The following is a 230,686-nucleotide window of genomic DNA, read 5'->3' on the forward strand; positions in this document are numbered from 1 at the left end:
CGCGGTCGTTGAGCGAGTCCATCGCCTCGACCAGCATGTCGTGGCGGACGGAGGCTTCCTCGGCGTCGGCAACGGTTTCGTCCTGCAGCGGGCGGTCATCCGCGAGGATGTCCATCCACTGGCCTTCGCCTTCCTCGCGCAGCGACACGTTGAGCGAGGCATCGCCGCCCATCATCATGCGCCGGTTCATGTTGACGACTTCGGTTTCCGACACGCCCAGCGTCGTCGCGATCTTGGCGACGTCGTCCGGGTGCAGGTCGGTATCCTCGTAGGCGTCGAGGTTCTTCTTCATGCGGCGCAGGTTGAAGAACAGCTTCTTCTGCGCGGCGGTGGTGCCCATCTTCACGAGGCTCCACGAGCGCAGGATGAACTCCTGGATCGAGGCCTTGATCCACCACATCGCGTAAGTCGCGAGGCGGAAGCCCCGATCGGGTTCGAATTTCTTCACGCCCTGCATCAGGCCGATATTCCCCTCGGAAATCAGCTCCGAAACGGGCAGTCCATAGCCGCGGTAGCCCATCGCGATCTTCGCGACGAGTCGCAGGTGGCTGGTTACCAGTTGTGCTGCAGCCTCCGGATCCTCATGTTCCTTGTAGCGCTTCGCGAGCATGTATTCCTGCTCGGCCGAAAGCACCGGGAACTTGCGAATCTCGCTCATGTAGCGGTTGAGGCTCTGCTCACCGCCGAGAGTCGGCACAGCCGGGAGATTGCGTTCGTTGTTGCTCACGTTCATCCGTCCTTTCCGGTCGGCCATCGGTCAAAGACCCTTGCTAGGCGTCTTAGCTTGTGGCCACCTGTTCATGATAGCACATAAATCCGATTTCAGTTTTGCAATTCATCAATGAGTGCCGCCATATCGGCGGGGACTGGGCTGACGAAGTGCACCTTCTCCTTCTTAACGGGATGGATGAAGCCAAGTTCCGCGGCGTGAAGCGCCTGGCGGGAAAATTGGAGCCTCTGGAGAATCGGGCGAAGCGCTGAAGGTGTACGTCCATAGACAGGATCACCTAATAGCGCATGGCCGATTGACGACATGTGAACGCGGACCTGGTGGGTTCGCCCGGTCTCCAGGCGGCACTCGACAAGCGAGGCGTTCCTGAGCCTTTCGATGGTGCGGTAATGCGTCACCGCGTGCTTCCCGCGGCCTTCCTCGACAATCGCCATCTTCTTGCGATTCGAACCGGATCGTCCGATTGCGCCGGTCACGGTGCCGGCAATCGGAAGCGGGTGCCCACCGACAATCGCCTTGTAAGCCCGCTCGATCGAGTGGTCGGCAAACTGCGCGGCCAGACCTTCGTGGGCCCTGTCGGTCTTGGCGACGACAAGGAGGCCGGAGGTGTCCTTGTCGATTCGGTGAACGATGCCGGGACGGGCGACGCCGCCGATTCCCGAAAGCTGGCCGCGGCAGTGGTGGAGCAGGGCGTTGACCAGCGTTCCGTCGAGATTGCCGGCTGCCGGATGGACGACCAGGCCGGCCGGCTTGTCGACGACGATCAGGTACTCGTCCTCGAACACGACATTGAGCGGGATGTCCTGCGCAACGGCTTCGGCGGGCACCGCTGCGGGCACGCGAATCGCAAAAGGCGTGCCTTCGCTCACCTTGAGCGAGGCTTGCGTCGCGGATTTTCCGTCCAGCGTTACGCGGCCTTCGCCCAGCAGCGCCTTGACCCGCTCACGCGAGAGGCCGCTCGCTTCGGCCAGCGTCTTGTCCAGCCTGCCGCCGCCCGGGCCGATGCAGCCCTCGATCAGATCTTCAGTGATGTTGGAACTGGCCCCCATTGCGGCTAGGATTTGGGGATGGTCGTCGAAGTGACAAGTGCCGTTCTGGCAAGATTGCTCGAAGAAGCGCAAAAGGCGGCTCCGCGTGAATGCTGCGGGGTGCTGATGGGACAGGGAACGCGCATAGATGAGGTGCGCGCGGCCGCCAATCTGGCGCCCGAGCCCGAGCGCCGGTTCGAGATCGATCCTCTGGTCCTGCTCGCCTCGCACAAGGAAGCGCGCGCGGGCGGCAGGCAGGTCGTGGGCTATTACCATTCGCATCCGGCCGGTCATCCGGTCCCCTCGGCAACCGACTGTGAGCACGCTTCGGGCGACCGGCGGGTCTGGGCAATCGTTGCCGGAGAACAAGTTGCTCTCTGGCGAGACGGGGCTGAAGGCTTCGAGAGGATCGAAATGCGCGTTACGGACGCTTGAAGCGGGGCATTTCGAAGAAATCCACCGGCATTAGGAACGGTCGAACGGAATTCGTCGGCCGCACCTGTTGCTTTCTGGCGCCAGAGCGGGAAAGGTCCTTCGCAAACGGGGTGGGAATTGCGCGGGCGGCGATGGTCGCCGACCTGCAGGCAATTGCCTGAAACCCGGACTGAAAAAACGAGAGCTTTTGATTGATGACCATCAGTCCCGTCGAACTTGCCAGCCTCCTGTGTTCACGCCTTTGCCACGACATGCTCAGCCCGGTGGGCGCCCTGACCAACGGCCTTGAGCTGCTGGCGGACGAAAAAGACCCGGAGATGCGCCAGCGCTGCTTCGAACTGCTTGACCAGAGCGCGCGCATATCGGCCGACAAGCTCAAGTTCTTCCGCCTCGCCTTCGGTGCAGCCGGCGGTTTCGGAGAGATGGTCCCGGTGAACGAGGCGCGGGCGCTGATCGATGCACTGGTCGCCAGCAATGCGCGCATCTCGGTCAACTGGTCCTTTGCAAGCGATGTCATGCCCAAGCCCGCGATCAAGACCCTGCTGAACTTCGGGCTGATCGGCATCGAGGCCCTGCCCCGCGGCGGCACCATCGACTTTGCGGCGGAACTGCGCGACGGGGCGAGCGAGATTGTGGTACGCTCCGCCGGTCCGCGGATCGCATTTGACCGTGATATCGGCCGTGCGCTGGAAGGTTCGCTGCCCGATGGCGAGCTGTCGAGCCGGACCGCCCCGGCGGCCATGCTCCATCAGCTGGCGCAAGATGCCGGGGGTGGGCTGCAGTTTGCGCTTGCCGAAGACGCGCTGGTGCTTGGCGCCGTTCTTCCGGGGGCCTGAAGGATCGCAGGAATCGACCAGATGGGAGCTCGACGATGAATCGATGGTTGGTCAATCACGTCGTCGCGTCTCCCAACTGCAACATGCGCAAACGGCCGATCTCGATGGTCGTGCTGCATTACACCGGCATGAAGTCGGCGCAGGAAGCGCTGGAGCGGATGTGCGATCCGCAGGCCGAGGTTTCCGCCCACTACATGATCGACGAAGACGGGATCGTCACCAACCTGGTGCCCGAGGAAAAGCGGGCCTGGCATGCCGGGCGCTCCTACTGGCGCGGCGAAGTTGACGTGAATTCGGCCAGCATCGGCATTGAACTGGTCAATCCGGGGCATGAATTCGGCTATCGTCCGTTTCCCGAACCGCAGATGGATGCGCTGCTGCCGCTCCTGGCGGACATCATGGACCGCCATGACATCCCGCGCGCCAACGTGGTCGGCCATTCTGACATCGCGCCGGCCCGCAAGCAGGATCCCGGTGAGTACTTCGACTGGGCCCGGCTCGGCGAACTCGGGCTCGCGCTCGATATCCCCAGGGCCAAGATGAACCTGTTCTACGATAATCCGGGGGCCTTCTACCTCGCGCTTGAACGGTTCGGCTACGATATCACCGACGGGCGCGCAGCCGTGCGGGCGTTTCAACGGCGCTGGCGGCCAGAAATCATCGATGGTGAAATCGATGGGGAGATCGGGGGAATCCTGTTCGAACTCTTGTTGGAGCGTGACACCGGTCGTGCTAGGTGACCGCTCGCCGGGGAGCTGGGCAGCCGCGTCCTTTGTCAGGCTCTTCATGGGCATGGCATAGGCCGAGGAAAGTCCGGGCTCCACGAAACAAGGGTGGCGGGTAACGCCCGCCGGGCGACGCTCGCGCAGGCGAGGGGAAGCTTAGGGACAGTGCCACAGAGAGCAGACCGCCGATGCCTCTTCGCGAGGCAGGCAAGGGTGAAAGGGTGCGGTAAAAGCGCACCGCGCTTCCGGTAACGGCAAGCGGCATGGTAAACCCCACCCGGAGCAAGACCGAATAGGGGCTGCTGGCCTTAGGCTTTCGAGCCGAAAGGCGGGTCGGTTTCGGACCCAGGCAGCCCGGGTTGGTCGCTGGAGCGGCGCGGCAATGCGTCGCCGAGAGGAATGGCTGCCGCCGCGGCGTAAGGTCCCAGTCTTGGGAGACCACGCCAGGCACAGAACCCGGCTTACAGGCTCCCCGGCAAATGGCTCGCGTCAACGACGCGAGCCGGACTTTCGCAATGACGGATCAGGCGCAATGACGGTTCAGGCCGCTGCGGCGAAAGTGGCGATGGCGCCGGCTTCGTCCTCACGGGCCTGGATGAACCAGCGCTCGGTACCTTCGATACCGATGGCGGTCAGTGTGCCGAAGACAAATGCGCCGGTGTCGATGCCGATGCGGTTGCTGCGCACTTGCGGCTCCTCGGCAATCGTGTGGCCATGGATGACGAAAGCGCCGAAATCGCCGTTGTGGCTGAGAAACGGCTCGCGGATCCAGCGGCAATCACGGCCAAGCTGGTGATCGAGCGGCGTCTGCGGCCGGATTCCGGCATGCACGAACAGGTAGTCGCCATTGCGGATCAGCTTGGTGAAACTGTCGAGGAACTCGATATCGTCGTGCGGGATCGTCTCGATCATGCGCTTCTGCAGCTCGTCAGGCTGCGCTTCGTCGATGAATGTTTCGTCGATGCCGTAGGACATTATGGTTTCGCGGCCGCCGAACTTCAGAAAGCTGCGCAGCACATCGGGATTCGACATGCTCGCGATCAGCATTTCCTCGTGATTGCCCTTGATGAACTCGAGCTGGCGGCTTTTTGCCCATTCCTTCGCGCGTGCAACAACGGCAGCGCTGTCGGGACCGCGGTCAATGAGGTCGCCCAGCAGGATCACTGTTGTGTTTGCGTGTCCCCTGGCGCCGTCGTCCTGCTCGATTGCCTCGATCAGCGAGTTGAACAGGTCGATCCGGCCATGGATGTCGCCAATGGCATAGACCCGATCTCCTGAATCCAGGCTCGGGATTCGGGCCGTTTTGTGACGTCCCAGCATGGTGCGGATCTTTGTGAACATTCTGGTTCGGGAGTTATAGGCCCCAAGGGAACGACGGACAAGGCAAAGCGCTTGGTGTTTTGCCTTGTTGCAAAAAGTACACACTTTCTTGCTCGTGTGTTGCTCAATTGAAATTTTTCTTGTGCCATACAGTGGTGCAGTGCAGCATTGCGGGGCTGGCAAGATCGGTTCCACATAGAGAGCTGACGGCCAAGCGCAGGTGGGACGATGCATTGATAAGAAAGTTAGTGAGGGAATGAATATGCTTACGTCCGTCCGTGGCCTTTTCGCTGCAACTCTTTTCGCGGGTGCCGCACTCGCAGCAACCCCGGCATTCGCCGATGACGCCGGTGTCCCTTCGGACATCACCATCTCGGGCAATGCCTCGCTGGTTACCGAATACCGCTTCCGCGGCGTTGACCTCTCCGGCGGCGACATCGCTGTCCAGGGCGGCGTTGACATCAGCCACTCGAGCGGCTTCTACGTCGGCACCTGGGGTTCTTCGCTTGACGAGGACACCGTTGGTTTCGGTCACACCGAGCTCGACCTTTACGGCGGCTGGTCTGGTGAGATCGCGAGCGGCGTTTCGGGCGACATCGGCGTTATCTACTACGCCTATCCGAACGCGCCCGCCGGTGACACCGACTACGTCGAATTATACGGCTCGCTCAGCAAGACACTCGGCCCCGTGGATGCGACCGTTGGCGTTGCCTACGCTCCGAAGCAGGACTCGCTCGGCGGTACCGACAACTTCTACGTCTACACCGACCTCGGCGTTGCCGTGCCCAACACGCCGGTCAGCCTCAAGGGACACATCGGCTACACCGACGGTTTCCTGACCTTCACCAACGACGGCGATGCCTTCGACTGGTCGGTTGGCGCCGAATTCGCAGTGAACAGCAACCTGTCGGTCGGCGTGTCCTATGTCGATGCGCAGGGTGACTACCTGCCCGGCGACTACAAGTTCACCGACGGTGCCGTTGTCGGTTCGCTCTCGGTCTCGTTCTGATCGATAGCTGAACGCGATTGAACTCGCAGGAGGGCCCGCCCGGAATTTCCGGGCGGGTTTTTCTTCGCCTGCTTCAGGTCACTTCAGATAGAAGTTGACGGTCGTGACGACGCGAACCTTCTTGTAAGGTGTGTCAGAGACGCCATAGCCGCCGGTCTCGCCGTCCCGGGCATCGATGGAAAAGTAACCCTGGGTCGCGTTCTTGATGGAGCCGACTTCTGCCCCGCTGTCTTTCGCGAACTGCTCTGCCGCTGCGCGAGCGTCCTTGGTCGCATCGGCCACCATCTCCGGCTTGATGTCGTTGAGCTTGGTGAAGGTATAGGCCATGCCCGAGCCTTCCTCGAGGACGACACCCCGGCGAACGAGTTCGAACTGCTTCCTTACCGCATCCTGGGCACGTTTGATGTCGGTGCTGCGTAGGGTCATGCGCTGGCGTACAGTGAATGTCGGCACGCCGTTGTCCTTGTATTGCGAGACGTTGACGCCGGTCGGCTGCAGGGCCTCCGCCGGAAATCCCAGTTCGCGAAAGAAACCGCGGATATGCGCGGTATCGCGATCCACACTGCCTTGCGCATCGGACAGGTTTCCGGCGCTGGCGGAATAGGCGATGGTCCAGGTCGCGAGATCGGCGGTGACGTCGCGTTCCGCAAGTCCGCGCACGGTGACCGACCTGTCCGCATGTTGGGCGCGCTTTAGCCCGTCGCCAAGGCCGAAACCGCCGACGATCATGCCGATCGCCAATATGGTGGAACTGGCCAACCATCGCTTCGTCGTCGTCTGGGCGAAGAACCCGGTGGAGCGGGGGGCATTATCTGGGCTATGCTCAGTCATCGCAGGTCTCCCTCTTGGCCGTGCATTCTTGCCGATGCCTGGCTTTATCTGCGATGAACCGTTTCATGTCAGCGATGAACTGAAGGAATATTCGTGCTCAAGTACCTCCACACCATGGTCCGGGTCAGCGATCCGGACGCAACGATCCGCTTCTTCGAACTGATCGGCCTGAAGGAGACCCGCCGATTCTCGAGCGAGCAGGGGCGGTTCACCCTGATCTACCTGGCCGCGCCGGGACAGGAAGAGGCCGAGGTCGAGCTGACCTATAACTGGCCCGGCGAGGATGGATCGCAGGAAGAATATACCGGCGGCCGCAACTTCGGACATCTCGCCTTCAGCGTCGACAATATCTACGAGACCTGCCAGCGGTTGATGGATGCGGGCGTAACGATCAACCGACCACCGCGCGATGGCCATATGGCTTTCGTGCGCACGCCGGACGAAATCTCCATCGAGCTGTTGCAGGACGGCGGCCGGCTCGAGCCGGCTGAGCCTTGGGCAAGCATGCCGAACGTCGGCAGCTGGTAAGCGAAAGGCATAGCGAGGCGCCGGCCCACGCTTGCGGGCCGGCGCACGCAGTCAGGCAGCGCCTGGCGAAGGCGACTTGGCGAAGCGCAGGATCGTGTATCCGAGCAGGGCAGAGAACAGCGATCCGACCAGGACACCGAGTTTCGCCTCTTCGATCAGAAGCGGATACTTGGGAAAGGCCAGAGCGCCGATGAACAGGCTCATGGTGAAGCCGATTCCGCACAGCACGGCCATGCCCCACAACTGGACCCAGGAGGCCCCGGCCGGACGCGGTGCGAAGCCCAGCCTGTCGGCAATGACGATCGCGGCGAAAATGCCGATCTGCTTGCCGATGAACAGTCCGAGCGCGACGCCGAACGGAACCGGATCGAGCAGGCCGTCGAGGCCGATCCCGCTCAGGGCTACACCGGCGTTCGCAAATCCGAACAGCGGAACGATTACATAGCTGTTCCATGGGACCAGTGCGTGTTCGAGGCGGAGCAGCATGCTGTCTCCGCGATAAAGGGGCTTGAGCGGAATCGTGAAGGCCAGCACGACGCCGGCAATCGTGGCGTGAATGCCGGTGTTGAGCACGCAGTACCACAGTCCCAGGCCCAGCAGCATGTAGACCCACAGGTGATGGACGCCGCGGCGGTTCGCAAGGATCAGTCCCGCGAGCAGGATCAGCGCGCCCACGCCCCACATCATCTTGATCTGCGCGGTATAGAACAGCGCGATGATGACGACAGCGCCCAGGTCGTCGACAATGGCCACCGTGAGCAGGAAGAGGCGCAGCGAGGGCGGGATGCGATTGCCGAGCAGGCCGAGGACGCCCACTGCGAAGGCGATGTCCGTCGCCGCGGGAATCGCCCAACCGCGCTGCATCGGCTGACCGCTCCCTGCTGCCGCCAGATAGATCAGGGCCGGGGCGATCATGCCGGCTGCGGCGGCCAGGACCGGAAGTCGACGCTTGGCGGCACTCGAAAGCTCGCCATCAAGGATCTCGCGCTTGATCTCCAGGCCGACGACGAAGAAGAAAATCGCCATCAGCGCATCGTTGATCCACATGTGCAGGCTGTCGAGCTTGGCGATTGGCGTCCAGCTGAGTTCATGATGGAACAAGTAATGGTAATCGTGCGCCAGCGGTGAGTTGGCCGCAGTAAGTGCGAGTGCGGTGACAATGATCAGCAGGATACCTGCCGATGCTTCACCGCCCATTAACTTTGTGAAAGCGCGCGCCAGATTGTTGGCGAAATGTCTTTTCAGGCTCATAATTCGGCTACTGTCAGGCTTTCTGGTCAGGTTTGCATTCAAATACTTCGTTAAATCTCTTGAACAAGATTTGACAGGTATTGATGCGATTGGGGGAAAATTTGGATTGGATTGAAGCCGTAAGGCCAGTCATTACAGTCCTGCAACTTGTTGAACAGGAACTTATGCTGTTCGCGGCGTTCTGGTTTCTGCTCGGGGCCATCGATGACATTGCCGTCGATCTGTGCTGGATCTGGCTGCGGCTGACCGGGCGCGCCTGTGCGGGATACGTCAGCCGGGAAGCCGCCGCGGCGCCGCTGGGCGGGCGTGCTGCAGTGTTCATCGCCGCCTGGCAGGAAGAGCAGGTCATCGGCCATACCATCCACCATGCCCTCTCGGTCTGGAAGCAAGCTGAATTCATCCTCTATGTCGGCTGTTACGGGAATGATCCAGCCACGATTTCGGCAGCCATGGCAGGTGCCGGCAATGATCCGCGCGTCAGGATCGTGATCCACCACAATGCCGGACCGACGACCAAAGCAGATTGCCTGAACCGCCTCTACACCGCCTTGTGTGACGACGAGCGACGGTACGGATACCGCTTCAAGAGCATAGTCTTGCACGATTCCGAGGACATGGTCCACCCGGCGGAGCTTGCTGTCATCGATGGCGCACTGTCGGACGCGGACTTCGTGCAGTTGCCGGTCTGGCCCGAGCCGCAACCGGGGTCGCCATGGATTGGCGGCCACTACGCGGACGAATTCACCGAATCCCATGCCAAATCGCTGGTCGTACGTAATGCTCTGGGCGCGGCCATTCCGGCAGCCGGCGTAGCCTGTGGCTTCTCGCGCGAGATGATCGCCCGGATCGCCGGGTATCGCCATGCGGAGGGCGGGCCGGGGCCATTTGCCTCGGAATGCCTGACCGAGGATTACGAACTGGGCTTGCTGGTGCGGCGGGAAGGGGGGCGCTCCCGTTTCCTGCGTGCCCGCGATGCCGAAGGCCAACTCGTTGCCACACGCGCCTATTTTCCCTCGCGACTTGAGGATGCAGTGCGTCAGAAGACGCGCTGGATTCACGGTATCGCGTTCCAGGGCTGGGACCGCCTGGGGTGGGACCGGGGCTTTGCCGATTTCTGGATGGCCTTGCGCGACAGGCGCGGACCGCTCACCGCTTTCGTTCTGGGCACAGGCTACATCCTGCTCGTGATCGAAGGCGTGTTCGGCGTCTTGCGCCTTGCCGGATGGCACTCGCAACTGGCGATGTCGCCGGCATTGAAGATCATGCTGCTGCTGTGCCTTGCCAGTTCACTGTGGCGCGCGTTTGTCCGTTTCGTCTTCACCGCTCGCGAATACGGCGCCCTGGAAGGCCTGCGCGCGGTGCTGCGCATCCCGGTTGCCAACTTTATCACGATCGTTGCAGGTCGCCGCGCGCTCATGCGCTATATCCGCACCCTTCGCGGGGAGGCGGTTACCTGGGACAAGACCCGGCACGACGTGCACCCGGCCCATGCTTCGAAACCCTTGGGAGCTGCTCGGTGAGCGGCCCTACGCAGGTTCGCGGGCAACCGCTGGTCGCGCTGCTGGCGCTCGCCGGGGGCTGGATCGGCGGCCGGGCCTTGACCTGGGAACCACCTGTTCTGATCCAGGAGGCGGTGGCGAGCGAGACCCTCCATCGGCCGGCAAGTGCGGCAAAGGATGGTCAATTCCGGTTCGACAGGTCGATCGGGCCGCAATCGTTGCCCGGAGGCGGGCGCCCTCGCGCCGAATCCCATCCCCTGCGGCTCGCAGCCGTATCGGCACCGGGCGCGGCATCGCCCGGTCGCGGGCAGGTCGCTCGAAGCATTCCTGAGCCGATCCGCGGCGCACCGACGTGGTCACCGGGCAACTGGGACCTTGCCGACCTGGCGGCAGATCGAATGGCGTCGATGCACGGATCCGGTCTGCTGTTGGGCGAAGCCGGCCAGCATATGCCCGGAGCCGGTCTCGCGGTTCAGCCTGAACCCCCTTCAGCCGTCGGTTCAAGCGTGACGTCAGGCAGGGGCGCGATTACCGGGAAGATCAAAGCTGTGGCCGACCCGCAATCGCCGCAGGAGACCGGCCCGAAGCGCTGGTCGGGGGATGCCTGGGCGCTGCTGCGCTCGAGCGGCGATACCGCGCTCGCAGCGGGGGCCTTGCCTGCGACTTATGGGGCGAGTCAGGCGGGTGCAGTGCTGCGCTATCGTATCGCACCGAGCAGCGACCACCGGCCCACCGCCTATCTCCGATCGACTTCGACCCTTGGAGCGGTGCGGCAGACCTCGGCGGCATTGGGTCTTTCCGCGCGACCCGTTCCGTCCGTGCCGATAGTCGGTGCGCTGGAAGGGCGGCTGACCGACGATATCGGTCGGCGCAGGTTCCAGCCCGTCGCCATGGCCGTGACGGAGCTTCAACCCTTTGAACTGGCTATGGGGATGCGGGCAGAGGCTTATGGCCAGGCGGGCTACGTCGGCGGAAAGTTCGCAACTGCCTTTGCCGATGGACAATTGCGGGCCGATCGCGCCCTGCTTTCTGTCGGACGGTACGATGCAAGGCTTGGCTTGGGCCTGTGGGGCGGCGTCCAGAAAGGGGCTGGTCGACTCGACTTCGGACCTTCGGCGACCGTTTCCGCGCCGCTGGGCAGGGGAGCGTTCGGCCGCCTTGCGTTCGATTGGCGCTTCCGGTTCCTGGGCAATGCCAATCCCGGTTCCGGTCCGGCCGTGACTCTTTCCGCAGGTTTCTGAATCGCTGCTTTTCTCCGCCGCCACGCTGCGGTAGCGAGATAGCAGTAATGGACGTCTATCTTCCCATCGCCAATCTATCGGTCAACGGCCTGATCATCGTCGGCCTTGGCGCGATCACCGGCCTCCTTTCGGGGATCTTCGGTGTGGGCGGCGGATTTCTGACGACGCCGCTGATGATCTTCTACGGCATACCGCCCACGGTCGCCGCGGCATCGGCTGCCAGCCAGGTGACCGGTGCAAGCGTGTCGGGGGTCTTTGCGCATACCCGGCGCGGCGGGGTGGATTACCAGATGGGCGCAGTCATGGTCGCGGGCGGCATCATCGGCACCGGGATCGGTGCCTTGCTGTTCAACCTGCTCGCCCAGCTCGGCCAGATCGATACCGTCATCAACATTCTCTACGTCCTCCTGCTCGGTTCGATCGGCGGCCTGATGGCGAAAGAGAGCATCCAGTCGATCCGGGCAGAGCGCAGCGGCGTCTCTATGGCGGCGAAGAAGCGGCGCCACCACCCGATGGTCGCAAGCCTGCCGATGCGCTGGCGCTTCTATCGATCCGGGCTCTACATTTCGCCGCTTGCGCCGCTCCTGCTTGGCATTGGCACGGGCATCCTGACGATGCTCATGGGTATCGGCGGCGGCTTCATCCTCGTGCCGGCGATGCTCTACATCCTGGGCATGAGCGCCAATGTCGTGGTCGGTACGTCGCTGTTCCAGATCCTGTTCGTGACGATGGCGACGACGATGATGCACGCCCTCACGACCCACGCGATCGACATTGTCCTCGCCTCGCTGCTGTTGTTCGGCTCGGTGACGGGCGCGCAGCTGGGTGCGCAGTTCGCGCAGAAGGCGAGCCCGGTGAAACTGCGCCTCGTGCTGGCCATCATCGTCCTCGTGGTTGCGGCGCGCATGGCGCTCGGGCTGGGATACCGGCCTGACGACATCTACACGATGGCGCCGCTGTGAAGCGCCTGCGGGCGTCGCTGTGCGCGCTGATGGCGCTGTTCCTGCTGTCGGGAGCCCGCGATCCGATCCTCGTGCCCGAAGTCTCGCAGCACGAAGTCGATCTCCAGCAAGGCTTCACCGGCACCGAACTGCTCCTCTTCGGAGCGATCCTGACGCCGGAAGGCTCCCGCGCGGCGCAGGACTATGACATCGTCGTCGTTCTCAAGGGGCCGACTCAGTCGATCGTCCTGCGCGAGAAGCAGAAAGTCGCCGGGATCTGGATCAATGCGGCAAGTACCGAATTCCGCTCCGCTCCGTCCTACTATGCGATCGCTTCGACACGCCCCATCTCCGAAATCGTCGACGACAAGACCGCCGCCATCTACGAACTGGGCCTTCAGTGGCTGCAGCTTTCACCCATTGGGGCGATCAATCCGGAAGAGCAGTCGCGGTTTTCGGCAGGGCTTGTGGAACTGAACCAGAAGCATGGCCTCTATCGTGAAAGCGAGGGCAGCGTGAAGGTGAGCGAACAGGTGCTCTATCAGGCGCGCATCGACCTGCCGTCCAGCGTGCCGATCGGTACCTATACCGCTGAAACGTTTGCGATATCGAGGGGCCGTGTGGTCGCCTCGGCCTCGAGCGAAGTTGAGGTGCGCAAGCTTGGCTTCGAGCGCGCCGTGGCGAATTTCTCGGATAACTACGGCTTCGTCTATGGACTGCTCGCCGTTTTCGTCTCGGTAGGCATGGGCTGGCTTGCAGGCCGCCTGTTCGCACTGATCTGATCCCAGGTTGGCTGGCGCCTGCAAGAGGCGTCCCTGTGCGTCGATGCAATCGTGTGTGCATTTTAGCCGGAAATTAACTCGACAGACCTAGAAACCAAGATCCTTGGCGGCTTTCCAGGTGCTTGATGGATCAGATGCGTATCGATGAGTTTGAGCGTGCAACTCCTGCTGAGCGAAACGTCGATGGGTCATTCAAACCCGTGACGCGCAAGAGCACGGCTGAGCCGATTGGCGTGGTCCTGGAAGTAGCAGGTGCCGGAACGCGCATCGCGTTCGATCTCGAGAAACTTTCCCTGTCTTCGCAGGATCCCGATCCCACCGTCGCCCTGTCCGGGCAGGTCGGCAGCCAGATCAAGATCCGCGTCGGCAATGGCTGGCTGCTTGCCAGCGTACGCAACCAGAAGCAGGACAATGCGGTCCCCGGCGGTATCGTCGCCGACGCCGATTTCCTGGGCGAGGGTGAGGAAGAGCGCCTTACCGGGCGCATTCACAGCTTCCGCCGCGGCGTTACCTTCTTCCCGGTCCCCGGCGCGCCGGTCTATTCCGCGACCAGCGAGGACCTGCGGCAAATTTATGCCAGCGACGGACGCAGCGCGATCCAGATCGGCAACGTCTATCCGACCCGAGACATTCGCGCCGGGCTCTATGTCGATGCGATGCTGGGCAAGCACTTCGCCCTGCTCGGTTCAACCGGTACCGGCAAGTCGACCAGCGCGGCACTGATCCTGCACCGGATCTGCGAGCATGCGCCCGAAGGCCATATCATCATGGTCGACCCGCACGGCGAATATTCCGCGGCGTTCCGCAGCACCGGGGTGATCCTCGATGTCTCCAACCTGCAGATGCCCTACTGGCTGATGAACTTCGAGGAGCACTGCGAAGTCCTGCTGACTTCGCGCGGCGACGACCGCCAGCTCGACGCCGAAATCCTCGGCAAGTGCCTGCTCGAGGCGCGTTCGAAGAACCGGCTCGCCGAGCAGATGGGCAAGATCACCGTCGATTCGCCGATCCCCTACCTGCTCTCGGACCTTGGCAACATCATCAGCAACGCGATGGGCAAGCTCGACAAGGGCCACTCCAGCGCGCCTTACATGCGCATCCGCAACAAGCTCGATGAGCTGAAGGGCGATCCGCGTTACCAGTTCATGTTCTCGGGCATGCTCGTCGGCGATACGATGGCGGACTTCATCTCGACGCTGTTCCGCCTGCCTTCGCGCGGGCGGCCGATTTCGATCATCGACGTCTCGGGCGTGCCTTCGGACATCACTTCGACAGTCGTCGCTGTCCTGAGCCGTCTCGTCTTCGACTTCGCGATCTGGTCGCGGGAGGAAAAAACCCGCCCGATCCTGCTCGTTTGCGAAGAAGCGCACCGCTACGTTCCCAACGAGAAGAACGCCGACGGTTCCTCGGTCGGGCGCATCCTTTCGCGCATCGCCAAGGAGGGCCGCAAGTACGGCATCTCGCTCGGTCTGATCACACAGCGTCCGTCAGACCTGGCCGAAGGCGTGCTGTCGCAGTGCGGCACGATCATCTCGATGCGCCTCAACAACGACCGCGACCAGGCTTTCGTGCGCGCGGCGATGCCGGAAGGCGCGCGCGGCTTCCTCGATTCCATCCCGGCCCTGCGCAACCGGGAGTGCATCATCTGCGGTGAGGGCGTCTCGATCCCGATCCGCGTCTCCTTCGACGACCTCGAGGAATTCAAGCGCCCCGCATCGGACGACCCGTCCTTCACCCAGCTGTGGAACACCAGCGGCGGGGAAGAGGAGATGGTCCAGCGCACCGTCCTGCGCTGGCGCGCCCAGGGCCGCTAGGCCCCCGCTGACCGGTGCCGGTCAGCCCTTGAAGGCGCGGCGCCAGTTGCCCTTCGAATAGTAGGCGAAGGTCAGCAGCAGCGAAGTAAGGCCCCCTACCGGGAAGGCCCACCAGACGGCATCTCCGCCGATCTTCGGGTAGAGCGCATAGTAGAAGCCGAGGCGCGCCGGGTAGAGCGCAACCGCCATGATCACCAGCGGCCCGACAACGGCGCCGTAGGCGCGCATCGTGCCCGACAGGATCATCGTCACCGACATGAACAGGAAGGCGCAGGTGCAGATCAGCTGAATGCGCTCGGCAATCGGCATCGCCGGGCTGTCGCTGCCCAGGAACAGGGCCAGCAGCGGGTGGTCGGCCAGCACGATTATCGCCCCGAGTGCAGTGGTCATCACCAGGTTGCACAGCATCCCCGCGCGCGTGACCTGTCCGACCCGCGCGTGGTTGCCCGCTCCCAGCGATTGGGCCACCATGGCGCTGACCGCCGACCCCACCGCAAGCGCAGGCATCTGCAGGTAGTTCCAGAGCTGCAGCGAGGCCCCGTAGGCGGCGGCGGCATTCAGGCCCTCGCGGTTGACCAGCCCGATCATGATCACACCGGCGGACGAGAACAGGAGCATCTGCGTGCCCATCGGCAAGCCCTTGGTGATGATGTAGCCCAGCTCCTCACGCCGCGGGATGACATAGCGCAACTCCGCCCCGCGCAGCCGCAGCGGCAAGTCCTTGCGGTAGATCTGGCGGATCTGGAACATGGTGCCGGAAAAGTTGGCGAAGGCTGTCGCCATGGCCGACCCGGCGATGCCCAGCGAAGGCACCGGTCCCAGGCCCATGATCAGCAGCGGATTGAGCACGATGTCGAGCATCACCGTCAGGATCATGGCGTTGAGCGGCGTCTTGGAATCGCCCACACCGCGCAGGGCCATCGAGATGATCATCGACATGACCCCGAAAGGCACGGTGACGAAGATCACGCGCAAGTAGGAAAGCGCCTCCTGCACGCTGGCCTGGGGCGTGCCAAGGGCATGAAGCAGGGCGGGCGAGAAGAACCAGCCCAGCGTACCGGTCACCGCGGCGAGCGCCATGCAAAGGCCAAGGCCGGTGCCGAAAGTCGCCCGAACGGCCTGCAAGTCGCGCGCGCCGAAGCGCTGGCTGATGCGCACGGTGGTCGCCATGCCCAGGCCGATGGTCGCCGCAATCACCAGGAACATCACGAGATTGGCATTGGCCGTTGCCGCCAGCGCACTTTCGCCCAGCAGCCGCCCGACCCAGATCGTGTTGATCGAACCGTTGAGGGTCTGCAGCACGTTGGAGAGCAGCATCGGAACCGAGAACAGCAGCAGGGTGCGCAGGATCGGACCTTGCGTGAGGTCGCCGCGCTCATGCTTGCCCGGGGCCCCTTCGGCAAGGGCCTCGGCTTCCATTGGTATTGCTTCGCTCATGTTCCGCGCGTGTCGCCCCAGAGGTGAATGTGAAGTCGGTCGGTAAAGCGCAAGGCATTGTCCAGGCAAAGGTCCGCGAGCCATGCTGAGCGCTGGCGCACAACCTCGCTCGACCGGCCTTCCGGCATCAGGAAGATGCGCTCGCCGGGGATCGCGTAAGTCTGCTGGAGGGCCAGCACTTCCTGAAGATCTTCCGGAGCGGCAATCACGAACTTGAAGAAGGCGCGCGGATCGGCCGACCATGCCGCGAGGCGCTGGGGGATCAGCGCGAGGTCCGCCGGGTTGCCGCTGTGGGCGAGCTTCGGGCTGACATTGAACTGGTGGATCATTGGATCGAGCGCGGCATGGGGGGCAACCGAGCCGTTGGTCTCGACCTCGACATGCATGCCGGGGCGCAGCGCATCCAGCTCGGTAACGAGCCGGGCCAGTGCAGGGCCCTGCAGCAGCGGCTCGCCGCCTGTCAGCACCAGGCGATCCGGGTGCAGGGCGGCCACCCGCGCCGCGACGTCGGCTTCCTCCAGTGTGAGCTGGTTGGCCTTGCGCTCGAAGGCGACGTCGTCGCTGTGCGGACGGTTGTCGCCCTCGAAACGCCAGGTGTAGGCCGTATCGCACCACTGGCAGGCAAGGTTACAGCGCGAGAGCCGCACGAAGGTGCTCGGTCGTCCCATCGACGCACCTTCGCCCTGCAGCGAAGCGAAGATTTCCGGCTCACCCGGCGTGGTCGTGGCAAGGATCAGGGGCATCGCGTGCGGGTTTCGCTTCCGACAGGTTTACACGGTTTACACAGTCCAGGTGCAGTTGGCTCCGCCTGGTGGGCTATGCTGATTACACCTGTTTTGCAGTGGTTTCGAGGGGAGGGCATGGCGGCACAGTGACAGACCCGGCCCATGTAGGAAACGCAGAAGTCAGGGTGGGCTGGTGCGCTGCGTGGGCTTCGACAGGCCCGCCCTGAGCCTGTCGAAGCCCAAATGCGCCAGGCTTACCCCAGGCGCGCCAGTGCCGCCGCAAGGCGCTCGGCTTCGGCGGTGTGGTGCGCATGGTCGCCGCGGGCCTTCTCGACCGCCTCGGGCTTGGCCTTTTCGACGAACTTGGGGTTCGAGAGGCGGCCTTCCAGCGACTTGGCTTCCTTCTGCGAGGCGGCCAGCGCCTTTTCGAGGCGGGCCTTTTCCGCCGCGATGTCGATCACGCCTTCCAGCGGGATCGCCAGCATCGCATCGCCGGCGCCGACTTGCAGCAGTGCGCCTGCCGGAGCCGCTTCGAAGTGGATCGCATCGAGGCGGGCAAGGCGGTCGATCGCCGCGCCGTTGCGCCCGACGATGGCCCTTGTCGCCTCGCTGGGATCGGCGAGGTAGGCGGTCAGGCGCGCGCCCGGCGCGATGCCGAGTTCAGCCTTGGCGCCGCGCAGGTTGCCGATCAGCGCGATCAGCCACTCGACCTCGGCCTTGGCGGCGCCGTCGACCGCGGCGTTCGGGGCGGGCCACTTTGCGGTGATCAGCGGGTAATTGCCGCGCTCGCCCATCTTGCTCCACAGCTCTTCGGTCACGAAGGGCATGAAGGGGTGAAGCATGACAAGGATCTGGTCGAGCACCCAACCGGCGACGGCCTTGGTCTCCGCGTCGAAGTTGCCCTTCACCAGTTCGATGTACCAGTCGCAGAACTGGTCCCAGACGAAGTGGTAGATGGTGTTCGCCGCCGCGTCGAAGCGCAGCTCGGCCATGGCCTTGTCGAGTTCGGCCAGGGTCTCGACGACTTCGCCGATGATCCACTTGTTGACTGCCGTGGTGGCCGCCGGGGCCTCTACCGAGGTCGAGGCGCCGATGCCGTTGCTCTGGCAGAAGCGGGCCGCGTTCCACAGCTTGGTCGCGAAGTTGCGGTAACCCTCGACGCGCTTTTCATCCATCTTCACGTCGCGGCCCTGGCTTTCCATGGCCGACATGAAGAAGCGCAGCGCGTCGGCGCCGTACTTGTCGATCAGGCCGAGCGGGTCGACGACGTTGCCCTTGGACTTGGACATCTTCTGCCCGTCCGCCGCGCGCACGAGGCCATGCAGGTAGAGCCGCTTCCACGGCACTTCCTTCATGAAGTGGATGCCCTGCATCGCCATGCGCGCATCCCAGAAGAACAGGATGTCGAAGCCGGAAACGAGCAGGTCGTTGGGGTAGTGCTTCTTGAGCAGCGGCGCGTCCTCGTCCGGCCAGCCCAGTGTGGCGAAAGGCCACAGTGCCGAGGAGAACCACGTGTCGAGGACGTCCTCGTCGCGGGTCAGCTTCTTGTTGCCGGCCAGCGCCTGCGCTTCTTCTTCGGTCTCGGCGACATAGACTTCGCCGTCCTCGGCATACCACGCCGGAATCCGGTGACCCCACCAGAGCTGGCGGCTGACGCACCACGGCTGGATGTTCTCCATCCAGTTGAAGAAGGTCTTTTCCCAGGTCTTGGGGACGATCTCGATCTTGCCCGAACGCACTGCCTCGAGCGGGGGCTGGGCCAGCGTTTCGGCATCGACGTACCACTGGTCGGTCAGCCAGGGTTCGATGACCACGCCGCCGCGGTCGCCGAAGGGGGTCTGGATCGTGCGCGGCTCGGCGTCGTGAAGGACTTCGTTGCCTTCCTTGTCCCTGGTGACGTGGGGGATGAGGAAGCCCAGTTCCTTCATCTCGGCCACCACGGCATCGCGCGCAGCGAAGCGCTCCATGCCAAGGTACTTTTCGGGGATCAGGCCATCCGCGGTCTGCACCACGTTGGCTTCGGCATCGAACATGTTGAGCATGTCCACAGGCTTGATCCCGGCGCGCTTGCCGACTTCGAAGTCGTTGAAGTCATGGCCCGGCGTGATCTTCACCGCGCCCGAGCCCAGCTGCGGATCGGCGTGTTCGTCGCCCACCACCTTGAAGCGGCGGCCGGTGATCGGCTGGAGGATCTCCTTGCCGATGACGGCCTTGTAGCGCTCGTCCTCGGGATGGACGGCCACGGCCATGTCGGCCAGCATCGTTTCGGGGCGCGTGGTGGCGACCTCGATGTAGTCCTGCCCGTTCGCCAGCGTGACGCCGTCGGCCAGCGGGTACTTGAAGTGCCAGAAACCGCCCTGCAACTCGCGCGTCTCGACCTCGAGGTCGGAGATCGCGGTCTTGAGCTTGGGGTCCCAGTTCACAAGCCGCTTGTCGCGGTAGATCAGGCCCTGGTTGTAGAGATCGACGAAGACCTTCACGACCGCCCTGGTGAAGTGCGGGTCCATCGTGAACTGCTCGCGGCTCCAGTCCATCGAGCAGCCCAGGCGGCGCAGCTGGCGGGTGATGGTGCCGCCGCTTTCGTGCTTCCATTCCCAGACCTTGTCGACGAAGGCTTCGCGCGAATAGTTGGTGCGCTTGTCCTGTTTCGCTTCCATCTGGCGCTCGACCACCATCTGCGTGGCGATGCCGGCGTGATCGGTGCCCACCACCCACAGCGCGTCCTTGCCGCGCAGGCGCTCGTAGCGGATCACGATGTCCTGCAGCGTGTTGTCGAGCGCGTGGCCGATGTGCAGCGAACCGGTGACGTTCGGCGGCGGATTGACGATGGTGAACGGCTGCGCGTCCGGGCGCTCCGGGCGGAACAGGCCGTTGTCTTCCCAGTGGGAATACCACTTCGCCTCGATCGGGGCGGGGTCGAAAGTCTTGTCGAGCGCAGGCGCGGGATTCTGGTCGGTCATGGCGCGGCGCTTTGCCAGTGCTGGGCAAGTCGCGCAAGTTGCCAGTGCGGCCTCTCGCGGGTCCGTGCCTTTGTTTCGCCGCACGGCCCTGCGAAAGCAAGGGATCGACGTCGCGGCGAACAATTCGTCGCAGCCGGGGAACCTCTTGCCGGTCCACGGTTTTTCCCCCAATACGAGCGCACATGCGGGAATGGGCTGAATTCACTCTGTCGGAAAGCGACGAAGGCGGTGTTCCTACGCTGGCGCTGCAGGGACCACTGCGCGTGCATTCGCTGGGCGATCTCGAGGACAAGCTCGAGGCTGTCGACGGGCATTTCCAGCGGATCGACCTGGCCGGCATTACCGACATCGATACCACCGGTGCGTGGCTGGTCTCGCGCTTCGCGGACCGTCGCGGCGTTGCCATCGTCAATGAAAGCGAACAGGCCCGGCGCCTGTTCGCGGCGATCGGCAGCATCGAGGGTGAGGAGGCCGAGCTTGAGCCGCAGGCGCCCCTGCTGCGCCGCACGGTAGGCGAATTCGGCGAGGTCGTGACCAACTGGGCCCGCGGGGCGATGAGGGCGGTGGCCTTCCTCGGCGAGCTGATCATGACCCTGGGCACGATCATCCGCCATCCCTCGCGGCTGCGGGTCAAGTCGCTGGTTCACCACATGCAGTACGTGGGCATCAACTCGCTGTGGATCATCAGCCTGATGAGCTTCCTGATCGGCATCGTCATTGCCCAGCAGGGCGCAGTGCAGCTCTCCCAGTTCGGCGCGGAGATCTATACCATCAACCTGACCGGCCGCCTGTCGATGCGCGAGCTGGGCATCCTGATGACCTCGATCATGGTCGCGGGCCGCTCCGGTTCGGCCTTTGCGGCGCAGATCGGCACGATGAAGCTGACCGAAGAAGTCGACGCCATGCGCACGATCGGCGTCTCGCCGATGGAAGCGCTGGTGGTGCCGCGCGTGCTGGCCTCGATGATCATGATGCCGCTGCTCGGCTTCTGGTCGGCGATCCTCGCGATCATCGGCGGCGCCTTCATCTCGAACTTCGCGCTCGACATTCCGTTCTGGACCTTCCTGCAGCGCACCCAGTCCGTTGTCCCGATCACCGACGTGTGGATCGGCGTACTCAAGGCCCCGGTCTTCGCGCTGATCGTCGCGCTGGCGGGCTGCTACCAGGGCATGCAGGTGACCACCAATGCCGAGGAAGTGGGCAGCCGCACGACCCAGGCAGTCGTCACCGCGATCTTCACCGTCATCGTCCTCGACGCTTTCTTCGCGATCTTCTTCACGGAGATCGGCTGGAAATGAGCGAGGCACAGGAATATCCGATCCAGGTCGAAGGATTGCGCAACGCCTTCGGTGAGCACGTGATCCACGAGGATCTCTCGCTGAAAGTCCGCAAGGGCGAGATTCTCGGCGTCGTCGGCGGCTCGGGCACCGGCAAGTCGGTGCTGATGCGCTCGATCATCGGCTTGCAGCGGCCTACCGCGGGCACCGTCACCGTGCTCGGCCATGACATGGAACATGCCGACGACGAGGACGAGATCGACATCCGTTCGCGCTGGGGCGTGCTGTTCCAGGGCGGCGCGCTGTTCTCGACGCTGACCGTGGGCGAAAACGTAGAGGTCCCGCTCAAGCAGTTCTACCCGGAGATCTCCGACCAGCTGCGCGAGGAGATCGCCCGTTTCAAGGTCAAGCTCTCGGGCCTGCCCGAGGATGCGGCCTACAAGTATCCCAACGAGCTTTCGGGCGGGATGAGGAAGCGTGCCGGCCTGGCCCGTGCGCTTGCGCTCGATCCCGAGCTGCTGTTTCTTGACGAGCCTACCGCGGGCCTCGACCCGATCGGCGCGGCCGCTTTCGACAAGCTGACGCGTGAACTGAAGGAAACGCTGGGCCTTACGGTCTTCCTCATCACGCACGACCTCGATACGCTTTACGCGATCTGCGACCGCGTGGCGGTGCTGGCGGACAAGCAGGTGATCGCCTGCGGGACGATTCCCGAACTGCTGGCGCTCGATCACCCGTGGATCCAGGAATATTTCAACGGCCCGCGCGGCCGCGCCGCACTGGCGGCCAAGGACGATCCCGAAGTGCACCCGGAACATGCAGGGTCAGGGCTCGTTGATGAAGAGAAGACCGAAAGGGGCGAAGGGCAGACCATGGACAAGTCCGGAAAAGCGGGGGCATAGGCACGGGACATGGAAACGCGCGCCAACAATGTCTGGGTCGGAGCCGTCACGCTGGTGCTGCTGGCGCTGCTGGCGGCCTTCATCATCTGGATTGCCCGCCTCAATGAAGGCGAGCGCAACGAGTACGACATCTTCTTCAAGCAGTCGGTGGACGGGCTCGCCAAGGGGTCCGAGGTCAACTACGCGGGTGTTCCCGTGGGGCAGATCTCGCAGATCGAGCTGTGGCCCAAGGATCCCAGCTTCATTCGCGTGCGCATCAAGGTGGACGAGAAGGTCCCGGTGACGGTGGGCACGACCGCGACGATCCAGGGCAGTTTCACCGGCGTTTCGGACGTCCAGCTCGAAGGCGCGGTCAAGGGTGCCCCGATGCTGACCGAGCCGGGCCCCGAGGGGGTGCCGGTCATCCCGACCAAGCGCGGCGGCCTGGGCGAGATCCTCTCCAACGCGCCGCTGTTGCTGGAACGTCTCGCCACCCTGACCGAAAGCCTCAACCAGCTTCTCTCCGAAGAGAACCGGCGTTCGATCACCGGCATCCTGAGCAATACCGACAAGATGACCCGCGACCTGTCGCGCGCCACGCCGCAGATCGAGGCGACCGTGGGCGAACTGCAGGGTACCCTGGATCAGGCGACCAAGACTCTCGCCGCATTCGAGGGCGTGGCGACCAAGGCGGACTCTCTGCTCGGCAGCGAGGGCAATTCGCTGGCGGCGCAGCTGCGCGCCACGCTCAATTCCGCGCAGAAGTCGATGGACCAGCTCGACAAGACGATGGAGACGGCCCAGCCCGCGCTGCGCCAGGTCTCCCAGCAGACCCTGCCCGCCGCAGAAGCCGCGATCCGTGACCTTCGCGCGACGAGCAAGGCGCTGCGCAACGTGACCGAGAAGATCGACGAGCAGGGCGCAGGTGCGCTGCTCAAGGGCCAGAAACTGCCGGACTACAAGCCATGACGGAATTCAGGATGGGAAATGCGATGAGCGGTTGGCGCAAGTCCGGCGCATGGCGCGGGGCGGTGATCGCGGCAGCCTGTCTGGCGCTGCCGGGATGCATCAGCCTCGGTGCGAAAGTGCCCGAACAGCTGATCAAGCTCACGCCCGATGTCAGCGCTCCGGCCGGGGCGACGGCCAGCGGCCAGCTCAGCGATGCCATCGTCGTGCTCGATCCCGAGGCCGACCGCAGCCTCGATGTCATGCGCGTGCCGGTCCAGATCAACGAATCCAGCGTTGCCTATCTCAAGGACGCTTCGTGGATCGAAAAGCCCACCCGCCAGTTCCGCAACCTGCTTGCCGAAACGCTGCGAGCCGAAACCGGCAAGCTGGTGGTCGAAGGCGGCGATTTCGAAGTGACCGGCAAGACGCTGATCGGCGGCCGCCTGCTCAACATGGGCTATGATGCCCCGAGCAGTTCCGTCGTGGTCCGCTTCGACGCCATGCGCCGTGAACCCGGTGGTGAAATCGTCACGCGCCGCTTCGAATCCGTGGTCAACAACGTCGAGCCGAAGGCCGACTGGGTCGGTCCCGCGCTGAACCAGGCCGCGAACGACGTGGCCCGGCAGGTCGCGCAGTGGGTCAAGGAAGGCTGATCGACGGCGCTACACCCGGGCTGGAATGCGTATTTCGAAGCCTGAATTGACAAAATTTCAAGCGCGGTTGCAGTAATGTGCAGTCCATGGGGACGCCTCCTCTTATGAAAAGAGGTGGGGGCGAAATAATTCTTCGCAATGTTCTGTCACACTTCTTGGCAATGGATTGCATCCGCACTTTAGCGACACTTCGGTGCCCCGCTGCGCGATGCCCGTGTTGCCGCAGTGCAACACGTCTCCTTTGGGTCACACTTCCTTTCATCTCCATGGATTGACTGCGTTTTCTCCTCTCCGTACGCGGCGCCTCCCCCCCGGTTCTGCCGGGCAGGGAGGATAAGAAAATGCAGGAGTTTTACATGAAGAAGTTTGCCATTGCCGGCGCCGCTGCCGCACTGTTCGTCGTTCCCGCCGCCGCCAACGCTCAGGCGTGGGTGCAGGCTGAATCGGGCGTCGACATCGTTTCGGTCGAGGGCGAATCCAACACCGGATTTGGCTACGGCGTTTCGGCTGGCTACGACCTCGCACTTGCGGGCGGCATGTTCGTCGGCGTGCAGGGCACCTTTGCAGACAGCGACACCAAGCGTTGCGTCCGCGACGTAATGGAAGCTGGCGACAAGGCGTGCCTCGAAGCCGGTCGCGACGTTGCCGCGCTGCTGCGTTTCGGCACCGCCATCACCTCGCAGAGCAAGCTCTACGTGATGGCCGGTTACGCCAATGCCCGCGCCGACGTGACTTATGACGGCCCGAGCGTCGAGGCGATCGAAGACGAGCTGGGCGTCAACGGCGGCATCGGTGCGCATGGCGACCTCGACGGCGTGCGTCTGGGTGCAGGCTACGAGTACGCTCTGAACGACAAGCTCTTCGTGAAGACCGAGTACCGCTACACCAACTATGAGAACGACTTCAGCCGTCACGCTGGCGTCGTGGCTCTTGGTGCGCGCTTCTGATCCTTGCCTGGCAAGGATAGGGTGAGGCGCCTCTAGCCTCTCCCAACCACAAGCATGCGAGCCCGCTCCGGTTCAGGCCGGAGCGGGTTTTCTTTTGGCGGTGAACCTCAGTCGCTGGGCTGGTCTTCGATCAGGGCGATCATGCGCTCCAGCCAGGCGCGCGGCTGGCGGGCCCGGCCGATGTCGCAGACGAATTCCTGCCCGCGCCGCGCGGAATCGAGACCTCGGCGCCCGATCCAGCGTTCCGGCCGATCATGGTAGGTGAGGCCGCGTTTTCCCAGCCATGGCGGCACCTGCCAGAGATTGAGCGGCCCGCCCGGCTGCGTCAGCCGCAATTCGTCCACGGCCCTGCGTGCCGTGGCGCCGGGGCCGAACCAGATCGTATTGTTTGCGGGCCATTCGCCTTCGGCGTGGGGATGGGGCCTTGGCGGTTCGCGCCAGCAGGGGGATTGTCGCAGGACCTCGGGAGCAGCGCAGGCCTCGACGCGCATGTGGGCAAAGATGCGGTGATGGCGCTCGCCCGTGTCGGGATCGGCGAAGAGGCCGAAGAACAGGAAATGATCGCCCGGGCCGACGCCGTGCTTGATGAGATGGCCTTGCGCCGCGCCGCACTGGCCGAACCAGCACAGCCCGTCTCCGAACATCGGGTCGTCATGGCACAGGTCGGCGCCGCCGATCCGCCCGCGCGTTAGGGCAGTCACCAGTTCGCCGAGGCCGCGTTCGGCAAAGCTGGTGCGAGAGCGGTCCGCTGCGGGGATCGGCAGGGAGACCGGTGCGCCGCCCAGAATCGGAGAGGGCACTCCGCCGGCTGTCGTGTCGAAACCCTTGCGGCTGAAGACGAGCTTCACGCCGCCCGCCTCAGCCTTCGCGGGCGAGCCGGGTGAGGCGCATGGCCAGCTCGAAAGCCTCGAGGCGGGTCTTGCGGCGCTCTGCGGCTTCCCAGTCATCACCCCACAGCTCGATCTGCCAGTCTTCTTCAAGGTTGGCGGCGCGCCACAGCGTTTCGCTGTCCGCATCGGGCTGGGCCGCGAAGAGGCCGATGACGAGCGAAGCGGCGAGGCTGGTGAGCATGCGCAGGCCCGCCAGGGTGAAGTCGTCATGCTCGCCCAGAAGCTGTTCCAGGCGGGCAAGGGTCCGGGGCGGCTGCGGCTTGTGAATGATGCCCGAAACGCGGGTGAACGTCAGGCCCCAGCGCTCCTCGGCGCTCTTGAGCAGGGGTTCCCAGACCTCCTGCTGGCGCTGGAAGAGCGCATCTTCCGGGTCGGCGCGATAGCACAGGGTGTCGGTCTCGGCGTAGGGCACCATGCCCCGGATCGCCTCGGCGCGGTCGACGGCAACGGCGTCGATGGCAAAATCGCACAAGTCGCGCAGGACGAAGCCGGCCGGGTCGATATCTTCGCCCTGTGCGGCCCATTCCTCGGCCAGCGCCTCGGCCAGGGGCCTGGTGGGCACGATTTGCGTGCGGCCTCCGGCTGTCTTGATCGGCCGTCCGTCGAGCAGGACGCGCCAGCCTGAGTCGGTCTCGCCGACGGTAACTTCCTTGTAGAATCGCTTCATTTGGGTGTGCGCCACTTCCGCGCGAGAACTTTGGGGACGATGAAGGTGTCGGCCAGGCCGACGGCGATGAGGATATAGCCCAGCCACGAGGGCAGGGGGTAAGCGCCGTTGGCGATGAGGATGCCGCAAACGACGAAGGCCACGCCCAGCAGGCGCACGATCTGGATCACCGCAAAGCGGGCCGCCGCCGGATCGCGCTCGCTCATTTGAGCAGGTAGGCCAGCAGTTCGGCCGGGGTTTCCGCGACCCATTCGGCGCCCGCCGCCTTCAGTTCTTCGGGATGGTGATAGCCCCAGTCGACCCCGACCGCGCGGGTGCCGGCGGACCGCGCCATCTGCATGTCGTAGCCGGTATCGCCGATCATGACCGCTTCGCCGGGCTGCGCTCCCGCTTCGAACAGGGCCTGCTCCAGCATTTCCGGATTGGGCTTGGAAGGGTGGCGATCTGCGGTCTGCAGGGTAACGAACAGGTCGGTTATGCCGTTGTTGGCAAGGCAATGCGCCAGGCCACGGTCGGACATGCCTGTGGCGACGCCGAGCGTCCAGCCCGATGCGGCGAGCGTGCGCAGGCAGTCCTCAACCCCCTCGAACAGGGGCTGCGAAACGCGGCCTTCGGCGCGTGCGGCTCGGAAGGCTGCCTTGTAGCTTTCGGCCATGGCCTGCTGCTGTTCGAAATCGCTGCCGGGAAGCAGCTGGCGCATCGCCTGCGGCAGCGACAGGCCGACGGCGCGGCGGATCGTATTGCGCGGCGGACTGGCGAGGCCGTGCTCGGCGAAAGTCGCTTCCATCGCCTCGCAAATCGCCGCCTGTCCGTCGATCAGCGTGCCGTCACAGTCGAAGACGGCCAGCTTCACCGCTTGCCTCGCGGGCCGCCGGGCTTCTTCGCGCCGCTCCGGCCTCCCGTCGGCCGTCCACCGGCAGGCTTGCCGGGGCCGGGCTTTCCGCCGGGCCGCGCAGGTTTGCCGCCGGGGCGGGCGGGCTTGCCCGAGCGCGCACCCGGTTTGCCGCCGCGCGGCGGCGGGCCGTCCCCGCGTGAGCGCCGCTCTCCGCGCCGTTCCTTGCGGTACTGCTTGGAGTGGGCCTTGGCCGCGCGCTTCTGCTCGTCCTTGCCCGGCTCGGGCGGAGCTTCGGGCAGTTCGGCGCCGTCGGCCTCATCGAAGCCGAGCTGCTCCAACGAATTGGCGAAATGCTCGGGCAGCGGCGCGGTCACGTCGAGCGGGGCGCCGTCGGGATGGTCGATGATCAGGCGGCGCGCGTGCAGGTGCATCTTGCGGCTGATCGTGCCGGTCAGGAAGGCGTCCTGCCCGCCGTACTTGCCGTCGCCGACGATCGGGTGCCCGATTGCCGCCATGTGCACGCGCAGCTGGTGGGTGCGGCCGGTCAGAGGATGCAGTTCCACCCACGCGGCGCGGTTGCCGGCGCGGTCGAGCACGCGGTAGCGGGTGCGCGCGGGCTGGCCCCCTTCCTCGTCGACGTGCATCTTCTCGCCGCCGGTGCCCGGCTGTTTGGCAAGGGGGAGTTCGATCATGCCGTCCGAGATGCTGGGCACGCCGACCACGAGAGCCCAGTAGATCTTCCTCGCCGAACGGCCGGAGAAGCGCTTGGAGAAGAACGCGGCGCTGCCCGGGGTGCGGGCGATCAGCAGGACGCCGGAGGTGTCCTTGTCGAGCCGGTGGACGAGGCGGGGACGCGGGCCGTCAGGCGCATAGGCGTCGAGCAGGCCGTCGACGTGCTGCTTCATGCCCGAGCCGCCCTGCGTGGCAAGGCCCGGGGGCTTGTTGAGCACGATGGCCGCGCGGTCCTGCGTGAGGACCATCGAATCGGCGAGTTCCAGTTCTTCCTCGGTCAGCTCGCGGCGGGTGCGGGCTGGCTTGCCGCCCGGCTTGACCTCGCCGCCCGGGGGGACGCGCAGGACCTGTCCGGCGCTCAGCCGGTCGGCGACGTCGGCGCGCTTGCCGTCGACGCGGATCTGCCCGGTGCGGGCCCAGCGCGATACGGTGGCGAAGCCGACTTGCGGCAGGTGCCGCTTGAACCAGCGGTCAAGGCGGACGCCTTCATCGTCGGCGCCGACGGTGAACTGGCGGACAATGTCGTTATTTTCGGGGCGACTCATGCAACGTGCCTCATGATCGAAAGGCCAAGGAACAGGCTCATCACGCCGGCGATCAGGGAGATGCCGGTATAGAAAGCCGCAAGCCCGAGCTGGCCGCGCTCGGCAAGGCTGACGATGTCGAGACTGAAGGAAGAAAACGTGGTGAAGCCGCCGAGCACGCCGACGGCAAGGAACAGGCGGGTGCCTTCGCCATGGCTGCCGAAGCGCGCGAGCCAGCCCACGAGCAGGCCCATGAACAGGCTGCCCAGGACGTTGACGGTAAGCGTTCCCCAGGGGAAATCGCTGGCACGCACGGGCCCGATCGCGGCGACCCAGGCGCGGCCCACAAGGAATCGCAGCCAGGCGCCGAATCCGCCGCCGAACGCCACGTAGAGCGAGGCTACTATAAAGGAGGGATGAGGCATCGCGTCGCCTTAGCGGCGAATCGGCAATAATCCAATTCTTCCCGCATGACCGTGCTGCGCAGGCCGTTGGGGCTGCGGGAGAGGGAGAGCAGACTCCGGCTCCCGGCGTTGAAATGTGGCCTTCGTGTCACTATATTGTGTGAATGTAGGGCCGGATTGCCGTTGGTTTCAGGCCTTTCTGCTTGTCTTTGCGCTGTCGCTTTGCTAACGGCCCGCCCAATCGAGCCGGACTCTTTCGGGGTGCGGCCCTGTTTTTGGCTTTCAGATTCGCAGTTTGCCACGCGGGAAACGACGCGGGGCGAGCTTCGTTCGTTATTTTTGTGAGGTGTTTCGGTTTATGCAGATCATGGTTCGCGACAACAATGTTGATCAGGCCCTTCGTGCGCTCAAGAAGAAGCTGCAGCGGGAAGGTGTCTATCGCGAAATGAAGCTGCGCCGTCACTACGAGAAGCCGTCGGAAAAGCGTGCCCGCGAAAAGGCCGCTGCCGTGCGCCGCGCCCGCAAGCTTGAGCGCAAGCGCATGGAGCGCGACGGCGTCAAGTAAGACGCCTTTCCCGCTGCAAATGCGGGAAACATCCATTGAGCGCGGCGTTCGTGCTTGAACGCCGCATCTGCTTGAGCCATGAGGGCGCGGAATTTCCATCCGCGCCCTTTGTGTATCTGCCTGTGGGGCGAATTTTCGTACGAGGCCTAACGAAGATGACAGAGATCACCCGCGTCCCGCTGCAGCCTGTTGCCAAGGGCGCCGTCACCAAGATCTGGCTCGGCGTTGCCGCAATTGCCCTGGCGGCCGGCGGCGTGGCCTATGCCGCACTTCCGCCTTCGGTCGACGTGAAGACGCTGACCGCCGGTTCGGGCGAATCCCCGACCGCCGATGACGTCGTGCTGATCAACTACAAGGGCACGCTGCCCGACGGTAAGGTCTTCGACGAGGCCAAGCAGGTCCCCATGGCGCTCACCGAAGTCGTCCCGGGCTTCACCAAGGCGCTGGTCAAGATGCAGCGCGGCGGCAAGTACAAGGTCGAGATCCCCTCGGAGCTGGCCTATGGCGACAAGGCCGTCGGCGACATTCCCGCCAACACCGACCTGACCTTCGAAATCGAACTGATCGACTTCAAGAGCCGCGCCGAGATCGAGCAGCAGCAGCGCATCCTCCAGCAGCTCCAGCAGATGCAGTCGCAGGGCGGCATGCCGGGCGCAGAAGCACCGGCTCACCCCTGATCCGGGCCTGATCCGGGCTGATCCGCGCCTGCTTCGCCGCTTGATGCGGTCAGGAGCGGGTGCTAGCGCCCGCTCACAGCCCATTTATCGAAACGGGGCCGCGCGTCGGCCCCGTCATCATTGAGGAACAGCCATGTCGGTCGATACCGCAACCGTGGCCAAGATCGCCAGCCTCGCCCGCATCAAGGTGAGCGAGCAGGAGCTCGAGGCGATGGTCCCTGAACTCAACGGCATTCTCGCCTGGGTCGAGCAACTCGGCGAAGTCGACGTTACCGGCGTTGAGCCGATGACGGCCGTGATCCCCAACAAGCTGCGCCTGCGCGACGACGTGATCGACGCCGATCCGCTGACCGGCGGCAACAAGCGCGATGCCGTGCTTGCCAATGCGCCGGCTGCCGAGCACGGCTTCTTCGGCGTGCCCAAGGTGATCGAATAGTGCCAGGTCGCGTACGCCGCGCCTGCCCCGCGACAAGCGCAGGGCGTGCGGATGTCTGCGAAATTCGTCTTTCTACCTCCGCTCGTGCCGAGCCTGTCGAGGCACGCGCGCAACATTATCGGCTGGAAGCAGCATGACTGACCTTACCGAACTCGGCGTAGCCCAGATCCGCGACGGCGTTGCCGGCGGCGAATTCACCGCCGTCGAAGTGGCCGAGGCGTTCAACGCCAATGTCGCTGCCGCACAGGAGGCGCTCAACGCCTTCATCGTCGCCACCCCCGAAGCTGCGGTCGAAGCCGCCAGGGCCACCGACGCCCGGCGCGCCAAGGGCGAAGCGCTGGGCAAGATGGGCGGCGTGCCCATCGGCATGAAGGACCTGTTCGCCACCCGCGGCGTGCAGACCACGGCTGCCAGCCACATCCTCGAAGGCTTCAGGCCCGAGTACGAATCGACCGTTTCGCAGAAGCTGTGGGATGCGGGCGCGGGCATGCTGGGCAAGCTCAACCTCGACCAGTTCGCGATGGGCTCCTCGAACGAGACCAGCTACTTCGGCAACGTGATCTCGCCCTGGCGTCGCAACGACGGCGGCAATGCCGCACTTGCGCCCGGCGGTTCCTCGGGCGGTTCGTCCGCTGCCGTTTCGGCGCGCCTGTGCCCGGCCGCGACCGGCACCGACACCGGCGGTTCGATCCGCCAGCCTGCCGCCTTCACCGGGATTACCGGCATCAAGCCGACCTATGGACGCTGCTCGCGCTGGGGCATCGTCGCTTTCGCCAGCTCGCTCGACCAGGCCGGGCCGATGGCGCGCGACACCCGCGACTGCGCGATCATGCTGGAAGCCATGGCCGGTTTCGATCCCAAGGATTCGACCAGCCTCGACATGCCGGTGCCGCAGTGGGAAGCCGGTCTTTCCGCCGATCTCAAGGGCAAGAAGGTCGGCATCCCGCGCGAATACCGCATGGATGGCATGGACGCCGAGATCGCCGCGCTGTGGGACCAGGGCGTTGCATGGCTGAAGGATGCGGGCGCAGAAGTCGTCGAGATTTCGCTGCCGCACACCAAGTATGCGCTGCCCGCCTACTACATCATCGCGCCGGCCGAGGCTTCCTCGAACCTCGCGCGCTATGACGGCGTACGCTACGGCCTGCGCGACCTGCCCGACGGGGCCAACCTGCAGGACATGTACGCGGCCACCCGCGCCGCCGGTTTCGGCGCCGAGGTGAAGCGCCGCATCCTGATCGGCACCTACGTCCTTTCGGCTGGCTTCTACGATGCCTACTACACGCAGGCTCAAAAGGTGCGCACCCTGATCAGCCAGGACTTCGCCAGGGCCTTCGAGGAATGCGACGTCATCCTCGCGCCGACCACGCCGACTGCGTCCTTCGCGCTGGGCGAGAAGTCCGACGATCCGCTGAGCATGTATCTCAACGACGTCTTCTCGGTTCCCGCCTCGCTCGCGGGCCTGCCGGCGATGTCGGTCCCGGCGGGCATGAACCGCGAGGGGCTGCCGCTCGGCCTGCAGGTCATCGGCAAGGCCTTCGACGAACAGGGCGTTCTCAATGCCGGCCTCGCGATCGAACAGCGGGCCGGGTTCACGGCCAAGCCGGCCAAGTGGTGGTAAGAGAAATGGCTGACAGCACTTATCGCATCCAGGGCGCAACCGGTGACTGGGAGGTCGTGATCGGCCTCGAAGTCCACGCGCAGGTCACTTCGAACTCCAAGCTGTTCTCCGGCTCGGCAACCGCGTTCGGCGCGGAGCCGAACTCGCAGGTCAGCCTTGTCGACGCGGCGATGCCGGGGATGCTCCCCGTGCTCAACCGCGAGTGCATCCGCCAGGCGGTGCGCACCGGCATGGCCATCGACGCGCAGATCAACAAGTGGTCGCGCTTCGACCGCAAGAACTACTTCTACGCGGACTTGCCGCAGGGCTACCAGATCAGCCAGCTCTACCACCCGCTGGTGGGCGAGGGCGCGATCGAGATCGCGCTGGACGACAAGAACCCCGAAGACACCAAGACCATCGGCATCGAGCGCATCCACGTCGAACAGGACGCGGGCAAGCTGATGCACGACCAGCACCCGACGATGTCCTACGTCGACCTCAACCGCTCTGGCGTGGCGCTGATGGAAATCGTCAGCCGTCCGGACATGCGTTCTCCCGCAGAGGCAGGGGCTTACGTCTCGAAGCTGCGGACGATCCTGCGCTATGTCGGCTCATGCGACGGCAACATGGACCAGGGCTCGATGCGCTGCGACGTCAATGTGTCGGTGCGCCGCCCGGGCGAGGAATTCGGTACCCGTACCGAGACCAAGAACGTCAACTCGGTGCGCTTCGTCATGCAGACGATCGAGCATGAGGCGAACCGCCAGGTCGACGTGCTCGAGAGCGGCGGCAAGATCGTGCAGGAAACCCGCCTGTTCGATCCGACTAGCGGCACGACCCGTTCGATGCGCTCGAAGGAAGATGCGCACGACTATCGCTACTTCCCCGATCCCGACCTTCTTCCGCTCGAGCTGGACGACGCGTTCCTCGAAGAGTGCCGCGCCTCGCTGCCCGAACTGCCGGACGCCAAGCGCCACCGCTACGAGAACGAGCTGGGCCTTTCGCCCTACAATGCGGGCGTGCTGACGGCCGAGGTCGAGACCGCGCGCTGGTTCGAACGTCTCCTTGCCGAAACCGCACGGGCGGCCGGCAAGCAGCCCGCCGAAGCCGCCAAGCAGGCGGCCAACTGGCTGATCTCCGAACTGTTCGGTGCACTCAACAAGCTGGGCACTTCACTTGAGGAATCGCCGGTAACCCCCGAAAAGGGCGGCGATCTTCTCGCCCTGATCGCCAAGGGCACGATCTCCGGCTCGGCGGCCAAGCAGGTGCTCGAGATCATGCTCGAGACGGGCGAAGACGCAGGCGTGATCGTCGAGCGCGAAGGCCTCAAGCAGGAATCGGACACCGGCGCCATCGAGGCTGAGGTGGACAAGGTGCTCGCTGCCAATGCCGACAAGGTCGAGCAGTACAAGGCGGGCAAGGAAGCCCTGTTCGGCTTCTTCGTCGGCCAGACGATGAAAGCCATGAAGGGCAAGGGCAACCCGCAGGTCGTCAACGAAATCCTGAAGGCCAAGCTGGCCTGAGGTAACGGCCCCTCCCCGTTGCAGTGCGACGGGGAGGGGTATCGCTTATCCGTCAGCCGCTCACCCTGAGCCTGGCGAAGGGTGGGGCCCGGGCACTGTGCGTGCCCGTCGCATGGCCTCAGGCCCGGCGCGTGCCGGTCAGGTCCATCGTTCCGAACATGCCGGCCTTGACCTTGCCGGTGATGACATCGCCTTCGACGGTGGCCGTGCAGTCGAGGTCCATCGGCATCGGCATGGTCATCTTCATTTGCCAGCTCAGGGTATTGCCCGAGATGCGGCCGTCCCTGATGTCCATGGAGCCGAGATCGCCGGTGATGTTGCCGGTGAAGCTGTCGCCGTCGCCCGGGATCACGGTGAGGACTCCCTTCTGGTCGCCGAGCGGTGTCTTGGTGATGCAATCGTAGCTGCCGCCTACTGACATGGGGTCATTCTCCTTGTGGCGTCGGGGTGGCGTCTGGTGTCTTTGCCGGATCATTCCACGCTTTGGTCGTCGGATGCGGCCTGCGGGGCCTGCTGCACGTCTATCGGAAGGCCGAGTCCTTCGAGCTGCGGTTCGACGATCTTGCGGTCGCCGACCACGACATAAGTCATGCCGCCGGGTCGCAGGAATTCGTTCGCCGAGGCTTCGATGGCCCTGGCACCGATGCCGCGGAATTTCGCCGCCAGCTTGACGTAATAGTCCTCGGGGCGGCCGAGGCGCTCGTTCTTGCGAATGGCAGCCTGCACGGCGGCGTTGGTCTCGAACTGGTTGGGCAGGGCGCGGATCGTACCTTCCGTAACGCGCTGCAGTTCTTCCTGCGTGATCGGCTTCTGGCCCGGGAAGGCGCCGACATCGGCGATGATCGCCTTGATGGCATCGCCGGTCCGGTCGGCCTGCACCGGCGCGCTGACCACGAAAGTGCGCGGGCCGGTGGGCTGGGTGACGCTGCTGTAGACGCCGTAGCTCCAGCCCTTTTCCTCACGCAGGTCCTTGTTCAGCCGTGAGAGGAAGCCGCCGCCGAGCACGTCGTTGGCAAGCCCCAGTGCCTCGGTATCGGCCTTGCGCCCGGTGATCGGCAGGACGCGGCCGGCCATGATCACCGACTGCGGCGAATTGGGCCGGTCGATCAGGACGATGCGCCCCTGCGCGGCCGGTACGGCAGCGCCGAGCGGCTTGACCGGGGCAGCGCTCTTCGGAGCCTTCCATGCACCGAAGGCCTGTTCCAGCATCGGCTTGAGCCGGTCCATGGTGATGTCGCCCACCACGGTGATGCGCGCGAGGTCGGGGCGCAGCCACTTGTCGTGTGCGGCGCGCAGCGCGGCAGGTGTCAGCGCTGAGAGCGAGGCGGCATTGCCGAGGCCATCGGTCGGCTGCGCATAGGGGTGCTGGCCGAAGAGGGTGGAGCCCAGCGCGCGCAGGGCCATGGCATTGGGCGAGGAGAGCTTCTGCGCCAGTTCCGCCTCGGCCTGCGCCTTCACCCGCGCGACGTCTGCGGGCTTGAAGGCGGGATGCAGGACGAGATCGGCCATCAGGTCGAGCGAGGGTGCCAGATTGTCCGAGAGCGCCGAGAGGGTGACGGTGCTGGTATCGAGCGAGCCGTCGATCTGGATCTGTGCGCCCAGGCGCTCCTGCGCTTCGGCGATGGCGGTTGCATCGAGGCGGTCGGTGCCCTGGTCGAGCATCTCCAGCATCATGCCTTGCGTACCGGGCGTATCGAGCGCGTCGGCAGCATAGCCGGCATCGAAGTCCATCGAGAGGACCAGCTTGGGCACGGCGGTGCGGCGGGCCAGCGCGACCGGGATGCCGTTCGACAAGGTCGCGTGCTCGATGGCCGGGAATGCGAGTTCACCGACCGGTTGCACCGGCGGGAATTCGCGCTTGGGCGCCGGGGCCAGCGCGGGGGCCTCGGCATGCGGATCGGCAGGCGGCGCGGCTTGATCGGCCTCGTCGCCCCAACCGCCCATCGTGTCGCCGCTTTCGGTGCGCGGACCGGGCACGACGTTCAGCGCATAGACCGGGCGCGACATCCACTTGTTGAGCGCGGCCTTGACCTGTGCCGGCGTCAGGGCGGCCATGGCGGCAAGGTCGCGCTTGTACTTGGCCGGATCGTCCGAATAGACCTGCCCCTCGGCCAGCGTCGCGCCCTTGCCGTAGAAGCCGCCGACGCGCTCGAGCCCGCCGATCTCACCCGACACGGTGCTGACGACGGCGCGGCGCACTTCGTCCTCGGTCGGCCCGTCGCGCAAGTAGTCGGCCAGCACCTTGTCGAAGGCCGCTTCGGCCACGGCGCGGTCCACGCCGGGCTTCACGTCCATCGTCATCTGCAGGAAGCTGAGCTGCTCGAAAACCTGGTCGAAGGCGGTCACCGCGACGGCCAGTTGCTTGCCGCGCACCAGTTCGTTGTCGAGCCGCGAGCTGGCAAGACCGCCCAGAATGTGCAGGCCGACCTTGAGAGCGGGCGTATCCGGATCGTTGATGCCGGGCGCGGTCCAGTTGCGGGTCAGCCGCAGGACCGGGACCTGGTCGGTAATGTCGCGCGTCAGCGGGGCGGGCAGGGTGACCGGCCCGGCCTTGACCGGCTCGATCTCGGGCCCGCGGGGGATCTGGCCGAACCATTTTTCTACCTTGGGCCGGGCCGTGGCCGCATCGATATCCCCGGACAGGACGAGGACGACGTTGTTGGGACCGTAATGTTCGGTGAACCACTTGCGAACGTCGGTAAGCGTCGCGGCGTCGAGGTCAGCCATCGAACCGATGGTGGCGTGGCGATACGGATGGCCGATGGGCAGGAGGCCGTCCGCCTGCGCATAGTCGAACAGGCCGTATGGCTGGTTGTCGCCCTGGCGCTTCTCGTTCTGGACAACGCCGCGCTGCTTGTCGAGCTTGTCCTGGGTCACCGCGGGCAGGAGCCAGCCCATGCGGTCGCTTTCCATGAACAGCGCAAGGTCGAGCGCGCCGGTCGGTACCGTTTCGACGTAGTTCGTGCGGTCGTACCAGGTCGAACCGTTGGTCGGCGTCGATCCGGCCGCCTCGAGCGGCACGTCGAAGTCGGGCACATTGGCCGAGCCGCCGAAGAACAGGTGCTCGTAGAGATGGGCAAAACCGGTGTGGCCGCGCGGTTCGTTCTTCGACCCGACCTTGTAGTAGAGCGTCACCGAAACGATCGGGGCCTTGCGGTCGGTGTGGACGATGGTCGTCAGCCCGTTGGCGAGGACGAACTTGTCGAAAGGTATGTCGACCTTGGCGACGAGTTCCTGCGGGGTCGCCGTTCCGGTGTCGCTCGCGGCCGGGGCGACTTGCGCGCTCTGCGTCTGCGCGGGTGGTGCGGCGGCGGCGGTGCTCGCCGTAGGCAGGGCTGAAAGGAGAAGTGCGGCGGCAAGCGCAGTGGCGCTCGTGAGGGGCAGAATTCTCATGAGCCGAGGTCTAGCACGCTGCGGCCGACAGACCAGCGATTCCATGATCAACGCCCGGCAGGACAAGGCCGAATGCCGGGGCCGATGTCCACCGGTTGGCCTTTGACATGGTTTATCGCACTGGAATGGTTCGAAAATGGGACGGTTTCGCTAACCGAGATGCTTTAAATTATCGCCGTAAATCAATAGATTGTCGTATAGAGAGAAAAATTGTGTGATTGAAATGGCTTAACGCTGGAAGTTGCACTCGACGCGCCCGCGCGAAGGCGTACTCTGGGCCATTCCGGGGAGGGGCCGGACGCCGCGTCGGGCCTCGTGAGAAGGAGGGGCTTGTGAACTTCAGGATGCTATCCGCGGCATGTGCCGCGCTTCCGTTTGTGGCGCTTTCGGTGCCGGCCATGGCCAAGTCGGGCGACATCATTCCCAACAGCTATATCTGCGTGTTCAACAAGGCGGTGAACCGGGGCGGAGTCGAATCCGAAGCGCGGCGCATGGCCGGTGCGAACGGCGGGCAGGTCTCGCATGTCTATCGCTATTCGATTCGCGGCTTCGCGGCGCAGATGAGCGCGCAGGCGGCCGCGCAGATGCAGGCGCGCAATCCGGCGATCAAAAGCTGCGAGCCGAACCGCGTCATCGAACTGGGACCGATCCGCGAAGAGAAGGGCAAACCCGGCAGTGGCGGCGGCTCGGGCGGTGGATCGACGGCTCAGCAAACTCCATGGGGCGTGAAGCGCGTCAAAGGCGGCATCGCAGGCACGTTCCAGCGCGCCTGGATCATCGATACCGGCATCGATACCGACCATCCTGACCTCAATGTCGACCTTGCATATGCCAACGGCTTCGTGGCGCGCGAGGAAGGGCTGTACGAGGACCAGAATGGCCATGGTACGCACGTTTCAGGCACCATTGCGGCGCTCAACAATACGATCGGCGTGATCGGCGTCGCCCCGGGCGCGAAAGTCGTGCCGGTGCGCGTGCTCAACCGCAGGGGCAGCGGCGACTATGCCGGGGTCATCGCCGGCGTCGATTGGGTGGCGCAGAATGGAACCACCGGCGATGTCGCGAACATGAGCCTCGGCGGCCCGCCTGACGACATGCTTGATGCCGCTGTTGTCGCGGCGGCGGCAACGGGAGTCCGCTTCACCATCGCGGCCGGTAACAGCGCAGCGGATGCCAACAACTATTCGCCGGCCCGCGTGAACGCGCAGAACGTCTATACCGTTTCGGCTTTCGACAGCAGCGATGCCTTCGCGTACTTCTCCAATTACGGGAACCCGCCGATCGATTATTCGGAGCCGGGCGTCAGCATCCTCTCCACCTGGAAGGACGGTGGCTACAACACGATCAGCGGCACCTCGATGGCGGCGCCGCACCTGGCAGGGCTGCTTCTGCTGGGGGGCATCACATCAGGGGGAACCGTCACCGGAGACAAGGATACGAAGCCCGATACCATCGGCATCCATTGATTTCCTGATCGCAACACCAATTTATCGGGCGGCCCCGGCAGCGATGCGTGGGCCGCCTTTTTGCATTCTTGATCCCGGACAATTGAATCCGCTGCATAAGGTCCCAAATGGACCGGATAAAAAGTATCGCAGCGGTCCTTGTGTTGCAAAAATGCAACACTATATCGTCGGGATCAGGAGGCACGAAAGACCATGAATCTCGAAAAGTTCACCGACCGGGCCAAGGGGTTCCTTCAGGCGGCGCAGACCGTGGCCATACGCCTGAACCACCAGCGCATCAGTTCCGAGCACATCCTCAAGGCGCTGCTCGACGATCCCGAAGGCATGGCCGCCGGGCTCATCAAGCGTGCGGGCGGCAATCCGCAGTTCGCGACCGACGAACTCGACAAGGCGCTGGCCAAGGTGCCGGTGGTCTCGGGCAGCGGTGCCCAGGGGGCGCCGGGTCTCGACAACGATGCCGTGCGCGTTCTCGACGCGGCGGAGCAGGCTGCGACCAAGTCCGGCGACAGCTTCGTCACTGTCGAGCGGCTGCTGCTTGCGCTGGTGCTTGCCAGCACGACGCCGGCCGGTCAGGCGCTCAAGGCGGCCAATGTCACTGCGCAGGCGCTCGAAGCCGCGATCACCGAACTGCGCGGCGGCCGCACTGCCGACAGCGCGGGCGCGGAGAATGCCTACGACGCGATGAAGAAATATGCGCGCGACCTCACCGAAGCGGCGCGCGAGGGCAAGCTCGACCCGGTCATCGGCCGCGACGAGGAGATCCGCCGCACCGTGCAGATCCTTGCCCGGCGCACCAAGAACAACCCCGTCCTCATCGGCGATCCCGGTGTCGGCAAGACTGCCATTGCCGAGGGCCTCGCGCTGCGCATTGCCAATGGCGACGTGCCAGACAGCCTCAAGGACCGGCGTCTCATGGCGCTCGACATGGGTGCCCTTATCGCAGGGGCCAAGTACCGCGGCGAGTTCGAGGAACGCCTCAAGGCCGTGCTCGACGAAGTGAAGGGCGCCGAGGGCGACATCATCCTGTTCATCGACGAGATGCACACGCTGATCGGTGCGGGCGCTTCGGAAGGCTCGATGGACGCGGGCAACCTGCTCAAGCCGGCTCTGGCACGCGGCGAGCTGCACTGCATCGGTGCAACCACGCTCGACGAGTACCAGAAGTACGTCGAGAAGGACGCCGCGTTGCAGCGCCGCTTCCAGCCCGTCTTCGTGGGCGAGCCGACGGTCGAGGACACCATCTCGATCCTGCGCGGCCTCAAGGAGAAGTACGAGCTGCACCACGGCGTGCGGATCACCGATGGTGCGATCGTGGCGGCTGCGACCCTGTCCAACCGCTACATCACCAACCGCTTCCTGCCCGACAAGGCGATCGACCTCATGGACGAGGCCGCGAGCCGCATCCGCATGGAAGTGGAGAGCAAGCCCGAGGAGATCGAAAAGCTCGATCGCCGGATCATCCAGCTCAAGATCGAGGAATCGGCGCTGGGCAAGGAGACCGACGAGGCTTCGGCCGACCGGCTCAGGTCCCTGCGCGAGGAACTGGCGAACCTCGAGCAGCAGTCGAGCGAGCTGACGACCCGCTGGCAGAACGAGCGCGACAAGATCGCCGCCGAAGGCAAGCTCAAGGAGCAGCTCGATGCAGCGCGCCTCGAACTGGAGCAGGCCCAGCGTTCGGGTGACCTCGCCCGTGCAGGCGAATTGTCATACGGCACTATCCCGAACCTGGAAAAGCAGCTCGCCGAGGCGCAGGACCAGTCGGCCAACGCGCTGCTGCGCGAGGAAGTGACCGAGGACGACATCGCCGGTGTCGTCAGCCGCTGGACCGGTGTGCCGGTCGACAAGATGCTCGAGGGCGAGCGCGAGAAGCTGCTCAAGATGGAGCAGGTGATCGGTGAGCGCGTGATCGGGCAGGAGCAGGCCGTGCAGGCGGTGTCCAAGGCCGTCCGGCGTGCCCGGGCAGGTCTGCAGGACCCGAACCGCCCGCTCGGCTCGTTCCTGTTCCTCGGCCCGACGGGCGTCGGCAAGACCGAGCTGACCAAGGCGCTGGCCGGCTTCCTGTTCGACGACGACAGCGCGATGGTTCGCATCGACATGTCCGAGTTCATGGAAAAGCACGCGGTGGCTCGCCTGATCGGCGCGCCTCCGGGTTATGTCGGCTACGAGGAAGGCGGGGTGCTGACCGAGGCGGTGCGGCGCCGGCCCTATCAGGTCGTGCTGTTCGACGAGGTCGAGAAGGCGCACCCGGACGTGTTCAACGTGCTGCTGCAGGTGCTGGACGACGGCCGTCTGACCGATGGGCAGGGCAGGCTGGTGGACTTCACCAATACCCTGATCATCCTCACCTCTAACCTGGGCAGCCAATACCTGACCCAGATCGAGGACGGCAAGGACGTCGAGAGCGTGGAGCCGCAGGTGATGGAAGTCGTTCGCGCGCACTTCCGGCCCGAGTTCCTCAATCGTCTCGACGAGATCATCCTGTTCCACCGCCTTGGCCAGGACCACATGGGCCCGATCGTCGAGATCCAGGTCTCGCGGGTGCAGAAGCTGCTCAAGGACCGCAAGATCGAGCTCGACCTGACCGATGCCGCCAAGCGCTGGCTGGGCCGCGTCGGCTACGATCCGGTCTACGGTGCGCGGCCGCTCAAGCGGGCGGTCCAGCGCTACCTGCAGGATCCGCTTGCCGAGAAACTGCTGGCCGGCGAGATCCCCGACGGCTCGACCGTGCGGATCGGCGACGGCGACGGCGCCCTGGCGATCGCCGTGGAGTAAACGAAATGGGCGGGATCTCCGAAGATCCCGCCCATTTTACATGTACCGGATAAGTCGGGCTTACTGCGGTCCGCCGAAGATGTCCGCCATCTTCACGCGCGCCCCCACGAAGAAGAAGCGGCCGACTGCGCTGACCGGCGTATTGAGGCCCGATTCGGCGCCTGCATAGTTGAGCAGGGCGAACGAGGGCTTCTGGTCGAACATGTTGTTCACGCCGCCATAGAATTCGAACCGATCCGATGCCTGGACCCGGAAGCTGAGATCGTGGGTGAAGCGCTCCTTGTACTTCAGGTACTCCGGCGCGACGATATCCGGGTTGCTGGCAATGGTCTGGCGGTCGAAGCGATAAGTGCTTGATGCATAGTTGATCTGCCAGTCGAAGCTGACCGGGCCCTTGGCCCAGGTAAGGTCGGTGGTGATCTGGAACTTGGGCGATCCGGGCAGATAGGCCTTGTTGATCGCATCGGCGCCCGGGACGGGGACGAACTTCAGCTCATGCAGGTAATTGCCCACGAGGCGCAGACCGAAAGTGCCGGCGCTGTCGGTCGGGTGCAAGTAGCTGACGGTGAAATCGAGCCCGGACGTCTTGAAGTTCGCGACGTTGAACGGTGAAATCGCAAAGCCCGAGATGAAGCCCGGGTTGCCGCTTGATGCTCCCTGCCGCGCGATAAGGTCGCAGTAGGCGTTGTCGAGCGACTGCTGGTCCACGCAAAGTCCGGCAAGCTGATCCGCGCTGGCGGTGTTGATGGCATCGTCGATCTTGATGTCATACCAGTCAGCCGTCACGACGAGACGCGGGATGAAACTCGGCTGGAGGACGACGCCTGCGGTGAACGTCTTGGCGGTTTCCTCGCGCAAGTCCGGATTGGCGGTGACGAGGCCTCCGATGCGGCCATCCTGGCCGATGAACGTGGCCGGATTGGCTACGCCCAGGCTTGTCAGCAGGGCCTGGCAGTTGGCCGCGCGGTACTCGCTACCGTTCTGCACCTGCACGAAGCTGCAGGGATCGTTGACCGGCAGGAAAGTCTGCGAGGTCGCCCCGAACAGTTCGGTGATGTTGGGCGCGCGGACCGCGTGCGAGTAGGTGCCGCGCAAGGCAATGTCGCGAACCGGCGCCCAGTTGCCACCGAACTTCCAGGCCGTCGTGGAACCGACGGTGGAATAGTCGGAATAGCGGATGGCAGCATCCACATCCAGGCGGTGGGCGAAAGGCATGTCGGCAAGCAGCGGCGCATTGACCTCGGCGAATGCTTCCCAGACGTCGAACCGGCCTTTCGAGCCGCCCAGCACGTTCGTCCAGGTCAGGCCCTGCGCAACCAGCGGATCGGGAGTGAAGTTGCTCTTTTCCTTGCGGTATTCTCCGCCGACCGCGAAGCCGAGCGGACCGCCGGGAAACGCGAACGTGGACCCGGTGTTGCCGGTGATCGCGCCGCTGACGACATGCTGGGTCAGCTTCGTGCGGTCGGTGGTATCGGCAGTGATCCAGTCGATGGTTTCCTGCGAGGCGACGCCTTCGCCGAAGATGTTGAGCGGAATGCAATCGCCCGGAGCGAAGGTAACCGGAGGGATCGGTGCTCGGGTGTTCACGGCGGGCTGGAAAGGCATCCAGCCCGGCATCACGTTGGCCCGGCAGGTCACGCCGCCGGCGCCGTCGCTCACCGCATCGATGGCGGCGTAGAAGCGGTCGCTCAGGATATTGCCGATGTAGTCCGCGGTGACCTTGGTCTGCCCGTAGACATAGGAAAGATCGTAGGAAAGGTTCGGCGAGATGTCGCCCTTGGCGCCTATGACCGTGCGGATGGTCTCGCGCTCGATGTCCTCGCCGCGGCGGCCGAAATCGAAGTTGTCGCGATTGACCAGGACCCCGGCGGGACCGAAGGGGTCGCCGAACGGGCTAACGGGAAAGATGGACGGGCGGACGGCGTCCGGGATGTACGGATTGTCCGCCTGGATGAAGAGGTAATAGTCGTAAGTCGGCTGGCCGAGGCTGAACGACTGCGTGTTGGCGTACTTGCCTTCGGCATAAAGCGTGAAGGCATCGCTGAAGTCGAAATGTGCGACCGCGCTGACGATGTCGCGATTCATCTCAGGCAGCAGATCGTTGCCGTAGTCCGCGACAAGGGTGCCGTTGCCGCCGCGGCGATACAGGTACGGCTGCACGCCCGGCGGCGTGGGCTGCAGGATCTGGCCGGGGTCGAAAGGCAGGCCTTGCGCTCCGTAAAAGTCCGGAACGCCGTCGTAATCGACGTCGATGCCGCCTTCGCGCGAGGTGTCGAAATAACGGACGTCATCAAGCGGGACGTAGAATGGTTCCCCGTCGACGAGTTGGCCTGTCGAGGAGATCTTGTCGGGATTGAAATAGAACCCCATACGCCTCGTGCCGGAATAGCGCTTGCGTTGCTGCTGGCTCAGCCGATCTTGTTCACCGTGCTCCCAGGCGATGGCGAAATTGCCGCGGCCCTGTGCGAAGTTGTGGCCTGCGGTGAGGGCGATCAGGCGTTGACCGGCGTCCCCTTGGCTGGAAATGCCGTTCTGGACCCGGGCGGTCACGCCTTCGAAGTCCTTCTTCTGGATGAAGTTGACGACGCCGGAAACGCCGTCAGCACCATAGATGGCGGACGCGCCGCCAGTCAGCACTTCCACGCGCTCGACGAGATCGGTCGGGATGGTGTTGATGTCGACGGCCTGGAGGCCCTTGAAGGCAGCGACCTGCCGCCTGCCGTCGATCAGCACCAGAGTCCGCTCCGCGCCGAGGTTGCGCAAGTCGAGCAGGTTGAGGCCAGTGGTACCGATGCCGGCGCGGTCGCCGCTGCTGTCGAATGAACTGAACGATCCCTGCAGGGCAGGCACGGTCTGGAGATAGTCGGTCAGGTTGATCGTGCCGGAAGCGACGATGTCATCGTCCGAAACGGTCACGACCGGATTGGCCGCCGCCAGTTCCGGGCGAGCGATACGCGATCCCGTAACGATGATGGCATCGCCTTCGCCCGGCGAACCGGCCGCCTCCTGCGCAGAGGCAGATGTGCCTCCGGCTGACAGGGCTGCAAGGCAGATCGCACTGTGAAGTACCGCCTTGGTCGGAAATGCTTTCACTTTGAATGCCCCTCTGCTGTGACTGCCCATCATCAGCGCATCTGGAATTGACGAACCCATTATTGCGACAGGCCGGGGATCTGTACTTTCGCGCCTCTGAAATAGGGCGAAAGTCAATTTCCCCGGCTAAGCCTAGAGGGAAGCATTAGTCTGTCGTGGTAAAGATAGTGTTGACGAATGTGACAGGGATGCAACGTCTCGTCTTGTGCTTGGCCGGGTATTTGCCGCGGCTCATCTCGCAACGAGTATCAGGGGTTTACTGTCTTGTACTTGCGCAAGGTGCACGGATCTACGGCGCTCCCTTAAAAAAGGAGCGGCTGACACGCTGTCAGCCGCTCCCAATCAAGCGATTCTCGTTCAGAGATTTATCAGTATTTGGCAGTCAGGCCGACGAAGAATGTCCGGCCCAGCACATCGTACACAGAGGGGAACGTATTCGCCGCATTGTATGCCGTACCACCTGCTGCCGAACCGACAATCGGAGGCTGCTTGTCGAATGCATTCTGGATCCCGAGACGAAGCGTGTACGATTCCTCCACGTTGAAATTCGCGGTGAAGTCAAAGTAGCTGACGCTGGGGATCTTGGACTTCAGGATGTCCGTTCCGGAGTCTTCCTTGACGCCGCCAATGAGGCGCCAGCGACCGGCAAGATTGAAATCGTCGCCGCCGAAGGTGAGCGTTGCGGTGTGCTTCCACTTGGGCATGGGAGCAAAGTTGCAGGCAAAGCCGAAACGACCGGCACATTCGGTTTCCGGAAGGAACGATGCGCCCTGCTTCTTGTAGGTAGCCACATAGGTTCCAGCAACGTTCAGGCCGACTGTGTAGGCGCCGACAGGGCGCTTGTAGTCGAACTGTACGTCGACGCCGCGAGTCGTGCGCGATGCCGCGTTGAACTGGAACTGGTCGACGCCGAAGTCGATCCCGCCCGAGAGCGAGCCGCTGAGGGCGTTGCGGTGGATCGCCTGGCAATAGGCACTATTTGCATCCTGAATGATGCTATAGCACGCATCCACGACGTTCTGCGGCGAGCCGCCGAGCGTGTCGATCGCATTCTTGATCTTGATGTCGTAGTAGTCGACCGACAGGGTCATGCCAGGGATGCTCGGCGGATTGAGCACGACACCCACCGTGATCGTGTTGGCCTTTTCTGCTTTCAGATCGAGATTGCCGCCAGAGAAGGCGTTGATCTGTCCCGCGACCGGCTCTGGGATGCGGCCAATCTGGCCAACAGGAGCGCCTGTAGCGATGCAAAGGTCGGTCAGAGTGGCATTGCCGACTGGATTGTCGCCAGCGCAGGGATCCGTGTCGAGGTTGTCGATGCTCGATACCTGCGGAGTGGCAAGTTCGTACATGTTCGGGGCACGAACGGCTCGTTGGAACATACCGCGCAGGCGAACACCATCGACCGGCATCCAGTTCGCGCCGGCCTTCCAGGTGAAGACGCTGCCTACGGACGAGTAATCCGAGTAGCGCGCGCCAGTCTCAAGAGTGAGCTCGCGGAATCCCGGGCGGTCAGAGACAACCGGGATCAGCAATTCGCCGTAGGCTTCCTTCACGTCGTAACTGAACGCAGGGAAGGGAATGCCCTGACCGTATCCGATCAGATCGCCCGACGCAAAAGCGTCGTCGATGTCGGCACGCGCCTTTTCCTTACGGTATTCGATGCCCAGCGCGACACCGATATCGGTGTCCGACCACGGGGAAATGGAGCCGAAGCTACCCGAAAGAGCTGCACCAGCGACCCACTGCTGCGTTACGTCGCGCTCCCGGCCACTTGCCGAAATGAACGAAACGGCATCGGGCGTGAGGGGATCGGTCGTGAACAGATTGATCGGAACGCAGCCGTTGCTTGCGTCACGGCAGACGATGTCCGATCCCACCTGAACAGCGTCCAGCGCCTGCGCAACGCGCGCGTAGGTGATGTCGTTAAGATAGGCGATGTTGCGGGTCGTCTTGGCGTACTGGCCGAAGACGTCGTAACTCCAGGTAGAGGACAGATCGCCACGAACACCCAGCACGGCCTGCCAGGATTCGTTATCGTAAGTGGTCGTACGGCCACCGCTTTCGACAATACGCCTACGAATGTTGACAGTCGTCGAACCGTCGGCATTGATCGTTCCAATACCGTTGAAGAACAGATCGCGCTGCTGATCGGTCAGGTACGGGTTGTCAGGAAAGATATCGAAGGAATAGCCGAAGGTGCCTGTCGGCGCGCTCTGGCTGTTGACCTTGCTGCGGATGTAGCTGCCGCGGCCGTACACTTCCACGCCATCGGCAACTTCGTACTTGGCAAGGACGGTGCCGAGCCAACGCTCCTGGGGAGTGATCAGATAGTTCGGCGGGGCGTAGTTATAGGGCTCATAGAACGGAACCAGGTCGTTGCCGGCGCCCACCTGGTAGTAGTCGGCATCGGTGTCCGCAAACGTGTTGTCGAAAACTGTCGGAACAGCCGTGGAGGAACCGCCGGGCGAAACCAGGTCGTCAGAGTCGAGCGCGAAGGCAGAGAACTTGCGAGCCGATTGATAAATGAGCCCCCGCTTGAGGTAGCCGACAGAAGCAACGATGTTGCCGCGGTCGCCCAGTTCAAGTCCGCCCGTCAGGTTGAGGTCATATACCGGGGCGTCGCCGCGGCTCGTCAACTGCGTCGAGGCGTCGAAGCGAAGGCCCTTGAACTCGTCGTCGAGGACGAAGTTGACCACGCCGGACACGGCGTCCGAACCATAAACGGCAGATGCGCCACCAGTCAGGACATCGACGCGCTTGATCAACGAAGTCGGGATCGAGTTTACGTCGACCACGCCATTGTAGTCGTAGGAAACCATCCGCTTGCCATCGACCAGCACCAGCGTGCGTTGATCGCCGAGGCCGCGAAGGTTCAAAGACGCCGCGCCGGGATTACCGTTGTTTACTGCAGGGCCGCTTTCGGGGAGGAATTGCGGGTTCGAAGCCAGGAGGGACTCAACGCTCGGGGAGTTGAATTCCTTGAACGTGTCGCCATTGACCACCGAAACCGGGCTGGAGGAGGTGAGATTCGGGCTGACGATGCGCGAACCTGTAACAATGATGACTTCGCCAGTATCGGCCTCATCCGCAGGAACTTCCTGAGCTTGCACGTTGTTCGCAAGCAGAAGCGCGGAAACTGACAAGCAGGTCCCGCTCCGCAGGACGGCCTTCTTGATTAGATTTTTCACAGTTGGTGTCCCTTATTTTCCGTGCGCTTGCCGATTGTGTGACCAAGCTGGGCAAGCAACCCGTTTTCAACGCAAGGAAGGTTTGTCTTCCTTTTGTCATCCGGCTTTTTTGCCCCACCGGACCTGCCTTTCAATGGTTATCATCGGCTGTGTACAAATTGTGTCGCCATCTGTGATATCGACGCAACAGTACGGTTTTGCAGGGGTTTGGGGTTCGCGAGGCAAATCCTGAACGCGCCTAATCGGAGTGTTACAGAGCAGTTGCCCGAGCTGCCAAATGGACAAATTTGTTGCGCTACAGAAGCTCAAGGCGAACGCATGTTGCCTGATGCCAATACGGGTGCAGTTGTCTCGCGAGACGAGCGACCGATACGTTATTCCTTTCAGTTTCCGTCCAGACGATATCGCCGGATAATTTTCTTGCGCATTGACCAGTCGCAATGCGCCATTTAATCGAATGATTAAACAACCCGCCACGGGGTTCCGGTGTGATCAGGAATAGGGAAACGGCATGAAACTCGACAGCTCTGTGTCGGCGGTGGTGACTGGGGCGGCGTCCGGCCTGGGGGCGGCAACGGCGCGTGCGCTGGCGGCGAAGGGCGTCAAGGTTGCGATCTTCGACCTGAATGCTGAGGCTGGCGAGGCCCTTGCCGCTGAAATCGGCGGCGTGTTCTGCGCGGTCGACGTGACTGACGATGCGAGTGTCGACGCCGGTTTCGAAAAGGCGCGGGCGGCCAATGGGCAGGAACGCGTGCTCGTCAATTGCGCCGGCATCGCGCCTGCAGCCCGGACTGTCGGCAAGAACCGGGAAACCGGTGCGCCGCGTGCGCATGACATGGGCCTGTTCGAGAAGGCGATCGGGATCAACCTCGTCGGCACGTTCCGCTGCATCGCCAAGTCGGCAGCCGGGATGGTGACGCTCGATCCGGTGGACGAGGCGGGTTCGCGCGGGGCCATCGTCAATACCGCTTCGGTTGCGGCGCAGGATGGGCAGATCGGGCAGGCCGCCTATGCCGCGTCCAAGGGCGGCGTGCTGGCCATGACCCTGCCGATTGCGCGCGACCTGATGAACGACGGGATCCGGGTGAACACCATACTGCCGGGCATTTTTGAAACGCCGATGATGTCCGGCATGCCCGACCAGGTGCAGCAGGCGCTTGCTGCAATGGTTCCGTTCCCCAAACGCCTCGGAAAGCCGCAGGAGTATGCTGCCCTTGCGTTTTTCTTGCTTGAACATGACTACATGAACGGCGAAGCGGTTCGCCTCGACGGTGCGATCCGGATGGGGCCGAAGTGACTGTGCAGGGAAATTGGGTGCGATGAAGAGCCAGCCGATGGCAAAGGGCGAAGGCGAAGTGGCGGGAGTACCGCCAGGAGCCCGGGATCTGCTGCTGGATACGGCCAGCGAGATCATGCGCGATCGCGATGTCGTCGATATCTCCCTTTCCGAACTGAGCCTGCGCTCGGGCCTCAACTCCGCGCTGGTCAAGTACTACTTCGGCAACAAGGCCGGGCTCCTCAAGGCGCTGCTGGACCGCGACTGGCAGACGATCGTCACCAGCGTCGATGCGCTCGTCGCCAAGGACGGCTGGGATCCGGAAGCCAAACTGCGCCGCCACCTGTGGAAGGTCGTCGATACCTTCTACACGGTGCCCTATCTCAACCGCCTGACGATGCGCGTGATCCGCGAGAGCGACGATGGCGAGGCACGAAGGATTGCCGACAGCTACCTCTCGCCCATGTACCGCGCCTACGAGCAGCTCATCGGCGACGGGGTGAAGGCAGGTGCGTTTCGTGAAATCGATCCGCAATTATTCTACTTTACCGTGACCGGCGCGGTGGACCGGTTCTTCTCGGCGCGTCTCGTGCTCAAGCATTGCTTCGACCAGGACACGTTGACCGAGGAACTGCGCGACCGCTACCGCGAACACACCATCGACATTATCATGGCAGGCATCCTTGCGCGCTGAAAAAAGCCCCTTCTGGCATATCGGAGTGATCGGCGGATCGGGACTGGCCGCCGGTATCGACCTTGACGAGGCGCAGGAGATTCCGGTTTCCAGCCCCTTCGGCGAGCCTTCCGGGCCGGTGACGACCGGCCGCCTGAACGGCGTGCGTTTCACCTTCATCGCGCGCCATGGGTCCGGGCACGTGCTGCCGCCCTCGCAAGTGAACTACCGCGCCAACATCGACGTGCTCAAGCGTTGCGGTGTTACGGATGTGCTCGCGCTGTCGGCAATCGGTTCTCTGCGCGAGGCGATGGCACCGGGAGATTTCGTGGCGGTCGACCAGTTCATCGACCGCACGATTGGCCGCGATAACAGCTTCTTCGGCCCTGGTATGGTCGCCCATGTCAGTCTTGCCGATCCGGTCTGTCGCCGCCTTGCCGGCATGGCGACCTCGGCGGCCCGGCTGGCCGGTGCCAGCGTTCACGAAGCCGGTTGCTATATCGCCATCGACGGGCCGCAGTTCTCGACCCGGGCGGAAAGCCTGATGTATCGCGAATGGGGCGCAGACGTCATCGGCATGACCGCCATGCCCGAGGCGCGCCTCGCACGTGAGGCGGAACTGCCTTACGCCTTGCTGGGCATGGTCACCGACTACGACTGCTGGCGCGGCGTGGACGCGACGGTAGAGGTTTCCGAAGTGCTGGAAGTGATGAAGGCCAATGCCGAACTGGCGCGGCAGGCTGTGCGCGCACTGGCCGCCAACCTGCCGCCCCGCCGTGAGCCCAGCCCCTTCGATTTCGCGCTGGAGCATGCCCTGGTCACTGCCCCCGGCGCGCGCGATCCTGAACTCGTGGCCCGGCTCGATGCCGTGGCCTGTCGCATCTTCGGCGAAACCGGCTGATACCTCGCAGCTGATTTTGCGATCTTGCCGCCGGGCGCAATTTGCGCACGGGACGCCGCCCCGTTGCCCCTGCATGCAAATAGCCCCTCCACGGACCTTCCGGGAGGGGCTTTTCTGTTTGCCGGGATCGGATTGTCAGTTGCTGCCGGGGCCGCCGCCCGAGAAGGCATCGGCGATCGAGCAGGCCGCCGGGCCGAGAATGACGACGAACAGGGTCGGCAGAATGAACAGGATGAGCGGCACGGTCATGATCGCGGGCAGGCGCGCGGCCTTTTCCTCTGCGCGCATCATGCGCTCGTTGCGGAATTCGGCCGAGAGCACGCGCAGGGCCGAGGCCAGCGGCGTACCGTAGCGCTCGGTCTGGATCATCGTCGTGACGACGCCTCTGACGGCATCGAGGTTGACACGCCAGGCGAGGTTCTCGAAAGCCTGTCGGCGTTCGGTGAGGAACGACAGCTCGATCGAGGTGAGCGAGAATTCGTCGCCCAACTCCGGATAGGCGCGGCCCAGTTCGCGGGCAACGCGTTCGAACGAGGCGTCGACGGTCAGGCCGGCTTCGGCGCAGATGACCAGCAGGTCGAGCGCGTCCGGGAGACCCTTGCGGATCGCGTCGGTGCGCTTGGTGATCATGTTCTGGATGAAGATGTCGGGGCCCTTGTAGCCCGCCAGAAGCGCGACGGCGAAACCGCCGAACTTCTTGAAACTGCTCCATTCCGGAAAGTAGTCGATGCCGTATATCACGATCGCGGCAGTGACGCCCAGCACGATCGGCGCGACGAGGCGCGCAAAAACGACGGCGACGGCCCACTCCTTGTTGCGGATACCGGCCTGCGCCAGCTTCTGCTGGATTTCCTTTAGCTGGCTGTCCTGCAAGACCTTCAGGGAGCCGAGGAAGGCGCCCATCTTGTCGGTGGTGTCGTTGCGGCGCACCACGCTCTGGCGCTTGCGCGCGGTCGTGGTGATACCGGCCTTGAGCGCTTCGCGGCGCTGGTTGAGCGACTTGACGCGCTTGGCCATCGGGTCGCGCACGGTGACCGCGGCATAGATGGCGAACATCATCGCGACGGCGGCTACGGCAGCCAGCAGCGTCGCGACGAAGACAACGTCGAAACCGAGGAGCGTCGGGCCGGATGCTTGTTGGATCATCGTTTCCAGTCCCTCAGATTTCGAAGCTGACCATCTTGGCCATGATGAAGGCGCCGATGCCCATCCAGACCATGCCGCCCAGTCCCGCGACGATCAGACGCTCGTCGATAAAGAATTCGCCGATGTAGCCGGGGTTGATCCACCAGATCATGGCGAAGACGATGAAGGGCAGGGCGCCGACGATGTAGGCGGAGGCTTTCGATTCCGAGCTCATCGCGCGGATCTTGAGCTTCATCTGCGCGCGCTTGCGCAGCACGTCTGCCAGGTTGGCAAGCGTTTCGGCGAGGTTGCCGCCGGTCTCGCGCTGGATGGCCAGGGTGATACAGAAGAAGTTAAATTCGGGCATCGCCAGGCGGTCGGCGGTTTCCTGGAGCGCATCCTCCATGGTCTTGCCGATCTTGATGCGCTCGGTAACGAGCTTGAATTCCTCGCCCACCGGGCCGGGAACTTCCTTGGCAACCACGCTCAGCGTTTCGGTGACCGGAAGACCCGAGCGCAGGCCGCGAACGAGCAGTTCGATGGCGTCTGGGAACTTCACGGTGAAGGCGTTCGAACGGCGCTTGATGAAATGGCCGACCACGGAGTGGGGCAGGCCCGCGCCGAGGAAGAGACCGAACGCCAGCGACAGGAAGAACGCGCCCGACTTGAGGAAGAACAGGATGGTGACGGCAAGGGCAATGCCGACCGAGGTGTAGATGTATTGCGATAGGGTCCAAGGCAGGCCAGAGCGGTGCAGGCGCAGGGCCAGCGCGTCGATGCGCGAACCGGACCCGGCGATGTGGTGCATCTTGGGCTTGCGGGCGGCCACGGCCTTGCGCATCTGGGCCTCGACCCGCGCGGTCGCGCTTTCCGAGTGACGAAAGCGCAGGCTGCTCAGGCGGCGTGCGGATTCCTTGGTCGGCGAGGGGCCCGAAAATGCCGAGAAGAGGAGCACGATGATGCTCGTCATTCCCGCTACGACCAGTATCAGCTGAAGTGCGTTCATGCTGTCCTATGCCTTCTGCCCAAGCCTCTTGCCACGTTCCCGTCCGGGAGGGTGTCCCCCCGGCAGGGATCAGGCGTCGGCTGCGGCCTTCTTGCTGACCTTGTTCATCACCGACTTGATATCGAGCTTGCCGAGCAGCGACTTGCTGCCGGCCGGCGAAATCGCGGCATCGTCGCCGGTGTCGGTGATCATCCGGGCGAGTTCGCGAATGGCGCTGCCGGCCTTGCTGGAACGGTTCGCATCGGCGAAAGTCTGGCCGAGCTTGGCCGCCATCGATGCCGCCTTGAGGTCGTAGGGGATCGAGAGCTGGATCTTGTTCTCGATCGAGGCTTCGAAGTCGGACTTGCTGATTTCGGCAAGGCTGGACTGGACCTTGTTGGCCACGACCACCACGCGTGCGTGCGGTGCGTGCGACTTGAGCCACGAGAGCATGCGGATCGCATCGCGCGCCGAGGCCAGCGTCATCTCGGTCACGAGGACCACGACGTTCACATCGGCAACGAGCTGCGGGAAGTTGATCAGCATGTTGCGCGGCATGTCGATGACGGTCATCTCGAAGGCCTGGCGAAACTCTTCCTCAAGCTGCACGAAGGCAGCCCCGTCCGTCATCAGCGGCGCGTTGATCGGCGCTTCGGCGGAGAGAATTGCGAGGTTGTCGTTCGCGCGGATCATGGCGCGTTCGATGAACAGGCCGTCGATGCGGCTGGGGTTCTCGATCGCGTCGGTCAGGCCGCGCCCGGGCTCGAGGTCGAGGCTCAGCGCGCCGGTGCCGAAGTGGATGTCGAGATCGAGCAGTGCGGTCGGCAGCTTGTGGTCGGCGCTGAACAGCCATGCCAGCGAAGTGGCGAGCGTCGAGGAACCCACGCCGCCGCGCGTGCCGATCACGGCGGTGGCGATATGCTGGCGCACCGCGCCCGCGTCATGGCTCTTGGGCGCAGCGAAGACCGTCTGCGCCTGGGCCAGGGAATCGCGCACCTGCGCCGGCGAAAGCGGCTTGAGCAGGTAATCGTGGATGCCGCTGGCGATGAGGTCGCGATAGAGGCGAACGTCGTTAACCTGACCGATCGCGACGACGACCGTTCCCGGTTCGCAGACTTCGGCAAGGGCGTTGATGTCGTTGAGTGGATCGCCGCTTTCCGACAGGTCGACCATCAGGATATTCGGGCTGGCCGTGATCGAGAGCGACTGCACGGCATTGCGCAGGCCGCCCTTGTTGCACTTCTCCGGCTGCCAGCCCATTTCCATCGCGATAGGACGCAGGACGTCGAGCGATGCTTCGTCGCACAAGTAGGCGGCGAACTGGTCGCGTCCGTTGGGGCTCCCGGTTTTCCAGTGAGCGTTCATGGTTCAGTTCCCACCCTTGCTTGAATTGTTGCTGAGGCCGCTGGCGCCGGTCGGTTGCGCCTTGCGGTAGATGTCGATCGCCTTCGAGGAACTCATGACCGAGGTTTCACCGGTAGTCGTGGCGCCGCGCACGAGGTCCTCGGGGTCGGCGATCATCGCGGCGAGGTTGGAATTGGTTGCGCAGCCGTAATTGCTGCTCAGGCCGTTGGCGGGATTGGCATCGCTCTTGGCTGACCAGTCGGGGCACCCCGGGACGCTGGCCTTGGAGCGCGTGATGACCACGCGTGCCGTTCCGGCCGGGACATAACCCTCGGTGATCGGGGCGGATTCGCTCAGAAGCAGGCCGTACCGCGAAGCGACAGCCTCGATCGCGGAGCGGGTCGAGCTGTTGGCGGTGGGATCGTCGACATAGACCTTGTCGCCATACTTCGCGCCCATCGCCTCGAACCAGCCGCCAAGGCGCTGCTGCTCGCCATAGGCAAGGCCCGAGCCGCCGGTCGATACGTCGAGTGTGTAGTTGACCTTCTCGACGACCGGCTGGTGGACGCTGTTCATCGAGCGGTTGGACGGAATGCCGCCGCACCCTGCAAGACCGAGGCCGAGGGCCAGAGCGAGGGCAGTGCCGGCGGCGCGGCTGGCGAATGCCATGTTCGGTTTGTGCATCGTCACTACCTTTCTCACTTCAGGGTGAAGCCGGGCTTGGCGGAGTCGTCGGCGGCCGTGCGCTTCGCCTTCTTCTTCGACTTGCCGCTGCCCGAGGCATCGCCGATGCCCGGACCCTCGACAGCCGAAGGCGACTGCGTGGGCTGGGGCGGCTTGGCTTCGCTCACGCCGTCGCTGGCCATGTTGCCCAGCAGGCGCTGCAGTTCGTTGGGAGCCTGGAAGCCGTCGGTCGGCAAGGCGATCTGGTTCGCATCGACCGGATTGACGAGATACGGGGTGACGACGATCACCAGTTCGGTCTCGCCGCGCTTGTAGCTCGTCGAGCGGAACAGCGAGCCGAGGATCGGCAGGTCGCCTGCGCCGGGCATCTTGGTGATCGTGTTCTGCGAGTTGTTGCTGAGCAGTCCCGCGATCATGAAGCTCTGGCCCGAACCCAGTTCGATGGTAGTTTCGGTGCGGCGGGTGGTGAGCGCCGGGACCTCGAAGTTGTTGAGCACGATCGCGCCCTGGCTCGAGAGTTCCGAGACTTCCGGACGCACCCGGATCGAGATGCGGCCATTGGCGAGGACAGTCGGCGTGTAGCTGAGGCTGACGCCGTACTTCTTGTACTCGATCGAGGTCGAACCGAGGCCCTGGCTGATCGGGATCGGGAATTCGCCGCCCGCGAGGAACTCGGCGGTTTCGCCGGAAAGCGCGGTCAGGTTGGGCTGCGCCAGCGTCGTGACGAGGCCGACGGTCTCGCCCGCATCGAGCGCGCCGAGCAGGTTGAGGCCCAGCAGCTTTCCTGCACCGCCAAGGGTCGTGCCCGTGGCTGTGTTGACAATGTCCGAGCCGCCTGCAGGGGCCTTCACGTTGCCTACGCCAAGGGGGCCACCGGGCGTGAATTGCGAGCCGACGACACTGCCTTGTCCGAGGCCGAATTTGAAACCGCCTGTGCTGTCGGTTGTCGCCCACCTGACGCCCAGCGACTTGGCCAGCGAGCGGCTGACTTCGGCGATGCGCACCTGCAGGTTGACCTGCAGCGGCGTGGCCATGCGCAGGCGGCTGATCACGTTCGACTTGTCGCCGACATAGGCCTGGACGAGGCGCTCTGCTTCCGAAGCGTCTTCCGGCGTCTTGACGGTGCCCGTCAGCAGGAAGGTGTTGGAGCCCATCGTCGAGACGCCGATCCTGGCCTCGGGCATGGCAAGGCGCAGCATGTCGTCGACGCTGTCGAGGTTGGAGCCGACGCGGATGTTGGCCGACCAGATCACGGTACCGGCCGCATTGCTGGCATAGACCGTGGTCGTGCCGCCGGCCTTGCCGAAGACGTAGAACTGGTTGCGCGACTTGACCTGCACGTCGGCGACCGCCTCATTGGCGACGAAGACGTCGGTCATCGTGCCGGGCACGTTGATGAGCTGTCCGTTGCCGATCGAAAGCGAGATATCCTGCGCCGGGCGGACTACCGACTGGGCTGCAGCCGGAGCCGGGACGGCGAGAGCCAGCGGCGACAGGGCGCAGGCGGCACTCAACACGGACTTGAGAAGGCGCTGTTTCATGACCTTGCCCTTCGTGGCGGAGAAATCGATTGCGGTTGGGGTTGCCATTATTTGGCTCCCACGACTTCTGCAGTGGTGGTCTTGCCGCGGGTGACGCGAACGACCGGGCCGGAGCGAACCGGAGCGGCATCCGAAACCGGACCGCGGTTGGAAAAGGCGACGGCCATGGCATTGCTGCGCGCGGCGCGTTCGTCGGCCGTCATCGGGCGGCTCGAGCGCTGGAAGCGCGAGACGTCGCCGCCGGTGACGTAAGTCGTGTTGCCTTCGATCGGGCGTTCCATCGCCTGGCGCACGAGCTGGTTTTCCTGCTCCTTGGTCGCGCCTTCGGGCACGTTCACTTCGCCGTTGGCAAGGATCCGTTCGAACTCACCCTGGCTGTCGGCGATCGAGCGCAGCGAAAGGCTGAGCGTGCCGATTTCCTGCGCGACGGCGACCTTTTCGGCGATGCGCGGGGTAACTTCGATGGTGACGGTACGGAACGCCTTCACCACGGTCTTGCCGTCGACGACCTCGTTGTCGGTGGTCTGGTCGGTGGCAAGGACGCGCAGGTTGCGCAGGATCGTTTCGGAGGTGCGCAGCGGATCGCCTTCGCCCTTGACCTGCTGGGTCAGGACGAGGTCGACGCGGTCGCCCGGGAAGACGAAACCGCCGACGCCGGTCTTGGCCGACACCGGAATGGTCACGGCGCGCATGCCCGGGCCAAGCGCGGCGGCAAGGAAGCCGCGGTCGCCCGGCGCGACGAGCGAACCCTGGGTCACGGGCTGGCCGGCGGTGAGTGGGAAGCGCACGACGGTGCCGAGCAGCTTCGACATGTCCGCCTCGCCATCGATGAAGTAAGCGTCCTTCACCAGTTCCGAAGGCCAGTCCTGGAAGGAGATGGCATCGGCGGTGATGATGGTTCCCACCGGCAGGGCGCGCTGGGCGACGAGGACCTTGGGTCCCGTCGGCGCGGCCGGCGCGGCATCGGCTTGCGGCGCGGAGGCGCCTGCAAACATCGAACGGGCGACGAAGGCCGTCCCCGCTGCGATGAGCAGCGCGACGACCAGCAGCACCAGCTTCTTCTTATCCATGGCTCTGAAGCCCCCTAGAAATCCCCGAGTAGTTGTCCTCAACATCGGGTGAATTGGTTAAAATGAGGTTCATCCAAGAATTCAGCTCAAAAGTGCCGCCGAATAGGCCTGTTCGCTAAGTACCCAGAGGCCTGCGAGCGAGATGGCGACGCCATAGGGAATCGGCAGGCGAGACTTCTGCCTGCGCAGCATGTGACGGAACCCGAATGCGAAAAGTGCGAGCACGGCGAGGATCGCGAGCGCGATCGTCCAGGGCTGCGGCAGGAAGGTGCCAAGAGCATTGAGCGTATCGGCATCGACCAGCGGCTGGCGCGTCGCCATGGCATAGACGAACAGGCAGGCGCACCAGACCCATGCGATCGCAGTCACGCCAGCCAGCACGTCGCGAACGACTTCACCGGGCACGCGGCGCATGTTGAAAAAGGCCATTGCCACAGACGCGCCGCCGCCGATCACGCCCATCATGACGATGAGCTGGATAAAGGCGGCCGGGCTGAACCAGAAGGCGAGGGCGGTCAGCAGCTTCACGTCGCCTCCGCCCATCTGGCGCATGGCGAACAGGAAGCAGGTGACGATGAACGTAAGGACCGCCAGGCCGAACTGGAAGCCGACGTCGGCCCAGCCATATCCGGCCGAATACCACCAGACGGGCGCGCAAAGCGCGATGGCCGCGTTCAGCCAGTTGTCGATCTCACGCCGCTTTACGTCGGTATAGGCGGCATAGAGCAGTGCAGTTGCCAATGCAGCCAGCAATGCGTACGAAAAATACCCGCCTTGCATGTAGTGGTCCCCCTGATCGGGAACCGCTCTACCGATTATCACTTATCAAATAGTAACCAAGCCCCTGAGGCCGGGATTAGCCAAGTGACCTTTGCACAGACCTGCCCGACCCCATCCAGCGCACGGCAGGAGATCCCCGCCGCGGCCCGCGAATGCTGGTGGACCACTCCCGATGGAACGCGCCTTCGCCGGATCGACTGGCCGGCTCCGCAGCCGGCGCAGGCGCGCGGTTCGATCCTGTTCATGCCGGGGCGCGGCGATGCTTACGAGAAGTGGCTCGAGACCCTGGATGAGTGGCATGGCGAGGGCTGGGAAGTCACCTCGGCGGACTGGCGCGGACAGGCTTTGAGCGGCCGTCTGGGGGTCGACGCGCTGACCGGGCACATCGACGACTTCTCCATCTGGATCAATGACCTCGTGGCGCTGTGGGATGAATGGCGCGCCCGGACACCGGCGCCGCATGTGCTCGTCGCCCATTCGATGGGCGGACACCTTGCACTGCGCGCAGTGGCCGAGGGCAAGGTGCGTCCCGATGCGCTGGTGCTCTCGGCACCGATGCTGGGCTTGCTGCCCGACCGGGTGCCCAGTTTCGTGCTGCATCAGATCGCCAAGCTCATGGTCCGGTTCGGCGATCCGCGGCGCGCTGCATGGTCGGGCGACGAGAAGCCCGAACTCGTCCACCGGGCCCGCAATCTGCTGCTGACGCACGATGCCTCGCGCTACGAAGACGAACAATTCTGGCGGCGCGAGCGCCCTGCGATTACCATGGGCGCGGCCAGCTGGGGCTGGATCGAACGGGCGCTCGACTCGATTCGCGGACTGGAAAAGGCAGGCGCGCTAGAGGCGGTGCAGGTGCCGGTCCTGCTGCTGGGGACAACCCGGGATCGCCTCGTGTCGTGGCGAGCCATCGCCCGGGCGGCAAAGCGCCTGCCGGGCGGCAAGCTGATCGCTTTCGGCCCGGAATGCCGTCACGAGATCCTGCGCGAACTCGATCCGGTGCGCGAAAGGGCGCTGGCCGAGATCCGCAAGTTCCTGGACCGCGTCGCCCCCGCCTGCCGGTAACGCAAAGCAAGTTGCATAAAAACCGGTTCACAGGCTTTGCCGCAATGCTCTAGGGGCTCCCGGCAATGGACGCGCGTTACGATATCGTGATTGTCGGGGCCGGTATGGCCGGCGCCTCGCTTGCCGCGGCAATCGGGACGCGGGCGCGGGTGCTCGTCATCGAGGGTGAGGATCGGCCCGGCTACCACACCACCGGACGTTCCGCTGCCTTCTGGGCCGAAAGCTACGGTGGCCCCGGCGTGCAGCCGCTGACCAGTGCATCCGGCCCGATCCTGCGCGAACTTGGCATGCTCACGACGCGTACTGCCGTGACCCTGGGCAGGGCCGGGCAGGAAAGCGAGATCGAGGCCTTTGCCGAGACCTATCGGGCGATCGGAGTCGAGGTGGAACTGCTCGACCGGGCCGGGATGGAAGCGCGCGTGCCGCACTTGCGCGAAGGCTGGACCTGCGCCGCGCTGGAGCCGAGCACCTGCGACATCGACGTCGGGAGCCTGCACCAGTACTACCTTGCACAGGCGCGCAAGGCCGGGATCGAACTGCGATGCAGGTCAAGGCTTGCCGAAGCGCGGCGCGAGGCCTCCGGCTGGACGCTGAAACTGGCCGACGGACAAGAGGTTCAGGCTGCGATCCTCGTCAACGCGGCAGGCGCCTGGGCCGATCCGGTCGCGCGGATCGCCGGGCAGCGGCCCATCGGCATCACGCCCTATCGCCGTACGGTGGTGCAGCTTGCCGTGATCCCTGAGGTTCCCGGCGACCTGCCGCTCGTGCTCGACATTTCCGGCGGCTTCTACTTCAAGCCCGAAAGCGGCCGGCTCTGGCTCAGCCCGCATGACGAGACGCCGAGTCGCCCCTGCGATGCCGCTCCGGAGGAATTCGACGTGGCCCTTGCGATCGATCGCTTCGAACAGGTGGTCGACTGGCCGATCCAGCGGCTCGAGCATCGCTGGGCCGGTCTGCGCAGTTTCGCCCCGGACCGGCTGCCGGTCTATGGTTTCGCCAGCGAGGACCCGGCCTATTTCTGGTTCGCTGGCCAGGGCGGCTTCGGTATCCAGACCGCGCCTGCCGCCGCCGAACTGGGCGCGCGGCTGCTGATGGGAGAGTCGGGCGGTCCGGTCGATCCCGCGCCTTATGCTCCGGCGCGGCTTGGCTGACAGCTTCCAGGTTGCAACGGCGGGCCATTCGCCTTGCGTTCTCCTGCCGGAATTGCTCAGTTGCCCGGACAGCCCCAACCGAGGAGACACTTGATGGCGCACCGCTTCGAGATCCGTAAGAACAAGGCCGGCGAGTACGTGGCCTATTTCTGCTACAACGCGGAAACGATGTTCTGGACGGAAGGCTATTCCAGCAAGGCTTCGGCGAAGAATGCCATCGAATCGATCATCAAGAACGGACCGGGTGCCGAGGTCGTCGATACGACGACCGATTGACTGACTAGGGTTCCTGCTTAGCGTAAGCCGCCTTGCGCGGCGCTATCAGGTGCCAGGCCAGCAGGACCGGCTCAAGCACGATCATGCCGATGAAAGCGCTGGCGAGCCGCATCAATGCAGGTTCGATGGCGACGTTTTCGTAGCTGTCCGGGATCAGCACGATGAGCACCGTCAGGGTGAATTGCAGGCCGATATAGGTCACGCTCGGCAGGCCGTTCTCGATATGGCGGCCCAGCACGATGCCAAGGCAGGTCCCGGCGATGAGCAGGGGCGGGCTGCCATGGGCTATGGCCAGCACGCCCAGCGCGAGCGCGCCGCCCGCCAGGCTTCCCAGTGCACGATGGAACAGGCGCCGGGTGACTGGGATGAAGCCGCTCGGGCCAATGCCGGAAACCGGCACGATCATCACGACGAGGATCGTGATGCCCGCCTGCGCCAGCTCGCGCAGCCCGAGAATGGCGTGAAGCGCGGGCAGGGCGGCAAGCGCCACGCCGGCTTGCGCCGCATGGCGTGCGGCCACCGGGTTCCAGGTGATGCGCTTCGGCTTGTCAGGCTTGAAACCCAGCCACTTCTGACGGGCGAGTAGGGCCGCAACAATACTCACGATCGTGCAGGCCATGGTCCCGGCTGCGACTTCGAGCAGGCGCGTGTGCGCGAAATCCATCGTGTCCAGCCCGGGCCTTTCCAGCTTGTCGAGCAGGATCATCTCGAAGGTCAGGCCGAAGAGCAGCCAGGCATAGGCGCGCCGGGCGGTCAACATGCCATAAAGGCCGAGCGCGCCGATCACGCCCGCGCAGACCATCGCCATGGGCAGCGAATTGGCCGCCATGGGCACGAGCAGGACCGCAAGCAGAATGCCGATGGAAGTGCCCGTCATGCGCAGCACGCCGCGCAGCAGGGTTTCGCCGACATCGCTCTTGAGCAGGACGTATGCCGAGAATGCGGCCCAGGCGATCATCTTCGCGCCGATCAGGTGGGCGAAGACGATGGAGAGCAGTACCGATGCCACGCAGGCCCATTCGTCGGCCATGCGTGGACCCGGCGTGATCAGGGCGCGCAGTTCACTGCGCAGTCTTGCTGAAATCCGGGCAGGCTGGTCGGCAGGACCGGCATCGAGTGAGTCTGGCAGGGGGCCTGTCCTATTGTCCTGCGGACTGGGCGGCATCGCTCGCGAGCCTGTCGACTCGTTCGTTCTCGACATGGCCGGAATGGCCGCGCACCCATTGCCAGTGCACCTTGTGCCGGGCCACCGCCTCGATCAGCTCGTGCCACAGGTCGGCATTGCGGACGGGTTGCTTGCTGGCATTGACCCAGCCTTTCTTGCGCCAGCCGTGGATCCACTTGGTCATGCCGTCGATAACGTACTTGCTGTCGCTGTGGATCACCACTTCGCACGGTTCGATCAGGGCATTGAGGCCCTTGATGACGGCGGTCATCTCCATGCGGTTGTTGGTGGTCTCCGGCTCGCCGCCGGACAGTTCCTTCTCATGCGGGCCCATGCGCAGGAGCACGCCCCAGCCACCCGGGCCGGGATTGCCCTTGCAGGCGCCGTCGGTGAAGATGTCGACCTGCTTCATCGCACGAAGATCCCTTCATTGGCGGCATCGGCGTAGAACTGCAGGCGACGGGCGAAGGCCATGGGGTCCTTGGGGGTGACCAGTGCGTCGTCCGGCGTGTTCATCAAGTCGTAGGCGCGCGTCGCCAGGAAGCGCATCGCCGCCGCGCGAGCGAGGATCGGGAGCGCCGCACGCTCTTCGGGCAGAAGCGGACGCACCGCTTCGTAGCCTTCCAGCAGCGCGCCCGAAAGCTCAGGCTGGAAGTGCGTACCGTCGGCGTTGAAGCACCATGCGGCATGGGTCACGGCTATGTCGTAGGCAGTCACGTCGGTACAGGCGAAGTAGAAGTCGATGAGGCCGGTGACCTTGTCGCCCAGCATCAGCACATTGTCGGGGAACAGGTCTGCGTGGATTACGCCGCGCGGCAGGTTGGATGGCCAGTGCGATGCGATCAGCGGCAGTTCGTGTTCGACGAGGCGCGCCAGATCCGGGTCAATCGATTCCAGCCCGTCATGGCCGCAGGCGCCCAGCAGCTCCTGCCAGGCCTTGAGACCCATCGAGTTTTCGCGCGCATCGGGGAAATCGGCTGCAGCAAGGTGCACCTGTGCCAGCGCCGCGCCCACGGCACGGGCCTGGCCCGCAGTCGGCTCGCTCACCGAGACGCCGGGAAGGAATTCGATCAGGGCCAGCGCCTTGCCCTCGTGCAGCCGGTAGCTGGCACCGTCGCGATCGTGGATCGTGCGCGGCACCGGGCATTGCTTGGCCGCGAGGTGATCGAGCAGGCCGAGGAAGAACGGCAGGTCCGAAATGTCGGTGCGCGTTTCGTACATCGTCAGGATGAAGCGGCGGGCTTCACCGTTCGTGTCCTGCGTCTCGATCAGCCAGTTGCTGTTGGACACGCCTTCCGCGATGCCCTTGGCCGAAACCAGTGTGCCGACGTCGAAGGCAGCGATGATGCCGGCCATGTCCTCTGATCCGAGGCGGGTATAGACTGCCATGTACCGTCCCTCAGCGCATGAGCTGGCGCGGAAGCTTGAACGTGATGTGCTCCTTTTCGGTCACCACTTCTTCCTGGTCGACCTGCCGCAGTTCCTTGAGGCGGGCGACGACTTCGTTAACGAGTTCCTCGGGCGCGGATGCGCCGGCGGTGATGCCGACCGTATCGACGCCGTCGAGCCAGCGCGGATCGATGTCCGCGGCGCGCTGGATCAATTGCGCACAGGCCCCGGCGCGCTGGGCGACCTCGACCAGACGCAGCGAGTTGGAGCTGTTGGGCGCGCCGATCACGAACATCAGCTGGCACTTGGGAGCCACTTCCTTGACTGCGGCCTGGCGGTTGGAGGTCGCGTAGCAGATGTCCTCGGCCTTGGGCGCGACGACCTGCGGGTAGCGCTCCTGGATCGCAGCGATGATCTGCGCGGTATCGTCCACCGAAAGCGTCGTCTGCGAGAGATAGGAAAGCGCATCGTCCGTCCCGAACGGCAGGCGGGCCACGTCCTCGACGGTTTCCACCAAGGTCATGTTGCCTTCGGGAACCTGGCCGAAAGTGCCGATGACTTCGGGGTGGCCGGCATGGCCGATGAACAGGATGTGGCGTCCGGCCTCGATCTGGCGCTCGGCCTGGCGATGGACCTTGCTGACCAGCGGGCAGGTGGCATCGAGCCATTCAAGGCCGCGCTCGGTGGCCTTGGCCGGCACCGACTTGGGCACGCCGTGCGCGCTGAAGATCACCGGGACCCCGTCCGGAACGTCGTCGACAGTCTCGACGAAGACCGCGCCCTTTGCTTTCAGGCCATCGACCACGAACCTGTTATGGACGATTTCGTGGCGGACATAGACGGGCGCGCCGTAGATCTCGAGCGCGCGCTCGACGATCTCGATGGCACGGTCGACTCCGGCGCAGAATCCGCGCGGGGCAGCGATAAGGAGCCGCAATGGCAGCTTGCTCGTGGACGGAAAGGGGGCATTCATGTTGCCGCCTCTAGCGCTTTGCCGCTTGCATCGCTAGGGCAAGCGCATGCCATTCGAGGAAGCCAAGATGAATGCACGCCGATTGACTGCCACAATTCTCTGCTCCGCCGCCGCGCTGACCGGGCTTAGCGGTTGTGCCAAGAAGGGTGAGATCGTGGTCGACTCCGGCGTAGGCATCACGGCAGTGCGCAGTCGCTGTCCGGCGGTGGGCATTCCCAACTACACCGGCGACGTGACGCTTTTCCGCGGCGCAGGCGAACATACCGCCGCCAATATCGACGTCGTGGGCGCGATGACCAATGTGCGCAGCCAGTGCAACGAGGATGTGGGCGACAGGGTCACCGCCAATGTCAGCTTCGATGTGTTTGCCAACCGCACCGACACCAGCGGGCCGCGCCAGGTGACGTTGCCCTATTTCGTGACCGTCCTGCAGGGCGGCACATCGGTTGTTTCCAAGCGCGTGGGCAGCGTGACGCTCAATTTCGCCGATGGACAGGCTCGGGCGCAGGCCCAGGGCACCGGCATCGCCTATATCGATCGCGCCGCTGCGACTCTGCCGCCGGAAATCCGCGACCAGATCACCCGCAAGCGCAAGGCGGGCGAAAGCGATGCCGCGCTCGATCCGCTGGCGGACCCGACGGTGAAGGCCGCCCTGGCGCGCGCGTCCTTCGAAGTGCTGGTCGGCTTCCAGCTCGACGACAAGCAACTCGCCTACAACGCGACGCGCTGATTCCTCACAGAATGTGCGGCGGGTGACTGTCCGGGGTCGTTAGGCTCCGGTCAGGTTTCGTGCATGGCCGCTTCGATTCGCGCACGAGCGGCGCGGGCGATGGCCTTGCGGTCGGTGCGCTCCTCGCCCACCAGCGGGGCGAGGAAGTGGATGGTCAGCGGGATCGGCCGCCACCGGGCCAGTATCCGCATGGCATTGCCCAGCCCCGGTTCGCTACCTACCCATGAAATGTCCGCAACCTGCGGGCCATAGTCGAGCCAGACCGGCTGGATCGGCACATGCTCGATGTCGGCATCGATTGCGGACAGCAGAGAGGACTTGAAGGGCAGGAGCCGCGTGCCTTCGCCTGTCGTTCCTTCCGGAAAGATCGTCAGCGCGCCGGTATCGTGAAGCGCCTCGCGAACCAGGCGAACCTGGGCGGCAACGCTGCGGCGGTCGTGCCGGGCGATGAAGACGGTGTCGTTCATTGCGCACAGCCAGCGTAGCGGGCCGATCGCGGCCAGGCCATCATGCGCGACGAAGGCGGAGCCGGTGACGCCGGCAATGGCCGGAATGTCCAGCCAGCTGACGTGATTGGCGAGGAAGAACGCGCGGGGGCCGGGGTGCTTGCCCACTGTGCGCAGGCGCAGGCCGGCGACGGCCGCGACAAGCCTGAGGAACAGGCGAGGGATGGGATTGGCCGACGTGAAGGGCGCGAACAGGTAATAGAGCGCGACGCACGTCACCACGCTGGCCAGCAGGAGGACGATCCGGCAGGCAATCAGGACCCAGCCCAGCGGCGCGATGCGCTGCAGACGGGCCAGGTCCGTGATGTTACTTGCGGGTTTCACCGTCCTCGCGGTCGATCCTGACGCCGAACAGTTCCATGCGGTGATCGACAAGACGGAAACCCAGCTTTTCGGCGATCTGCCGCTGCAGGGCTTCCAGTTCCGGATCGACGAATTCGATGACGGCGCCGGATTCGACGTCGATCATATGGTCATGGTGGGCTTCGGGCGCCGCTTCGTAACGCGCGCGGCCGTCGCCGAAATCGTGACGGTCGAGGATGCCCGCTTCCTCGAACAGCCGGACGGTGCGATAAACCGTGGCGATCGAAATGCCCGGGTCGATGGCTGTCGCGCGTTCGTGGAGTTTCTCCACGTCGGGGTGGTCGGTACTTTCGGAAAGAACTTTTGCAATGACTCGGCGCTGATCGGTGATCCGCAGACCACGTTCATGACAAAGAGCTTCGAGGTCGATGGGTTGGTGCACGTGTGACCTGTCAAAATAAGTAGGGCGCACCGGCCACGTTAGGCCGATGCGCCCGGAATCTCAACCGTGAGTCGGCTTGTCAGGCGGCAGCCTTGGGCTTTCTTCCACGGCGCGCATTGGGCTTGCGACCCAGGCCGATCTTCTTCGCGAGTTCGCGACGCTTCTCGGCATAGTTGGGCGCGACCATCGGATAGTCGGCGGGCAGGTTCCAGCGCGCGCGATATTCTTCCGGGGTCATGTTGTAGTGGGTCATGAGATGGCGCTTGAGCATCTTGAGCTTCTTGCCGTCTTCAAGACAGATGATGTAGTCCGGCTTTACCGAAGCGCGCACGGATACTGCCGGTTCGGGCTTTTCTTCTTCGACGGCCGCAGTGGTGCCAAGTCCGGCAAGGGCGCCATAGACGTTTGTGATCAGCGAAGGCAGATCTTCAACGGAAACGCTGTTGTTGCTTACATGCGCAGCGACGATGTCGGACGCGAGCGTGATCAACGTTTCATTGTTATCGGTTTTGATGTCTTCCATGTTTGGACCTCTTTGCGACCGCGTTACTGGGGGGATTGGGCAGGCTTACGCCAGCCAGTTCGTCCCCTGAACCATTTCTATGAGGAATACAAGTTTGTTCCTGTGATTTGGTTGCTATTCTACGACAATTCAAATCACTTGGATCAATTTGTTATGCCTTACCTCGAGATGTCGCAGGCAAAGGTAATTGCGTCGATCCGCTGACCATCGGCTCTTCGATAGTAGTCTGGTCTTTCGCCGATCACGCAGAATCCGAAATCTTTATAAAGAGACTCGGCCGGATTACCTTTTCTCATTTCAAGCAACAGGCGTTTTGCGCCTCTTGAGCGGGCCGCGTCCCGCAAAGAATTAAGCATGATTCCGCCAAGGCCACATCGGCGATATTCCGGGCGCACGGCAAGAAGCAGCAATTCCTCTTCTTCGAATCCGGTGCGTGACAGAGAAAAGCCAGCGGCAGGTTCGCCTTCGAGAGCCGGAGTGCCTTCTGGCGAAATCAGGAAATAATGCGTGTGACCGAATGCAAGGGCATCCTCGACCTGCCGACGGTTCCAGGCTTCGCCCCAGATCGGATCGAATCCGGCGGACATGACCGCCATGAGCCGGTCGATGTCGTCATTCATGCCAGCTTCGCCAGCGGCAGTTTCGCGTCCGGTTCGCGGCCGTAAACCGGGTGCAGGTCGGCCAGGAATGCCTGGTTCGGCAAGCGGGGAAAGGCGCGGGCGTCCGGCCAGATTTCCAGCGCATGGCCGTTGCCGCGCAGTGCGACGAGGGCCGCGGCCTGGTTGCCGGCGACCAGGTCTTCCTCGCTCGCCTGGGCGGCAAGGTCGGGCTTGAGCGAGGCGAGGGCGCGAGTCGTGTCGCCGTTGGGGGCAAAACCCTGGGTGAACCATTCGCCGTGTCCGCCGGTCATGGCAACTGCGACGGGAACGTCTCCGTGTTCGGCGCGGGCCATGGCGGCGATCATCGCGAGGCTTGAGTAACCGCGCGTCTCTGTTCCCCATGCCAGCGCCAGGGCGCGGGCCGTTGCCAGTCCCACGCGCACGCCGGTGAAGCTGCCCGGGCCGAGGGCGACGGCAATGTAATCGGCACGGCCGCGATCGGGCAGGGCTGAAATCATCGGGACCAGCGCCTCGGCGTGGCCCCTGCCAAGCATGCGGAATTCGCCCGCAACAAGAGCGTCGCCTTCGAACAAGGCAACCGAACAAGCCTCGGTAGCACTGTCGATTACGAGGGTGCGCATGGTCCCGGTCTAGTGTTGGCGAACGGGTCGGCTGCGGTCACGGCTGCTTAGCGTGCGGCGCGGCACGGGCTTACGCGGCCCGCACTTCGCTGACTTCCGGGACGTAGTGCTTGAGCAGGCTCTCGATCCCGTGCTTGAGCGTCGCGGTCGAGGAGGGGCAGCCCGAGCAGGCGCCTTGCATCGCCAGATAGACGATCCCTTCGCGGTAGCCGCGATAGATGATGTCGCCGCCGTCGTTGGCGACTGCCGGACGCACGCGTGTTTCCAGCAGGTCCTTGATCTGCGCGACGATGTCGGCATCGGCCGGATCGTCTCCGAAGTCCTCGTCCGCCTCGGCGGGAACGGCGATGCCACTGGCGTCGCCACCGACGAAGAGCGGGGCTTCCGAAACGAAGTGGTCGAGCAGGATCGAGACGACCTGCGGCTTGAGGCCATGCCACTCAACGCCGGGCGCCGCGGTGACGGAAATGAATTCCTGTCCGAAGAACACGCCGGTCACGTCGCCGAGATCGAAGAGCGCTTCGGCGAGGGGGGAGGCGCCGGCATCTTCTGGCGAGGTGAATTCGCGCGTCCCGCCGGTCATCACCTGCCGCCCGGGCAGGAACTTGAGCGTGGCGGGATTGGGCGTTGTTTCGGTTTCAATGAACATGGTGAGTGGGATTTAGGTAATGTAGGCGGCTGGTCAAGGGCGGCGGCATGTCGAGCGTCCCGAAATGTGCCGCATCGGCGGGGTTTTCCGTGCTATTCACTGGTCCTTAAGGCTGGGCAGTCCTATAGCTTGCGGGATGACGAATTATTCGCGCGCCGCCGCTCGCTCGCTCGCCTGCCTGATGCTGCTCAGCCAGACTCCGGTCCAGCCCGTCCTGGCCCAGGAAGTCGCCGCTCCGGCCAAGCTCGATGACAGCGACCCGTGGCTTTATCGCGGCAGCGACATTCCGCACGATCCGGATTGGCACTTCGGCGAGCTTTCGAACGGTCTGCGCTACGCCGTGCGCAAGAATGGCGTGCCGCCCGGGCAAGTCTCGATCCGCATTCGCGTCGACGCCGGCTCTCTCTATGAGAAGGACTCCGAGCGCGGTTATGCGCACCTTCTCGAGCACATGCTCTTCCGCCAGTCGAAGTACATTCCCGAGGGCACGGCGATTGCCGCCTTCCAGCGCCTGGGCGCGACCTTCGGCAGCGATACCAATGCCGTGACTTCGACGACGCAGACGGTGTTCAAGCTCGATCTGCCCAATGCGACGCCGGAATCGCTCGACGAGACCTTCAAGCTGATGTCGGGCATGGTCAGCGCGCCCACGTTGTCGGCCTCCAACCTCAAGTCCGACCTGCCGATCGTGCTGGCTGAAATGCGCGAACGCGGCGGCGCTTCCAAGCGCGTGCAGGACGCGATGCAGCAAGTCTTCTACGCCGGGCAGCCGCTGTCCGTGCGTGAACCGATCGGCACCGTGCAATCCCTGACTGCGGCGACGCCGCAGTCGGTACGGGCCTTCTATTCGCGCTGGTACCGGCCCGATAACGTGGCGGTGATCGTGGCGGGCGACGCCGATCCGGCGACGCTGGCCAGCTACGTGAAGAAGTGGTTCGGCGACTGGAAGGCCAGCGGCGCGCGTTCTCCCGCGCCCAGCTTCGGCGATCCGGCTGCGCCGGCCGGGGCCGATCCTCGCAACCCCGTGGGCGAAACCCGCGTGCTCGTCGAACCCGACCTGCCGCCCTCGATGATGTACGCAATCCTGCGTCCCTGGCGGCAGGTGACGGACAACATCGTCTATAATCAGGGGCTGATGATCGATTCGATCGCGCAGGCCATCATCAACCGCCGTCTGGAATCGAAGGCGCGGGCAGGGGGCAGTTATCTCTCTGCCTCGGTCAACCAGGACGACGTCTCGCGCTCGGCCGATGCGACGTTCGTCTCCGTGACCCCGCTCGGCGACGACTGGGAAGCCGCGCTGAAGGACGTGCGCGCGGTCATCGCCGATGCCGTCTCCCGCCCGCCGACGCAGGAAGAGATCGACCGCGAAGTGGCCGAACTGGATCTGGCCTTCCAGGTCCCGGTCGAGCAGCAGCGCATCCTGCCCGGCTCGAAGCTGGCCGACGATCTCGTCAACGCGCTCGACATCCGCGAGACCGTGGCCGCGCCGCAGGACGTGCTGCGCATCTTCCGCGAGACGAAGCCGCTCTTTACGCCCAAGGCCGTCCTCGAGCACACACAGGCGCTGTTCTCGGGCACCGTGACGCGCGGGCTGTTCACCACGCAGAAGGCCGGACAGGCGAGCGATGCCGAATTGCGCCAGGCCCTGCTCGATCCGGTCAAGCCGGATGAGAGCGTGCGTCTGGCCGCCAATGCGGCTCCCGTATCGTTCGACAAGCTGCCGGCTATCGGCAAACCGGCGAAACCCGAGGCGGAATTGCCGGTGGGACTGCTCGACATCGAGGAACTGACTTTCGCCAACGGGGTGAAGGTCCTGCTCTGGCCGGTTCAGGAAGAGCCGGGCCGGGTCATGGTCAAGGTGCGCTTCGGCGGCGGCTATCGCTCGATCGATCCCAAGGATGCGCCCTACATCACGCTGGGCCAGTACGCGCTGGTCGGCTCGGGCGTGGCCACGCTGGGCCAGGAAGATCTCGACAGGGTCGCCACCGGGCGCAAGCTCGGCTTCGATTTCGACGTGCAGGATGCCTCGTTCCAGTTCTCTGCCGAGACGCGCCCGTCCGACCTTGCCGACCAGCTTTACCTCTTCGCGGCCAAGCTCGACCTGCCCAAGTGGGACGCCAGTCCTTTCCTGCGCGCGAAGGCAGCGGCGAAGATCCAGTACGATACCTTCGCCACGTCTCCGCAGGGCGTGCTGAACCGCGACCTGCAGTTCTACCAGCACGGCGAGGACCCGCGCTTCGCAACGCCGACCCCGGCCGAGATCGAGGCGACCACGCCCGAGGGCTTCAAGCGCGTGTGGGGCAAGGCCCTGCACGACGGTCCGGTCGAAGTGCAGATCTTCGGCGATTTCGACAAGGCCGCGGCGATCGCATCGCTGGAGAAGACCTTCGGCGCGCTCAAGCCGCGCACGCCCGCGCCGTCGACTGCCGATCTTGCCAACGTCTCCGTGCCCCAGCCATCCGACAAGCCGATCGTGCTGCATCATCACGGCGACCCGGATCAGGCGGCGGCGGTCATTTCCTGGCCGACCGGCGGCGGTTCGATGGGCATTCGCGAATCCCGCCAGCTGGAGATCCTGACCCAGCTGTTCACCAACCGCCTGCTCGATGCCGTGCGCGAGAAGCTGGGCGTGAGCTACGCGCCCTACGTCTATTCCTCCTGGCCGGTGGACCTGCAGGCGGGCGGATCGATCACGGCGATGGCGCAGGTCGATCCCAAGTCGGTCTCCGTGTTCTTCCAGACCGCCGACGAGATCGCGCAGGACCTGATCAACAATCCGCCGACGGCCGACGAACTGGCGCGCGTAACCGAACCGCTGCGCCAGCAGGTAACGCGCGCGGCTTCGAGCACCTCGTTCTTCATGAGTCAGCTCGAAGGCGCGACCGAAGAGCCTTCGCGCTTCGGCACGATCCGCACCGTCCTTTACGATTATACCGAGACGACGCCGGAAAAGATGCAGGCGCTGGCCGCCCGCTATCTGGGCAAGAATGCCTCGTGGCGGCTGGAAGTGATGCCAGAGGGCAAGACTTCGGGAGCCATTGCCAGCCGCTGAAGCAGGCAGGGCAAATCCTTGCAGCACATGGCCTTGCGGCCGGCGCTGCCGGACCGGGACGCAATCGATCGCACCGATCGGGCAAACCGGCTTTGCAAAAATTGCTTCGGGAGGGTATGGGCCCCGCCTTACATTAGCTTGCGCGCGCGCCCGGGAGAGGGGCGCGACTTGAGGAGTAATCGAAGTGGCTAGCAATTGGACCCCGGACGGCTGGAAGGCGCACGAAGCGCGCCACCTTCCGGTTTATGGCGATGCGGAGAAGCTGAGCGAGGTTGAGGCCACGCTTGCAAAGTTCCCGCCGCTGGTCTTTGCCGGCGAAGCGCGCGAGCTCAAGAAGGACCTGGCCGAAGTGGCCGAAGGCCGCGGTTTCCTACTCCAGGGCGGGGACTGCGCCGAGAGCTTTGCAGAGTTCCATCCCGACAATATCCGCGACACGTTCCGCGTGCTGCTGCAGATGGCGGTCATCCTGACTTTCGCCAGCAAGCAGCCGGTGGTGAAGGTCGGCCGCATGGCCGGCCAGTTCGCCAAGCCGCGTTCCGCGCCGACCGAGAAGGCCGGCGATCTGGAACTGCCCAGCTACTTCGGCGACATCATCAACGGCATCGAGTTCGAGCCGGAAACGCGCCGCAACGATCCGGAGCGCATGCTGCGCGCCTTCTCGCAGTCGGCCGCGACGCTCAACCTGCTGCGTGCCTTCGCGGGCGGCGGCTATGCGAACCTGCGGCAGGTTCACCAGTGGACGCTCGATCACATCGACCGCAGCCCCTGGGGCGAGAAGTTCTCGCAGATGGCGGACCGCATCGGTGAGGCGCTGGACTTCATGGCGGCCTGCGGCGTCGATCCGACGACCGTGCCGCAATTGCAGGGCACCAGCTTCTACACCAGCCACGAGGCGCTGCTGCTGCCTTACGAGCAGGCGCTGACCCGCCGCGATTCGCTGACCGGCGACTGGTACGACTGTTCGGCCCACATGCTGTGGATCGGCGATCGCACCCGCTTCGAGGGTTCGGCTCACGTCGAATTCCTGCGCGGCGTGGGCAATCCGATCGGCATGAAGTGCGGCCCTTCGCTGGAGCCCGACGCGCTGCTGCATATGCTCGACACGCTCAACCCCTCGCGCGAGCCGGGCCGCATGACCCTCATCAGCCGCTTCGGGCACGACAAGGTCGAATCCGGCCTGCCCAAGCTGGTGCGCGCGGTAAAGGCGGAAGGCCATCCGGTCGTCTGGTCGTGCGACCCGATGCACGGCAACGTCATCAAGGCGGAATCGGGCTTCAAGACCCGTCCCTTCGAACGCATCCTTGGCGAAGTACGCGGCTTCTTCGCCGTCCACCGCGCCGAGGGCACCCATGCGGGCGGCATCCACATCGAGATGACCGGGCAGGACGTGACCGAGTGCACCGGCGGCGCCATCGCCATTACCGACGAGGCGCTGGCCGATCGCTACCACACCCACTGCGACCCGCGCCTCAACGGGGCGCAGTCGATCGAACTCGCGTTCGAGATGGCAGACCTGCTCAACCTCGAGGCGACCGAGCGTCACAAGCAGGCGGCGTAAATAAATTGGTCGATGGGGAGCCTAAGCGCCGCAAGGACGTTAGGCTTCCCATGGACCTTGCGCACAGTCTGTCCGCGGCGGGGCGGTCCCGCAGCCTGTCCGAACGCTTTCGGGCCTTGCGCAGTGCCAGCGTCTCGTTGGTTTCCCCGCTGTCGGATGCCGATGCGACGATCCAGTCGATGCCCGATGCATCGCCTGCCAAGTGGCATCTGGCGCATACCACCTGGTTCTTCGAAACCTTCCTGCTGCGCGATCATCTGAACGGCTATGGCCTGTTCGACGAGCGTTGGCCCTACCTGTTCAATTCCTACTACGAGGCCGAGGGCGAACGCCACGCCAGAGCCGCGCGCGGCATGCTCTCGCGCCCCTCGCTCGACGAGGTGCTGGACTATCGCGCCCATGTCGATGCGGCGATGGAAGGCCTGCTCGAGCGAGATGAACTGGCCGACCTGATCGCGCTGGGCATCGCGCATGAAGAGCAGCACCAGGAACTGCTGCTCACCGACATCAAACATGCGCTCTGGCGCAATCCGCTGGGTCCCGCTTACGGCGTCCTGCCCGAGGGCGGGGTGGATCGCGGGCTGGGCGATCAGGGCTGGATCGAGCATCCCGGCGGGATCGCGAGGATCGGGCACAAGGGCCCCGCCTTCGCCTTCGACAACGAAGGCCCTTCGCACCGCGTTCTGCTCGAACCCTTCGCCCTGTCGCGCAGGCTCGTCACCAACCGCGAATGGGATGCATTCATCGCCGATGGCGGCTATCGCACGGCGGGCCTGTGGCTTTCGGACGGCTGGGCCTGGGTGCAGGAGAATGCCATCGCAGCGCCGCTCTACTGGCGCGAGGGCGAGGCCTTCACGCTCGGCGGGTGGCGAGACCGCGATCCGGATGCGCCGGTCACGCATATCAGCCATTATGAGGCTGACGCCTTTGCGACCTGGGCCGGGCTGCGGCTGCCCACCGAGTTCGAGTGGGAAGTCGCCGCGCGCGACAGCGATCCGTCAGCGGGCGTGCAGTGGGACGGCGGTGCGGTCAACCCCTCCGGCACGGACCAGTTGTTCGGCGACTGCTGGCAATGGACCCGCTCGGCCTATCTTCCCTATCCCCGCTTCCGCCCGGCTGAGGGCGCGGTGGGAGAATACAACGGCAAGTTCATGAGCGGCCAATGCGTGCTGAAAGGCGCAAGCTGCGCCACGCCGCGTGGCCATTCACGGGCCACCTACCGCAATTTCTTCCAACCATATCAGCGCTGGCAGTTCACCGGCCTGCGTCTAGCAAGGGATCTGTAAGCCATGGCCACTGCCGCACCCTGCCTTTCCGAAATTCCGCGCGATACACTCCAGGCGCAATTCCGGGCAGAGGTGCTGCAAGGCCTGTCCCAACCGCGCAAGGCGATCCCCGCCCGCTGGTTCTACGACCGGCGCGGCAGCGAATTGTTCGAGGAAATCACCCAGCTCGAGGAATACTATCCCACGCGCACCGAGATCGGCATACTCACCGACCGGCAGGACGAAATCGGCCGCGCAGTCGGTTCGGGCCGGGTGATCGTTGAATTCGGCGCGGGCAGCGCGACCAAGACGCCGCTTCTGCTCGATGCCGCGGCGCCCAGCGCCTATCTGCCCATCGACATTTCCGGCGACTTCCTGCGCGATGCCTGCGGCCCGCTGGAGGACTCCTATCCCGAACTGCCGATCGTACCCGCCGAGGCCGATTTCATGCAGCCCATCGCGATAGAGGCGCTGCTGCCCGATGGGATGGAGCAGGAACAACGGCTGGGTTTCTTTCCCGGCTCGACCATCGGCAACATGGAACCGCGCGCGGCGATAGATCTGCTGCGCTCCATGCGGGAGACGCTGGGGCCGGACAGCCTGCTGCTGATCGGCATGGACCGGGTCAAGCCGCGTCCGGTCCTCGAGGCTGCCTATGACGACGCGCGCGGGGTGACGGCCGCCTTCAACCTCAATCTCGCAGCGCGGATCAATCGCGAGCTGGATGGATCGCTGCCCCTCGACGGCCTGCGTCATCGCGCCATATGGAACGACCGTCACGCGCGGATCGAGATGCATCTGGTAGCGCAGCGGGACATCGGTTTCGAAGTCTGCGGACGGCGCTTCACCATGGACGAGGGCGAAACGATCCACACCGAGAACAGCCACAAGTACGACATGCGTAGCGCTGCGACACTGCTTCTTGGCGGCGGCTGGGAACCGCTCTCGACATGGTGCGACGAAGACAGCCACTTCATGGTCGTCCTTGCCCGGGCGATGGGCAGCGATCTTTCCGCCTGAGACCGTTCGCAAGCGAAGCGGCGGCTCTCAGGCGTTCAGGCCGCCGTTTATGCTGATCACTTGCCCGGTTATCCTGCGGGCCCTGTCGCCGCACAAGAACAGTGCAATCGGCGCGATATCCTCTGGCGTTGGCAGGCCGAGGCCGGCCCTTCGGGACACGCGCGACATGAATTCGGTGCCTTTGCGCCGGGAGATCTCGGTCTCGGCGACATAGCTGGGCGAGATCGCGTGCGCCCGGATCCCGTCGTGCGCGGCCTCGATGGCGAAGTTTCGGATGAAGCCGATGGTCGCGGCGCGCGCCGCGCCGACCAGGGTCTGGCGGCGTGCGGCATGGATTCCGGCATCGGAAACGAAAGCGATCAGCGTTCCGCCTTCCTGCGCGAGAAAGGTATATGCGGCATGGGCCAGCCTCTCGAACCAGCCCACCGAGACGTCGAGAAAGTCCGTGAAGACATCGGGTGAAGTCTCTGGAAACAGGCCGGTTATACCCATCGGTCCGCAAGCCGTGCAGTCGATCACCGCGTCGATCCGGCCGAAGTGTTCGGCCACTTCCGCGACGAGCGTTTCGGCGGCCTCGTCCTCCCGGATATCCGCAATGAACCCGTCTATCGTGCCCTGGTCGGAAAGGCCGGCGACGAGGGCGTGAACCTTGTCCTCGCTGCGCCCGTGAACGGCGACCTTCCAGCCTTCGGCCAATGCCTCGCGCGCGATGGCGCTGCCGACCGAGCCGCTGCCCCCGGCCACCAGCAGGACCCGGCCGTCAGTCACTGTCGTACTGGTTGGCCCTGAGATCGTCCGGAGCGAGGTCGGAGAACTTGGTAATGCGCGCCTCGAAGCGCAGGCGCACCTTGCCGGTGGCGCCGTGGCGCTGCTTGGCGATGATCAGTTCGGACAGGCCGGTGACTTCTTCCATCTTCTGGCGCCAGGCTTCCCACTTGTCCTTGACGTCGGGGGAGTCCGTGTCGCTGGGGAACTTCGGCTCGGTCGCCTTCACGTAATAGTCTTCGCGGTAGACGAACCAGACCATGTCGGCGTCCTGCTCGATCGAGCCCGACTCGCGAAGGTCGGAAAGCATCGGGCGCTTGTCGTCGCGCTGTTCGACCGCACGCGAAAGCTGCGAAAGGGCGATCACCGGCACGTGAAGTTCCTTCGCCAGGGTCTTGAGACCGCGCGAAATCTCCGAAATCTCGTTGACGCGGTTGTCGGTCGCGCGGCCAGAGCCCGAAAGGAGCTGCAGGTAGTCGATGATGACGAGGCCGATGTCGTGGCGGCGCTTCAGGCGGCGGGCACGGGTGCGTAGCGCGGCGATGGAAAGGCCGGGCGTATCGTCGATGAACAGGGGCAGTTCCGCCAGTCGCTGGCTGGCGAAGGAAAGCTGCTGGAAGTCCTCGCGGCTGATCTTGCCCATGCGCAGCGCTTCGGAACTGATGCCCGACTGTTCGGCGAGGATACGCGTGGCGAGCTGGTCGGCGCTCATTTCCAGGCTGAAGAAGGCAACCGCCGCACCCACCGACTTTTCGGTCTCGATGCCGTCCGCATGGTCGCGCTGCAGCCGGTCGGCGGCGTTGAAGGCGATGTTGGTGACGAGCGAGGTCTTGCCCATGCCGGGACGTCCGGCGAGGATGATGAGGTCGGAATCGTGCAGGCCGCCGATCTTCTGGTTGACCGAAGTAAGGCCGGTGGTCTTGCCCGAAATGTGGCCGCCCGAATTGAACGCCTTCTCGATGGCGGAAATGGCGGTGCGGGTGGCGACGCCGAAGCTCTGCGCCTCATTCGCGGTCGCGGCGCCTTCCGCCACCTTGTAGAGCGCAGCCTCGGCCTGTTCGATCTGCTCCATCGGCTCGACCGATTCGGAGGTGTCCATGGCCCCTTCGACGAGGCCGCGGCCGACCGAGATCAGTTCGCGCAGGAGCGCAAGGTCGTAGATCTGTTCGGCCAGTTCGCGCGGGGCCAGCAGGCCCTGTCCATCGGCAGTCAGGCGGGCGAGGTAGGAAACGCCGCCCAGCGCCTTGAGCTGTTCGTCCGCTTCGAAATACGGCCGCAACGTGACCGGGGTAACCACCGCCTTGCGGTCCAGCAGTCCCAGGATACGCTCGTAGATGCGGGCATGGACGGGTTCGAAGAAGTGTTGCGGCCCAAGCTGGGTCTGCAGTTCCTCGATCACGCGGTTGTCGATCAGGACCGCGCCCAGGAACGCGGCCTCGGCCTCGACGTTGGAGGGCAGGGCCCGCACTTGGGCGGAATCGTTGGTATCGGAGACCCGAAGTAGAAGCTGTTCTTGCGACATGAGGAGGTCGACAATGCTCTTCTCGAGTGCTGCCAGCAAGCCACGAGTGTTGCCATTTTCATCCACAGCTTGTGGAAGGATACGGAACGGCTTGCCCGCCCATGCTGCAAGCGCGTAAAGGCCGTTCGCATCATGGCGGACCCGCGCATCACGCATATCGAACTCGACGACGCGACCATTCTGTGGCGCAACGCCGATATCGAGCAGGAACGGCGTATCGCCATCTTCGATCTTATCGAAGACAATATTTTCAAGCCGATACGCGCATTCGAGGCCGGTCACGAAGGCCCTTACCACCTGCGGCTTTCGGTGCGGGACGGGCGCCTTTCGCTGGAAATCTCGGACGAGAAGGGCGCCGCGCTGGAGACGATGGTGCTGGGACTCGCGCGATTCCGCCGTCCCATCCGCGAATACTTCGCGATCTGCGAAAGCTACTACCAGGCGATTCGCAAGGCGACACCGCAGGAAATCGAAACGATCGACATGGCCCGGCGCGGCGTCCACAACGAGGCGGCCGAACTGCTCGTCGAACGGCTCGAGGGGAAGATCGAGACCGACTTCCCCACGGCAAGGCGGCTTTTCACCCTGATCTGCGTCCTGCATATCCGCGGTTGAGGGGGCAGGACATGGCACGAAGAAAAAGCGTCGGAAGGGCGCGGGCAGGCGGCACCGGCTGGAAGCTGCGGCTGCTTGGCGCGGTCCTGCTCATCGCGATCGTCGCCGGGGCCTGGGGCTGGTGGCACTTGCGCCACTGGACGCCGGATCGCGCGATCTACCCGGTGCAGGGCGTGGAGATCGGCGTCGACGACGGCCCGGTGAACTGGAAGTCGATCAAGGCCATCGGCGCCGACTTCGCCTATATCGACGCCAGCGCCAGCGCATTTGCCCGCGATCCGCGTTTCGTGGAGAATTTCGAGGCTGCACGGGCAATCGGCATGCAGGTGGGCGCGGTTCACCGCTACGATCCTTGCCAGCCGGCGGAAAAGCAGGCGGCGAATTTCGTCACCACGGTGCCGCGCGATGCGGATCTGTTGCCCCCGGTCGTCGATCTCGAGATGCTGGCCGGCGACTGCCCGGTGAAAGTCTCCGACGCCAAAGTCGAAAGCGAACTGATGACTTTCCTCAACCAGGTCGAGACTCATGCCGGCAAGGCGGTGATCCTGAAAGTCTCGCCGGGGTTCGAATCGCGTTATCAGGTGGCCAACAAGCTCGACCGCAACCTCTGGCTCATGCGCGACCGCTTGCTGCCGGATTATGGCGGGCGCCCCTGGACGCTGTGGACGGCGAACGGTGCGCTGGCAAACGAGGTGGCGGCCGACGGCCTGCGCTGGGTCGTCGTGCAACCATGAGCGTGGCGCCGGACCGTGAGGCCCTGATCGCGGCGGCCCGCGAGGCGGCGGGTCTGGCCTATGCGCCCTATTCGAAGTTCCATGTCGGCGCCGCGCTGCTTTTCGCGGACGGTTCGGTGGTGACCGGCGCCAATGTCGAAAACGCGAGTTACGGCCTGTCGCTGTGCGCAGAGACGGTCGCTTCGGCGAAAGTCCTGTCCTCCGGCGGGAGGGGCGGATTGATCGCCGTGGCGGTGACAGGCGGCGTGCCCGGCCAGCCGGGCAGAGGGGCCACGGTCACGCCATGCGGGCGCTGCCGGCAGGTTCTCAACGAACTGGCGCAGCTGGGCGGCACCGACCCGCTCATCTGGTGCGATGGCGAGAACGGCGGGCTTGAGCTGCGCCTGTCCGAACTGCTGCCCCACGCCTTCGGTCCCGCCAATCTGGGGTAACCGAAGGCGGCAGGCGCGGCGAAGTCAGCGGGCGTTCAGCCTTCGCGTTCGATCAGCCATTCAAGCAGGGCCCCAAGGCAGTCGCGGCCCAGTTGCATCGAGCGTTCCGGGCTCCATTCCTGTTTCGGGTCGGCAGCCGGGTTGTGGTCCTTGAACGGCATTTCCAGCGTCATCGCGACGCAGCCGAAGCGTTCGGCAAGCTGGTTCGTCGACATCGCCAGATTGCCCTTGCCGGGCCGCGCGACCGGGTAACCGAGCTTGGTCTGGAAATCGGGCGTGCGCCGTTCCAGCAGGGCGGCGTAGCGGTCATACCCTTCCTTCTGCTCGGGCTTGAGCGAGGGGATGCCCTCGAACCCTGCCAGGAATACGGCGGGAATCGCTTCGTCGCCATGCACGTCCATGGCGAAGTCGACCCCGCTGGCGTCCATGGCCTTGCGGATCGCCAGCACTTCGGGCGAACGTCCGGCGCTCGGCTCGTTCCATTCGCGGTTGAGGTTCACGCCCGCGGCATTGGTGCGCAAGTGGCCGCGGCGCGAACCGTCGGGGTTGGCATTGGGCACGACATGCAGGCGGCAGCGACGGCGCAGTTCGCGGCCCACCGAACTCGCCGGGTCGGCCAGCAGGTCCAGCGAGCCTTCCATCCACCATTCGGCCATCGATTCGCCCGGGTGCTGGCGCGCATAGAGCCAGACATGCACGGGGCCTTCGCCCATCTCGAGGCAGTCGACCGGCTGACCGTCCAGGGTGGTGCCCAGGCAGCTGTAGGCGACGCCGTCCGCAGCCGCGATGCGCGCCACCAAGTCGTGGTGCCGCTCCATCGAAAAGGGCGCGAAATAGGCGAACCAGGCAAGATCGCCTGATGGGCGGTAGGTGATGGTGAGGGTGCCGCCGTCGCGGCTCTCGTCCCATTGTCCGGCGGCGCGGCCCCAGAACCGGCGATCTTCGCTGACGGCCGCGTTGTAGCTTGCCCAGCCCATCGGATAGGCCGAGCCGTTGAGGCCGGTGATCCGCAGCGTCACTTCGCGTCCCTGCGCGCCGCTGACGCGGAAGTGGAACCACTGGTAGAAATCGGACTCGTGGTCGCGCCGGATGGCAAGGCGCGCCTCGGTACCGTCGATGGAAAGGACTTCGATGTTGCCGGAATCGAATGCGGAGGTGATCTGTATCTCTGTCATTTCACGAGGATAGTTTCCCCGGACTGGCCCGGAAAGTCCTTGAACAGCGCTTCGGCCATTTTCGCGGCCCCCAGAGATGTCTGGGCGAGGGGAGACTTGCTGCTGACCGAGAACTGCGCGCGGCCTTCCCAGATGGTGCGGCCGCTTTCGCGTTCGCGGATCATTACGTGCATTTGCGTTTCCACTTGCGCAGGTGGCGGTCCGGACAGGTCGATGCCGAGACCGACGCCCAGTCCCGAGCCGTAACTGCCGGTGCTGCCGCCCACGCCGACCGATACCGGGCTGCCGTTGCGGACCGGGGCGAGGGTGTGGCGCTCGACGGACAGCTGTGCGACCTGCTGGCTGGGGGCCGCGCCGGGCAGGGGCGCGGTGTAGCCGACGCGGGTCAGTTCGCGCAGGACGGCGCCGGAGAAGGCACCGAATTCCATCCCGGCCTCCTGGCCTTCGGACGGTTCGACCGCGATCGTGCCCCGGCCCAGCGGAATCGCGCCGGCGGCATGAAACCGGGTGACCTCGACCGGTCCGACCGGCGCGACGCAGCCGCTCAGGAACAGGCTCGTCGCCAGGACGGCAGCGCCGCCAAGGGCTTGCAGGGTATGGCGCATATCAACCTCTCCGGTGCTCAGGCATGTGCCGGTGTGCCGCCTGCACCGGGAGGATGCAAGTCGCTCAGTTTTCCGGGGCGGCTACCGGGTCCGCCTTGGGGAAATTGTCGAAGAGAGCGGTGGCCAGCTTGCTGGCGATGCGGTCGTCGCTCCAGTCGTCGTCGCCTTCGCGGGTGGCGATCGTGGCATAGCCTTCCCACAGGACCTTGCCGCTGGCCTCGTCGACGATGCGCGTGTCGAGCCGGGTGGAAATCAGCGCGGCGCGCGGCTTGGTAAGGTCGATGTTGATGCCAAGGCCATAGGCCGAACCCCGATTGCTCACGCCCATGGCGGCGGTGCCGCTTACGGGACTGCGCTTTTCCTCGGCAGGGGCAAGCACTTGCCGGGTGATGCGCAGCCGGGCGACCTGCCCCGGCGTCGCGCCGGAATGGAGCGTGTCGTAGCCCGCACCGACCAGCGCGTTCTCGATTGCTGCTTCGTAAGTGGCCCGCTTGCCGGAATCGAACCAGGGGCCGTCGCCCGATTCCGATTCGACGGTGACCGGGCCGTGACCCAGGGTCGCGGCGGCATCGCCTTGGGCCGCGAAGCGGCTGACCTCTACCCGGCCCTCGCGCGAATCGCGGGACCGCGATGCGGCGCGCGCGGAAAGGCGGTCGGGATAGCGGTCCAGCGGATCGTCCCAGGCGGATCGGCCCCAGCCGGAACCCCAGCCCAGCGGCCGGGCGAAAGCCGGGATCGGCGCGAAGGCAGGGGATAGCGCCATGGCGGCCATGCCCGCGGCGAGAAGCGCGCGCTTGTGGTTGTGCATTACCGTCTTCTCTTTTTTCGAGTTCAGTGTCGTCGCGCCCGGCGATGGTATATGATGGCGTGCCATTGCCGGGCGATGAACGGAGCCTAAATCTCAGTCGGATGCCGCAGGAATTGCCCGCCGGCGCTTGACTTTGCATGCAGCGACCATTAACGGCGCGGCTTCAATTTTCCGGCGGTCGGTAACCGCCCGACACACGCAGACGAGACAAACGATGAAGATTCGCAATAGCCTCAAGTCGCTCAAGGGCCGTCACCGTGACAACCGCGTGATCCGCCGTCGCGGCCGTACTTATGTCATCAACAAGACCAATCGCCGCTTCAAGGCGCGTCAGGGCTGATTCGTTTCGCCCATCCCTGTCGAACCCGGCAGGGATAACCGGCGGACCGGCCCATTGGTTCTGAAAGACATGAGGCCCCCGCCATTCGCGGGGGTCTTGTCTTGTCCGGAACAATCGAAGCCGTCGTTTTCGACGTGGGCCGGGTGCTCGTCCAGTGGGACATGCGCCGGCTCTTTGCGCAGCTGATCGACGATGCCGATCGGCTCGACTGGTTCATGACCCATGTCGTGACCGAGGAATGGCACTTCCTGCACGACGCCGGCCGCGACCTTGGCGAACTGGTCGCTGAGCGCAAGACGCAGTTTCCCGGCAACGATCACCTGATCGACGCTTATGCCACCCGCTTTCTCGAGACCATTCCCGGCAATGTTCCGGGCAGCCACGAGATCGTGCGCGAACTGGCCGGGCGCGATGTGCCGCTTTTTGCCATCACCAATTTCGCCAGTCCGTTCTGGCGCGAGTACCGGGAGAGCGAGCCGCTGTTCGACCTGTTCGGCGACATCGTCGTTTCGGGCGACGAGAAGATCGCCAAGCCCGATGCGCGCATCTTCGAGATCGCCTCGCGCCGTTTCGGCCATGAGCCCGGCGCGATGATCTTCATCGACGACAATGCGGCAAACATCGAAGCTGCGGACAGGCTCGGCTGGAACGTCCATCACTTTACCGACGCGCCCCGGCTGCGCGAGGACCTGACGCGGCGCGGGCTACTCTGAAGGCGCCGGCTCCGGTCAGCTGACCGGGAGCGGATCGGTCCGGTTTCGGCCGCTTTCGCGTGCAGAAAATTTATTTCGCAACTGCAGCGTAAACTCTTGGCAACTCCCCATCCATGTTGCATCACATGGACAAACGGGAGTCACAATGTCGGCTGCTACTGGTATCAAGTATGACGAGATGCTCGACGAGGACGGCTCGGTCCGTCCTGCCTACGCCGAATTCAGAAACTGGTACGACTCTCAGGACAAGGCCTGGCTGAAACGCCAGGACGCCGAGGCCGAAAGATTCTTTCGCCGCATCGGAATTACTTTCAACGTCTATGGCGACGATGCCGCCGAAGAGCGGTTGATCCCGTTCGACATGATCCCGCGGATCATCACCGCGCGCGAATGGCGCAAGCTGACGCGCGGGATCGAGCAGCGGGTGAGGGCGCTCAATGCCTTCCTGCAGGATCTCTACCACCGGCAGGAAATCATCCGATCCGGGCGCCTGCCGATCCACGCCCTGCGCAACAACGAGGCGTTCCTGACGCAGATGATCGGGTTCACGCCGCCGGGCGCGGTCTATACCCACATCGTCGGCATCGACCTCGTGCGCACCGGCCCCGAGGAATTCATGGTGCTGGAGGACAATGCCCGCACCCCGTCCGGCGTCTCGTACATGCTCGAGAACCGCGAGACGATGATGGCGATGTTCCCCGAGCTGTTCACCAGGATCCCGGTGCGGCCGGTCTCGGACTATCCGCGCCGCCTTGCGCGCTCGCTGCGTGCCTGTGCGCCGCCGGCCTTCAAGGGCAGCAAGCGGCCGGTGGTCGCGGTGCTGACTCCGGGCATCTACAATTCGGCCTATTTCGAGCACGCCTTTCTGGCCGACCAGATGGGCGCGGAACTGGTGGAGGGCAGCGACCTTCGCGTCGTCGACGGCCGCGTCGCGATGCGCACTACCTGCGGCTACAAGGCGGTGGACGTGATCTACCGCCGTGTCGACGACGACTTCCTCGATCCGCTCAGCTTCAACAAGAACTCGGTTCTCGGCGTTGCCGGGATCATGGACGTCTATCGCGCCGGTGGCATCACGATCGCCAATGCGCCGGGCACGGGCATCGCCGACGACAAGGCGATCTACAGCTACATGCCCGAAATCGTCGAGTTCTACACGGGCGAGAAGCCGATCCTGGACAATGTGCCGACGTGGCGTTGCAGCGAGCCGGACTCGCTCGCCTACGTGCTCGACAACCTGAAGGACCTCGTCGTCAAGGAAGTCCATGGCTCGGGCGGCTACGGCATGCTCATCGGCCCGACGTCCTCGAAGAAGGAACTGGCGGCCTTCGAGGAGAAGCTGCGCGCCCGGCCGGAAAACTACATCGCCCAGCCGACGCTCTCGCTCTCGACGGTGCCGATCTTCACGAAGGAAGGGCTCGCCCCGCGCCACGTCGACTTGCGGCCCTTCGTACTGGTGTCGCCCGACGGCATCGACATCACGCCGGGCGGCCTGACCCGCGTGGCGCTCAAGAAAGGTTCCCTGGTAGTCAACTCGTCGCAGGGCGGGGGCACCAAGGACAGCTGGGTTCTGGACGAATAATGCTCGGTCGTGCTGCCTATGGCGTCTTCTGGATGGCCCGCTACCTTGAACGGGCGGAGAACACCGCGCGCCTGATCGACGTCGGTTTCCACCTTGCGCTGACCCGCGGGGACAAGGCCTCGCAGGACGAGGAGTGGAAATCGGTCCTCACCACCACCGGCCAGCTCGAAGCCTACAAGGCGGCGCACAAGGACATGACCGGACCGCAGGTGTTCAACTACCTGCTGCGCGACAGGGAGAACCCCGCCAGCGTCCTCAGGATGGTCGAAGCCGCCCGCACCAATGCGCGCGTCGTGCGCACAAGCATCACCAACGAGGTCTGGGAAGCCACCAACGACGGCTGGATGACCTTGAGCGAGATCCTCTCGCGCCCGGTTCGCGAGAGCAACCTGGGCGAAGTGCTCACCGCCGTTCGCGGTCAGGCGACCCTGGTGCGCGGCGCCATGGGCGGCTCGATGCTGCGCAACGACGTGTTCAACTTCGCGCGCATCGGCACTTTCATCGAGCGCGCGGACAACACTGCCCGCATTCTCGACGTGAAGTACTACGTCCTGCTGCCGTCCGTCGCCTGGGTCGGCTCCAGCCTCGACAATGCCCAGTGGGATACGCTGCTGCGCTCGGTTGCGGGCAGCCGCGCCTATTCCTGGCTCAACGCCGGTTCGATGGACCCGCGCGACATCGCCCGCTTCATGATCCTCGACGGGCAGTTCCCGCGCAGCCTGGTGTTCTGCTTCGAGAAGATCCGCAGCAACATGGCCGGGCTGGCCAAGCAGTACGGGCATGAGACCGGCGCTCACGAACTGCTGCGCAACGTCGGCGCGCGACTGCACCAGACGACGATCGAGGAGATCTTCGACATGGGTCTGCATGAGTTCCTTCAGGACTTCATCGGCAAGACCAACCTGATCGGCGACGCCATTGCCGCCGACTACCGCTTTATTGAATGAGGCTCGCCTAGTGCTCCTGACCGTAACGCACACGACCCGTTATGCATTCGCCGACAGTGTCACGCACGGTTTGCAGCGCCTGAGATTGAAACCCAAGTCCACCCACGGCCAGGAAGTGATCGAGTGGGACATGGACCTTTCCGGCGCAAAGCGCGAAGCCGAGTATGACGACCAGCACCACAATCATACCGAACTGGTCTCGATAGAACCGGGGGTGCCGGAAGTCGTCGTGACCTGCCGCGGGACGGTGCGCACGATGGACAACAACGGCGTCACCGGACAGCACACCGGGCACATGCCGCTCTGGTGCTTCCTGCGCCCGACGCCCCTGACGCGCGCAGGCAACAGGGTTCGCTCGCTGGTCGCCTCGATCGGGGTCGACCGTCACGATACGCTCAACTACCTTCATGCCCTGTCTCACGCCATCGCAGAGCAGGTCGAGTACCTTCCGGGCACGACCGACGTCACCACCACCGCGGAACAGTCGCTGACCGCGGGGCAGGGCGTGTGCCAGGACCACGCCCACATCTTCATCAGCGCCGGACGGCTCCTCGACATCCCGATGCGCTACGTCGGCGGTTACCTGTTGATGGACGAGAAAGTGGAGCAGGAGGCCGGCCACGGCTGGGCCGAAGCCTACGTGCAGGGGCTGGGCTGGGTCGGCTTCGACATCTCCAACGCGATCTGTCCCGATGAACGCTATATCCGGGTCGCTACCGGCTGCGACTACAGCGAGGCCGCCCCGGTCACCGGAATCGCCATCGGTGCTGGGGAAACGCAGCTCGATGTGCATTTGTCGGTCGGCCAGAAGATGCTAGGGGGACAGCAGCAGTCCTCGCCAGGCGGGCAGCAGCAGCAAATGCAGGGTCGCTGAGCGGCCGCTCAGGGCGCTGTGCCGGGCGGGGTTCGCTGAAGCGGTTGCAGGGGCTTAGAATTCCATGACCTATTGCGTGGGCATGATGTTGGAACGTGGCCTCGTGCTCATGAGCGACACGCGGACCAATTCAGGCGTCGACAATATCTCCACCTTCCGCAAGATGTTCCACTGGGAAGTGCCCGGGGAGCGCATCATCGCGGTGATGTCGGCGGGCAATCTGGCAACCACGCAAGCCGTCGTCAGCCAGCTTGAAGAGCGTAACAAGGCGCCTTCCGATCGTCACAACTCGCTGCTCGATGCCGAATCGATGTTCCAGGTGGCGACCATTGTGGGCAATCTCCTGCAGGACACCATCGCCGTGCGCGCCGCCGACAACGGGCAGAGCGCGGCGGGAACCTTCAGCGCCTCGCTGATCGTCGCAGGGCAGATCAAGGGCATGGAGCCGCGTCTCTTCCTGATCTACCCGGAAGGCAATTTCATCGAGGCTAGCTTCGACACGCCTTTCTTCCAGATCGGCGAAACCAAGTACGGGCGCCCGATCCTCATTCGCGGCTACGAGCCCAAGATGAGCTTCGAGAATGCAGTCAAGCTGATGACCGTATCCTTCGATTCGACGCTCAAGGCGAACCTGTCGGTCGGCATGCCGCTCGACCTGCTGGTGATCGAACGAGACACTTTCACGCCGCTGCACGAACGCCGCATCGAATGGGACGATCCCTATTTCCAGGCGGTCTCTACCGGCTGGGGCGAAGCCTTGCGCCAGGCGCTGGACGCCTTGCCGGACTATCACATGGATACTGCCCTGCAGACGGCGGCGGAGTGAGCCTGCTGCTTGGCCGGGGTTTCACTGGGCCTCGGCGTCATCCTGAACCCGTTGCAGGATTCATGTCTGCGGATCGGACGGCAGTGCCCAAGACACGATAGATCCTGCAACAGGTTCAGGATGACGCGTGAGGGCGGGGGTGATCCTGTCCATTTAACCATGCGTCCTGGCCTGCAGGCCAGGATCAGCCTGAACGCAGGTTGCTGCCTGCACCTCCAAGCGCGAAGCCAGCGGCAGAGCCGCCTATCTATCGGCAGAAATTCGCCCCGTCGGCTTCCAGATGGAAGTGATTGCGGTGTGCCGCATTGTACTGCGGGCCAAGGACGGTTCCGAATCGCTTGCACGCGCTCTGGTGCACGACGCGCAGGAACCGGCGTTCGGCATCGGTCCCGCCGTCCCAGTCGTCCAGCACGCTGATCCGGCGCCCGTCGTCGAGCACGAAGGCGGAAACGTCGATGGCATTGGCGGTGGCATGACCGGAGCGGCGGTTGGTCCCCGCGACATTGCGGCAACTGTAGCTGCCGTAGGTCTCGATTCGCATGACCCGGCTGCCGAGGATCTGTTCGGCCGCGCGGTCGACGCCGAATCGGGCCCAGCCGGCAAAGCCGGTTGCCACCGAGCAGGTGACGGGACCGAGATTCGACAATTCGAGCGATGCCGTATCGCTGTGCAGGCTGGCGAGCCGGACCGTGCCGACATTGGAGCAGCCCTGGCCGAAATACTGGTCGGGCAGGGGCGTGAACGAGGCGCGTTGCGCGCTCAGTTCGGACAGGCACTGGCGGTAGGCCGGGCGCGGGCTGAGAGTGCCGGAAGCGGGGCGCGAGGCCGACTTTTGCGTGGCCTGGGGAATGTCCATGCAGGCGGCGAGCGGGGCCAGCAGCGGCAGGATGAGCAGGAGTCTGCGCATGAACAAAGTCTCGCAGGGATTGGTTAACAGAATATTGCCAAGGCCATCGGGTCTCGGTCTTTGCGATGAAGCGAGCGCAGGCTTCACCATCAGGGGCATGCGTTATCCACTGCAATGCGATTGACAATTTCGGGTGGGAGACTAGAGGCGGCTCCGGGCCACGCGGTCCCAACGCCGCGCGAGCTCTCTGCAAGGAGAGTCTTTATGACTGATATTACGATACCGACGCGCAAGCCTGCGCGTCCGCACTTCTCTTCCGGTCCCTGCGCCAAGCCGCCGGGCTACTCCCCCGAAAAACTCAGCGTCGAATCGCTTGGCCGCTCGCACCGTGCCAAGATCGGCAAGTCGCGCCTTCAGTACTGCATCGACCTGATGCGCGAAGTGCTGCAGCTGCCCGAGACGCATCGCATCGGTATCGTCCCCGGTTCGGACACCGGCGCGTTCGAAATGGCCATGTGGACCATGCTCGGCGCGCGCGGCGTGACGACGCTGGCTTGGGAAAGCTTCGGTGAGGGTTGGGTCACCGATGCCGTCAAGCAGCTCAAGCTGGATCCGACCGTGATCCGCGCCGACTACGGCCAGTTGCCGGATCTTTCGCAGGTGGATTGGAGCAACGACGTGCTCTTCACCTGGAACGGCACCACTTCGGGCGTTCGCGTTCCGAATGCCGACTGGATCCCGGCCGACCGCGAGGGCCTGTCCTTCGCCGACTCGACTTCCGCCGTTTTCGCCTACGACATCGACTGGTCGAAGATCGACGTCGCCACCTTCTCCTGGCAGAAGGTTCTGGGCGGCGAGGGCGGCCACGGCGTCCTGATCCTCGGCCCGCGTGCCGTCGAGCGCCTTGAAAGCTACACCCCGTCCTGGCCGCTGCCGAAGGTCTTCCGTCTCACCAAGGGCGGCAAGCTGACCGAAGGCGTGTTCAAGGGCGAGACGATCAACACCCCCTCGATGCTTGCCGTCGAGGACGCGATCTTCGCTCTCGAATGGGCCAAGTCGCTGGGTGGTCTTGAAGGTCTCAAGGCCCGTTCCGACGCCAATGCCGCTGCGCTCGACAAGATCGTCGCGGAGCGCGACTGGCTCGGTCATCTCGCTGCCGATCCGGCCAGCCGTTCGAAGACCTCGGTCTGCCTGACGGTCGAAGGCGCCGACACCGACTTCATCAAGAAGTTCGCGGCGGTCCTTGAAAAGGAAGGCGCTGCCTTCGACGTCGCCGGTTACCGCGACGCCCCGGCGGGCCTGCGCATCTGGTGCGGCGCCACTGTCGACACCCAGGACATCGAGGATCTCGGTCCCTGGCTCGACTACGCCTACGCCACCGTCAAGGCCGGCTAAGCCAATCAATTCGTCATCCCCGCGAAGGCGGGGATCCATACTACCTCAAGGTTAGACGCAAGGGCGGATAGAATGTCCGCGCTTGCGGGAATGACGAGGAAAGACATGACCACCAAGCCCAAAGTCCTCATTTCCGACAAGATGGACCCCAATGCCGCGCGCATCTTCGAGATCCGCGGTTGCGACGTCGACGTGATCACCGGCGAAACGCCGGAACAGCTCATCGCCCGTATCGGCGACTACGATGGCCTTGCCATCCGTTCCTCGACCAAGGTCACCAAGGAAGTGCTCGCCGCGGCGAAGAACCTCAAGGTGATCGGCCGCGCCGGCATCGGCGTCGACAACGTCGACATCCCGGCTGCTTCGTCGCAGGGCGTCGTCGTGATGAACACGCCCTTCGGCAACTCGATCACCACGGCCGAACACGCCATCGCCCTGATGTTCGCGCTGGCCCGCCAGCTGCCTGAAGCCAATGCCCAGACCCAGCAGGGGCTGTGGCCGAAGAACGGCTTCATGGGCGTTGAAGTCACCGGCAAGACCCTCGGCCTCATCGGCGCGGGCAACATCGGCTCGATCGTCGCCAGCCGCGCGCTGGGCCTGAAGATGAAGGTAGCCGCCTTCGACCCGTTCCTCACGCCTGAGCGCGCGGTGGAAATGGGCGTCGAGAAGGTCGACCTCGATACGCTGCTCGAGCGTGCCGACTTCATCACGCTGCATACGCCGCTGACCGACCAGACCCGCAACATCCTGAGCCGCGAGAACCTCGCCAAGACCAAGAAGGGTGTGCGCATCATCAACTGTGCGCGCGGCGGCCTGGTCGACGAGCAAGCGCTCAAGGACCTGCTCGACTCCGGCCATATCGCCGGTGCGGCTCTCGACGTGTTCGTCACCGAGCCGGCCAAGGAATCGCCGCTGTTCGGTACCCCGAACTTCATCTGCACCCCGCACCTCGGTGCTTCGACCAACGAAGCGCAGGTCAACGTGGCGCTGCAGGTGGCCGAGCAGATGGCCGACTACCTCGTCAACGGCGGCGTCACCAACGCGCTGAACATGCCGTCGCTCTCGGCCGAGGAAGCGCCCAAGCTCAAGCCCTACATGGCGCTTGCCGAACAGCTGGGCAGCCTCGTCGGCCAGCTCACGCATGACTCGGTTCCGCGGATCTCGATCCACACCGAGGGCGCTGCAGCCGAACTGAACATGAAGCCGATTGCAGCCGCCGTGCTTGCCGGCTTCCTGCGTGTCCAGTCGGACTCGGTAAACATGGTCAACGCCCCGTACCTCGCCAAGGAGCGCGGTCTGGAAGTGCGTGAGGTCAAGACCGAGCGCGAAGGCGACTACCACACCTTGATCCGCGTCTCGGTGAAGACCGAAGCGGGCGAGCGTTCGGTGGCCGGCACGCTGTTCAACAACGTCGAGCCGCGTCTGGTCGAACTGTTCGGGATCAAGGTCGAAGCCGAACTGGCCGGTCACATGATGTACATCGTCAACCAGGACGCACCGGGCTTCATCGGCCGCATCGGTTCGCTGCTGGGTGAAAACGAGATCAACATCGGCACGTTCAACCTCGGACGCCGTGAAGCCGGCGGCGAGGCCGTGCTTCTTCTCTCGGTCGACAGCGCTGTGCCTGAAGGCGTGCTCAAGCAGGCCTGCGAAGTGCCGGGCGTGCGCATGGTGAAGGCGCTCTCGTTCTGATCGGACCGTAAGAGCTCCCAATGGAAAGGGGCCGGTGCGCTGCACTGGCCCCTTTCTTTTTGCGGGCAGGGAAGGGGGCGAGGGCCTTCCGCGGATGCGTCCTTGCACCTTGCGGTCACCTTGCGGTCCAAACGCATTCGACAATCCGCTCCCTTGCCGTTAAGGGCCCACCCATCATGCAGGATACCGATCGCGATCTTCTGCCCGAGGGGCTTGGTGACAGGTTGCCGCAGCAGGCGGCCGTTTCGCAGCGTGTGCGCCGCACCGCGCTGGATGCCATGGCGAGCCATGGCTACGAACGGGTGGAAACGCCGACCATCGAATTCGAGAAGTCGATGGCCAGCCGCATGGCCGGCGTCCAGGTGCGGCGCATGTTCCGTTTCGTCGATCCGGTGTCGCTGCGCACGCTGGCGCTGCGTTCGGACATCACCATGCAGGTCGGTCGCATTGCCGCTACCGGCCTTGCCGCGGCGGCGCGGCCGCTGCGCCTGTGCTATGCCGGGCAGGTCGTCACCATCAAGGGCGACGGGCTCGACCCGGCGCGCGAACGGCTCCAGCTCGGCGCGGAGCTGATCGGCAGCGATTCCGTTGCCGCTGCCGCCGAGATCGTCGAGATCGCCATCGAGGCGCTGCGCGCTGCCGGTGCCAGCGGCATTTCGGTCGACTTCACGCTGCCCGATGTCGTCGATGCCCTCTCGGCCGATGCGCTGCCGCTGGCGGCCAGCCAGATAGAGGCGGTGCGCCAGATGCTCGATGCCAAGGATGCTGGCGGGCTGGTCGATGCCGGGGGCGAGGCGTACCTGCCGTTGCTCTATGCCGTCGGTCCGTTCGAAACCGCGATCGAGCGGCTTGCTGCTTTTGACAACGCGGGCGTTCTTGCCGGACGCATTGCAGGCCTGCGCGAAATCGCCGCGCGGGTGGATGGCAAGGCACGCCTGACGCTCGATCCGTCGGAACGTCATGGCTTCGAATACCAGTCATGGTTCGGCTTCACGATCTATGCTGAAGGCGTATCGGGCAGTCTGGGCCGGGGCGGTACCTACCGCATTCTCGGCCAGCTCGGTGGACAAGATGGTGAGCCGGCGGCCGGATTTTCGCTCTATCCCGATCCGCTGATCGAAGTCCTGGCGAGCGAACCGCAGGATACGAAGAAGCTCTTCCTCCCGCTCGGGCACGATGCCCGCGTGGCCGAGCAGCAGCGCGCGGTTGGCTGGACGACGGTGGCCGCGCTTGGTGAAAAAGACGACCCCATCGCGCTGGGCTGTTCGCACCGGCTGGAAAACGGCGAGGCCGTTCCTCTCTGACCTTGAGGGTGAAGGCGCTGGCGAATCGGTTATCCGCGCGCGGCGTGCCGGGTTCGTCCATGTCCTTAACACAAGGCTTCCGACTGGTTCGCAAGGCTTCAGGACGATAGACGTCCTTGCAGTCTGAACTCCCGCGTCCGTTGCGATTGCCAGATGGGCACTCTGGCCTCGCTTTACCGATTGCGCCGATCCTCTCAAGATCGGCGTTTCACACGGCTTTTCCGGCAGGGTCGCAGCGCAAGATTCTTCGCGCAGGCCCGTATTAGCTGCAAGATCGCAAGGCTCGGAGCGCGGAGCGCCGCAATCGCCTTGGCACAAATTGTCACCTGCACCTTGCCCTTGGAGGCCACAGGGCCTAGTGCGCGCGGCGGACTTCAAACAGTAATGAAAGCGTGCAGGCGTTGGCCAACGTAACCGTGATTGGCGCCCAGTGGGGCGATGAGGGCAAGGGCAAGATCGTCGATTGGCTGGCGAGCCGGGCGGATGCCGTGGTTCGTTTCCAGGGCGGCCACAATGCGGGCCATACGCTCGTCGTGGGCGAGCAGGTCTACAAGCTCTCGCTGCTGCCTTCGGGCATCGTCACCGGCACGCTGTCGATCGTGGGCAATGGCGTGGTTCTCGACCCCTGGCACCTCAAGGCCGAAGTCGAGAAGCTGCGTGGCCAGGGCGTCGAGATCAATCCCGACAACTTTGCGATTGCGGACAACTGCCCGCTGATCCTGCCGCTCCACCGCGATCTCGACGGTCTGCGCGAGAACGCGGCGGGCGCCGGCAAGATCGGTACCACCGGTCGCGGCATCGGTCCGGCCTATGAAGACAAGGTCGGCCGCCGCGCAATCCGCGTGTGCGACCTTGCACACCTCGATTCGCTCGATCCGCAGCTTGACCGCCTTTGCGCCCATCACGACGCACTGCGCGCCGGTTTCGGGCAGGACCCGGTCGACCGCGAGGCGCTGCTCAACGAACTTCGCGAGATCGCGCCTTTCGTGCTGCAGTTCGCGCAGCCGGTGTGGAAGCGTCTCAACAAGGTTCGCAAGGCCGGCGCCCGCATTCTTTTCGAAGGTGCGCAGGGCGTACTGCTCGACGTCGACCACGGGACCTATCCCTTCGTCACCAGCTCGAACACGGTTTCGGGCACGGCGGCGAGCGGTTCGGGCCTCGGCCCCTCGGCAACCGGCTTCGTGCTGGGCATCGTCAAGGCCTACACCACCCGCGTCGGCTCGGGTCCGTTCCCAACCGAACTGGACGATGATACCGGTCAGCGCCTCGGCGAACGCGGTCACGAATTCGGCACCGTCACCGGGCGCAAGCGCCGCTGCGGCTGGTTCGACGCGGTTCTCACCCGCCAGTCCTGCGCGATTTCGGGCGTCACCGGCATTGCCCTGACCAAGCTCGATGTGCTGGACGGCTTCGAGAAGGTGAAGATCTGCACCGGCTATCGCCTCAACGGCAAGGTGCTCGACTACTTCCCGAGCCACGCTGCAGACCAGGCCGCAGTCGAGCCGATCTACGAGGAAATGGACGGCTGGCAGGGCACCACCGCCGGCGCCCGTTCCTGGGCCGATCTGCCCGCGCAGGCGATCAAGTACATCCAGCGCGTGCAGGAACTGATCGAAACTCCGGTCGCGCTGGTTTCGACCAGCCCCGAGCGCGAGGACACGATCCTCGTGCGCGATCCCTTCGAGGATTGATCGCGATGCGGCGGAGCGCGCTACGGTTCGCTCCGCTGCTCCTGCTGCTTGCCGCCGCAGCCTCGGCGCAGGACGAACCGGCGCTGCCGGAAATCGACTTCGTTCGCGTCGACAAATCCGAAAGGACGATCCGGCTCTTTTCCCAAGGCCGGCTGGTACGCGTGATAGAGCGCATCCAGATGGGCGATCCGGTCGGCCCCAAGCGCTTCGAGGGCGACCGGCGTACGCCCGAAGGGCTCTACGAGATCGACTGGGCCAATCCCGGGAGCGCCTATTACCTCTCGCTGCACATTTCCTATCCGAGTGAGGAAGATCGCGCCTTTGCGGCGGCACGTGGCCGGTCGGCGGGCGGTATGATCATGGTCCACGGCCAGCCCAATGGCCTTTCGCAGGGCCGGGTGCCGGGCGACTGGACCGACGGCTGCATTGCCGTTTCCAACGATGAGATCGAATACCTCTGGCAGACCGTGCCGGATGGGACGCCCATAGAAATTCGGCCCTGATCCCGGAAAGGCCGGGATGGAGCCGGGCGTGCCGGTATCCTGCTTCTTCCCGCTGTGGTCGGCGGCAAGGGCTCAGAAGTCGACAGCGATGCCCTTGTGCACCCAGTCGCCATAGCGCGTGGGAGAAAGCTCGCCGTCGGGATCGGGCGAGTCCTGATCTGCCTTGGCGTCTGTGGGCTGCGGCGCGGGATCGTTGGTCCAGTGCGCGGGCTTCTTGAAGCCTTCGGGACGTTTGGTGGCGCGTTCGGTCATCGTGCCCATGTGGTGCCACTGGCGGGAAAACGCAATCCGCTATAGGGGCAGGCGGATGGACATTCCCGGCCTTCCGGCGCGCCGTGCCGCGCTCAACCTCATCGATGCCGTTCTGCGGCGCGGTGAAACCCTCGACCAGGCCGCCGGCGCTGCGCTTTCGCGTGTGCGCGGCGATGCCGACCGGGCGCTGACCCGCGCGATTGCCGGCGAGGTGCTGCGCTGGAAGGCCGACCTCGATGAGCTGATCGACAGCGCCACGCGCCAGCGCCTGCCCGACGATGCAAAGCCGCGCGCTGTCCTCGAACTCATGCTGGCACAGGTCCTGCGGCTGGAAACGCCGCCACATGCGGTGATCGCGACCGGGCTACCCTTGCTGACCGGCGGGCCGAGGCGGCTGGCGCATGGCGTTTTCTCCACGCTGGTGAAGCGTGAGGTTTCGCTGCCGGACGTGCCGACGCTGCCCGATGCCGTGCTCGCCCGCTGGGGTGAACGGGCCGGAGAAATTGCCCAGGGCCTGGCCGAGCCCCCGCCGCTCGACCTTGCCTTGCGCGAACCGGACAAGACGCAGGAGTGGGCGGAAAGACTGGGCGGCACAACGCTGATGCCCGGCCACCTCCGCCTGCCGCGCGGCGCGGCGATCGAAACGCTCGCGGGTTTTCGCGAAGGTGCGTGGTGGGTGCAGGATCTCGCCGCCAGCCTGCCCGCGCGGCTGCTGGGGCAGGGCGAGGGGCGGCGCGTGCTGGACCTGTGCGCCGCGCCCGGCGGCAAGACGCTGCAACTGGCCGCGGCCGGATGGGACGTCACCGCGCTCGATATTTCCAAGCGCCGTCTCGAACGGCTGAAAGACAACCTCGAACGTACGCAGCTTTCCGCTCACGTGGTCCAGTCCGATGCTTTCAAGTGGGAGCCGGAAGCGCCCTTCGACGCGATCCTGCTCGACGCGCCGTGCACCGCGACCGGTACCAGCCGCCGCCATCCCGATGTCCTGCACCGGATCGGGCCAAGGCAGATCGCGGAAATGACCGAACTGCAGTCCGGCCTGCTGGCCCGCGCGGCCGAATGGCTCAAGCCGGGCGGAAAGCTGGTCTATGCCGTGTGCTCGCTGGAAGCGGAGGAAGGCGAGGCCCAGGCCGCACAAGTGGCGCTGACGCCCGAGCCCATCTTGCAGGACGAATTGCCTGCGGGCCTCTCGCCAATGCCCGAAGGCTGGTTGCGCACGGACCCGGCGATGCTGGCCGAAGCAGGCGGGCTGGACGGCTTCTTCGTGGCGCGTTGGCGCAAGTCCTGACATCGCCTGAAAGGCAGGGCTGCGGATCAGGGTGAACCGCAGCGCTGCCTTCCGGAAGGGTCAGGCCTTCACCTTGGCCTGGAAGCTCTTGCGCAGCTTCATCAGCTTGGGCGGGATCACTGCCAGGCAGTAAGGATTGCGCTGGCCTTCGCCTTCCCAGTATTCCTGGTGATAGTCCTCGGCGGGATACCATGTGGCCGGGCCTTCGATGGTGGTCACGACCTTGCCGCCGTTTTCCTCGTTGGAGCGCGCGATGGCGGCTTCGGCTTCGGACCTTTGCGCATCGTCCAGCGGGAAGATCGCCGAGCGGTACTGCGTGCCGACATCGTTGCCCTGCCGGTTGAGCTGCGTCGGATCGTGCGTGCCGAGGAACACGTCGAGAATTTCGGCATAGGAGATCGTTTCGGGATCGTAGGTGACCTTGATCGCCTCGGCATGCCCGGTCGTGCCGGAGCAGACCTGCTTGTAGCTGGGGTTCTCCACCGAGCCGCCGATATAGCCGCTCTCGACCTCGCTCACGCCGACGACGTCGCGGAACACCGCTTCCGTGCACCAGAAGCATCCGCCTGCCACGATTGCCGTTTCCATGGTTTGTCCTGTCCTTGTCGTTCGGGGGGCATTCAAGTTCACGAACATAGGAAGCTGACTCGCCCTTGTCATCGGGGAGCACTATTGCAGGCCTCGCCTTCGGGTTGCCTTTGCCCCGTTCTGGGTTACTTTTCCGCCACTTCGTCCGCGCTGGGAGAATCGTGATGCGTCGAACACTGGTAGCCGTTTCGTCGTTCCTGGGTCTGCTGGCCGCACCGCTTTGCGCCGCCACTGTGGAAGCCGGGGCCGACGCGCGCACCGAGGCGGATTTCTGCAAGGGCTGCGAAGCGCTCGTCGAACTCGCTCTCGCACATCCCGCGCGCAAAGACGACCGTGAACGCGACGCTGCTCGGCATCCGGCGGAAACCCTGTCTTTCTTCCGCGTTCGCCCGGATATGAAGGTCGGCGAATATGCGCCGGGCGGAGGCTGGTACTCGCGGGTCCTTGCGCCCTATCTGGCCAGGGAAGGGCATCTCACCGGACTGTTCTTCAACCCGAAGCAGGGGCCGTTCGACGCCGACAAGATCAATGCCTCGGCTGCCGGTTTTGCCGATCAGGTCGCGGGATGGACGGGGCTTCCTGTCCAGAGCTTCTCGGGCATGACGCTCGAAACCGTGCCGGACGACCAGAAGGGAACCTTCGACCGGATCCTCGTCGTGCGCATGATGCACAACATGATGCGCTGGAATATCGCCGACAGCGAGATCAAGGCCATGCGCGCGCTGCTCAAGGACGATGGCCTGCTGGGCATCGTCCAGCACCGGGCCAAGGCAGACGCCCCTTACGCGGTCAGTTATGGCAATCGCGGCTACCTGCGCGAGGCGGACGTGATCAAATTCATGGAAGTGAACGGTTTCGAGCTGGTCGCCAGGTCCGAAGTCAACGCCAATCCCAGGGACACCGCGGACTGGGAGGAGGGCGTGTGGACTCTGCCGCCGACTTACGCGCTGAAGGACAAAGACAAGGCGAAATACGCAGCGATCGGCGAAAGTGACCGGATGACGCTTCTGTTCCGCAAGCGGCCCTGATAAAGGGCCAGCCCATGGCCGAAATCACTGTCGCAGCACTGCAATTAGCCCTTGGCTCCGCCGACGAGGCGGAAAACATCGCCGCCGTTTCCGCTCTCGTCGAAGAGGCGGCGGGCAAGGGCGCCCGGATCATCTTGCCGCCTGAACTGTTTTCGGGGCCGTATTTCTGCAAGGTGGAGGAAGAGGAGCTCTTCGCGCTGGCCCGCCCCACGGCCGAGCATCCCTCCGTCATCGCAATGAAGGCGCTGGCCAGGAAGCTCAAGGTGGCGATCCCGACCAGCTTCTTCGAGCGCGACGGGCACCACTATTACAATACGCTGGCCATGATCGATGCCGAGGGCGAGATCATGGGGACCTATCGCAAGAGCCACATTCCCGACGGCCCCGGCTACGAGGAGAAGTATTACTTCCGTCCGGGCAACGACGGGTTCAAGGTATGGGGCCTGTTCGGCACGCGCATCGGCGTCGGCGTGTGCTGGGACCAGTGGTACCCGGAATGCGCCCGCGTGATGGCGCTGATGGGAGCGGAACTGCTGTTCTATCCCACTGCGATCGGTTCCGAACCCTATGACGCCGCGCTCGATACCAGCCGCATGTGGCGCCGCGCCATGCTTGGCCATTCGGTTTCCAACTGCATGCCGGTGATCGCCGCCAACCGCATCGGCATCGAGGCCGAGGCGGGCAGTGAGCAGACATTCTACGGCCACTCCTTCATTACCGACGAGTGGGGCGATTTCGTAGCCGAATTCGGCAAGCAGGAAACCGGCGTGCTGGTTGCGACGCTGGACCTTGCGCGTGCGGCGAAGCACCGCGCCGGCATGGGTTTTTTCCGGGATCGCCGTCCGCAGCTCTATACCCGCATCGCGCAGGACGTCTGACCGACTTGGCAAGGCACCGCTATCTCATCGCACTGGGATCGAACATGCGGCATCGCAAGCATGGCGATCCGCACAAGGTACTCAGGGCCGCGCTTGCCGCGCTCGACAAGGGCAAGTTCGAGGTCGAAGCCGTCTCGCCGCTGATTGACTCTGCCCCGCTGGGCCCCTCGCGCAGGCGCTATGCCAATGGCGTCGCCATCGTCAGTACGCATCGCGATCCGGACGAAGTGCTCCACAAGCTGGCCAAGCTGGAACGCAAGTTCGGCCGCAAGTCGGGCGGACGGCCTTGGGGCGCGCGGGTGCTCGATCTCGATATCGTCCTGTGGGATGGCGGCCCATGGACCAGCGACAGGCTCGTGATCCCGCACCCGGCCTATCGTCAGCGGCAGTTCGTACTGGGCCCAGCATGCACTATTGCGGGTGGCTGGCGCGATCCCTTGACTGGCTTGTCGGTGAATCAGTTGCATGCGCGCTTGACCAAGCCTCGCCCTGTCCCTAGTTGACCCTTCCGCAGCCGCGAAACGGCATCGTGGGCCCGTAGCTCAGTAGGTAGAGCAGCTGACTTTTAATCAGCGGGTCACAGGTTCGAATCCTGTCGGGCTCACCACTTCGCCGACGGCTGCGGCAATTGCATTTCCAGACCGGAACGATACCCTCACGCTTCGGCGCAATCGCGTAGTGTGTAGCGGGGACAAAGGTAGCGGGTGAAATCCGGTTGCGCGGTCTTCGGCCTGCCTGCATTCAACACATCAATGGGTTGGCATCCACATAATCGGTGCGACGTCTGAGCCGCGTGCGGCTACCTCTCGGGCCCGGATGGCGGCAGTGGAGAGGATAAATATGCGCGCTAGCTTTGGACGATTATTGGACCTGGCCGCAGCACGGTCTTCAGGCCAAGGCGCGCACGAAGGCGTGTCTTGTGCAAGAGGCTTGCGCGGCGGCAGGTCTGGGGGAGCGGGAGGCACAGCGTGAAGGTCGTGGTGACGGGCGCCGGCGGCTTTGTTGGTCGGCAGCTTGTTTCGCGGCTGCTGGATCGCGGCGACACTGTTGTTGCATTGGATGCGCATGCGGGCGGCATTCCCCAAGGTGCCCGTGCCGTGGCAGGCGATCTAGGAGACAGGGCCGTGCGCGGCGAGGCGCTGGCTGGCGGCTGCGATGCGCTTGTCCATCTCGCGACCGTTCCGGGCGGCGCGGCTGAGGCAGATCCCGAGGCTTCGCGCCGGATCAATGTCGATGCCATGTATGACCTGCTGCTGGAGGCGAATGCGCTGCGTCCGGGCTTGCGCATCGTCTATGCCAGTTCCATCGCCGTCTTCGGCGATCCGCTGCCGGAGCAGGTCGACGACGAGACGCCGCTTTCGCCGAAGCTGATCTACGGCGGGCACAAGGCGATGATGGAGGGTGCGGTCGCGATGATGTCCAATCGCGGCATGATCGACGGCGTGACCGTGCGCCTGCCGGGCATACTTGCGCGGTCCAAGGGACCGTCCGGCATGAAGTCGGCCTTCATGAGCGACCTGTTCCATGCCCTCAAGGCCGGCGAGACTTTCACCTGTCCAGTCTCCGCCGCGGGCACAATCTGGGCGCAGTCGCTAGCATGCTGCGCCGACAACTTGATCCATGCGCTGTCGCTCGATACCGCTCTGTTGCCGCCTACGCGGGCGGTCACGCTGCCGGCGCAGCGGATCGCCATGCGCGATCTCGCTGCGGAAATCGCCCGCCAGTGCGGCGTGTCCGCAGATCTGGTGGCCTATGGCGCCGACACGGAACTGGAAGCCGCCTTCGCAGCGCAGCCGCCTCTCGCGACGCCTGCGGCCGAGAGAGCCGGGTTCGTCCACGACGGCGATCTCTCCTCTTTGGTCCGAAGCGCGCTCCAGACACTCTGAGGCAGAGCAGGAAACAGAATGGCCGGAGCGCGCTGTGCACTCCGGCCATGCCTGAATTTTACGGGAGAGGGGCGGTACCCCTCCCTAGAGGTTACCGATCGCCAGGAAGCGTTCTTCGCGGCGATGGAGCAGGTCCCTGGCCGGAACGCCCGCAAGTGCGTCGAGCTCCTCGGCAATGGCCTTGCCCAGCGCCTGCGAGGCGGTTGCGGGATCGCGATGAGCGCCGCCCATCGGTTCTGGCACGATGCGGTCGATCACGTTGAGCTGGAGCAGGTCCTGCGCCGTTACGCGCATGGCGGCGGCGGCGTCCGCTGCGCGCTCACCGGTGCGCCACAGGATCGAGGCGCAGCCTTCCGGGCTGATCACCGAATAGACGGCATGTTCGAGCATGAGTACGCGCTCGGCGCTCGCCAGGGCGACCGCGCCGCCCGATCCGCCTTCGCCGACGATCGTGGCGACCATCGGCACGGGCAGCGACAGGCAGGCCTCGGTGGCGCGGGCAATGGCCTCGGCCTGGCCGCGCTCTTCGGCTTCCACGCCAGGGAAGGCGCCCGAGGTATCGACCAGCGTCACGACTGGAAGGCCGAATCGCCCGGCCAGTTCCATCAGGCGCACCGCCTTGCGGTAGCCTTCCGGCTTGCCCATGCCGAAGTTGTGCTTGATGCGGGTTTGGGTGTCGTGGCCCTTTTCATGGCCGATGACCATGACGCGCCGGTCGCCCAGCCGCGCCATTCCGCCCACGATCGCCGCGTCCTCACCGTAGAGACGGTCGCCGCCCAGCGGCATGAAGTCGGTGAAGATATGGGCGAGATAGTCGCGAAGGTGCGGCCGCTGCGGGTGGCGGGCGACCTGCGTCTTCTGCCACGGCGTCAACGAGGCATATGTGCGCGCCAGCAGCTGCTCGCTCTTGGTCTCGAGCTTCTGGATCTCGTTCACCAGATCGAGGCCGCCGGTGTCGGCGGTCGAACGCAGCTCGTGGATGCGCGCCTCGAGGGCGGCAATCGGCTTCTCGAAATCGAGATAGGAGATCATTTGGCCTCGCTTTCGGCTTCGGCTTTGTCGGCCAGCCACTGTTCGAGCCACTTGATCGTGTAGTCGCCGGACTGGAATTCCGGGTCCTGGATGATCGCTTCGTGCAGCGGGATCGAGGTCTTGACCCCGCCGACGACCATTTCGCCCAGCGCCCGCTTGAGACGCATGATGCAGCCCTCGCGGGTGCGGCCGTAGACGATCAGCTTGGCGACCATCGAATCGTAGTAGGGCGGGATGCGATAACCGGCATAGAGTCCGGAATCGACGCGCACGTGCATGCCGCCGGCCGCGTGGAACGTGTCGACAAGGCCGGGGGAGGGGACGAAAGTCCACGGGTCCTCGGCATTGATGCGGCACTCGATGGCGTGGCCCTTGAACTCGATCTCGTCCTGCTTGACCGACAGCGGCTTGCCGTCGGCAATGCGGATCTGCTCACGCACGAGGTCGACGCCGGTGATCGCTTCGGTCACCGGATGCTCGACCTGCAGGCGGGTGTTCATCTCGATGAAGTAGAACTCACCGTTTTCCCACAGGAACTCGATCGTGCCGGCGCCGCGATAGCCCATGTCGGCCATCGCCTTGGCGACCACGCCGCCCATGCGTGCGCGTTCCTCTGCCGTGATGACGGGCGACGGAGCTTCCTCGAGCACCTTCTGGTGACGGCGCTGCAGCGAGCAGTCGCGCTCGCCCAGGTGAACGGCATTGCCGTTGCCATCGCCGAAGATCTGGAATTCGATGTGACGCGGATTGCCCAGGTACTTCTCGACGTAGACGGTGTCGTCGCCGAAGGCGGCCTTGGCTTCCGAGCGGGCCTGGCTGACCATCGTTTCGAGCTGGTCTTCGCTGGGCACGATCTTCATGCCGCGACCGCCGCCGCCCGATGCGGCCTTCACCAGCACCGGGTAGCCGATTTCCTTTGCAAGCTCGCGGATCTCGTCGAGGTCTTCGACGGCGCCCGGGGACCCGGGGACCAGCGGGAGGCCGAGCGCGCCGGCGGTGCGCTTGGCTTCCACCTTGTCGCCCATCGTGCGGATATGCTCGGGCTTGGGGCCGATCCAGGTGATGCCATGGGCTTCGACGATCTCGGCGAACTTGGCGTTCTCCGAAAGGAAGCCGTATCCGGGGTGGATCGCGTCGGCCTGGGTGATCTCTGCCGCAGCGATGATCGCGGCGACGTTGAGGTAGGAATCGCGGGCCGAGGGCGGGCCGATGCATACCGCGTGATCGGCGAGGCGAACGTGCATCGCGTCGGCATCGGCCGTGGAGTGCACGGCGACCGTCTCGATGCCCATTTCATGCGCGGCGCGATGGATACGCAGCGCGATTTCACCGCGATTGGCGATCAGTATGCGGGAAATGCCCATGCGATCAGCCGATGACGACGAGCGGCTGGTCGAATTCGACCGGCTGGGAATTGTCCACCAAGATGGCCTTGACGGTTCCCGCGGCAGGTGCGGTGATCGGGTTCATCACCTTCATCGCCTCGATGATCAGCAGGGTATCGCCTGCCTTCACGCTCTGGCCGACCGAGATGAAGTTGGCCGAGCCGGGTTCCGGCGCGAGGTAGGCGGTGCCCACCATCGGCGACTTGACGGCGGTGCCGTCGAAGGCCGGCGCGGCGGCTTCTGCCGCGGCAGGTGCGGCAGCGGCCGGGGCGGCGACACCCGCGGGGGCCGGAGCGACCGCGGCCTGGACCATCGGCGCTGCCATCAGCGTGCGGGCGACGCGGATGCGGCGTTCGCCGTCCTCCACCTCGATCTCGCTGAGGTTGGTGTCGGAGAGAAGCTCCGCCAGTTCGCGCACCAGTGCGCCGTCAATGTTCATGCCAGCGGCCTTGCCGCTCGTTTGGTTACCCATGCGTTCCTCGGATCAGCATATTTTGCCGCGGCTATTGCGGGGGCGATAGCACGTGACAAGGGATTAATCCTAACCTTGCACATTTTTTCCGCGAAGGGACTGTGCGCAGTTTTGCGTTGTCAGGCTGCAGATGCAACCGGACGGAGATAATCGAGCAGGCGCGCCAGCGTCCCGCGCAGGTCCCGGCGATGCACGACCATGTCGACCATGCCGTGTTCGTGGAGGTATTCCGCGCGCTGGAAGCCGTCGGGCAGCTTTTCGCGAATGGTGTCCTGGATCACGCGCTGGCCGGCAAAGCCGATGAGCGCGCCCGGCTCGGCGATCTGGACGTCACCCAGCATGGCGTAGCTGGCCGTGACCCCGCCGGTCGTGGGGTCGGTCAGGACGACGATGTAGGGCAATCCGGCAGCCTTGAGGCGGCGCAGGGCAACCGTCGTCTTTGGCATCTGCATCAGGCTGAGAATGCCTTCCTGCATGCGTGCGCCGCCAGCCGCGGTGCAGATGACGTAACCGCAGTTCTCGCGAATCGCGCGCTCGATGCCGGTGACAAAGGCCGCGCCCACCGCCATGCCCATCGAACCGCCCATGAAGCCGAAGTCCTGCACGCCCAGCACGAGCTTCTTGCCCTCGATCTGGCCGACCGCATTGGTCAGCGCATCGCCGTAGGGATAATTGGCGCGGGCGGCCTTGAGGCGATCGGGATACTTCTTGCTGTCGCGGAACTTGAGCGGATCTTCCTTGACCTTGGGCGTGGGCAGGATCGAGAATCCGGGATCGAGCAGTTGCCCGATGCGTTCCTGCGCGCTGATACGGCCGTGGTAGTCGCACTTCGGGCAGACCGAGAGGTTGTCCTCGAAGTCCTTGACGAACAGCATCTCACCGCAGGATCGGCACTTGATCCAGAGGTTGTCGGGTGTGTCGCGCTTGCTCGTGCGCGAGAGGGAATTGCGTACGCGTGTTAGCCAGCTCATGCCGCGCTATTTGCCGTTTTTCGGCGCTTCGGCAAGTCCTGCGGGTTCCCATGGCCCTGCAAATGGTCACAAACGGCGGGAATGCGTGGGTTGCGAATGCAAGACAGCCCCGCGATCGCAGGGCTGTCTCACGGGTTTTGCACAATCTGCTATCGATTGAGGATCAGAATTCGCTCCAGTCCTCGTCGTTCGTGGGCACCGATTGCAGGGCGACATTGCCCATCGAAGCGGGTTGCGGACGAGGCGCCGAATGGAGGGAGGGGGCAGGAGCCGAAGGCACCGATGGGGCGATCTTGCGCATCGGGCGCACGATGTCGTCTTCGCCGGTGACGAAGGAGGAGACGAGCGAGGTCATCTCGTTGGCCTCGTCGGCGAGGCTGCGCGAGGCCGCGGTAGATTGCTCGACCATCGCGGCGTTCTGCTGGGTCAGGCGATCCATTTCGCCCACCGCGTCGTTGATCTGCTGAAGGTTGCCCGCCTGCTGCGTGGCATTGCGGGCGATCTCGGCCATCAGCTCGTCGATATCGCCCACACTGGCGACGATCTTTTCGAGCAGGGTACCGGTATCGCCGACGAGGACGACGCCGTCGCCGACCTGCTTGCTGCTGACGGTGATCAGTTCCTTGATGTTCTTCGCCGCTTCGGCAGAGCGCTGGGCAAGGGCGCGCACTTCATTGGCGACGACCGCGAAACCCTTGCCGGCATCGCCTGCCCGGGCAGCCTCGACCCCGGCGTTGAGCGCGAGGAGATTGGTCTGGAAGGCGATGCCGTCGATCACGTTGATGATCTGGCCGATCTCCTGGGCCGATTTTTCGATTTCGCCCATCGCGGCGACGGCTCTGCGCACGACTTCGCCCCCCTCGGTGGCTTCGCGGTGAGCGCCGGAAACGGCCTGCTGTACGTCGGTCGCCTTGTCGGCGGTCCGCTTCACGTTGCTGGTGACCTCGTTCATCGACGATGCGGTTTCGGCGAGGCTGGCGGCCTGGCGCTCGTTGCGGGTCGCGAAGTCGTCCGAGGCGGAACGGATCTCGGTTGCGCCGGTGCGCACGCTGGCAGCGGCGGTGCGGACAGAGCGTATGGTATCGGCCAGAGAGCGGACGGCGGCGTTGAAGTCCTTGCGCAAGTCGTCGTAGGCGCCGGGGAAGGGAGTGCGGATTTCGCAGTCGAGACGGTTGCTGGAGAGCTTCTTGAGCCCGCCGCTCAGGGCATCGATGATCTGCTTTTCCTGCGCGGCATTGTCGCTGCGCAGGGCCACGGCGTTGTTGCGGAAGGTTTCCATGGCCTTGGTCATGCGCCCGACGCAGTCCTTGTAGTCGGTGTAGCGGATCGGGCTGTCGGTGTCCCCGTCGGCCAGCGCTTCCATCCGCATGACCGTATTGACGTAAGGGGTAGTGATATGGCGCGCGGCGAGGATCATCACGATCATGGTGGCGGCGAGTGAAGCGCAGGCGGCGCCGATCAGTTCGGCGCTCCCGCCGGCGAGCCATGTCGTGGCCGGTCCCGCCGTGCCGATCAGGGCGAGCAGGGCTGTCAGAGCCTTGAATTTCGTTCGGATAGGGGCCGTCTTTTCAAACCATTGCAGCATGTCGGACTCCTCGAATTCCCATCGGCAGCCCGGATCGCAACGACGCTACCCAAGTCGGCTAGAAGACGGACTTCGATGGAGGGAAAGTAAGAGAAGCAGGAGAAATATTGAGTTCTCCGCAATCTACGTGCTGATCCCTATGATGCGCACCGATATCGCTACCGAATATTGCAGTTCTGAAAGAACAGTTGCTCAGCGCGCTTGCAACTGTTGCAAGGATTTCTTGAAGGCGCCTGGCGCAAGGCGATAGGGGCGCTTCCCGGACAGCGGCAGGCGGTGGCGCCTGCGGTCTGCGCGTTGGCATTGATTTACCAATAGTTATTGCAAATGGGCCTAAGCCTGCCGGATTACGGGAAGGAGTGGCTACGGGCGTGGCATCGGGCTTAAGAACGACAGCGGGTCTTCTCGCACTTGCCCTGGGTGCTATGCCCCTGCCGGTAGCAGCGAGCGAAAGCGGCGATATCGCCACGCCTGCCTTCCAGCTCTCTGCGAATGCCAGCATCGTTTCCGACTACCGTTTTCGCGGTATCAGCCTGTCGGGCAAGGACCCGGCGATCCAGGGCGGCATAGACCTCAGCCATGACAGCGGCCTGTTCATCGGCACCTGGGCTTCGAGCATTGCCGATTCCGGCGGGGCCAATACCGAGCTCGACCTTTACGGCGGCTATGGCGGCTCACTCGCCGGCATCGACTATTCGGTTACTGCGCTAGCCTATATCTACCCCGGTGGGCATGGTGTCGATTACTTCGAGGTACTCGGCTCTGCGACTACTAGGCTGGGGCCGGGCAGTATCGGCCTCGACATGGGCTGGGTGCCCGAACAGGACAATTTCGGTGGAGACAATTTCTACCTTGCCGCGAAGGGCGAAATGCCATTGGGCGGCAGTTCGGCAAGCCTGTTCGGCCATCTCGGCTATGAAAACGGCGATGCCTACGACCGCAAGTGGGACTGGGAAGCGGGTCTTTCCTATGCGTCGGGACCGTTGACCGCATCGCTGTCCTACGTCGATACCAACTATTCCGGCGCCGATGAGGCAGGCCGTTTCGCCAGGGCGGGCGTCATTGCCTCGCTTGCCGCCAGCTTCTGATTGCAGGGTCCACACCATGTCCCGTCTCTTCCTTTCCGTAGACATGGTCGGCTCGACCCAGTTCAAGGCGACCAAGACCGCCAAGGGGCCAGGTGGCTGGATGGAGATCTTCCGCACATTCTTCACCAACTTCCCGCTGATGCTGGTGGGGCAGATGGGCTTCGAATTCCTCGAGGAGGACGAGACTCCGGCGGTCGATGTCTGGAAAGCCATGGGCGATGAGGTGATCTTCACCGCGCAGCCTTCCAGCGCCGAGGAATTGACCGGGATCCTGCGCGTCCTGCTGCGCACCATGCGGCTTTACGAAGCTACCCATTTCGAGACGTTGCCATTGCGCCTCAAGGGCACGGCCTGGCTGGCTGACTTTGCCGAGAACAACATCGCTCTCGAAATCCCGGAACTGTCCTCGGACGATGCCGCGCCGCATCTCGATTTCATCGGGCCGGACCTCGACCTGGGCTTTCGCCTTTCGAAATATGCCCGTCCGGCCAGTCTCGTGCTATCGCTCGATCTCGTCGAAGCGCTGCTGGGGGCGGACAATCTCTCGACCGTCGCGATGTACCTGGTCGGGCGCGAGGAACTCAAGGGCGTGATGTTCGGTCGGCCATATCCGATCGTGTGGATGCACGATGCGGAAGAAGGTTTCGACTTCCTGCCCTGGGAGCGCGAGAGCTGCCCCTATATCGCCGCCGCGCTCGACGCCCGGCCGGCCAGCGTCGAGCAACTACGCGGCCAGATCGACGACATGCGGCTCTACTTGCGCAAGATGCACGGGCTCGAGCGGCCGCCGATCACGCTGGGCTGACTGTTTCGCGGGCGCCTTCGTAGCAGACCGTCAGGATCGCGATGTCGTCCGACTGGGGCACGGCGCCGACGAATCCGCGCACGCTTTGCGCGAGTCCTTCGGCAATCAGTCTGGCGGAAAATTCGGCGCGTGCGCTGGCCAGGGCATCGGCGATGCGGGCCGTGGTAAACAGTTCGTCGTTCGCGCCCGTCGCCTCCGATACGCCGTCGGTGAAAAGGACCAGCGCATCGCCTTCGCGCAAGTTGAAATGGCCGGTGCGAAAGGGAACGTCCTCGAACACGCCGAGCGCCATGCCCTGCTGTTTGGCCAGTCGTTCGACCGATCCATCCGCCCGCACGATGAAGGGCGCCTCGTGTCCGCCGTCGCTGTATTCCACCTCGCCGCTGCGCAAGTCGAGGATGCCCGCGAAGACGGTCACGAACATCTCCGCGGCATTGTCGCGCGAGAGCTCGGCGTTGACCCGCTCCATGATCTGGCCGGTCGATCCGCCCGACATGGCGTGCGCCTTGAACAGGGTGGTGGTCATGGCCATGAACAGCGCGGCCGGAACCCCCTTGCCCGATACGTCGCCGACGACGAAGAACAGGCGGTTTCGGTCGATCAGGAAATAATCGTAGAGATCGCCGCCCACCTGCTTGGCCGGTTCGAGCAGGGCGAAAACGTCGAGGTCCGTGCGGTCGGGGAAGGGCGGGAACTTGCGCGGGAGCATACCGATCTGGATGTCGCGTGCGGCGGAAAGCTCGCCTTCCACCCTTTCGCGCGCCGCTGTCGCTTCGGCAACCTCGACGAGGTAGCGCTGGAGGCGCGCAATCATCCCGGCCATCGCTTCGGCAAGGCTGCCCACTTCATCGCCCCGGTCGCGGCTGATTTTGCGCATGGCGTCCATTTCGTCCTCGTCGGGCCGGAAGCTGCGCGTCTCCATGTTGCGGGTGAAGGTGGTCAAGCGCACCAGCGGTTCGACGATCCGCGAGACGAGGAACCAGCCGACCGCCATCGACAGCGCGAACAGGGCAATGCCGATCGCGATCGACTTCACGAGCGCCATGTGCAGCCGCTCGTCCAGCCAGGTCAGGTCGATGTCCGCCCCGATGACGTGGACGCGCCCGTCAGGGCTTTTCACCGGCATGTAGATCGAGCGGAAGCGGCCGAAGGAATCGCTGTACTCGTCGAAGCGCACCCTGCCGTCGGCGAAGCTGCGATAGAGCTTGTCGGGCGCGGTGTCGTAGAGCGTGAAGAACTTCGTCTCGCTGCCTTGCGCGATCTCCCCGTCGGTGGCGCTGGTCGCCACGGTGCGGATGTCGTCGCCGAACTTCATGTACGTATAGACGTAGGTCAGGCCCGAAGCATTGCCGAAGCGCGACAGGTGCTGCTGGATCTGCCTGTATTCGTCCGGCGTGACCGATTTCGCATCGCGGATGCGCCGGTGGTATCCATCGGGAATGATCTCGCGCACCGCGTTCGTCGCGGTCTGCAGCTTGCCGTCGATGCCCGTGAGGATCTCGTGGCGGTCGGTGCTGTAGAGGACAGCGGTATAGACTGTTGCGGAAACCAGGTTGAGTACAAAGAGCAGGAGCAGCAGTTGCGGCTTGAGGCCGAACCTGCGCACCCTTTGCGCTCCATCCATGGTCGCCACGAAAATGATCCCCCGATATTGTGCCCGATAACGCGATAGAAACGGAATAAGCCCTATTGCAGCGATACTTGCAAAATTTGATTAAGCCGGATCGGGACATTGGTGGGGAGAACATTGCTCGATTTCGTTAACCGCCTCTTCCGGCTCGAGCGCGGTGAATGGCCCCGGCTTATCCAGTTCGGCCTGTTCGGATTCCTGTTGCAGATGGGCATGGGCGTCGGTTTCAGTGCCGGCGATGCCGCATTCCTGAGCAATGTCGGCGCGGACCGCCTGCCGCTGGTGTTCATGCTGACGCCGGCGGTCATGCTGCTCTACACGTTGCTGTTTTCCTATCTGCTCGTGCGTTTTTCGATCGATCGCATGGTCGATCTGACCCTGGCCGCGCTGGTCGCGGGTGGAGTGGCATTCTGGGCCCTGATCGATGCCGGACTGCCGCCGCATTGGCAGGTTCCGCTCTATTTCGCGGTAAAGCTCTACCTGGCGATGTGGTACATCGCGCTCTACTCGCTGTTCTGGAATTATACCGACGCCTATTTCGCGATACAGGACGCCAAGCGACTTTTCCCGCTATTCGCCGCGTTCTGCGCGCTGGGTACGGCCTGCGGCGCGATGCTGGTGGGCCTGCTGGCAGAGAGCGTGGCGGTGCAGGACTTCTTCCTGCTGTGGGCCGCCATCGCCATGGCAACCGCGCCGCTGGCCGTTCTTTTGCGTCGGCGCTGGAGCCAGATTGCCGAGAGCGACAGCGATCTCGAGGAAGAATCGGGCGGTGCCCTGAGCCAGCTTGCAGCGGTCGGTCGCGCCTTCGGCCGGTCGCGCTATACGATGGTCTTCACGCTGGTGCTCTTCGTCACCCTGTTGATGACCAATCTTGCCGAGTACCAGTATTCGATGGTGCTACAGGAGGGCCGCGACGAGGCGGCCCTGGCATCGCTGTTCGGCACGCTCTACGCGGCAGCCAACCTGTTCAACCTGGTGACCTGCCTTTTCGTGTTCAACCGATTGGTGGCGCGGCTGGGCGTGCGCAATGTCGCCTTCATCCAGCCGCTGACCTACTTTGCGGTGTTCGGGTGGTTCTTCCTCCAGGGGGGGACGGGCGCTGCGCTTGCGGCTTTCTTCGCCTATCACGGGGTCCTGACCTCGATCGAGTACAACAACCAGAACCTGCTGTTCAATGCCGTCCCCTCGCGGGTGAAGCGGCCGCTGCGCACGGTGATGGAGGGCATGGCCGAGCCGCTCGCCAGCCTCGTCTCGGGCGGCTTCCTGATCTACGCGGCCAGCCAGGTGGACATGCGCGAGCTTTCGGGCATCGGGATCATCGTGGGCGCGACGCTTGTTGCCGTCGTTGTCGCGCTGCGCCAGCTCTATCCATCGGCGATGGCTGCCAACATGCGGCAGGGCTGGATGAACTTCGGCGGGCGCGGCGTACTTTCCCCGCAGTTCGAACCCGAGGCAAGGAGCCTGCTCGCCAGGGCCGCCGCAGGTGAAGGAGACAGTGCGCAGATCGCTGCGCGCCTGCTGGGCGAAGCTCCCGTGAGCGGATCTGCTGCATCGCAGGGGCCCGATATCGATGCCCTTTTGGCGCAGCTCACGCTGGGCGATCCGGCGAAGCGCAGCGGCGTTGCCGAGGCCATCGACCGGTTGGCAACCCGTGAGGACGTGCACATCGTCCCGGCTCTGGCGCGGTGTCTTCCGAAATTGGAACGCGACGAACGGCGGCGGATGATCCGGCTGCTCGGCCGGATCGCGGACAGCGAATCCATTCCCGACGTTCTCGAGGCGGCCACTGAACTGGCGCCAAGGGCGCGGCGCTCAATTGCGACGATGCTGACGGAGCTGGGCGAGACGGCGATCCCCCGCTTGTTGGGCGGGATGCGCGACCGGGCCTTGGCTTATCGGTCCCGCGCTATCGGGGCACGCGCGCTGGCGCAGACTTCCTTTGCCCAGTTTGCCGCCAACCTCGATCGTCTCGTGACCGGCGAACTGGATGAAGCCTCGCGCCTCGGCCATACGGCGAGCCTGCTCGACCTCCACGCCGGCACGCACCGCTCCGTCGCACTGCTGGCGCGCGCCCAGCGCGAGCGGGCGGAAGCTGCGATAGACTTCGTGCTGGAGCTTCTTGCAATCGGCGGGCTGCTGCCGAATTTCGATCTCCTGATCGTCTCGCTCCATTCCGCCAACCCCAAGGTGCGGGGCAACGCGGTGGAGGCAATCGAGAGCAGCGTTCCTCGACACTATCTGCGCCTGCTCGGGCCGCTCCTGCACGGCGAAGCGCAGCCGCGTGAAGGCGCGCAAATGGATGTCGAACAGGTTCTCGTAGAGGCTCTCGCCAGCGGCCAGGCAATGGAAATGACTTTGGCGGCTGACGTTCTCCATGACCGTCTGGACGCCGCTGGCTTCACCCAGCGTCTCAAGGTGGTGATCCGCGAAGGCATGCCCGAAATGGTGCGCCGCCATGTCCTTGATCTCCTGGAGATCGACGGCGCTACCCGGCCGCATTCGCTCGATCTGCTGGCGGCTCTGGCGGACCATCCCGAGGTTGGCGGTGCTACGCTCGAAGCGCTGGGTGCTGCGGTGCAGGGCGCCGTCTTCGAGAAGCCGGAAGGCAGGGCCCTTGCAGGGGAGGCTGGGGGCTCCCCGTTCTGGATCGCCCATCGCGATCTGGGCGAAGTCGCCGCGCGCTTCCCCGAACTGGCACTGGTCATGCTCAAGTCACAGGACGGTCGGCAATATGCGGCCTAGAAGCGTGCCGATCAAAGCGCTGCTGCTGCGCACTTTCCTGCCTGCGGTCGTCGTCGTGGCGGTTCTGCTGGCGGTGTTCGTCTACAACTGGCTCTACGCTTCGATCCTCGAGGGCTTCGAGCGCAAGCTGGTGACGACGAGCGCGCTTGCCGGTGCGATGGTCGATCCGACAGATCACGATGCCCTCATCGCAGTGGCCTTCGAGGGCGGAGACGCGCAGGCAGCCGAGGCCAGCACTGCCTATCGCCGCAATGTCGAGCCCATGCAGCGCATTCGCAAGGAACTGGACCTGACCTACCTCTATACCCAGGTGAATGGCGGCCCGGCGGACATCCTCTATATTCTCGATGCCTCGACGGGGGAGGATCATTCTCCGCTCGGTTCCAGCGACGACTTGCCCGACGAGACGGCCGAAGGCCTCAGGCGGGTCGAGGATACCGGATCGATCTATGTTTCTCCGATCGAGTACCAGGAACAGTGGGGCCTGCTGAAGACGGGGGCAGCCCCGGTCAGGGGCGCGGGCGGGCGCATCGCGGCGTCGGCCGGGGCGGACGTCAATGTCTCGGTCATACAGGTCGCCACTCAGAATGCGCTGTTCATGAGCGCGATGATCGGTGTTGGCTCGGTGCTTGCCTGCCTGCTCGTCTCACTGGCGCTCGTGCGGCGTATTGCCGGGCCCATCGAGGCGCTTACAGAAGAGACCCTGCAGGTTGCGGCGGGTCGCGGGCACAGTGCGGCGCAAGGGTCTGCGCCGCGTGAGGTCACCGTCCTGCGTAAAGCCCTGCTTGAACGTGCGGCGAGGATTTCCTGCGAGTTGCAGGCGCGCAGGGAGCGCAGCGTGCAGGAAGACGCTCGCGCCCATGCAGGGTTGCTGGCAAGCGGGTCCGGCATCGGACCGGGCCAGCCGGTGATCCTGCTGTGCGGTGCTCGCCGCGTGATTGCCTGGATGCCCGGCGATCCCGCCGATGCGCGCACGGTTCTTGCCCAGCGCGCCATGGCGCGCCTCGCGCAAGCGATGGCCGAAAATCCGGCACTCTGCGCGGACTGGGCCATGCTCGCTGACTGCGATCAGGGCGCTTGCCTGGTGGTTGACGGCACGGCTGGCTGGGTTGAATGGGTTGGAACACCGCAGGCCGGTCTTCGCGTTGCAGGCCGGCACACCGATCCCGGCCGCTTCGATCCGAAGGAGCGCGTCTCGTTCGTCTCGCTGACGGGCGGCGAGTTCGTCGTATGGCCGGGAGAAGCACGATGATCGCGGCGCAGGTCGTTGCCGAGGCCCTGGCACTTGCAGCCTGTCCGCCGTTCGACCGGCTGACCGAAACTGAGCTGCTGCTTGTCGCCAGCCATGCCCGCCGCTTCGAATATGAACCGGGTGAGACGGTCCTTGCAGGTGGAGCGGTGGCGCAGCGGCTGGTCGCGGTGGTCGGCGGCTCGGTTGTCGTCGAGGGCAGGCAGGCGCCCGCGGTATTCGATGCGCCGTCCGCGCTGTTCGGCCTGCCGACGCGGGCTGACTACATCGCGGGAGGAAGGGGCGCGCAAGTCTTGTGCCTGGCAAGGCCGCACCTTTTCACCATCGCGCGCGAGTGTCCCGATTTCGTGGTGGGCCTCGCCGCGATCCGGGCCGGGGCTGACGCATGACGATCCGCTCGACGATCATGCTGCTGGCCGTGCCGTTGTTTCTTGCGCTGGCGCTCGTCAACGGGACGCTGCTCTATTTGCAGGAGCGCACGGAACTGGAGCATGCACTTCGCGAACAGGCCCTGGCGACGGCTGTTGCGGTTGCAGAATTCACGCGCGAAATGACCGATCCGGGCAAGACCCTTGCCCAACCGAACCGCCGCGAGGCGCTTGAGGCTGCCCTTGCGCATGTCGAGGGACTGGGCGCCCTCTATCTCGTCGAGGCGAACCGACCGGCGCTTGTGCTCAAGTCGGCGGGGCAGGAATGGGATCCCACGGCCCTGGCCCGGCCGAGCCGGCCTTCCGTTCGGACGATGGCGCAGGACGGCGCGGAAGGCTGGGTGATCGGGCTTGCACCGGCAGGGGAGGGTCGTTTCGTCGCAGCGCGCTTCAGCCGCGCTCCGATTGCCGAGCACTTGCGCCTCATTCGCCGGGACGTGGTGCTGATCGCTCTGGGGCTGATTGCCCTGGCGAGCGCGCTTGCCATATTCGTTGCCCGCCGCCTGACCCGCGAACTGGACCTGAGCAGACGCGCGCTGTCGGGACATGTTCCTGATGGCGAAGTGAGATGGCGTATCCGCGAGGCGCAGGATCTTGCCGGGGCGGTGAGGCTCATGGATGCCAGCGGCGAAGATGCCGAACTTCGTGCAACGCTCGTCGAGGCCCGCAAGGCCCGCACGCGAAGCCTCGCAAATGCCTTGGAGAATGCGCGCGCGGTGGAATTCGCACCCTGCGCCTGCCGCACCGCGGACGCCGTCATTGCGATGCGCGCCTGCGGCGCCATTCCGGCGGGAAGTTTCTTCGCCTTTGCCGACATGGAGCAGGGCGGCGCCGTCGTGCTGGGGCGCTGCGAGGATGCGGACCCTGTCGATGCACTGGCAGCGGCCTGCCATGTCCGGCGATTGATCGAGGCATCCGCTTCGCAGGCGGAACTCGGCCGCGCGTTGGACCTTGCGGGCCAACTTTATGCTCTTTCGGATCTGGCAGTGCACGAATGGCGTGCGCCATTGGCCAAAGGGGCCTTGCAGCTGGTCACGCTTGCGCAAGCCGATGAAGCGGAGCGTGCGCGGGTTTACCTCAAGGCCGCGCGCGGTATCGGGCCCGATGAATGGCTGGCCAGTCTCGATGCGCTCCTGAAGCCGACCGGCATCTTCGCCGTGATCGGCCCTCCAGGCTCAACCGACTGCGGCGAGAGCGGAAACGAGGTCAGGTTCGATCGCAAAGATAGCGGTGAAGCCGCTGATATCGAACACTTCACGCACTGACGGAGCAAGACCGCAAAGCGCGAGCCGATTGCCCGATGCCTTGGCCACTTTCGCGCCCTTGAGCAGGATGCGCAGGCCCGCGGAGCTGACGTAGCTGACCTGCGACAGGTCGATCACGGTGGCCGGATTGCCCTCGATCCGCGAAGGCAGCCGTGTTTCGAGCAGCGGCGCGGTATTGCTGTCGAGCCGACCGGCAAGGGTCATCACCAGGGCTGGACCCTTGATTTCTTCGCTGATTTCCATAGCCCTGTCTCCGCCCGTCTTCTCATCGTGTCCACGCACCTTATTGGAGAAGTTGTGAAATTTTTCCACTCGATTAAGCTGGCCGGGGCCGCAATCGCGTGGCGCCGGTACGGGGATCGAGTGGCATGGATTGCGATTACGAACGCACTCTCGCCAACGGAAGGGCAGGGTTCCCCTCGTTCCTCGAGGATATCGAAGCCTATCTGGAAAGCGCCGACCTGCCGCTCGATGTTCTGACCAAGGTCATGATCGTGTTCGACGAACTGGTCAGCAACATCCTCGAACACGGCAAGGAGCAGGACATGCCGCGCATAACCGCCTGCCTCAGGGTGGGGAACGGGGAAGTCGCGGTCGACCTTATCGATAACGGCAGGCCATTCGACCCCTTGTCGCTTGAGACGCCCGATACTTCGCTTTCCGTGGAGGAGCGCGAGATCGGCGGCCTTGGCATCCACATCGTGCGCCGGATCATGGACCGCGTGGAATATGCGCGCGAAGGCGAATGCAACAGGCTACGTTTCGCTAAGAAATTGCCCCTAGGGTAACAGCCTCGAAGATCAGCAAAATTCAGCAGGCGTCAGGGGAAACGGCCTTGTTCATCCAGCCGCGGGGACATTCCAGTGCGAGTGAAGCCGGCGAAGATCGTCTTGTCGTCTGCGATTGCGAGACGCTGGGCCTGTGCGTGCGTGCGCTTGCCCCCTTTGCCGCGGGCGAGGTGCTCGACAGGTTCAACGGCGAAGTCAGCGCCGACCTGCTGCAGCACAGCCTGCAGGTCTCGCCGGGGATGCATGTTCATGACACGCGCTTCGTCGGCTACCTGTCCCACGGTTGCGAGCCCAATTGCCGGCTGGACATGGAGCGCTTCGAACTTGTCGCCCTTAGCGATATCGATGCTGGCGAAGTCCTGGCCATCGACTATGCCGCGACGGAGGATGTTCTCTATCGGCAATTCGCATGCCATTGTGCCGCGCAGCACTGCCGCGCGTGGATCACCGGGCGCGCCGAGAATGCGAACGAGGAGGGCAGGCGATTTCTGGACGGGCAGGCCAAGCCGCTGAAGTCGTGACCGTGCCGCAGCAGGGCTCATCGGCCGGGACTGCGCCGTGGTGGGAGCGCCCAGACCTGCATTATCGCGGCGGGCGCCTGCACTTCGCGGGACATGATGTCGCCGCACTGGCCGGTGAGGGCGAGAGCGGGGGCGAGGAAGGGGGGGCGCTGTTTCTCTATTCGCTCGACCGCGTCGAAGCCAATCTCGATAGGGTGGTCGCTGCCCTTGGCGATATCGGCTGCGCCTCCACGGTCTATTACGCCATGAAGGCCAACCGCTTTGCGCCCCTGCTTGAGCGGCTGGCACAAAGCGGCAAATGCGGTGTCGACATCTGCTCTCCGGGTGAACTGGATCATGCCCTGGCCTGCGGTTTTGCGCCCGGTCAGATCAGTTTCACCGGCACTGGCGTCACGCCGCGCGATCTGGAACGACTACTGGTACATCCCGAGATCACGATCAATTGCGACACCATGGGCATGATCCGACGCATCGGTGAGCGCACGCCGGGCCGCGAGATCGGCATTCGCGTGAATCCCGGGCGCGGCACCGGCTACGGCGATGCCGAGAAGCTGACTTATGCCGGGGGAAGAACGACCAAGTTCGGCATCTACCGCGAGCAGTGGGGCGAGGCGATTGCCCTTGCGAAAAGCCATGGGCTGGCGATCACCTCGCTGCATTTTCATGTCGGCTGCGGATACCTGACCGATCAGCTGGAGAGCTGGGATCTGGCCGTCGCGGAGGCCTCTCGCTTCCTCGACGAAGTGCCGCAGGTGCGCACGGTCAACGTCGGCGGCGGGCTCGGGCTGCCCCATCGCTGCGGGGACAGGCCGCTCGATCTGGCGCAATGGGCCGCGATCCTGCGCCGCCATTTTGCCGGACGCGGCCTGCGCATCGCCGTTGAGCCGGGGGACTACATTGCCAAGGATGCCGGGATGCTCGTGCTTCCCGTGACCGACGTCGAAATCAAGCGCGACACCCGGTTCGTCTTCGTCGGCGGGGGCTTCAATCTCCACCCGGAACCTGCTTTCTACGACCTGCCGTGCGAGCCGGTTCCCTGCCTGCTGCGCGGCGATGGATCGGCGCCGGGCGAGCGGGTGACGATTGCCGGCAATATCAACGAAGCGCTCGATATCTGGGCTGCCGACACGCTCCTTCCGCCCGTTGAGGAGGGGGACTTCATCGCCTTCCTCAATGCCGGGGGATACGGCTCGGCGATGAGTTCCAACCACTGCATGCGCGGCGCCTTTACCGAACGCGCCCTGTAGGCTGCGCGCCGCGCCGGGGCCGCGCGATTGCCGCAAACTTGCGATGGGCACTGCGAAATCGGGGTGTTATCAGCACCTTCGAATCGGTTTTTGCCGATTCCCATTGATCGCGCCGGTGCCCCGTAACAGGGGCTTAATCGGGAATGCGGTGCGGGGAAGGGATTGCCTTTCCCAAGTCCGCGGCTGTCCCTGCAACTGTAAGCGGATAGCGCGATGCACAGGGCTTTTCATGCGCCATGGGCGCCTGGGAAGCAGCCACTGGGCCGAATGCGGCATGCCGCGAAGGGCCTGGGAAGGCGTGCATCAAGCTGTGACCCGCGAGCCAGGAGACCTGCCGGCGTCTGGTCGCTCTTGCCCTGGTCCAGGGGATGGCCGCGGCACGGTGAACTCCGTCTGAGCGACGAACCTGCGGCCGGGGCCGCAGCGGAGCGGCGTGTCGACTGGCCCTGGCGTCCGGTTGCCTGCGCCTTCCGGCCGTTCGCCTGAGCGGTTCGTCCCGGCCTTGTCGCAAGACGCCGGAGGACGATTTCGCATCATGGCTCAATTGCCGCATTCTGTTCGACCCAACCTGCGCCGCCGGATAGGCTGGCTTTTCGGCCCGCTCGTGGCCGCCAATATCGCCGCCTGGATCTGGGCTTTCTCGCTGTTCCACGATCAGCCGCTCATGCTCGGCACGGCCCTGCTGGCATGGGGCCTGGGGCTGCGTCATGCCGTGGACGCGGACCATATCGCGGCCATCGACAACGTGACCCGCAAGCTGATGCAGGACGGTCAGCGCCCGATCGCAGTCGGCTTCTGGTTCGCCATCGGACATTCCGGCATCGTCACCATCGCGGCCATAGCCATTGCCCTGACGACGAGCGCACTGACGCAGTTCGAAAGTCTCAAGCAGGTCGGCGGTCTCGTCGCGACCTCGATCTCGGCGATCTTCCTGTTCTCGATTGCCGCCATGAACCTGATCATCCTGCGCAACGTGTGGAAGACCTTCGCCCATGTCCGTGCCGGGGGCGCCTATGTGGAGGAAGACCTCGACATGCTGCTGGGCAATCGCGGGCTGATGGCGCGCCTTTTCCGGCCGATGTTCCGCCTCATCACCCGCAGCTGGCACATGGCTCCGCTGGGCTTCCTGTTCGGGCTGGGTTTCGACACCGCGACCGAAGTGGCCATCCTGGGCCTTTCGGCGGGGCAGGCGGCGGACGGGCTCTCCATCGGCACGATCCTCGTCCTGCCGGTGCTTTTCGCCGTGGGCATGGCGCTGATCGATACCGCCGACGGCGTCGTCATGCTCGGCGCCTACGAGTGGGCTTTCGTCAAGCCGATCCGCAAGCTCTACTACAACATCACCATCACCCTGATTTCGGCGCTTGTCGCCATCGTCATCGGCGGGATCGAAACGGTCGCCCTGATCGGCGATAAGCTGGGCCTCACCGGCGGCCTGTTCGATATTGCCGGCGAACTGGGAGAGAACTTCAACAGCCTGGGGTTCGGCATCATCGGCCTTTTCGTGCTGTGCTGGCTCGCCAGCTTCGCGATCTACCGCTGGAAGCGCTTCGACGATATCGAAGTGCGCGTCTCGGCATGAGAACCGGTCCTTAGGCGATTGGCTTGGCGGTCGATCTGTTCTAGGGCCTCGCTTCGAAGCACGGATCGATTCTGTGCTTCGAATGATCGCGCCGGTGCCCCGAAAGGGGCTTAATCGGGAATGCGGTGCGGGAAGGTCTCTCCTTCCCAAAACCGCGGCTGTCCCTGCAACTGTGAGCGGATAGCGAGATGCACACGGTTCCCTTCCTCACGCGAAGGGCCGGCCACTGGATGAAGCCGCAAGGCGATCCGGGAAGGCGTGCATCAAGCAGTGACCCGCAAGCCAGGAGACCTGCCGGCGCACCGGTCGCTCTTGCCTTGATCCAGGGGATGGTCACGGCACGGTAATTCTTCCGTCTGAGCGACGAAGCTGTGCGGCTGGGGCTGCACGAACGCGCGGTAACGGGTGCCTTTTCGCGCCCGCCCGTCGCCGCGCGTCGGTCGGATTCGCTCCCGGCAAGCCCCGCCGTTGTCGCCATGGCGCGTGGGGAATTGCCGATGCCTGACCTGTCCAAGGTCCCTGTAACGATCATCACCGGTTTTCTGGGCGCGGGTAAGACCACGCTCATCAGCCATCTCATCCGCAATGCCGGCGGTCGCCGCCTGGCGGTCGTCGTCAATGAATTCGGCACGCTGGGCGTCGATGGAGATATCCTGAAGTCGTGCGCCATCCCCGACTGCCCGGCAGAGAACGTCGTCGAACTGGCCAATGGCTGCATCTGCTGCACCGTCGCCGACGACTTCATCCCCACTGTCGAGAAGCTGCTGGCGCTTGAACCCCGGCCCGATCACATCCTGATCGAAACTTCGGGTCTCGCGCTGCCCAAGCCGCTGCTCAAGGCTTTCGACTGGCCCGCGATCCGCAGCCGCATCACTGTCGACGGGGTGCTTGCCCTTGCCGACGCAGAGGCCGTGGCCGAGGGCCGGTTCGCACCCGATCTCGCCGCACTCGAGGCGCAGCGCGCGGCCGACCCGGAAATCGATCACGAGACGCCGCTGTCCGAAGTCTTCGAGGACCAGCTCGCCTGCGCCGACATGGTGCTGCTGACCAAGGCCGACCTTGCCGGCGCCGAGGGCCTTGCCCGCGCGCGTGAAGTCATCTCCGCCGAAGCCCCGCGCCCGGTCCCGGTCATCGAACTGAGCGAGGGCGTCGTCGATCCTCGCGTGATCCTTGGCCTTGGCGCTGCTGCCGAGGACGACATTGCCGCGCGTCCCTCGCACCACGATGGCGAGGACGATCACGAGCACGAGGATTTCGACAGCGCCGTCATCGAACTGGGCGAAATCGCCGATCCCGCTGCTCTCACCGCACGCATCGAAACACTGGCGAGCGATCACCGGGTGCTGCGGGTGAAGGGCTATGTCGCGGTAGCCGGCAAGCCGATGCGCATGCTGGTGCAGGCGGTCGGCGCGCGGGTACGCAGCCACTACGACCGCCCCTGGCGCCCCGATGAAGCGCGCCTCACGTCGCTGGTCGCCATCGCCGAGCACGATCACCTCGATCCCGCTGCGATAAGGGCCGTGCTGCAGGGCTGAGGCCGCGATGCACGTTATCTTCCGCGAGACCCACGGGATCGAGGAAGCCTCCGTTCCGCAGGATCTGGGGCAGGCTCCGGCCGATCTCGTGGTGCTGTCGTTTTCGGACAGCGACCTCGGCGCTTTCGCTGCCGGTTGGCGCAGCGCGCGCGATGCGGGGGACAGTCCGCCCTCGCTGCGCCTCGCCAATCTTGCGGCACTGACGCATCCCTTGTCGGTCGACACCTATGTCGAGCGCACGCTGGCAGGTGCGAAGGCGATCCTGGTGCGGATCATCGGCGGGCTTCCCTACTGGACTTACGGCCTGCAGCAGGTGGAGGCGCTGGCGCGTTCGCGCGGGATCGCGCTGGCCGTGCTGCCCGCAGACGGGCGCGAGGACGAAAGGCTCGATGCCGTCTCGACCGTTCCGGTTTCCGCGCTGCGCGAACTGACCCGCCTTTGCGATATCGGCGGCGCTGTTGCGGCGCGGGCAGCTCTTTCACGGCTCGCGCAAGCGGGCGGCCTGCTGGCGGACGGCAAGACCGGGCGCGAAGTCCGGGCCATTCAGGCGCTGCCGATTGCCGGGGCGTGGCTTCCAGGTGAAGACACGGCCTGTCCGGCGGCCTTTGCCCTGACAGCATCCCGCCCGCGCGTGCTGCTCGCGTTCTATCGATCCTATCTCAGCTCCGCCGATCTCGAACCGTTCGAGGCACTCCACGCGGCCTTGCGCGCACGCGGTTTCGATGTGCTGGGCCTTTACGTGCCCTCGCTGAAGGCCCCTGAAGTTCGCGGCTGGGTGGATCGCTGGGTGCGGGCGCTGCAGCCCGCGGCGGTGATCAATGCGACCGCCTTTTCCGCGCGTGACGATGAAGGCGCGACGCCGCTCGACGGCGCCGGTGTCCCGGTGTTCCAGGTCGCGCTGGCGACGAGCGGGCGGCAAGCCTGGCAGGATGCCTCGCGCGGTCTGTCGCCGGCCGATCTCGCCATGCATGTCGTGCTTCCCGAAGTCGACGGCCGCATCTTTGCAGGCGTGGCCAGCTTCAAGGAAGCCGCTGCGCGCGACGATGCCCTTGAATTTTCGCGCAGTGCCCACCGCGCCGAGCCATCGCGGATCGAAGCGATTGCCGCGCGCGTCGCGGGGTGGATCGCGCTGGGCCGGAAACCCGCGGCAGAGCGGCGCCTTGCGATGGTTCTCTCGACCTATCCGGGCAAGGGCTACCAGATGGCCCACGCCGTCGGGCTGGATGCACTGGCCTCCGCCGATGCGATCCTCGCCGATCTGGCGCAGGCCGGTTACACGGTCGAATGCGGCCATGACCTTGTGGCGGGCCTTGGCGAAGCGACCGCCAGTTGGCCGCTCGGCGCTTATCGCGCCGCTCTGGCCCGCTTGCCTGCAGCGCTGCAGGCCGATCTGGCCGAGGCCTGGGGAGACGCCGAAAGGGACCCCGCCGTTGCCGACGGCGCCTTTCATTTTCGCGTCGTGGAGCTTGGCCATGTCCTGGTCGCCCTGCAGCCCGAGCGCGGCTGGTCTGCCGAGCGTGACGAGGGTTACCACGATGTCTCGCGTTGCCCGCGTCATGGCTATGTTGCCTTCTATCTCTGGCTGCACGAGCGCCGGGTCGATGCGCTCGTCCATCTCGGCGCGCACGGAACGCTTGAGTGGCTGCCGGGTAAATCGGTGGCGCTTGGCGATGCCTGTTGGCCTGAGGCGCTGACCGGCGCCCTGCCTGTCATCTATCCTTTCATCGTCAACGATCCCGGCGAGGCGGCGCAGGCCAAGCGCCGGATCGGAGCCGTCACGCTGGGACACGCACCGCCGCCGCTGGCTCCCGCGCAGCAAGGCGCAGGACTGACGCGCCTCGAAGCGCTGCTGGACGAGTTTTCCAACGCCGACGGGCTCGATCCGGCGCGGCGTGACAGGCTGCAATCGGCCATCCGCGAGGAAGCGCAGGCGCTGGGGCTGGAGGTGGAACTCGGCCTCGACGGCGCGACCTCGCTGGTCGAGGCGATCACCCGCATCGACCGCTTCGTGTGCGACGTGAAGGAGAGCCAGTTCGGCGACGGCCTGCATGTCTACGGCCGCGGCGAGCAGGGCGAGGCGGAGCGCAGCGGACTGCTGGCCGCACTGGCCGGACGGCGTGTGGCGGCGGGGCCATCCGGTTCGCCATGGCGCGGGCGCTCCGATGTCCTGCCGACCGGGCGTAATCTCTTCGCGGTCGATCCGCGCGCGGTGCCTTCGCGCACGGCCCATGCGCAAGGCGTGGTCCTCGCCGAGGAACTGGTCCGCCGGCACCTGCAGGACCATGGCGACTATCCACGCGGTCTGGTGGTCGACCTGTGGGGCTCGGCGACGATGCGCACGGCGGGCGAGGAGTTCGCCATGGCCCTGCACCTGCTTGGCGCAAAGCCGGTGTGGGACAATGCGTCCGAACGCGTGACCGGAGTGGAAATCCTGCCGCTGGCCATGCTCGACCGGCCCCGCATTGACGTGACGCTGCGCGTCTCGGGTCTGTTCCGCGATGCGTTTCCGGTCCTTGCCTCCCTGTTCGGGATGGCGGTGCGCGCACTGAGCGAGAGGGACGAGACGCCGGAGTGGAATCCTTTCGCCGGCAAGGCCGCAGCCCCGCGCGTCTATGGCCCGCGTCCCGGGCGCTATGGTCTCGGTCTGCGCGATACGGCCGAGACTTATACCGACGAAGCGCGCCGGGCTGCCGGTGAAGCCTGGCTTGCGGCGTCCGACCATGCGCTCGACGGGCAGGACGAGGCGCCCGATCCTGCGGGTTTGCGTGAGCGCGTCGCGGGGGCTGACGCTTTCGTGCACCTGCAGGACCTGCCCGAGACCGATCTGCTGCTTGCGGCCGACTATGCCGCGCACGAGGCGGGATTTGCCGCAGCGCAATCGGTTACCGGCGGCAAGGCGGCGCTCTACCACCTCGACAATCGCGATCCCGCCCGGCCGTATGCCCGGACCTTGAACGAAGAGATCGCGCGCGTCGTGCGGGCAAGGGCGGCCAATCCACGCTGGGTTGCCGGGATGATGCGCCACGGCTTTCGCGGGGCTGCCGAACTGGCCGCGACGCTCGATCACCTTGGCGCCTTCGCGCATCTCTCCGCTTCGGTGCCGCCGCAGCTGTTCGATCTCTATCACGACGCGACGCTCGGCGAGCCGGAAGTGCGGGCGTTCATGGCGCGCGAAAATCCCGAAGCGCTGGCAGCCATGGAAGCCCGCTTCGCCGCGCTTCATGCCGCTGGCCTGTGGCAGACGCGGCGCAACTCGATCCTTGCCAGCCTGGGAGGCGGGCAATGAGCGGTTTCGCGATCAGGGGCTGGTGTCCCGATGCATGGCATCCGATGGCGGCGGGAGACGGCCTGCTGGTGCGGGTGCGCCCGCGCCTCGGGCGATTGAACCGCAAGCAGGTGCTGGGCCTGTGCGATGCCGCGCTGACCTTTGGCAATGGCATGATCGACCTGACCCGCCGCGCCAACTTCCAGCTGCGCGGGGTGAGCGAGGCTGAATGGCCTGCGCTTATTGCACGGCTCGTCGAACTGGAACTGGTCGAGGCCGATCCCGTCCTCGAGAAGAAGCGCAATCTCCTCGTCGCGCCCATCTGGCAGGAAGCCGACGATACTGCGCGGATTGCCGCTGAACTCATCGCAAGGCTCGGTGAGTTGCCGGAGTTGCCGGGCAAGGTCGGCTTCGTGATCGACGCCGGGCCGGTCCCTGTCCTGCCGGGGGAGGCGGGTGATTTCCGGATCGAGCGTGCGGCCGGCGGCAGCCTGATCCTGCGCGCGCAGGGCCGGACCGCTGGCGCGGAAGTGACCGCTGGCGCGGAAGTCGACCGCCTGATCGCCATGGCGCGCTGGTTCGCTGAAAACGGCGGGCCTGAGGCCGGTCGCATGAGCCGGTTTACAGCTGAACTTCCCGAGTGGGCGCAAGGCTCGCTGCTGCCTGCGCGGGGGTCTTGCCCCTTGCAGCCCGGCCCGACATCCACAGGTGCGGCATGGGGCGTGCCTTTCGGACAGATCTCGGCACTGGCGCTGGCCCGCCTGATCACAGACCCGGCGGCGACGGCACTACGCACCACTCCCTGGCGACTGCTCATCGTCGAAGGCGCCGCCTTTGCGCCCGTTGAGGGGCTGGTGGACGATCCGGCCGATCCGCTCCTGCGCGTCGATGCCTGCCCGGGGGCGCCGTCGTGCCCGCAGGCAAGCGTCGAGACCCGCGCGCTGGCGCGCCGCATCGCTCCGCAGGTCACCGGACGCTTGCATGTTTCTGGGTGCGCGAAGCGCTGTGCGGCGACCGGGCGGGCCGATGTGACGCTGATCGGCCGCGAGGGGCGATACGATCTTTCGGGCGAGGGGCGCGAGCGCCTCGCTCTTGGCCGGGACAAGGTCCTGGCTCTTTTCGGAGCAGGCTGATGCCGCATGACTATGAAACCGATGGCGCAGCGATCTACCGCCAGTCCTTCGCCACGATCCGGGCCGAGGCCGAGCTGACGGCCTTTTCGTCCGAAGAAGAACCCGTTGCGGTACGCATGATCCATGCCGCGGGCATGGTGGAGCTTGCCCGGCACGTCCGCTTCTCGCCGGGCTTTGCGCAAGCCGCGCGAGAGGCGCTGGCAGGCGGTGCGCCGATCCTGTGCGATGCGCACATGGTCTCCGAAGGCATTACCCGGGCCCGCCTGCCTGCGGACAATCCGGTGCTGTGCACGCTGCGCGCACCCGAAGTACCCGAACTGGCGAAGGCGATGGGCAATACGCGCTCCGCCGCAGCGCTGGAATTGTGGCGGCCGCATCTTGCGGGGGCGCTGGTCGCCATCGGCAATGCACCCACGGCGCTGTTCCATCTGCTCAACATGCTTGAGGACCCGGCGTGCCCGCGCCCGGCGGCGATCGTCGGCTGTCCGGTCGGTTTCGTCGGTGCGGTGGAATCGAAAGCGGCGCTCTGGGCTGCGCCGCCGGTGCCGTGCTGCATTGTCGAGGGCCGACTGGGCGGCAGTGCGATCACCGTGGCTGCCGTCAACGCGCTTGCGAGCCGCGCCGAATGACTGGGGGCGTGACCTGCGGCACCGTCCATGGGGTCGGCCTCGGTCCGGGCGCAGTGGACCTGCTCAGCGTGCGGGCCGACCGGCTGGTGCGCTCCGCCCGTCATGTCGCCTACTTCCGCAAGGCCGGCCGGCCGGGACAGGCGCGCCGCATTGCCGATGAACTGCTCCGTCCCGACGTGATCGAGATTCCGCTGGAGTACCCGGTCACCACCGAGATCCCCTTCGACGATCCGCGCTACAAGGCCTGTCTTGCCGAGTTCTACGCGCAGAGTACCGAGCGTCTTCTGGCGCTCGCCCGCGAAGGTGAGGACATCGTCGTCCTGTGCGAGGGCGATCCCTTCTTCTACGGCTCGTTCATGCATCTGCATTCGCGGCTGACCGGGCATGTTCCGGTCGAGGTCGTGCCAGGGATCACCGGCATGTCGGGGGCGTGGAATGCGACCGATGTGCCGATCACATGGGGCGATGACGTCCTGACCGTCTTGACCGCGACATTGCCCGAGGCCGATCTGGAGAGGCGCATCCGCGATACCGATGCGCTGGTGGTGATGAAGATCGGGCGCAACCTGGCCAAGCTGCGCCGCGCCGTCGCCGCGGCCGGGCGCGAGCAGGATGCGTGGCTGGTCGAGCATGCGGCGATGCCGGACCAGCGCGTGACCCGCCTTGCCGAGGCGGAGAACGTGACGCCCTATTTCTCGATCCTGCTGATCCACGGTCAGGGACGCCGCCCGTGAGCGGGACGCCGGTAGTGAGCGGGGCGCAGGATCGGGGCCGGGTCTGCGTCGCCGGGCTGGGGCCGGGCGACGAGGCGCTGGTGACCGGCGAGGTCACTCAGGCGCTGTCCGAGGCAACCGATGTGATCGGCTATATCCCCTACGTTGCGCGGATTGCGCCGCGCGAAGGGCTGCGGCTGCATCCTTCGGACAACCGGGTGGAACTGGATCGCGCGCGCCATGCGCTCGACCTTGCCGCGCAGGGGCGTCGCGTCGTCGTGGTGTCTTCCGGCGATCCGGGCGTCTTCGCGATGGCCTCGGCCCTGTTCGAAGCGCTGGAGGCGGGGCCTTCTGCGTGGCTCGATATCGATATCCGCGTGCTGCCCGGGATTACCGCTATGCTTGCGGCAAGCGCCCGCGCCGGAGCGCCCTTGGGGCACGATTTCTGCGCGATCAACCTTTCGGACAATCTCAAGCCCTGGGACCTGATCGAGAAGCGCCTGCGCCTCGCCGCCGAAGCGGACTTCGCGATGGCGTTCTACAACCCGCGCTCCGCGTCGCGCCCCGCAGGTTTCGCACGGGCCCTGGAGGTTCTGCGCGAGGCTTGCGGGCCCGAGCGGCCGATTCTCTTCGCCCGCGCCGTCACCACGCCCGACGAGGAATTGCGCATCGTGAGCTTGCGTGAAGCGCGGCCGGAGATGGCCGACATGCGCACCGTAGTAATCGTGGGGTCGAGCCGCACCCGCATCATCGCGCGCGAGGCCGGGCCGATTCTCTATACGCCGCGTTCAGCCGTGGAAGCTGCCGCGTGATCCAGCCAGTGCAGGACCTCAAGCGGATCGTGGACCTCGCGCCGTGCGGGAATGGCGGGGCGGTCGATCATCACCACCGGCAGGCCCAGTTCGCGTGCCGCCACGAGCTTGGCCTGCGCGCCGGTTCCTCCGGCATTCTTGCACACGACGAGTTCGATGGCGTGCTCGCGCATCAGCCCGATGTCGCCGTCGACAGTGAAGGGCCCGCGATCGACGACGAGGCTGCGGCGCGGCAATGGCGGCGGGCCCTCGGGGGCATCGACGAAGCGCAGCAGGTAGTGATGCTGCGGCTGCGCGGCGAACGCGCCGACATGCATGCGGCCCAGCGCCAGCATGACCCTGCGGGCAGGCCCGGCAAGCGAGGACACAGCGGCGGCAACGTCCGCCACGTGACGCCAGCGATCGCCTTCCTGCGGTTCCCATGCCGGACGGGTGAGGGCGATGAGCGGCGTTCCGGCAAGCTGCGCGGCGGTGACGGCATTGGCGCTCATGGTTGCCGCGAAGGGGTGCGTCGCATCGATGAGGTGGGTCACCCGGTTTTCCCGCATCCAGTCGGCAAGGCCCTCGGCACCTCCGAATCCGCCGACGCGTACCGGGACCGGCTGCTTACGGGGGCTGGTGGTGCGTCCCGCGTAGCTGAGCGTCGTGGCCACGCCGGCATCGGCAAGCAGGCGGGCCAGAGCGCTTGCCTCGGTAGTGCCGCCCAGCAGGAGAACTTTCGGCATGGCTGACACTTCCTCCTTCACTGGCCCCGGTCGGTGGCTGACGATCCTCGGCATCGGCGAGGATGGGGTGGAGGGGCTTTCGGCCCCCGCGCGTGATGCACTTGCGCAGGCCGAACTGGTGATCGGCGCCCCCCGGCACCTTTCGCTGCTGCCCGCGCTTAGTTGCCGCGTCGAGGAATGGCCAGTGCCCTTTGCGCTCGGCATCGAAGGGTTGCTGGCCTATCGCGGGAAGCGCGTGGTCATGCTCGCTTCGGGCGATCCGTTCTGGTTCGGCGGCGGAGCCTCGGTTACGCGCCATCTCGAAGCGGGCGAATGGATCGCACATCCCGTGCCCTCGACGTTCTCGCTGGCCGCCTCGCGCCTGGGATGGTCGCTGCAGGATACGGTGTGCCTGGGCCTTCACGCCGCGCCGCTACCGCGTCTGCGCCCGCATCTGGCTGTAGGCCGCAGGATGCTGGTCCTGCTGCGGGACGGGGATGCTGTGCGCGATCTGGCCGCCTATCTGGGCGAGCATGGCTTCGGTCCATCGGATCTCCATGTCCTCGAGGCGCTGGGCGGCCCGCGCGAGCGCGTGCGCCGCGTGCGGGCTGACGCATTTGCTTTCGGCGATGTCGCTCACCCCGTCGCGGTCGGCATTGCCTGCGCCGGGCAGGGGCGCGCCTTGCCTTGCGCCTCGGGACTGGCCGACGACCTGTTCGACCACGATGGCCAGATCACCAAGCGCCCGGTACGCGCCCTGACGCTTTCCGCGCTTGCCCCCGTGGCGGGTGAGACCTTGTGGGACATCGGCGCGGGATCGGGCTCGATTGCGGTCGAATGGCTGCTGCGTCATCCGGCGAACCGGGCGGTGGCCTTCGAAAGCGATCCGGTTCGGGCGGAGCGGGCCCGGGCCAATGCCCGTGCGCTTGGCGTCGACCGGCTCGAGGTGGTGACCGGCCGTGCCCCCGGCATTCTCGATCAGCGACGGGACGATGCGCCCGATGCCGTCTTCATCGGCGGGGGGCTGTCGCAAGCGCTGCTGGAAAGCCTGGTGACCATACTTCCTGCCGGAACCCGGCTCGTCGCCAATGCCGTAACGCTGGACTCGGAAGCGCTGCTGGCCCAGTGGCAGGCGGAGAAGGGCGGCGATCTCCTGCGGATCGAACTGGCCCACGCCGCGCCGCTCGGCAGTCGCCGGGGCTGGCGAGCAAGCTTTCCCCTCGTGCAGTGGAGCGTTGTCCTGTGATTGTCGCCGGTTTCGGTTTCCGGCAGGGCGCGACCCTGCAGTCGCTGGAGAACGCGCTGGCGCTGGCGCAGCAGTTCTCGCCGCGCGTGACCCTGCTCGCCACAGCGGCGGACAAGGCGGCGAGCCCGGAATTGGCGCGTCTGGCGGCAGTTCTGGGCCTTCCGCTGACCGGCGTCTCGGCGCAGGTGCTTGCCCGCATCGCCACGCCCACCCAGTCGGATGCAAGCCTTGCCAGCCACGCAACCGGGAGCGTGGCCGAAGCCAGCGCCCTGGCCGCCGCCGGCCCCGGCGCGCAGCTGATCGCGGTGCGCCACATTTCCCCCGACCGCATGGCGACATGCGCCATTGCCCAAGGATCGATCCCATGACCGTACACTTCATCGGCGCCGGCCCCGGCGCGCCCGACCTCCTGACCTTGCGCGGGCGCGATCTGATCGCGGCCTCGCCGGTCTGCCTCTATGCCGGGTCGCTGGTGCCTGCCGCAGTGCTCGATCACTGTCCTCCCGGCGCGCGCATCGTCAACACCGCGCCGCTCGATCTCGACGCGATCATGGAAGAGTTCGCCGCGGCCCATGCTGCCGGTCACGATGTGGCGCGGCTCCATTCGGGCGACCTTTCGGTATGGTCGGCAATGGGTGAGCAGCTCAGGAGGCTGCGGGCCTTGGACATTCCCTTCACCGTGACGCCGGGCGTGCCCGCTTTCGCGGCAACCGCAGCAGCGCTGGAAACCGAGCTGACCTTGCCGGGCCTTTCGCAGTCGCTGGTCCTTACCCGAACTTCGGGCCGGGCGAGTGCGATGCCGGAAGGGGAGAGCCTGATCAATTTCGCAGATACCGGCGCGACGCTGGCGATTCACCTCTCGATCCATAACCTGGCCCGGGTCGTGGCCGACCTGACACCGGCCTATGGACCCGACTGCCCGGTCGCGGTCGTCTGGCGCGCAAGCTGGCCCGACCAGCGGATCGTGCGCGGCACGCTGGAAACCATCGAGGCAGAAGTTGCTGGCAGCATGGAGCGCACCGCGCTGATCGTCGTCGGGCGAGTGCTGGCGGGGGAGGGCTTCGATGAAAGCTGCCTCTATTCCCCCGGCTATGACCGCCGCTTCCGGCCGCAGGATGCATCCTCGCGCTTTGCCGGAGGCATCGCATGAGCACACCCGGACTGCTCGTCGCCGCGCCCGCCTCGGGAACCGGAAAGACCACTGTCATGCTCGGCCTGCTGCGCGCATTGAGCGAGGGCGGCGACACGGTCCAGCCGTTCAAGAGCGGGCCGGACTATATCGATCCCGCGTTCCATCGGGCGGCCTGCGGGAATGCCTCGTTCAATCTCGACAGCTGGGCGATGGACTCAGGCTTGCTGGATGCCGTCGCGGCGATGGCAGCCGAGGCGGACATCTGCGTCGCCGAGGGCTCCATGGGCTTCTATGACGGCGTCGCCACGCGCGGGGCGACCGGCAACGGCGCCAGCGCGGACATCGCCCGGCGCATGGGCTGGCCGGTGATCCTGGTCCTCGATGTGTCCGGCCATGCCCAGTCCGCCGCGGCGACGGCGCTGGGGTTTCGCCGTTTCGATGCGCGCATCCCCTTCGCCGGGGTGATCCTCAACCGTGTGGCAAGCCCGCGCCATGAACGCCTTGTCCGCCGGGGGATGGAGGCCATTGGAATGCCGGTGCTGGGCGCATTGCCTCGGCGCGGCGACCTGACCTTGCCGGAACGCCACCTCGGGCTGGTGCAGGCTGCAGAGCAACCCGAGCTCGACCGCAAGATCGCCGATTATGCCGCCTTCCTGCGCGAACATGCCGACCTTCCGGCGATCCGCAAGGCGGCGAGGGCGCTCGAGCGCGGAGAGGGGTCGGGCCTGCCGCAGCCTCCTGCGCAGCGCATTGCCTTGGCCCAGGACGAGGCCTTTTCCTTCATCTACCCGCACATGCTGGAAGGCTGGCGGCGCGCAGGCGCGCAGATCATGCCATTCTCTCCCCTGGCCGACGAGGCACCCGACAAAAGCGCGGACTTCGTCTGGCTGCCGGGCGGCTACCCCGAGCTTCACGCCGGCCGGATCGCCTCGGCGTCGCGCTTCCTTGCCGGTCTGCGCCGCCATGCCGAGGCCCGTCCGGTCCATGGCGAATGCGGCGGCTACATGGTGCTGGGCGAGGCCCTGGTCGACAAGGAAGGCGCGCGTCACCCGATGGCCGGCCTGCTTGGCCTCGTGACCAGCTACGCGCAGCGCAGGATGCACCTGGGCTATCGCAGTGCGCAGTTGCTGGGACCAGTGGCCAACCTGACGGCGGGGACCCGTCTGCGCGGTCATGAGTTCCATTACTCGACGATCCTCGAGCAGCCCGACGAGCCGCTGGCCGCAGTTACCGATGCCGACGGTAGCGTCGCACCCGAAACCGGGTCGCGGCGCGGCCGGGTGACCGGCACGTTCTTCCACCAGATCGCTCCCTACGCATGATCGCGCTCAGCCTCATCGGGATCGGCACCGGCAATCCCGATCACCTGACCATGCAGGCGCGGCGGGCCATGAACGAAGCCGACCTGATCCTGCTGCCGCGCAAGGGTGAGGCGAAGGCGGACCTGCTCGACTTGCGCCGGGGCATCTGCGCGCAAGTGCTGGAGCGGCCCGTCCGCGTCGTCGAATTCGACCTTCCGGTTCGGGCTACGCACGGCGATTATCTTGAAGCGGTCAACGACTGGCACGATGCCATCGCCCGGGCGTGGGCCCGGGAAATCGCACGAAACCTGCCGCAAGGCGGGCGTCTGGCGCTGCTCGTCTGGGGCGATCCCTCGCTGTACGACAGCACCTTGCGCATCGCCGCGCGCCTGCAGGATGACGGCATGGATCTGAAGATCGAAGTGGTCCCCGGCATCACCAGTATCCAGGCCTTGACCGCCGCCCACGCGATTGCGCTCAATCGCCTTGCCGAACCTCTCGTCGTGACCACCGGCAGGCAGTTGCGTGAAGGCGGCTGGCCGACGGGAACCAATGTCGTTGTCGTGATGCTCGACGGCGGCTGCGCCTTCGAAACGCTTGAGGCGGAAGGCATCGAAATCTGGTGGGGCGCTTATCTGGGTATGGAACAGGAAGCCCTGATCCATGGTTTGCTTTCGCAGGTGGGCGCGCGCATCGTCACTGCGCGCAAGGCATTGAGGGAGCGCCACGGCTGGATTATGGATACTTACCTGATGCACCGGAATGTGAACGATAAGACCGGGGCAGGAGGGGCCTCTTGAACGAGGCTCCGCCCAGCTTCGACGAAGCGTTTGCCGCGCAGCTCGAACAATTGCTGCACTGGCGGCGCGACGTTCGCCATTTCGATGTGCGGCCGGTTCCCGAAGACGACATCCAGAGCGTGTTGCACAGCGCGAGCCTTGCACCCTCGGTCGGCAATTCGCAGCCGTGGCGTTTCGTCCGCCTGCGCAGTACCGAGCTGAGGGCGCAGCTGGCCACCCACGTGGATGAGCAAAGCGCCCTTGCGGCCGAGCGTTACGCGGATGCAGCCCAGCGCGATCACTACAAGTCGCTCAAGCTCCATGGCCTGCGCGAAGCTCCCGAAGTGATGGCGGTGTTCTGCGATGGAGAACCGCTTGCGGGCAAGGGTCTGGGCATTGCGACAATGCCGCAAATGCTCGACTATTCGGTGGTCATGGCCATCCATACCATGTGGCTCGTGGCACGGGTTCGCGGCATCGGCATGGGCTGGGTGTCCATCGTCGATCCCGAATTCGTCGGTCGCCTGGTCGATGCCGCACCTTCGTGGCGGCTCATTGCGCTTCTGTGTATCGGCTATCCTTCCGAGCCCGCGGCTACTCCGGAACTGGAAGAGCGCGGCTGGCAGTCGCGCGAGGCCCTGGCGCAGCGCACTTTCGAAAAATGACGACCGGGAACTGACCTTCGGGTGATGAGGACGGCGGCGCGCAGGAAGGCCCGGACGATCATGTCGACGCCGCCGGTATGGCCATGCAGCAGGTCCGCCGCGTCGATCGACTGGCGGCGTACCCTGGCATCGAAGCCGAAGCCGCCGGTGATGAAGCGGCCGGCGCGGATGGCTGAAGAGATTGGCAGTGCCCCACAGCAGCTTGCGGCCGTGCCTGGCCTGGAGTTCTTCCAGGTGATCGACAGCCTCGGCGAAGTTGGCGCGAAAGCAAGCGGGCAGGCTTGCAGAAGATGCTCTTGCCGATGTTGAGGCGCGGTCCGGCGTTACGGCCGTTAGGGGCGCGTCCTATCGTGTCGCGTTCCCTCCAAGGTACGCGGCGAGCCTTTGAACCGGCTTCGCTGACCCCAAGCCTTGCAGATCAGGACGGCAGGCAGGCGGTCTGGCGCAGGGCTTCGCCAAGCGCGATCGCGGTCGTCGTGGCAAGGTTCATCGAGCGCACCTGGGGGCGCATCGGAATGCGCACGCGTGCATGGCAGACTTGCGCCACTTCTGCAGGTACGCCTGCGCTTTCCTTGCCGAAAAGGAGAATGTCGTCGGCCATGAATTCGAAGTCGTAGGCCGAATGACTGCTCTTGGTGGTGAACAGGACCAGCCTTCGCGGACCGATCGTGGCCCTGAACGCATCGAAGCTGGAATGCCGCGTTACGCTGACATGATCGATATAGTCCATGGCGGCGCGGCGAACCCGGCGATCGTCCCATGTGAATCCCATGGGCTCGATCAGGTCTACATCGGCCCCCATGCAGGCACCAAGACGCAGGACGGCGCCGACGTTTCCGGCGATTTCCGGTTCGAAAAGAGCAATGCGCATGCGGCTGATTGGCGCCGTCAAGCGAGCCATGCAAGCCCGCTGTGCGATTGTCGCCTCAGCCAATCCGGTTTTGCCGGCCTTGCGCAGGATCATGCACGGACATGACTTGCCGCGAAGCGGGGGGAAACTCCTGCGCGGGAGGCGCGGCGGCCGGACAGGGCGGCTGAAGGTTCCGCCGCCCGCCGCGGACTACTGGAAGTCGACAGAAACGTGGGAGACGTCTCCTTCGATCGCACCGTATGCTGTGCGGTAGTGCGTTACCGGAACGCCAAGATCGTGCCCGATGTCGAGAGTCTCTCCGTTTCCGGCTGGATGGAAATAGTTCACCGCCACTTCAAGGCGGGCATATTCCTGTCCACCTGCGGAAAGAACGATCTGCGCCGGACCACCGGGCATTTTTGTCTGGAACTGCATGGTCAGCGTGCTGGCGCCCCGGGGAAGCGTCTTGTCGGAGACGACCTTGTAGGTTTCCTGCGGATCGGTGGAACGCGCCCAGACGAAAGCTGGGCGACCCTCATCAAGATAGAGGCTCCAACCGCCAAACCAGCTTCCCAGCGCGACGATGGCGCCCGAAGCCTGCGCGGAATTCAGTTGGAGCGCGGCGGACAGCGTGAAGGGACGCGCCATCAGGATTGGATCGCTCGTCGCGGGGATCGAGACGTCCTTGCCCCAGAAGTCGAAATGCTTGCGCCCGCCGCCCAACGATCTTGTCCCGATTGCGCGGGCCATTCCGAAGCGATAGTCCAGGGGATAGACATTGTTCTTCTCGGCCTCCGCGCGAAACAGCGCCTTCATCTCCTCCAGCTTCTCCGGATACTTCGCGGAAAGATCGGTCGATTGCGAGAAATCCCGGGACAGATCGTAAAGAGTCCAGATCATCTGCGGCCTCAGTCCGGTCGGGGGCAGAGTTTCCCACGAAGTCCGCCCGTCCTCGCCGCTGAGGAACCAACCGTCGTGATAGAGGCCGATCTTGCCGCCGATTTCGAAGTACTGGGTGCGCTGAGCGTCGGCGTTGCAGCTTTGCAGGTCTGACAACAGGCTCTGGCCGTTCATCGGCTTCTGCATGGTGCCCAGTACTTCCCGTGGGACCGGGAGCCCCGCTGCGTCCAGCACCGTGGGAGCGATGTCGATGAGGTGGGCAAATCGTCCGCAGATCGAGCCGGGGTGTTCCACGTGTCCCGGCCAGTTCAGGATCATGCCGTTGCGGATGCCGCCCAGCATGTCCGCGTATTGCTTGACCCAGCGGAAGGGCGCGTTCATCGCCCAGGCCCAGCCGACCGAATAGTTCTCGTAAGTCTCGGGACCGCCGAGCTTGTCCATATTGGACAGTATCCATTCTTTGCGTTCGGGAATGCGATCCATCGCGCGCAATTCGTTCTTCGCGCCCGGAGGTCCGGCTTCGCCGCTGGCTCCGTTATCGCCCAGGACGACGGCGACCAGAGTCTTGTCGAGTTCCCCCATGCGCTGCAGTTCATCCAGCACCCGGCCAAGCTGCGCATCCTGAAAGGCAAGCTGGGCCGCGGCGACTTCCATGGTTCGCGCATGGAATGCCCTTTCGCGCGGCGTAAGCGAATCCCAGGCCGGAATTTCAGAAGGTCGAGGGGTTAGCCTGGTGCCCTTGGGGATCATTCCCATGGCAAGCTGGCGGCGCCAGCTTTCGACGCGCATCTTGTCCCAGCCCTCGTCGAAACGGCCCTTGAAGCGATCGATCCATTCGGGCGGTACCTGGTGCGGCGCGTGGGTCGACCCCGGCGCGAGATAGGCAAGGAAGGGTTTGTCGGGCGCGCCCGCCTTCTGGTTGTGGACCCAGCGGATCAGGTCGTCGGTCAGGCGCTCGTCCAGCATCTTGCCTTGGCCTTCATCCGGATCGACGCGGGTCACGCCGCGGTAGAGGTTGGGGGAATACTGGTCGGTGTCGCCGTAGGGGAAGCCGAAGAAGTATTCGAAGCCCAGACCGGTCGGCCAGGCGTGGAAGGGACCGGCTTCACTGCGGTCCTCGGCGGGTACGTTGTGATGTTTGCCGAACATCGCAGTGCTGTAGCCGTTGAGTTGCAGGATCTGCGCGACCGTCGCGGTATCGCGCTGAATGCGACCGGTGTAGCCCGGAAAACCGCTGGTGACGTCGCTCAGCCAGCCGACGCCGGCGTTGTGATGATTGCGCCCGGTCAGCAATGCCGCGCGGCTAGGTGAGCAGATGCCGGTCGTGTGGAAACGGTTGAAGCGCTCGCCGGTGCGGGCCAGTCGCTCGAAATTGGGCGTGAGTACCGGACCACCGAACGCGCTCGACATGGCAAAGCCGACATCGTCGGACATGAACAGCAAGACGTTGGGCGCGCCTTGCGGGGCACGGACAGGCATATGCTGCGCGGCAACAGCGTCGAGCACATTGTCGGCAATCGTTCCGGTGAATGGCGCAGGCGGGATCGGCAGCACGGTGCGGTCGGCCTGCGCCATGGCGGGCGCGCAGGTGCCGAGCGCCAGGGCGGCGAGGGCGAACTGAAGCCGCTTGCAGGCTGGTGCGGTTCGCCTGTCGCTCGACGCATGCTGCGCGCGCCCGATCTTCCGAAATGCCATGCCCTGTCTTCTCCTCTACTCTCACCCGGAACCCGCGGAGGATAGGCTCCAGAAACATGACGTCCAATGCATATGAAGATGCTGTTTCATGCTCTATATGCATGTTATGGACATTACGCGTCTCCGGCACATCGTCGCCGTTTCCGATACGCTCAGCTTCTCCCGTGCGGCCGAGCAGCAGAACATTACCCAGCCGGCGCTGAGTCGCAGCATCGCGGCCTTCGAGGCACGTCACGGCCTGCGGCTGTTCGACCGCAGCAGGGGCGGTGTGACGCTAACGCCATCCGGCAGCTTCGTCGTCGAGCAGGCGCGGGCGATGATCCGCGCATCGGATGAGTTTTCCCGCAATGTGAAGCTTTATACGGAAGGGGCTGCAGGTCGGGTCGCCTTCGGTCTCGGCCCGCTGCTCGGCAGTCTGCTGCTGCCCGATCTCGCGCGGCGGCTGTTAGCTCATGGCCCCGAACTCGAAATCATAACCGCAGTCAAAAGCCCCGATCAGCTTCTGGCGGACCTTTTCGATAACAAGCTCGAAATGATCATCGGCAATGTCTGGCAGGTCAGCGAAGTTCACGGCGTGGCACTTGAGGAGATCGGTTCGCTCGATCTTGTGCATGTGGTGCGCCGCGATCATCCGCTGACGCAGTTGGAGAAGGTTACGCCCGAAGCGCTTGCCGCCTATCCAGTGGCCAGGCCCGTCAGGCTGACCGGCGATCAGACCGATGCCGGCACATTCGTATGCGACAATTTTCACGTTCTGCGCGAGATGGTCGAGGCGACCGACTGCAGCTGGATAACGACGCCCTCCTTCGTACATGCCGAACTGGCCTCAGGAAGCCTCCAGATGATCGATGTGGAAGGGTTCTCGAACCTGAAGAGCGGCATCTGCGTCATCACGCTGGCCGGCCGCACGCGCTCTCCGGTATCGCGAATGGTCAGCGATCTGGTGCGAATGGCTATGGACGATCTTGGCGCGGAAGAAACCGCTTCCCTTGATCGTACCGGTACCTAGCGCAGAAAGTCGATGGCCGGGGCGCGGTGCATCGACGATCCCTGTCGGTATCGTGTTGAGCCACGCCAAGGACTGGCGCGTTGTGGCGACCCGATACGACTGCGGCCCGATACGACTGCCGCCCGGTCGTCGTCTTCTCCGCTCTCGCACGTCCCCGAGCCACGGCCAATCGCGATAGCACCAAGGCGGCCAAGGATACGGGGTGTCCGGTTTGCTATTTCCCGATCGCGGATCGTGAAAAATCGAAAAAAGGGCCAACCCGCCTTCCGGCATGTTGGCCCTTTTCTTTCGTTTCGATTACTGCGCCTTTCGGTGCATCAAGTGCTGTTCGATCAGAACGACATGGTCAGGTCCACGCCATAGGACCGCGCCGGGATGTAGGTTGCCGATTCCACGATGTTGGACACGTTGACTGCATAGTCGAAGCGCTGGACATCAAAGATGTTACGCCCCCACAATGCAATCTCGCCGTTGATCTTGCCGAAGTTGATATTGCGCAGGGCAACACGGCCATTGAAGCGGACGTAGGCATCGGTTGCATAAGCATCCGGCACAATGGCGAACATCGGCGCATCCGGATTATTGTCCGTCGTGGTCGTGTCCGTGTAGATCGCATCGGTACGGAAGGACAGATAAGCGTCACCGAACAGCGGCTCGGTGTCGTATTGGGCATAACCGCTTGCAGTCCACTTCGGCACGAACACCCGGCCATCGTAGTTGTTGTTGTTGGCGGCCTGCAGGGCGCTGGGCACGTTGGAAACATTGACGTGCGTATAGGAAGCGCTTCCTCCCAGCGTCAAACCGCGGGTTGGCGCGATGTCGAGCTCGAGTTCGGCGCCATAGGCTTCCTTGTCGCCCGTATTCAGCTGGAACAGGCTGACAAACGGCACGACCGGGTTGTTTGCACCTGCCAGCAGGAGGAACAAGGGACGGACGGTGTTGGCGCTGGCCGCAGCCTGAACGTCGGACTGATCCGAATACCAAAGGGCCAGGTTGGTGCGAACCTTGCGATTGAGCCATTCGGCCTTGACCCCGGCTTCCGCCGCCTTGACCTTCTCCGGCTTGAACGGGATGCTGGCGATTGCGCCGCCCGAAACATAACCGGTTGAGTACTTGGCATAGAGCAGAAGGTCGTTGCTGGGATTGTAGTTCACACCCAGCAAGTAATTGAATTGAGTGTCCTTATAGTCGAATGCTGCAGTCTGAAGCGAGGATTCATTTGCGCCGAAGGTAAAGGTGCCGGACTTGTCGTCTCTCGTAATGCGAGCGCCCACGACGAGGTCAAGTTCGGGCGTCACATGGAATTCGCCCTGAGCATAGGCCGCAATCGACTTGGCTTCATTGAAATACGCGCCGATGTTGTCCCGCGGTATCACGTAGTCCGGGTAAAAGCGGAACGACGGCGTGTTTTGAAGATAGTGCTGAGCCACGTCGTCCTTGCCCTTGAACCAGACAGCGCCTGCGGTGAGGGTCAGCAGGCTCGACACATAGTTTGCCTGGAATTCTCCGCTCCACTGCCGCGATCGGTTCTGCGCAGCCGACGAAACGGTTATGAACGGCTGTCCAATGTTCGGGGCCGTCGCAGAGGCGATTGCACCGATCGTGCTGGCAACCAGCGCTCCGTTCGCCGGATTGGTCACGTCAACGCCTTGGGACGCAAGCAGGCTGATACCCGCGAACTGGGCATAGGGCAGCAGCGCCTGGCTTGGAAATGCGACCGATGAGAAGCCGTCGATCGCGCTTGCCGCGAAGATATATTGCTCGCGATAGCCAAGGATGGCCTTGAAGCTCAGGGAATCCGAAGCCTGATACGACGCGGTTATACTATGCCCGAAATTGTACTGATCGGTCGGAATGGAAAAGGCATTGTAAACACCGTCAGGCCGTTTGCCGTTGTCTGGGGATGTCGGAATGGGGGTTCCGCCCGGACCGCCATTGGCCACCAGGGCAGCAACAAAAGGTCCTACCAGCGGTGAAGACGCGTTTACGCCGATCAGGGCATTTCCTTCGGGGGTGCCTGACGAGTCCGACCTGTCATATTTGTAAACGGCCTTGAAATCGCCGGTTTCGAATTTCACCGCGGCGAAATAGGAATCGACATTTTTGCTGCCAAGCCATTCAGCCGTTTTGTCCTTGGTCGCCATGCGGCCGACCAGGGCTGCCGAGCGATCCCACACTCTCGGCGTAGCAAGGTTGCGGATATCGCCGCGGCGTTCCTGATGAAGGTAGCTGAAATAGGCGCTGAAGGGCCCCATCTGCGGGGTGTTGGCAGTCACGCGGAAGCGGTACTCGTCCTGGTTGCCGAATGTAGCCCCTGCGGTAACACCAGCTACGCCATCGGGATCGCGGGTAGAAATACTGATCGCGCCGACGGTTGCGTTGCGGCCGAAAAGCGTGCCTTGCGGACCGCGCAGAACTTCGATCCGAGCGATGTCAGGTAGTTCGAAGATCGAACCACGCGGTGATGAAAGGTAGACGCCGTCCAGATAGATCGCGGCCTGCTTGTCGGATCCGGGCGCGAGGCCCGTGCTCGGTGTGCCGCGAATGGTGATCGTCGGAAGGCCGGTGCCGCCCGTGGCGGTGCGGATGGTCGTGCTGGGCGCAAGGCCGGAAACGTCGGCCACGTTGCTGATGCGATTGACTTCCAGAACTTCGCTGGTGAGAGCCGTCACAGCGACAGGCACATCCTGCAGGCTCTGTTCGCGCTTCTGCGCTGTCACCACGATTTCATTCAGGCCGGTGAAGTTTGTTGTTCTGGACGCCCCTTGCTCATCTGCGGTCTGTGCGAGAGCGGGCACCGAAACGAGCGCCGAAGTCGCGACCATCATCATCTTCAGACAATTAACCGTACGCCAATCAAGCTTGACCATACTCTTCACCCTCCCAAGTATAAGCAGCGCATTTTTGTTTGAGCTTGCTTCGGAGCTTTTTTGCTCCGTTTTTTTCGGTTCATCATAACGCAGAGCCAATGTCAATGAAGGCCGGTACTTTGTTCTCCGTCAGGAGCGCAAAGCGTTCATCAATTTCCGGCCCGCCGTGGCTCTGTCCGGTCGTCCTATACACCTGATCGAATCGATTCGCACTATAGAACTAGTTGTTTAGGAATTTCTCAAGCGATTGATCCGTAAAGATGCCATTGGGTCAGGATTGATTGTCAGCACTTTGCCCTCAAGGCCTGTGAGCGCGGCATTCTTTATGGATGGCATGCAGGGGCAGGAGACATTCTCCCGTCGGCCGGTTGCCGCCAGGTTTCCCTGAAGATCGCCAGGAAACAGTGGCCGTAAGAAGGCGTTTATGCAACAGGTTATATTTCACCTCCTGCTCCTCCTCTTGGAGGCAGGGATCAACCTGGCCGGCTGGCGCACAATGACCATCGGACAGGCTTCCCCGCTACAAGGAACAGTGGCGGGGAAGCCCGGGAATGACGTTCGACCGAAGGCGCGCCGAAGTCCGGGATGAAGCCCTTTCTTTTTGCTACCAGTGACCGTGAAGCAGGTTTCTGGTGTTGTCGCACATCACCATCTTCTGCTCCTGGGGCGTCAGGTTCGCGATATCGTTGTAGTAATTGAGCGGAACGCGAATGGCTTCCGCGTGCGGCCAGTCGCTGCCGAAGGCGACCCGGTCCACGCCGATCAGATCGACCAGATCGCGTGCCGAATCCTCGTAGAAGGGCATAACGGTGACGTGCCGGCGAACCGCTTCGACCGGATCCTTCCTGAATCCCTTGGGCATGCGGCCATAGGCATCTGCCAACCGGTCCAACATCGGTTTCACCCAGGATGAACCGCTTTCGACGCAGGCAACGTGCAAGCTGGGATGCCGATCGAACACGCCGTGGCCGACCATGAAGGTGATCATGTCCGCAGCGGCCCGGCCAAGCATGTCGAGACACAACTGGGTTGGGTCCGCGAACCGTTCGAAGGGCAGGAATTCGTCTCGCTTGTCGCCGATCCACCAGCGGTAGAAGCGGTCATAGCCCGAATCGCCGGCATGGTTGGTGATGAGCACCCGTGCTTCCGCGGCCCGCGCCCAGAAGGGGTCGAATTCGGGCGCACCCGGGGAGCGCGTACCATTGGTTCCCGGCACCGGCGCGGGGCGAATTTGCACGGCATTGCAACCGGCCTTGATAAGGAACTCCAACTCGGCAACGGCCGCGTCGGGATCGCCGAGCGTGACCGCGCCTACCGGGAATTGCCTGCCGTTGCCAAAGCCATATTCCTCGGCGACCCACAAGTTGAGCGAGTGATAGAGTGCGCCGACCAGATCGGGGCGATGGCCTACCCGCTCCTCGATCACGGCGGCGAGCGTTGGGAAGATCATCGCGGCGTGAATGCCCAGTTCGTCCATCTTCTCCAGATGAGCTGCGCCATTGCGCATGGCCGGGATGATCCTCATGGGCTCGCCCGCCATTTCCTTCAGGCTCAGCCCGTCGGGATTGTTGTGGCGCATGAACTCTTCATGCGAGCCCGGTGCCGAAATCACTGAAAATAGCGGATTGGGGTACATGTATGAGATCTTGCCGTCCAGAGCGAGCTTGGTGTGCCCGTTTGGCAGGGTTATGTACATGAAATCGTGTTCGAACTTCTTGGGAAGATGGCGCAGGAAGGCTTCCGGCGGCTCGTAATAATGGTGATCGATATCCCAGATCTGGTAATCGGGTTTTTGCGTGCGGCCTTCGCCTGGGCGTTCGAGTGTATCCGTTGTCATGGTTCGAGATCCGTTCTTGCTCTGCAAAGCCACCATGATCTACGCCCCTTCGAACGACTTTGACCTTCGTCAAATTCGTTTCGGGGTGCGCTCGATGAATTCCCGGCGCGAGCGCGACGACTCAACCTGAAAATATCTCGATATAATAGAGGTAACTGTTTCAGGTCTGCGCGGATGCACTCTGGCGCGCCATGAATTCGGCTGTGCCAGGCATGACTTTTTCCGCTTGGCATCGGGTCTCATGGGAGGTTCGGCGGGGGCGATCCGCTGCAACGCCGGTGGGGCAAGGCGAGAAGCAGGGAAGGGTGTTCCTCCACAACGACCGAGGAATTCTGCCGCAAGACCGACTGACCTTCCCGGCGCGGCGCGCTTCAACCTGCCAGGGCAACCGCCGGATATTCGGGGCTAGACTGTCTGTATCATCTGGGCGATCGCACGGCGATCCACGCAGGTTTCATGTCTGGCAATGACCCTGCGCTCGATGGGGCCGGCAAAGGCGCTGCGGAGAATGCGGAGCCAGATCCGCGGTCCCTTCAGCCAGGCTGTAAGGTCAGTGATGCCATTGCCGGCATAGACGATCGCGCGACGGACTTCGGGATCGATCTGCATCGCCCGGTTGACCTGTCGGCCAATGATGTACCTCAAACGATCGCGCCAGGATTTCGGCTTCAATCCAACCGATGCGCGAAAAGCCTCATAGTCATTCCTGTCGGTTGTCAGCAGGAATTCCCACTCGGCACGAAACGCCTGCTTCAGTCCGGCTTCATAGCGGATGGCCCGTTCTCGGGGAGAGTCCTGTTCAACCAGGATATCCGCAAGGATGTGCGATCCGATCAGGGCGCAGGCACATCCGCGACCGAATTTGGGATTCGACCTCAACGCCGTATCACCGGCGAAAAAGAACCCGAGCAGTCTTGGCGAACCGTCGCTGACGCTGTGGCGCCAGGTGGCGTCCATGTTTGCCCAGCGATTGACCCCCGTCGTCGGCAGGAAATGGGTCGGATTGATCCACTCGGCGATATTGGGAACACTGGCGATGACGGCGTCGAAAACTTCTGTATCGCCAAGGTGTCCATAAAGCAGAGGATCATCCTTGAAGGCAGCAAGCGTCACGGTTGCGGTGCCGTTGTCGCCTGACATGAGGGACATGGTCATGTGCGGTGTCTGGCTGACGCGGATGAGTGCCTTGGGCAGGGTAGTTCCGTCCGCGAGTTTGTAGCTGCGCGTGAAATACGCCACGTTGGACGCATAGTACTCTTCCCGGATATCGGCACCGGCCTGGACCAGGGACTGAAAGAAGCCCGATCCCCGGCCGGATGCGTCGATCACGACGTCCGATCGTATCTCGCGGCATCCTTCGCCATCCTTGATCGACACGCCGCGCACGACGATCGTTCCGTCGTCCTGCTTCTCTGTGAGCAAAGACCGCACCTTGGCCCCGACGATCAGTTGGGCAATTGCCTGACGCTCTACGTAGCGCCTTAGTACGAGTTCGAGGGTCGTGCGGCGCGACATCAGGGTCGTGATTTCGGCATCTTCGGAGACGGGGCGGTACTTTCCTGCGATTTCCTTGTGGAATCCGTCTTCAAAATGGTGCTCGCCGACGCCTGCGTCGATCAGTTCCTGCAGCAAGTCCGGATAGCGGTCGCGCAGCAGATTGCGGATGCTGGCGATCAGCGTATGGGGCTGAACCGCATGGGGCGTACCGTTGCGTTTCCACCGGTGCGACGTCGCAGGCGTGATGTCGGGAGAGGGCGCGGGATCCCTTTCCAGGATCGTGACGTCGAACCCCTTGCCTTTGAGAGCCAGCGCACAAGCCAGCCCGGCAATACTGCCGCCGATGATGAGGATGCTTTCGGCCTTCATGCGCATACTCCCAATTCCGACTGCTTCATGTCGCATGCTCGATAGAGCCGATGCGGCCGCGCAAGTGCAGCACTCGTTTGTATATTAGCTCAATATACATATTTGGCGCGAGGCAGAGTCAAATTTCATGCCGGCACGTCATGGAACGTGCGATGCCAGCCATATGTATGGCGATGATGTGCGTGCCTGCCGCAAGTCCTGTCGACCGACCACGCCCGCGAAGGAACCGTCGACTTCCGTTGTGATCGCGCTGTTTGGGGCGGTCAGAAAGTCGCTTTCGCAAGATGCCTGCAGGTCGTCGCTGAGTTGTCTGTTCCTGCCGTTCGTGGGGGTGGCGACCATGAGAAATGGCGCTCCGACGGTATGGGCGACGACCATTGGACCAGGCTGGTCGACGCGCAGGGCTGCAAGGGTCGGCGCTTCAGGCTGCGCGCCTTTCGGTTCTATTTCTTGCGTGCCGAAGGCCTTACGTTCCGGCTCCAGTAGCGCGGGATATCAAGCGGGCCGAGGAGGCCCGCTGGGGAGCGGCAGAGCGCGGGTATCGCGTTGACAGCTGGCATCGCCGGGCAGGCTGACGGCTCGCCATTGTCGGGCGGAAAGGCGAACTCCATCGAGAAGGAGGGGCTACCCTCGACCTCGATGCGGTAAACCAGATCAACCGGCGCGTAAGGCGCCTTCCATTTCGCGCCGGCCCCGCGCCATATCGAATCCACGTGCTCCACGATGGCGATAGGTGCGCCGCCTGACATCGCCCGTAGCTCGAAGTGGAGGACGACAGCGGTGCCTGCCTTCACGGTGCCGATTCCGGCCTCGATATCCTCGTCGAGGGTTTCTACCTCGAAGAAGGTTTGCCAATCGTCGATTTCCACGCCGAGGGCGTCGGCGATCTGGTAAAGGGTGGGTGCCCATAGCGCCTTCAGCTTGCCGTCGCGCAGCATGCCTGGCGTGACCCCCGGTTCAATGCCAAAGCCGAATATGTCGCGCAGGGTTTGCGAGGAGTAATGGCCGAAATAGCCCAGTTCCAAAACCCTTACGCAGTCGATCCGGTCCGCGGCGGCCAACGCGGCCAGCGCGAGATCGGTAGTCGCCCATCCCGGGTCGATGCCGGTGAAGAAGAAGCTCGAATTGCCGGCTTTGCAGGCCGTTTCGATCTTTGCCCGCGTGTCCTTGGGGGCGGTAGGCGGGTGGGCGAATTCGAACGCCGAGAAATTGACGATGTTCGTCCCGCGCTCCAACAACGGCAGACTGTGGGCGAGCCAGCGATCGTGCTCGCCCGGCATGGAGCGGCCGAAATCGCATAGGCAATCCGCGCCCAGCGCATGGAGTTCGTCCCAATTGTCGGTCGCTGTAATGCCAATCGGGTCGAGACCGGCAAGCACACCGCAATCGATCCCGACCTTGTCTTTCGACCAGACGAACTGGCCTACCAGCTCAAGCTCGGGATGATTGCAGATTCCCTTGAGGGCGCGCTTGCCGAGTTGGCCGCTGCCGCAATGGATCACGCGCAAGGTCATCGTCCGTTTCCTCTTTGGTCCCGTATTGCAATCATCACTCGATTCCGAAGCGGTCGGTGTAGAAGGCGAAATCCTTGCGGATCTGTTCGGCGGTAAGGCCAAACTGCTCAGGCGTGTAGCTGTGGGTGCCATGCGCGCCGGATCGGTTCGCGGCGTACCAGTCTTCCATTTTCCGCCTGGCTTCGGGCCGCAATTCGAAGCCGAGAAAGTCGTAGATCCGCTCGATCGAACCCAGCGGGTCTGCAATGAAGTCATGGTGGTGAAGATCGAAGAAGCGATCCTCGCCGATACGTTCCCGCGAGGCGAGTGCACGTTCCATTCCTTCACGCAGATGTTCGGCCCGCCGCCGCCCGATGTCAGATATGTCGATTTCCAGTCCCTTTGGCATGAGCGCCGTCACGAAGCTGATTGCGGACGGCACCGCCTTGGCCGGATCGCGATGGGTCCAGACGATCCTCGCTTCTGGATAGGCAGAGAATAGGGCGTCGAGGTGAAAGCAATGCGCCGGCGCCTTGAACAGCCAGCGCCCCGGTGGGCGGCGGGACTGGAGCAGTTCCATGAATCGGCGATGGAACGCGAAGGTCGGGCCAAGATCGGCGTTGCGCCACCACGCATGGTATTCCGGGATCGGCAGAATGAAGTTCTGAGACATGAAACAGGTCGAGAGCACCTCGACATCCTCCGTCCCCGCATCCGCGTCCCACAGATGCATCGCCATCATCTGCGGATTTTCACGGGCCATCGCTTCGTATCTGGCCTTGAGGGCGACCCGGCGGGGATCGTTTTCCTCGTCGCCGAGTACAGGCGGCGGGACCGGCTTGGACTGTTCCCAGCTTCGCAGCGAACGGAAGTCTTCATCGAGCGACAGGATGTTGGCGAGGGCAGTGGTACCGGTGCGCGGCAATCCGGTGATCGAAACGGCGGATTCGATCGAGGTCTGCCCGACTTCGGGATGGGTGCGGGACCATTCCTGCATTTCCAGCAGGTTGACCAGGCGCGTGTGGATCTGGGCGACCATCGGCTTCACGATCGCCTCGGGCGCTTCCAGCTCGTTCTCGATTGCTTCGATAAAGCGATTCAGGCCCACCAGAAACCCTTCATCGCCAAAATCGGAAAGGTTGGCGCTGGACCGGGCATCGGCCATCATTCGCTGTGGGCTGGGAAATTTGAAGCGGGTCGCCATTGGCAGCCTTCCTCTCGACCGATTGCATCCTGATACGCTCAAGCGCGCAATTGCCGCGCGAAGGCTCGGATCTCGTCGATGAACAGGTCGGGTGCTTCCAATGCGGCAAAATGGCCGCCGCGCGGCTGTTCCTCCCAGCGGACGATATTGCTGCAGATCGTCTCGGCCCATTTACGGGGCGTGCGGCGGATCTCCGCCGGGAAACGGGCATGGCCGACCGGGACGGAGATCGAACGGATATCGTTGACCAGACGGCCAGGTCCGAGCGATTCGTAATAGAGCCGCATCGCAGAGTTGATGGTCTGCGTGACCCAGTAGAGCATGATGTTTTCGAGAAGCTGGTCCTTGGTGTAGGAACTTTCGATGTCCTCGCCGCAATCGCTCCAGGTCTTGAATTTCTCGACGATCCAGGCCGCAAGGCCCGCAGGGGAATCGTTGAGGCCATAGGCGAGCGACTGAGGCTTGGTGCGCTGGATCACCTGATAGCCGCTCTCGTTCTCTTCATATGCGGCCTTCCATTTCAGATAGGCCAGATCGTCCTCGGTCAGGCCGTCCGCGGGGTTCGCGGGGTCTGCCGGTGCACCGACCATGAGATTGAGGTGAAGTCCGATCAGCCGGTCGGGCACATAGGTCGCGACAAGCCCTGAAATGCCCGCCCCCCAGTCACCGCCCTGGGCGATGTAACGGTCATAGCCGAGCATCTCCATCAGGCGCACGTTGATCCGCGCCGCTTGGCGCGTGGAAAAGCCCTTGCCCTTCGTTGGCCCCGAAAAGCCATAGCCGGGGATCGAGGGAGCCACGATGTGGAAGGCATCCTTTGGATTGCCGCCGTGCGCGCGCGGGTCGGTCAGCGGGCCGAAAATGTCGAGGAACTCGGCCACCGAACCGGGATAACCGTGCGTGATGATCATCGCAGTAGCGTCCGGTTCGGGCGAGCGGATGTGATAGAAATGCACATTCTGCCCGTCGATTTCGGTCATGAACTGAGGGAAGGCGTTGAACCGGGCCTCGGCCTTTCGCCAGTCGAACCCGTCCTGCCAGTAATCGCAAAGTTCCTTCAGATAGGCGAGGTTGGTGCCATAGTCCCAGCCGGCATCCTCCGGCTCGTCGGGCCAGCGCGTCCGGGCCAGGCGGAGCTTCAGATCGTTGATGACATCGTCGGAAACATGCGCCTTGAACGGTGTCACTTGCGGTGTGGTCATTGTGCTTTTCCTCTTGTTGGCCGGCTCAGGAATTGCTTGTGGCTTGGCCGTAGCGCTTTTCGAAAAGTGCCCGGAACGCATCGGCGAACTTCACCCTGGAAGGCCCGGTGATGGCGCGGCGACGGGTCTGATCCGACCCGCCGGTCCGCGTCGTGTTGGGTACGGGGTTGGTGACAATCTTCACGTCCATGCCCGACCATTTGCCCACCATCGCGCACCATTCCTGCTGTGTCACGATTTCATCGCCGCCCCAGTTGACGATAGTCGCAGGAGACGAGGCGGCGTTCAGCATGGCTTCCAGCTGGCCGCACAGATCGTCGGTGTGGATGGGCAGGTGGGGCATCGGGTCCCACCGCGCGGGCACTTCCTTGCCCGCCATGATCATCGCCATGTTGATCATCGGCAGGAACATCGTCCCGTCGCCGTAGATCGTATTCAGCCGCGTGATGATGACCGGCAGGTCATAGGCGCTGGCGCAAAATCGGGCGACCGCCTCCTGCGCGATCTTGCCTGGACCGCTGGTGGGCGACCACGGCGTGAAGGCGCTGCCGATCGGACTGTCTTCCTTCGGGAACTCAAAGGGATCCTCGACGGCGGAATAAATCGCACCTGATGACATGACCAGCGCGGCTCTGGCCTTGCGGCAATGATGCAGCACATGGCCGGTGCCTTCGCCGTTGACCCGCACGGCACCGTCGAAATCATCCTTGCCGCCGCGATAATAGGCGAGATGCAGGACATAAGTGAAATCGTCGGGAAGCATCGACAGATCGCCGCTCGCCACATCGACCGTCACCGGTCGCGCGCCCAGCGCCCGTACTTCCTCTTCGCTGCCCGGTTTGGAAAAGCGCGCCGCGCCCCAGACCTCGTTATCACCAGCCAGATAGGCGATGAGCGGGCGCGCGACCTCTCCCGACGCGCCCGTGACTAGAATTTTCTCATTCCGGATCATTGCTATGGCCTTCTTTCCCGCATTGCCGATCAGCCTGCGCCGGACATTTCGCGGGCCCTGTGTGCCTCGGCCATTTCGCCCAGGCCGTCGCGCCAGTGGACCTTGCAGGGATTGGTGATCGCCATGCGCCGCTTGTTGTCGGCCTCGACGCGCTTCTGGCTGCGTTCGGGATAGTTGGCGGTGACCTCGGGGGTGAGGCCAAGGATCTCACCGAAAAGCGCGCACATGTCCTGTGCCGGAACCGCCTCGTGACCGCCCCGGTTGATGATCGGCACTTCCGGGGGCGCCGCAGCGAGGATCGGCCCAGGCTACGCGTGGATGATCCCGGCCCGATCGATCCCAAACAGCACTCAGGCCGCGCACCATCCCACGGCCTCGCCGCGCGGGGCGGATGCGAGCAGGGGTGACGCAAGAGGTGCGCCGCACGATGCCGGCCTGGTTCCTGGCAGCGTGATGGCCAGCGCGATGCCGCGATAATCATCGAATACGCTGGCTACGGACTTGGCCCACTCCGTCGTCTCGATCAGCAGGGCCGTGGCTACCGCTGGCAATGCTCGAACGCATTGTGCCCGACGCTTTGCGTAAAGGGGAATGCTCGGCATGGGAATGGACCGTTGAAAGCGTCATTCTTTCCTCTCCGGACTCGCGATGATTCGCGCAGCGATCAATGGTCTAGGCTGTCGATAGAGGCTGCACGATACCCAAATGGTAGGTTACGGATTAGGCCTGCCCGTTTCATCCGGCGTTGTCAGGGCGGACAGGTAATGCCATGTCGGCGCGACAGGATCGGCGGGACATGACGCAATTCGATTTCGAACAGGATCTGGTGATACCCGCGCATGCGGGCGTGCTTGAAGAACCGTACTGGAAAACGCTGCTGGACAATCTGCGCATGGCGACCCAGTCCATTTATGTCAGCTTTGCGTTCAGGCGGACCGACACATCCGTAGGCGATCTGATCGTCATGTCGTCCGCCGAAGACAAATACTCCTCCGAACTCAACGGTCGATACCTCGATACGCTCGAGAGGCAATCACCGCTGCCCTACAAGAACCTGAAACCGGGCCGGGTATATAGCTTGGACGAGATCCTTGATCCGGAAAACGCGGTTCACCGGGCCTACCGCGACTATCTGTCCGCACGGTCGCTGAACTACATCCGGGGCGTCCGCGTCGTCGAACCTTCGGGCGGATACGGATGGCTCTCGCTGAACCGTCGCGACGGCGACTTCACGCCAGAGGTACGGCCGCTGCTCGAGCGACTGGTGCCGCATCTTGGCAGCGCGCTGCGCACGCTGGCTGCACTGGAGCAGGAGCGGAGGCGCTCCGACGTTGCAACCTTCGCGATCCGGCGCCTCAATTTCGGCTGGCTGACGCTCGATGCGCAGATGCGGGTGGTCGAGATCGCACCGGAAGCTCAGGAAATCCTGCGCGAAAGGCTTGGGCCGGCTGCTGCCGAACCCGGACAGCGCCTGATCTTGCGGGCGCGGTCCCGCAATGCTCTCAAGAATGTGCTCGATGAATTCAGCGATCGCACATCGACCGGTGCGCGTGTCATTCACATCCTGGACGAGCCGTGGCTGGACATGATGGTGGTTCCCATTTCCGTGCCGACTGTCCTGCGCGGCAAGACTGCGGTTGCGATGGCTTATGTGCATGGTGGACGCTCGGGGAGCGACGACCAATACCGGCAATTGATGGAACTGTTTTCGCTGTCCGGCAACGAGGCGCGGCTGGCTCTGGCGCTGAGCAAAGGGCGCACGCTTGCCGAAGCGGCAGCCGAACTCAACATCGCGACGGAGACTGCGCGCTTCTACAGCAAGCGGGTCTATGCCAAGTCCGGCACGAGGGGGCAGGCCGATCTGGTGCGGCTGATCCTGACGAGCGTGATCGCGCTTGCCTGAGCATCGGGGACTGCGCGGTGGCAGGAAGCTATTTCGTCAACATCCCGGCTGCGGGGAAGGGCGGGCCCCCTTCCGCCCAGCGGTGACGCGTGCCAATTGTCGCAATTGATCGCGAAGACACGCGACAGTGCACTGCGCCCACGCTGGGGAAGGGGGAAATCTCTCAGGCGATCATCGCGCCCAGTCTGCCGTTTATGATGGCTTCGGCTTCGCTGACCATGCGGGTGATGAGTTCCTCGCAGCTGGGAATGTCGTGGATCAGGCCCTGGACCTGTCCTGCCCAGAAGATACCCGAGCTCATATCGCCCGTCTTGAGCAATTCGCGGCCCTTGGCGCCTGCCACGAGTTCCTTCACGTCCTCGAACACTGCGTCCGGTTTTGCGAGGCGTCGTACGACTTCGTCGGATATCTCGTTCTTGCCGACGCGGGCGGTGTTCTTCAGGCTGCGGAAGATGAGATTGCTGCCGCGCTCGTCATTGTCGATATAAGCCTGCTTCACGTTGTCGTGAATCGGGGCTTCCTTCGTCGCACAGAAGCGGGTGCCCATGTTCACGCCTTCCGCACCGAGCGCCAGGGCAGCGACCAATCCTCGCGCGTCGCCGATTCCGCCCGAGGCCAGCAGCGGGATCTTCACCTTGTCGGCCGCCACCGGGATCAGGATAAGACCGGGAACGTCATCTTCACCGGGATGACCGGCGCATTCGAACCCGTCGATCGAAATGATGTCGCATCCAGCCTTCTCGGACGACAGTGCGTGACGGACCGAGGTGCATTTGTGGACGATGGTGATGCCGTGCGGCTTGAGCATTTCCCAGATTTCGCGGACCGCCGGCAGGCCCGCGGTCTCCACAACCTTGATGCCGCTTTCGATCACCACCTTGCAAAGGGCGGGATAGTCGGGGGCGTTAAGGGTGGGCAGGACGGTTATGTTGACGCCGAAAGGCTTGTCCGTCATCGCCTTGCACCGCTCGATCTCCTTCGCAAGGGCGGGTGCGTCAGGCTGCGTAAGCGATGTTATCAGGCCAAGGCCGCCTGCATTGGACACGGCGGCAGCCATTTCCGCATAGCCGACATTCTGCATGCCACCCTGGACGATCGGGTGCTCGATCCCCAGACGTTCGGTTATTCGGGTCTTGATGGCCATTGGTTATCCTCATCTCGCGGCGCCGGGCAGACACCGTCATTTACTACGTCAATGGACGTTGCTTGCCCGCTTCGATTCCGGCGCAGCATCCCTGAAAGCCCTCCGTATCGACCGCCGTCTCCCGGCGATTACGTGCGTTTACGTCCATGCTCCGGCCTGTTCCGATCGGGGCATGATCTCCATGCGGAGAATACAAGCCGCGTCAAGATCTAAAGGGCGCGTCGGCAAGTTGGCGGACCATCGACCGGTTGCACGCCGCGTTGCGTTCACGCGCCTTCTGTCCTCTAGCGTGGTGACGCAGGATTCGCGCGCTTTCGCGGGCTTTCAGAATGCCTGGCGAAACATCTCCTTGTGCAGATCCTCGATCGACGCGCGGAACGGCGCACCGTTAGGCGCGATCCAGAAGTCGCCTTTCTCCATCGCGCTCAGGATGATCTCGCCTGCTTCTTCCGGCTTCATGCCCGCTTCCGCCGCATTGCCGATGGTGGTGAGGATCTGCAGGTCGATATCCGATTTCGCGTCTGCGGAGTACAGCTCGACACTGCCTTTGGCCTGAGGTGTCGCGATGTAGCCGGGGCATACGACGGCGACCTTGATCGGTGCTCCCTGCATTCTGAGTTCTTGTGCCAGCGATCCGGAAAGTCCCACTACCGCGTGCTTGCTGACGGCATAGGGCGCCATGTGAGGCGTTGGCACCAGGCCGGCCAGCGACGCGGTGTTGACGACGTATCCCGGTTCGCCGCTTTCGAGCATTTTGGGCAGGAAGGACCGGATGCCGTGGATGCAACCGAACAGGTCGATGTCCACGACCTTTCGCCAGCATTCCAGCGACGTTTCCCAACTCGCACCGATCGAGGATATGCCCGCATTGTTGAACAGCATGTCTGCCCGGCCGAATTCGCGGTATGTCGCTTCGGCGAGGGCGTCGAGTGCGCCGGGATCGGCTACGTCCGTCGGAACGCCGATGACGCGCACGCCAGCAGCATCGCGGAGCGCCGCCGCGGCGGCTTCAAGTTTGTCGGCCGCGATGTCGGCCAGAACGATGTCAGCCCCGCGCCTGGCAGCCGCCTGCGCTATGCCGAAACCGATGCCCGAGGCTCCGCCCGTGACGATGGCCACCTTGCCTTTGCAGTTCTCCAACTATCCTCTCCTCGCATCCGTTTCGCCTTCCGCCAGCATTGCCGCTAGGGATGCCATGAACCCGGCACCTGAGCCGACGCGCAATCGCGCGGCGACTGACGGAAGAACCGATAGAGATAACGCTATTGAGGGCCTTGTCCAGACTCGACCCATATCCCGATCTTGCAGGCAAGGGCCGCCGAGCCTCGATTGTCGATGGGCCTCTTTCGCACCGGGAAGCGCCCGGCACGGATCTTGCCGGGGGGGCGCCGATAGATGCCGGCCCGCTGCGTGGAGCGGGCCGGCATGCCGATCGTCAGATATCGACTTTGTAGAATGCCTTGGCCCTGCCGCCGACGATTTCCTGCACCTCTGCATCGGGCACGCCTTCGAAGTCGCGCGCGATGACCTGGTGACTGTTCGGGAAAGTCGTCTCCGAATGCGGATAGTCGGACGACCACATGATGTTCTTGCCGCCGGGCAGCGCGCGGTTGAGAATGCCCGTGCGATCGTTGATGAACGAACCGAAGATGTTGCGATCCATGTAGAAGCTGGGGCGCTCCTTGATGTCGCTATTGGTCCAGTAGCGCTGCTTTTCCCAGGTCCGGTCCATGTATTCGGCCATCCACGCCATCCAACCGACACCGCTTTCGACGATGGCCCACTTCATGTTCGGGAAACGATCGAAGATGCCGCCATAGATGGCCATTGCCACGGGCTCTGCCATGGCGACCTTGCTCATCACCAGGTCGGCAAGGAAATATTCCTTCTGGCCGAAGCGCGGAATGCGTCCGCCAAGGTGGAAGGTTACATTGAGATCGTTGTCGCAGATCGTCTGCCACAGAGGGTCGAAGCAGGCACTCCAATAGGGGGTTGAACTGCTGGGGTCGCCCGTCAGGGCCGCAATCTGCCCCGAGGCCATCTTGCCGACCTGTGCCGACGTGCTCAGTGCGTCCTTGGCTTGCGGGAATGCGGGGATATTGATGGTCTTGAAGCCGAGCTTCGCCACTTCCTTGATCATGCCGATCGTCTCGTCCACGTCCCGCATCGGCATGTAGGCGACGCCGGTCAGGCGCTTGCGATCGGTGCCACAGAAATCCCAGAGCCAGCGATTATAGGCGCGATAGCTTTCGATGTAGAACTCCGAGTCGGAGGTGCCGAGCGGGCCGCCGCCGAAAAGGACTGCAGAATCGATGCCATCGGTGTCCATGTCCTCAAGCCGGATCTTGGGATCGCGGACATTGCGCATCTCGGAGCGCTTGCCCACCATCTTGAAGTCCTTGCCCTTGCGACCCGCCTGGTTGTTGATCATCAGGATCGGGCGGCGATTTCCTTCGAAAACAACATAATCGCAGTCCTCGCCTTCCTCGATGCGAGGTGCGCGCTCCTTGAACTTCTCCGGCAGGTAGTCGGCCCATGCCTCGTGGGGTGGGTCGATATGCGCGTCGGCATCGACCACCAGAAATTTCTTTTCGGACTTTGCGCTCGATTCGGGCGTGAGTTCGGTGACGCTCATTTGCACACTCTCCTGGTTCTGCCGGCTGAAATCGGGGGCTTGGCCGGGCTTTTGCTACCTGCGGAAAATGCCGCAGATCGAATGCCGGGTCCAATATGATCTGCGCCGAACTGATATCGAAATGGTTTCACTGAGACTGCATTTTCTTCTGTCCCCGACACGTTCCAGCCATTAGGTCACGTGTTATTGCGCCGGGTAGGCGCGCAAGATCCGACGCGGGAAGAGGCGGCAGACATGGACCTGAGACACATGCGGCATTTCGTGGCCGTCGCGGAAGAACTCAACTTTCGGCGCGCGGCAGATCGCCTGCGCATGACGCAGCCACCGCTCAGCCAGTCGATCCGCAGGCTCGAGACCGATCTGGGCTTGAAATTGCTCAATCGAACGAAGCGATCCGTCGAACTGACCGAGGTTGGCCGTGCATTCCTGGTTCAAGCCAGGCGAACCCTCCTGCAGGCGGACTTTGCCCGCAAGGCGGCCCTTCGTGCCGGGGAAGAGGCTTCCGAAATCCGCATCAGTTTCATGAATGCGGCCCTGTACGATATACTGCCCCGTCTCGTCGCGCGTCACCGCGAACGTCAGCCCAATGTGAGCCTGAAACTCTTCGAAATGCCGTCGCCGGGCCAGGTCGAGGGGTTGCTGTCGGGCGATTACGATTTCGGTATCATCCTGCCGGGGACGCCCCATACAGAACATCTCGACCGGTTGGTCATCGAAAGTACCGGGTTTCTTGCTGCCGTGCCGGACGAATGGCCGATTGCGCAGCGCGATTCCGTTACGCTGGCTGAATTATGCAAACAGCCCTTTATTCGCCCTCCCGAGCGTGTGGACGGCAGGCTTACGCAGCCGCTGGCGCTGTTCGAAGTGATCGGAATGGCGCCCGACATTGTTCAGGAGGTGAACCAGATCAATACGATGCTGAGCCTGATCGGGGCGGGACTGGGCTGCGGAATAGTCACCGCCAGTGCCTCGCACATGCATGTCAGGGGTGTGAAATTCCTGACGATCACAGATCATCCGCCGGACCGGTACTGGCAGTTGCAACTGGTCTGGAATCCCGACAATTTCGGCACGGCTGCGCAAGCATTCCTGCGCATGACGAAGGATCTCGTTTCCCAGGGCGCGCGCGCTCCTGCGACTGCCAAGGGCGCCCGCTGACCTGCCCTTTTGCGAACCCGAATTCACTCGGTTTCGGCGACAACTGCTTTTCAGTTAGTTGAATTGCTGTTTTGCTTGACTCCGTCTCGCCGGAACCGCACACTTTGAGTAAGTATCGCATCGGGCAGCGTAGTCCGAGCGGATCTCAATGCATTTTTTTCGGGAGTGGTATTCATGGCTGGCGGCGTTGCGGACGCAGTGAAGACAGACGACTCGCTTTATGACGAGCTCTATGACGTCAAGACCGAGGCGCTGGAGACCGGCAACTATATCGAGGTGGATCCCTATCCGCTGATGAAAGCCGCGCAGGAGCGGGGCGCCGTCCAGAAGGGCTTCCTGCGCGAGGTGCTGGGCCTTCCCTTCTGGCATCGGCACCGCGCCGTCGTCGAAGGTGGCGGCGAGCGGCTTCAGGGCTATTGCGTCCTGACTTTCGCAAAGGCTGAGGAAGCGTTTCGCGACAATGCCCGCTTGTCGAACAAGATCTACAAGATGACTCCGGGTGACGAGAAATTCCTCGGAATTCTCGAGATGGACAATCCGGAGCATTTTGCCCATCGCAAGGCAGCGCAGTCGCTCTTCATCAAGCCGCGTGCCGTCGGTCTGTGGCGCGATCGCTGGATCAACGGCATCGTCGAGGCGATTGTCGAAAAGCTGAAATCGCAGGATCGCGCCGAGTTGAACATGGATTTGTGTGCCCGGGTTCCGGTTCACACCATTTCGGTAGCTGTCGGCTTGCGCGGCGAAGAAGCCTTGATCTTCCGCAAGGCGCTGATTTCGACGCTGAGCAGCAGGGGTGGGCCCGAATCCCAGATGGCTGCTGCCGCAACCGTCGCCCGCATGGTGACCGAACAGATCGAACTGCGCCGCAAGTCGCCCGGCGAGGATATCATTTCCTGGCTGCTCGCGGCCGAGGTGGATATTCCGGGCGAGGGCTCGCGGCACCTTACCGATGGCGAGATCATCACGTTTTGCCGTTTGCTGCTGCTTGCCGGCGGGGGAACGACCTGGCGGCAAATGGGCATCCTGCTGTTTGCGCTACTCGACCAAAGGGATCGATGGGAAGCGGTGAGGGCGGATCGCAAGTTGCTTGAACCTGCAATCCAGGAATCGATGCGGTGGAACCCGAACAATCCGATGTTCAGCCGCCTGGCGGTGGAAGATACGGAGATCGGCGGCGTGGCCATCCCCAAGGGCAGCGTAGTGGATATCTGCCTGGCGTCGGCCAATCGCGATCCTTCGCGCTGGGACAATCCCGATGAATTCGACCTTTTCCGCAAGATGCAGCCGCATATCGGATTTGGCATGGGCGCTCATATGTGCATGGGTCGCAATGTGGCGGAGAGCGAGATGTTTGTCGCTCTCGATGCGCTGATGAATGAATTTCCGAACATGCGGATCGATCCCGATCAGCCTGCGCCCTTCCTTACGGGCGGGCTGGAGCAGCGCGGCATATCGTCCATGCATGTGCTGCTCAAGTAAGGTGTCGTGACGGAGGAAGGTTCCCGGCAGCCTGTATCCGTGAACCTCCTGCCTTACGGAGCACCCTATGCAATGGGCGTTGGCCGCGTTCATTGCGATTTGCGACAGTTCACGGGCCATCGGTTTGGCAAGGGTTCCCGCATCGCACAGGCACCGGAAACAGAAGCCATGAACCGGTGGTCGGATTGCGATAATTATCAACATAAGAGCGAGCGCAGGATTCCCCCCGCGGTCTGTGGTCGCGTGGAGGACTGATCTAATGGCAAGCGCCGCACAGAAGCCCGCCGTCAGCAAATTCGCTATCGAGACGCGCATGTATATCGACGGTTCGTTCGTCGACGGGGAAGGTGAGACCATCGCGGTCGAGAATCCCGGCAACGGCGAAACCTTCGTCGAATTGCCCGGCGCCTCTGCCGGACAGATCGAGCAGGCCATCGCGTCTGCCCGGCGGGCGTTCGATGAGGGGAGTTGGGCCGGGCTGTCGGATGAAGATCGGATTCCGCTGGTACGAAAGTTGGTCGATTTCTTCCTCGACAACAGCGAGCGGTTGAAAGAACTGGCCATGCTCGAATCGGGTGCCCCCGTGTCGACGGTGGTTCCCGCGCAGATCGATATGCCGCTTCGTCAGGGCTACGAGATTATCGACCTGTATCAGCAGCTTCCTGCGACCGAGGATAATCCGCTGCCCATGCACGAGCGGGTCTCCGGCAAGGGCAATGTGGTCCACAGTGTCCGCCGCTATGTGCCGGTCGGCGTCGTCGGCGCGATCTCCGCCTATAACTTTCCGTTCTACACGAATTTCTGGAAGGTGGTTCCGGCGCTTATCACGGGCAACACGGTGGTGTTGCGGCCCAGTCCGCTTACCCCGCTTTCGGCGCTTATTTTCGGCGAAGCCGCTGAGGCTGCCGGACTGCCCAGGGGCGTGCTCAATGTCATTGCCGACAAGGGAGCGGAAGGCGGCATCATGCTGTCGGAAAGCGAAGACGTCGACATGATCGCGTTCACCGGCTCCTCGCAGGTGGGCAAGGCGGTGATGGCGCAATCGTCGGAAACCATGAAAAAGCTGCAACTGGAACTGGGCGGCAAGTCAGCGCAAATCTATCTGCCCGACGCGGTGCCTCAGGCCGTAGCTGCAGCGGCGTCGGTCTGCCTGGCTCATGCCGGGCAGGGCTGTGTTCTTGGAACCCGCATTTTCGTTCCCGAAGGCGACAAGGAAGCGACGATGCAGGCCATGGCCGCCGCGCTGGAGAAGTCCGCGAAGATCGGCAATCCGGCCGATCCGGCGACAACCTTCGGTCCGGTTATCAGTGCCGCGCAACGCGACCGATGCGAACGGTTCGTGAAGCTGGCGGTCGAGGCGGGCGGCAAGATCGTCTCCGGCGGCAAGAAGGTTGAAGGGCGTGAGGGCATCGAGCGCGGATTCTTCTTCGAGCCGACCATCCTCGACGTGCCCGATAACAAGAACCCCGCCGCGCAGGAGGAAATCTTCGGTCCGGTGGTGTGCGTGATCGGTTACCGCGATCTCGATCATGCTATCGAAATGGCCAATGACAGCGTTTACGGCCTGTCCGGTCATGTCTTTGGCAAGGACGTCAGGGCGGCCATCGAAGTCGCCTCGAAGCTGCGCACCGGCACAGTCAACGTCAACGGCGGCATGGCAAGCGCCTATGTGTCCTCCGGCGGATGGGGCTCGAGCGGCGTGAACCGCGAACGTGGACCCGAAGGTATCCGTGTCTATCAGCAGATCACGGTGCTGAACGTGCAGAATCTCTAGGCGAGGCGGCCGTGGTTGCCGGCTCCGCCGGCATCAGGTCAGCGCAATGGGCCAGTGACCCGCTCGCCACATGGAAGCGGACTCAAGGAGAAGCAAATGCCGAGCACGAATAGCGAGTCGATTCCGCGCACGCTGGATGGCGCGCTCGACCCCGAATGGCTGACCGCGGTGCTGGCGCCTATTGCCTATGGCGATCGGGTCAGCCGTGTGGAGGTGGTGGATCCCCTGCAGATAAACCAGAGGATCAAGGCCACCATCGTGCGCTTCCGCGCCCATTTCGAAAGTGGGCGCTCCGAAGCCTTGTGCCTCAAGGGATTTCTCGATCGGCCAGAGGTGAAGCCAAGCCTCGCCGGAATGCGCGAGACGCGCTTCTATACGGATATTGCGGGTAAGGTCGCCTTTCGTCACCCCGCGCCTGTCGCCATGCCCTTTGATGAAGAAAGCCAGCAGGGCATTCGCTATATGCGCGATCTGGTCGAGGAGGGCGCACATTTCTGTTCTGCGCTCGAGCCTTTCGATGCGAGCCGGACCGCGCGCAGCCTGGAGCAACTGGCCAAGTTGCACGCCAGCTACCAAACCCTCGGGCCGGTTGACGACATTCCCTGGACCGGTCGCAATATCGAATGGATTTCCGGCATCGTTCCGGTCGAGCTGCTGCAGAAATTGCTGCTCGACGAACGCAGCAAGGGTATCCCCGAGGCGCAGCAGGATGCGCATCGGTTGCTGGCGGCGTTGAAAGCCTTGTCCGCGGTCGACGCGGAACGCCGCATGTTCCTGATCCATGGCGACTGCCACGCGGGCAACGTGTTCGAGATCGATGGCGGCGCGGGGCTTATCGATTTCGATTTGCTGCAGAAAGGGGGCTGGTCGCTCGATGTGGTCTATCACATCAATGCAACGCTTCCGGTCGAAGTTTCGGAAAAGGAAGAACGGGCTCTGCTGCGTCACTACCTGGAGACGGCAAAGGGGCTTGGCAGCGATGTCCCGGATGACGAAGAGGCTTGGAAGCAGTATCGGATGAGCGCCGTCTACGGGTATTTCCTGTGGGGCATCACGCAAACGGTGAAGCGCGATATCATCAATGCATTCTGTCACAGGTTGAGCCATGCGGTGGCCCGGCACGACAGCTACAGGTTGCTTGGAGTCTGAAGCGCGCGGCGATGCCGATCCGTTCGCCGCGGCGCTCCAGCGGGTGCCGGGCAGACACGCATGCAACTGCAGCCAAACAGGACTTGCGATAAACCGGACATGACATTCGAAGGCAATCGATCTGCTCGCGAGATTACGCGGGTGCTGAATGCGATGCCGCTCGACGCGCTACTCGATCGGGCGGAGACGATGACGATCGAGCGTTTCGGTCCCACAGTCACTTATTCGCGCAAGGTATTCATTCCGCTTACGCATCTGTGCCGCGACGTCTGCCATTATTGCACTTTTGCCAAGCCGCCGAGCCAGCTCGCCTCGTCGTTCCTGTCGATCGACGGGGTGCTGGAGATCGCTCGCGCCGGCAAAGCGGCAGGTTGCCGCGAGGCGTTGTTCACATTGGGGGATCGACCGGAAGACCGTTACGCAGCGGCCCGTCTGGCGCTCAATGGCATGGGCCACGAGTCGACTTTGTCCTATCTGCGGGAAGCGGCGGAGGCCGTACTGACCGAAACGGGCCTTCTGCCTCATCTCAACCCGGGCATCATGACCGACGCGGACCTGGTACGATTGCGACCGGTCGCTGCGTCGATGGGCTTGATGCTGGAGAGCACGTCGGACCGACTGACTGTCAAGGGGGCTGCGCACCATGGGTCGCCGGACAAGGTGCCCGCAGTCCGTCTGGAGGCGCTGGAGGCGGCGGGTCGCAGGAAGGTGCCGTTCACTACGGGCATACTGATCGGAATTGGCGAAACGCGTGAAGAGCGCATCGAGGCCCTGCTCGCGATCCGCGAAGCGCATGACCGGCACGGCCATGTCCAGGAAGTGATCATCCAGAACTTTCGCGCGAAGCCGGATACCCGCATGGCTCAAGCGCCCGAACCGTCGCTGGAAGAGCATCTCTGGACGATTGCGGCGGCCCGGCTGGTCCTGGGGGCGGACATGACGATCCAGGCGCCGCCAAACCTTCAGCCCGACGCTCTGTCGGCGCTCTTACGCGCCGGGGTCAACGACTGGGGCGGTGTGTCGCCGGTGACGCTCGATCATGTGAACCCCGAGGCACCCTGGCCCCATCTGCTGGCGTTGACCGCAGCGACTGCGGCTGACGGACGCGTGCTTACCGAACGGCTCGCCATCGGCCCGGCTTTCGCAAGGGAGCCCGAACGCTGGCTTGAGCCGGATGTCGCGACGCGGGTTCGCCGCTCGGTCGATGCACGCGGCTTGCCGGTGGTTGAGAATTGGCGCGCCGGAACCGGGCAGGCGCCTCCGGTCGTTTCAAGGGCGGGGCGGACCGTGGAAAGCGACAGGATAGACGCGATTCTGAGCAAGGCGGCAGAAGGCAAGGGCATCTGCGAAGACGAAATCGTCGCCTTGCTCGAGGCGACCGGATCGGACGTAGCGCGCGTCATGGATGCTGCCGATACGCTGCGGCGCGACGTGGTCGGCGATGATGTTACCTATGTGGTGAATCGCAACATCAACTACACCAATATCTGCGTCTATCGCTGCGGCTTCTGCGCCTTTTCCAAGGGTACGGCCAAGGCTCTGCGCGGCCCGGCCTATAACCTGGACCTTGAGGACGTGGGCCGGAGGACTGCCGAAGCATGGCACAGGGGCGCCACCGAAGTGTGCCTGCAAGGCGGGATTCATCCGGCCTATGACGGTCATACTTACCGCGAGATCCTGCGTGCGGTGAAAAGGGCCGCGCCCGATATCCATATCCATGCATTCTCACCGCTTGAGATCAGCCATGGGGCGACAACGCTGGGAATGCGCCTCGCGGACTATCTGGCGATGCTCAGGGACGAAGGGCTTTCGACGCTGCCGGGGACCGCTGCCGAAGTGTTGCACGACGATGTCCGCGCGGTCATTTGTCCGGACAAGGTTTCCAGCCGGGAATGGCTGAAGGTCATGCGCGCCGCCCACGGCGTCGGCCTTCGCTCCACTGCGACGATCATGTTCGGCCATGTCGATCACTATCGTCACTGGGCCCGGCATTTGCGCCTGATACGCGATCTGCAGGCCGAAACTGGCGGATTTACAGAATTCGTGCCCTTGCCTTTCGTGCATATGGAAGCGCCGATCTGGCGCCGCGGTCAGGCGCGTTCGGGGCCCAGCTACCGCGAGACGATGCTGATGCATGCCATCGCGCGGCTCGCGCTCCACGGCGCCATCGACAATATCCAGGCCAGTTGGGTGAAGCTGGGTGAACAGGGCGCGATCGCGGCGCTGAAGGCCGGCGCGAACGACCTCGGCGGCGTGTTGATGGACGAATCCATCACCCGCGCGGCCGGCGGTGCCAATGGGCAAGTCTTCGATACGGACAAAATGCATGAAACGGCGCGTGCGGCGGGGCGTCATGCCCGTCGGCGCACGACGCTTTACGGCGCGGCGGAACGGGAGACGGTGTGAGCATGGACAAGACGGTTGCAGTGATCGGCGGCACCGGAAATCTCGGTGCGGCACTCGCCCGGCGCTGGGCAAGCGCGGGGGTGAAAATCGTGATCGGTTCGCGGGACGGCGCGCGCGCGCAGGCGTCCGCTGCAGAGATCGGCCATGGGGCGAGCGGGACCGATAACGCGGCGGCAGCGGCGCTGGCCGACATCGTCGTGCTTGCGGTGCCGTTCGCCGCGCAGGAGGGGACGATCGCCGATGTCAGGGACGCGTGCGCCGGCAAGATAGTCATCGATACGACGGTGCCGCTGAACCCGCCCAAGGTGATGCGCGTGCAATTGCCTGCCGAAGGCTGCGCCGCAGTACGGACGCAGCAGCTCATGGGCGAAGCAGTGACAGTTATCTCGGGGTTCCACAATGTTGCCGCACACAAGTTGGCCACAGAGGCGGACGTTGCATGCGATGTGCTTGTCTTCGGTGACGACAAGCAGGCGCGCGCCAACGGCATCGCGCTGGCGGAAAAGGCCGGACTGCGCGGCCTGCATGGCGGTGCGCTGGTCAATTCGGCCGCCGCCGAAGCGCTCACATCGGTCCTGATCTTTCTCAACAAGACCTACAAGGTGGATGGCGCGGGCATCCGGATCACGGGAAAGCTGACCGCACCAGAAGCATGAGGGCGCCGAGCGCCGTGCCCTTATGGTACCGGCGGTGCAGCCTCATCTGGGGGACGAGGCCGAACGCGATACTTGTGAAGCATCCGTAGCGGATCGAGCGCGCGTTTCGCCTGGCGTAAGCCGGGCAGGCCGAGGTCCTGTTCAAAGTTGAGCCGTGGCCGACCGCAACGCGAGGCAAACTGGCTGAACATCCAGGGATAGAGCGCGGGGAAGATTCGGGTGGCCTTGGCGAAATGCACGGCCATGCTTCCGTCCGGCAAGGGGGAAGCGAGGAGGAAGCCGCAGGATTCTCCGGCAATCGACGCGACTGCGTTGATCAGGCCAAGCGTTTCCCCATGCTCGATGGCTTCGCGGCAATTGTCATAATCGGTCGCTTCGGACGACTTGCCGACTTCGGCCAGCCACAGGTCGAGGATCGGCACGGCCATCTCCGTGAAATTCGGTACGCCGATCGTCAGTTCAGGTGCGAAGAGTTGTTCCAGCTTCCTTGCCTGGCGCCGCCTTTCTTTCGGTAATGCGGCAAGGGTCCGCGCGTCGAAAAGATAATCGGAGTCCTCCGCGACGAATTCGGCGTGCCAGCCCGCCCCCAGGGCCGCCACATCCTGTTCCGCGACGGGATAAAGGCAGGCCGTGCGCCCTGAAAGCGCCTCTGCGCGGGTCGGAGAAAGCGCCACAAGCGGCATGACATGCGCGACGCCGTCATAAGTGACGCCGGAGATATGCGGCCATGGCTCACGGTGGAAGCGATAGCGATGGACCCCGCGAAACAGGAAGAGATTGGCGAAGCTGGCCTCCGAAAAGGCAAGCTCGGGCAGGGCCGCAAGATGTGCATTGATCTCGCGGCGATGGCCGAGCGAAAGCGCCTCTCCCCCGCGCGTTGCCGGGAAATGCTCCACTGCCGTTACCTGCTGTAATCTCCGAACGGTCCCGCGACGGACTCGAAACAATGCACGGTTCGGGCCGATGACGCCGAGGTTGAACGCGGCCCCCAGGTCGCGCCTTCGGGCTTGCTGGTGCCCATGGCGCGGGCGTGGAACTCATCGAGCGACGCCCCAAGATCGTCGGTCTGGAATCCGATTGCGACCAGTTCCGATCCGAGACAATGGTGCCTGGGCTCGATTGGCAGGTCGGTGAGGCGCCCGCGGCGCATGGCGACATAGCCTGGCGTGGTCGTAACCTCGACGCTGTGAACCTCGTCGTACCAGCGATGATATTCCGCTTCACGGCCGGGAGTGAAATTGGCAAGTAGGATCTTCAGGTGCGTGAAAGGGGCTGGCGTGATCGTCTTGTCGCACTTCCACGGATGATACATGCGGTAGCTGTATACGCGCTCGGTCTCGTCATTGGCGATAAGGCCGCGGTCGCGTTGCCGAGCGAATAGCGGGGCGATGGCGGGAAGGTCGATTTCAGGCTCGATCGTCTCGAACTCGTAAAAGGCGACATGAAGCCAGGGCTGCTGAACGGGCAAGATCTGCTTTTCGCTGCGGGTGAAGAGTTGCGCGGATTTGAACCCGCGCAGCGCAGAAATGGCGTCCCTGGATTCATCGAAGCCCTTTACCAGTTCTTCTTCCCTGCCTGCGGTTGGATTGTGCAGATGGATAATCGTATAGGCTGTCATGATGGCTCCCAAGGTCGCGGCGGCTTTAGACTAGCCATTGCGTAATACATTACAGTTAGCTTAATTGCCTGCGAAGTGGTTAGCAAGACTCGCGTGCCATAGCACAGGCCCGTATTGGGCAAGAGAGCCACCAAGGAGAGAGCTGTCATGGCCGAGGAAGAGCATATCCTGTTCGAACAAGCCGGGGGCGTGGTCACGGCAACGCTGAATCGTCCGGCCAAGCTCAATGCGATTACCGCAGACATGTTTTCGGCGCTTTACGATGCGGTGCTTCGATTCGGCGGAGACGAATCGCAACGCGTGTTCCTGATCCGCTCGACAGGCCGTTTCTTCTGCGCAGGGGCGGACTTGACCGGTGTTCGCGGACCGACCCAGGCAGACGGAACCGCGCGTATTCGGCACTGGTACAACTACGAGCTTGGGCCGCACATGCATGCGCTTTATCGCGCAATCGAAACTATCGAAAAGCCTTTCGTGGCGGCGCATCATGCCACTTGCATGGGCGCGGGGCTCGAGATGTCGTTATCGTGCGATTTCAGGCTGGCGGCCCATTCCGCGTCCTATGTCCTGCCCGAATTCAAGCTTGGTTCGATTCCGGCCAGCAATGGCGTCAGTCGACTGACCCGCCTGGTGGGCCAACAATGGGCCAAATGGATGGTGATGGGTGGCGAGCCCGTGGATGCCGAGCATGCGCGCTCGATCGGTCTGGTTCAGGGTTTGTATCCCGATGACGTTTTCGACGCGTCGGTCCGGGCGTTCTGCGAGCGGCTGGCCTCTCACCCGCCGCAGATGATGGCGATGGCCAAGCAGACTATCGACATGTGCGCTGACGCCGGCCCGGACATGGCTCGGCGGATCGAGGTGCTGGGGCAAAGTGCCCTCCATTCCGGCCCCGAAGCGATGGCCCTTGTCGAGTCCGTTCGCGCCAAACTGTCAGGGGCGACGAAGGACACCTGATCCGTCCGGACGGGATAGCGGTCCGGGAACCTGACGGCGGGACCGGATCGGCATAAACACTGGCAAATGAAACAAGAGCGGGAGACGGCAATGCAAATGGAACTCGTGACGGACAAGCTGAAATTCCCGGAGGGCCCCATCGCCATGGCAGATGGCTCGGTAATCCTGGTCGAGATTAACACGCAGCGGCTGACCCGCGTTCTGCCGGACGGGAATCTTCAGGTGATCGCCGAACTGGGAGGCGGCCCCAACGGCGCGGCGATTGGCCCGGATGGCGCGGTCTATGTCGTAAACAATGGCGGCTTCGGCTGGGTCGAACTGCCCGACGGCAAGCTGGCGACACACGGTACGGCCAGCGACTACCGAACCGGTTCGGTACAAAGGGTCGATCTTCATAGCGGCAAGGTCGATGTGCTGTACGAATCGTGCGAGGGACGCCAACTGCGTGGCCCCAACGATATCGTCTTCGATGCACAGGGTGGTTTCTATTTCACCGACATGGGCAAGTCGGACGGTGAGCGCATGGACATTGGCGCGATCTATTACGGGCTGCCAGACGGATCGAAGATCAAGCAAGTCGCCCGAGGACAGATCACGCCGAACGGCATCGGTCTCTCACCCGATGGCAAGACCCTGTATGTTGCGGAAAGTGTGACCAGCCGCCTGCTCATGATGACAATCGTCGCGCCAGGCGAAGTCGATCCGGTCAGCGCGTCGCTGATGACCGGCAAGGTCATGGGACCGTTGCCCGGAACGCAGTTCTTCGACAGCCTTGCAGTGGAAGAAGGCGGCGGCGTGTGCGTCGCCACGATCGGCGCGTTCGACGGCATTTCGGTGATGCGTCCGGATCAGTCGCCGGAACAGATCGCGGTTCCCGGCCCCTTCGTCACCAATATCTGTTTCGGCGGCGCCGACATGCGTGACGCCTGGATCACGTCGTCGAGCAATGGCCGCCTTTACAAGACGCGCTGGCCCCGACCGGGCTTGAAACTGGCTTTCAACGGATAGACCGCACCTAACGGGAGAGGACAGCACCATGGATATGGGCTTGAAGGACAAGGTCTTCGCTCTCGTCGGCGGCGTAGCGGGAATGGGCCTGGATACAGCGCGCCTGCTTGCTGCGGAGGGGGCGAAGGTGGCGCTGATCGGGCGCAACCGGAAGCGCGGCGAGCTGCGCGCACGAAAGGTCGGTGACGAGTTCGGTGCCGATGTGCAGATGTTTGTCGCGGATGGCACGGTCAAGGGCTCCATGGACGAAGCCATGGCTCAAATCGTGGATCGCTTCGGGCGGCTTGATGGGGTGTGCGTCACGGCGGGAACGATGCAGACCCGCAAGACCATGCTCGAACTCGACGATGACGACTGGGAGGCATATTTCCAGTCCCATGTGATGGTAACGGTGCGCGCGAACCGTGCTGCGCTTCCGCATATCATCGCCGGCGGCGGTGGTACGATCGTCAATACGGCGGCATATTCCATCCGGGCGATGAAGCCGCCCTTGTTGGGATATACGACCATGAAGACGGCCATCGCCGCGATCACGAAGAACCTTGCCCTGACCTACGGGCCGCAGAACGTGCGGGCCAATACTGTGTGCCCGGGATTCATCGCCAGCGAGTCCGCCGAGCGCGTAATGCAGCTTGCCGCCGAGAAATACGGGCTGCCGCCGATCGAAGCGATCAACAAGGCGATGAAGGAGGATTACAAGATGGATGTGGCGCTGGGCAGAATTGGCCTTTCCACTGAAATTGCGGATCTTTTCGCGTTCCTGCTCTCGCCCCGCGCGGGCTATCTCACCGGTGCCACGATCAATTGCGATGGTGGGACGCAATTCTAGGCATGGACCTGTCGATCAAGCGCAAGGAATGCCAATGACTGTCGACGAACTACTCGCCCGAGAAGCCATCCGGCACACTATGCATAGTTACAACATGGCGGGCGACAGCTTGCGCTGGCCGGATTTCATTGCCCTGTTTGCCGAGGATGGCATTCTCGAGCTTGAAGCATTCGGTAACATCGAGGCCTTTCGCCACGAGGGCCGGGAGGCGATCCGTGAATGGACCGAAGGCCATGGCAGGATGAAGGAGAAAGCGCAGGAGAAAGCCGGGAAGGGGGCCTTCGTCAGGCACCAGCTTTCTACCTGCACGATCGAACTGACAGGCCCCGATACGGCGAAGGCACGCAGCTATTTCACGGTCTATACGCAGATAGGACCTGACCATACCGGCGACTATATAGACCGCTACCGCAGAGTGGGTGACCGCTGGCTGATCGCCCATCGCAGAATTTGCCTGAAATGGATGTCCTCGCTCAAGTCGTCCGGTTAGCTGGCGCTTTCTTCCAGCGGGATGTCGAAATGGTCCGTGTAGCGCTTGAAGCGTTCACGCACTTCCTCGACGCTCAGGCCTACTTCCGCCAGGCTGTACTTGTGCGCACCGAACTTGCCCTTGCGGTTCTTCGCCACGTAATCTCGAATGTCGTCCCGGACAGCGTCAGTCAGGTCCAGCCCGTGATGCGTATAGATCTTTTCGACCTGCCCCAGCGGATCGGCTTCCAGATCTTGGTACAGGACATCGACGAACGTCGCGTTCACCTTCGGATCGGCGCGCTTTTCCATCATGTCCTCGGCAGATCGGGCCGCACCCTCCATGTAGGCGACGACGAAATTCCGGTCGAGCACTGGCGGCGGGTTGCCGAACTGCTTGCGATGACCGCGTAACAACCCCATCATCGACGCAAGCGTTTTCACCGGATCGCGGTGGTTCACGATCATTCGGGCGTCTGGAAATTCCTCCCACAGCGCCGAAAGCTGGCTCATGTGCACCGGGGTTTTCAGTACCCACTGGTTGCGTTTCTCACCGAATTGCAGCGCCTGCAGGAACTTGCGCTCGATGCGATAGGCTGCGGCTGCGTCGGCACCGGCCAGCCACTTGCCATAGGACGGCGCGGCCCAGAAAAAGGGGAAGGTCTTGGATACGAACGAATAATCGTGAATCAGCAGATCCTCCGCCGATCCGAGATTGCTGTAGTCGTGCTTCACCCGCAGGTCGGGATCCTGCCAGCCTTCGAACTGGATATAGTGCTCGCCCGCCGCGATCTGCGGCGCATTGTCAGTGTCGGGATGGTTCGGCGGAGGTGAGGGGTTCCACACCTGCCAGTGGCGCGGCGCATGATTTTGCGGGTCGATCGACAGCAGCTCGTAAAGATAGGAGGTGCCCGAACGGCCATGCCCGGTCAGGAAGATCGGCGCCTTCACCTCCTCTTCCTGGATCGCGGGATAGGTCTTGCGATCCGCGAACAGGCGAAGCCTGCCGGTCAGCAGTTTCATCAGGTGACTGCGCGTCCGTTCTACGCCTTGCGGCGTCAGATCGGCTTCTGCGTTCAGCGAATTGATGAAGCAATCGTAGGCTTCGCGAAAGCCATCGTCGCCCCAGTCGTTGGATCCTGCAAGTTTTTCCGCTTCGGAAAGAAGCGCGTCACCGTCGAAAAATGGGCCTTTGGGCATCGTTTCTCTCACCTTTGGCAGCAGATAAGTCTCCGCCGTACTGTCGTGCCCGACGCGAGCGTTACTCGCTCTCGTCGTTGAGATTCTTGGGTTGGGGAACATGGATCTTCGGAGCCGGCATCAGCTTGGCCGCAGCCTCCCCGAACATGTTCTTCTTGAAGTCGTCTTCCCCCGCCGGCCCGGCTGTACGGGCGTCGTTCACCCTCTTGTACGCCTCCATCACTTGCGGACGGCGCGCGATGGCCTTCCACCAGCGGTTCAGATCGGGCCAGTCGCGCAAATCCCATTCAAACCGGTCGTACATCTCGACCCATGCGTGGCATCCGATGTCGGCGATTGAATAGTCTCCGGCTATGAACTCACGATCCTTCAAATGGGTATCGAGGACACCGTAAAGGCGTTTCACCTCGCCCTCGTAGCGCAGTTGACCGTATTCGCGGGTGACTTCGGGGGCATAGCGCTGAAAGTGGATCGCCTGGCCGCTGAACGGGCTGAGGCCTGATGCCTGCCAGAACAGCCATTGCAGGGTCTGCGCTCTCTGCCGTGTCTCGGTCGGCAGAAAGCGACCGCTGCGTTCCGCCAGGTACATCAGGATGGCACCTGAATCGAACACGATCAGCGGTTCGCCGCCGTCCGACGGTTCGTTGTCAACCAGCACCGGTATCTTCCCGTTGGGAGATATCGCGCGGAATTCCGGATTGTGCTGATCGCCGCGCGTGACCGATATATGTGTGCAGTTATAGTCGTAACCGCATTCTTCCAGCATGACCGCGCATTTGAAGACCGCGGGTGTCCGTTCAATGTAAAGGTCGAACATCGCTTCGGGTATCCTTTCCAGAAACGGGGGCGAGCCACTCGCCAATCTGTCGCGTCTACCCTTGTGAGTTCCGGTTCGATCCGCCGTCGATACGGAAAGATACGCCGGTCATGTAGCCTGAAAGCGGGCTGGCGATGAACGCGACCATGCTGGCGATGTCGATCGGCTGGCCGACACGGGTGATTGCCTGAGGCATCAGGTCGGACAGGTAGCGGCGCTCCCGTTCCGCCTGGTCTTCGGGCCAGCCATTTTTCTCGGCGAGAACTGCAAGATATTGCTCGATGGCAGGCGTCATCACGATGCCGGGCATGATGCCGTTTGCGGTCGCGTTGTACTTGCCGACGTCCTTGGCCATGTCCGCAGTCAGTTTGTTCAATGCCGCCTTGGCGACGCCATACTCGGCCAGCGAGGGGACATTCGTGGATGCGACGGACGAGATATTGATGAAACGGCCCCAGCCCGATTCCTTGATCGATGGCAGGAAGAGTTTCGACATCCGCAGACTGGACATGAAATTGACCTGAAAGCTGTCGATCCAGGTCTGTGTCGGCAGCTCGCTCCAGCCAGGATTGTCCTTGCGCAGTGCAGTGCCTGTGTTGTTCACGACGATGTCGATACCACCAAGACCTTTGAGACTTGCCTCGGCAACCGAATCGCAGCCCTCGTCTGTGGCGAGATCTCCGATCACGACAACTGCCTTGCCCCCGGCTTTCTCGACGCAGGCAGCCGCCTCTTCGGTCCGGGCGCGGTCGCGACCGTGCACGGCGACGGAGCAGCCTTCCTGCGCCAGCAATTCCGCGATGCTTCCGCCGATGCCTCCGCTCGCTCCGCTTACGAAAGCACGCTTCCCCTGTAACTGAAGGTCCATGTATCCTCTCCTTCGGTACTCGGCTTTTATGCCGTTCATTCGGACTTGCCGGTGGGCTTTCGGCCACCCGGATATCATCGGCCCGGCCCTGATGGACCCAGGTGTTCGGCCCTGCTCCAGCGCAAGTCGGCAATCTGTACGCGGCTTGCCGGAGCGACGTATTCCGTGAATGGAATATGGGTGGGTTCTGGTGAAGTCAACAGGAGTGAAATGGCGGATTGCCATATAGAGATTATAGAATTAGGTTCTCTGGCATATTCGGCAGACAATTGATCGCGCAGCCGCGAGCGCCGGGGCAGGATGAGGAGAGAACGAAATGGCTGAAAGCATGAATGACAAGGATGCGATCCGCGAACTTATCAGCGATTATGCCGCCGCGGCCTGCGCCATGGACCCGCAGGAACTGAAGAAGACCTTTACCGACGATGCCAAGGTGGTTGGCATGGCGGAAGTCGTCACACCGGGGGCAGGCCCGTTGGTTGGGGCCGAGGCGATCAGCAGCTTCATCGGCAAGGCGTGGGAACGCAACAAATGCATGACCCAGTTTGCGCAACCTGCCAAGATCGTCGTCGATGGCGACACGGCTACGGGCGTGTGCGACATCGTTGAATATGGCATGCGCAAGGAAGGCGACGGTGTCATCTTCGTTGTCGGCAGGTACTACGATCAGTTCAAGAAGACGGTGGAAGGCTGGCGCTTTTCCGAGCGCAAGTTGGAATTCCGGATCTACAAGCGTCTGGCCGAAATGCCGAAGTAGCCATCGTGCTGCGCAGCGTTCATGCGCTGGATCTGATGGAAATCAAACTATACGGGCGAAACCGAGTACGGGCCCGGGAGAAGAATCGTGGAACAGTCCGAGGCCGAATTCCGCACTGAAGTCAGAGCCTTTCTGGCCGAAAACCTGCCTCGCGATCTCGCTGAGCGAACGAAGCTCGGCTATCATCAGGATCGCAACGATATCGAGCAGTGGACGCGCGTGCTGGCGCAGAAGCAGGGCTGGTCGGTGCCGAGCTGGCCGGTGGAGTATGGCGGCCTGGGCTGGACGATCGCTCAGCGACACGCATTCGATGAGGAATGCTATATCGCCGGTGCGCCGGCGCTGTCGCCGCAGGGCACTTTCCTGACGGGACCGATCATCATCGCTCATGGATCGGAGGAGCAGAAAGCGCGCTTTCTTCCCCCGATACGCGATGGTATCGAGTTCTGGGCGCAAGGTTTTTCGGAACCGGAAGCCGGTTCTGACCTGGCTTCGCTCAAGACAGCTGCCGTTCGTGATGGCGACGAATACGTCATAAACGGGACGAAGATATGGACTTCGCACGCGCATCAGGCCGATTGGCTGTTCCTGCTGGCGCGCACGCGATTTGAGGGCAAGCCGCAGGCTGGCATTTCGATGTTCCTGGTGGATATGAAGTCACCTGGAATCAGTGTGCGTCCAATCATCTCGATCGACGGCCGCCATTCGCTCAACCAGGTGTTCATGGAAGACGTGCGCGTCCCGGTAGAGAACCGTGTCGGCGAAGAAAACATGGGCTGGACCTATGCCAAGGAAACGCTGGTTCATGAGCGTACCTTCAACGCCGAAGTCGGACGTTGCGCCAATCTGCTCAGCCGCGCTCGCAAACTTGCGGAAAATACCTTTCGTGGTCGTACCAGGCTGATAGACGACGAGCGTTTCGCTTGCCGTCTGGCAGAGCTGGAAATCGAATTTCTCGCTCACCGGGCTTCCCTGGCCCGGACGCTTGCGGAAGACGAAGCCGAGATTGACGGGCGCAATCTGTCACTTCCATCCATGCTCAAGATCAAGGGATCGGAGCTGGTTCAGCAGATCGGTGTGTTGATGGTCGAGGCGCTCGGTGACGACGCGCTGCCTTATTATGCCGAAGAGGATTACAAATCCGGCTTCCCGGATGAGTTGCCGGGATCGGACCAGGCTCCTGGCGTCGCATCGGACTATCTGTTCAAGAAGGCGATGACGATCTACGGCGGCAGCAACGAAATTCAGCGCAACCTGATTGCAAACGAGATCATGCGCGGCCTCTGATAGCGGGGATCCGTTTGGGCGCCCGATGCTTTTGCGGGCAGTCTGGGTGAAGCGGCTATGGAACTTCGCGCATTGCCGCTGGACGGCAATCGCGGCGAAGTGAACGTGCAGCCTTTCAGAGATCAGGGTAAGCCTGTCACGCCAAGATAGGCAGTTCGCCGCGCTTCCGGATCACTCCGGAAGCGCGGCGAAAGACGTTTTCAGGACCGATGGGGCGTCAGCGGCGGCGGGGTGGGCAACCTGGGTTTGCCCTTCGTCCGCGATGAAACCAGGATCGTCGCATTCGCGCGGATATTCTCCACGCCGCGCTGGCTGGTCCCGGTCATGCTGACTTCGATCAGCGGGCCGAGTTCCGCATCGTCGCGGACATCGGTGATCTCGCCTTCCAGCCAGGTCACGTCGCCCATGTAATTGAAGCGTCGGAATTCAAACCTGATCCGGTGGATCCAGGCATCGTCGCCCGCGTAATTGGTCAGGTAATGGCTGACGTAGAGCTGTCGCATGGGGCCGATATCGTACATCATCGGTAGTCCGACTTTTTTCGCCAGGTCCTTGTCCCAGTGGACCCGCTGGATCGTGTCCCATGCGTTGAATTCGTCGCGATTATAAAAACCACGCAGCTTCTTGCGATTCTCGTAGGCCAGACGATTCGGCCAGTTGCCGTAGAGGAACCAGCCAGCACCCATGTGTATGTTGATGAGGTCGGTGATCGTGAGTGGACCTTTGACCATGCGAGGCAACTTTTGGCCGATCTTCACATCTTCCAGATAGAGAGTGTCGGCCCCCCGCACATATTCAGCGTCATAGGCTGCTTCGATCTCTTCCAGATCCTCGTCCGAATAAAAAGCCGGCTCTTCCTTGGGCCTGGGCTCTTTTTTCCTGGTCTTATCGCCACCCCCGCGTTCGGTATGGACGAACCAGTCGATCCCGTCGACCGCGACAGTCCCGGATTCATCCCAAAGCTGGATACCGTTCGATACGATCACGGAGCGTCCGGCAAATTCGGAATTCTTCTCTTCGACCTTCTTTACCCAGCGCGAGCGGTAGAGCTTCGTGCCCTCGACAATCGGAGTGTAGTAGAAATTCTCGCCGCCAGAATGATAAAGCTGTATTCCGCGCAGCGCCTTGCTTGTTTCCTTGGCCTCGACCGGGTCCATGACCGGACTGCGATTGATGCCCATCGACTTTTCGAATCCGGGCGGCGCGATTACCTGACCCCAGCGGGTGCCGGCCGCATACTCGGGCTTGGTAAAGAGCGGATTGTCGTCACCAATGCAGATCGAGAAGCGGCGGACAGCATCGGCTGTCGCGACCATGTTCCATGGATCGTCTATTGCGCCTGTACGGACGGTCGGGTTCGGGTAGCCGATCCGCCGGCGCATAAGGTCAACGGATTCATCCGTGATGCGATTTCGTATGAGGCCGTCTTCTGCCACTGTCATTATCCTCCCAATTCGAATTGAGTAATCTTTTTAAGTCGCATCCGTCAAGGCTAATAGGTCCCCTGGACATTCAGCGCTCGATGCATTTTCCCCGCTCAACCGGGCGGGGACTGGCTTCCAGCGGTAATATTGATCGGTGCAAGAGATTGGGGTAGGAATTGCAAATGACGAAAAAAGATAACGGATCAGTGGTACATCGTACTGCGGAGGCCTTGCGGCAGTTGGCTTACAAGTGCGGTGACGACGGGCTGCTTGGGTCGGAAGACGATCTGCTCGAACAGCTGTGCGTCAGCCGGCCGACTTTGCGGCAGGCCGCGGCTTTGGTGGCACAGGAGCAGCTGATCTATGTGCGGCGCGGAGTCAGGGGGGGCTATTTTGCTTCCGTGCCGGAAAGCTCTGCCGTGACGCGGATGGCGTCAATCTTCCTCCGCTCGCGCGGGGCTACCATGACAGAGTTGATCAATGCAGTTGGTCCGGTGCGCGTGGAGCTTGCAAGGCTCGCCACCCGCAACCGCGATCCCGAGAAGCAGATGGAGCTGCGCAAATTTCTCGAGCACGAGCAAAGTCTCAAGCCTGCGGAGGTTGATGACTACAAGGCCTTCTTGAAGGCCGAGCGACATTTTGGCGCCTTGATCTCCGAACTCGGCGGTAGCAACGTGTTTTCGTTGTTCCTCAACATTCTATATGACCTGGTGGCGCAGGTCTCGCATGGAGTGGACGTGTATGCGAACCATGCGGATCGTATCGAGCAGTATCAGCGGCAAAGAAACCTTATGGCTGCAGCTATCCTTGATGGGGATGAGGAACTTGCAGTGCTGGCCACGCAAAGGTGTTCCTCGATCGTCATGGATTGGATGCTGCAAGACCTTGAGCGGCACGAGCAGGCCTTTTCGCTGGCTGAGAATCCCCCGGCTGGCGTTGAGTTGAAAGCCGTCGGGCGAAGGAGATCGCGCATCTCTCGCTAACCGGTTGCTCGGTGGCAATGTTGCAGGTTTCGACGACAGGTTTGGTGCCTGCAACATTTCGCCAGTCACGCTTCACGATACCATTACATCTATTGCGGTAGTTCATTTGCAAGGCTAGGGTTGCGGGAATATTCCCGTGACATGCTTTGTGAGACGCTGATGGAACTCGAATACTCTGCCGAGCACCGGCAGTTCGCAGAAGAGGTAGACGCATTCCTCCGGGCCAATTGGCGCAAGCCGGCGACGACGGATGCGGTTGAAAAAGCGGAACATGTTCGACGCTTCAGAGCCCTGGCGACCGAACAGGGCTATCTGTATCGTGGCTTTCCCCGCCACCTTGGCGGTAGTGAGCAACCGGCCGACGCGATGCGTGCGCAGATCATACGCGAATGCTTCGAACGTGCGCGAGCGCCGATGGAATATGAAGGCATCGGGGTCACGATGCTGGCTCCAACCCTCTTGGAACGGGGCGCGGACTGGCAGAAGGAAGAATTCATTCCCGGCACGCTCAGCGGTGAAATCCGATGGGCTCAGGGCTATTCCGAACCGAATGCCGGCAGCGATCTGGCTTCCCTTGCTACGAGGGGCGAGTTGCGCGACGGTCTGTGGCATATCAATGGTCACAAGATCTGGACGACGCGGGCCTACGAATGCACGCATATGTTTGCGTTGGTTCGGACGGAACCGGGCGCGGGCAAGCACGACGGAATTTCCTATCTCCTCCTGAAGCTCGACCAGCCGGGCGTGACAATTCGGCGCATCCACCAGATCAGCGGCCAGTCGGAATTCTGCGAAGTGTTCCTGGACGATGTCACCACGCCCGCAGACTGGATCGTGGGTGAGCGCGGCGAAGGCTGGAAGGTTTCGCGCACGACATTGAAGCACGAGCGCAATTCCATTGGGGGAGTGCGCACATTGCGCCTTTTCGAATCGCTTGTCCGCATGGCGCGCAAGCAAACGCGCAACGGCAAGCCGGTGATCGAGGATCCCGTGATCCGCGAACGTATCCTGGAAATCGAAGGGCATGTCCGCGCCCAGATGTATTCGGGCTATTATCAGATGACTTGCGATCTCATGGGGGAACCGGTTGGTATCCATGGCCTGACCAACAAGTTGGCCGCAACGGAGATCGGCTTGCGCATCGCAGAGTTGGCGACCGACATCATTGGCGAGGACGCGCTGGCTTTCCCGGAGAAAGGGGAACGGTCCGGCGCCAACTGGTTGAACCAGATCTTCGGCGCGCTGGCGCTCTCGATTGCGGGTGGGGCGTCGAACATTCAACGCAATTTGATAGCCGAACGCGGGCTGGACTTGCCCCGCGTGGCGAAGGGGTGATCCGATGCAGTTCGATTTGACCGACGACCAGAAGCAATTGTGCGATTCGATCGAGCGCGCGCTGACCGGCATGGTCGACCTTGCATCGGTGGCGCGCGATTCCGGCGTCATTGTGGAGCTTGAAGAGAAGGTCGATGCCTTGCTTGTCGAGTTGGGACTGCCGATGGCCATGCTTTCGGAAGAATATGACGGCTTGGACATGGGGCTGCTGACCGTTGCTGCTGCATCGCATGTTCTGGGCCGGCACGCCGCCCCCGGTCACGCCATCGACAATAGCCTTGCGGCTTGGGCGATTGCGGAGTTCGGCACCGAGGCGCAGCGCGATACCTGGTTGCCTGGACTGCTTTCTGGGGAGATTTCAGCCACTTTCGCTCTGCGCGAGGACAGGTGGGAACCCAATTGCTGGCAGGCCGAGGCCGGACAGCATCGGATCGAAAAGCGCAATGTGCGGCTGTTGCGCAATGGCGGGCTCGCGGTCATCGGCACGCGCGACGGTCTGGCGATTGCCAAGGTCGGCGCAGATGCATTCAGGCCTGACGAAACACCGCTCGATCTGTCGCGGCCACTTGCCACGCTTTCGCTCGGCGGGGGCGCTCTGGAACCGCTTGCGGACAGGGACGGGGCGCAACGTCTATATGATGCATTGCTAGTCGTTGCGGCAATCGATGCGGCCGGAGCAGGGCAGCAGACTCTTGCGATGGCGGTCGACTATGCCAAGACGCGTAAGCAGTTCGATAGACTTATCGGTTCTTTCCAGGCGCTTCAGCACCAATTGGCAGAGATGGCGGTCGATATCGGACCGGCTCATTTCCCGTGCTGGTATGCGGCCCATGCCTGGGATCGCGGCGCGCACGATGCCCACCGCATGGCCTTGCTTACGAAGGCCCATGCGACCGACATGGCGGTCAAGACCGCGCGCAAGGCTGTCGAGTGCCATGGCGGCATCGCCTACACTTGGGAATATCCGCTGCACTTTCTGCTGAAGCGGTCGATGCAGGACCGGCTGACCTTGTCGCTACCCAGTGAGTTGCGCAGTCAGGTCGCGGCACTGGATGATCTGCAGGCCGCCGTCTGAAGGCAACGTCACGCCCGGGCAGCTGGCCGGGCGTGAAGCGTCGTGGGCAGTCGTGTGGGGATCAGAGTGATCGACGTGCCGCATGCCCGATGACAGGCGAATGCGGCACGGCCATGATTTCCCCGCAAGTCTGGTCGCTGGACTACTCGGCTGAAACGGCCGTGCTCATTTCACCGGCAAAGCGGCGAATATGATCGTCGGCACTTCCATGACGGAGGGAAAAGACGAGCAGGTGTTTGTAATATTGGCCGACGGCATATTCCTCGGTCATGCCAACGCCGCCGTGCAGCTGGATTCCCTTGTCACCGACAAACAGTCCGGCCCTGGATACCTTGACCTTTACCGCGGCGGCAAAGCGATCCCGTTCATCGTCCTCCGACAAGGCGGCAACTGCCCGCCAGACCAGAGATTGGGACTGCTCGATTTCCATTTCCATGTCGGCAAGGGCGTGCCGGACGACCTGGAAATCGCCGATCCGCTGTTTGAACTGCTTCCTGATCGCGACGTACTGGCGGGTGGCTTCGAATGCGCCGCGCATGGCGCCCACGGCTTCCGCACCGGCAACAACCTGTCCATAGGCCATGGCAGTGGACACGATCTGTTGTACGCGGGAAGAGCTTTCCAATAAAGAATCGAGTGGCACGAACACATCGGAAAGGATCACCGTAGCCCCCGAACGATGATCGAGCGTATCGTACCGGATCAGCCGAACCGCATCGACCGGCACCAGGAACAGGGCAAGATCGCCATCCAGTTTAGCCGACACGATCAGCGAATCGGCATGATCGATACCGAGAATGCCGGTTTTCTTGCCGTTCAAAACAAATCCGTCATTCGATCTCGAGGCGCTGGCCTCGACCCAGTCGATCTGGCCGCGCGCACCGGGCTCGTCATGGGCAAGCAGGGGGCGGCTTTCTCCCGCGATGACTGATTCGAGCCGGTCAGGCGCGACCTGAAGCAGGATTTGTGCGCTTGTAACGGCAATGTCGACAAAGGGTTGGCGTACCAGTTGGCGGCCCAGTTCCTCAGCGATTACCGCTGCGTCGAGCGCAGTGCCGCCAAGGCCACCCACCTCTTCGGGCAGGCAGGCCATCGTGAGGCCCAGCTCTGCTATGTCCTGCCAAAGTTCCGGCTGAGCACCGCTCTTGCTTGCCGAGATGCCATTGTCGGCGGCCCAGCGCCGTACGCTGTCGCGCAGCTGCACTTGTTCTTCGTTCAGCACGAAACTGATGCTCACGTGTAAAACTCCCATTACGCACAGGCATCAGCACTGCGACACCGTTTGAACTATCTGTATAGCGGTTTTCGGGAAGATAGCTCTCTGCTATTCACCTTGCAATCACCAGATTCCCTTTTGACAAGGCAAAGGGCAGTTGCCAATCAGTCATCGCTATTCGGGTGGCACGGCACATAATGAATATTCAAGAGGGGACTCGCGACATGAAGATCAATTGCCCGCTTCCGTTCGACACACTTGAGCCCGCAGATGAGTTCACGACCATGGCCGCGGTTCGCGAGGTCGGCCTGGCCGTTGAAAGAGCGGGTTTTCATGCTGGCCTTGTGACTGATCATCCGGTTCCCACTTCGCGGTGGCTCGATGCAGGGGGGCATTACGCGCAAGGTCCCTTCGTGATGTTGAGCCTGCTGGGCGCGGTCACGACTACATTGCGCTTGCAGACGGGTATCGTCGTGCTTCCCTATCGCAATCCTTTCATCGTCGCACGCGACCTGGCGACGCTCGATTGCTTCACTGGCGGGCGAGTCACGCTGAGCGTGGGGGCCGGGTATCTGAAGGGCGAGTTTCGCGCGGTGGGCGTGGACTTCGATCAGCGCAACGAGTTGATGGACGAATATATACAGGCTCTGCGCCTTGCCCTCAGCGGAGAGGATTTCACATTCGAAGGCAGCGGCTATGTCGCGCTTGGCAACCGTATCCTGCCCGCACCCAGGCAGAAGAGACTGCCGATCTATGGCGGCGGGAATGCCAAGCGGGCGATTCGGCGAGTCGTCGATTATTGCGACGGATGGAACCCGTTCTTCACCGCCGCGCGCGGCAATACGAGCACAACCCGCACGGCAGACATCACCGATGAGGCGGATCTGAAAGAGCGCATCGACTATATGCACGAATATGCGGCACAAGTCGGGCGCGACGATATGCCTGAGGTGATACTGGGCGGCGTGAATGTGCCCCCGGAGGCCTATTCGAATCAGGAAATTGTCGACATGCTTGGCCGTTACGAGGAATTGGGGGTGACCGCGGCCGCTGTGATCGTCGATGGCCGGGATCGCGCAGAATTCTGCGATCGCGCGGAAGAGATCGGTCAGCAGGTCATCGCCAAGCTTAATGGCTGACCCGACGCCTTACCGCCGGGCATACAGCACCGACGGAGGCAAGCGGAGGTTCGTCTTTTCGCCTGTGTCTCAGCCGTAAGCTGAGTCGAGCATCCTGGCGGTCCGATGGCCAGGTTCTTCCCGTCCGGTTGCAGGCATCCGGCCGTCGAGACTCACCATACGGTATCGCAGGCATTCCATCTTGAAGCACGCAAACGCTTCGTACCATTCGATATCGTCGGTGGGTATTCCGCAGGTCTGGCCCCATAGAGCGATCGTTTCCTCGCGTGTTCCCATACCGTCGAGTGGGGCCAGTCCGCGACCTTCCGTCTGCAGATGATCCGAATAGAGCCACCAGCCAAGGTCGTGCAATGCACCGCCGACGGACGGTTGTTCCCAATCCATGACGGCGACTACCTTGTAGTCCTCGCCGATCATCATGTTGCCAAGCCGAGCGTCGCCCCACACAATGCCTTCAGGCCGGTTCGCCGGGTGGTTCTGCAGCAGCCGGTCGAATTCTCCTCTCAGCAGGGCGAGTGCGCGATCCGGGTCGATCCAGTCGAGATAGCGGCGCCAGCGGTCCACCTCCTGATCGAAATTTTCGTCAAATGTGCCGGGCAGATCGAGGAATTTCGCCTGGGAGACAGGTACTGTCTGAATCAGGGCTAGGTGGCGTACCGCGTCTTCCCACATGGTGCGCCGATCTTCGGGTGAGGAATCGACCACCCATCCCTGTTTGCAGTAGGGGGGGTAGCTTACGGCAACTCGGCCATGGACCTTCGCCATCATGAAGAACGGAGCGCCGAGCAGGGCCGGATCCGCTTCGAACCAGAGCGGTTCGGCAACCGGGACCGCGCCCGAACGATGCATCAATTGCATGATGTCGTATTGCTTGTCGAACAGATCGTCCTGATAGACGGGAAGGCCGGTGGGCTTGATCCGCACGACCATGCCGCGGTGTTCTGTGCGGCCATGCCGCTGCCATTGAGCGTCGAAAAGAATCGTTTCGTGCGACATTCCGGCGCCCAGCGGGTAGCTGAGATTGGAAATGGCGATGTCGCTTGCACCGGGCATGCGATCGCTCAGCCAGTTGGCCAGTTGCTTCGAAAGTGCGCCGAGATCGCGGACTTCCGGGGCTACTACGGTGGCTTCCGTGATCGATGCGTCACGGCCTTTCAGGCCGATGCTTTTGTCGATCTGACCTCCGTCAGTTCCCAAGTCGTCTGCCTGTTCCGGAACCTCGCCCTGTGCCATTGATCATCCTCGCGCCAATTTATTGGTTGGCCGATGATACCGGCCCATTTCGGCTGCAGGCTATACAAATAACTCTTTTGTGCAAGAAGTATGGTCATGCTAGCTAGCCGTGAAAGAGCGGGGAACCCGGTCCCTGTAAGAGGACTGACCGCTAGTGCACGAGTGGAACTTGAGAGGACGACGTATGGATCCGGTCTTCGGGCTTGAAGGTAAGAGAATTCTCGTTCTGGGCGGCGGTCAGGGCATGGGCGAAGCAACCGTGAAGAGGATTGTCGAGCAGGGCGCGCATGTTGCCATTGCCGATCTCGATCCCGATCGCGCCGAAAAAGTCGCAAAGGCGGTGCGCGAATCCGGCGGCACGGCGACAGCGATCGGGGTTGATGTGCTGGACGATGCAGCCCTGGTTGGCGCGATCGCGAACGTGGAAGCGAACTTCGGTCCACTAGATGGCATGGCGACGGTAATCGGCATGGCGGGCTGGGCATCGCTGCTCGACCTTGAGCTCGATACATGGGACGCGGACCAAAATCGCAATCTGCGCTATTTCTTCGTGGCCGCGCGCGAAGTTGCACGGTCGCTGCTGAAGCGTGGCGCGCCTGGCTCGATCGTCTGCGTGGCATCAGTCGATGGCCTTCGTTCGGCACCGAACCATGCTGCCTATGGAGTGGCCAAGGCGGGTCTCGTCCATCTCGTCAAGTCGATGGCCGTGGAATGGTCCGGGCAAGGTATTCGGATCAATTGCGTGGCACCGGGCGGCATCATCACGCCGCGCCTGCCCGATCGAGGGCCGGAAGGCGAGCGCAAGACCATGGAGAAGGTGCCGATGCAGCGACGCGGCACCGTGGACGAAATTGCCAAGGCGATCACCTTCTTCTTGTCCGACCTGTCGAGCTATGTGACCGGGCAGACGCTGGCGGTGGACGGCGGCTTCATGGCGGCGAACCTGTTCAACGTGACGCTGCCGCCGAAGAACACTGTGATGGGGGCCGAGAGGGCATGAACCAGCCAGCCACTCACGCTATCGTACTGCCGCCTGAAAGGGCCGGACGTACCGCGCCCGATGATCTGGTCAATCGACGAGCGGGGCTTCGACAGGCGCTGGCCGACGGCCAATGGCGATCCGACACGCCAGGTGAGGAAACGAGTTTCGATGGCGTACGCGCATTGCGGTTTCGTCCCGAAGGCGCTTCCCTGGCCACCGTACTGCACATGCATGGCGGAGGCTTTCGCCTTGGATGCCCGGACATCATGGGTGCCTTTGCAGGCACGCTGGCAAGGCGCTGCGGTGTCACCGTCATATGTCCCGCCTATCGGCTGGCGCCCGAACATCCGTTCCCGGCGGCCATCGCCGATGCGCGCAAGGTCCATCAGGCAATCATGGCGGCAGGAGAGAAGCATCTGATCCTGAGCGGGGATTCGGCGGGCGGAGGCGTCGCGGCCGCGTCGGCGGCATTGGCGCATGCAGACGCAGTTCCGCCCATCGGACTTATTCTTCTATCGGCATGGCTGGACCTTACCGTCAGCAGTCCCAGCTATGTTCACAATGCCGCGACCGATCCGCTTTTTTCGCAGGAGGCTGCACGGGCAGCGGCTGAGCTTTACTTGCAGGGCCACGACGCACGGCATCCGCTGGCATCCCCGATCTTTGCCGATCCCGCCCTGTTTCCGCCCACACTGGTCAATGCCGGGACCGGTGAAGTGCTGGCCGACGATTCCCGGTTGTTTCACGACCGCCTCGCCAAGGCAGGAATTCCTGCAGAGTTGAGCATGGTTGCCGACATGGAGCATGTCGCGGTTACGCGTGATGCGGGCCTGACCGGTGCGGCGCAGACGATGGATGAGGTCGTCGCCTTTGTCGATAATCTCTTGCTCGATGTCCGATCGAGAACTCGGTGAATTCGCCGCAATTGCCATGTCCGAGTAGTGGAATGGTTCCGTTACAATGATCTACAACCTTGCCATGAGGTCCTTGAAATGAGTGATACTGAAAATCTTGTAGTTACCGAAAGCATGGGGGACGGCGTACTTCTCGTGACGATCAATCGTCCCGATCAGCGCAATGCCATCAACGGTGCCGTGGCCCGTGCCATGGATGCGATTGTTTCGGAAACCGAAGTCGATGACAGCGTTCGTGTGGTGGTACTGACCGGCGCGGGAGACAAGGTTTTCTGTGCCGGGGCCGACCTCAAGGAAGTGGCCGCGGGCCGCATCGATACCTTGAGGACGCCTGGAGGTGGCTTTGCCGGGTTCGTGCAGCGCAAACGCACCAAGCCCTGGATCGCCGCGGTTCAGGGTTTTGCGCTGGCCGGAGGCTGCGAAATCGCTCTCGCCTGCGATCTGATCGTCGCTTCGCGTTCCAGCGTGTTCGGCCTGCCCGAAGTCGCGCGCGGACTGATCGCGGGGGCCGGGGGGCTATTTCGCCTGCCCAGCGCAATTCCAAAGAAAATCGCGCTCGAACTCATCCTCACGGCGTCGCGGCTGCCTGCCGAGCGGGCGGCAGATCTTGGTCTTGTCAATCGTCTGGCCGATGACGGAGCCGCCGTGGAACAGGCAATCGCGCTCGCGCGGGAGATAACGGTCAATGCTCCGCTACCGATCAAGGCATGCCTTGAAATCGTGAGCAAGGTCGGCGAAGCGAGCGAGGATGCGCTCTGGAAGATGAGCCGTGAAGCGATGGACCGCATCAAGCAGTCCGAAGACGCCATCGAAGGGGCGACTGCTTTTGCCGAAAAGCGCGATCCGGTCTGGAAGGGGCGGTAAGCGAAGGTCGGTCTTGACCAGGGCGAATCCAGGTCGACTCAAGTTTGGATCCATCTACCAAGCGAAGAAATTGTGAGACTGTAATGTTGAAAAGCGAAATGCGCTTGCTGGAGCTTCCGGCATGATCACCATCTATCATTTGGGCGTTTCCCAATCGGATCGCATCGTGTGGCTGATGGAAGAGCTCGGCCTGCCATACCAGCTCGAATGGTTCGATCGCGGTGAGGATGGGCTGGCACCGGCGGACTATCTTGCGCTGCATCCGGCGTCGATGGCGCCGGTGATCCGTGATGGTGATAAGGTCCTCGCCGAATCGACTGCCATCATCCAGTACATCGCACACAAGCACGGTAGCGGCAGGCTGACCGTCGATCCGGCTTCCGATGATTTCGCCGATTATCTTTACTGGCTTCAGTTCAACAACAACATCCTGACCAGCTTCTTCGTTCTGGCCGCGATGAAAAGTTCCGGCACGGGGCAGGATGGCGGCATCATCGGCAAGGTCGCAAGGCGGCGTCTGCAAGGCTTGTATCGTCAGATGGACGAACATCTCGCCAACCGAGAGTTCCTTGCCGGCGATACATTCACGCTGGCCGATCTGATGTCCGGATTCGCCGTCACGACACTACCGATGATGAGCCCGGACAATGCGCTGGATGGCTATCCGAACATGCAGCGCTATGCGCAAAGCCTCATGGAACGGCCTGCCTGGAAACGGGCGATGGAGATCGCAGGGCCTCAGGCGACGCGCCCGTCCTGATTTTCCAAGGTTTCCCCAAGTCGGGCAGCCAGGCAAATCTCCTCGCTGTCCGGCTTGGTTCCATTGCGGCCTTCCTCAGCCGCGTATGATGAGCGCATCGGCGGCGACGATGCGATCGCCGTCGCAGATCAGCGGGTTGACGTCGATTTCCGCGATCTCGTTGCGCTGGTCGAAAGCCAGCTCCGACACGCGCGCGACGGCTTCTGCCAAAGCCTCGATATCGACCTTGGGCAGGTTGCGGGCGCCATCGAGAATGGCGCGGCCGCGCAGCTCAGCGATCATCGCGCGCGCCTGACTGACGGATACGGGCGCCGGGCGCAGCGCAACATCGGCCATGATTTCCGTCAGAACGCCGCCGAGGCCAACCACGATCATCGGGCCGAAATGCGCATCGCGCGTGGAACCGACCAGCATTTCGACGCCGCGGCCCAGCATGGTCTGCACCAGCAGGCCGTCGATCCGCGCATCGGGTGCATAGGCGGCGACTGCTTCCAGCGCCGCCTTGCCCTCGGCCAACACCTCGGCTTCCGAATTGAGATTGAGGCGTACACCGCCGGCTTCGGACTTGTGAGGGACGTCGGGCGATTCGACCTTCACCACCACGGGAAAGCCCATTTCGCTGGCGGCTTTTGCGGCGTCTTCCGCCGTGGCCGCGGTGCGTTCGCCGACCACCGAGACGCCATAGGCGCTCAGCATTGCCTTTGCGCTGCGTTCGCCGATCACCTTGTCAGGTGCGCCCTGAAGCATCGCCTTCACATTCGACGCAGCCGTTTCGGGGGAGAGGTGGCTGGCAGGCGCGGCGCCCTGAGCCTTTATCGCTGCCGCACGCTTGTGCCAGATGGCAATGGCGTTGAAGCAGTGGCGAGCCGAACGGAACACGGCCACCGAATCGTTGCGCTCCGCGGCAGCCACCCCTGGCCCTTCGAGCCAGCCGGAAGTCCAGATCATGCAGGCGACCTTGCCATGTTCGCGCGCAACATCGCCCACGGCTTCGAACATGCGTTCATAGGCCGGCTCGTTGCGCTTTGTCGTCCATGTCTGCGGGAAGACCAGCAGGCCGTAGCAGTCCTCCTGCAGCATGGAGCCCGCAGCCTTGGCGAAGGATTCGCGGTTAGCCAGGATCTGCGCAGTCACGTCGCACGGATTGGCGACGGCGCCGAATTCCGGGATGAGCCCGGCGAGCGTCTCGTGCGTTTGAGCTGGCAGGGGCGGAAGCGCAATACCGGCATCCTCCGCATGGTCGGCGCAGATAATGCCCCAGCCGCCGGAAGCGGTGATGATCGCCACGCCATCCGAACTCGGCGTCCCCGCCTTGGCGAGGAATGCTGCCGTGTCTAGCAAGGCATCCTGATCGTCGATGAAGATCGCGCCGACCGCTTCGAGCGCGGCGACATAGGACTTGTGCGATCCGGCCATCGATCCGGTGTGCGACATCGCGGCTGCCGCGCCGATTTCGCCGCGCGCGGCCTTGAACAGGATCAGCGGCTTGCCCGAATCGCGCACCTTTTTCGCCGCCGTGACGAGCCGGTTGGGATCGTCCATGCCCTCGATCATGCACACGATCGCGTGGCAGCTTGGCTCTTCTGCGAGGTAGCCGACATAGTCGGCGATATCGACGTCGGCGCTGTTTCCGCACACCAGCATGTGCGAAAGGTTCGCGCCGTGGTGCATCGCCTGCGACTGCGAATAGCCGACGGCGCCTGACTGGCTGACGACGCCGATGGCGGCTTTGTTGGTTGGCGGCAGAATCAGCATGTCGGGCGAGAAGGTCAGCAGGGCGCCGTTGACGAAGTTCGAAGAGCCGACCGTGTTCGGCCCGGCGATCAGCACGCCGCCCTTGCGCGCGATCTCGACCAGTCTGCGCTGCTCTTCGGCGCGTTGTGCGATGCCGACTTCGGCAAAGCCGGAGGCAAAGATGATCGCGCCGCCGATGCCGAGTTCCACGCATTCTTCGATGACCGGTTGCACCAGTTCGCGCTTGACCGTCACCACGACGCTGTCCGGGACTACGGGCAGGGCAGCCAGAGAGGGATAGCAGCGCTGACCGTCGATCTCTTCGTAGCCGGGATTGACCAGATAGAGCTCGCCTTCGTAGCCGGCGCAATTGTCCCGCACATTCGCCCCGAACGATCCTGCGCGCGGCGATGCCCCGACGATCGCGACCGATTTGGGAGCGCACAGCCGTGCCATCTGGGCGTGGCTGTAAAGCGTGTCTCTGCCTGTCGCGGCCATGATCTCAGCCTCTCTTGCGCGCCCACCGGTCGCGAAGCGCGAACACCGCCTCGCGGTGCTCGGCACCCATGAAGGCCCAGGTTTCGAGGCCCAGCGAGGCCTCGACCAGGCCGTCGAGATTGCGGTGAAGCACCCGGTTCATCGTGATCTTCGTCGCCTGGACGGCGGGCCCGGGCAACCTTGCGATCTTCTGCACGATTTCGTCGACCTTGGCATCAAGCTGGTCGCGCGGCACGGCATGATTGACCAGGCCTATCTCCGCTGCGACTTTTGCGGGCACATTGTCACCCGTAAGGAGATACTCCTTGGCGCGCATGAAGCCGACATGCTGCGACCAGATCAGTGCCCCGCCGTCGCCGGCGCTCAGCCCGATCTTCACGTGAGGATCGCCGATGACGGCATCGTCGACGATGACGGTAATGTCGCAAAGCAGGCACACCGACGCGCCGAGCCCCAGGCAATTGCCGTTGATCCTGGCGACGATCGGCTTGCGGCAGTTGACCAGCGAGTAAATGATGTCGACTGCCTCAACCATCGTCTGCGGCCAGCTGTCGAAATCCTTGTCCTCGAGTCTCTTGGCAAGCGCCTTTACGTCGCCACCGGCGGAAAAGACCTCGCCGGGGGCGGTAAGGACGATCACCTTTACGCTGTCGTCACGGTTCACGTCCTGGAAAATGGTCGAGAGCTCGCGGTGCCGTGCGCCCGATATGGGGTTCATGGGCGGATTGTTCAGCGAGACGGTCAATACGGCACCGTCCTGGGTGATCTCGAGGTTTTCGTAGCTATCGTATATAGTCATGACATCCCCTCTGACGGATCAATGAGTAATCTCTTTTCGTCATCTTATCACATTTGCCCTAGACTGTGGCGTTGCGTACTGCAAGAAGTGTGAACATTAGAGGTCTTCGAAAAATGAAAATGAGCGCGGCGGGAAAACCGCGCCGACAGCAGTCGGCCGGCCGCATGCGGCCGAACTTCCGGGGCGTGTCAGTCCGTAGGCATTATTGGGAGAGCGATTTTGGGCAAGTATCATCTGGTCGTCTACACCAATCCCGCCGATGGGAAGGAAGATGAATACAATAGCTGGTATAACGAGCAGCACCTGAGGGAAGTTTGCGCGGTTCCGGGCTTCACCGGCGCGCGCCGAATGAAGATTCACGATCCCAGGGATGCAGGTGAATATAGCTATCTCGCGGTCTATGATATCGATGGCGATGCTGATGCAACTATGGCTGAACTGCGTGCGCATGTGGCCGCGGGCAAGATCTACATGAGCGATGCGCTGGGCCCGAACCCCAAGGCGATAGTCTATGAGGCTCTCGCATCGTTCCAGAAATAGGGGCGCTGGCGGCGTCGATCGATTGTCGCCACCAGCGCCGGGTTCGAAGCGTTCGCCTGGCGTAACGCGCTATTCCTCGACAATGCCTATCAAAGTGCCGGAATTGCTGCCGTCGAACAATGCGTTGTAGGTTTCCGGTAGTTTCTCGAAACCGGGCCGCACATCCTCACGGTGGATCATCCGGCCCGCTTCCTTCCATTCACGAAGCTTTTCCCGCGCTTCCGGAAAGACATCTGCGTAGGCAAGGCACAGAAATCCTTCCATGCGGATATTGCCATAGATAAGGCGCATCATGTTGGTTGGCCCGGGAACGGGCCCATCGTCATTGTAGCTGGCAATCTGGCCGCATAATACGATCCGCCCGAAGACTGCCATGTTCTCGATCGCCGCTTGCAGGATTTCGCCACCGACATTGTCATAGAACACGTCGATCCCCTGCGGGCAGAGTTGCGCCAGTTGCCCCTGAACGTCGCCGGCACGGTAATCGACCGCGCCATCCAGTCCGATCTCCTCGATCAGCCAGTCGCATTTCCGCTTGCCGCCTGCGATGCCGATCACGCGGCATCCAAGTGCCTTGGCGACTTGCGCGGCGGTGACGCCGGTCGAGCCCGCGGCACCGGACACGACCACTGTTTCGCCGGCCTTGGGCCGTCCGATGCGCGTTATGCCGATGTAGGCCGTGACACCGTTGATGCCGTAAAGACCCAGTGCGTCGACATCTCCCATCCAGTCAGGGATGGGCGTCACATCATGAGAGGTGTCGACTTGCTGGAAATCCTGCCAGCTTGTGATTGCCATTACGCGTGTTCCGACGGGCACGTCGTCCCGCCTCGAGGCGACCACTTCACACACGGCAGGCGCCATGATGGCGCTGCCGATGGGAATGCTGGGATAGAGGCTGTTGCCCGGCGCTTCCATCCAGTTGCGCATCGTCGGCGCACAGAGGAACGCCTTGTTGCGCAGGATAAGGCCGCCGTCGGCCAGCGTGTCGGCGGTCGGTGCGGGATCTTCGCGGTACTCGAAATCTTCCCGCACGACCGGTCCCGTAGGTCGGCGTTTCAGTAGCCACTGACGGTTGATGTTGCTCATCGGACGCTGTCCGATCCGACAAGGACTTCGGAAATCGGTCGGGTGCCCGCCGTTTCCGCATGGTTTGCATCGGCCAGAACGCTCCAGTCGGGATAGCGGCCATAAGCGTAGGGCAGGAAATCGTCGCCCGGGATCCGCGCCAGTTCGCGGCATTTGGCGCCGAAGTTGGAATGGAGATAATGGGCTCCGACGATCTTCTTCACGGGAATTTCGTGTAGCGGATCATGGACCGTGCCGTTGAAGGCGAGGTTGGCCGTGCCGCTGCGGAAGGTCATGGGGGCCATGGACAATTCCGAAAATGTCAGGATGGCGTCTCCGGCAAGGCCGACCCCGTCGGGGGCCAGGCTGGCCTTGTAGTTGAAATCGATGTCGACTGCCGGATCGAGGCTGAGATCGTTGTCGAACGTCGCGTCGATCTCGATCAGGCGGGCGGTACCGCGATCGACATGGCCGCCGCCCTGCTTCTCATTTGCGTTGAACGCCACATAGGCGAGCCTTTTGGGTTCGCCGAAGATATCGCGTCCGAACATCATCGCATTGTCGTTGTTCATGAACATGCACATCGTGTATTTTCCGAGGATGTCGCCATGCCGGGCGGCGACATAGATCGCGGCGCCCGTGAAGGGGCCAGCCGATCCACCTTCGAAATCGAAGATCGCAGCGGTCATGATGTTGTTGCCGCGCGGCTCCAGGCCGGGGGGCAACACCGATTCGATGAAGTCGGGCTCGCTTTCGAATTCGACGCCGATGTATCTGCCGCCACGGAACTCGATGTCTGTCAGCAATTTCTGGATTCTGGCGATTTCATCTCGAGTTCTTACGAATCCCATGGCAAATTTCCTCTCGAATTGATTTATCGTAGCGCCTGCCGTCCCGACCTGTGCTGCAAATTGCGATCGCACGCTTGTGTCGGAAGGCTCGCCTTTGTTCGAACCTGATATCATTGTCATAAGGGTATCGGAACCCAAAATCAGGACGGCGAAGACGGCGAAAAGCAATAGAGGTAATTGCTTCAAGCCCCGAGGATGCGGTAAGTGTCGAGTCAAAGGAGCGGACAAAGACGCTCGGGAATCCAAAAAATTTACAGGAGAGAATGATGGCAACGCAAGTCGCTTCCCCCGACCAAGGCACTCAAAATACGACAGAACACAAGATTCAGATCGTCGATGCCGATGCACATGTTACCCCTCCGTCAGAGATGTGGGTCGATTATCTTCCCGAGTCCCTGAAGGAATTTGCGCCCAGGATCGAACATGGTGAGGATTGCGACTATGTCGTATTCGAAGGGAACCGAAAGAAGTTGAACCTCATCGGTTCGCAGGCTGGGCGTCAGGGCAAGGATTTCAAGATGCACGGCCGCGTCAACGATGCGCGCAGCGGCGGATGGATGCCTCACGCGCGCCTCGAAGACATGGACACGGATGGAATTGACGCCGCCGTGCTTTTCGGCGGCGGGCCGCTCGGTACGGCGAACATGGAGCTCTATGTGGAAAGCTTCCGTTCGTACAATCGCTGGCTTGCGGACTTCTGCAAGGTGGCGCCGAACCGTTTTGCCGGTGTCGGCTATGTTCCGATGCACGATCTGGATGTGGCGATTTCGATCATTCGCGAATGCGTGGCGATGGGTCTCAAGGCGGTCAATATTCCAGCTTTTCCGATGATCAAGCACGCAATGCTCAACGGCGGACGCGAGCCGGGCAAGGCACAGATGGTTGCCCTGACAGGCGATCCCAATTCCGAAAAGCTCTATTCGGACCCGGAATTCGATCCGCTGTGGAAGACCTTGTGCGATCTGGGCATTCCTGTGACCATTCACCTGGGCGGTCGTCCGGTGCGCTTCAATCAGCCGAGGCATTTCTTCCCGGACATGCTGATGTCGAAATTCAGTATGGGCGAAACGATCGCGATCATGATATTCGGCGGGGTATTCGAGCGCTTCCCGGAACTGAAGCTGGCTTCCATCGAAAGCGGCGTCGGCTGGTTTGCCTTTGCTACCAACTACATGGATGAAACCTGGGAAAAGCAGCGCTTCTGGATGAACAGCGACCTGCCGCATCCGCCGAGCTATTACATGGACAGGAATGTCTATGGCTCGTTCATCCATGACCGTGCCGGTGTGCTTTCGCGCAACCAGCCCGGTGCCCGCAACATCATGTGGTCTTCCGATTATCCGCACTCGGAAACGACATTCCCGAATTCTCAGCAGAAAATCGCGGAATTGTTCGAAGGCGTGCCTGAAGATGAGCGACGCATGATCCTCTGCGATCGGGCTCGCTCGCTGTTCAATATCTGATCGAATCGACGCTCAGCCGAAGGGAAAGGGCAGTACCGGTGCGAAAGTGCTGGCACTGCCTGGCTGATCGCGGCATCATAAAGAGTTAGTGGAATATGCGAAAGATGCCGCGTTCCCGGCAAAGAGCGACAATGGGAGAGACAAATGCTGCTTAAAGACAAGTCGGTCGTCATCATGGGGGCCGGCTCCGGCGTGGGGCGGGCCGCTTCGCTGATTTTCGCGCGGAATGGCGCCAAACTGATTTGCGCCGACGTGGTGCGCGCCAGGGTCGATGAGACAGTCGCGCTCGTGACCGGTGAAGGGTTCCCGGCGCAGGCGGTAACTTGCGATGTCAGCAATGTGGATCAGGTCAATGCGGCCGTGCAGGCAGCGGTGGATGCCTATGGTCGACTTGACGTGATCTACAACAATGTCGGAATTTCCAGCAACAAGGCAGGCGGCGGGCCGCCCCCCGGTTTCATGGATATCGACGATGCCGAATATGACCGGCTTGCCGACGTCAACTTTCGCGGCATGTTCTATGGCTGCCGCGCGGCCATCCGCCAGTTCCTCAAGCAGGACGACGGAGAGGGCGTGATCGTCAACACCGGCTCGGTAGCGGGCATGGTCGGTTGGGGCGGTACGCTGTACGGCGCCACCAAGGCTGCCGGAATCCAGCTGACTCGCGGTCTCGCCATTGAATTTGCTTCCAAGGGCATTCGGGTGAACACGGTCTGCCCGGCCGGTATGATCACCAATTTCGGCCAGGCCGAGGGCGCAACGCGAGAGATTACTCCCGAACTGGAAGCGAGATATGGACAGCAACATCCGCTGGGACGTCCGATCGCGCCGGAAGATACCGCCAATGCGGCGCTGTTCCTTGCCTCCGATCAGGCGCGCAATATCACGGGCGTCGCTCTGCCGGTCGATGGCGGTTATGTTGCGGCCTGAGGCCGGACGGCGTCGAAAGACAATGGCTGACGCGCAAGGCGCTCCGGCATGAAAGCTGGAGAGGTCGTCCTGATTACCGGTGCGACTGGCGGGATCGGTTCGGAGATCGCCCGCCAGGCAGCCGCGACGGGCGCTACCGTCGCGGTCCACGGTTCACGCGGGGAGACGGTTCAGGCACTGATCGATCGCTTGAAGGACGAGTGTCCCGGAGCGCAACTCATGGCTGTGCCAGCCGATTTCGATCAGCCCAATGCGATGGAGAAAGCCATCGCTTCGGTTGCTGACAGGGCCGGCCGCCTGGACGCCGTCATTCATTGTGCCACGTCGGGGAAGGGTGGAAAGGGCATTACCGGTCCATTCGCCACAACCGACCCGGAACGCTACACGCAGCTCGTAGACAATGGGCTCGCCCGGTTTCAGCGTCTGTGTGCGGCTTCCTTACCCTTTCTTGCGCGTCAGGGCGGCACGATCATTGCCTTTACCTCGGATGCGGGACGGTTTGCAGCACCGCGTCAGTCACTCGTGGCGGCAACCGCTGGCGGGGTCATGACGTTCATTCGCAATCTCGCGATGGAAGTGGCGCGCGATGGGGTTCGCGTGCATGGCATTGCGCCAACCTTCGTCAGGGATACGCCCGTGTTCGAGGCGCTCGCGCAAGCGGGTCGGGCCGAGACCGCACAAAAGCGCGCCGGGCTGGGGCTTCCTGCGCCTGGTGATATTGCGCCGATCGTCGTGTTTCTGTGCGGTGAAGGCGCCGCCAGGATTACCGGCCAGATCATCAGCATCAACGGTGGATTGAACGCCTAGCATTCGTCGGCATTTGGAGGCCAGTTGCCGACAAGATCCTGGAGGGCAGCCAGAAAGGCGAGTGGCTGGTCCAGCATCAGATGATGCCCTGCCTCCGGTATGCAGATGAAGGGCGTGCCGGCAGGCATATGGCTCTTTTGCATCGCAATGCGCTCTGCTGTCATCAGCGATGAGCGCTCGCCATAAATGCAGGCGATCGGGCAGGGCGGGGCTGCCAGCAAGGGCCATGCATCGTCAAGCGCTGCCTTGTGCAGGAAGCGGGGGTCGAAACGCCAGGACCAACCATCGGCCTGCTTCTTGAGCGATGCCCGGGCCACATGGTCGAGCAGGAACAGATTGCCGCAGTCTTGCGCGGGTTTCAGCCGAAACCGGGCCAGTGCCGCCGCAAGATCGGAATAGGTTCGCGGCGCAGATCTGGGCTGGACGGATATCTCGTGCATTGCGCTCCTGACCGCTGAATCGACCAGGATCATGCCGTCGAATGCATCGGGCGCACGTTGGAGCACAGCGCTCGAAACAATGCCGCCAAAGCTATGAGCGACCAGAAGGGGGCGCCTGCCGGATGCGCCAAGGCCAGCCGCTTCAGATGCCGCGAGCAGTTCCTCGGTTTGCATTGCGCTTGAATAAACGTCCAGCGAATCGCCGCCGCCGAGCCCCGTTACCGTGACGGCAGCCACCCGGTAATCTGCTCCAAGCTGGCTGGCGATTCCTGCCCACCAAAGCGCGTGGCCACCGGCACCGTGGACGAGCAGGATCCCCTGGCGGCCGATCTCACCCCACACCAGTGTTTCGGCATCGTACGGTCCGACTCGCAGCCTCTCGGGTTCGGCTTCGAGAGCCGATCTGAACCAGGACGGTGCCGGAGGGCGAACGCCGCCGAAGGGGGCCAGCGGGCCGAATTTGTCCGGAGGAGCAGGCAGGCCGCTTGCACCTGTGATGGAAGATGCCTGACGCACCAATTCGGCCCGATACCGGCTCAATCCCGCTTGCCTTCCAGCAGTCTCTTCAGGTTCGAACTGAACACTTTTTCTTGTTCTTCGGCTGTAAGGCTGTCGAATTCCTTGACATAGTCAAGCGGCTCGTGGGTTCCCTCAGGGTGCGGGAAATCGCTTCCGAAAAGGATGCGTTCCACCGGTAGCACGGATTTCACTTCGTCGAGGTCGTCCTCGTAGAATGGGGCGACGAAGATGTGGCGCTCGAACGTGTCGCGCGGATGCTCGTGAAATTGGCCTGGCAGGCGCCCGTAGGCCATTTCCAGCCTCTTGATCAGAGGTACGAGCCAGGATGAACCATTTTCGACAGAGGCGACCCGAAGATTGGGATGGCGCTTGAACACCCCATGGCAGATCAGCGCCGACATCGAATCCGCGATGGGACGTCCCAGCAAGTCCATCGTTTCCGAGAAGGCATTGCGGGTAAAGGCCTCGAACTCGCCCTGGCCGCCGGTCCACCATTTCGTGATCCTGTCGTATCCGCTGTCAGACGCATGCAGGCAGACCAGCAGGTTCGCTTCCGCACACCGTGCCCAGAAGGGGTCGAATTGCTCATATCCGAACGATGTGCTGCCGACCTGCAGTGGTACCGGAGCAGGTCGTATGGCGATTGCGCGCGCGCCCCGCGAGATCAGGTAATCGACTTCGGCAACGGCGGCGTCGACGTCGGACAGATTGACCATGCCGACGGAGAACAGCCTGTCTTCGCGGGCAAATCCCCATTCGTCGTCAAGCCATTGGTTAAGCGAATGGAAAAGGGCGGGCGCCACGCCGGCCTTATGACCCAGCCTTTCCTCGATCACCGAAGCAAGTGTCGGGAAAATCATGGCGGCGTGGATGCCGTGCTTGTCCAGGGTCTTGAGTCGCCCTTCGCCGCTGCGCCATTCCTCGGGGGGGCGGATCGGCTTGCCGGTCATTTCACGCAGGGTCAAATTGTCTTTGTTTTCGCCCCGATACCAGGTTTCGTAGGCGCCCGGCGCTGCAACGACCTCGAACGTGGGGTTGGGAATATAGGCTGACAACTGGCCGTTGATGACCAGCTTCTTTCGCCCCTTGACCTCTGCGAAATAGAAATCGTTGGCGTAGCGAGCCGGCAAATATCGGGTAAATGCTTCTTCGGGCTCGTAAAGATGATTGTCCGCATCATACACAGGAAAGGGCAGTCTGCTCATCTTGGTCTCTCCGGGGTTTGGTCGGCTTCAGCTGACTTTCTTGACCCTCGCATAGAGATAATTCATTGCTGTGCGCAAGGAGTTTTGCGTGGTCTGGAAGGCAGAATCTGCCCTGTCGACCAGCATGCGAGGCCTGCGGAATACATATATCGGCCGGTTCTGGCACCAAAACTCAACCTGTTGTTGCAATTCGGTGCGCAATTGAGCTAGCTGAAAGCGAGAGGTGCCAGCGTCCGCGCTGTTTTCGAATTGCCGGGCATGGATCGCGAAAAGTAAATACAGCGAAGGGTTTCAATGAACCTTGCAGATATCATACCACAGGTATTGCATATCGATCCAGCGGCCAACGCGATCGAATATGATGAACGCTGGGCGACCTATGGTGAACTAGCGCATGTCAGCGGTCGGATCAGCTCGCTTCTCGCTGGCATGGACCTTGCTCCGGATACGAGGGTGGGCGTTCTGTTGCGCAATCAGGGCGATCTGGTCCCGGTGCTGCTCAGTTTGTTCTCGTCCAACCTGTGCCTGGCCACTTTCAATGCATCTTCGCCCGATGCAAAGCTGGTCGACGATCTCGGCAGGGATGCCGTACCCGTATTGATCGGCACGGCGGCCGACATCGCGCGCGAGCCAGTGCGTGCTGCGGCGCGTGATACCGGAGCCGCAATCATTGCGATTGAGGGCCAGACGGTCAGTCTCGTTGAAAAGGGCGGAGCCAGCATCGCGTCCAAGCCGGTCGCGCCCGGCATTGTCATCGAAATGCTATCCAGCGGGACAACCGGCACGCCCAAGCGCATTCCCCTCGGCAGGAAGAATTTCGAAAAGGCGCTGATGGGTGCCATGCAGTACGAAAAGGGGCGCGATCCGGATTCGCCTCCTCGACTGCGCAAGGGCGTACATCTGCAGACGGCACCGCTTGCGCACATCGCGGGGCTCATCGGGTTGATGAACAATTTCCTTGCCGGTCGCCAGATCTGCCTGATCGACAAGTTCGACCTTGCGCATTTTCATGGCGCGATCATGCGGCACAGGCCCAAGGTGGTCAGTGCGCCGCCCGCAGCGCTACGCATGATCTTCGATGCGAATATTCCCAAGGAGGACTTCGCCAGCCTTGCGGCCTTCCGCACCGGCACCGCGCCGCTCGATCCCGATCTGGCCGATGCATTTTACGATCGTTATGCAATCCCAGTGCTCCAGAACTATGGTGCGACCGAGTTCGCGGGCGGGGTTGCCGGTTGGACGATGGACGATTTCAAGGCCCACTGGAAAGCCAAGCGCGGAAGCGTGGGACGCTTGAACAAGGGCGTCGAGGCGCATGCTGTCGACCCTGAGAGCGGACAGGTCCTGCCGCCGGGCGAGCAAGGCTTGCTCGAATTGCGCGCGCCGAACATCAAGGATGGGGTCGAGTGGATCCGCACGACCGATCTGGCGGTAGTGGATGAAGATCGGTTCCTTTTTCTGCGAGGGCGGCACGACGGCGTGATCGTGCGCGGCGGGTTCAAGATCATGCCGGACGATATTGTCAAGGCGATGCAGTCGCATCCCGCGGTGCGCGAGGCGGCGGTCGTAGGTATCAAGGATCGCCGGTTGGGCGAAGTGCCGGTGGCCGGATGGCTGGCGCGTACCGGCGCGGAGCTTCCAGAGGAGGACGCCTTTCGCAGCTGGCTCAAGGAGCGGCTGCTCCCTTATCAGGTGCCCGTTCGGATCAGGCGCCTGGACGAGTTTCCGCGCACGCCCTCGCTGAAGGTGGATCAGCCCGCACTGCGCGAGATTCTGGCGGGCGAGGTTTCGGGATGAGCGTCGCTTCCATCGCATCCGCCCGCAAGGGGCAATCGTGGGCGTATGTCCAAGACATCCATGATATGAAGGTCGACGTTCGCGCTGCGCGCGAGACGATCAGGCCCATGACGGCGAGGCAAGGAAATCCAATCGATGAGACGGCGCTGATGGTTTCGGGCTACGGTGCACCGGCATTCAAGCGGATCGCTCGGTGTTCCTTCGCCTGGCCAGGGAAGCGCGCTGCCTCTGGCAGTCGTCTGCCCATCGTCATTCACGCGCATCAAGGCCGCTTCGCATGAACAATCCTACGCAAGCACCGAGTGTCCATCCCAGCCACTGGGCGATGTCCCACCCCGACATGACGGCTGTGATCAGCGTCGAGAGCGGCGAGGAACTGACTTACGCCGCTCTGGAGACGGCTACCAGACGGGATGCCCAATTGCTTCGCTCGCTGGGCCTCAAGCGGGGAGACACCTTTGCGCTGTGGTCGCGCAACAATGCGCGGGTGTTGGAAATCAACCTCGCATTGCAGCGCTCCGGGCTTTACATGGTGCCATTGCCGGTGCGCCTGAAGAAGGCCGAGGCTGCCTATATCGTGGGCGACAGTGCGGCGCAGGTCCTGATTGTGGACGCCTCGATAGCCGAAGCTGTCGCGCTCGCTAAGGATATCGAGGCACTTTGCCCCAATGTCCGCCATGTCTATTGTCTCTATGACGATGTCGACGGGATCGAGCGCTGGGAAACGGCAAGCGCGGCAATGCCCGATGCGATGATTGACGATCCCTCGACCGGCGCGCCGATGGTCTATTCATCGGGCACGACAGGGCGGCCCAAGGGGGTGCGTCACCCATTGCCGGAAGGCCCGTTTGACGAAGAACATGCTTATGCCAAGCTGCACGGCAACCGCTATTCGGTCGAGCCGGGATCGATTTTTCTTCTGTCCTCGCCGCTCTATCATGCCGGGCCACTGGCCTTTGCACTTGCGGAGCTGAGGAATGGCGGCACCGTCTTGCTGTTCGACAAGTTCGACGCGGAAAAGGTGCTGGCGGCGATCGACCGCTACAAGGTCAAGCGCGCGCAATTTGTGCCCACCATGCTGATCCGCATGCTCAAATTGCCCGAGGCCGTGCGCGAAAGCTATGACCACTCGTCGTTGGAGGCGGTGATTCACTCGGCGGCGCCCTGTCCGATCGATGCCAAGCGCGCCGCGATCGAATGGCTGGGACCGATCCTGCATGAGATCTATGGTGGATCGGAAAATGCCGGATCGACGCTGATCGACAGCCATGAATGGTTACGCAAGCCGGGCTCGGTCGGCAGGCCGATGGTCGGAAAGTTCCATATCTGCGGGGAGGATGGCCGCGAATTGCCGGTTGGCGAAAGCGGAGCGATCTATTTCTCCGGCGGAAAGACGTTCGAGTATCTGAACGATCCGGAAAAATCGAAGGATGCGCGCCATCCAGACAATCCCGGTTGGCTCACCTTCGGCGATATCGGCTATGTCGATGAAGACGGCTATCTCTACCTGACGGATCGCAAGAGTTTCATGATTATATCCGGCGGTGTGAACATCTATCCGCAGGAGACCGAGAACCTCCTGATCATGCATCCCGGCGTCGCGGATGCCGCCGTTTTCGGAGTGCCCGATCCCGATATGGGGGAGCAGGTCAAGGCAGTGGTCCAGCCTGCCGACTGGACCAATGCGAACGAGGACTTCGCAAAGGAGCTCACGGATTATTGCCTCGCATCGCTGGCACCCCACAAGTGCCCGCGCTCGATCGATTTCGAGCGGGCCCTCCCGCGCGATGCCACGGGGAAATTGTTCAAGCGTGAGCTGCGCAAACGATATCTGGAAAATTCCGAATAGTGGCACATAGACGCTCTTCGCGAACGACAAGTTGATGTTGTACCAATGCCAAAGGCTACCATTGAGAGGATGACCATGTACACCTACCGCGAATTCTACATCGGCGGTCAATGGACAAAACCGGAGGGGGCCGGGACGCTGGACGTAATCCGTCCTTCCGACGAACAGGTCTGCGGCACGATCGCGCTGGCCAGCGACGTGGACGTCGACAAGGCCGTTGCAGCAGCGCGACGCGCGTTCGACAGTTACTCGCAAACCAGCCGCGAGGAGCGTATGGCGCTCCTGGACCGGGTGATCGCCGAATATCAGAAGCGCTTGCCGGATCTGGCGAAGGCTGTGACCGAAGAGATGGGCGCGCCTGCCTGGCTCGCGCAGAAGGCGCAGGCCACGCTCGCGCTTGCCCATCTGACCACCGCGCGCAAGGTGCTCGAAACCTACGCGTTCGAGGAAAGCATGGGCACGACGCAAGTGGTGAAGGAGCCGATCGGCGTTTGCGGTTTCATCACGCCGTGGAACTGGCCGCTCAACCAGATTGCGTGCAAGGTCGCCCCGGCGCTGGCCACGGGTTGCACGATGGTGCTCAAGCCGTCGGAAGTCGCGCCTTTCTCCGCTGCGATCTTTGCTGAGATCATGGACGCTGCGGGCGTTCCTGCAGGTGTATTCAACATGATCAATGGCGATGGCCCCGGTGCCGGCGCGGCGTTGAGCGCGCACCCGGACGTCGACATGATTTCCTTCACCGGATCGACCCGGGCAGGGATCGAGATTGCGCGCGCTGCCGCGCCTACGATCAAGCGCGTGCATCAGGAGCTGGGAGGGAAATCCCCCAATATCGTGCTGGACGATGCGGATATTCAGAGTGCCGTCGCCAGTGGCGTGAGCACGATGATGCTGAATTCGGGCCAATCGTGCAACGCGCCTACGCGGATGCTGGTGCCGCATGGCCGAATGGACGAGGTCAAGGCCATAGCCAAGGCAACGGCGGAGGCGTTTACCGTCGGTGATCCCAATGGCGATGTGAAGATGGGGCCGGTCGTCTCCGAAGTGCAGTGGAACAAGATCCAGGGCCTGATCCAGGCCGGCATCGAGGAAGGGGCAACGTTGGTCACAGGCGGTACCGGTCGGCCTGACGGCCTTGACGCGGGCTACTATGTGAAACCCACTGTCTTTGCAGATGTCACCAACGACATGCGGATCGCGCGTGAAGAGATTTTCGGCCCGGTGCTGGTCGTGATCGGTTACGGGGACGAGGACGAGGCGGTCCGGATAGCCAATGATACGCCTTATGGCCTGGCTGCCTATGTCCAGGGAACGGATATCGACAATGTCCGCAAGGTCGCGTCGCGACTGCGCGCGGGCCAGGTCGTCCTCAATGGCAGCGGTACGGATTTCGGTGCCCCCTTCGGAGGCTACAAGCAATCGGGTAACGGCCGCGAATGGGGCGCACACGCCTTTGGAGAGTTTCTCGAGACCAAAGCGGTGCTGGGGTACGCCCAGGCGGCCGAATAGCCGGACCCCGAAAGGGCTTCCCGGCAGTCGCCGGACAAGCGCAGCACGGTCACGCGAAAGAAATTTGGGAGATCATGATGTCCGCAAGCAAAGATACCGAGGGGCGTGAAAACGCCGGCGTACTGGACGCCGCCAAGCAACTTGAAATCTATCGGCGGATGACGCTGATCATGCAGAATGACGAGGCTGCTCGAAAGGCGATCCGTTCGGGTCGGCTGATGATGCCCTATTATTCGCCGCGCGGTCAGGAAGTCATACCTTCGGCGATTTCGGTGAACCTCAATGCCGATGACAAGATCTGCACGATCTATCGCGGCACGCATGACATGTTGGCCAAGGGGGTGCCGCTCAAGCAGCTCTGGGCGGAAATCGCCGGGCGGGTGGAAGGCACGTGCAAGGGCAAGGGCGGCCCTATGCATATCACGCATCCGGCTTCCGGTGCGATGCTGACCACGGGGATCGTCGGCTCGTCCATGCCGATTGCCAATGGCATCGGATGGGGGGCCAAGCTCTTGGGCAAGGGCCAGGTGGTGGTCGCCTATTTCGGTGACGGCGCTTCCAATATCGGCGCGTTCCACGAATCGCTCAACATGGCGTCAGTATGGAAACTGCCGGTCATTTTCGTGTGTCAGAACAATCAGTTCGGTGAGCATACTCGTTATGACGTCGCGACCTCGGTCGACAAGATCTCGAAGCGCGCGGCAGGTTATTCGATGCCCGGCGTCACTGTTGACGGAAACGATCCGTTCGCAGTCCATGCCGCCGCATGGGAAGCGATCGAACGTGCGCGGGAAGGCGGGGGACCGACCCTGATCGAATGTATCACCTATCGCTTTCACGGCCATGTCTTCGGTGACGACGATTTCTACATGGATCCCGAAGTCAAGAAGGCCGCGATGGAGGCCGATCCTGTCCCTGCCTTCCGTGCGAAGCTGATTGCGGGTGGAGTGGCCAGCGAAGCCGAGCTGGCGGAGATGGAAGCAGGTATCGCCGCCGAAATCGAAGAGGCCATCCAGTTCGCCCTCAATTCGGAACGCCCGCCGGTCGAGGAACTGGTGCGCGATGTCTATGCGGACGACACAATCAGTGCGTCCATCAGTGCGGGAGTGAGCCGATGAGCGAGACCGTGACGAACCAGAAGACCCGCAAGCTGGGTTTCATCCAGGCGCTGAACGAGGCCCTGGTCGAAGCGATGGAAGCCGACGACAAGGTTCTTGTTTTCGGTGAGGACGTGGCTGACCGCGAAGGCGGCGGCGTCGTGGGGATCACCCGCGGCCTCTCCACCCGGTTCGGCGATGACCGGGTCAAGTCAACTCCGATCTCCGAACAGGCGATTATCGGGGCAGCGATCGGCGCCTCGATGATGGGCTTCAAGCCCGTGGCCGAGATCATGTTGATGAACTTCACCACGGTAGCGATGGACATGATCGTCAACCACGCGGCGAAGCTGCGATTCATGTCGGGTGGACAGACCGGCGTGCCGATCACCATCCGCATGATGACAGGGGCGGGCCTTTCGACCGCCGGGCAGCATGCCGACTTCCTGGAAGCGTGGTTCGCGCACGTGCCCGGGCTGAAAGTCGTGGCGCCGTCAAACCCGGCAGATGCCAAGGGGTTGCTGCTTTCCTGCATTGCCGACCCCGATCCGTGCCTGTTCATCGAGACGATGCGCGCCAACCGTACTTCAGCTGAGGTTCCGGAGAAAATCGCACCGGTGCCGCTGGGCAAGGCCAAGGTTGTGCGCGAGGGCAGCGATGTCACGATCATCAGCTATGCCGAAATGTTCGTCCGTGCGCAGAAGGCCGCCGACCAATTGGCCGAGGAAGGAATCTCGGCAGAGCTGATCGATCTGCGCACGATCTCTCCATGGGATCGTGAAACGGTCATCGCGTCCGTCGCCAAAACCGGTCGTGCGGTCGTCGCCCATGAGGCCGTGTGCGCATTCGGAGTTGGCGCCGAGATCGCCGCCGTGCTGATGAGCGAACTCTTCGGCAGACTGAAGGCACCGGTCATGCGCCTTGGCGCACCCTATGCGCCCGTGCCTTTCGCCAAGAATCTCGAGGACGCTTATGTTCTGAGTGCGGACGCCATTGCCCAGGCCGCACGGGAAACCATGGCGCAGGCGTGAAGGCTGCTTCTGCAGCGGCATCGCAACAAGAAGGCAGAACATGACCGAGAATTCCGGAGTCGCTCACACCGTTCGCGATATACTGGCTCAGGACGGCGACGCCCGCGCCTTTCATTTCAAGGGCAAGTGGTACGATTGGCGCTGGGTCAACCGCTTTATCGACGGGCTGGAAGCGGAGATCGCCAAGAGCGGCGTTGCTGATACCGAGTCGATTGGTGTCGCTCCGCGCAACGGGCCTGATTTTGCGGCGGCTTTGCTCAGTGCGATCGGGCAAGAACGGCAGATCGTGATGATCTATGCCTACCAGTCGCCCGAAGCCATTGCCGGGCGCATCCGGGACCTCGATCTGGCACTGGTGTTGCTGGCACGATCCGATTGCACCGATGTGGTCCTCCAGGCGGCCGAGCAATGCGGTACGGCGGTAGTGGCACTATCCGTCGAAGGCAGCGAACTGATCCTGATGGGGGATGGCAAAACGCATCATCCGGCTCCGCCCGTTGCCGGTATCGAACTGCTGACCAGCGGAACGACGGGTGCGCCCAAGCATTTCCTGATGACCTATCCGCAGCTTTACCGAAGCATGATTACGGAAAACCCGACGACGACAGTCTCGACGACGCCGGGGCTGCATTATTACCCGTTCGGCAATATCTCGGGTCTGTACCAGTTGCTGCCGATCGTCGCGGTGCATCGGCCCGTGCAGATGCTGGACAAGTTCCGGGTCGAGGATTGGGTCGATTATGTCGCCACCTACAAGCCGCCCGCGCTGGGCATGCCGACGGCGGGTTACCGCATGTTGCTGGAGGCGGGCGTCGAGGATGAGCCGCTGTCCAGCCTCAAATACTTCCTGACCGGGGCGTCGGCGCTCGATCCGAACACGCATGACGAATTCGTCGCCCGGTACGGCCGGCCCATTCTTCAGTCCTACGGGGCGACCGAATTCGGCGGGGTCGTCGCCCAGATGACGCTGGAGGATCATGAAAAGTTCAGCGGCGCCAAGGTTCGTTCGGTCGGTCGACCCTGGCACGGGGCCAGACTGCGAATCAGTGATCCTGAAACGGGCGCAGAACTGCCTGCCGGCGAAATCGGACGTATCGACGTGATTTCACCGCGCATGAGCGACGATTGGATCGAGACGACCGATCTGGGGCTGATCGATGAGGATGGCTTTCTTTACCATCACGGACGGCTCGATGGCGCGATCATGCGCGGCGGCTTCAAGGTGGTCCCAGAAACTATCTCGACCACGCTTACCGCACATCCGGCGATCGCCGTTGCGGCGGCATTGGGCATGCCCGACCAGCGGCTGGGGGAAGTGCCTGTCATCGCCTATGAAGTGCGCCCTGAATGGGCGCCGCCGAGTGAGGAAGAATTGCAGAAATTCCTCACCGATCGCTTGCCCAAGCCGTCGTTGCCCGTGCGCTATCTGCGGATGGACAGGATGCCGCGCACGCCATCGCTCAAGGTCGATCTGGGGGCTGTCCGAAGGGCATTCGAGGCGGCCTGACGATAGACCGCCGGCCGCCGATATCAGGCGCGCGCGAGAAGCGCGCGCGCCTTGATCAGGTGAGGACGGTCGATCATCTTGCCATCCAGGGTGAGCACGCCGGCACCTGGGTTGGCCTCGAACGCGTCGACCACCGCCTGCGCCTGGGCAACTTCCTCCGCTGAAGGCGTGAAGGCATCGTTGATCACGGGCACCTGGCCGGGGTGAACCGCCATCATGCCGGTAAAGCCGTCTTGCGCCGCGCGCGCGGTATAGGCGGCGAGCCCGTCGAGGTCTCGGATTGCGGGATAGACAGTCTCGATCGGGGCGACTCCAGCCGCGCTCGCCGCGAACAGGGTGAGGGCGCGGGCGATCTCGTAGGGCTGGGTGTAGCTGCCGTCGGCGTTGCGCGCGGTAAGCGCGCCTACGGCGGCGGGCAAGTCTTCCGCTCCCCAGGTGAGGCCGCAGAGGCGGTCGCTCACAGCGCCATATTCGCCGAGCTTGAAGAGGGCGCGCGGCGTCTCGGTCGCGATTGGCAGGATCATGGCCCGATCATCGCCGCGTTGCCGCATCCGTTCGACGAGATCGCTGATCGAATCGGCGCCTTCCGCCTTGGGCAGCATGATGCCGGCCGGACGTGCGGGCAGAACGGCGTTGAGATCCCCGTCGGTCAGGCCACTATCGAGCGGATTTACCCGGACGAACAGCGCCACATTCGATCCCGCCGCTTCCGCCAGAAACTCCGCAACCGTCGCACGCGCCGCTTCCTTGCCTTCCGGCGCGACCGAATCCTCAAGGTCGAGGATCAGCGCATCGGCGCCGTAGCCCAGCGCCTTGCGCATACGCTCCGGCCGGTCGCCGGGGACGAAAAGCAGCGAACGCAATTTCATCATGCGCGCTCGAACACCGCGGTCAGCCCCTGGCCGCCGCCGATGCACATTGTCTCGATGCCATAGCGTGCCTGGCGCCGGTCCATTTCGCGCAGCAAGGTGGCGAGGATGCGCCCGCCCGTCGCGCCGACCGGATGGCCAAGCGAGATGCCCGAACCATGCACATTGAGGCGTTCATAGTCCTCCGCGCCGAACTTCCATTCGCGCAGGCATGCGATCACCTGCGCGGCAAAGGCCTCGTTCAGTTCGATCAGGTCGATGTCCTTGAGCGACAGGCCCGCGCGGTCGAGCGCCTTGGCGGTCGAGGGGACCGGGCCGATTCCCATGATGCGCGGTGCGCAGCCAGCCACCGCCCAGCTCTTGAGCGTGGCGAAGGGCTTGAGTCCGTGCCTGTCGGCCATCTGGCGCGTGGTGACAATGCAGGCCGAGCCGCCGTCATTCTGTCCGCTTGCATTGCCGGCAGTGACGGTGGAAGCCGGATCGCGGCCGCCGTAGATCGGCTTGAGCTTGGCGAGCGCTGCCATGTCGAGACCGGGGCGCGGATGCTCGTCGGTATCGACGACGGTGACGTTACCCTTGCGGTCCTTCAGTTCGACCGGAATGATTTCTTCGGCGAAGATGCCGTTTTCCTGCGCCGCAACCGCCTTGGCATGGCTGTTCATCGCGAAGGCATCCTGCTCTTCGCGCGGGATGCCATATTGCTCGCGCAGGTTTTCGGCGGTTTCGATCATGCCGCCCGGAACGGGATAGTTCTTGCCGCCCGCCGTGACGCGCCCGCGCGCCAGGCTGTCGTGCAGCATCATGCCATCACCGCTGGCGCCATAACGGGCCTGATGGGTGAAGAAGGCGGCGTTGCTCATCGATTCCGCGCCACCTGCGATGACAAGATCGGCTCCACCCGTCTGCACCTGCATCACGCCGTAGATCACCGCCTGAAGCCCCGATCCACAGCGCCGGTCGATCTGGATGCCGGGCGTTTCGATCGGCAGGCCGGCGTCCAGCGCCACCACGCGGCCAAGCGCGGGGGCTTCCATCGTTGGATAGCATTGGGCGAAGATCACATCGTCCACCGCTTCGCCCGGTATGCCCGTGCGTTCGAGCAGGCCGGACAGGGCAGCAACGCCTAGTTCGACGACGCTCTTGGATTTGAACATTCCGCCCTGGCGACCGACGGCGGTACGGACGGGCTCACAGATGACGACTTCACGCATTGGGCATTTCACTCCTGGAGCGTTTCGGGTGCCGGACGGTCAGCCACGCGGGCTGGCGAGGCCGCGACCGATGACATGGGCCTGGATCTCGCCGGCACCTTCGAAGATGTTAAGGATGCGGGCGTCGCACAGGATGCGGCTGGCTTCGTATTCCAGAGCATAGCCGTTGCCGCCGTGGATCTGGACGCACATGTCGGCATTGGCCCAGGCGACGCGCGCGCCGAGCAGCTTTGCCATGCCCGCCTCGATGTCGCAGCGTTCGCCCTTGTCCTTGTGGCGGGCGGCCGAATAGGTCAATTCGCGTGCCATCACGAGTTCGGCGACCATCATGGCCAGCTTGTCGGTTACGCGGGGGAAATCGGCGAGTTGTTTGCCGAACTGCCGCCGCTCGGTTGCATAGCGCAGCGCTGCATCGAAGGCATTCCAGCCGACGCCGATCGCGCGCGCCGCGGTCTGGATGCGGGCGCCTTCGAAGGTGCGCATCAGCTGCTTGAAGCCCTGACCTTCGGCGCCGCCCAACAGCCCGTCCTCGGCCACGCGGAAATCCTCGAACGACAACGCATATTCGCGCATGCCGCGATAGCCCAGCACTTCGATCTCGCTGCCGAACAGGCCCTCGTCGGGGAAGTCGTCTTCGCCTTGCTTGCGGGTCTTGGCGGCAAGAAGCATCGAAAGTCCGCCGTAACCCGGCGTGTCCGTGTTGGTGCGGCAAAGCACGGTCATCAGATCGGTACGCGCGGCGTGGGTGATCCAGTTCTTGGCGCCGTTGATGCGCCAGCTGCCATCGTCCTGCCGGGTGGCGCGAGTGCGCACCGAAGCGAGATCGGAGCCGACATCGGGTTCGGTAAACACGGCGGTTGGCAGCACTTCGCCGCTGGCGATCTTGGGCAGCCAATACGCCTTCTGCTCGGGCGTGCCGTTGCCGCCGATCAGCTCGCCGGCGATTTCAGACCGCGTGCCGAGCGATCCCGCGCAGATCCAGCCGCGCGACAGTTCTTCCGAGACAAGGCACATTGCGAGCTTGCCGAGGCCAAGGCCGCCAAATTCCTCTTCGATGCACACGCCGAATACGCCGAGCTGCGCCATTTCCTCAACGATCTCATCGGGGATGAGCGCGTCCTCGAGATGCCAGGCGTGGGCCGAAGGCGCGATTCGTTCGCGCGTGAAGACGCGGAACTGGTCGCGGATCATGTCCATCGTTTCGTCGTCGAGCGCTTCGTCTGGAATCTGGCCATCGCGTAGCAGTTTGGCCAGCGCCAGCCGTGTTTCGGCTGTGTTCCCGGTTTCGAGGAAGCTGGACACTGCGACATCGCGGGCAAGCGCCGCAGCGGAATCCGAAATCCCCAATTCCTGCGGACGAACGAATTCGTTCTGGCTCATGGGTACGCCGCCGATCAGCTGCGCAAGATACTCGCCGAAACCGACACGCAAGGTCAGTTCCTCGATCTCTCCATAGCGGCCCTGCGCCTTGCCGCGTTCCGCCCAGTCGGCAACCGCCGCAAGGGCCTCTGCCGTAGTGGCGATCCACGCGAATCCGTGGACCAACCGCTGGTGTTCATCCGCGGCGGAGCTGTCAACCCGCCCGCCAGGCGCGATTGTCTGCGCGACTTTCGCCTGCGCTGCTGCAGCATAGGCGCGCGCGGCTTCCGCGGCGGTCTTGGCCGAGGCGATCCAGTCGGTTGTCGCCTGATCAATTGTAGCGGTGTGGGTCATCGATATTCCACCTTTGCAGTCATAGCTGTCGCGCCGTCGCAGCGCATTGCGCGCACTTCGTCGTTCGTACCCTGCAGCACGATCGGCTGGCCGAGGAAAAGCGGCGATTGCGCGCGGAAGTTGAAGCGGGCGAGTGGCCCCTGTCGTCCGGCGAAACCCGCAAGTTTCGCGGCCGTGAAAGGGCCATGGACGATAAGCGCTGGATAGCCTTCCTCGCCCTGGGTGTAAGGCAGGTCATAGTGAATGCGGTGGCTGTTGAACGTCACCGCCGAAAATCTGAAAAGGTTCACCGGCCCTGGGTGCCATACCTCGCCATCGGGCGCAGTTTCTGCGGGGACCGGGAGTGGGGCGGGATCGCCCATCTCGCGATAGACATAGCTTTGTCGCTCGCGAATGCGCACCGCACCATCCTGACTGATGACACGATCGACCTCGACGAAGATCAGATCGCCCGATCGGCCGCTCTTGTGGTTCACCTCTGCCACGGTGCTCACCATTTCGGCCTTGTGCCCCAGTAGCAGGGGGGCTTCGAAGACGATATCGGCGGCCGCGAACATGCGGCGGGGAAGGGTGATCGCGGGGAGGAATCCTCCGCGCCGGGGATGGCCGTCCTCGCCGATCTCGGCATCGGTCGGCTGCGGCAGGAAGAAGGCCCAGTGGGGCAAAGGCGGCAGGACCGTTTCCACCGCCGGGTCGGCGTCGACCGCTAGCGCGTAGCGGCGCAGGCTCTCGTGCTCGAGCACTTCGCTCCGGGTTTCGGCGCGGCCGACCGCGCCTTTCCATTCCTCAAGCGCGGCGAGGTCGAGATTGCTCATGCCTTGGCTCCCGATATGATCCCGGCATCGTGCAGCTTGCCGATTTCGCCGCTGCCCATGCCGAGCAGGGTTGCGAGGATTTCGTCACTATGCTGGCCGATCGACGGGCTGGCCGCCGCCGGAAAGCGCTCTTCCGCAGGAATGCGCGCGGCTGCACCTGGGGTGGGATAGCAGTCGCCGCCTGCATGGGTGACCTCGCCGAAAATCGGATTTTCGCCGAAGAGGCGAGGCTCTTGCGCAAGCGACTGCGAGAGCGTGCGGTATATCGACCAGGTACAACCAGTTGAATCGAATACCTCTGCGCAGGCGGACAGCGGCAGCTTGCTCAGCGCGCCTTCTACCAGTGCATCGACGCGCGCGCGATGGGTGAAGCGCGCACCTTCATCGCTGGCGAAATCCACGCCCAGTTCGGATTCCAGCGCGGCAATATCACCGGCAATGCCAAGTGCCTTGATGAGCCCGGTCCACTGGCGCGGGGTGATCGCAACGATCATTACACGCTCTCCGTCCGCCGTGCCGAAGTCGCGCCCGAATGCCCCAAACAGATTGTTGCCGGAGCGTGGACGGTCTCCCCCGCTCAACAGCGTCTCGGCGACATTGCCAAGATTGCCCATGGTGGCAGCCGCCAGATCGGAGAGGGCAAGGCGCACTTCGCGGCCCTTGCCAGAAGCCTGCCGTTCGCGCTCCGCCGCCAGCAGCGCGAAGGCGCCATAGGCGCCTGCGAGCAGGTCCCATGCGGGAAGAACGTGATTGACGGGGCGCGGATCGTCGGGGTGGCCGGTCAGCCAAGGCAGGCCGACGCTGGCATTTATTGTATAGTCGACGGCCGGCGTCCCGTCGGCCCAGCCCATCACGCGCAGGCAGACGAGATCGTCGCGCAGGGCGGACAGCTTCTCATAGGAAAGGAACCCGCTGACCGGGAAATTGGTGACGAAAAGTCCGTCGCCCGATGTTGCCACCCGCTGCGCCAGTTCGCGCCCGGCCGGATCGGACAGGTTGATGGCAAGGCTCTTCTTGCCCTTGTTCAACCCTTCCCAATAGAGGCTCTGCCCTTTGGGGCCGATCGGCCAGCGTGCGCTGTCCGGTCCGCCGCCGATCTGGTCGAAGCGGATGACGGTGGCGCCCATCTGCGCCATGTGCAGAGTGCAGCTGGGGCCGGCGATAAAGGCTGCACCTTCGACGACGGTCAGGCCGGAAAGCAGATTATACATCGCTATGCAGGCTCATAGGCCGACAGTCTAAGCTGTGCGCGGCGGCGCAGCCACAGGCTGGGACGATAACGGTCAGACCCGGTGATTTCCTGCAATCGGCTCATGATCGTGAAGACCTTGGCAGTGCCGAGCCAGTCGGCAATTTCGATCGGACCCTTGGGATAGTTTTGCGCCAGCTTCATCGCCAGGTCGATGTCCTGGGGAGTGGACACTCCGATTTGCGCCAGTTCGCAACCCAGGTTCGCGATCATGCCCAGGATCCGCTGCAGGACGAAGCCGGGCGAATCCTGGATGACCTCCACCGTGAAGCCAAGGCCGCGCAGCCAGTCGGCGACCTTCGCCGCTGCATCGCCGCCGCCGACCGCGCTCATCACGGTGAGGTGTCTGATCTCCGCCGCTGTCAGGTCAACCGCAACGGTGGTCTTGGGATCGAGCCCCAGCCGCACGCAGGCAGTCGCCGTATCTTCGCCGATCGGAGCGATCAGCGTCACCTCGTCACCGGCCGCAAAGCCCGGCAATCCGGTGATCGCCTCCCAGCCTTCGCCTTCGCCGATTGTCGGCTTCACCGTCACCGGTGTGGCGGGCGCAGCGGGGGAGGGAGGGGCCTTCGCGCCATCGGAATAGTCGAAGAAGCCGCGGCCTGTCTTGCGGCCGAAGAGTCCCGCGTTCGACATCAGTTCGTGCAGGGTTGTCGTCTTCAACCGGGGATCGTGCTGATAGCCTTCATAAATATAAGTAGAGGCGGCAAAGTTCACGTCGATGCCGGTCAGGTCCATCAGTTCGAACGGCCCCATGCGGAAACCGGCACCGTCTCGCAGGATGCGGTCGATAGTGGCGGGATCGGCAACGCCTTCCTGCGCGATTGCCAGGCCTTCAAGCGCGAGCGCGCGCCCTTGAAGATTGACCAGGAAGCCCGGGGCGTCCTTGACCGTTACCGGCGTCTTGCCGATCTGTCTGGACACCTTTTCCGCGAAGTCCGCCATTTCGGACGACGTTGCGGGCGCAACGACGACTTCGACCAGCTTCATGAGCGGTACGGGATTGAAGAAGTGAAGTCCGCAGACCCGCTCCTTGTGGCTGCAGTTCGCTGCGATGGCCGCGACTGACAGTGACGAAGTATTGGTGGCCAGCAACGTATCGGGGCTGACGACTGCCTCAAGATCGGCAAATACCTTCTGCTTGATGTCGAGCCGCTCGACGATAGCCTCGATGACCACCTCGCAAGGCGCCAGGTCCGAAAGGTCCTTGGCAAGTACCAGATTGTTCCTGGCCTTTTCGGTAAAGCCTTCGGCCAGCTTACCCTTTTCTTCCATGCGGGCAATATGACCGAAGATGTCGTTCGCCGCCTTGTCCAGCGCGGCTGCATTGACGTCGAAAAGTACGACGGTCAGGTCCGCTGTGAGCCCGATTTGCGCAATGCCTGCGCCCATAGGTCCGGCGCCTACGACACCCAGCGTATTGAGGTTCATCTTTTAATCTCCCGCCGGCGCTACAAGGGGCGCGTCGGCTTAATTGCAACAGGCTCTCGTCCAGCTCGGCCGGGGCCAATTCTTCCCGCGCGGCTCGGCGCTTCCGCCCTAGATCTTCAATCCGGCTTCGCGCAACAGGGCCTTGGCGATGATCGTCTGCTGCACCTGGCTGGTGCCTTCGTAGATCCGCATAAGGCGCACGTCACGGTAGAAACGCTCTACCTTGTACTCGGCCATATAGCCTGCCCCGCCGTGGATCTGCACGGCCCTGTCAGCCACGCGGCCCAGCGCTTCGGACGCGAAATACTTGGTTGATGCCACATCGCGGGAGACTTTCTCGCCCGCATCGAAGCGCCGCGCGACATCCTGGGTCATGACCCATGCCGCGTAGGCATCGGTGCGGCTGTCGGCGATCATGCCCTGGACCAGCTGGAACTCTCCGATAGCCTGGCCGAACTGCTTGCGCTCCACGGCGTAGTTGACGCTTTCCTTGACCAGTCTTTCGCACATGCCGCTGGAAAGGGCTGACAGGTGGATTCGGCCACGGTCGAGTACTTTCATCGCGGTCTTGAAACCGCGCTCAGGCACGCCGCCGATGATGTTCGCAGCGGGAACCATGACGTCGTCGAAGATGACGTCGCAGGTCATCGTTCCCTTCTGGCCCATCTTCTTGTCAAGTTTGCCGAAGCTGATGCCCGGTGTGTCGGCGGGCAGGATGAATGCCGTGATGCCGGCCGCGCCCTTCACCTCGGGCTTGGTGCGGGCCATCACCGTGAACATCCCCGCCCGGGGCGCATTGGTGATATAGCGCTTGGTGCCGTTGAGGCGGTAGACGTCGCCTTCCTGGATCGCGGTCGTCGAGATCGATGCCGCATCCGAACCGCTGTTCGGTTCGGTCAAGGCGAAGCTTGCGAACATGCCCTCGGCCAGCTTGGGCAGCCATTCGGCTTTCTGCTCTTCGGTGCCGTCCATGACGATGCCCTGGCTGCCAATGCCGACGGTCGTGCCGATGACCGAGCGATAGGCGAAACTCGTCCGGCCAAGCTCATAAATGACCTGGATTTCCTCGCTGGCAGTCAGGCCCAGCCCGCCATACTGCTCGGGCACCGTCAGGCCAAACAGCCCCAGATCGCGCATTTCCGCGATGATCTCATCGGGAACCGCATCCTCTTCCTCGACGCGGTCCTCGTTCGGAATCAATCGTTCGTCGACGAAGCGGCGCACGGTTTCGCGCAGCATGGCAAAGGTTTCGGTATCCATGGATCCTCGTACAATCAAAATTGGCGTCGTCATGAAATGCAATTGCATTACCTCTATTGTGATAATCCGACATTTGCAAGGCGATGTGTGGCTAGCGGAATCGCCCCCCGCATGCGCCGCTGCGAAGCCGCATTCAGGGCGATGGGAGGGGGAGGTGGGAAAAGCTGTCCAAGGGATGGCACTTGCTGCGCGGAAGCATGAGTCGGCCGAAACCGGCGCCCGGGTGGGATCGGCTCGATTCCGGTGTTTTGGGCCGGCTTCCTGCCAATTATGTTGTCAGTCTTCTTGCGGGGTATAACCTTTTCCGCTAACTGTTTTAGGAAATACAAATCTTCAAAAAAATGATCGGAGGATGCCCTTATGAACGCGCTGGTAAAGCCCGAAAGCCTGCAGGGCGTGCATGTCGTCGACGCTGATACCCACGTCACCGAGGTCCACGACCTCTGGACCTCTCGCGCTTCCCCCAAGTTCAGGGACCGGGTTCCGCAGGTGAAGCAGGTCGATGGCGAACTGGCCTGGTACATAGACGGCGAGTATCGCATGGGACCGGCGATGACGTCCTGCTGCATCCGCAAGGACGGGTCGAAGTCCTTCGGATTCGACTTGGTTAAGATGACGATCCAGGATGTTTATGAAGGCGCCTTCGACGTCAAGGCGCGGGTCGCCTACATGGACGAGGCGGGCTTTTCTGCGCAGATCGCCTATCCCAATCTTCTGGGCTTCGGAAATCAGAAGTCCATGAAGGTCGATCCTGAATTGCGGTTGGTGACAACCCAGATCTTCAATGATGCCAGCGCCGAGATGCAGGCCGACTCGGGCAATCGCGTCTTTCCGATGATCCTGCTTCCCTGGTGGGATATCGAAGCGAGCGTGAAGGAAGCGGAGCGCTGCCACGCAATGGGCCTGCGCGGGGTCAACTTGAACTCCGACCCGCAGATTCAGGGCTATCCCGTTCTTGGCGATCCGCATTGGGATCCGCTTTGGGAGGCGTGTTCGTCGCTCGACCTGCCGATCAATTTCCATATCGGCGGCGGAATGGAAAACTCCGACTGGTACGGGCAGGGAGGCTGGCCGACCGACGATCCGAACCTGAAAATGGCGTTCGGTTCTTCGCAGATGCCGCTCACGAATTATCGCGTGCTTTCCAACATCATCCTGTCGCGCTTCCTCGAGAAATGGCCGAAGCTGAACATCGTCTCCGTCGAAAGCGGCGTGACATGGATTCCGTTCATGCTGGAATCGCTGGAATATCAGATGCAGGACCAGGGCATCGAATATGAGCTCTCCCCGCTGGAGATCTTCCGAAGGCAGATCTACGCCTGTTTCTGGTACGATCAGGTCTTGTTGCCGGAAGCTGCGCGTCACCTCGGCACCGATCATTTGCTTTTCGAGACAGACTTTCCGCATCCGACCTGCGCTTATCCCAATGCGCTTGAACGCATCGAGAGATCGGCCGCGGGTTTCACGCCGGACGAGCGTGCGAAGGTATTTGGCGATAATGCAATCAATCTTTATAATTTGCCGACCGAAGGGTTCGAGTCCATGCGCAGGGCTGCCTGAGAAAGCCGGCGGAGCGGCCTGCAATCCTGATCGACCATTCGAAATACTCGGCGATCGGGCTTTGCTATCAGAAAAGTAGAGGATCCAAGAATGGCTACCAAAGTTTCAAGCAACGACGACAATTCGAATGAAAGCGGATCGACCGCGACCGGCAAGTTCGAGATCTTCCGTTACAAGGACGCGAAAGGGCTGGAAGCCCATCCCGAGGCACTCGATGTGGAGCCGCTGCCGGAAAGCCTCGTCCCACTGCAGATAAAGGCAGTCGAGGCCGGACTGCGGGACGGTCAGGAGATCAAGTATCTGGTGAAGATGCCGGGCTATTCGATCACCCATGTGTGGTTCAAGCACGACTTCCCCCTGCCTTTGCATAGCCATAACTCAGACTGCATGTATTACATCATTGCGGGATCGGTGCGCCTCGGTACGGAAGATCTTGGCCCACGCGACAGCTTCTTCGTGCCTGCCGATGTTCCCTATACTTACAAGCCGGGCCCGGACGGCGTAGAATTGTTGGAGTTCCGGCACGAGACGAGTGCGAACCTCCGGCATTTTTCGAAGACTGCGAAATGGTGGGAAAAGGCGGTCGAGACCTGCGCCAAGAATCGCGAATCCTGGATCGAGGCAAAGAAGCCCTCGCTCAACTGCTGAGCAAGTAGGCGGGGCCTTCTGGCCAGTGGCGGAACAGGTTTCGCCAATACATTGAAAGCAATCTGAAAGCCCCGGCGACCGGTTGGTCGCCGGGGCTTCGTCGTTTCAGAAAGGCGAGGTGCGCTTCAGCTCGTCAAAGCGTCGGATTGACGACAACCTTGCACTGCAGTTCGGGGTTGGCCAGCTCCTCGAACGCCTTGGCGACGCCTTCAAGGGGAACTTCGTCAGTGATCAAATGGGAAACGTCGATGACGCCCTCTGCGATATTGTGCAGTGTCTGGCTGAATTCCTCGAAGTTGTAGGCATATACGAATTTGAATTCGATTTTCTTGTTGATGCACATGAGCGGCTCGAACTTGTCCGTCTGGCTGCAGACGCCTGCCACGATGATCTGAGACCAGCCGGGGACGCCGGCTATCAGGCTCTGAAGCACGCCGGGCACGCCCACGCATTCGAAAACGATTGCGCGCTTGCCGGGGGCATCGAACAGTCGCTCCATAGAGCGCGGGAGAACGCCCTTGGCGCCCAGTTCGGCCCATTTGTCATGCGGAGATTCGACTGCCGGGTCGATGATGATGTCCGCTCCCATCTTTTCGGCAATCGCTCGGCGAGCCGGGGAGTAGTCCGACGCTATGATGGGCCCGAGGCCGCGTGCCCTGAGCGAGGCGATGACGGCAAGACCCACCGGACCGCAGCCTATCACCATGTTGATCGTGTCCGGCCCCGCATCCGACTCGGCCACCGCATGCTCTCCGACCGCGAAAGGCTCGGTCATGGCTGCGTGCATGTCTGCAAGACCATTCGGCACCGGTAGTAGCAGCTTTTCCGTGAGGATCATCTGTTCGGCGAAACCGCCTGGGACGACCGGAGAGAAACCCGCGGTTTGAAAGCCAATCTTCGTATTCACGTATCCGGGGGCCACGATGCGGGTGCCTGCCTTCAATCGCTTTTCGGTTCCCGGGCCATGATCGAGTATCTCACCGCAGAACTCGTGACCGAAAATGATCCCTTGAATTTCAGGTATTTCGATACCCGGTTTGCCGACTGCTGCCATCTCTTCGAGGCCATGCAGGGCGTGCAGATCAGACCCGCAGATTCCGCAGCTCAGGTTTCGGGTGATGACCTGTCCTTCGCCCGGCTCGGGATCGGGCCTGTCTTCCACATGCAACTGCCGGTTGCGCCGGACGACTGCCTTCATCATTCTCTCCTCAGTTGTTTCATCTATTGGGCCAATGGATTCTCGATTTCGAGTCGAGATGCGACATCAACGTGCGAGGCCGTCGGCAAAACCCTCGGGCATCCAGGCGTTCGATGAATCGTTCTTGCCATGAATTCATTCAGTCATAGACGAAAACCGGGGCGAATCCTCTCGAAAATCGCAGGTGCATGCGAATTTCCCCGCCGAGCGATGTTCGATTTCCGGCTGCAGGTTTCGGCGCTTTCTCGGCAAAATGCCCGCTTTTGGCCAGGGCTGCGAAGAAAACTGTTGCATGCATTCAATGTACTCATTTAACCGTATTTGGAAAAATGAGAGGCAACGGTGGCGGTATTCAAAGCCGTTTCAGGGAGAGAGCAATGACGAAAGACATGAGTTTCGTATCGCGGGCGAAATGGCTTCTGTACACGACGGCCGCGGTCGTCTCGCCTGCCTGCGCGCAGGAAGCGAACCAATCATCGCAGGTGAAGCAGCCGCAAGTAGCCACCTTGGGCGAAATCGTCGTGACCGCTCAGCGGCGTGACGAACGCCTCGAAGACGTGCCGATATCGGTCGATGCGATAGACGGCGACACGCTCGACCGTACCGGCGTGGTCCGGCTGGAAGATGTGGAACGCCTGTCGCCCGGCGTCAGGATTTCGCGCAATGGCGTTTATATCAATCCTGCCATTCGCGGTATTACCAGTTCGCTGGTGGGGGCCGGTCAGGAAAACAATACGGCAATCTATGTCGATGGCTTCTATCAGCCCGAGTTGCTGACCCTTGGTGGCGATTTCGCCAATGTCAGCAACGTGCAGATCCTCAAGGGGCCGCAAGGCACACTGTATGGTCGTAACGCAATGGCCGGCGCGATGTTGATCACCACGCGCGATCCGACCATCGGTTCAGTCGCCGCCGATGCGGATATATCCTATGGCAGCCGCGATGACGTGCGGGCCCGCGCCTATCTGAGCGTGCCGCTGGGGCAGCAGGCCGCGCTGGGCGTAGGTGGCTACCTGCACCACAACGACGGCTACATTCGCGACACCAGTGGCGTGAATTCGGCGCCCTACAAGAACGATGAAGTGCGCGTGAAGCTGTTGGTGGAGCCGGCCAACAATTTTACCCTTACGCTGGGGTATAACCACCTCGAGCGCGACGACGTGCGTGCTTTGGCTTACAGCATACACGCATATCAGTATCTGCGGGGCATTCCCTTGCCTCCGGTCGGCCCGTTGCGGGCTGTCGATCGTGACGTCAATTCTCAGGATCCGATTCCCCAGGCGAATTACAAGAATGACGAAGCGAGCATCAAGGCGATCTTCGAAACGGGTCCGGCGGTCATCACGTCCCTGACCAACTGGCAGTGGGGCGACGGCGTCACGGTGACGGACAGCGATGCCACCAAGATTGACCTCACGACGGGAACGGCGCCGCAAAGCCGCGACACCTTCAGCCAGGCCATCGATGTGACGATTGATCCGGGTCCGGGATTGCAGCTGAGCATTGGTGGATTCTATTTCAATTCCACCGGCCGGATTGACGTTTTCGCATCGAGCATGGACGTCCTTATCCAGAGTTCGATTTCGACGCTGAAGACTGAGTCTCTTGCAGGGTATGCCGAGGCGACCTGGGAAGTGGTCCCGCGGCTCTTCCTCACTGGCGGCGTGCGCTACAGTACGGACAAGAAGACCATCGCTGCACGCTACACGCAGAGGCTTGCGTCGCTGGGTGGGCCGGGTACGCTTGCCCCGGCAACGAGCAAGCGGTATTCCGACCCCACCTTCCGTGCAGTTGTGCGGTATGAATTAACGCCGGAATCAAATGTTTATGCTTCTTTCTCGCAGGGGTTCAAGAGCGGTACCTTCAACAGCACGGCATTCAATACCGCTGCTCTGACCACGCCCGTAAAGCCGGAAAAGGCCGATGCCTTCGAAGTCGGTTACAAGCTGGGGCGGAACGGGTTCAATTTCTCGACGGCGGCGTATTATTACGACTACGCCAACCTCCAGGTTTCCACCATCGTAGCGAACCCGGATACGGGGAGCATCACGAACCTGATCCGCAACGCGGCATCTGCTGAAATCTATGGTGCTGAAGCATCGGTGACCTGGAACATCGACCCGTCCTTTGAACTGCGTCTCGGCGGGGCGTATACCCACGCGCGCTACAAGTCCTTTCCCGACGCTTCGGTGAATATCCCGGTCAACGGCATCATCGATACATCGGCAACTCAGGATCTGAGCGGCCGAAGGATCGCCCGTGCACCGGACTGGACGTTCAACGCTTCTGTCCTCAAGACCATCGACATCGGTCGCTCGTCACTCGATCTGTCCGGATCGGTCAGCTATACCAGTGCTTATGCCCCCCAGTCGGAGGCGTTCGATCCTGCCACCGGGCGCTCGCTCTATTACCAGGACGGGTATGTCACCGGATCGGTGCTGGCCACACTGCATCTGCCGGGAGACCGCGTTTCAATTGGCGGATTTATTGAGAACGTCGGTAACAAGCGCTTCAAGATCGTCAGCCTCGCCGGCACTTATGGCGCGTACGACGTCTATAGCGAACCGCGCCGGTTCGGTGTGAAACTGGGTGTGAAGTATTAATCATTTTCGCGTGTCGGCAGACCGGTTTGCTTCGGCTGCCGACACGCAATGCAATCCAATGTCAGCGAAGGGGGTTCAGCAAGCCGCAGGCAGTCGCTTCAGCTTGCCGTTGCAGCCTGCGCTGACATCTTTTCGACGATCTCCGGGTCGAATCCCATCAGGGAGAACCAACGCCGGTCGACATCGGCGCGATGGGCTGCAACTTCCAGAACTCTTGTCCTGACCGCAGACTGAGCTTCGCAGGTCCCGTCCGCTTCCAGCGCGATCAGCACATCGTCGAGCGCCTTCTGTATGACGGCAGTCTGTTCGAGGGCTGCCAGGTCAATGCTGGCATCGAGCGCCTTTTGCAGTGCATCCACGGTGGCGGTAGTGGAGCTTCCACCTTTGGCCAGCGATACGACGGTTGCGGCCAGATCGCGAAAGTCTTCCGCTTCCTGCCTTTCGAACCCGGGTGTCTGATCATACTGGGCCAGCGTGATCTGCAAGTGTCCGATCACGAGTTCAACCTGCTCGCGGGCCAGGCTCGCTTCTTTCGGAAGGGCCGGCATGACCACATAGCTGAGGGCGCGCACGGCGCTGGCGAGTCGGTCGGGGACTGAGGGGGTCATTGCGGTTCTCCCATCGAAAGAAGGCTGGTGAGTTCGGCCAGGTGCATCGGTCCGGTCCCAGCGAGGAAAGTCAGCAGCACGTCCTGGTGGTTATGCTGTTCCTTGGCCGCCCGCATGCCCAGAACGGATACGAGGATGTAACTCTTCCAGTAGTTGAAGATCTTGAAATAGTGGAGCTTCTTGCGGTCCACCTGCCTTCCGCTGACCTCTTCGTAGGAGCGGATGAAATCCTCTTCGCCCTCGAAGATGTCGCTTGCACGAAACACGCCGTCGATCTTCGTGCCGAAGACGGGGGCGAGCAGCCATGCGTAGTCGGCATGGGGATCGCCGATGTAGCACATCTCCCAGTCGAGAAGCGCAGTGACTTCACCGCTTTCCTCGTCGAACAGGTAGTTGCCCGTGCGGAAATCGCCGTGGACCAGAGCAAGTTCTTCGCAATCGGGAATGTTTTGCTGAAGATATTGGGTTGCCAGCCGCATGACCGGCTCATGTGCCACTACGTCTTGTTCCAGCAGTTCGTTCCAGAAGTTGATCAGCCATCGGGTGGCCTGCTTCGGATCGTCTGTGGGGGCCGCGAATGAAGGAAGATCTGCGCTCCTCCAGTCGAAATTGTGAACCTTCGCCAGGATGTCCAGGTATTGCGGGCGGATGAGCTTGCGCAGCCGCTCTCCCAAGACAGTGCCAAGGCCGGTCACGGTCAAGCCCAGAGAACTCGGCTTGGTCGTGCCGCGGACCAGTTCCATGATCATGGCGGGGCGCGGGAAAGTGGTCGCGTCCGGGTCCATCCAGACCGGGCGCGGCACGGGAACGATCCCTTCGAAGGCGCTCAGAATCTCGAATTCGCGCTCCCGGCTCGTCTCTGTGATCGCCTCCATCGGGTCCATGCGCAGCAAGTAGCGCGCAGGTTCGCCGCCGGGAGGTGTGAGGGTAAAGGCAAACTGCTCCTTCGACGCACCACCTCCGATGCGCCCGATACCGCTGATTCGGGCTCCTTGGACCTTTTCCGTGAAGAAGGCTTCCAGCAATCCCTGGATGGCGTCGTCTTCCTGAGGAATATACGGGGGTTCGGAGCGCCTCTTCTTGCGGGCTTCCAGCATCGCCGCCAGATACGGTTCGGTATCGATCACGGATAAGATCCTCTCTGCTTTTCTTGTTTCTCGACTACATCGCCGACAGGCCGCCATCGATGGCCAGTTCCGCACCGGTCACGAAAGCGGCTTCGTCGGAAGCCAGATAGACGGCGGCGAAGGCAACATCGTCCGGGACGCCGACACGCCCCATGGGTATCTGCCGAGCCAGCTTTGCCAGCGTTTCCTCGCGAGATCGCCCGCCTGAAAATCCATCCAGCAATGGCGTATCGACAAAGGTGGGGTGAAGCGAATTGCAGGTGATGGCATAGCCTTGCTTCGCACAATGCAATGCGATCGACTTGGACAAGTGGCGCACCGCCGCCTTGGCCGAGTTGTAGGCCGCCATGTTGCCCGCAGCCACCATGGCCGAAATCGACGAGATGTTGATAATCGCGCCGCCACTGCGTTTCGCGGTCTGTGCCATCAGCGGCAGGGCCGCCTTTGTTCCCAGAAACACACTGTCGAGATCGACCGCATGGGTGCGGCGCCAGTCGTCGAAGCTCGTTTCCTCGACCGAGCCTGGTAGGCAGATTCCCGCATTGTTTACCAGAACGCCAAGTTCTCCGAGCTTTGTTTCGATATGTGCAATGGCCGCGGTCCAGCTGTCGGGATCGGTGACGTCGAGTTTAACGGAGATCGCATCCCCCCCGATCCGGCCTGCCTGTTCGCGTGCCCCGACGTCGTCGATATCGCTTACCACGACACGGGCGCCTTCTTGCGCGAAACGCGCCGCGATGGCGGCACCCAGACCCGATGCCGCGCCCGTCACCAATGCCGTTTTCCCGCTCAATCTTGGCCGCATTGCGATTTCTACTTTCCTTGTCTGGGGGACCACATTCGCGTTTCCCCTTTTCGAGATAGGGATGAGAGCTTCACCGGCACCTCGACATCACAGGTTCGCGGCACTTCCGTTTTCGAAATAGCGGATAGGGCTGAAAACCTTCTCTCCGTCATCTCCGTGTCATTCCCCCAGGCATTCAACATTCGTGGTTTCGCCGCGCTACCAGTTCATTCTGGACTAGGTGCCGACATCGTCTGGCACGAGGATCGCGCTGGTTTCGAGATAGCTGTCGATGCCTTCGGGGCCCAGTTCGCGGCCGATGCCCGATGCGCGAAATCCGCCGAACGGTGCTCCGAAATCCAGGATCCGCTTCGAATTGATGCCGACGGTTCCGGTCCGCAGCCTGCGCGCCACGGCAACCGACCTTTCGATGTCGCAGGACCATACCGATCCGGAGAGGCCGTAGTCGCTGGCGTTGGCCAGCGCGACCGCATGATCGACATCGTCATATTCGATCAGCGCAGTCAGCGGTCCGAACACTTCTTCGCGTGCGATTGCGGAACCCGGTTCGGTCAGCAGCAGTGCCGGATCGACGAGACACGCGCTGCCAGTGCCGTATGCACCGCCGATCCTGCGCGCACCGCTTGAGAGGGCCTGCGCGTACATCGTCTTGACCTTGTCGCCCTGAACGCGCGTCGCGAGAGGACCGATCTGGGTCGCCGGGTCGAGCGGGTCGCCAACCTGTAATCCGTCGAACAGAGCGGCCAATCCGTCCCGGATTGCGCCAGCGTTGGCGCGCGGCACCAGCACTCTCGATTGCGCGCCGCACACTTGGCCATTGTTCTGAACCATCGCAAGGAACAGTTCGTGCGCGTGGTCTTCCACCCGGAAGTCATCGAGCAGGATTGCCGCAGACTTGCCTCCCAGTTCCAGCGTGCAGCGCGCGAAGCGGCTTGCGGCAGCCTGTGCTACCGCGCGACCGGCGGCTGTGCTGCCGGTGAAGCTGACCTTCGCAATACGCGGGTCGGAGACAAGGCGTCTGCCGATATCGCGGTCGGCCGTGATGACCGCGATCATCCCGCTGGGCAGATCGAGGGCCATAGCTTCCTCCGCGAAAATCTGCATCGTTCGTGCATTTTCGGGCGAAGGCTTGAGGATTATCGGGCAGCCGGCTGCAATCGCCGAGGCCAACTTTTCGCAGGCGAGAAACAACGGCACGTTCCAAGGTACAATGCCCACGGCCAGGCCCACCGGAACCTTGCGCACAATGACCCGTCCGCCGCGCGCGGCCTTGCGCTCTTCTTCGAATTCGTGCGTTTCTGTGAGATTGGCGATGGCGCGCAGCAGTCCGCTCGCGCTGCCGACCTGCAGTGCCTTTGCTTGCGCGATCGGGCAGCCGATTTCGCGCGCGGCCAGTTCGGCCAGTTCGTCGCCGCGGGCATCGAGGGCATCGGCCAGAGCCCGCAGCGCCTTGGCCCGCTGGGGGAGGGTGGTCCCTTCCGCGGCGGGAAGCGCCGCGATACCGGCCTCTACCGCCCTGTCCGCCAGTGCTTCGTCTGCAAGGCGGATGGATGTCAGGGGAGACAGGTCGATCGGGCTCGGCATGATCGTCGGCGCGCGTGCGCTTGCCTGCATCGCGCCGGCAACCAGGTGGGTGTCGACCTGAAAACGGCTCATGTCCTCACGCCCGCGCGCCGCATGTCGAAACCGCGATTCACAGGATCGGCATAGTCGTCCCTGATCTTGTGCTTTTGCAGCTTGCCCGTCTCCGTACGCGGCAGATCGCTGCGGAACGCGATGAACTTGGGCAACTTGAAAGCGGCGATACGTTCGCGCAAGAAGGCCAGGATTTCTCTCGCCAGTGCCTCACTGCCTTCCCCTTCATGCAATTGAACCACCGCCTGCACGGTCTCGCCGAATGTCGGGTCTGGCACGCCGAACGCCGCAGCGTCGAACACCGCGGGGTGCACGGCGAGCGCGGCCTCGATTTCGGCGGGATAGATGTTCACGCCCCCCGAAACGATGGTGAAGGAACGCCGGTCGGACAGGAACAGGAAGCCGTCTTCATCGACATGGCCGATGTCGCCGAACGTCGCCCAGCCTTTGGGATGATGGGCCTCACGCGTCTTTTCGGGCGCGTTGTGGTAGACGAGGCCCGCACGCCCTTCGAAATAGACGGTCCCGGTTTCGCCCACGGGCAGTTCCTTGCCGTCTTCGCCGACGATGTGGATGGTCGAGCCATAGGCCTTACCCACCGTTCCCGGCCGCTCCAGCCATTCAGCGCTGGTGCTGTGGGTGAAGCCGACGCCTTCGGTGCCCGAATAATACTCATAGAGGATCGGCCCCCACCAATCGATCATCGCCCGCTTGATATCGGGAGGGCAGGGAGCGCCCGCGTGGATTGCGACGCGATGGCTGGAAAGGTCATAGCGGGTACGCGCATCTTCGGGCAGTTCGAGCAGGCGCGCGAACATCGTGGGTACCCATTGGCTGTGCGTCACCCTTTCCCGTTCGATCAGAGCGAGCGCCTGTTCGGGGTCGAACTTGTTCATCACCACGACCATGCCGCCGGTGCGATGCCGGTTGAGCGAAAACCGCAGCGGAGCAGCATGATAAAGCGGTGCAGGCGTCAGGAACACCGTGTCGGCGTCCATGCCGTAAAGATCCGCATCGCGCAGCGTACGGCGCATGTCCGATCCGAGCGCAGCGTATTCCAGCGCGCGGCGCACCGCCTTGGGGCGTCCGGTCGTGCCCGAGGTATAGAGCATGTCGCCGCCCTCGATCGGTTCGGGGAGGGGCAGGTCCGCGTCGATTTCCTGCGGGACTGCCTCATACCCGTCCACGGGGTCGAGTGTCAGCACCAACGGCTTCGCATTGACTGTGGCTGCCAGCGCGGCGGCTGCCGGTTCAACCAATGCGGGATCAAGGATCAGCGCGCGCGCACCGCTGTCGTCGAAGATATATGCCAGCTCGGTCGGCGTGAGACGCGTGGCGATGGGAATGAAATAGAGGCCGGAGCGCTGTGCCGCCCAGGCGGCCACGAAGAAATCGATCCTGTTGCCGATCAACAGGGCGACCGCGTCGCCGCGTACGATCCCGCTCTGGTGGAGCTTTTGCGCCAGGGCCAGCGAGCGTGTGTCCAGTTCGCGATAGGACAGGCGCGATCCGTCCTGCGCGATGACGGCGGTGTGATCGGGATCAATGGCAGCAATGGCCCCCGGATGGCCGCCATTCGCAACACTTTTGTCGGGATGGTCTGTCATCGCACCACCTCTTTGCTGAAATGGCTGGTCTCGTTGACGCTCAGCACCTGCAGCGCGTCGAGGCTCTTGCCCATGAAGCGGGTAATGCTGCCGTTGCGGGGCACGAAATTGGCAAGTCCCGTCAGGCCGAGGGCGTGGGAAAGAAGGATGTTGATCGGAAATCCATGGGTGAAGATAGCCACCCTCTTTCCCGCATTGGCACCGATGATGGTGCTGAATCCGCTAAGCACCCGCTCGCGGAACTCGGTTTCGTCATGACCGTAATAGCCGATCGGATCGCGCAGGAAGACGTCCCAGTCGCCCGCCGCCTTGATGGCCTCTGGCGAGATATACAGGTCCTCGCCATTGTCGACTTCGCCCACTTCGGCGATGCGGGTAATGGTCAGCCCGAGCTTCGTTGCCAGCGGCTCGCCGCTTTCCACCGCGCGTCGCAGGGTGCTGTCATAGATCGCATCGATCGGCTCGCGGGAGAGGCGCTCGCAAGTTTGCGCGGCCTGCAGGCGACCGGCTTGCGAAAGTGGGGGATCGGCCGCATCGCGGGTATGCGCATTTTCAGGCAGCCCGTGGCGCACAAGTATCAATTGCACGTGGCGCGCTCCTGATCGGTTGCCGGCGCACAGGGCTTCGCCACAGCATTCCGGGCATTGGAAAATCCGCCATCGCAGGCGATGTTTACGCCGTTCACCCAGGAGGCATCGCGAGAAAGCAGGAATGCAACCAGCGCCGCGACTTCATCGGCGGTGCCATGGCGCCCGGCTATGTCGGCTGCTGCCTGGATACGATCATGCCCCATCGATTGTTCGAAGTCCTTGAGGATCGGTGTTTCCACCGGGCCGGGACTGACGACATTGACGCGCACGCCGCGTGGCAGCAGCTGCGCCGAAAGCGCCGCCCCCCACTCATTGGCGAGTTTTTTTGAGGCCGCATAGGCATCAGGACCGGCAAGACTGGCCAGCCTTGCAACAATGGCGTCGTCATCGCCTGTCAGGATGTCGTTTAGCTCCTCCTGCGGCCAGGTACAGCGATGGGCGGTGATGCTGGAGACGATGACGATCGACGCGCCCGTTTCGAGCCGGTCGAGCAGGCCTGCGGTCAATCTGCGCGGCGCAGCGATATTGACCGCCGCGACCTTGTCGGCAGGAGCCGTTCCGGGAATGCCCGCGACATGGGCGATGCCGTCAAGGCCACCGCCGATGCTCGCGATGGCCGCATCGATGGCGGCGCTGTCGGCAAGGTCGCATGCCTGCCCGCCAGCAACCGGTTTCAGGTCGAGCGGAACGACCGTATTGCCTTGTGACCGCAAGCGGTCGCAGAGACTGGCGCCGATGCCGCTGGCCGCACCCGTGACGAGGATGCGCTGCTTCCTTTCTCCGGCGTTCATCGCGACCACCGCAGCAGGAGATTGTCGTACCCGGTAAACCAGTTCGAGGCAGCCCGCTGCGCCGGACGGGCGACTTCAGCATGGCGGACGTTTTTCAGGAATTCCTCCAGGAATATCTTCGCCTCCAGCCGGGCGAGGTGGGCGCCCATGCAGAAATGCGCGCCGACGCCAAAGCCGACATGGGGGTTGTTCTTGCGGTCGACATGGAACTCGTCGGCATTCTCGAACGCGCGCTCATCGCGATTGGCCGATGCGAAATAGATCACGACCTTGGTGCCTGCCTTGATCGGCGTGCCGAACAGATCGGTATCGACAGTCGCTGTACGCCGCATCTGCAGCACCGGCGAAACCCATCGGGCCATTTCCTCGATCGCAAGGGGGATCAGCGCCGGATTGCTGCGCAGTTTGGCCATTTCATCGGGCCGCGTCAGCAGCGCTTCCATCCCGCCGGTCAGCAGGAAGCGGGTGGTTTCGTTGCCCGCGACCGTGAGCACCATGAAATAGGCATCCAGTTCCTCGTCCGTCAGCGGCTCGCCTCCGGGCGCTGCGGTCACCAGTGCGCTGGCGATGTCGTCGCCGGGATGGGCGCGTTTCTCGGCAGCCAGTTCGCGGAAATACTCGAATAGGTGCCGGCGCGCATCGGCTTGAACCTCGTCGGCCGCCGAAACGTCGCTCATCGTGTTGGCCCAGTGCAGCAGGTCGTGCTGCCGCTCATGTGGCACGCCCAGGACCTCGGCGAAGACGATCATCGGAACTGCAACGGCGATCTTTTCGACGAAATCGAACGGTTCGTTCTGCGGTACGGCGTCGATCAACTCGCGGACCACTTCGCGGATGCGTCCTTCGCGATGCTTGAGAAGCGACATCCGGAATGCGCCCAGACCTGGCGCGCGCAATCTGCTGTGGACCGGCTGGTCGGCATTATGCACGCTTGGTGCGCCATGGCCCTCGGCGCGCTTGTCGCGGATCTGCGTGCCTTTGCCGTTGATGAAATGGAGGTGATCGCGTCCGATGGCTGACACATGATCGTAGCGAGTCAGGGCATAAAAGCCGACGCCGTCAGGGCCCGGATTGAAATGGACCGGATCATCGTCGCGAAGCCGACGGAATATCTCATGGTCCGCATTCGCGGTATAATGTCCAATGTCGAGTAGATCGATATCGCGGGCCTGCGTCATCTTACGTGCTCTTCGCCCAGCTCGGCCGTGGCATTTGCGAAAATGCTGCGAAACGAGATGATGCCGCAGATCTCGCCCAGCTCGTCCAGGCGCTCGTCCGAAGGTCTTTCCCTGGGAAGCCCGACATGCACATAGGCAAGCTGTTCGATCATGGAGCCAAGGGATTCCGCCATCAGGGCGCTGTCGATCGAAGTGTCGACGAGCCCCTTGGCCTGCAACTTCTCCATCCAGCGCCGGTTGCGCTCGATGAAGGGGCGGCGCATCTCCAGCCAAATGTCGAGAAAGACGCTTGGCCGCGGTCTTGCGGCGGCCTCGCGTGCCACGCGCAGCATGTCGCGATGCTCGGCATAAGTATGGAAAAAGCTGGTGTTGTAATCGATCAACTCGCCGAGAATTCCGCCAGCCCTCGAGGCTTTACGCCGGCTGACCGGGTGGTGCAGGTCCTGATGGAGTTCTGCCAGAACGGCATGGAGCAGATCGTCCTTGTCCGTGAAATGGCGATAGAAATTGCCATGGCTGACACCTGCCAGGCGGGCGACGTCCGCGATGCGCGCTATTTCGTAGCCGTAGGCGGAAAATGCCTTTCGGCCAGCTTCGATCAACTTTGCCCGGGTCAGCGCGCCCCGGCGGGTTGGCGCGACCGGTTTGGCCGGGCGATCACTGTCGCGCATTGCCTCCGCTCCTCTCGAATCGCAACGAGTTGCTGTTGCACTCACTTGCAAACGTGATATCAATGTCATGTTTCTAGTCAAACAAGAAATGGGAAAGGATCGCTATGAAAGGCAAGGTTGCGATAGTGACCGGCGGGACCGGGGGTATCGGCGGTGCTGTGGCCGAAATCCTGCTTTCGCGCGGTTGCAAGGTCTTGGTCACCGGGCGCAACCAGAGCAAGCTCGATGCCTTGGCAGACCGGCTCGGAGCCGGCGATTCGCTGCTGTGCATGCGCGCCGATGTCGGACTGGAAAGCGATACCAAGATGGTCACGGCACGGGCGGTCGAAGAATTCGGTCGCCTGGATATTCTTGTTGCCAATGCGGGTGTGGAGGGCGACGTGAAGCCACTCACCAGCTTGACCAGTGACGAATTCACCGTTGTGCAGATGACCAATGTTGTCGGCACGTTCAACAGCATCAAACATGCCGCGCTCGCCATGAGTGACGGCGGCGCAATCGTCGCGACCGGTTCGGTCGCCAGCACGGTCGGCGTGCCGGGCCTTGCGTCCTACACCACCAGCAAGCATGCGATTTCAGGCCTGGTCAAGGTTGCGGCCATTGAGCTTGCGCCCGCGAAGATCCGCGTCAATGCGGTGGCCCCGGCGCCGATCGACAATGAGATGATGCGCTCCATCGAGCGGCAAGCGATTCCCGATGCCGATGATGCGGCGCGCCGGGCCTATTTCGCCTCGCTCAACCCGATGCAGCGCTATGGCAGGAATGAGGAAGTCGCCCGGGCTATCGCGTTTCTGGCGAGCGACGAGGCCAGCTTCATCACGGGCGCCTTGTTGGCCGTTGATGGCGGACTGGTGATTCAATAGCCCAAGGCCAAGCGGCCCATCATCCAGTAACGGAGATTTTCATGCAGATTGCAGGTTCAGCTGCGATTGTGACAGGCGGTGCGTCCGGCCTCGGCGGGGCGTCGGCCGCGCTTTTGGCCAGGGCCGGGGCGAAGGTCACGATCTTCGACCTGAACGAAGAGTTGGGCGCCGCCCACGCAAAGGATATCGGCGGTGGCTTTATTAAGGTCAATGTCGCCGAAGAGGATCAGGTGCGCGCGGCGGTGGAAGCCGCGGAACGGCAGCACGGCGTAGCGCGGATCCTCGTCAATTGCGCGGGCATCGGCTCGCCGGAGAAAGTCATCGACCGCGAAGGCAAGGCACTGCCGCTGGGTGATTTTTCGCGGGTTGTCTCGGTGAACCTGCTCGGAACCTTCAACGTCATTTCCAAATTCGCCGAACGGCTGCATCGCGCAGATCCGGTCGGTGAGGAGCGCGGGGTGATCGTCAATACCGCCAGCGTCGCCGCCTTCGACGGTCAGATCGGTCAGGCCGCCTATGCAGCGTCGAAAGGCGGGATCGTCGGCATGACCCTGCCGATCGCCCGGGAATTCGCGCGTTATGGCATTCGAGTCATGACTATTGCGCCGGGCATCTTCTGGACGCCGCTGTTGGCTGCGCTCCCCCAGGAAGCCTTGGATTCGCTGGGTAAGCAGGTGCCGTTTCCCAGCCGCCTTGGGCAGCCGGATGAATATGCGCAACTTGTTGAAAGCATTATCGCCAACCCCATGCTGAACGGGGAAACAATCCGGCTCGACGGCGCCATACGGATGGCGCCGAAGTAATCGCCGTAGTTGGAAGGAATGACCTAATGGCCGAAGCCTATATCGTCGATGCCGTGCGCAGTGCGGGCGGTCGTCGCAACGGCGCACTTTCCCATGTGCATCCGGCCGATCTGGCAGGCGATGTCCTGTCCGCGCTGGTTGCGCGCACGGGGATCGATCCGACTTCGGTTGAGGATGTGGTGCTGGGCTGCGTCACGCAAGTTGGTGAACAGTCCTTCGCTTTTGCTCGCAATGCCGTGCTTGCCTCGACCTTGCCCGAAACGGTGCCGGCCGTGACCGTCGACCGCCAGTGCGGCAGTTCGCAACAAGCGGTGCAATTCGCGGCGCAGGCGGTGATGTCCGGCACGCAGGATGTGGTGATCGCGGCTGGCGCGGAAAGCATGTCGCGCGTGCCGATGCTGTCCAATCAGCAAGGCGTCGGGACAGGGCCGATAAGCGACCGAATCCGAAAGCGATTTGGCGTCGAGGGGTTCAGCCAGTTCGAGGGCGCCGAGATGATGGCGCGCAAATACGGCTACTCGCGCGAGACGTTGGACCGCTTTGCGCTGCACAGCCACGAACTTGCGGCAAAAGCGATTGCTCTTGGCGCGTTCGATGAAGAAATCGTACCGATTACCGTCGAAACGCCGGATGGGACACTTCA

Annotated in this window: 209 protein-coding genes, 1 tRNA gene, 1 other RNA gene and 2 riboswitches (2 of these 213 cut by a window edge); of the genes, 114 read left to right on the forward strand and 97 right to left on the reverse strand. The window is 63.3% G+C overall.

Features of this window, described 5'->3' with window-relative positions; all coding sequences use genetic code 11:
* Positions 1–733, reverse strand: the 5' portion of a protein-coding gene (rpoH, locus tag JI59_RS16095; protein ID WP_013833071.1) for an RNA polymerase sigma factor RpoH. Its footprint begins 179 nt before the window's first position; the window shows 733 of its 912 coding nt (coding positions 1–733); its start codon is at positions 731–733; the stop codon falls past the left edge of the window.
* Positions 734–822: 89 nt separating this feature from the next.
* The gene (locus tag JI59_RS16100; protein WP_007011614.1) at positions 823–1,779 is read right to left on the reverse strand and encodes an RluA family pseudouridine synthase; all 957 of its coding nucleotides are present in this window, start codon (positions 1,777–1,779) and stop codon (positions 823–825) included.
* An 18-nt stretch (positions 1,780–1,797) separates the two neighbouring features.
* Between JI59_RS16100 and JI59_RS16105 the strand changes: the two genes are divergently transcribed.
* On the forward strand, positions 1,798–2,193 hold the full coding sequence (locus JI59_RS16105; protein ID WP_007011613.1) for a M67 family metallopeptidase: 396 nt from the start codon (positions 1,798–1,800) through the stop codon (positions 2,191–2,193).
* On the opposite strand, the gene JI59_RS27415 is transcribed toward JI59_RS16105, so the two are convergent.
* Positions 2,180–2,395 carry a hypothetical protein gene (locus tag JI59_RS27415; protein ID WP_007011612.1) on the reverse strand — a complete coding sequence of 72 codons (216 nt, stop codon included), beginning with the start codon at positions 2,393–2,395 and terminating at the stop codon, positions 2,180–2,182. The genes JI59_RS16105 and JI59_RS27415 overlap by 14 nt on opposite strands.
* On the opposite strand from JI59_RS27415, the gene JI59_RS16110 reads away from it, so the two are divergent.
* The 3 genes from JI59_RS16110 (at position 2,388) to rnpB (ending at position 4,234) form a co-directional block, all read left to right on the forward strand.
* Entirely contained in the window at positions 2,388–3,029 is a 642-nt protein-coding gene (locus JI59_RS16110; RefSeq protein WP_007011611.1) for a histidine phosphotransferase family protein, read from the forward strand. The genes JI59_RS27415 and JI59_RS16110 overlap by 8 nt on opposite strands.
* 35 nt (positions 3,030–3,064) lie before the next feature.
* Complete coding sequence (locus JI59_RS16115; RefSeq protein ID WP_007011610.1) at positions 3,065–3,769, forward strand: N-acetylmuramoyl-L-alanine amidase; 705 nt, start codon at positions 3,065–3,067, stop codon at positions 3,767–3,769.
* A 7-nt stretch (positions 3,770–3,776) separates the two neighbouring features.
* An RNA gene (gene rnpB / locus JI59_RS25755) (RNase P RNA component class A) lies at positions 3,777–4,234 on the forward strand.
* Between the two features lie 60 nt (positions 4,235–4,294).
* Here the strand turns inward: rnpB and JI59_RS16120 are convergent.
* Positions 4,295–5,095, reverse strand: a complete 801-nt coding sequence (locus JI59_RS16120; protein WP_007011609.1) for a metallophosphoesterase — start codon at positions 5,093–5,095, stop codon at positions 4,295–4,297.
* Between the two features lie 241 nt (positions 5,096–5,336).
* Here JI59_RS16120 and JI59_RS16125 point away from each other — a divergent pair, with 241 nt between their 5' ends.
* Positions 5,337–6,083, forward strand: a complete 747-nt coding sequence (locus JI59_RS16125) for a TorF family putative porin (protein ID WP_007011608.1) — start codon at positions 5,337–5,339, stop codon at positions 6,081–6,083.
* 78 nt (positions 6,084–6,161) lie between these two features.
* On the opposite strand, the gene JI59_RS16130 is transcribed toward JI59_RS16125, so the two are convergent.
* Positions 6,162–6,914, reverse strand: coding sequence for an SIMPL domain-containing protein (locus JI59_RS16130; RefSeq protein ID WP_174888112.1), 753 nt, complete (start codon positions 6,912–6,914; stop codon positions 6,162–6,164).
* A 93-nt stretch (positions 6,915–7,007) separates the two neighbouring features.
* On the opposite strand from JI59_RS16130, the gene JI59_RS16135 reads away from it, so the two are divergent.
* On the forward strand, positions 7,008–7,442 hold the full coding sequence (locus tag JI59_RS16135) for a VOC family protein (RefSeq protein WP_007011606.1): 435 nt from the start codon (positions 7,008–7,010) through the stop codon (positions 7,440–7,442).
* A gap of 51 nt (positions 7,443–7,493) precedes the next feature.
* Here JI59_RS16135 and nhaA read toward each other — a convergent pair whose 3' ends face one another.
* Positions 7,494–8,693, reverse strand: a complete 1,200-nt coding sequence (gene nhaA / locus JI59_RS16140; RefSeq protein WP_007011605.1) for a Na+/H+ antiporter NhaA — start codon at positions 8,691–8,693, stop codon at positions 7,494–7,496.
* 101 nt (positions 8,694–8,794) lie between these two features.
* Between nhaA and JI59_RS16145 the strand changes: the two genes are divergently transcribed.
* The 5 genes from JI59_RS16145 to JI59_RS16165 all read left to right on the forward strand — a co-directional run bounded on the left by JI59_RS16145 (position 8,795) and on the right by JI59_RS16165 (position 14,970).
* Positions 8,795–10,213, forward strand: a complete 1,419-nt coding sequence (locus tag JI59_RS16145; RefSeq protein WP_274378211.1) for a glycosyl transferase family protein — start codon at positions 8,795–8,797, stop codon at positions 10,211–10,213.
* On the forward strand, positions 10,210–11,433 hold the full coding sequence (locus JI59_RS16150; protein WP_007011603.1) for a hypothetical protein: 1,224 nt from the start codon (positions 10,210–10,212) through the stop codon (positions 11,431–11,433). The genes JI59_RS16145 and JI59_RS16150 overlap by 4 nt, the downstream gene beginning before the upstream one ends.
* Before the next feature lie 47 nt (positions 11,434–11,480).
* On the forward strand, positions 11,481–12,395 hold the full coding sequence (locus tag JI59_RS16155; protein ID WP_007011602.1) for a sulfite exporter TauE/SafE family protein: 915 nt from the start codon (positions 11,481–11,483) through the stop codon (positions 12,393–12,395).
* Entirely contained in the window at positions 12,392–13,156 is a 765-nt protein-coding gene (locus JI59_RS16160) for a TIGR02186 family protein (protein WP_007011601.1), read from the forward strand. Before JI59_RS16155 ends, JI59_RS16160 begins: the two co-directional genes overlap by 4 nt.
* Before the next feature lie 125 nt (positions 13,157–13,281).
* Complete coding sequence (locus JI59_RS16165; protein ID WP_007011600.1) at positions 13,282–14,970, forward strand: ATP-binding protein; 1,689 nt, start codon at positions 13,282–13,284, stop codon at positions 14,968–14,970.
* 21 nt (positions 14,971–14,991) lie between these two features.
* On the opposite strand, the gene JI59_RS16170 is transcribed toward JI59_RS16165, so the two are convergent.
* From JI59_RS16170 to JI59_RS16180, 3 genes are all read right to left on the reverse strand, one after another.
* Positions 14,992–16,389, reverse strand: coding sequence for an MATE family efflux transporter (locus JI59_RS16170; RefSeq protein ID WP_007011599.1), 1,398 nt, complete (start codon positions 16,387–16,389; stop codon positions 14,992–14,994).
* Between the two features lie 14 nt (positions 16,390–16,403).
* Positions 16,404–17,150 (reverse strand): 7-carboxy-7-deazaguanine synthase QueE, encoded by a 747-nt coding sequence (locus JI59_RS16175; protein ID WP_007011598.1) that lies wholly within the window; start codon positions 17,148–17,150, stop codon positions 16,404–16,406.
* 236 nt (positions 17,151–17,386) lie between these two features.
* Entirely contained in the window at positions 17,387–20,092 is a 2,706-nt protein-coding gene (locus JI59_RS16180) for a valine--tRNA ligase (protein ID WP_007011597.1), read from the reverse strand.
* A 182-nt stretch (positions 20,093–20,274) separates the two neighbouring features.
* Here JI59_RS16180 and JI59_RS16185 point away from each other — a divergent pair, with 182 nt between their 5' ends.
* The 5 genes from JI59_RS16185 (at position 20,275) to JI59_RS16205 (ending at position 24,798) form a co-directional block, all read left to right on the forward strand.
* Positions 20,275–21,390: an ABC transporter permease gene (locus JI59_RS16185; RefSeq protein WP_007011596.1), complete on the forward strand. Its 1,116-nt coding sequence runs from the start codon at positions 20,275–20,277 to the stop codon at positions 21,388–21,390.
* A complete protein-coding gene (locus JI59_RS16190) occupies positions 21,387–22,271 on the forward strand; it encodes an ABC transporter ATP-binding protein (RefSeq protein ID WP_007011594.1) in 885 nt (294 codons plus the stop codon). Before JI59_RS16185 ends, JI59_RS16190 begins: the two co-directional genes overlap by 4 nt.
* Positions 22,272–22,280: 9 nt before the next feature.
* On the forward strand, positions 22,281–23,219 hold the full coding sequence (locus JI59_RS16195; protein WP_007011593.1) for an MlaD family protein: 939 nt from the start codon (positions 22,281–22,283) through the stop codon (positions 23,217–23,219).
* 23 nt (positions 23,220–23,242) lie between these two features.
* Entirely contained in the window at positions 23,243–23,851 is a 609-nt protein-coding gene (locus tag JI59_RS16200) for an ABC-type transport auxiliary lipoprotein family protein (protein WP_038577740.1), read from the forward strand.
* Between the two features lie 356 nt (positions 23,852–24,207).
* Positions 24,208–24,798: an outer membrane protein gene (locus JI59_RS16205; protein ID WP_038576381.1), complete on the forward strand. Its 591-nt coding sequence runs from the start codon at positions 24,208–24,210 to the stop codon at positions 24,796–24,798.
* A 107-nt stretch (positions 24,799–24,905) separates the two neighbouring features.
* Here JI59_RS16205 and JI59_RS16210 read toward each other — a convergent pair whose 3' ends face one another.
* Genes JI59_RS16210 through crcB form a run of 6 tightly spaced genes read right to left on the reverse strand, consistent with a single transcriptional unit; the run spans position 24,906 to position 28,871 of the window.
* Positions 24,906–25,646 (reverse strand): Nmad3 family putative nucleotide modification protein, encoded by a 741-nt coding sequence (locus tag JI59_RS16210; protein ID WP_007011590.1) that lies wholly within the window; start codon positions 25,644–25,646, stop codon positions 24,906–24,908.
* A gap of 10 nt (positions 25,647–25,656) precedes the next feature.
* Positions 25,657–26,355 carry an ATP12 family chaperone protein gene (locus JI59_RS16215; RefSeq protein WP_007011589.1) on the reverse strand — a complete coding sequence of 233 codons (699 nt, stop codon included), beginning with the start codon at positions 26,353–26,355 and terminating at the stop codon, positions 25,657–25,659.
* Positions 26,352–26,561 (reverse strand): hypothetical protein, encoded by a 210-nt coding sequence (locus tag JI59_RS16220; RefSeq protein ID WP_007011588.1) that lies wholly within the window; start codon positions 26,559–26,561, stop codon positions 26,352–26,354. The genes JI59_RS16215 and JI59_RS16220 overlap by 4 nt, the downstream gene beginning before the upstream one ends.
* Entirely contained in the window at positions 26,558–27,208 is a 651-nt protein-coding gene (locus JI59_RS16225; RefSeq protein WP_007011587.1) for an HAD-IA family hydrolase, read from the reverse strand. Before JI59_RS16225 ends, JI59_RS16220 begins: the two co-directional genes overlap by 4 nt.
* Positions 27,205–28,467: an RluA family pseudouridine synthase gene (locus JI59_RS16230; protein WP_013833097.1), complete on the reverse strand. Its 1,263-nt coding sequence runs from the start codon at positions 28,465–28,467 to the stop codon at positions 27,205–27,207. Before JI59_RS16230 ends, JI59_RS16225 begins: the two co-directional genes overlap by 4 nt.
* Positions 28,464–28,871, reverse strand: coding sequence for a fluoride efflux transporter CrcB (crcB, locus tag JI59_RS16235; protein WP_038576384.1), 408 nt, complete (start codon positions 28,869–28,871; stop codon positions 28,464–28,466). The genes JI59_RS16230 and crcB overlap by 4 nt, the downstream gene beginning before the upstream one ends.
* Positions 28,872–29,208: 337 nt before the next feature.
* Between crcB and rpsU the strand changes: the two genes are divergently transcribed.
* The 5 genes from rpsU to gatB all read left to right on the forward strand — a co-directional run bounded on the left by rpsU (position 29,209) and on the right by gatB (position 33,654).
* Entirely contained in the window at positions 29,209–29,415 is a 207-nt protein-coding gene (gene rpsU / locus JI59_RS16240; protein ID WP_007011585.1) for a 30S ribosomal protein S21, read from the forward strand.
* A gap of 155 nt (positions 29,416–29,570) precedes the next feature.
* Complete coding sequence (locus JI59_RS16245) at positions 29,571–30,092, forward strand: FKBP-type peptidyl-prolyl cis-trans isomerase (RefSeq protein ID WP_007011584.1); 522 nt, start codon at positions 29,571–29,573, stop codon at positions 30,090–30,092.
* A gap of 133 nt (positions 30,093–30,225) precedes the next feature.
* The gene (gatC, locus tag JI59_RS16250) at positions 30,226–30,528 is read left to right on the forward strand and encodes an Asp-tRNA(Asn)/Glu-tRNA(Gln) amidotransferase subunit GatC (RefSeq protein ID WP_007011583.1); all 303 of its coding nucleotides are present in this window, start codon (positions 30,226–30,228) and stop codon (positions 30,526–30,528) included.
* Positions 30,529–30,661: 133 nt separating this feature from the next.
* Positions 30,662–32,149: an Asp-tRNA(Asn)/Glu-tRNA(Gln) amidotransferase subunit GatA gene (gene gatA / locus JI59_RS16255; RefSeq protein ID WP_007011582.1), complete on the forward strand. Its 1,488-nt coding sequence runs from the start codon at positions 30,662–30,664 to the stop codon at positions 32,147–32,149.
* Between the two features lie 5 nt (positions 32,150–32,154).
* Entirely contained in the window at positions 32,155–33,654 is a 1,500-nt protein-coding gene (gatB, locus tag JI59_RS16260; protein WP_007011581.1) for an Asp-tRNA(Asn)/Glu-tRNA(Gln) amidotransferase subunit GatB, read from the forward strand.
* Between the two features lie 118 nt (positions 33,655–33,772).
* Here the strand turns inward: gatB and JI59_RS16265 are convergent, their stop codons facing one another.
* Entirely contained in the window at positions 33,773–34,075 is a 303-nt protein-coding gene (locus JI59_RS16265; protein WP_007011580.1) for a hypothetical protein, read from the reverse strand.
* A 50-nt stretch (positions 34,076–34,125) separates the two neighbouring features.
* Positions 34,126–37,047, reverse strand: a complete 2,922-nt coding sequence (locus tag JI59_RS16270; RefSeq protein WP_007011579.1) for a M16 family metallopeptidase — start codon at positions 37,045–37,047, stop codon at positions 34,126–34,128.
* A gap of 332 nt (positions 37,048–37,379) precedes the next feature.
* Between JI59_RS16270 and JI59_RS16275 the strand changes: the two genes are divergently transcribed.
* Together JI59_RS16275 and clpB are read left to right on the forward strand one after the other, a co-directional pair.
* The gene (locus tag JI59_RS16275; protein WP_202946078.1) at positions 37,380–38,513 is read left to right on the forward strand and encodes a S8 family serine peptidase; all 1,134 of its coding nucleotides are present in this window, start codon (positions 37,380–37,382) and stop codon (positions 38,511–38,513) included.
* 192 nt (positions 38,514–38,705) lie between these two features.
* The gene (gene clpB, locus JI59_RS16280) at positions 38,706–41,285 is read left to right on the forward strand and encodes an ATP-dependent chaperone ClpB (RefSeq protein WP_007011577.1); all 2,580 of its coding nucleotides are present in this window, start codon (positions 38,706–38,708) and stop codon (positions 41,283–41,285) included.
* A 60-nt stretch (positions 41,286–41,345) separates the two neighbouring features.
* Here clpB and JI59_RS16285 read toward each other — a convergent pair whose 3' ends face one another.
* Both JI59_RS16285 and JI59_RS16290 read right to left on the reverse strand, forming a co-directional pair.
* Positions 41,346–44,378 carry a TonB-dependent receptor plug domain-containing protein gene (locus tag JI59_RS16285; protein ID WP_238532460.1) on the reverse strand — a complete coding sequence of 1,011 codons (3,033 nt, stop codon included), beginning with the start codon at positions 44,376–44,378 and terminating at the stop codon, positions 41,346–41,348.
* Between the two features lie 368 nt (positions 44,379–44,746).
* Positions 44,747–47,491 (reverse strand): TonB-dependent receptor domain-containing protein, encoded by a 2,745-nt coding sequence (locus tag JI59_RS16290; RefSeq protein WP_138921267.1) that lies wholly within the window; start codon positions 47,489–47,491, stop codon positions 44,747–44,749.
* A gap of 589 nt (positions 47,492–48,080) precedes the next feature.
* Between JI59_RS16290 and JI59_RS16295 the strand changes: the two genes are divergently transcribed.
* From JI59_RS16295 to mtnP, 3 genes are read left to right on the forward strand one after another with little or no spacing between them, the layout of a single operon-like run.
* On the forward strand, positions 48,081–48,866 hold the full coding sequence (locus JI59_RS16295; protein ID WP_007011573.1) for an SDR family oxidoreductase: 786 nt from the start codon (positions 48,081–48,083) through the stop codon (positions 48,864–48,866).
* Between the two features lie 22 nt (positions 48,867–48,888).
* On the forward strand, positions 48,889–49,539 hold the full coding sequence (locus JI59_RS16300) for a TetR family transcriptional regulator (RefSeq protein ID WP_007011572.1): 651 nt from the start codon (positions 48,889–48,891) through the stop codon (positions 49,537–49,539).
* Entirely contained in the window at positions 49,529–50,419 is an 891-nt protein-coding gene (mtnP, locus tag JI59_RS16305; RefSeq protein WP_081473923.1) for an S-methyl-5'-thioadenosine phosphorylase, read from the forward strand. Before JI59_RS16300 ends, mtnP begins: the two co-directional genes overlap by 11 nt.
* 135 nt (positions 50,420–50,554) lie before the next feature.
* Here mtnP and JI59_RS16310 read toward each other — a convergent pair whose 3' ends face one another.
* From JI59_RS16310 to JI59_RS16340, 7 genes are all read right to left on the reverse strand, one after another.
* Positions 50,555–51,565, reverse strand: coding sequence for a type II secretion system F family protein (locus JI59_RS16310; RefSeq protein ID WP_007011570.1), 1,011 nt, complete (start codon positions 51,563–51,565; stop codon positions 50,555–50,557).
* A 13-nt stretch (positions 51,566–51,578) separates the two neighbouring features.
* Positions 51,579–52,550, reverse strand: a complete 972-nt coding sequence (locus JI59_RS16315; protein WP_007011569.1) for a type II secretion system F family protein — start codon at positions 52,548–52,550, stop codon at positions 51,579–51,581.
* A gap of 69 nt (positions 52,551–52,619) precedes the next feature.
* The gene (locus tag JI59_RS16320; protein ID WP_007011568.1) at positions 52,620–53,894 is read right to left on the reverse strand and encodes a P-loop NTPase family protein; all 1,275 of its coding nucleotides are present in this window, start codon (positions 53,892–53,894) and stop codon (positions 52,620–52,622) included.
* A gap of 3 nt (positions 53,895–53,897) precedes the next feature.
* Positions 53,898–54,557, reverse strand: coding sequence for a CpaD family pilus assembly protein (locus JI59_RS16325; protein ID WP_238532461.1), 660 nt, complete (start codon positions 54,555–54,557; stop codon positions 53,898–53,900).
* Positions 54,558–54,571: 14 nt separating this feature from the next.
* Positions 54,572–56,146, reverse strand: a complete 1,575-nt coding sequence (locus JI59_RS16330) for a type II and III secretion system protein family protein (RefSeq protein ID WP_007011566.1) — start codon at positions 56,144–56,146, stop codon at positions 54,572–54,574.
* On the reverse strand, positions 56,146–57,168 hold the full coding sequence (cpaB, locus tag JI59_RS16335; protein WP_007011565.1) for a Flp pilus assembly protein CpaB: 1,023 nt from the start codon (positions 57,166–57,168) through the stop codon (positions 56,146–56,148). Before cpaB ends, JI59_RS16330 begins: the two co-directional genes overlap by 1 nt.
* Positions 57,169–57,249: 81 nt before the next feature.
* Positions 57,250–57,948, reverse strand: a complete 699-nt coding sequence (locus tag JI59_RS16340; protein ID WP_007011563.1) for an A24 family peptidase — start codon at positions 57,946–57,948, stop codon at positions 57,250–57,252.
* A gap of 84 nt (positions 57,949–58,032) precedes the next feature.
* On the opposite strand from JI59_RS16340, the gene JI59_RS16345 reads away from it, so the two are divergent.
* The 3 genes from JI59_RS16345 to JI59_RS16355 all read left to right on the forward strand — a co-directional run bounded on the left by JI59_RS16345 (position 58,033) and on the right by JI59_RS16355 (position 60,437).
* A complete protein-coding gene (locus tag JI59_RS16345) occupies positions 58,033–59,010 on the forward strand; it encodes an alpha/beta hydrolase (RefSeq protein WP_007011564.1) in 978 nt (325 codons plus the stop codon).
* Between the two features lie 65 nt (positions 59,011–59,075).
* Positions 59,076–60,161 (forward strand): NAD(P)/FAD-dependent oxidoreductase, encoded by a 1,086-nt coding sequence (locus JI59_RS16350; RefSeq protein WP_007011562.1) that lies wholly within the window; start codon positions 59,076–59,078, stop codon positions 60,159–60,161.
* Between the two features lie 93 nt (positions 60,162–60,254).
* Positions 60,255–60,437 carry a YegP family protein gene (locus JI59_RS16355; RefSeq protein ID WP_007011561.1) on the forward strand — a complete coding sequence of 61 codons (183 nt, stop codon included), beginning with the start codon at positions 60,255–60,257 and terminating at the stop codon, positions 60,435–60,437.
* A gap of 4 nt (positions 60,438–60,441) precedes the next feature.
* On the opposite strand, the gene JI59_RS16360 is transcribed toward JI59_RS16355, so the two are convergent.
* From JI59_RS16360 to ispH, 4 genes are all read right to left on the reverse strand, one after another.
* A complete protein-coding gene (locus JI59_RS16360) occupies positions 60,442–61,467 on the reverse strand; it encodes an FUSC family protein (protein ID WP_007011560.1) in 1,026 nt (341 codons plus the stop codon).
* Between the two features lie 109 nt (positions 61,468–61,576).
* On the reverse strand, positions 61,577–62,014 hold the full coding sequence (gene rnhA / locus JI59_RS16365; RefSeq protein WP_007011559.1) for a ribonuclease HI: 438 nt from the start codon (positions 62,012–62,014) through the stop codon (positions 61,577–61,579).
* Positions 62,011–62,991: a homoserine kinase gene (gene thrB, locus JI59_RS16370; RefSeq protein ID WP_007011558.1), complete on the reverse strand. Its 981-nt coding sequence runs from the start codon at positions 62,989–62,991 to the stop codon at positions 62,011–62,013. The genes rnhA and thrB overlap by 4 nt, the downstream gene beginning before the upstream one ends.
* 10 nt (positions 62,992–63,001) lie before the next feature.
* The gene (ispH, locus tag JI59_RS16375; protein WP_007011557.1) at positions 63,002–63,964 is read right to left on the reverse strand and encodes a 4-hydroxy-3-methylbut-2-enyl diphosphate reductase; all 963 of its coding nucleotides are present in this window, start codon (positions 63,962–63,964) and stop codon (positions 63,002–63,004) included.
* 67 nt (positions 63,965–64,031) lie between these two features.
* Between ispH and JI59_RS16380 the strand changes: the two genes are divergently transcribed.
* Entirely contained in the window at positions 64,032–64,694 is a 663-nt protein-coding gene (locus JI59_RS16380) for a hypothetical protein (protein WP_013833125.1), read from the forward strand.
* Between the two features lie 50 nt (positions 64,695–64,744).
* Here the strand turns inward: JI59_RS16380 and JI59_RS16385 are convergent, their stop codons facing one another.
* The 6 genes from JI59_RS16385 to JI59_RS16410 form a co-directional block, all read right to left on the reverse strand.
* Positions 64,745–65,524, reverse strand: a complete 780-nt coding sequence (locus tag JI59_RS16385; RefSeq protein ID WP_007011555.1) for a lysophospholipid acyltransferase family protein — start codon at positions 65,522–65,524, stop codon at positions 64,745–64,747.
* Positions 65,508–65,945: a Fur family transcriptional regulator gene (locus tag JI59_RS16390; RefSeq protein ID WP_038576389.1), complete on the reverse strand. Its 438-nt coding sequence runs from the start codon at positions 65,943–65,945 to the stop codon at positions 65,508–65,510. The genes JI59_RS16385 and JI59_RS16390 overlap by 17 nt, the downstream gene beginning before the upstream one ends.
* Positions 65,946–66,024: 79 nt before the next feature.
* Positions 66,025–66,468: a Ros/MucR family transcriptional regulator gene (locus tag JI59_RS16395; protein ID WP_007011552.1), complete on the reverse strand. Its 444-nt coding sequence runs from the start codon at positions 66,466–66,468 to the stop codon at positions 66,025–66,027.
* A gap of 158 nt (positions 66,469–66,626) precedes the next feature.
* On the reverse strand, positions 66,627–67,088 hold the full coding sequence (locus JI59_RS16400) for a GNAT family N-acetyltransferase (protein ID WP_007011551.1): 462 nt from the start codon (positions 67,086–67,088) through the stop codon (positions 66,627–66,629).
* A complete protein-coding gene (tsaB, locus tag JI59_RS16405) occupies positions 67,085–67,708 on the reverse strand; it encodes a tRNA (adenosine(37)-N6)-threonylcarbamoyltransferase complex dimerization subunit type 1 TsaB (RefSeq protein ID WP_007011550.1) in 624 nt (207 codons plus the stop codon). Before tsaB ends, JI59_RS16400 begins: the two co-directional genes overlap by 4 nt.
* 70 nt (positions 67,709–67,778) lie before the next feature.
* Positions 67,779–68,357 (reverse strand): NifU family protein, encoded by a 579-nt coding sequence (locus JI59_RS16410; protein WP_007011549.1) that lies wholly within the window; start codon positions 68,355–68,357, stop codon positions 67,779–67,781.
* Positions 68,358–68,493: 136 nt separating this feature from the next.
* On the opposite strand from JI59_RS16410, the gene JI59_RS16415 reads away from it, so the two are divergent.
* The 4 genes from JI59_RS16415 to egtD all read left to right on the forward strand — a co-directional run bounded on the left by JI59_RS16415 (position 68,494) and on the right by egtD (position 75,255).
* Complete coding sequence (locus JI59_RS16415) at positions 68,494–71,412, forward strand: M16 family metallopeptidase (RefSeq protein WP_007011548.1); 2,919 nt, start codon at positions 68,494–68,496, stop codon at positions 71,410–71,412.
* A 184-nt stretch (positions 71,413–71,596) separates the two neighbouring features.
* On the forward strand, positions 71,597–72,970 hold the full coding sequence (locus tag JI59_RS16420) for a class II 3-deoxy-7-phosphoheptulonate synthase (protein ID WP_007011547.1): 1,374 nt from the start codon (positions 71,597–71,599) through the stop codon (positions 72,968–72,970).
* A gap of 50 nt (positions 72,971–73,020) precedes the next feature.
* Positions 73,021–74,256 carry an ergothioneine biosynthesis protein EgtB gene (egtB, locus tag JI59_RS16425; protein ID WP_007011546.1) on the forward strand — a complete coding sequence of 412 codons (1,236 nt, stop codon included), beginning with the start codon at positions 73,021–73,023 and terminating at the stop codon, positions 74,254–74,256.
* Between the two features lie 3 nt (positions 74,257–74,259).
* Complete coding sequence (gene egtD, locus JI59_RS16430; RefSeq protein ID WP_007011545.1) at positions 74,260–75,255, forward strand: L-histidine N(alpha)-methyltransferase; 996 nt, start codon at positions 74,260–74,262, stop codon at positions 75,253–75,255.
* A gap of 27 nt (positions 75,256–75,282) precedes the next feature.
* Here the strand turns inward: egtD and JI59_RS16435 are convergent, their stop codons facing one another.
* Together JI59_RS16435 and JI59_RS16440 are read right to left on the reverse strand one after the other, a co-directional pair.
* A complete protein-coding gene (locus tag JI59_RS16435; RefSeq protein WP_007011544.1) occupies positions 75,283–76,023 on the reverse strand; it encodes an SDR family NAD(P)-dependent oxidoreductase in 741 nt (246 codons plus the stop codon).
* Entirely contained in the window at positions 76,016–77,542 is a 1,527-nt protein-coding gene (locus tag JI59_RS16440) for a replicative DNA helicase (protein WP_013833137.1), read from the reverse strand. Before JI59_RS16440 ends, JI59_RS16435 begins: the two co-directional genes overlap by 8 nt.
* A gap of 132 nt (positions 77,543–77,674) precedes the next feature.
* Between JI59_RS16440 and JI59_RS16445 the strand changes: the two genes are divergently transcribed.
* From JI59_RS16445 to JI59_RS16455, 3 genes are read left to right on the forward strand one after another with little or no spacing between them, the layout of a single operon-like run.
* Positions 77,675–78,157, forward strand: coding sequence for a UPF0262 family protein (locus JI59_RS16445; protein ID WP_007011542.1), 483 nt, complete (start codon positions 77,675–77,677; stop codon positions 78,155–78,157).
* Positions 78,158–78,168: 11 nt separating this feature from the next.
* Positions 78,169–78,891, forward strand: coding sequence for a glycoside hydrolase family 25 protein (locus JI59_RS16450; RefSeq protein WP_007011541.1), 723 nt, complete (start codon positions 78,169–78,171; stop codon positions 78,889–78,891).
* Positions 78,888–79,322, forward strand: a complete 435-nt coding sequence (locus tag JI59_RS16455) for a cytidine deaminase (protein WP_007011540.1) — start codon at positions 78,888–78,890, stop codon at positions 79,320–79,322. The genes JI59_RS16450 and JI59_RS16455 overlap by 4 nt, the downstream gene beginning before the upstream one ends.
* A 35-nt stretch (positions 79,323–79,357) precedes the next feature.
* Here JI59_RS16455 and JI59_RS16460 read toward each other — a convergent pair whose 3' ends face one another.
* From JI59_RS16460 to JI59_RS16470, 3 genes are all read right to left on the reverse strand, one after another.
* On the reverse strand, positions 79,358–80,497 hold the full coding sequence (locus JI59_RS16460; RefSeq protein ID WP_007011539.1) for a M14 family metallopeptidase: 1,140 nt from the start codon (positions 80,495–80,497) through the stop codon (positions 79,358–79,360).
* Complete coding sequence (locus JI59_RS16465; protein ID WP_007011538.1) at positions 80,494–81,102, reverse strand: DUF4136 domain-containing protein; 609 nt, start codon at positions 81,100–81,102, stop codon at positions 80,494–80,496. The genes JI59_RS16460 and JI59_RS16465 overlap by 4 nt, the downstream gene beginning before the upstream one ends.
* 64 nt (positions 81,103–81,166) lie before the next feature.
* Positions 81,167–81,910 carry a DUF4136 domain-containing protein gene (locus JI59_RS16470; RefSeq protein ID WP_238532457.1) on the reverse strand — a complete coding sequence of 248 codons (744 nt, stop codon included), beginning with the start codon at positions 81,908–81,910 and terminating at the stop codon, positions 81,167–81,169.
* Positions 81,911–82,124: 214 nt separating this feature from the next.
* Between JI59_RS16470 and ykgO the strand changes: the two genes are divergently transcribed.
* From ykgO to JI59_RS16500, 6 genes are all read left to right on the forward strand, one after another.
* On the forward strand, positions 82,125–82,250 hold the full coding sequence (gene ykgO / locus JI59_RS16475; RefSeq protein ID WP_004210176.1) for a type B 50S ribosomal protein L36: 126 nt from the start codon (positions 82,125–82,127) through the stop codon (positions 82,248–82,250).
* Positions 82,251–82,351: 101 nt separating this feature from the next.
* On the forward strand, positions 82,352–82,963 hold the full coding sequence (locus tag JI59_RS16480; protein WP_007011536.1) for an HAD family hydrolase: 612 nt from the start codon (positions 82,352–82,354) through the stop codon (positions 82,961–82,963).
* Between the two features lie 145 nt (positions 82,964–83,108).
* Positions 83,109–84,545: a circularly permuted type 2 ATP-grasp protein gene (locus JI59_RS16485; RefSeq protein ID WP_007011535.1), complete on the forward strand. Its 1,437-nt coding sequence runs from the start codon at positions 83,109–83,111 to the stop codon at positions 84,543–84,545.
* Positions 84,545–85,492 carry an alpha-E domain-containing protein gene (locus tag JI59_RS16490; protein WP_007011534.1) on the forward strand — a complete coding sequence of 316 codons (948 nt, stop codon included), beginning with the start codon at positions 84,545–84,547 and terminating at the stop codon, positions 85,490–85,492. Before JI59_RS16485 ends, JI59_RS16490 begins: the two co-directional genes overlap by 1 nt.
* Before the next feature lie 10 nt (positions 85,493–85,502).
* Positions 85,503–86,366: a transglutaminase family protein gene (locus tag JI59_RS16495; RefSeq protein WP_007011533.1), complete on the forward strand. Its 864-nt coding sequence runs from the start codon at positions 85,503–85,505 to the stop codon at positions 86,364–86,366.
* A 64-nt stretch (positions 86,367–86,430) separates the two neighbouring features.
* Entirely contained in the window at positions 86,431–87,192 is a 762-nt protein-coding gene (locus JI59_RS16500; protein ID WP_007011532.1) for a proteasome-type protease, read from the forward strand.
* 247 nt (positions 87,193–87,439) lie between these two features.
* On the opposite strand, the gene JI59_RS16505 is transcribed toward JI59_RS16500, so the two are convergent.
* A complete protein-coding gene (locus JI59_RS16505) occupies positions 87,440–88,099 on the reverse strand; it encodes an extensin family protein (RefSeq protein WP_038577749.1) in 660 nt (219 codons plus the stop codon).
* Positions 88,100–88,303: 204 nt separating this feature from the next.
* On the opposite strand from JI59_RS16505, the gene JI59_RS16510 reads away from it, so the two are divergent.
* From JI59_RS16510 to JI59_RS16530, 5 genes are all read left to right on the forward strand, one after another.
* Positions 88,304–89,434 carry a phosphoserine transaminase gene (locus JI59_RS16510; protein WP_007011530.1) on the forward strand — a complete coding sequence of 377 codons (1,131 nt, stop codon included), beginning with the start codon at positions 88,304–88,306 and terminating at the stop codon, positions 89,432–89,434.
* A 105-nt stretch (positions 89,435–89,539) separates the two neighbouring features.
* Positions 89,540–91,126 carry a phosphoglycerate dehydrogenase gene (serA, locus tag JI59_RS16515; RefSeq protein WP_038576396.1) on the forward strand — a complete coding sequence of 529 codons (1,587 nt, stop codon included), beginning with the start codon at positions 89,540–89,542 and terminating at the stop codon, positions 91,124–91,126.
* A gap of 176 nt (positions 91,127–91,302) precedes the next feature.
* A complete protein-coding gene (locus JI59_RS16520; RefSeq protein WP_007011528.1) occupies positions 91,303–92,430 on the forward strand; it encodes an ATP phosphoribosyltransferase regulatory subunit in 1,128 nt (375 codons plus the stop codon).
* Positions 92,431–92,831: 401 nt separating this feature from the next.
* Positions 92,832–94,121, forward strand: a complete 1,290-nt coding sequence (locus tag JI59_RS16525) for an adenylosuccinate synthase (protein WP_038576399.1) — start codon at positions 92,832–92,834, stop codon at positions 94,119–94,121.
* A 5-nt stretch (positions 94,122–94,126) separates the two neighbouring features.
* The gene (locus JI59_RS16530) at positions 94,127–94,624 is read left to right on the forward strand and encodes a L,D-transpeptidase family protein (RefSeq protein ID WP_038576402.1); all 498 of its coding nucleotides are present in this window, start codon (positions 94,127–94,129) and stop codon (positions 94,622–94,624) included.
* Between the two features lie 72 nt (positions 94,625–94,696).
* Here the strand turns inward: JI59_RS16530 and JI59_RS16535 are convergent, their stop codons facing one another.
* The gene (locus JI59_RS16535; protein WP_138921264.1) at positions 94,697–94,876 is read right to left on the reverse strand and encodes a DUF1674 domain-containing protein; all 180 of its coding nucleotides are present in this window, start codon (positions 94,874–94,876) and stop codon (positions 94,697–94,699) included.
* Positions 94,877–94,931: 55 nt separating this feature from the next.
* On the opposite strand from JI59_RS16535, the gene JI59_RS16540 reads away from it, so the two are divergent.
* Entirely contained in the window at positions 94,932–96,164 is a 1,233-nt protein-coding gene (locus JI59_RS16540; RefSeq protein ID WP_007011524.1) for an RsmB/NOP family class I SAM-dependent RNA methyltransferase, read from the forward strand.
* Positions 96,165–96,224: 60 nt separating this feature from the next.
* Here JI59_RS16540 and msrA read toward each other — a convergent pair whose 3' ends face one another.
* Positions 96,225–96,752 (reverse strand): peptide-methionine (S)-S-oxide reductase MsrA, encoded by a 528-nt coding sequence (msrA, locus tag JI59_RS16545; protein WP_007011523.1) that lies wholly within the window; start codon positions 96,750–96,752, stop codon positions 96,225–96,227.
* A 164-nt stretch (positions 96,753–96,916) separates the two neighbouring features.
* Here msrA and JI59_RS16550 point away from each other — a divergent pair, with 164 nt between their 5' ends.
* The 5 genes from JI59_RS16550 (at position 96,917) to JI59_RS16570 (ending at position 100,544) form a co-directional block, all read left to right on the forward strand.
* A complete protein-coding gene (locus tag JI59_RS16550) occupies positions 96,917–97,780 on the forward strand; it encodes a class I SAM-dependent methyltransferase (protein WP_038576405.1) in 864 nt (287 codons plus the stop codon).
* A 14-nt stretch (positions 97,781–97,794) separates the two neighbouring features.
* A complete protein-coding gene (gene aguB / locus JI59_RS16555; RefSeq protein WP_007011521.1) occupies positions 97,795–98,658 on the forward strand; it encodes an N-carbamoylputrescine amidase in 864 nt (287 codons plus the stop codon).
* A 5-nt stretch (positions 98,659–98,663) separates the two neighbouring features.
* Complete coding sequence (gene folK / locus JI59_RS16560) at positions 98,664–99,161, forward strand: 2-amino-4-hydroxy-6-hydroxymethyldihydropteridine diphosphokinase (RefSeq protein ID WP_007011520.1); 498 nt, start codon at positions 98,664–98,666, stop codon at positions 99,159–99,161.
* Positions 99,162–99,189: 28 nt separating this feature from the next.
* Positions 99,190–99,265 (forward strand) — tRNA-Lys (locus JI59_RS16565).
* 361 nt (positions 99,266–99,626) lie between these two features.
* Complete coding sequence (locus JI59_RS16570) at positions 99,627–100,544, forward strand: NAD-dependent epimerase/dehydratase family protein (protein WP_007011519.1); 918 nt, start codon at positions 99,627–99,629, stop codon at positions 100,542–100,544.
* 84 nt (positions 100,545–100,628) lie between these two features.
* Here the strand turns inward: JI59_RS16570 and JI59_RS16575 are convergent, their stop codons facing one another.
* From JI59_RS16575 to JI59_RS16595, 5 genes are all read right to left on the reverse strand, one after another.
* On the reverse strand, positions 100,629–101,576 hold the full coding sequence (locus JI59_RS16575; protein ID WP_007011518.1) for an acetyl-CoA carboxylase carboxyltransferase subunit alpha: 948 nt from the start codon (positions 101,574–101,576) through the stop codon (positions 100,629–100,631).
* A complete protein-coding gene (gene accC / locus JI59_RS16580; RefSeq protein WP_007011517.1) occupies positions 101,573–102,940 on the reverse strand; it encodes an acetyl-CoA carboxylase biotin carboxylase subunit in 1,368 nt (455 codons plus the stop codon). Before accC ends, JI59_RS16575 begins: the two co-directional genes overlap by 4 nt.
* Positions 102,941–102,944: 4 nt before the next feature.
* Entirely contained in the window at positions 102,945–103,433 is a 489-nt protein-coding gene (gene accB, locus JI59_RS16585) for an acetyl-CoA carboxylase biotin carboxyl carrier protein (RefSeq protein WP_038576409.1), read from the reverse strand.
* 119 nt (positions 103,434–103,552) lie between these two features.
* Complete coding sequence (accD, locus tag JI59_RS16590) at positions 103,553–104,404, reverse strand: acetyl-CoA carboxylase, carboxyltransferase subunit beta (protein ID WP_007011515.1); 852 nt, start codon at positions 104,402–104,404, stop codon at positions 103,553–103,555.
* 163 nt (positions 104,405–104,567) lie between these two features.
* Positions 104,568–105,989, reverse strand: a complete 1,422-nt coding sequence (locus tag JI59_RS16595) for a methyl-accepting chemotaxis protein (RefSeq protein ID WP_007011514.1) — start codon at positions 105,987–105,989, stop codon at positions 104,568–104,570.
* Positions 105,990–106,360: 371 nt separating this feature from the next.
* Here JI59_RS16595 and JI59_RS16600 point away from each other — a divergent pair, with 371 nt between their 5' ends.
* Positions 106,361–107,077: a TorF family putative porin gene (locus JI59_RS16600; RefSeq protein ID WP_238532456.1), complete on the forward strand. Its 717-nt coding sequence runs from the start codon at positions 106,361–106,363 to the stop codon at positions 107,075–107,077.
* Positions 107,078–107,093: 16 nt separating this feature from the next.
* On the forward strand, positions 107,094–107,882 hold the full coding sequence (locus JI59_RS16605) for a hypothetical protein (protein WP_013833163.1): 789 nt from the start codon (positions 107,094–107,096) through the stop codon (positions 107,880–107,882).
* Here JI59_RS16605 and JI59_RS16610 read toward each other — a convergent pair.
* Positions 107,869–109,506, reverse strand: a complete 1,638-nt coding sequence (locus JI59_RS16610; RefSeq protein ID WP_007011510.1) for a PP2C family protein-serine/threonine phosphatase — start codon at positions 109,504–109,506, stop codon at positions 107,869–107,871. The genes JI59_RS16605 and JI59_RS16610 overlap by 14 nt on opposite strands.
* 123 nt (positions 109,507–109,629) lie before the next feature.
* On the opposite strand from JI59_RS16610, the gene JI59_RS16615 reads away from it, so the two are divergent.
* From JI59_RS16615 to JI59_RS16630, 4 genes are read left to right on the forward strand one after another with little or no spacing between them, the layout of a single operon-like run.
* Positions 109,630–112,254, forward strand: a complete 2,625-nt coding sequence (locus tag JI59_RS16615; protein WP_007011509.1) for an MFS transporter — start codon at positions 109,630–109,632, stop codon at positions 112,252–112,254.
* On the forward strand, positions 112,244–113,506 hold the full coding sequence (locus JI59_RS16620) for a hypothetical protein (protein WP_038576412.1): 1,263 nt from the start codon (positions 112,244–112,246) through the stop codon (positions 113,504–113,506). The genes JI59_RS16615 and JI59_RS16620 overlap by 11 nt, the downstream gene beginning before the upstream one ends.
* The gene (locus tag JI59_RS16625; protein ID WP_138921262.1) at positions 113,503–113,892 is read left to right on the forward strand and encodes a Crp/Fnr family transcriptional regulator; all 390 of its coding nucleotides are present in this window, start codon (positions 113,503–113,505) and stop codon (positions 113,890–113,892) included. Before JI59_RS16620 ends, JI59_RS16625 begins: the two co-directional genes overlap by 4 nt.
* Positions 113,889–115,196, forward strand: coding sequence for a hypothetical protein (locus JI59_RS16630; RefSeq protein WP_007011506.1), 1,308 nt, complete (start codon positions 113,889–113,891; stop codon positions 115,194–115,196). The genes JI59_RS16625 and JI59_RS16630 overlap by 4 nt, the downstream gene beginning before the upstream one ends.
* On the opposite strand, the gene JI59_RS26235 is transcribed toward JI59_RS16630, so the two are convergent.
* A complete protein-coding gene (locus JI59_RS26235) occupies positions 115,107–115,508 on the reverse strand; it encodes an STAS domain-containing protein (protein WP_203226068.1) in 402 nt (133 codons plus the stop codon). The genes JI59_RS16630 and JI59_RS26235 overlap by 90 nt on opposite strands.
* A 56-nt stretch (positions 115,509–115,564) precedes the next feature.
* Here JI59_RS26235 and JI59_RS16635 point away from each other — a divergent pair, with 56 nt between their 5' ends.
* The 10 genes from JI59_RS16635 to cobJ all read left to right on the forward strand — a co-directional run bounded on the left by JI59_RS16635 (position 115,565) and on the right by cobJ (position 127,421).
* A complete protein-coding gene (locus JI59_RS16635) occupies positions 115,565–115,984 on the forward strand; it encodes an ATP-binding protein (RefSeq protein ID WP_007011505.1) in 420 nt (139 codons plus the stop codon).
* Between the two features lie 47 nt (positions 115,985–116,031).
* On the forward strand, positions 116,032–116,505 hold the full coding sequence (locus tag JI59_RS16640) for an SET domain-containing protein-lysine N-methyltransferase (RefSeq protein WP_007011504.1): 474 nt from the start codon (positions 116,032–116,034) through the stop codon (positions 116,503–116,505).
* Positions 116,502–117,752 carry a diaminopimelate decarboxylase gene (locus tag JI59_RS16645; protein ID WP_007011503.1) on the forward strand — a complete coding sequence of 417 codons (1,251 nt, stop codon included), beginning with the start codon at positions 116,502–116,504 and terminating at the stop codon, positions 117,750–117,752. The genes JI59_RS16640 and JI59_RS16645 overlap by 4 nt, the downstream gene beginning before the upstream one ends.
* A 96-nt stretch (positions 117,753–117,848) precedes the next feature.
* Positions 117,849–118,105: riboswitch (cobalamin riboswitch) on the forward strand.
* Between the two features lie 182 nt (positions 118,106–118,287).
* Complete coding sequence (locus tag JI59_RS16650) at positions 118,288–119,334, forward strand: HoxN/HupN/NixA family nickel/cobalt transporter (protein ID WP_007011501.1); 1,047 nt, start codon at positions 118,288–118,290, stop codon at positions 119,332–119,334.
* A gap of 75 nt (positions 119,335–119,409) precedes the next feature.
* Positions 119,410–119,647: riboswitch (cobalamin riboswitch) on the forward strand.
* Between the two features lie 184 nt (positions 119,648–119,831).
* Positions 119,832–120,869, forward strand: coding sequence for a cobalamin biosynthesis protein CobW (gene cobW / locus JI59_RS16655; protein ID WP_038577752.1), 1,038 nt, complete (start codon positions 119,832–119,834; stop codon positions 120,867–120,869).
* 7 nt (positions 120,870–120,876) lie between these two features.
* On the forward strand, positions 120,877–124,155 hold the full coding sequence (gene cobN, locus JI59_RS16660; RefSeq protein WP_007011498.1) for a cobaltochelatase subunit CobN: 3,279 nt from the start codon (positions 120,877–120,879) through the stop codon (positions 124,153–124,155).
* On the forward strand, positions 124,152–125,267 hold the full coding sequence (locus tag JI59_RS16665) for a precorrin-3B synthase (RefSeq protein ID WP_007011497.1): 1,116 nt from the start codon (positions 124,152–124,154) through the stop codon (positions 125,265–125,267). Before cobN ends, JI59_RS16665 begins: the two co-directional genes overlap by 4 nt.
* Positions 125,267–125,896, forward strand: a complete 630-nt coding sequence (locus JI59_RS16670) for a precorrin-8X methylmutase (protein WP_007011496.1) — start codon at positions 125,267–125,269, stop codon at positions 125,894–125,896. The genes JI59_RS16665 and JI59_RS16670 overlap by 1 nt, the downstream gene beginning before the upstream one ends.
* Entirely contained in the window at positions 125,893–126,630 is a 738-nt protein-coding gene (gene cobI / locus JI59_RS16675; RefSeq protein ID WP_013833176.1) for a precorrin-2 C(20)-methyltransferase, read from the forward strand. Before JI59_RS16670 ends, cobI begins: the two co-directional genes overlap by 4 nt.
* Positions 126,627–127,421 (forward strand): precorrin-3B C(17)-methyltransferase, encoded by a 795-nt coding sequence (cobJ, locus tag JI59_RS16680; protein WP_085997492.1) that lies wholly within the window; start codon positions 126,627–126,629, stop codon positions 127,419–127,421. The genes cobI and cobJ overlap by 4 nt, the downstream gene beginning before the upstream one ends.
* Here cobJ and JI59_RS16685 read toward each other — a convergent pair.
* Positions 127,385–128,146 (reverse strand): cobalt-precorrin-6A reductase, encoded by a 762-nt coding sequence (locus JI59_RS16685; RefSeq protein ID WP_007011493.1) that lies wholly within the window; start codon positions 128,144–128,146, stop codon positions 127,385–127,387. The two genes, cobJ and JI59_RS16685, sit on opposite strands and share 37 nt — an antisense overlap.
* Between JI59_RS16685 and JI59_RS16690 the strand changes: the two genes are divergently transcribed.
* Genes JI59_RS16690 through bluB form a run of 6 tightly spaced genes read left to right on the forward strand, consistent with a single transcriptional unit; the run spans position 128,145 to position 133,248 of the window.
* On the forward strand, positions 128,145–129,371 hold the full coding sequence (locus JI59_RS16690; RefSeq protein WP_007011492.1) for a bifunctional cobalt-precorrin-7 (C(5))-methyltransferase/cobalt-precorrin-6B (C(15))-methyltransferase: 1,227 nt from the start codon (positions 128,145–128,147) through the stop codon (positions 129,369–129,371). The two genes, JI59_RS16685 and JI59_RS16690, sit on opposite strands and share 2 nt — an antisense overlap.
* On the forward strand, positions 129,368–129,739 hold the full coding sequence (locus JI59_RS16695; RefSeq protein WP_007011491.1) for a cobalamin biosynthesis protein: 372 nt from the start codon (positions 129,368–129,370) through the stop codon (positions 129,737–129,739). The genes JI59_RS16690 and JI59_RS16695 overlap by 4 nt, the downstream gene beginning before the upstream one ends.
* Positions 129,736–130,521 (forward strand): precorrin-4 C(11)-methyltransferase, encoded by a 786-nt coding sequence (cobM, locus tag JI59_RS16700; protein WP_007011490.1) that lies wholly within the window; start codon positions 129,736–129,738, stop codon positions 130,519–130,521. Before JI59_RS16695 ends, cobM begins: the two co-directional genes overlap by 4 nt.
* Positions 130,518–131,825, forward strand: a complete 1,308-nt coding sequence (locus JI59_RS16705) for a cobyrinic acid a,c-diamide synthase CobB (RefSeq protein WP_007011489.1) — start codon at positions 130,518–130,520, stop codon at positions 131,823–131,825. Before cobM ends, JI59_RS16705 begins: the two co-directional genes overlap by 4 nt.
* Positions 131,822–132,604, forward strand: a complete 783-nt coding sequence (gene cobF / locus JI59_RS16710; RefSeq protein ID WP_007011488.1) for a precorrin-6A synthase (deacetylating) — start codon at positions 131,822–131,824, stop codon at positions 132,602–132,604. The genes JI59_RS16705 and cobF overlap by 4 nt, the downstream gene beginning before the upstream one ends.
* Positions 132,601–133,248, forward strand: a complete 648-nt coding sequence (gene bluB, locus JI59_RS16715) for a 5,6-dimethylbenzimidazole synthase (RefSeq protein ID WP_007011487.1) — start codon at positions 132,601–132,603, stop codon at positions 133,246–133,248. Before cobF ends, bluB begins: the two co-directional genes overlap by 4 nt.
* Positions 133,249–133,666: 418 nt before the next feature.
* On the opposite strand, the gene JI59_RS16720 is transcribed toward bluB, so the two are convergent.
* Positions 133,667–134,119, reverse strand: a complete 453-nt coding sequence (locus JI59_RS16720; protein WP_038577755.1) for a tRNA (cytidine(34)-2'-O)-methyltransferase — start codon at positions 134,117–134,119, stop codon at positions 133,667–133,669.
* 189 nt (positions 134,120–134,308) lie between these two features.
* A complete protein-coding gene (locus JI59_RS16725) occupies positions 134,309–136,693 on the reverse strand; it encodes an arylsulfatase (RefSeq protein ID WP_007011485.1) in 2,385 nt (794 codons plus the stop codon).
* An 88-nt stretch (positions 136,694–136,781) separates the two neighbouring features.
* Between JI59_RS16725 and JI59_RS16730 the strand changes: the two genes are divergently transcribed.
* Positions 136,782–137,702 (forward strand): LysR family transcriptional regulator, encoded by a 921-nt coding sequence (locus JI59_RS16730; protein ID WP_038576417.1) that lies wholly within the window; start codon positions 136,782–136,784, stop codon positions 137,700–137,702.
* Between the two features lie 332 nt (positions 137,703–138,034).
* Here JI59_RS16730 and JI59_RS16735 read toward each other — a convergent pair whose 3' ends face one another.
* The 9 genes from JI59_RS16735 to JI59_RS16780 form a co-directional block, all read right to left on the reverse strand.
* Positions 138,035–140,572 (reverse strand): TonB-dependent receptor, encoded by a 2,538-nt coding sequence (locus JI59_RS16735; protein ID WP_007011483.1) that lies wholly within the window; start codon positions 140,570–140,572, stop codon positions 138,035–138,037.
* A gap of 604 nt (positions 140,573–141,176) precedes the next feature.
* A complete protein-coding gene (locus JI59_RS16740; RefSeq protein WP_052117909.1) occupies positions 141,177–142,409 on the reverse strand; it encodes an amidohydrolase family protein in 1,233 nt (410 codons plus the stop codon).
* 405 nt (positions 142,410–142,814) lie between these two features.
* The gene (locus JI59_RS16745; RefSeq protein WP_160289737.1) at positions 142,815–144,275 is read right to left on the reverse strand and encodes an NAD(P)-binding protein; all 1,461 of its coding nucleotides are present in this window, start codon (positions 144,273–144,275) and stop codon (positions 142,815–142,817) included.
* A 443-nt stretch (positions 144,276–144,718) separates the two neighbouring features.
* The gene (locus JI59_RS16755) at positions 144,719–145,789 is read right to left on the reverse strand and encodes a hypothetical protein (RefSeq protein WP_007011479.1); all 1,071 of its coding nucleotides are present in this window, start codon (positions 145,787–145,789) and stop codon (positions 144,719–144,721) included.
* A 34-nt stretch (positions 145,790–145,823) separates the two neighbouring features.
* Complete coding sequence (locus JI59_RS16760) at positions 145,824–146,972, reverse strand: sulfotransferase family protein (protein WP_138921260.1); 1,149 nt, start codon at positions 146,970–146,972, stop codon at positions 145,824–145,826.
* A 38-nt stretch (positions 146,973–147,010) separates the two neighbouring features.
* A complete protein-coding gene (locus JI59_RS16765) occupies positions 147,011–148,174 on the reverse strand; it encodes an epoxide hydrolase family protein (RefSeq protein ID WP_007011477.1) in 1,164 nt (387 codons plus the stop codon).
* 25 nt (positions 148,175–148,199) lie between these two features.
* Positions 148,200–149,126 (reverse strand): NAD-dependent epimerase/dehydratase family protein, encoded by a 927-nt coding sequence (locus JI59_RS16770; protein ID WP_007011476.1) that lies wholly within the window; start codon positions 149,124–149,126, stop codon positions 148,200–148,202.
* A 29-nt stretch (positions 149,127–149,155) separates the two neighbouring features.
* On the reverse strand, positions 149,156–149,401 hold the full coding sequence (locus JI59_RS16775) for a hypothetical protein (protein WP_007011475.1): 246 nt from the start codon (positions 149,399–149,401) through the stop codon (positions 149,156–149,158).
* Positions 149,402–149,476: 75 nt separating this feature from the next.
* Entirely contained in the window at positions 149,477–149,677 is a 201-nt protein-coding gene (locus tag JI59_RS16780) for a hypothetical protein (protein ID WP_007011474.1), read from the reverse strand.
* Between the two features lie 245 nt (positions 149,678–149,922).
* Between JI59_RS16780 and JI59_RS16785 the strand changes: the two genes are divergently transcribed.
* Entirely contained in the window at positions 149,923–151,029 is a 1,107-nt protein-coding gene (locus tag JI59_RS16785) for a helix-turn-helix transcriptional regulator (protein WP_039857029.1), read from the forward strand.
* Positions 151,030–151,192: 163 nt separating this feature from the next.
* On the opposite strand, the gene JI59_RS16790 is transcribed toward JI59_RS16785, so the two are convergent.
* From JI59_RS16790 to JI59_RS16800, 3 genes are all read right to left on the reverse strand, one after another.
* Positions 151,193–152,173, reverse strand: a complete 981-nt coding sequence (locus JI59_RS16790; RefSeq protein ID WP_007011471.1) for an NAD(P)H-dependent flavin oxidoreductase — start codon at positions 152,171–152,173, stop codon at positions 151,193–151,195.
* Between the two features lie 324 nt (positions 152,174–152,497).
* Positions 152,498–153,313: an SDR family NAD(P)-dependent oxidoreductase gene (locus tag JI59_RS16795; RefSeq protein ID WP_007011470.1), complete on the reverse strand. Its 816-nt coding sequence runs from the start codon at positions 153,311–153,313 to the stop codon at positions 152,498–152,500.
* 295 nt (positions 153,314–153,608) lie between these two features.
* Positions 153,609–154,808 (reverse strand): amidohydrolase family protein, encoded by a 1,200-nt coding sequence (locus tag JI59_RS16800; protein WP_007011469.1) that lies wholly within the window; start codon positions 154,806–154,808, stop codon positions 153,609–153,611.
* A gap of 234 nt (positions 154,809–155,042) precedes the next feature.
* Between JI59_RS16800 and JI59_RS16805 the strand changes: the two genes are divergently transcribed.
* From JI59_RS16805 to npdG, 6 genes are all read left to right on the forward strand, one after another.
* A complete protein-coding gene (locus tag JI59_RS16805) occupies positions 155,043–155,966 on the forward strand; it encodes a LysR substrate-binding domain-containing protein (protein WP_081473921.1) in 924 nt (307 codons plus the stop codon).
* A 174-nt stretch (positions 155,967–156,140) separates the two neighbouring features.
* Complete coding sequence (locus JI59_RS16810; RefSeq protein ID WP_038576422.1) at positions 156,141–157,445, forward strand: cytochrome P450; 1,305 nt, start codon at positions 156,141–156,143, stop codon at positions 157,443–157,445.
* Between the two features lie 259 nt (positions 157,446–157,704).
* On the forward strand, positions 157,705–159,219 hold the full coding sequence (locus tag JI59_RS16815; RefSeq protein WP_007011466.1) for an aldehyde dehydrogenase family protein: 1,515 nt from the start codon (positions 157,705–157,707) through the stop codon (positions 159,217–159,219).
* A 96-nt stretch (positions 159,220–159,315) separates the two neighbouring features.
* Positions 159,316–160,368, forward strand: a complete 1,053-nt coding sequence (locus JI59_RS16820; RefSeq protein ID WP_007011465.1) for a phosphotransferase — start codon at positions 159,316–159,318, stop codon at positions 160,366–160,368.
* Positions 160,369–160,467: 99 nt separating this feature from the next.
* Positions 160,468–162,774: a 5-amino-6-(D-ribitylamino)uracil--L-tyrosine 4-hydroxyphenyl transferase CofH gene (cofH, locus tag JI59_RS16825; RefSeq protein WP_007011464.1), complete on the forward strand. Its 2,307-nt coding sequence runs from the start codon at positions 160,468–160,470 to the stop codon at positions 162,772–162,774.
* Positions 162,775–162,776: 2 nt separating this feature from the next.
* Entirely contained in the window at positions 162,777–163,430 is a 654-nt protein-coding gene (gene npdG / locus JI59_RS16830; protein ID WP_007011463.1) for an NADPH-dependent F420 reductase, read from the forward strand.
* 20 nt (positions 163,431–163,450) lie between these two features.
* On the opposite strand, the gene JI59_RS16835 is transcribed toward npdG, so the two are convergent.
* A complete protein-coding gene (locus JI59_RS16835) occupies positions 163,451–164,326 on the reverse strand; it encodes a phosphatidylglycerol lysyltransferase domain-containing protein (RefSeq protein WP_007011462.1) in 876 nt (291 codons plus the stop codon).
* 5 nt (positions 164,327–164,331) lie between these two features.
* Positions 164,332–165,048, reverse strand: a complete 717-nt coding sequence (locus JI59_RS16840) for a hypothetical protein (protein ID WP_007011461.1) — start codon at positions 165,046–165,048, stop codon at positions 164,332–164,334.
* Positions 165,049–165,195: 147 nt separating this feature from the next.
* Between JI59_RS16840 and JI59_RS16845 the strand changes: the two genes are divergently transcribed.
* The 4 genes from JI59_RS16845 to JI59_RS16860 all read left to right on the forward strand — a co-directional run bounded on the left by JI59_RS16845 (position 165,196) and on the right by JI59_RS16860 (position 168,332).
* The gene (locus JI59_RS16845; RefSeq protein WP_007011460.1) at positions 165,196–166,005 is read left to right on the forward strand and encodes an enoyl-CoA hydratase/isomerase family protein; all 810 of its coding nucleotides are present in this window, start codon (positions 165,196–165,198) and stop codon (positions 166,003–166,005) included.
* Between the two features lie 96 nt (positions 166,006–166,101).
* The gene (locus JI59_RS16850; RefSeq protein WP_007011459.1) at positions 166,102–167,013 is read left to right on the forward strand and encodes an SMP-30/gluconolactonase/LRE family protein; all 912 of its coding nucleotides are present in this window, start codon (positions 166,102–166,104) and stop codon (positions 167,011–167,013) included.
* A 28-nt stretch (positions 167,014–167,041) separates the two neighbouring features.
* Entirely contained in the window at positions 167,042–167,842 is an 801-nt protein-coding gene (locus JI59_RS16855; protein WP_007011458.1) for an SDR family NAD(P)-dependent oxidoreductase, read from the forward strand.
* Positions 167,843–167,876: 34 nt separating this feature from the next.
* Entirely contained in the window at positions 167,877–168,332 is a 456-nt protein-coding gene (locus tag JI59_RS16860; RefSeq protein WP_052117912.1) for a nuclear transport factor 2 family protein, read from the forward strand.
* On the opposite strand, the gene JI59_RS16865 is transcribed toward JI59_RS16860, so the two are convergent.
* The 3 genes from JI59_RS16865 to JI59_RS16875 all read right to left on the reverse strand — a co-directional run bounded on the left by JI59_RS16865 (position 168,329) and on the right by JI59_RS16875 (position 171,195).
* The gene (locus tag JI59_RS16865; RefSeq protein WP_007011456.1) at positions 168,329–169,510 is read right to left on the reverse strand and encodes a sulfotransferase family protein; all 1,182 of its coding nucleotides are present in this window, start codon (positions 169,508–169,510) and stop codon (positions 168,329–168,331) included. The genes JI59_RS16860 and JI59_RS16865 overlap by 4 nt on opposite strands.
* A 61-nt stretch (positions 169,511–169,571) precedes the next feature.
* Positions 169,572–170,327, reverse strand: coding sequence for a glutathione S-transferase N-terminal domain-containing protein (locus tag JI59_RS16870; RefSeq protein WP_007011455.1), 756 nt, complete (start codon positions 170,325–170,327; stop codon positions 169,572–169,574).
* A 55-nt stretch (positions 170,328–170,382) separates the two neighbouring features.
* A complete protein-coding gene (locus tag JI59_RS16875) occupies positions 170,383–171,195 on the reverse strand; it encodes an SDR family NAD(P)-dependent oxidoreductase (RefSeq protein WP_007011454.1) in 813 nt (270 codons plus the stop codon).
* A 316-nt stretch (positions 171,196–171,511) separates the two neighbouring features.
* Here JI59_RS16875 and JI59_RS25695 point away from each other — a divergent pair, with 316 nt between their 5' ends.
* On the forward strand, positions 171,512–171,952 hold the full coding sequence (locus tag JI59_RS25695; protein WP_007011453.1) for a nuclear transport factor 2 family protein: 441 nt from the start codon (positions 171,512–171,514) through the stop codon (positions 171,950–171,952).
* A gap of 87 nt (positions 171,953–172,039) precedes the next feature.
* Positions 172,040–173,239, forward strand: a complete 1,200-nt coding sequence (locus JI59_RS16885) for an acyl-CoA dehydrogenase family protein (protein ID WP_007011452.1) — start codon at positions 172,040–172,042, stop codon at positions 173,237–173,239.
* A gap of 200 nt (positions 173,240–173,439) precedes the next feature.
* Here JI59_RS16885 and JI59_RS16890 read toward each other — a convergent pair whose 3' ends face one another.
* Positions 173,440–174,555, reverse strand: coding sequence for an FAS1-like dehydratase domain-containing protein (locus JI59_RS16890; RefSeq protein WP_239000570.1), 1,116 nt, complete (start codon positions 174,553–174,555; stop codon positions 173,440–173,442).
* Positions 174,556–174,845: 290 nt separating this feature from the next.
* On the opposite strand from JI59_RS16890, the gene JI59_RS16895 reads away from it, so the two are divergent.
* The 3 genes from JI59_RS16895 to JI59_RS25700 all read left to right on the forward strand — a co-directional run bounded on the left by JI59_RS16895 (position 174,846) and on the right by JI59_RS25700 (position 178,056).
* A complete protein-coding gene (locus tag JI59_RS16895; RefSeq protein ID WP_007011450.1) occupies positions 174,846–175,646 on the forward strand; it encodes a FadR/GntR family transcriptional regulator in 801 nt (266 codons plus the stop codon).
* A 141-nt stretch (positions 175,647–175,787) separates the two neighbouring features.
* A complete protein-coding gene (locus JI59_RS16900; protein WP_007011448.1) occupies positions 175,788–176,981 on the forward strand; it encodes an acyl-CoA dehydrogenase family protein in 1,194 nt (397 codons plus the stop codon).
* A gap of 4 nt (positions 176,982–176,985) precedes the next feature.
* On the forward strand, positions 176,986–178,056 hold the full coding sequence (locus JI59_RS25700; RefSeq protein WP_007011447.1) for an acyl-CoA dehydrogenase family protein: 1,071 nt from the start codon (positions 176,986–176,988) through the stop codon (positions 178,054–178,056).
* A gap of 142 nt (positions 178,057–178,198) precedes the next feature.
* Here JI59_RS25700 and JI59_RS16910 read toward each other — a convergent pair whose 3' ends face one another.
* Complete coding sequence (locus JI59_RS16910) at positions 178,199–179,293, reverse strand: acyl-CoA dehydrogenase family protein (RefSeq protein WP_007011446.1); 1,095 nt, start codon at positions 179,291–179,293, stop codon at positions 178,199–178,201.
* Positions 179,294–179,496: 203 nt separating this feature from the next.
* Between JI59_RS16910 and JI59_RS16915 the strand changes: the two genes are divergently transcribed.
* The gene (locus JI59_RS16915) at positions 179,497–180,411 is read left to right on the forward strand and encodes a TIGR03619 family F420-dependent LLM class oxidoreductase (protein ID WP_038576428.1); all 915 of its coding nucleotides are present in this window, start codon (positions 179,497–179,499) and stop codon (positions 180,409–180,411) included.
* Positions 180,412–180,480: 69 nt separating this feature from the next.
* Here JI59_RS16915 and JI59_RS16920 read toward each other — a convergent pair whose 3' ends face one another.
* Positions 180,481–181,644 carry a phosphotransferase family protein gene (locus JI59_RS16920; protein ID WP_007011444.1) on the reverse strand — a complete coding sequence of 388 codons (1,164 nt, stop codon included), beginning with the start codon at positions 181,642–181,644 and terminating at the stop codon, positions 180,481–180,483.
* A gap of 184 nt (positions 181,645–181,828) precedes the next feature.
* Between JI59_RS16920 and JI59_RS16925 the strand changes: the two genes are divergently transcribed.
* The 4 genes from JI59_RS16925 (at position 181,829) to JI59_RS16940 (ending at position 185,164) form a co-directional block, all read left to right on the forward strand.
* Complete coding sequence (locus JI59_RS16925) at positions 181,829–182,644, forward strand: SDR family NAD(P)-dependent oxidoreductase (protein ID WP_007011443.1); 816 nt, start codon at positions 181,829–181,831, stop codon at positions 182,642–182,644.
* Entirely contained in the window at positions 182,641–183,540 is a 900-nt protein-coding gene (locus JI59_RS16930) for an alpha/beta hydrolase fold domain-containing protein (protein ID WP_007011442.1), read from the forward strand. The genes JI59_RS16925 and JI59_RS16930 overlap by 4 nt, the downstream gene beginning before the upstream one ends.
* A gap of 78 nt (positions 183,541–183,618) precedes the next feature.
* Positions 183,619–184,404 carry a crotonase/enoyl-CoA hydratase family protein gene (locus tag JI59_RS16935; RefSeq protein ID WP_038576432.1) on the forward strand — a complete coding sequence of 262 codons (786 nt, stop codon included), beginning with the start codon at positions 183,619–183,621 and terminating at the stop codon, positions 184,402–184,404.
* 121 nt (positions 184,405–184,525) lie between these two features.
* Entirely contained in the window at positions 184,526–185,164 is a 639-nt protein-coding gene (locus JI59_RS16940; protein WP_007011440.1) for a glutathione S-transferase family protein, read from the forward strand.
* A 75-nt stretch (positions 185,165–185,239) separates the two neighbouring features.
* Here the strand turns inward: JI59_RS16940 and JI59_RS16945 are convergent, their stop codons facing one another.
* The gene (locus JI59_RS16945) at positions 185,240–187,396 is read right to left on the reverse strand and encodes an acetate--CoA ligase family protein (RefSeq protein ID WP_007011439.1); all 2,157 of its coding nucleotides are present in this window, start codon (positions 187,394–187,396) and stop codon (positions 185,240–185,242) included.
* Between the two features lie 4 nt (positions 187,397–187,400).
* The gene (locus tag JI59_RS16950) at positions 187,401–188,195 is read right to left on the reverse strand and encodes an enoyl-CoA hydratase/isomerase family protein (RefSeq protein WP_007011438.1); all 795 of its coding nucleotides are present in this window, start codon (positions 188,193–188,195) and stop codon (positions 187,401–187,403) included.
* 219 nt (positions 188,196–188,414) lie between these two features.
* Between JI59_RS16950 and JI59_RS16955 the strand changes: the two genes are divergently transcribed.
* Positions 188,415–188,735 (forward strand): DUF4286 family protein, encoded by a 321-nt coding sequence (locus JI59_RS16955; RefSeq protein ID WP_007011437.1) that lies wholly within the window; start codon positions 188,415–188,417, stop codon positions 188,733–188,735.
* A gap of 69 nt (positions 188,736–188,804) precedes the next feature.
* Here the strand turns inward: JI59_RS16955 and JI59_RS16960 are convergent, their stop codons facing one another.
* Both JI59_RS16960 and JI59_RS16965 read right to left on the reverse strand, forming a co-directional pair.
* Complete coding sequence (locus JI59_RS16960) at positions 188,805–189,824, reverse strand: NADP-dependent oxidoreductase (RefSeq protein ID WP_038576436.1); 1,020 nt, start codon at positions 189,822–189,824, stop codon at positions 188,805–188,807.
* Positions 189,821–190,654: an acetoacetate decarboxylase family protein gene (locus JI59_RS16965; RefSeq protein ID WP_160289738.1), complete on the reverse strand. Its 834-nt coding sequence runs from the start codon at positions 190,652–190,654 to the stop codon at positions 189,821–189,823. The genes JI59_RS16960 and JI59_RS16965 overlap by 4 nt, the downstream gene beginning before the upstream one ends.
* A 266-nt stretch (positions 190,655–190,920) precedes the next feature.
* Between JI59_RS16965 and JI59_RS16970 the strand changes: the two genes are divergently transcribed.
* The 3 genes from JI59_RS16970 (at position 190,921) to JI59_RS16980 (ending at position 193,854) form a co-directional block, all read left to right on the forward strand.
* A complete protein-coding gene (locus tag JI59_RS16970; protein WP_138921257.1) occupies positions 190,921–192,117 on the forward strand; it encodes an amidohydrolase family protein in 1,197 nt (398 codons plus the stop codon).
* 144 nt (positions 192,118–192,261) lie between these two features.
* On the forward strand, positions 192,262–193,047 hold the full coding sequence (locus tag JI59_RS16975; RefSeq protein ID WP_007011433.1) for an SDR family NAD(P)-dependent oxidoreductase: 786 nt from the start codon (positions 192,262–192,264) through the stop codon (positions 193,045–193,047).
* Positions 193,048–193,095: 48 nt separating this feature from the next.
* Complete coding sequence (locus tag JI59_RS16980; RefSeq protein ID WP_007011432.1) at positions 193,096–193,854, forward strand: SDR family NAD(P)-dependent oxidoreductase; 759 nt, start codon at positions 193,096–193,098, stop codon at positions 193,852–193,854.
* On the opposite strand, the gene JI59_RS16985 is transcribed toward JI59_RS16980, so the two are convergent.
* Both JI59_RS16985 and JI59_RS16990 read right to left on the reverse strand, forming a co-directional pair.
* Entirely contained in the window at positions 193,851–194,834 is a 984-nt protein-coding gene (locus JI59_RS16985) for an alpha/beta fold hydrolase (RefSeq protein ID WP_160289739.1), read from the reverse strand. The genes JI59_RS16980 and JI59_RS16985 overlap by 4 nt on opposite strands.
* A complete protein-coding gene (locus tag JI59_RS16990) occupies positions 194,831–196,018 on the reverse strand; it encodes an amidohydrolase family protein (RefSeq protein WP_038576440.1) in 1,188 nt (395 codons plus the stop codon). The genes JI59_RS16985 and JI59_RS16990 overlap by 4 nt, the downstream gene beginning before the upstream one ends.
* Before the next feature lie 294 nt (positions 196,019–196,312).
* Here JI59_RS16990 and JI59_RS16995 point away from each other — a divergent pair, with 294 nt between their 5' ends.
* From JI59_RS16995 to JI59_RS17025, 6 genes are all read left to right on the forward strand, one after another.
* On the forward strand, positions 196,313–197,815 hold the full coding sequence (locus JI59_RS16995; protein ID WP_007011428.1) for a class I adenylate-forming enzyme family protein: 1,503 nt from the start codon (positions 196,313–196,315) through the stop codon (positions 197,813–197,815).
* A gap of 277 nt (positions 197,816–198,092) precedes the next feature.
* On the forward strand, positions 198,093–199,664 hold the full coding sequence (locus tag JI59_RS17005; protein WP_038576445.1) for an AMP-binding protein: 1,572 nt from the start codon (positions 198,093–198,095) through the stop codon (positions 199,662–199,664).
* A gap of 75 nt (positions 199,665–199,739) precedes the next feature.
* Positions 199,740–201,173, forward strand: coding sequence for an aldehyde dehydrogenase family protein (locus JI59_RS17010; protein WP_007011425.1), 1,434 nt, complete (start codon positions 199,740–199,742; stop codon positions 201,171–201,173).
* 74 nt (positions 201,174–201,247) lie between these two features.
* Entirely contained in the window at positions 201,248–202,291 is a 1,044-nt protein-coding gene (locus tag JI59_RS17015; RefSeq protein ID WP_007011424.1) for a thiamine pyrophosphate-dependent dehydrogenase E1 component subunit alpha, read from the forward strand.
* A complete protein-coding gene (locus JI59_RS17020) occupies positions 202,288–203,301 on the forward strand; it encodes an alpha-ketoacid dehydrogenase subunit beta (protein WP_007011423.1) in 1,014 nt (337 codons plus the stop codon). The genes JI59_RS17015 and JI59_RS17020 overlap by 4 nt, the downstream gene beginning before the upstream one ends.
* Positions 203,302–203,341: 40 nt before the next feature.
* Positions 203,342–204,808, forward strand: coding sequence for a class I adenylate-forming enzyme family protein (locus tag JI59_RS17025; protein ID WP_007011422.1), 1,467 nt, complete (start codon positions 203,342–203,344; stop codon positions 204,806–204,808).
* Between the two features lie 23 nt (positions 204,809–204,831).
* On the opposite strand, the gene JI59_RS17030 is transcribed toward JI59_RS17025, so the two are convergent.
* The 7 genes from JI59_RS17030 to JI59_RS17060 form a co-directional block, all read right to left on the reverse strand.
* Complete coding sequence (locus tag JI59_RS17030) at positions 204,832–205,677, reverse strand: HpcH/HpaI aldolase/citrate lyase family protein (protein ID WP_038577806.1); 846 nt, start codon at positions 205,675–205,677, stop codon at positions 204,832–204,834.
* Positions 205,677–206,888 (reverse strand): acetyl-CoA C-acetyltransferase, encoded by a 1,212-nt coding sequence (locus tag JI59_RS17035; protein ID WP_038576448.1) that lies wholly within the window; start codon positions 206,886–206,888, stop codon positions 205,677–205,679. Before JI59_RS17035 ends, JI59_RS17030 begins: the two co-directional genes overlap by 1 nt.
* Positions 206,889–206,927: 39 nt before the next feature.
* Positions 206,928–208,601: an acyl-CoA dehydrogenase family protein gene (locus JI59_RS17040; protein ID WP_007011419.1), complete on the reverse strand. Its 1,674-nt coding sequence runs from the start codon at positions 208,599–208,601 to the stop codon at positions 206,928–206,930.
* Entirely contained in the window at positions 208,598–209,416 is an 819-nt protein-coding gene (locus JI59_RS17045; RefSeq protein ID WP_007011418.1) for an HTD2 family dehydratase, read from the reverse strand. The genes JI59_RS17040 and JI59_RS17045 overlap by 4 nt, the downstream gene beginning before the upstream one ends.
* Entirely contained in the window at positions 209,413–210,627 is a 1,215-nt protein-coding gene (locus tag JI59_RS17050) for a CoA transferase (RefSeq protein ID WP_007011417.1), read from the reverse strand. The genes JI59_RS17045 and JI59_RS17050 overlap by 4 nt, the downstream gene beginning before the upstream one ends.
* Before the next feature lie 2 nt (positions 210,628–210,629).
* On the reverse strand, positions 210,630–212,096 hold the full coding sequence (locus JI59_RS17055; RefSeq protein ID WP_007011416.1) for a 3-hydroxyacyl-CoA dehydrogenase: 1,467 nt from the start codon (positions 212,094–212,096) through the stop codon (positions 210,630–210,632).
* Positions 212,097–212,204: 108 nt separating this feature from the next.
* Positions 212,205–213,356 carry an acyl-CoA dehydrogenase family protein gene (locus JI59_RS17060; RefSeq protein WP_007011415.1) on the reverse strand — a complete coding sequence of 384 codons (1,152 nt, stop codon included), beginning with the start codon at positions 213,354–213,356 and terminating at the stop codon, positions 212,205–212,207.
* 360 nt (positions 213,357–213,716) lie between these two features.
* On the opposite strand from JI59_RS17060, the gene JI59_RS17065 reads away from it, so the two are divergent.
* Together JI59_RS17065 and JI59_RS17070 are read left to right on the forward strand one after the other, a co-directional pair.
* A complete protein-coding gene (locus JI59_RS17065) occupies positions 213,717–214,916 on the forward strand; it encodes an amidohydrolase family protein (protein ID WP_007011414.1) in 1,200 nt (399 codons plus the stop codon).
* A 90-nt stretch (positions 214,917–215,006) separates the two neighbouring features.
* Positions 215,007–215,564 carry a cupin domain-containing protein gene (locus JI59_RS17070; protein ID WP_007011413.1) on the forward strand — a complete coding sequence of 186 codons (558 nt, stop codon included), beginning with the start codon at positions 215,007–215,009 and terminating at the stop codon, positions 215,562–215,564.
* A 133-nt stretch (positions 215,565–215,697) separates the two neighbouring features.
* Here JI59_RS17070 and JI59_RS17075 read toward each other — a convergent pair whose 3' ends face one another.
* Complete coding sequence (locus JI59_RS17075; protein ID WP_038577814.1) at positions 215,698–216,762, reverse strand: zinc-binding dehydrogenase; 1,065 nt, start codon at positions 216,760–216,762, stop codon at positions 215,698–215,700.
* Positions 216,763–217,139: 377 nt separating this feature from the next.
* Here JI59_RS17075 and JI59_RS17080 point away from each other — a divergent pair, with 377 nt between their 5' ends.
* Positions 217,140–219,365 carry a TonB-dependent receptor gene (locus tag JI59_RS17080; protein WP_007011410.1) on the forward strand — a complete coding sequence of 742 codons (2,226 nt, stop codon included), beginning with the start codon at positions 217,140–217,142 and terminating at the stop codon, positions 219,363–219,365.
* Positions 219,366–219,463: 98 nt separating this feature from the next.
* Here the strand turns inward: JI59_RS17080 and JI59_RS17085 are convergent, their stop codons facing one another.
* The 9 genes from JI59_RS17085 to JI59_RS17125 all read right to left on the reverse strand — a co-directional run bounded on the left by JI59_RS17085 (position 219,464) and on the right by JI59_RS17125 (position 228,377).
* Positions 219,464–219,973 carry a hypothetical protein gene (locus JI59_RS17085; RefSeq protein ID WP_238532454.1) on the reverse strand — a complete coding sequence of 170 codons (510 nt, stop codon included), beginning with the start codon at positions 219,971–219,973 and terminating at the stop codon, positions 219,464–219,466.
* Positions 219,970–221,100, reverse strand: a complete 1,131-nt coding sequence (locus JI59_RS17090; RefSeq protein WP_007011408.1) for a phosphotransferase family protein — start codon at positions 221,098–221,100, stop codon at positions 219,970–219,972. Before JI59_RS17090 ends, JI59_RS17085 begins: the two co-directional genes overlap by 4 nt.
* A gap of 34 nt (positions 221,101–221,134) precedes the next feature.
* Positions 221,135–221,905 (reverse strand): glucose 1-dehydrogenase, encoded by a 771-nt coding sequence (locus JI59_RS17095; RefSeq protein WP_038576451.1) that lies wholly within the window; start codon positions 221,903–221,905, stop codon positions 221,135–221,137.
* Positions 221,906–222,121: 216 nt separating this feature from the next.
* Positions 222,122–223,561 carry an aldehyde dehydrogenase family protein gene (locus JI59_RS17100; RefSeq protein WP_007011406.1) on the reverse strand — a complete coding sequence of 480 codons (1,440 nt, stop codon included), beginning with the start codon at positions 223,559–223,561 and terminating at the stop codon, positions 222,122–222,124.
* Positions 223,558–225,147 carry an AMP-binding protein gene (locus JI59_RS17105; RefSeq protein WP_007011405.1) on the reverse strand — a complete coding sequence of 530 codons (1,590 nt, stop codon included), beginning with the start codon at positions 225,145–225,147 and terminating at the stop codon, positions 223,558–223,560. The genes JI59_RS17100 and JI59_RS17105 overlap by 4 nt, the downstream gene beginning before the upstream one ends.
* Positions 225,144–225,734, reverse strand: coding sequence for a histidine phosphatase family protein (locus tag JI59_RS25705; RefSeq protein WP_160289740.1), 591 nt, complete (start codon positions 225,732–225,734; stop codon positions 225,144–225,146). Before JI59_RS25705 ends, JI59_RS17105 begins: the two co-directional genes overlap by 4 nt.
* Positions 225,725–226,528 (reverse strand): SDR family oxidoreductase, encoded by an 804-nt coding sequence (locus JI59_RS17115; RefSeq protein ID WP_052117917.1) that lies wholly within the window; start codon positions 226,526–226,528, stop codon positions 225,725–225,727. The genes JI59_RS25705 and JI59_RS17115 overlap by 10 nt, the downstream gene beginning before the upstream one ends.
* Positions 226,525–227,706: a cytochrome P450 gene (locus tag JI59_RS17120; protein WP_007011402.1), complete on the reverse strand. Its 1,182-nt coding sequence runs from the start codon at positions 227,704–227,706 to the stop codon at positions 226,525–226,527. Before JI59_RS17120 ends, JI59_RS17115 begins: the two co-directional genes overlap by 4 nt.
* Complete coding sequence (locus JI59_RS17125) at positions 227,703–228,377, reverse strand: TetR/AcrR family transcriptional regulator (protein ID WP_007011401.1); 675 nt, start codon at positions 228,375–228,377, stop codon at positions 227,703–227,705. Before JI59_RS17125 ends, JI59_RS17120 begins: the two co-directional genes overlap by 4 nt.
* Positions 228,378–228,481: 104 nt before the next feature.
* On the opposite strand from JI59_RS17125, the gene JI59_RS17130 reads away from it, so the two are divergent.
* The 3 genes in view from JI59_RS17130 to JI59_RS17140 are tightly spaced (at most 41 nt apart) and all read left to right on the forward strand, a layout consistent with a single transcriptional unit that may run on beyond the window.
* Positions 228,482–229,240 carry an SDR family NAD(P)-dependent oxidoreductase gene (locus tag JI59_RS17130; protein WP_007011400.1) on the forward strand — a complete coding sequence of 253 codons (759 nt, stop codon included), beginning with the start codon at positions 228,482–228,484 and terminating at the stop codon, positions 229,238–229,240.
* Positions 229,241–229,281: 41 nt separating this feature from the next.
* Positions 229,282–230,043, forward strand: coding sequence for an SDR family NAD(P)-dependent oxidoreductase (locus JI59_RS17135; RefSeq protein WP_007011399.1), 762 nt, complete (start codon positions 229,282–229,284; stop codon positions 230,041–230,043).
* Positions 230,044–230,069: 26 nt separating this feature from the next.
* A protein-coding gene (locus JI59_RS17140) for an acetyl-CoA C-acetyltransferase (RefSeq protein ID WP_007011398.1) crosses the window boundary here: on the forward strand, positions 230,070–230,686 show its 5' portion. The gene runs 541 nt beyond the window's last position; only the first 617 of its 1,158 coding nucleotides appear in the window; the start codon lies at positions 230,070–230,072; the stop codon falls past the right edge of the window.

It is taken from the genome of Novosphingobium pentaromativorans US6-1 (assembly GCF_000767465.1).
Taxonomy (GTDB): Bacteria; Pseudomonadota; Alphaproteobacteria; order Sphingomonadales; family Sphingomonadaceae; genus Novosphingobium; species Novosphingobium pentaromativorans.

Coding starts and splice junctions, on each gene's coding strand:
- JI59_RS16100 (WP_007011614.1), bottom strand. CDS start 1,779: ATGGGGGCCAGTTCCAACATCACTGAAGATCTGATCGAGGGCTGCATC.
- JI59_RS16105 (WP_007011613.1), top strand. CDS start 1,798: ATGGTCGTCGAAGTGACAAGTGCCGTTCTGGCAAGATTGCTCGAAGAA.
- JI59_RS16110 (WP_007011611.1), top strand. CDS start 2,388: ATGACCATCAGTCCCGTCGAACTTGCCAGCCTCCTGTGTTCACGCCTT.
- JI59_RS27415 (WP_007011612.1), bottom strand. CDS start 2,395: ATGGTCATCAATCAAAAGCTCTCGTTTTTTCAGTCCGGGTTTCAGGCA.
- JI59_RS16115 (WP_007011610.1), top strand. CDS start 3,065: ATGAATCGATGGTTGGTCAATCACGTCGTCGCGTCTCCCAACTGCAAC.
- JI59_RS16120 (WP_007011609.1), bottom strand. CDS start 5,095: ATGTTCACAAAGATCCGCACCATGCTGGGACGTCACAAAACGGCCCGA.
- JI59_RS16125 (WP_007011608.1), top strand. CDS start 5,337: ATGCTTACGTCCGTCCGTGGCCTTTTCGCTGCAACTCTTTTCGCGGGT.
- JI59_RS16130 (WP_174888112.1), bottom strand. CDS start 6,914: ATGACTGAGCATAGCCCAGATAATGCCCCCCGCTCCACCGGGTTCTTC.
- nhaA (WP_007011605.1), bottom strand. CDS start 8,693: ATGAGCCTGAAAAGACATTTCGCCAACAATCTGGCGCGCGCTTTCACA.
- JI59_RS16155 (WP_007011602.1), top strand. CDS start 11,481: ATGGACGTCTATCTTCCCATCGCCAATCTATCGGTCAACGGCCTGATC.
- JI59_RS16165 (WP_007011600.1), top strand. CDS start 13,282: ATGGATCAGATGCGTATCGATGAGTTTGAGCGTGCAACTCCTGCTGAG.
- JI59_RS16170 (WP_007011599.1), bottom strand. CDS start 16,389: ATGGAAGCCGAGGCCCTTGCCGAAGGGGCCCCGGGCAAGCATGAGCGC.
- JI59_RS16175 (WP_007011598.1), bottom strand. CDS start 17,150: ATGCCCCTGATCCTTGCCACGACCACGCCGGGTGAGCCGGAAATCTTC.
- JI59_RS16180 (WP_007011597.1), bottom strand. CDS start 20,092: ATGACCGACCAGAATCCCGCGCCTGCGCTCGACAAGACTTTCGACCCC.
- JI59_RS16185 (WP_007011596.1), top strand. CDS start 20,275: ATGCGGGAATGGGCTGAATTCACTCTGTCGGAAAGCGACGAAGGCGGT.
- JI59_RS16190 (WP_007011594.1), top strand. CDS start 21,387: ATGAGCGAGGCACAGGAATATCCGATCCAGGTCGAAGGATTGCGCAAC.
- JI59_RS16195 (WP_007011593.1), top strand. CDS start 22,281: ATGGAAACGCGCGCCAACAATGTCTGGGTCGGAGCCGTCACGCTGGTG.
- JI59_RS16200 (WP_038577740.1), top strand. CDS start 23,243: ATGAGCGGTTGGCGCAAGTCCGGCGCATGGCGCGGGGCGGTGATCGCG.
- JI59_RS16205 (WP_038576381.1), top strand. CDS start 24,208: ATGAAGAAGTTTGCCATTGCCGGCGCCGCTGCCGCACTGTTCGTCGTT.
- JI59_RS16215 (WP_007011589.1), bottom strand. CDS start 26,355: ATGAAGCGATTCTACAAGGAAGTTACCGTCGGCGAGACCGACTCAGGC.
- JI59_RS16220 (WP_007011588.1), bottom strand. CDS start 26,561: ATGAGCGAGCGCGATCCGGCGGCGGCCCGCTTTGCGGTGATCCAGATC.
- JI59_RS16230 (WP_013833097.1), bottom strand. CDS start 28,467: ATGAGTCGCCCCGAAAATAACGACATTGTCCGCCAGTTCACCGTCGGC.
- crcB (WP_038576384.1), bottom strand. CDS start 28,871: ATGCCTCATCCCTCCTTTATAGTAGCCTCGCTCTACGTGGCGTTCGGC.
- rpsU (WP_007011585.1), top strand. CDS start 29,209: ATGCAGATCATGGTTCGCGACAACAATGTTGATCAGGCCCTTCGTGCG.
- JI59_RS16245 (WP_007011584.1), top strand. CDS start 29,571: ATGACAGAGATCACCCGCGTCCCGCTGCAGCCTGTTGCCAAGGGCGCC.
- gatC (WP_007011583.1), top strand. CDS start 30,226: ATGTCGGTCGATACCGCAACCGTGGCCAAGATCGCCAGCCTCGCCCGC.
- gatA (WP_007011582.1), top strand. CDS start 30,662: ATGACTGACCTTACCGAACTCGGCGTAGCCCAGATCCGCGACGGCGTT.
- gatB (WP_007011581.1), top strand. CDS start 32,155: ATGGCTGACAGCACTTATCGCATCCAGGGCGCAACCGGTGACTGGGAG.
- JI59_RS16265 (WP_007011580.1), bottom strand. CDS start 34,075: ATGTCAGTAGGCGGCAGCTACGATTGCATCACCAAGACACCGCTCGGC.
- JI59_RS16270 (WP_007011579.1), bottom strand. CDS start 37,047: ATGAGAATTCTGCCCCTCACGAGCGCCACTGCGCTTGCCGCCGCACTT.
- clpB (WP_007011577.1), top strand. CDS start 38,706: ATGAATCTCGAAAAGTTCACCGACCGGGCCAAGGGGTTCCTTCAGGCG.
- JI59_RS16295 (WP_007011573.1), top strand. CDS start 48,081: ATGAAACTCGACAGCTCTGTGTCGGCGGTGGTGACTGGGGCGGCGTCC.
- JI59_RS16300 (WP_007011572.1), top strand. CDS start 48,889: ATGAAGAGCCAGCCGATGGCAAAGGGCGAAGGCGAAGTGGCGGGAGTA.
- JI59_RS16310 (WP_007011570.1), bottom strand. CDS start 51,565: ATGATCCAACAAGCATCCGGCCCGACGCTCCTCGGTTTCGACGTTGTC.
- JI59_RS16315 (WP_007011569.1), bottom strand. CDS start 52,550: ATGAACGCACTTCAGCTGATACTGGTCGTAGCGGGAATGACGAGCATC.
- JI59_RS16320 (WP_007011568.1), bottom strand. CDS start 53,894: ATGAACGCTCACTGGAAAACCGGGAGCCCCAACGGACGCGACCAGTTC.
- JI59_RS16325 (WP_238532461.1), bottom strand. CDS start 54,557: ATGCACAAACCGAACATGGCATTCGCCAGCCGCGCCGCCGGCACTGCC.
- JI59_RS16330 (WP_007011566.1), bottom strand. CDS start 56,146: ATGGCAACCCCAACCGCAATCGATTTCTCCGCCACGAAGGGCAAGGTC.
- cpaB (WP_007011565.1), bottom strand. CDS start 57,168: ATGGATAAGAAGAAGCTGGTGCTGCTGGTCGTCGCGCTGCTCATCGCA.
- JI59_RS16340 (WP_007011563.1), bottom strand. CDS start 57,948: ATGCAAGGCGGGTATTTTTCGTACGCATTGCTGGCTGCATTGGCAACT.
- JI59_RS16350 (WP_007011562.1), top strand. CDS start 59,076: ATGGACGCGCGTTACGATATCGTGATTGTCGGGGCCGGTATGGCCGGC.
- JI59_RS16355 (WP_007011561.1), top strand. CDS start 60,255: ATGGCGCACCGCTTCGAGATCCGTAAGAACAAGGCCGGCGAGTACGTG.
- JI59_RS16360 (WP_007011560.1), bottom strand. CDS start 61,467: ATGGCCGACGAATGGGCCTGCGTGGCATCGGTACTGCTCTCCATCGTC.
- rnhA (WP_007011559.1), bottom strand. CDS start 62,014: ATGAAGCAGGTCGACATCTTCACCGACGGCGCCTGCAAGGGCAATCCC.
- thrB (WP_007011558.1), bottom strand. CDS start 62,991: ATGGCAGTCTATACCCGCCTCGGATCAGAGGACATGGCCGGCATCATC.
- ispH (WP_007011557.1), bottom strand. CDS start 63,964: ATGAATGCCCCCTTTCCGTCCACGAGCAAGCTGCCATTGCGGCTCCTT.
- JI59_RS16380 (WP_013833125.1), top strand. CDS start 64,032: ATGAATGCACGCCGATTGACTGCCACAATTCTCTGCTCCGCCGCCGCG.
- JI59_RS16395 (WP_007011552.1), bottom strand. CDS start 66,468: ATGGAAGACATCAAAACCGATAACAATGAAACGTTGATCACGCTCGCG.
- JI59_RS16400 (WP_007011551.1), bottom strand. CDS start 67,088: ATGAATGACGACATCGACCGGCTCATGGCGGTCATGTCCGCCGGATTC.
- tsaB (WP_007011550.1), bottom strand. CDS start 67,708: ATGCGCACCCTCGTAATCGACAGTGCTACCGAGGCTTGTTCGGTTGCC.
- JI59_RS16410 (WP_007011549.1), bottom strand. CDS start 68,357: ATGTTCATTGAAACCGAAACAACGCCCAATCCCGCCACGCTCAAGTTC.
- JI59_RS16415 (WP_007011548.1), top strand. CDS start 68,494: ATGACGAATTATTCGCGCGCCGCCGCTCGCTCGCTCGCCTGCCTGATG.
- egtB (WP_007011546.1), top strand. CDS start 73,021: ATGGACCTTGCGCACAGTCTGTCCGCGGCGGGGCGGTCCCGCAGCCTG.
- egtD (WP_007011545.1), top strand. CDS start 74,260: ATGGCCACTGCCGCACCCTGCCTTTCCGAAATTCCGCGCGATACACTC.
- JI59_RS16440 (WP_013833137.1), bottom strand. CDS start 77,542: ATGTCGCAAGAACAGCTTCTACTTCGGGTCTCCGATACCAACGATTCC.
- JI59_RS16445 (WP_007011542.1), top strand. CDS start 77,675: ATGGCGGACCCGCGCATCACGCATATCGAACTCGACGACGCGACCATT.
- JI59_RS16450 (WP_007011541.1), top strand. CDS start 78,169: ATGGCACGAAGAAAAAGCGTCGGAAGGGCGCGGGCAGGCGGCACCGGC.
- JI59_RS16455 (WP_007011540.1), top strand. CDS start 78,888: ATGAGCGTGGCGCCGGACCGTGAGGCCCTGATCGCGGCGGCCCGCGAG.
- JI59_RS16460 (WP_007011539.1), bottom strand. CDS start 80,497: ATGACAGAGATACAGATCACCTCCGCATTCGATTCCGGCAACATCGAA.
- JI59_RS16465 (WP_007011538.1), bottom strand. CDS start 81,102: ATGCGCCATACCCTGCAAGCCCTTGGCGGCGCTGCCGTCCTGGCGACG.
- JI59_RS16470 (WP_238532457.1), bottom strand. CDS start 81,910: ATGCACAACCACAAGCGCGCGCTTCTCGCCGCGGGCATGGCCGCCATG.
- ykgO (WP_004210176.1), top strand. CDS start 82,125: ATGAAGATTCGCAATAGCCTCAAGTCGCTCAAGGGCCGTCACCGTGAC.
- JI59_RS16485 (WP_007011535.1), top strand. CDS start 83,109: ATGTCGGCTGCTACTGGTATCAAGTATGACGAGATGCTCGACGAGGAC.
- JI59_RS16490 (WP_007011534.1), top strand. CDS start 84,545: ATGCTCGGTCGTGCTGCCTATGGCGTCTTCTGGATGGCCCGCTACCTT.
- JI59_RS16500 (WP_007011532.1), top strand. CDS start 86,431: ATGACCTATTGCGTGGGCATGATGTTGGAACGTGGCCTCGTGCTCATG.
- JI59_RS16505 (WP_038577749.1), bottom strand. CDS start 88,099: ATGCGCAGACTCCTGCTCATCCTGCCGCTGCTGGCCCCGCTCGCCGCC.
- JI59_RS16510 (WP_007011530.1), top strand. CDS start 88,304: ATGACTGATATTACGATACCGACGCGCAAGCCTGCGCGTCCGCACTTC.
- serA (WP_038576396.1), top strand. CDS start 89,540: ATGACCACCAAGCCCAAAGTCCTCATTTCCGACAAGATGGACCCCAAT.
- JI59_RS16520 (WP_007011528.1), top strand. CDS start 91,303: ATGCAGGATACCGATCGCGATCTTCTGCCCGAGGGGCTTGGTGACAGG.
- JI59_RS16530 (WP_038576402.1), top strand. CDS start 94,127: ATGCGGCGGAGCGCGCTACGGTTCGCTCCGCTGCTCCTGCTGCTTGCC.
- JI59_RS16535 (WP_138921264.1), bottom strand. CDS start 94,876: ATGACCGAACGCGCCACCAAACGTCCCGAAGGCTTCAAGAAGCCCGCG.
- JI59_RS16540 (WP_007011524.1), top strand. CDS start 94,932: ATGGACATTCCCGGCCTTCCGGCGCGCCGTGCCGCGCTCAACCTCATC.
- msrA (WP_007011523.1), bottom strand. CDS start 96,752: ATGGAAACGGCAATCGTGGCAGGCGGATGCTTCTGGTGCACGGAAGCG.
- JI59_RS16550 (WP_038576405.1), top strand. CDS start 96,917: ATGCGTCGAACACTGGTAGCCGTTTCGTCGTTCCTGGGTCTGCTGGCC.
- aguB (WP_007011521.1), top strand. CDS start 97,795: ATGGCCGAAATCACTGTCGCAGCACTGCAATTAGCCCTTGGCTCCGCC.
- JI59_RS16575 (WP_007011518.1), bottom strand. CDS start 101,576: ATGATCTCCTATCTCGATTTCGAGAAGCCGATTGCCGCCCTCGAGGCG.
- accC (WP_007011517.1), bottom strand. CDS start 102,940: ATGGGCATTTCCCGCATACTGATCGCCAATCGCGGTGAAATCGCGCTG.
- accB (WP_038576409.1), bottom strand. CDS start 103,433: ATGGGTAACCAAACGAGCGGCAAGGCCGCTGGCATGAACATTGACGGC.
- accD (WP_007011515.1), bottom strand. CDS start 104,404: ATGAGCTGGCTAACACGCGTACGCAATTCCCTCTCGCGCACGAGCAAG.
- JI59_RS16595 (WP_007011514.1), bottom strand. CDS start 105,989: ATGCTGCAATGGTTTGAAAAGACGGCCCCTATCCGAACGAAATTCAAG.
- JI59_RS16605 (WP_013833163.1), top strand. CDS start 107,094: ATGTCCCGTCTCTTCCTTTCCGTAGACATGGTCGGCTCGACCCAGTTC.
- JI59_RS16610 (WP_007011510.1), bottom strand. CDS start 109,506: ATGGATGGAGCGCAAAGGGTGCGCAGGTTCGGCCTCAAGCCGCAACTG.
- JI59_RS16620 (WP_038576412.1), top strand. CDS start 112,244: ATGCGGCCTAGAAGCGTGCCGATCAAAGCGCTGCTGCTGCGCACTTTC.
- JI59_RS16625 (WP_138921262.1), top strand. CDS start 113,503: ATGATCGCGGCGCAGGTCGTTGCCGAGGCCCTGGCACTTGCAGCCTGT.
- JI59_RS16630 (WP_007011506.1), top strand. CDS start 113,889: ATGACGATCCGCTCGACGATCATGCTGCTGGCCGTGCCGTTGTTTCTT.
- JI59_RS16635 (WP_007011505.1), top strand. CDS start 115,565: ATGGATTGCGATTACGAACGCACTCTCGCCAACGGAAGGGCAGGGTTC.
- JI59_RS16650 (WP_007011501.1), top strand. CDS start 118,288: ATGGCTCAATTGCCGCATTCTGTTCGACCCAACCTGCGCCGCCGGATA.
- cobW (WP_038577752.1), top strand. CDS start 119,832: ATGCCTGACCTGTCCAAGGTCCCTGTAACGATCATCACCGGTTTTCTG.
- cobN (WP_007011498.1), top strand. CDS start 120,877: ATGCACGTTATCTTCCGCGAGACCCACGGGATCGAGGAAGCCTCCGTT.
- JI59_RS16665 (WP_007011497.1), top strand. CDS start 124,152: ATGAGCGGTTTCGCGATCAGGGGCTGGTGTCCCGATGCATGGCATCCG.
- JI59_RS16670 (WP_007011496.1), top strand. CDS start 125,267: ATGCCGCATGACTATGAAACCGATGGCGCAGCGATCTACCGCCAGTCC.
- cobI (WP_013833176.1), top strand. CDS start 125,893: ATGACTGGGGGCGTGACCTGCGGCACCGTCCATGGGGTCGGCCTCGGT.
- JI59_RS16690 (WP_007011492.1), top strand. CDS start 128,145: ATGGCTGACACTTCCTCCTTCACTGGCCCCGGTCGGTGGCTGACGATC.
- JI59_RS16685 (WP_007011493.1), bottom strand. CDS start 128,146: ATGCCGAAAGTTCTCCTGCTGGGCGGCACTACCGAGGCAAGCGCTCTG.
- cobM (WP_007011490.1), top strand. CDS start 129,736: ATGACCGTACACTTCATCGGCGCCGGCCCCGGCGCGCCCGACCTCCTG.
- JI59_RS16705 (WP_007011489.1), top strand. CDS start 130,518: ATGAGCACACCCGGACTGCTCGTCGCCGCGCCCGCCTCGGGAACCGGA.
- cobF (WP_007011488.1), top strand. CDS start 131,822: ATGATCGCGCTCAGCCTCATCGGGATCGGCACCGGCAATCCCGATCAC.
- JI59_RS16720 (WP_038577755.1), bottom strand. CDS start 134,119: ATGCGCATTGCTCTTTTCGAACCGGAAATCGCCGGAAACGTCGGCGCC.
- JI59_RS16725 (WP_007011485.1), bottom strand. CDS start 136,693: ATGGCATTTCGGAAGATCGGGCGCGCGCAGCATGCGTCGAGCGACAGG.
- JI59_RS16730 (WP_038576417.1), top strand. CDS start 136,782: ATGCTCTATATGCATGTTATGGACATTACGCGTCTCCGGCACATCGTC.
- JI59_RS16735 (WP_007011483.1), bottom strand. CDS start 140,572: ATGGTCAAGCTTGATTGGCGTACGGTTAATTGTCTGAAGATGATGATG.
- JI59_RS16740 (WP_052117909.1), bottom strand. CDS start 142,409: ATGACAACGGATACACTCGAACGCCCAGGCGAAGGCCGCACGCAAAAA.
- JI59_RS16745 (WP_160289737.1), bottom strand. CDS start 144,275: ATGAAGGCCGAAAGCATCCTCATCATCGGCGGCAGTATTGCCGGGCTG.
- JI59_RS16755 (WP_007011479.1), bottom strand. CDS start 145,789: ATGACCTTGCGCGTGATCCATTGCGGCAGCGGCCAACTCGGCAAGCGC.
- JI59_RS16760 (WP_138921260.1), bottom strand. CDS start 146,972: ATGGCGACCCGCTTCAAATTTCCCAGCCCACAGCGAATGATGGCCGAT.
- JI59_RS16765 (WP_007011477.1), bottom strand. CDS start 148,174: ATGACCACACCGCAAGTGACACCGTTCAAGGCGCATGTTTCCGACGAT.
- JI59_RS16770 (WP_007011476.1), bottom strand. CDS start 149,126: ATGATCCGGAATGAGAAAATTCTAGTCACGGGCGCGTCGGGAGAGGTC.
- JI59_RS16785 (WP_039857029.1), top strand. CDS start 149,923: ATGACGCAATTCGATTTCGAACAGGATCTGGTGATACCCGCGCATGCG.
- JI59_RS16790 (WP_007011471.1), bottom strand. CDS start 152,173: ATGGCCATCAAGACCCGAATAACCGAACGTCTGGGGATCGAGCACCCG.
- JI59_RS16800 (WP_007011469.1), bottom strand. CDS start 154,808: ATGAGCGTCACCGAACTCACGCCCGAATCGAGCGCAAAGTCCGAAAAG.
- JI59_RS16805 (WP_081473921.1), top strand. CDS start 155,043: ATGGACCTGAGACACATGCGGCATTTCGTGGCCGTCGCGGAAGAACTC.
- JI59_RS16810 (WP_038576422.1), top strand. CDS start 156,141: ATGGCTGGCGGCGTTGCGGACGCAGTGAAGACAGACGACTCGCTTTAT.
- JI59_RS16815 (WP_007011466.1), top strand. CDS start 157,705: ATGGCAAGCGCCGCACAGAAGCCCGCCGTCAGCAAATTCGCTATCGAG.
- JI59_RS16820 (WP_007011465.1), top strand. CDS start 159,316: ATGCCGAGCACGAATAGCGAGTCGATTCCGCGCACGCTGGATGGCGCG.
- cofH (WP_007011464.1), top strand. CDS start 160,468: ATGACATTCGAAGGCAATCGATCTGCTCGCGAGATTACGCGGGTGCTG.
- npdG (WP_007011463.1), top strand. CDS start 162,777: ATGGACAAGACGGTTGCAGTGATCGGCGGCACCGGAAATCTCGGTGCG.
- JI59_RS16840 (WP_007011461.1), bottom strand. CDS start 165,048: ATGACAGCCTATACGATTATCCATCTGCACAATCCAACCGCAGGCAGG.
- JI59_RS16845 (WP_007011460.1), top strand. CDS start 165,196: ATGGCCGAGGAAGAGCATATCCTGTTCGAACAAGCCGGGGGCGTGGTC.
- JI59_RS16850 (WP_007011459.1), top strand. CDS start 166,102: ATGGAACTCGTGACGGACAAGCTGAAATTCCCGGAGGGCCCCATCGCC.
- JI59_RS16855 (WP_007011458.1), top strand. CDS start 167,042: ATGGATATGGGCTTGAAGGACAAGGTCTTCGCTCTCGTCGGCGGCGTA.
- JI59_RS16860 (WP_052117912.1), top strand. CDS start 167,877: ATGACTGTCGACGAACTACTCGCCCGAGAAGCCATCCGGCACACTATG.
- JI59_RS16865 (WP_007011456.1), bottom strand. CDS start 169,510: ATGCCCAAAGGCCCATTTTTCGACGGTGACGCGCTTCTTTCCGAAGCG.
- JI59_RS16870 (WP_007011455.1), bottom strand. CDS start 170,327: ATGTTCGACCTTTACATTGAACGGACACCCGCGGTCTTCAAATGCGCG.
- JI59_RS16875 (WP_007011454.1), bottom strand. CDS start 171,195: ATGGACCTTCAGTTACAGGGGAAGCGTGCTTTCGTAAGCGGAGCGAGC.
- JI59_RS25695 (WP_007011453.1), top strand. CDS start 171,512: ATGGCTGAAAGCATGAATGACAAGGATGCGATCCGCGAACTTATCAGC.
- JI59_RS16890 (WP_239000570.1), bottom strand. CDS start 174,555: ATGGTCGCGACAGCCGATGCTGTCCGCCGCTTCTCGATCTGCATTGGT.
- JI59_RS16895 (WP_007011450.1), top strand. CDS start 174,846: ATGACGAAAAAAGATAACGGATCAGTGGTACATCGTACTGCGGAGGCC.
- JI59_RS16900 (WP_007011448.1), top strand. CDS start 175,788: ATGCTTTGTGAGACGCTGATGGAACTCGAATACTCTGCCGAGCACCGG.
- JI59_RS25700 (WP_007011447.1), top strand. CDS start 176,986: ATGCAGTTCGATTTGACCGACGACCAGAAGCAATTGTGCGATTCGATC.
- JI59_RS16915 (WP_038576428.1), top strand. CDS start 179,497: ATGAAGATCAATTGCCCGCTTCCGTTCGACACACTTGAGCCCGCAGAT.
- JI59_RS16920 (WP_007011444.1), bottom strand. CDS start 181,644: ATGGCACAGGGCGAGGTTCCGGAACAGGCAGACGACTTGGGAACTGAC.
- JI59_RS16925 (WP_007011443.1), top strand. CDS start 181,829: ATGGATCCGGTCTTCGGGCTTGAAGGTAAGAGAATTCTCGTTCTGGGC.
- JI59_RS16930 (WP_007011442.1), top strand. CDS start 182,641: ATGAACCAGCCAGCCACTCACGCTATCGTACTGCCGCCTGAAAGGGCC.
- JI59_RS16935 (WP_038576432.1), top strand. CDS start 183,619: ATGAGTGATACTGAAAATCTTGTAGTTACCGAAAGCATGGGGGACGGC.
- JI59_RS16940 (WP_007011440.1), top strand. CDS start 184,526: ATGATCACCATCTATCATTTGGGCGTTTCCCAATCGGATCGCATCGTG.
- JI59_RS16945 (WP_007011439.1), bottom strand. CDS start 187,396: ATGGCCGCGACAGGCAGAGACACGCTTTACAGCCACGCCCAGATGGCA.
- JI59_RS16950 (WP_007011438.1), bottom strand. CDS start 188,195: ATGACTATATACGATAGCTACGAAAACCTCGAGATCACCCAGGACGGT.
- JI59_RS16960 (WP_038576436.1), bottom strand. CDS start 189,824: ATGAGCAACATCAACCGTCAGTGGCTACTGAAACGCCGACCTACGGGA.
- JI59_RS16965 (WP_160289738.1), bottom strand. CDS start 190,654: ATGGGATTCGTAAGAACTCGAGATGAAATCGCCAGAATCCAGAAATTG.
- JI59_RS16970 (WP_138921257.1), top strand. CDS start 190,921: ATGGCAACGCAAGTCGCTTCCCCCGACCAAGGCACTCAAAATACGACA.
- JI59_RS16975 (WP_007011433.1), top strand. CDS start 192,262: ATGCTGCTTAAAGACAAGTCGGTCGTCATCATGGGGGCCGGCTCCGGC.
- JI59_RS16980 (WP_007011432.1), top strand. CDS start 193,096: ATGAAAGCTGGAGAGGTCGTCCTGATTACCGGTGCGACTGGCGGGATC.
- JI59_RS16990 (WP_038576440.1), bottom strand. CDS start 196,018: ATGAGCAGACTGCCCTTTCCTGTGTATGATGCGGACAATCATCTTTAC.
- JI59_RS16995 (WP_007011428.1), top strand. CDS start 196,313: ATGAACCTTGCAGATATCATACCACAGGTATTGCATATCGATCCAGCG.
- JI59_RS17005 (WP_038576445.1), top strand. CDS start 198,093: ATGAACAATCCTACGCAAGCACCGAGTGTCCATCCCAGCCACTGGGCG.
- JI59_RS17010 (WP_007011425.1), top strand. CDS start 199,740: ATGTACACCTACCGCGAATTCTACATCGGCGGTCAATGGACAAAACCG.
- JI59_RS17015 (WP_007011424.1), top strand. CDS start 201,248: ATGATGTCCGCAAGCAAAGATACCGAGGGGCGTGAAAACGCCGGCGTA.
- JI59_RS17020 (WP_007011423.1), top strand. CDS start 202,288: ATGAGCGAGACCGTGACGAACCAGAAGACCCGCAAGCTGGGTTTCATC.
- JI59_RS17025 (WP_007011422.1), top strand. CDS start 203,342: ATGACCGAGAATTCCGGAGTCGCTCACACCGTTCGCGATATACTGGCT.
- JI59_RS17030 (WP_038577806.1), bottom strand. CDS start 205,677: ATGAAATTGCGTTCGCTGCTTTTCGTCCCCGGCGACCGGCCGGAGCGT.
- JI59_RS17035 (WP_038576448.1), bottom strand. CDS start 206,888: ATGCGTGAAGTCGTCATCTGTGAGCCCGTCCGTACCGCCGTCGGTCGC.
- JI59_RS17040 (WP_007011419.1), bottom strand. CDS start 208,601: ATGACCCACACCGCTACAATTGATCAGGCGACAACCGACTGGATCGCC.
- JI59_RS17045 (WP_007011418.1), bottom strand. CDS start 209,416: ATGAGCAATCTCGACCTCGCCGCGCTTGAGGAATGGAAAGGCGCGGTC.
- JI59_RS17050 (WP_007011417.1), bottom strand. CDS start 210,627: ATGTATAATCTGCTTTCCGGCCTGACCGTCGTCGAAGGTGCAGCCTTT.
- JI59_RS17055 (WP_007011416.1), bottom strand. CDS start 212,096: ATGAACCTCAATACGCTGGGTGTCGTAGGCGCCGGACCTATGGGCGCA.
- JI59_RS17060 (WP_007011415.1), bottom strand. CDS start 213,356: ATGGATACCGAAACCTTTGCCATGCTGCGCGAAACCGTGCGCCGCTTC.
- JI59_RS17065 (WP_007011414.1), top strand. CDS start 213,717: ATGAACGCGCTGGTAAAGCCCGAAAGCCTGCAGGGCGTGCATGTCGTC.
- JI59_RS17070 (WP_007011413.1), top strand. CDS start 215,007: ATGGCTACCAAAGTTTCAAGCAACGACGACAATTCGAATGAAAGCGGA.
- JI59_RS17075 (WP_038577814.1), bottom strand. CDS start 216,762: ATGAAGGCAGTCGTCCGGCGCAACCGGCAGTTGCATGTGGAAGACAGG.
- JI59_RS17080 (WP_007011410.1), top strand. CDS start 217,140: ATGACGAAAGACATGAGTTTCGTATCGCGGGCGAAATGGCTTCTGTAC.
- JI59_RS17085 (WP_238532454.1), bottom strand. CDS start 219,973: ATGACCCCCTCAGTCCCCGACCGACTCGCCAGCGCCGTGCGCGCCCTC.
- JI59_RS17095 (WP_038576451.1), bottom strand. CDS start 221,905: ATGCGGCCAAGATTGAGCGGGAAAACGGCATTGGTGACGGGCGCGGCA.
- JI59_RS17100 (WP_007011406.1), bottom strand. CDS start 223,561: ATGAGCCGTTTTCAGGTCGACACCCACCTGGTTGCCGGCGCGATGCAG.
- JI59_RS17105 (WP_007011405.1), bottom strand. CDS start 225,147: ATGACAGACCATCCCGACAAAAGTGTTGCGAATGGCGGCCATCCGGGG.
- JI59_RS17115 (WP_052117917.1), bottom strand. CDS start 226,528: ATGAACGCCGGAGAAAGGAAGCAGCGCATCCTCGTCACGGGTGCGGCC.
- JI59_RS17120 (WP_007011402.1), bottom strand. CDS start 227,706: ATGACGCAGGCCCGCGATATCGATCTACTCGACATTGGACATTATACC.
- JI59_RS17125 (WP_007011401.1), bottom strand. CDS start 228,377: ATGCGCGACAGTGATCGCCCGGCCAAACCGGTCGCGCCAACCCGCCGG.
- JI59_RS17130 (WP_007011400.1), top strand. CDS start 228,482: ATGAAAGGCAAGGTTGCGATAGTGACCGGCGGGACCGGGGGTATCGGC.
- JI59_RS17135 (WP_007011399.1), top strand. CDS start 229,282: ATGCAGATTGCAGGTTCAGCTGCGATTGTGACAGGCGGTGCGTCCGGC.